The sequence below is a fragment of the Paraburkholderia phenazinium genome (assembly GCF_900141745.1).
Taxonomy (GTDB): Bacteria; Pseudomonadota; Gammaproteobacteria; order Burkholderiales; family Burkholderiaceae; genus Paraburkholderia; species Paraburkholderia phenazinium_B.
This window is the reverse complement of the sequence record NZ_FSRM01000002.1, coordinates 572,063-802,748: the sequence shown is the minus strand read 5'-3', so window position 1 is coordinate 802,748 and position 230,686 is coordinate 572,063. Positions and strand designations below refer to the sequence as shown.

The window sequence follows — 230,686 nt, the reverse complement described above, 5'->3', positions numbered from 1 at the left end:
GTCGTCGACATTGAGTGCCATGGTTGTCTCCTTGTGGGTTCTGCTATGTCTGGAGCATAGACCGGACACGCCCCAAAAAGTGATACCATCCAGACAATTTCTTTGCGACTTCTGCCATGAAACCAGCATACGAACGCGTCGAATTCGGCGATGACTGCTCGGTCAGGGTTTACCACCGGCGTTTGCCGCGTATCCCGTTTGAATGGCACCACCATCCCGAATACGAACTGACCCTGACGTTGAACAGTCACGGCAAGCGCTATATCGGGGACTCGATCGCAGACTACGGGGACGAAGATCTGGTTCTTGTGCCGCCAAATCTTCCTCATACCTGGGCGTCGAACCGATCGATTAATTCATCGTCTCCCCAGGTCGCAATCGTGATCTGGTTCGGCGGCGACTGGGCGCGGCGGCTTGCAGATGTCTGTCCGGAATACGTGCCTTTGCGCAACCTGTTACGCAGGGCGGCCTGCGGACTGGCATTCAGTCCGCAGGTGGGCACCGCGATGCACACCCAGGTCGGCGATCTGCTTTCCAGCGCCCCGCGAGAACGCCTTGCCGCAGTGCTAAATGTTTTGTGTACGCTAGCGGAAGCGCCCGGTGAACCACTCGCTTCGCCTACCGCGTTTAGCGACCGGACGGAGGGTCCTTCGGGCCACGAACCGGAACGTATAAATCGCGTGCTCTCGATGATCGATTTGCGCTTCGCCGAACCGCTGCGTCTATCCGAACTTTGCGAGGCTGCAAATGTGTCGGAACGTTCTCTCGCCCGCTACTTTGAGCAGCACATTGGAGAGAGCGTTGGGAGATATATCGCGCGGGTCAGGATTGGCCATGCTTGCCGGATGCTTGCGCACACCTCGACCCCCGTGTCGGTCGTTGCGGCCCGCTCTGGATTTCCGAACGTCGCGAACTTCAACCGGCAGTTCAAGGCGTTGAAGGCACTGACACCCGCCGCTTACCGCAAACAGTTTGCGGCCGGTGATATCGTCGAAACGGACGCCAGTCCACGCATCACCGAACGCTCACCTTCTTTGCAACGGAACCCGCGACTACCGAGATCAATTGCGTGACGCAGGCGATGCAAAGCTAGCGTCGTAGCAGGTCAACTCGGGAGAGAGCACGATTACGCTTATCGACATCTGCGACGGCACAATCGGCGTTCTGAGTGCGACGAGCTATTTTATCTACGACCGGGTGCTGAAAGACGGTTCCTCCGTGCGCTTCGAGTGTGTCGATGTATTCGAGTTCGACGGCAACGGATTGATCGAGCGCATGATCATCGTCTACGACACTCATCCTATCCGCAGCACCGTTGGCGATAAGTACGCATAGTCTCGTACAAGCCAGGATAAGCGGGAAGTTTTAACGCATAGTCGCATAGTCGTTTACACGGCCATCTGGAGAGCGGACTGACAAAACTATGCGATTTCCCGCAGCCAAATGCCGCCGTTGCGCATCTTTAGCCTCCACCTAATCCCCGCTTTCGCACAATCAAATTCCAGCCCGTTTTTGGTGACGGCAATCTTCGATCTACCTTGCGGCTGTGAACGCGAGGTGATACCCGGGAACGATTGCTGAGACCTGTTCGTTCCTGCATCGAAGCCTGCTCTTGGAGATGGTTATGAACGGCCGGAAAAAATTGGTTGGAATGGGTGCGGTACTTAGCATGAGCGGGTTGGCTTTGGCATGCTCGGCCGTCGCGGATGCAAGTGTTCTGGTGGGTGTGGCTGGCCCAATGACGGGCGAGTACGCCTCGGGGGGCGACCAGTTTCGCAAGGGCGCAGAGCAGGCGGTGAAAGACATCAACGCGTCGGGCGGTGTGCTAGGGCAGCAACTCGACCTGGTTGTGGGCGACGACGTGTGTGATCCCAAGCAGGCAGTTTCGGTTGCCAACAATTTTGTCAATCAGAAGGTGGCATTCGTCGACGGTCACTGGTGTTCCAGTTCCACTTTACCCGCTTCGGACGTCTACAACGACGCGCAGATCCCGCAGGTCACCGTCTCGACCAATCCGAAAATCACGGAACGCGGCATCAAGGGGATCTTTCGTATTACCGGCCGGGACGATCAGCAAGGGCAGGTTGCAGCCGACTATATCGCTGCGCATTTCAAGGGCAAGAAAATCGCGGTCATCGATGACAAGACCGCATACGGCGGCGGTCTGGCCGACGAGGTCGCCAAGGATCTCGCTGCAAAGCAGACGCCCGTTGTGCTGCGTGAGTCGATCACGGCCGGTGAAAAGGACTATTCAGGCCTTATCAGCAAACTGAAGGCGAATGGCGTTCAGATCCTTGCGTACGGCGGGTATTACCAGGAAGTCGCGCTGATTCTGCGGCAGGCGGCGCAGGCCGGGCTAAATCTGACGGTCCTGGGCGGCGATACGCTAACGAATAATGAACTGGTTACCGCAGCGGGGGCGGAAATCAACAAGGTCCTCTTTACCTTCCCGCCAGACCCGCGCAAGAGTGCGGCAGCCGCAAAGGTGGTGGCGACTTTCCGCGCGCAGAAGATCGAGCCGGAAGGCTACATGCTGTATTCGTACGCCGCCTTGCAGGTTTTCGCAGAGGCAGCTAAAAAGGCTAATTCCACGGACTATGCGGCGATCGTGAAGCAGCTTCACAACGGCTCCTTCAATACCGTAGTCGGACAAGTGGACTTCGATTCGAAAGGCGATCTCAAGAGCCCTGGCTATGTGGTCTATCGCTGGAACGGCAACAACTATGACTACGTGAAGTGACAAGTCCTGTCCCGTCTATGTAATACGGAAGAGGCGGTGCGTCTGTCCAGTGCTCCGCCTCCGAAGCAGATTCACCGGAGAGGACATGAGCCAGGCATTGCAACAATTTATTAATGGGCTGACCTTGGGCGCCATCTACGGCCTGATTGCGATCGGCTATACGATGGTCTACGGCATCATCGGCATGATCAACTTTGCGCATGGCGATGTTTATATGGTCAGCGCTTTCATCGCCGTGACGTGTTTCACGCTTCTTGGGAGCGGCGGGGTCTCGTCGGTGGTGGCGAGTATTGCCATTACATTGATCGTCTCGATTGCGCTGACCTCCGTATTCGGCTGGACCGTCGAACGGGTCGGGTATCGGCCGCTTCGAGGCTCCAATCGTCTCGCGCCGCTGATCTCGTCGATCGGAATTGCTATCTTTCTGCAGAACATGGTTCAGCTGACCCAGGGTGCGCGGGTCAAGTCGATCCCGCCGCTTGTGACGGGTGGTACGAATCTCTTCTCCAATGAGGGATTGCGCGGAACGTACGTCTCTTATGTCCAGCTCCTCATCGTCATCGTGACGATTGTCCTGATGTCCGCCTTCACATTGCTCATCAACAAGACGCCTTTCGGCAGGCAGCAGCGGGCGTGCGAACAGGATCAACGGATGATGCAGTTCCTCGGCTATAACGTCGACAGGATTATCGCCCTGACCTTCATGATCGGCGCTGCGCTGGCTGCCGTCGCTGGTGTCATGGTGACGATCTACTACGGCGTGATCGACTTCTCAATTGGCTTCCAGGCGGGTATCAAGGCCTTTACTGCTGCGGTTCTGGGCGGCATCGGCTCGATCCCTGGCGCGATGCTTGGCGGTCTGATCATCGGATTGATCGAAGCGTTCTGGGCGGCATATCTTTCTCCCGAATACAAGGATGTGGCAACGTTCGTCATCCTGATCATTGTTCTGATGTTTCGTCCTTCGGGCCTGCTTGGCCGGCCAGAGGTGGAGAAAGTCTGATGAGCCCGACAATCATGCAAAAATTAGATCTTCAGTTTCGCATCAGGGATGCTCTGGGCGCCGCGCTGGTTGCCGGCCTCGTAGGTTTGCCGATGCTGGGACTGACGACGCGAGACGGAGCAAATGGCCTGCATGTCGAAACACGTTGGGCACTGCTGGCCGCCTTCATTCTGGTGGCCTTTGCCGGCCGCCTGATACTGCAGTGGATGCTGCAACGGTTCCGCTTACTGACAAAGCGGCGCCTGCGTGCAAGGCCCGCGCCTGAAATCGCGGGTAACGGTGCGCTGGTTTGGGTCGGCGCGGCATGCGTGGCTTTCGCCGTGCTGTTGCCCGCATTGTTTGCAGGAAACCGCTACGTTGTCGATACGGCCACGACGGTACTCATTTACGTGATGCTGGGCTGGGGCCTGAATGTCGTCGTTGGACTGGCTGGTCTGCTGGATCTGGGCTACGTAGCGTTCTACGCGGTAGGCGCATACACCTACGGTCTTCTCTCGACGCATTTCGGCTTTGGTTTCTGGGAATCGCTACCCATCGCCGGTGGACTGGCCGCGGCATTCGGCATGCTGCTTGGCTATCCGACACTCAGACTTAGAGGCGACTATCTGGCGATCGTCACGCTCGGATTCGGCGAGATCATTCGGCTGCTGCTTGTGAACTGGGGTGATCTCACGGGCGGACCAAACGGCATTTCTTCGATTCCAAAGCCGACATTCTTTGGGCTTCCGATGCAGGCATCCAGCGATGGTCCGACATTTGCGACCGTATTTGGTATCGAATACTCACCCGTTCAGAGGGTCATCTTTTTGTATTACCTGATCCTCGCACTCGCGTTACTGACAAACCTTCTCGTCTCGAGGCTAAGACGCCTGCCTGTGGGGCGCGCGTGGGAAGCGGTGCGCGAAGACGAAATTGCCTGCAAGGCCATGGGCATTAATGTGACGAACGTGAAACTGTCCGCATTTGCGACCGGTGCAATGCTGGCCGGATTCGCCGGCGTGTTCTTCGCGGCACGGCAGGGGTTTATCTCTCCGGAGAGCTTCACATTTTCGGAGTCGGCCACGATTCTCGCGATCGTGGTGCTGGGTGGCATGGGAAGCCAGTTGGGCGTCGTGCTCGCGGCCGCCTTGCTGGTGATCTTGCCTGAACTGGGGCGTGATTTCGCCGAGTACAGAATGTTGCTCTTCGGTATTGCCATGGTCTTTATCATGATCGTGCGGCCCGGCGGACTCATCAGCCATCGCCGTGCGACCGTCAGCGCTCCGGGCGTGGAGGTGAACCCATGAGCGGTTCCAATTCGTTGCTTGGCGTTGAGAATCTGACGATGCAGTTTGGCGGACTTCGTGCAATCGAGGACCTGTCCATGAGCGCGCGTGCAGGCGAGGTGACTGCAGTGATTGGGCCGAACGGCGCGGGAAAGACGACATTCTTTAACTGCCTGACCGGCTTTTATAAACCGACAAAAGGCTCCATCAAACTGCGCCATCCCTATCGCGGCGAACTTCGGCTCGATGCGATGAGGAACGTGGACGTCGCGCGGGTCGGCCAGGTCGTCAGGACGTTTCAGAATATACGATTGTTTCCCCGTATGACGGTGCTCGAAAACCTGATGATCGCTCAGCACAATGTCTTGCAGGAAGCGTCGAGATTCTCGATTGCCGGAGCGCTGAACTCAAGATCGTTTCGCCGCGCCAACGACAAGGCGATAGATAACGCCCTGACGTGGCTCGAGCGCCTAAGCGTCCGGGATATCGCCAACAAACCTGCCGGTGACATGCCGTATGGCGTACAGCGTCGCGTCGAAATCGCGCGCGCGATGTGCGCTGAACCGATTCTGCTTTGCCTTGATGAGCCAGCCGCCGGTCTCAATCCGCGCGAGTCGGGGGAACTCACGACGCTGTTGACCTCCCTCTCCAGGGATCAAGGTATCGGCATACTATTGATTGAACACGATATGAGCGTCGTCATGAAGGTTTCCGATCATATTGTCGTGCTCAATCACGGAAAGAAGATCGCAGAGGGGCCGCCTGCCGAGATCAAGACAAATTCCGAGGTGATCAGCGCGTATCTTGGGGAGGACGACGAGACCTCTTCACCCGATGGTTCATCGCAGGAGAAAACCGCTCATGCTTAAGCTTACCGGACTCAGTGCCCACTACGGCAGCGTCCAGGCACTACGCGAGGTTACCCTGGACGTGAACACGGGCGAGATCGTTACGTTGATCGGTGCGAACGGCGCGGGCAAGTCCACGCTGATGAATACCATTTTCGGTTATCCCCGCGCCAGCGGCGGCACGGTCGAATTCGACGGACAGAATATTACGGACCTGCCTTCACATGCGGTCGGCAAGCTCGATATTGCGGTTGTGCCCGAAGGGCGTCGCATCTTTCAGCGGATGACTGTGCTTGAGAATCTCCTGATGGGCGATACGTCGTCCAATCGTAAGACTGCTGAGGACCTAGAACGGATCTACGAGATGTTTCCAATCCTGCGGAGCCGGATCTCGCAGCGTGCCGGTACGCTGTCTGGAGGCGAGCAGCAGATGCTTGCGATCGGTCGCGCATTGATGTCTCAACCGAGATTGCTGTTACTCGACGAACCGTCGCTGGGCCTCGCGCCGCTTTTCATCAAGAAGATCTTCTCGGTCATCAGGGAGTTGAACGAGCAGTTCGGTATGACGATTCTGCTCGTCGAACAGAACGCCCATCATGCATTGCGAGTGGCGCATCGAGGGTATGTTCTCCAGCATGGGCAGATTGCCCTCGAAGGGAGTGGTGCTGACTTGCTGGCCAGCCCGTCGGTCCGGGCAGCGTATCTGGAGGGCGATACGTCCCAACTCGATGCGGCGTGAACCGATGCGACTGGAAACCTGGCTTGCTTCGCCCTTTCTCCCGCTCTCAGTGGATGGGAATTTTAGCAATTCTCCGCAACTTGAGTGTGGGAAGATTAAAAGATGAAATGGCGATTCGAACAAGGCTTATCAAGCCTTGACGGGCTGGATCACTATCAAAAAATGTGCAAAATTCCGCAGAAATTAGCCGAACCTCTTCAAGACCGGAATTTTGTAAACGTCCAGAATGCCAATAGACCTAATCGATCGCCGCTCCGGAACTGCATCCGAAGAAGGCACGAATTCAAGCGCAGGCCAGCGAGGCCAGAACGCTCAACGAACCGGTTTTATGGAGTTGCCGCATGAAAGTGCTCATCGTTTTCGCTCACCCTGAACCCCGGTCTTTCAACGGTGCGTTGAAGGACACGGCTGTCTCGACTCTGACAGAGCAGGGACATGAGGTTCAAGTGACGGACCTGTACCAACTGAAATGGCGGCCTGAGCTCGGCGTGGAAGATTTTGTGGGCGAACGTCTCAATACGGATTTCCTCGACCTTTCGGCGGAACAGGAGCACATGTTCGGAACCTCCACGAAGCCGACGCCGGATGTCTACGCCGAGCAACAGAAGGTGCTCTGGTCGGATCTGATCATTTTCCAGTATCCGATGTGGTGGTTCGGCATGCCCGCCATTCTGAAGGGCTGGGTGGACCGCGTGATGACGCGTGGTTTCGCCTACGCCACCGGCCGCAAGTACGAGAACGGCATGTTCAAGGGACGTAAGGCGATGGTTTCGACCACGACTGGAACGGCCGCGAGCCTCTACGAACCGGACGGCGTCGATGGAGACATCAATCACATTCTCTGGCCGATTCACAATGGCATTTTCAATTACCTTGGCTTCGAGGTGTTGCCGCCGCACGTATCTTGGATGCCTGGCCGCGTGAGTGCCGAGGAGCGGCAAGCCTACCTCGACTCCTATGCGGCACGATTGCGCACGCTTGAGGGCACGCAGCCGTTGTTTTTCCATCCCTTTGCAGACTTTGGTCCGGACCAACGTCTGAAGCCGGGCGTCGTGGCCCGTTCCGGTTTCCAATGGAACCCGTCGGTCGGCCAGTCGCATGACGATGCGGCAAAAACGTATACGCCGAAGAAGATTGCGAAGGCAGGTTGATACTGCAGCTGCTTCAGGTCGGGCCGCGGTAGCCTGGAAAGGTTCTGCGGCCCAGCGTCAAAACTGACCAGAGATGAGGTTCACCATGGAAAAGCTGCCGATTTTTCAGAAACTGCACCACGTCTGCATCGTGGTTCGCGATATCGAAAACGCTGTGAAGTATTACGAATCAATTGGCGTTGGTCCATGGAACGATTTTCCGCCGATGGATGCATACCAGTTGGACGGCTACGATCGTCCGGCTTTTCTGAAGATGCGCTACAAGTTTGCGAATATCGATAACGCCCAACTGCAGCTTTGCCAGCCAGGAGACGGTGACACGCCGCAACGACGGTTCCTGGAAACGCGAGGCGAGGGCGTCTTTCATCTCGGCTTCTCTGTCGAGAGTTGCGACAAGGCCGAGGAACTTGCTGCGAACGCCGGGCTGGATGTGCTCTCGCGCGGACGCCTCGAAGATCGAAGTGGCTTCACGTACTTCAAGACGGTAAATGAAGGGGCTGGGGTTACGCTAGAGGTCCGGGCGCCGAGTACCAAGGCCGCTCAAGGCATCAAGTCCTGAGTTCAAGGCGCTTTCGCGAGCGTCTTACTGACATTCCAGATGGCCCCTTGGGAATACCACGGGGCCATCTGCCATTACCTCATCACGAACGGGTTCGCGGTCTTGACCCCGGTATTGATCCAGACGCTCTTCGTTTGCAGATACTCGCGGATCGCGTCGATGCCGTTCTCGCGGCCCAGTCCGGAATCCTTGTAGCCGCCAAAGGGCGACATGTAGCTCACCGCGCGATAGCTGTTCACCCAGACCATGCCGGCCTGCAGTCTTTCTGCAACGCGAATGGACCGGCCAATATCTTTCGTCCAGACACCCGAGCCAAGTCCGAAGCGCACGTCATTGGCCAACGCAACCGCCTCGTCTTCATCCTTGAACCTGATGATCGAGAGGATGGGACCAAAGACCTCTTCCTGCGCGATTCGCATCCTGTTGCTAACGTCGCCGAAGATCGTGGGTTCGACGAACCAGCCATTGCCACATTCGGGGGCGCTGCCGGGCTTTCCGCCTAGCAGCAACGTCGCGCCGTCCTGTGTTGCGGTTTCAATGTAAGACAGGACCTTGCGGTACTGCGGGCGGGTCGTGATCGGTCCGACCTGCGTGTCCATACTCGACGGATCGCCCATTTTCGCGGTCCGTGCCAGCGTCAGAAGTTTGTCGACAAACGTGTCGTAGATGCTTTCTTGCAACAACAGGCGCGAACCGGCAATACAGGTCTGCCCAGTCGCAGCAAAGATGCCTGAAACCGCGCCATTCACCGCGTCTTCCAGATCTGCATCTTCGAAAACGATGTTGGGCGACTTGCCACCCAGTTCGAGACTCACGTGTTTGAACTGACGGGCTGCCGCCTCGTTGATTGCCCGGCCGGTGGAGTCTGCACCGGTGAAGGTAATCTTCTTGACCAGCGGGTGTTCTACCAGAGGAGAGCCGACGTCTGCACCGAAGCCTGTGACAACGTTCACTACGCCCGGCGGAAAGCCGGCCTCAGTGAACAGCTTCGCAAACTCGATGGTGGATGCAGAAGTGAACTCGGATGGCTTGATTACCACCGTGCAACCCGCGGCCAGCGCGGGTGCAATTTTCCATGTGGCGAGCAACAGCGGCGAGTTCCAGGGCGTAATGGCGGCGACGACACCCAGCGGCTCGTTGCGGGTGTAGTTGAAGTAGCCTTTCTTGTCGAGCGGAACCACGGCGCCCTGAATCTTGTCCGCCAGGCCGCCAAAGTAGTAGTACCATTGCGGCAAATACTGGCACTGGCCCAGCATTTCAGCCATCAGCTTGCCGTTGTCACGAACTTCCAGCTCGGCAAGCCGCTTTGCGTCACGTGCGATCAGGTCTCCTACCCGATGAAGCAACAGACCTCGCTGGCTTGGCGACATCTGTGACCATGGTCCTGCGCTGAAGGCGGCATGCGCCGCCTGCACAGCCCGATCGACGTCTGTCGCGTTGCCTTTCGCAATCTGTGCCCACGTTTCGCCGGTGAAGGGGTTCTCGGTGTCGAACCATTCGCCCGAAGCCGGCGCGCAGGATTCGCCGTTGATAAACATCTCAAACTGTTGCATGACTTTCGTCTCCCTTTGATGTTGACTCATTCGCCAAGGCGCCGACGCTGGGACTCTGCAAGAATTTCCTGGGCTTTCAAGATGACCGGCCGGTCGACCATGCGGCCGTCCACCGCGACAGCCGCTCCGTGAGATGCGGCGGCGCCTTCTACAACCCGCTGTGCCCACTCGACGTCTTTCGCGCCCGGGATGAATGCAGCGTTGACTGCCGACACCTGCTTCGGATGAATGCAAAGCTTGGCGCCGAAGCCGAGCCGCTTTGCACGGACGGTGTCGCGCGTGATCTGCTCGGTATCGTCCAGCGTGGTACTGACGCCATCTACCGGCGAAAGCAGATTGCCAATGCGCGAAGCGAGGACGATCTGTGAGCGGAAGTACAGGAGCTGCTCATCGTCCCCGTCGATGCCGAGGTCAAGCTGGAAATCCACATTGCCGAAGACGAGCCGTGTAGTCAGCCGGTGCTGGGCGATCGCGACCACATTGCGGAAGCCTTGGGCGGTTTCGATCATCGGCAGGATGTCGGTCGGCTTGCCGGCGAACTCGCAGAGGAAAATGTCGTCGATGCGTTCGGTCTTGGGCAGCATGACAGCGGCCACGGATGGCGCACGGCATACGGCAATGTCGTCGCGAAACCATTCGCTGTTCACGTCATTCACACGCACGGCGACCGGCGTGCTATTGGTGGACAGCCACTCGGCAAGGGCGGCCCGCGCAATCTTCTTTTCGGCGGGAGGTACGGCATCTTCCAGATCGATCACCACAACGTCGACGCCCGACGCCGCAGCTTTAGCAAACCGGTCGGGCCGGTTGCCGGGAACGAAGAGATAGGACCGGGGTGCGAGCTCAGCCATGATGAACCTCCAATATCGATTCGGGGAGCAGTTGGGGTACGACGGGGGCATCGGTAATTGCCCATACCGAGGCGATGGAGTGCTTGAGTTCGTCTTCAGTGGCTGCCTTGCCATACAGCCCAAGCGTGATCGTTTTGTGTTCGAGTTCGGTGCGCGTGAGCGTGTTGCCCGGATCCCCCTTGGGGTCATCCACCCGACCTTTGTAAGTGCGTCCATCCTTGGTCCGCACGGTGACCTTGCCGATCCAGCGCGACGGATAGGCCGCATCGACCTCAGCGTCGAGCACCATCGAAACCTTCTTGCTGAAGTGCGCGATCCTGCTTTCCCCGTAGTGGGCGTCGAACTCACGTACGCCCGCGTGGCCGAACTCCGCAGCGATGGCGAGCACGGTGCCCATGGAGAACTTCGCCTGATGAACCGTCTGCGGATCGGTCACTGGCCCGAGGACGTCGATCGCGGCCTGGTGAACATGAGTTACCACCGTCTCGATATCGTCAGGTGCGATCTGTTCTCGCTTGATTACCTGCAGCAAGGCATCGGCCGCCGGATGGGTGTGCCGGCAGGAGGCGTGATACTTGAACGATGTTTCACTCAGGGCCCAGCGCGTTCCGAGCGCGTCAACGAGCTTGTCCGGATGCGTTTGCGTGGACATGCCGGCTCCCATGCCTTTGCCGCCCTCGAAGATATCTTTCGCGCCGGTGAAACCGTCGGCCGCAAGGTAGGCCGCTAGAAGACCGTTCGCTGCTGCCTTGGCCGTATGCAGTTGCTTGGAGTCCGCAGCGTCTTTCAGGAATTCCCACAGCCCGGCTGCCTGGGTACCAGCGGACCCAAACGCATTCATCATCTGTTCGCGGCTCAGCCGCAAAAGCCTGCCGACCGCAGCCGCGGCTGCGATCGTTCCAACCGTACCGGTGGTATGAAAAATCTTGTAGTGCGATCGACCGAGGAATTCGCCGACGCGGATACCCACTTCATAGCCCGCGACGGATGCCGCAATGAACTCTTTTCCGCTTCTCCCCAGTGCTTGAGCGGCAGCCCATGCCGCGGGAAAAACGACGGTTGCCGGGTGCAGGACCGAGCTGTTGTGCAGATCGTCCTGTTCAGCGAAGTGCGATGCAGCGGCATTGATCATTGCCGCAAAGAACGGGCTGCTCGTTCGGCGGGAGATCAATACTTCGCAGCAACCGGACTGCGGACCAAAGTTCAATGCGAGTTTCTGGATCGTTTCAACGGGACGCGCTCCCCGGCCGGCCAATGCTGATCCGAACCAGTCAAGGAAGAGGTCTTCCGTCCGTGCTACCACGTCCCTGGGGATCTGTTCAAACTCGAGATTGGCCGCAAACGAAGCAAGAATCTGTGTGTTGCTCATAACAGGCTTACCTTAACTGGAGGTTATACGACGGCCGCGTCACGAAGTTCGCGGATGGCATCGGTCGAAAAGCCCAACTCATTCAACAGGGCTTCGGTGTGTTGGCCCAATGCGGGAACGGGGTCGAGGCGGACATCGGCTGCTGTAACGACGCCTGGCGGCAGCAACGAAGGAATGGAACCGGCCGGGGAGTCAATGTTCACCCAGCGATTGCGTTCTTTAAGCTGCGGATGCGCCCACACATCGGACATGTCGTTCATCCGGGCGTTGGCAATCTGCGCGTGATCCAGCCTGCGGATGACCTCTTCCGAGGTCAATTTGCTGAATGCGGTGACGATGATGTCGCGCAGTGCTTCGCGCGCCGCTACCCGTTTCGAATTGGAACTGAAGCGCGGATCGGTAGCCAGCTCAGGTGCGAGCAGAACCTTTGCGCAGAAGACACTCCACTCCCGCTCGTTCTGCAACCCCAGCATGACGGTTTTCGCGTCCCCGGCAGGGAACGGCCCATAGGGATAGATGGTTGCGTGAGCGGCTCCGGCGCGAGGTGGCGGCGATGCGCCATCGAACGCGTAGTAAAGGGGATACGTCATCCACTCCACCATGCTCTCGAGCATCGAGACGTCGATTTCCCTTCCCACGCCCGTCTTCGAGCGTTGCAGAAGCGCGGAGAGGATGTTGGTATACGCGTACATTCCCGCAGCGATATCGGCGATGGAACAGCCGGCCTTCGCGGGCGAGTCCGGGCCGCCGGTAATCGAGAGAAAACCGGACTCGCTCTGGATCAGCAGGTCGTAGGCTTTCTTGTCGCGATACGGACCGTCGGACCCGTAACCCGAGATGTTGCAGACGATCAAGCGGGGATACTTCTCACGCAACGCTTCGTAGGACAGACCCAGTCGAGCTGCAGCGCCGGGCGCCAGGTTCTGCACGAGCACGTCGGTATTTTCGAGCAAGCGCTCGAAAATACCCTGCGCCTGCGGAGCCTTGACGTCTAGCGTGAGGCTCTCCTTCGAGCGGTTGCACCATACGAAGTGCGAGGCCATGCCGTGTACACGCTCGTCGTAGGCGCGCGCGAAGTCACCTGTACCGGGGCGCTCGATCTTGATCACGCGTGCGCCGAGATCGGCAAGTTGACGGGTGCAAAACGGTGCTGCAATCGCGTGTTCGAGGGTGATCACCTTCACGCCGTCCAGCGGTTTCATGCCCAGCCCCTTAGAAAGAACGTGGCAGCCCAAGCAAATGCTCGGCTACGTACGAAAGAATGAGATTGGTCGAGATCGGCGCGACCTGATAAAGACGTGTTTCGCGGAACTTGCGTTCCACGTCGTATTCGTTTGCGAAGCCGAAGCCACCGTGGAACTGCAGACACGCGTTGGCGGCTTCCCAGGAAGCGTCAGCGGCCAGCAGTTTTGCCATGTTGGCTTGCGCGCCGGCGGGTTGTTTCGCGTCGAAAAGTTTGCAGGCCTTATAGCGCATCAGGCTGGCCGCTTCGACGTTGACGTGCGCGCGTGCGATCGGAAACTGCACGCCCTGGTTCTGTCCAATCGGACGCCCGAAGACCACCCGCTCCTTGACGTACTTGCAAACCTTGTCGAGAAACCAGTAGCCGTCGCCGATACACTCGGCAGCAATCAGCGTGCGCTCGGCGTTCAGGCCGTCAAGGATGTACTTGAAGCCTTTGCCTTCTTCTCCAATCAGGTTTTCGGCCGGGATCTCGAGGTTGTCGAAAAAGAGTTCGTTAGTCTCGTGATTCACCATGTTCGGGATCGGGCGAACCGTCATGCCTTGCTTGACCGCCTGATGCAGGTCGACGAGGAATATCGACATGCCCTCAGATTTTTTGGCCACCTGAGTGATCGGTGTGGTCCGTGCGAGCAGGATCATCAGATCGGAGTGTTGAATCCGTGAGATCCACACCTTCTGACCGTTGACGACATACCGGTCACCCTTGCGAACGGCGGTCGTCTTGAGACTGGTGGTGTCGGTGCCGGTGGTCGGTTCGGTCACGCCCATCGATTGAAGCCGCAACTTTCCGCTCGCGATTTCCGGCAGGTAGCGGGCCTTTTGCTCGGCGGAACCGTGTCTGAGCAGTGTCCCCATGTTGTACATCTGCCCGTGACACGCGCCGGAATTGCCGCCGCTGCGGTTGATTTCTTCCATGATCACCGACGCCTCGGTCAGCCCGAGTCCGGAGCCGCCATATTCCTGCGGAATCAGGGCTGCCAACCAACCCGCGTCGGTAAGAGCCTGCACAAAGGTCTCGGGATAGGCTCGCTCTTCATCGACCTTGCGGAAATACTCGGCAGGGAAGTTTGAACACAGATCGCGAACCGCTTCACGGATGTCCTGATAGGGGTCAACGTTAGCCAACACTTGTCTCTACTCCTTTGGGTTCATTTTTGAAATGCACTTGCGGGTGCCGTGAGCGTTACCACGGCAGCGACGCACAACACTTCTTCGGAATTGGCCGCCCAAAGCCTCACCTCGTTCGATCCGGCTGCGCGGGCGGCGTATAGATGAAAAGGGGCATCGTCAAAGAGCGGGTTGACCGCCTTGAAGGAGAACGAAGCGATCGACTCTCCCGGAAGGCTGCGTCGGACGAGATCGACCAGCAAGGTCGCAGTCAGCGGCCCATGCACGACCAGCGCGGGATAGCCTTCCTGTCCCTGAGCATAGGACCGGTCGTAGTGAATACGATGTCCGTTGAAGGTATCGGCGGAGTAACGAAACAGGAGGACCGGGTCTGGCACGATCTCCCGCTTCCATGTGAACTCTTCGGGCGCAATTGGACCTTTCGCCGGGCTATACGCAGTCGTCGCGGACTCGCGATACACGACGTCCTGGTCCTCCGAAAGCAGCGGACCTTCTGCGTCTTCCAGTTCATGACGCAGACGCACAAACACGAGCTTTCCGGTGCGTCCTTCCTTGGCGGCGACATCGACAATCTGCGAGGTTCTGGTGACGAGGCTGCCGACCAGGAGCGGCCGCTCGAACCGGACCCGGCTGCCTGCCCACATACGGCGGGGTAGCGGCACCGGCGGCAGGAATCCACCACGTTTGGGATGGCCGTCCACCCCAACCTGTGGTTGCGAAACGATATGAGGAAAGAGTGCCCAGTGCCAAAGCGGAGGCAACGGAGAGCCGGCATGCGGCGCGTCCTCATAGCCTAGCGTAGCCGCGAGTTGCTGCGCAAGACGAGGGGATACGAGTTCCTGCTCAGCCTGGGTTCGGCCGATCCACGTGCGCAGATAATTGAGTTCGGTAGTCATGAGGGCATCGAATAGCGTCGTTCACGCTAGATTGACGCACCGGCCTGTTGACTACAATTTGTGTCTGGAGAAGAGGGCTTTAAACGCAGACTAACTGCCGCCGCTTAGGCCGGCTGAGGCTCGCACTCGCTTTTGCACTTCTGGGTGAGCAGGTCGACAAGTTCACGCGCGAAAGACGGCAGCAGATCGAGGCTGCGCACGCAGATCAGCAGATTGCGCGTCGCCCAGGCATCCTCGATTTCAACCAGCCGGATGTTCATGGTTTTGACGTACCTTATCGCTGACGAACGAGGCAGCACGCCTATCCCGACGTTGGCTTCGATCATTCGGCACAGGGCCTCGAAGTTACCCACTTCAATCCGCACCCGAAGTTTCTTGTGCATATCGTGCGCGACGCGGTTCAGAAAGGTATGAATCGCGCTTGCTTCAGGCATCCCCACAAAGTCGAACTCCGTTGCCTCCTCAAAGGGAATAGACGTTTTCTCTGCTAAAGGGTGTGATTCCGACACCGCCAGTATGAGCCGGTCCGAGCGATAGGGCATGATTTCCAGCGATTCGGGCCTGACATTGCCTGCCACGATGCCGACGTCCGCTGTGCCTTCGCTCACCGCGCGCACCACGTCATGACTCAATCGTTCGCGAAGCTCGACGTTCACATCCGGATGCTCGGCGAGAAAGTCTCGCAGGTCGTTAGGAAGGAATTCCGTGGTGGCCGTGGTGTTCGCGAAGATCCTCACGTGGCCTTTGATACCGCGTGCGTACTCCTGCATGTCGCCGCGCAACTGCTCGAGTTGTGACAGGACAACCCGCGCATGGTGAAGGAATGCCTGGCCCGGTGGCGTGAGTGTCACCCCCTGGCTAGTCCGATACAGTAGTTTCGCCCCCATACTTTCTTCAAGATTCTTGATTCGGGTGCTCGCTGCGGGTACGGACATATGAAAGCGCTCGGCGCCACGCGTCAAGCTATCCGTCTCGGCGATACATGTGATGAGACGAAGATCAACGAGATCGAAATGCATGGTCATGATACGTGCTCCGAATGAAGTGACGCGCCGTTGATCCAGTGTAGCAAATAGCAGAAATCCGCAAATCAGTATTTGCGATATTTTTCGCACGTTTTGTCCGTGCCTCTATGTTATCGGGCTATTGAAGAACAACGGCGACGGAGCGATGGCTATGACTATGCAGAATTCCGCACAAATCGGTGGAGCCGCATCAAGACCGGAAAGTTTTCGCGCCGGACAATCGGTTCACGGAAGCATGCCGTGCTCATCAGGGCGGCAGAGCAGCCCAAACCAATTCAATCTGGAGAAAGCGATGCTGATTGCACCGTTCAAGAACGAGCCATTTGATTTGTTCGACACCGAAAGTGCCAAAGCCCATATGCAGCAGGCCCTGAAAAGAGTGCGTTCGGAATTTGGCCAGACCTATCCGCTTCTGATCAACGGTGAGCGTGTGCAGACCGAAGCGAAGCTCGTCTCGACAAATCCGTCGAATCCGGAAGAGATCGTCGGCTACACCGCCAAGGCGACGACGCGGCATGCGGATGACGCACTCGAAGCTGCGTGGGCCGCGTTCGAATCGTGGAAGCGCTGGAGCCAGGAAGATCGCTCCCGTCTTATGTTGAAGGCTGCAGCAATCATGCGCAGACGCAAGCGTGAGCTCGAGGCATGGCTGGTCTATGAGATCGGCAAGAACTACGTCGAAGCAAGCGCTGAAGTCGCGGAAATGATCGACTTCACCGAGTACTACGCGCGTCAGGCAATCAAGCACGTGGGCGGCCTGGGGGCACTGATTGACTATCCCGGTGAAGAGAACGAGAGCTTCTACATTCCGCTGGGGGTAGGTGTAACGATTTCGCCCTGGAATTTCCCGATGGCGCTAATGACCGGCATGACGGTCGGCGCGATCGTGGTGGGTAACACGGTGGTTTGCAAGCCAGCGGAAGACACGATTGTTTCGCTGGCCAAGATCTTCGACATCTTCACGGAAGCAGGCCTGCCGCCGGGCGTGGTGAATTACCTGCCTGGAACTGGACGGGAGATCGGTTCCTATCTGGTTGCTCATCCAAAGACGCGCTTTATCAACTTCACGGGCTCGCTCGCGACTGGGGCCCAGATCAACGAGTCCGCTGCGAAGCTCGCGGAAGGCCAGAAATGGTTCAAGCGCGTTTTCCTCGAGTTGGGTGGCAAGGACGCCATTCTGGTCGACGAGACAGCCAATCTCGACGACGCGGCGACGGGTGTCATTCAGGCGGCGTTCGGTTATTCAGGCCAGAAGTGTTCCGCCTGCTCGCGTTTGATCGTAGTGGATTCGGTCTACGACGCATTGCTTGAGAAGGTCGTTGCAAAGGCGAAAGAACTGGTTGTCAGCGAAGCCAGGGACAATCCCAGTTTCGGTCCGGTCTGCAACGAACTGCAGTACAAGAAGGTGCTGTCGTACATCGATATCGGCCACACCGAGGGCAAGCTGTTAACGGGTGGCAAGGCCGTAGAGAATGCCGCTGGTTATCTGATTGAGCCCACTATCTTTGGCGACGTGTCCCCTCGCGCGCGCATTGCACAGGAAGAAGTATTTGGCCCGTTCGTCGCTGCGATTCGCGTCAAGGATTTCGAGGAAGGTCTGGCTGTTGTCAATGACACGGTCTATGGTCTGACGGGGGCGCTCTTCTCGAATGACCGAAGCCGCATCGAACGGGCGCGTCGCGACTTCCACGTGGGCAACCTGTACTTCAATCGCAAATGTACGGGCGCGCTTGTCGGCGTTCAGCCATTCGGCGGCTTCAACCTCACGGGCACCGATACCAAGACGGGTGGTCCTGATTATCTTCTGCAGTTCTTGCAAATGAAGGCTGTGGCCGAGCGTCTTTAAGCACGCATGTCGTTTGGGGCTGCCTTTGGGCGGCCCTGGCGCGAATCAGCTTTTCCAAATGAACGGGACAAATAGAATGGGCTTCATTGCAGACCGCATTGGCCAGATCGCCCCTGCGCAGACAATGGCAATGGCGGCAAAGGCGGCAGAACTGCGCCGGGACGGGAAGAATGTCATTTCCCTGTCGCAAGGCGAACCCGATTTTCGTACGCCTGAGCATATCCAGGCTGCCGCGATTCGCGCAATGCGCGAAGGCAAGACGCGTTACACCGAGGCCGCCGGCATCCGGGAGTTGCGCGAAGCGATCGTAGCGAAACTCAAGCGTGACAATAGCGTCGATTATCCCGTGGACGGTGTCAGCGTCGCCGTTGGCGCGAAGCAGGCAATTTTCGCGGCTTTTTTCGCGACCCTCAATCCGGGCGACGAAGTCATCGTGCCGGCACCGTGCTGGGTGTCGTATCCCGAGATCGTGAAGATGGCGACAGGGACGCCTGTTGTGGTGCCGTGCGACGAGGCAGCGGGATTCAAACTGACTGCTGCTCAACTGGAGGCGTCGATCACGCCTCGTACCAAGTGGCTGATGCTGAATTCGCCATCGAATCCGACGGGGGCCGTTTACTCGGCCGACGAACTCGGCAGTATTGCGGAAGTATTGCGTCGACACCCCCATGTGTGGGTACTGTCCGACGACATCTACGAAAAGCTCATCTACACCGGAAGTCCTTTCGTCAATATCCTGAACGTCGCGCCCGAGTTGCAGGAGCGGACTCTCATCATCAACGGCGTGTCCAAGATGTACTCGATGACAGGCTGGCGGATTGGCTATTCGGCTGGACCGTCGACGCTCATCCGTGCCATGAATCTGGTGCAAGGTCAGATTGTGACCAGTGCGTCTTCGGTGTCGCAGTACGCTGCGATCGAAGCGCTCAATGGCGATCAGTCTTTCGTCGAGACATCGCGACTGGCCTTTGACGAACGCCGGAAGCTCGTCGTGAATGCGCTGGACGGCATACCGGGACTCCACAGTAATCAGCCGGAAGGCGCGTTTTATGTATTCGTCGGCTGCCATGGTGTCATGGGGAGCCGCACGCCGAATGGCACGCTTCTGGAAAGCGACCAGGACTTCGTCATGTACCTGCTGGAAGAGGCAAACGTAGCCGTGGTTTCGGGCTCCGGCTTTCTGCTCTCGCCTTACTTCCGGCTTTCTTATGCTGCGTCACTCGATGACCTGAACGAGGCGCTCGGTCGCATTCGCGCCGCACGTCAAAACCTCGCGACCGTCCAAGGTAGATCATGAGCGAAAGAATTGTCATCACCGGCGGGGGGGCGATCGGTTGTTCAATAGCGTATTTCCTGAGCCTCCAAAAGACAGAGAGCCGCGAGATCTGGGTGATCGAAAAGGATCCGACTTATCAGATCGCATCATCGTCGCTCTCGGCAAGTTCGATCAGGCAGCAGTTTTCAACGCCCATCTGCATCCAGCTATCGCAGTTTGGCTATGATTTTTTTTCTTCCTGCGAGCGGGAGAAGGTGCGGTATGGCGCTGGCGTCGATCTGGTGGATTGCGGATACCTGTTCGTGGGCAACGCGCAGCAAGAGAGCGTGCTGCGTCGGCGGAGCGCTCTTGCCCGATCGCTCGGGGTGGAGCTGCAGGAGCATTCAGTCGAGGCGTTGCAGCGCCGCTACCCGTGGATGAATGTCAGCGATCTGGCCTATGGCGTCGAAGGTCTGGCAGGCGAGGGCTGGTTCGACGGATATAGCGTCATGCAGTGGTTGAGAAACCGTGCGCGTGAAGCGGGCGTCCATTTCGTCACGGGTGAAGCGGTGCGCTACCGTACACGCGGAAACCGGGTGACCCACGTCGAACTGACGGACGGGCGGGAAATCGCCGGGGACGCGTTCGTGAATGCCAGCGGCGCGTGGTGTGCACCTCTTGCACAAAGCATCGGCGTGGATCTGCCGGTTCGGCCGCGACGGCGTTCGGCGTTTGTCGTGTCATGTCCGACGGCGATTCCGGATATGCCGATCCTCATCGACACCTCGGGAGTGTATCTGCGTAGGGAGCAGAATCATTTCCTCTGTATCGTTTCGCCGTCGGCGGAGACGGATCTGGACCACCTGCCACTCGACGTGCAGTTTTCTGAATTTGACGAGATCATCTGGCCGGCCTTGGCAGGGCGTATCCCGGCGTTCGAGGCCTTACGGGTGGAACACGCCTGGGCTGGCTACTACGAATACAACATTCTCGACCAGAATGGCATCGTCGGGCAGTCGGGTGCGGAAAACTCTTTCGTGGCGGCCGGTTTCAGCGGCCATGGCATGATGCACAGCCCAGGGGTTGGTCGAGCTGTTGCCGAACTGTTGAGCTTTGGCGAGTTTAAAACACTGGATCTCTCGCCGCTGTCGCCGTCACGGTTCACCAAGGGTGAACTGGTGATCGAGGAAGGTGTTTACTAGGGCCCGGCAGGCGAAGCATTAGTGAGGATGCAGACCACGCCCTCGTGCATTTCGGTACTGTCGGGGCGTGAGGTGCGTGGCAGATTTGAATTGACGCGTGAACGCGCTATGGTCCGCGTAGCCGCATTCGGTCGCGATTTCCGTAATGCTGTTGTCAGTCGTTTCCAGCAGCTTGCATGCGTGGTCGATCCGCAATTTCATCAGCAGTTGCTTGGGCGTCAGATGAAACACTTCGCGGGTTAGACGTTCCAGCGTGTCGACAGATATGGAGACTTGCTCCGCCGCCTCGGTAACCAGGATGTTCTGTCCAAGGTTCCGTTCCAGATAGTCCAGATATGCGAGCAGGCGGCGGTAGCCGTGATGACGTTCATCAGGGCGAGGCAGATCTCGCGATATGCCGATCAGTCCAATGGCCAGTCCGTCTTCGGCGAGCACAGGAAACTTCGAACTCAGGCACCAGTATCGATGACCCAATCCGGAGGAATAGAGCCGCAGCCGGTCTACGATGGGCGACCGGGTTTCGATAATGTTCAGATCTTGCGCATTGGTACTGGCGCCGGTCACCGGAAATAGCTGATCGGCTGTCTTGCCGATCACGTCGTCGCGCGCCAGCCCGCTTCGAGCGATGAGCGTTTGATTGACGGACAGGTAGCGTGCCTGTGCGTCCTTGATGTAGTACAGCACGTCTGGAAAGCAGTCAAAGACGCGCTCGAGCATCTCGGGCTGCCGGTCCAACTGTCGAACGACTTCCACCAACATATCGGAATCAGCCTTGGTGGGCATAGAGGGATCAGTGTGAAGTCACAATGATCGCGATTGTACAGGGCGTGAAATCGGTCTTGATGCAGTGAGGCGGTGGGCGGCCGTTGCCGCGCCACCGCCATGACGTTGGGACTTTCCAGCCGTCCGCTTATTGGCTCGCGTGGGCCTTGGCGCCAAGCAACGCTTCGCGGAAGCGGCTGCGCAGATAAGGACCGTCGCGAGGCGGCAGGGAGGTAGGTTCGGGATCCGTTCCGACCTTCACCGTGGCGAGCACTGGACCGGTAGCATTGAGAATCACATCGACACATTCTTCGAGTTCGCTTTCGGCGTAGATTGTCGCCGCCTTTTCGAAGCCAGCCGCGCGTGCGATTGCCGTGATGTCCACACCGCGGCCTGCATGGGCCAGCTGCATTCCCGTTTCCGCGTAGTGCTCGTTATCGATCACGACAATCGATAGATTGGCGGGCTTATCGACGCCCACCGTTGCTAGCGATCCAAGTCCCATCATCATTTCGCCGTCGCCGACAAACACGATGACGCGTTTTTCAGGCTGTGCAAGCGCAATGCCGAGGCCGAAGGTGACGGCTCCGCCCATTGCACCCCACAGGTAGAAATTTTGAGCCGTGTCGCCGGCAGCGGCCACATCGAAGGTGGGGTTGCCAAGGCTGGTTACTGCCAGAATGTCCTGCTGGCGATCGCGGAGAATCCGCTTAACCGTCAGTCGACGGTTCAGGGGCGTCGTCTGCTGAGTCATTTTAGTACTCACTTGTTAAAGTTTTTGGTGCCGATCACGCGCTGTCCGATCAGAACAGCAACCATCCGGGAGGTGTTGTACCCAAAATTCAACGCGGCACGCACCGTTTCAGGGACTTCGGCTGCATCATCCGCGCGGTAGACATAGACGCCTGCCGATTCGAGGGCTTCCTGGGTGGATTTGCCCATGGCGACCTGCCAGGGATTGAATTCTCCCCATTCGCCGCGCATCGTCACCAGCATCACGATGGGCATGCGGCACTCATGTTGCAGTGAAAGCATGTTGATGCAGTTGCCCACGCCGCTCGACTGCAGCAGCAATACGCCGCGCTGGCCGCCGACCCATGCGCCACCCATCATGGCCACGCCTTCTTCTTCGGTGGTCAGGGAAACCGCGTGAATTTCGGCGTCTGCCTCGCAGAGTTCGATAAGACGTTTGTGCCCCGCATCGGGCACGTATGCCACTTGCCGCACATCAGCGGCTTTGAAGTGCTCGAAGATTGTTTCCGGCCAGTTGACTGACATGGTGACGAGTATTGATAAGTTGAATGAAAACGGATAGCCGTCGCGCCAAGCAAGGCTGATTGATTGCCGTGCTTTGATGAGTGATAGCGTGCATCAGCAAAAGTCGCTGCTCAATTACTGATTGCGGAAGACGCGATTAGGCTGGGGTTAACGGATCGGCCGGGATGGATCGGTCGTACAGAATTTCCGTGCTGCCGGGTGTCTGGTATTCGAGGGTCTGAAATGCGGTGTTCCACAATGCCGAATTCCAACCGTTGGTTTGATTGCTCACACTAGCGTGCAAGCTGATCGGAGAAGGAACCATGAAAATCGTTGTGCCAGTCAAGAGAGTGATCGATTACAACGTGAAAGTCCGGGTGAAGTCGGACGGCACGGGCGTCGACATTGCGAATGTAAAGATGTCGATGAATCCGTTCGATGAGATCGCCGTGGAAGAGGCGGTGCGTCTGCGGGAAGCGGGCGTGGCGACTGAAGTGATCGCCGTGTCGGCGGGCGTGACGCAGGCGCAGGAAACGTTGCGCACGGCGCTCGCGATCGGCGCGGACCGCGCGATCCTGATCGAGTCGTCGGAAGAACTGCAGCCGCTGGCTGTCGCCAAGCTGCTCAAGGCGCTGGTCGACAAGGAACAGCCATCGCTGATCATTCTCGGCAAGCAGGCCATCGACGACGATTCGAACCAGACTGGTCAGATGCTGGCTGCCTTGGCAGGGTTGCCGCAGGCGACATTTGCATCGAAGGTTGTCGTGGCTGATGGCAAGGCAACGGTATCGCGCGAAGTGGATGGCGGTGCGGAAACCCTGTCGCTGACGCTGCCGGCTGTGGTCACCACGGATCTGCGCCTGAACGAGCCGCGTTACGTCACGCTGCCGAACATCATGAAGGCGAAGAAGAAGCCGCTGGAGACGCTCAAGCCGGAAGACCTCGGTGTTGACGTGACCCCGCGCCTGAAGACGCTGAAAGTCGTCGAGCCGCCGAAGCGCTCCGCTGGCGTGAAGGTCGCCGATGTGAAGACGCTGGTCGAGAAGCTCAAGACCGAAGCCAAGGTGCTGTGAGGAGACGGACGAAATGACGATTCTGGTAATTGGGGAACACGACAACGCGTCGCTGAAGGCTGCGACGCTGAACACGGTGGCAGCGGCAGCCAAGATTGGCGGCGACGTACACGTGCTGATCGCAGGTCACAACGCGCAAGGCGCGGCGGACGCTGCAGCGAAGGTCGCAGGTGTCGCCAAGGTGTTGCTGGCCGATGCGCCGCAACTCGAAGCGGGCCTCGCGGAAAACGTCGAAGCGACGGTGCTCAACATTGCGAAGGACTACTCGCATATCCTCGCGCCCGCTACCGCGTACGGCAAGAACATCGCCCCGCGTATCGCAGCGAAGCTCGACGTCGCACAGATCAGCGATATCACCGCCGTGGATTCCGCCGACACGTTCGAGCGTCCCATCTACGCAGGTAATGCAATCGCAACGGTGCAGTCGAGCGATCCGGTCAAGGTCATCACGGTGCGTTCCACCGGCTTCGACCCGGTAGCAGCAGAAGGCGGCAGCGCAACGGTCGAGAAGATCGAAGCCGCAGCCGACAGCGGCCTGTCGCAGTTCGTGAGCCGTGAAGTCACGAAGCTGGACCGTCCAGAGCTGACGTCGGCGTCGATCATCGTTTCCGGTGGCCGGGGTCTGGGCAGTGGCGAGAACTATACGAAGGTGCTCGAGCCGCTGGCGGACAAGCTGAACGCGGCACTAGGTGCCTCGCGTGCCGCAGTGGACGCCGGCTTTGTGCCGAACGACTATCAGGTGGGCCAGACGGGCAAGATCGTCGCGCCGCAACTGTACGTCGCCGTGGGCATCTCGGGTGCGATCCAGCATCTGGCCGGCATGAAGGACTCGAAGGTCATCGTGGCGATCAACAAGGACCCGGAAGCGCCGATTTTCAGCGTCGCCGACTACGGTCTGGTGGGCGATCTGTTCACGGCAGTGCCGGAGTTCGAGGCCATGCTGTCTTGATTGTGCTGCGAGGATGATCAAGGTCGATGAGGTGACAGGTGAGTAATCTGAACGATATGAGGCACATTAGGGCGGTGGCGGCCTTGGTCGCTAACGCCGAAGATGCTTCCATTTGGCGATGGTTCGCTCTGCTCCTTGAAGAGAGGCGAATTCGCTGGTGTTGCAGTGGTGACAATTGGCTGGTGAGCGTCGATAACCGACACGTTGCCACCGACAACAGCTTCGACAATGCTATTCGGATAGCGAGGAAAGCCTCGCAAGAATTATCTCGGCGGCCAACGCGACGCTCACGCCTTGCTTGATCCAATACCGTGCTTGACGCCTATTGCCCGGCGACGAGCGTCCGCTCAGCAAGTTCAAGCAGCCGGTGGATCCGAATTGATGGAAGACCGTTGCGGGCCGACATGCAACGATCGATAGCAATGACGCGCGGTGATCCATTCTGGTTCGGCCAGTCGTCTATTGTGGTGTATTGATTAGTACTCCACTTTATAGGTTGGAGATTCTTCGGGGCGCTGCTGGCGGCGATCATAAAGACGGGTCGTTGAGATATTCGCGTGGCCTAACCAAAACTGGACTTTGGTGATCTCGGCCTGGTGCTCCAGTGCGTTTGTCGCCGCCGTGGCGCGCAGGCCGTGTACGCTGAGACCGTCAACAGCGATCCCCGCACGCCGCGCGTAGTCCCGCACGCACTTGTAGACCCCATCTCCGGTGATCGCCTTGCCGCTTCCGGCGCCCCTTCCACGCAGCGGCTGAAACAGCGGTGCGTCCGCCTCCTTTCCATGTCCCGCCATCTCAAGAAGGCGTGTAGCCGTTCTGCACTCGCTGGATGCAGCGGCAAGTGGCGAATCTTGCTTCCCTTCCCATGCACCCTCAGGTGCAGCACGCCGCGCCGCTGGTGGATGTCGCGGACCTTGAGCAAACATAGCTCTTCGCGGCGCAGACCGTGGTACAGCAGCACGGCGAGCATGGCGCGGTCGCGCTTGCCCTTCAGCGTATCGGCGTCAGGCGCATGGAGCAGGGCGCGGGCCTGGTGATCTCCCATGGCAGGTGTCTTGCCCTCGTTGCTGTTACCCTTGGGCCGCTTGACGCTAGCGACGGGATTCAGCAAAACGGCATTGCGTTCGCACAGGTAATCGAAGAGCGACGATAATGCCGCCAGCTTTCTCCTGATTGTCGCGCCGGACAACTGGCGAGCTTCGAGGTGTTTGCGCCAGGCGAGGACGTGCGCACGCGTGACGGTGCGAAACTCCTCCGGCTGTACGATCCCCACGAAACCCATGAAATCGCGTAGGTCGATCCGATAAGCACGGCGGGTCTGTGGCGCGTCGATGTTGGCGGACCATTCGATCTCTGGAGGAACATTCGATAAATTGAGGAATTCGGCGGCGGTGAGTGCGCGAGAGGCATTGTCGCGGGTGGAAATGATTCTGGTTGACACGGATTCTCCCGGCAGGTTGCGCCGCACGCGATTAACCGGGATATAATGAAATCAGTCTTTGGGTGAATACGCCAAAGTTGGCGAATTAAAAGCGCGCGGCGATTATATTGATAATGTATTTTATCAATAGCTGAATTATGTGTGCAAAGCGAATAACTTTGACAAAATCGCACCTAGAATGGTCATGCTCGATGCAGCGACAACTACTAGGGGTTTAAACAGAAGAAACGGCCACGCGAAAGCACCGTTGCCACACGAAGACCTGTGCGCGTGCTATGTTCATCGAATGATCCGACCAGTCGATATCCAAGGTTGCCAGTATGACGCTCCGCGATAAGCTTTCCGTTCCTCCTTATTTAGAGAGTGATCAGGCAGCACGTCGTTGTCTCGACGCATTGGAGATATTTCTCACGGTAAATTCGGTCGACATATCCGGTACGAGCACCATAGATGCTGCGTCTGCGGTCAGTTGGGGTCTACCTCTTGCGATACTAGGCGAGCAGCAATATACGCATCCGTTTTTGGCCCGATTTTCGAAACCCTTCTCCAAGCAATCGGACTTCAATTCGGACGATTTTGTTGAACTGGAAGCGGCTGCGTTGTTGTTGAGTCGCGGCGCTGCGAGCTTAACACCTGTCGACCGAACACACGAGAAAACGCAAGACTTTGACCTGATTTGGAGCGAAACGAACATTGAGGTGGAAGTCACAAAGTCCGAGGCAAAAGACGTCCATACATCGCTGCGGATTCAAGCGCAGAGGATCGCGCAAAGCATTAATTCGACAATAGGAAAATTCGATCTTGTCGTTCACGTTTCGAAGCTGCTCGACACCGCTACGGAGGCACGTCTGCTCGACGCCTCGAGGGAGATCACAATCGATCAAACAATTGAAGAACCGAATGCTTGGCTGCTAGCGGCCAAAGCAACAACGCGGCCAGTTCACGAAGTCCTTAAAGCAGGCGAGGTCGAGATTCAGCCGTCATGGTGGCCGTCAGATATGGTGTCGCTTTTTACAATTTCGTTGACGTTAGCCGGCCCTGACAGTACCGAAGCGCCGCCGCGCGTGAAGGTGTGCTACGCGGCGCCGTTCACAGGCTATCTGAATTCGGCAAAGAAAAAGGCACGAAGGTTCCAGGGGACCCTTACGCGCCCATACCTAATGGTAGTCAACGTGACAGACCTTCCCGACGCATTCGAGGTTTACCGACAGGGACTTGATGCAAACTTTCAGCGCTGGAAGCACATATCAGGCGTTCTAATTTTTGAAGCATTCAAGTCGACTAACGAGATCGGGTGGACATTTCAGTTCTATAGGAATCTTCACGCCACGCGACCACTCCCAATCGATATGGACTTAGCGCTAGGCGGGAGCGGGATGGGAAGAAGTCGACTCGTCATCGGTACGCCATCCGGCAAACTATAACCGGATGGCTAATTGACAATGGCAACGCTGCGAAGGCCGTGCATCCGTATGCAACACCGAGTGTCATCTCGACACTGGTGATGATCCTGAGTCATCAGAGGTCTGTACATTATGCTCCAGTGCAACCCGCCACTCGAGCTCCTGATAGAAATCCAGAGAGCCGGTTGTGATGGAACCGACGCGTCTTAAGGCGCCATAGAACCCGTTCGCATCATTTACACCCCTCAATAGCGCCATAAGCTGCGGGACACTCATGAACCACCAGTTCGTTAGCATGTCTCGTGGCTCGTATCCAAGAGACAGAAGTTTAGTGTGCTGCGTACCAAGAGCACCCAATGTGCTGTTTAATTTCGCGAGCTGATCCGATTGCTTAGCGGTAGCCGCCGAATAGTTAAGTGATGCGCCTATCAACGTCGGCATGATAGCTCTAAGCACCATGCCATCCTGCGTACCGCCCCAGTCTAGAAGCGTTACGGCCAACCGCTCAACTCGACGACCATGAAGGTCAATCTGTCGACCATCGACGAATTTGATATGTCCAAACTCTCGCAGCAATACTTCGTGTTGCCCAAGTTGTTCCTGGGCGCTGAGCACTCCGCCAAAGAGATCGACAAATCCGCTATACGAATCCCCTGCCAGCGCTGCCCGCGTCATCGACTTCTTCTTCAGCTCAATGAGAATCACCGCCTGATCTGTTTCAACCACGATATCGCACTCGCCCGCCGTTCCCCGCATATCGTATTTACACGACACGATTGCTGGCTCGATCCCTCGGGTTCGAAACATACCTGCGACCATTGGTTCAATCGCGTTCCCGATATCCTGATCTACATGCGATCCAAATACGCTTCGCAACTTCGCTGCAGCAATCTCATAGAAGCCCACTGAACTCAGCGATGGCGAAAACAGGAAATACCGCCCGTCGTTAGTCGCGAACAACGGCTTCATGCCTACGTCGGCCTTCGTGGCGTCAAGTGGAGTGCGATAAGCTTTATTCACTGTCGACGGATCATGCGAAACGTCTGCCAGCAGTCGTCCCAACCGATCCTCGTGAATTCCGGCCTTCGCAAACGTCTCGCGACTAAGAGTTGCATTTATCGTCTCAGCTGGAACATAGTCAAATAGCCATTGCATCAACGCCTGCAAATCGTCGATGGCCCACCCGATCTTCGAGCGCATATCCTCGTTGTCGACCCAGTCGAATAGACCGATCATCATTTCGGTAGCATCGGCGGGATGAATCTGGCGAAATGCCAATACGTGATCGGCTATCAGCAGTTCCTGAAGGTAGATAGGCAATCGGTCATGAGAGGTAGCCATGTGGGCATATGTCGTATACGTCTCGACATCAAGCACAGCGACTATATCCGTCGCCCTCTGCAATATTTTTCGAACGGATTCCTCGGAAAAACCCGTGACGCGTTCGGCGGACAGGTTCGCCGCGGCGAGGTTCAGCAAATATCCCAACGGAGGTGCGGGCTGTGGATTCCTCTCGGTTGTTGACCTGGAAATTCTTCCCGTCAGGTAGCGCCCGCCTTTGAAACGTTTGTTGGCCTGAAGATGTTTAAGCACCAAGTACGAGATCCGAAAGCCATCAACCTCACGAAACGCGTCAAAAATGTCAGATGCGCAACGCTCCAGCTCCCCCTCTTCGAAGTTGATCCTCTCATCCTTCGCGAAGAACCGATACCCTTCGCCTTTCAGTCTCGCGACAGCATCAGTGACTGCCAAGTCGCGCTCCATCCCGAGAGTGCTGGAAGGATCAAACCTATGGCCGGATAATTTCTGGAGAAGGTCGAGGTACCGGATTGCTTCACACCATTTATCCACCTCTGAAAAATCCCGAAGCTTCTCACCGTTCGAAGTACCGTGCATAAAGTGGCGCGACGGAGCAGCATAAATGCCAAGCTGGGGCTCAAGTTGCGCTCGGCGAAACAGGGTTCGCCCAAGCGCTCTCATATCCCCCGCAGGACGACCTTCCGGAATGCAAATCGTCTCGTGTACACGGGTCCAAATCTCCTGCTGAGATTCACCATTCGGTTGCAAAGGGTCAATCTTTTTGGCCTCATCAACGCAGTTGATGAAGGCAGCAATATCTTGTTCGGTAATCATCGCCGTATCGGAACGTCCCAAGAATTATTGATCACATAGAGCCAATCTGGAGGCTGGCACAGATCAGCCAAGTGCAACAGCATCGATGGTATGGGCCACCGCTAAACCGACTATTCAAGTTTGCTTTTTGACTTGTCGCTTGAGGCTAGGAGCTCCGCCACTTGGTCGAGGAACGCGGCGAGTTCGCCCTGCTTGCCGGCAAGCGTCGATCGCCATTCGCTGATCGGCCTGACTATCGCGAGCTCGCGTGCGTCCCACGACAGTTCCTCGAGCTCGCGATCGGTCGTGCCGCGCTGGCGTAGGTAGTACTGCCCCCAAGCGGCAAAGGTGAGAATCCACATCGAGACCACTAGCGCGCCATCCCACTGGGCCCAGTTCGAGGTGCTGGCAAGGGGTTGTTGTACGATCCTCCGCTGACGCTTTAAGATCGCCTGCATAGACTGCAGGCTGACGTGCTGTCGCTCGGGGCTGCTATACGCGAAGAGGAAAGCGGCGATATTGGTCGTCTGGCCCTCGCGGGCTCGGTCAAAGAGCCTAGGCTGGTTTTTTAACTCCGGTTCCAGCATGAGGGACAGCTCCTGCATCCAGATTTCGCAGGCATCGTCGATGCTGGCGCGGTCGCTCTGTAACAACGGAAAGACTACATCCCGGAACAACCATGGCTCAGACCAGGCAAGTTGTCGCATATGACCGCGTGTGGAGTTGACCAGGTGCTTTAAGTCTTCGGCCTGGATTTTCGCTGGCAGTGCCTCGTGAAGCGCTGTTACCAAGCCGGTGTATATCTCGGCTTTCTTTGGATTCCGTTGCGCATGATTAATCATCCAGCCCAGTGCGCGAATTCGCTCCGTATATGCGAATGCGTCCATCGACCGCAGTGCGGCAGCGAGGCCTCCCGGATTTTCCAACTGCCGTTCAATCGCGTTCAAGCCCATCCATTGTAGAAGACCGCTGCCGCTGTGTACGAGCCGGTTCCGTTGCGCGTCACTGATGTCGAATTGCACTGAGAGCGAAATGTCGCTGACAATCTGGCTCAACAGAGACAACCGGACCGCGTCGGCGGTCTGTGGCTCCGCTGGCAAGTTGGTCATCTGGGCTTCCGCGATTGCCAGAAGGGTGTCTGGGACATACCACCAAAGAAACTTGACGGCGAAGTACTCCGACCAAGTGAGAGCCGCGTATTTTGTCGCGTGGAACAAAAGTTGTGGTTGATAAGAGGTATGCAGCAGGGCTTCGAGCGGTTCCTGAAACATACGGGCGTCTACCACGACCCATTCCTTGTCCTTCTCGTCGTGTGTACGGTTGAATGACGCATCGAGAAAGCGTGCCAAGAAACTCAGAAAATCATGCTGTGATCCGAATTCTCTAAACCGACGGTCTCCGGATCGTGAATTTGCGAGTATCTCGCCAAGCACCTCCCAGGCCCCGGTGAAGGCCGCAAAGTCGCCCGCCTGCTGCACGAGGTAATTGCGCAGGCTCGCCGTCTCGGGCAGGGCGAGTGAGCCGTCTTTGAGCAGGCCTGCCGCCGCCATTTTCTTCTTCAACGGATCGCCGCTCAAGCCTTGGAGCGATGGCTCATCGGCCCATATGCTCAACACATCGCCTGCGTTTGCCTTATCGAGGAAGCGTAGTGTCTCGTAGAGTCGCCGTGGCGCTGGCGACGCACTGGAGTCGAAGAGAAGCCGCATGGAGGGATTCTCGGCCCCGCCATTGGACGGTGCGGCCTTCGCCTCTTGTACCAGCCCGGACTTGTATTGCGCGACCTTGAGCAGGATATCTGCGGGGATTGGAGTGACGAGCAACGGAAAGCTTTCTGCGGCCTTCTGAAACGAATTGGACAGGTTAAAGCCCGCCACCGGTAGCCCGTCTGGTCCGATGATCAGGATGTAACGGTCATGTAGCCGACCTTCCTTCAGGCCGTAGATGTGCAACTTGAAGCGTTTCAGCAGGTGGCGGTTGTGCTCGCAGTTCGCCAACAGGTTATTAATGCGTTCCTGTGGGAGCTTGTCGGATTTGCGCCGCATGGGTTTATCCTCCCTGACCGGCTTGGGCAGGGACGTGAAGACGATGTAGTCTGCCTGCGGTGCCGCGCAAAGCATCATCAAACCCAAGCCCGCGTCACCGAAATAAGGATCGAAGACAGCCACTTGGTGTTGCTGATACTCGGCGAGCAGCGCCCTAAACCACTCTACGAATTGCAGTCGTCCTTCGCCGTCGAGTTGGCTCCGGCTTAGAAAGAACTGCCCTTGGGACTTCGTCGGATGGAGCCGCGCGAAAAGAGATGCGAGTTCACGGTTGGCCGGGACCCAAGGATCTGCTTCACGTTCGCCGATTAGGTTGGTGAATCCCATATTGCCGCGATTGATCGTAAGAGCGGCCTTCACCCGAGCGGATGCGGACGGCCTTGCGGTATTTTCCAGCCAGTCAAACTTGACCGGGCTGACGCCCCTGCCCACCACATGCCCCTGAAGGCGGAACTCGCGAACATACCAAACCCGCCAACGGCAACACAGAATGCCTTCACGGGAATTGTTGTCGCGAAAACCGAAAATCTCCAGTTCAGTGCTGTCGGTCCTTGCGCGTAACTGGTCGCTTAACTCGAACTTGCATTCGAACACGCCGTCCCGATCGCACTCTCCTGTGGTGATGGCTGAATAGACGACTTGACCTCCATTCTCGATGCTTAAGCGGAACTGGAAGCCACTGAAATGTGGCAATTGCATTGGATTGAAGCGGGCGACCAGGGCGCGCGGGGCGTCGGTCCAACTCGTGGTCAGCAAGGGGCGCTCTAAATCGTCTAGCGCAGGAAAGACCAGTAGCTCGAGGTCGCCGAACCGGATGGTGTCGACGCCACCGAAGTCCAGACCTGTATCTTCGTTGAGGTGCTTGACCACCAACGCGGCTAGGGCGACGTCGTAGTCCTGACCTACGCGGAAAAATGCCTCTTTGTCGGTCTGGGTGATCGAGGCGCTGAAAGCCCCTGCTCCGCCATGAGGGCTGGAAGGTGAGTGCCGGTCTTGCGCGTCGCGGTTGAGCAGGTAAGCCACAGGGCGGTACACCACGCCGTCTGCGGCAAGCGCAGTCGCACCGAACCGCGCCTTCAACTGGTCAGAGAGCCCGAGCGCTAGTTCTTCGCTGATTGCCGAGACGGTCCGGCCGGCGCTGAGTAGCCGTAGAAGGTCCGCGCAGCGGTCGCTTTTGATGTAAAGGTTGAGCCGGATAATCCGCGCTTGGGCTTGCTCGAAGGTGTAGAAGTTATCGTCGTAGCTGGAGTACCAATGGCCGTCGGAATGGCTGTAGGGAAGCAGGCGGCCGTAGACGATGCGATTTTCAATCGATTGTGCGGCCTTGATCTGCAAAATCCACAGTTGCAACGCGCAGTGGCGGCCGTCCTTCCAGAGCAACCGCGCCAAACGGCCATCATGGAGGAGGTCATCAAGTACCGGAGCCGTCGGCTCCTTACGATTATCTTTGTGCATTCTTATTGTCCCCTTACGCGGTCCGGCTTGCACGAGCTGCAGACATGGGAGCTGGCCTGAACTGCTGACGGGAAAATTGGGCCCGACACGCGTTGGTTGGCCCGCTGTTGCAATAGCATCAGCTACCATTTCGTTATGGCTCGGTATGTGTATGCAACAGCCAGCGACACATTACATCGTTCAGCTCCGAGCGTCACGTTTGCGTTTAGCCAAACGCAACTGCTACCTCCGCCGGACGCGGCCGTCTACCGCCATGAAGAGTCGTTCGTTGGTGTCGTGGAGGTGATACTCAGGTGTCGGCTTCGTTCAGTTTCGGGCGGTTCGGCGAGGGCAGGTCCGTAAGCCCAATGACCTAGTGACCAAGTTTCTGCAGTGCCTCTTTAGCGCCCTCATCCCCCTGATCGGCGGCTTTGCGATACCACTTGGCCGCTTCGGTTTCATTCTTGGGAACGCCCAAGCCGTAATCGTAGATCCAAGCCAACTTGAGTTGCGCCACTAGATAGCCCTGCTCTGCCGCCTTTTGGAACCACCTGACCGCCTCTGCGCCGTTCTTGAGGGTGCCAAGACCGTTTTCGTACATCAAACCTAGTTCAACTTGGCCCTGTGGATCACCCTGATCGGCAGCCTTCTGGAACCACTTGATCGCCTCGTCATAGCTCTTTGTGACGCCCAGGCCCTTTTTGTACATGACCCCCAAGTTAAGCATACCGGTCGAATCGCCCTGATCGGCGGCCGTCTGTAACCACTTGATCGCCTCGGTCGAACTTTGGTCAACGCCCCGCCCTTCCTGGTACATGAACCCCAAGTTAATCTGTGCATCCGGATTGCCCTGCTGGGCGGCCTTTCGGTACCACGTGACGGCATCGCGATCGCTTTGTGCAGTACCCGTTCCATGGAAATAGAGACCGCCCAGCTTGTTCTGCGCTTTCGCGTCGCCCCGAGTGGCTGCGTCGTGCGTCAGAGCGAAAGTCTCAAGCTGTTGAATGGGGCCCTCTGAAGCAGGGGGAGCGGCCTGCGAAACGATGGAGGCGCCTGAACTTGCGGTTGGTGTTGAATCTGCCGCAGACGCTCCTGAAGGTGCGGATGTGCCCTGATCTAGGACCGTTTCTCCTGATGTCCGATTGCCAGTATTCGAAAAATGAGAAAACCCGGCGACCAATAAGCCAACAGCAACAAGGAAAACTAACCAATAGCCAACCCTGTTAAATGAGGGGACTTTGCTCGTGTCGGGAACAGCTGGTTTGTTATCGTCCTGATTGATATCAGCGGATTGCAACGTGGCTGAGGAGGCTGATTTGTCTGGGACTATATCGTCCCGTCTCGATACGGGCGACCCGATCGCTAAGCTAGGCGACTTCTCTGCGTTGCGCTCGAGGCCAATAGCCGCCTCAATGGCGCGCGAGGTTGACAATAACCGGTCTTGATCTGCATACCTGTTGCGCGCAATACGGAATTTTCCGCCATCGATCCAATTGGTCCGTTGGGGAAGTTTGGTGCGCGCATCCCGACGAATCTCATCTCTTACGGCGGAAAACACTTCATCCAATGTGACAGTATCCTTATCATTCTGGATGCCGCGCAAAAGGACATTGATCAAAGTTTGCGAGAAAAATGTAAGCGTTGCGCCGGGAGGCGCCCAAGCTTTGTAATCACCCGGCACTGCCGCAATTCCATACGTTCCCATCAGATCAACGGCGCTGACCAGATCGTCGCTTTGATCGCTCATGCCGCCATCGAAAGCCCGTCCGCTATAGCAGCAGTCCAGAATCATCACTCGCTTCACTGCGCTGGATTCACGAATGATGCGCTTCACTGCTTCTATATCTATGGCGCTGGACTTAGTGTCGCTCTCGGTGTTCCTGCTCGTCAAATATAAAGCGGATTGCGCATCTCCATAGAGTCCGTGTCCCGAGTAGTAGACGATAAGTGTGTCGGTTGCTAATTTCGCTGCCTTATGCAGCTTACCGAGAACATCACTTGCCGCTGGTTCATCGACAATCTCGACAATGCTGGTCGCAGGAAGACCGACGACGTTCGGGTCCAGCAGCAATCGCTTTAATTCGGCGATGTTCGCGCGGACGTGCGGTAATGGAGGCAGGCGTTCGGCGTCCTGCGGACACTCCGGGGTTCCGATCAGAACAACCTTCGACTCTGCTTTGAAGGAGAGGTCGGCCGGATAAGTCATCTCATTCGTCGATCAAGGACTTTGCCGCCGCTGTGAGTTCATCGATTGAAGGCGGGTTGGTGCAGTCAATCACTAGCGACTTCCTGCCGTTCTTCCAAGTAAGCTTCATCTTTGGCCGCCGTGCCTCCAGATACCTGAAAAAGCAGTGGACGAATGCCACAACAGCTGGTGCTCCCAGCACTACGGTCAAGATTGATTCCAGGGAGGGCCCTTGCTCACCGGGTTTGGGAGGCATTTCCTCCTGACGCACTTCGTCGACACCGGGCAACCGAGCTTTCTTTAGCCAGTCGGCGAGATCAGCCGCCGCTTCGACAGGGCGAGCGGCTTCTGTGACATCCAAGCTTAGTTCCATTGTTCTTCTCCGCGAAAAACAGGGTCACACTATTGTTTTAAAGTAGCTTGGAGCAAACTTCAAGATCAGATATCAGTCGCAATTGACATATAAAGCTAAACGGCAGTTACCCCGTTGCAATCGCTGCAAGGGGCCGGGGCATCGGTGCAGTGACACGTGCGCAGATGTAGCACAGCAACTGGCGCCGACGGTCGAGCTTCAGGAACTTCTCCGCACAACGGGCCACATGCCGCAAGCCTCGCGAACTTGGACGACCAGCGATTTGATGGTGTTGGCCTTCGCGCGCAGTTTCGTAAGGTATATACAATCATGCGCTCCCGATGGCAAACGTCACGCTCTGTGCGTTGCCGTACGTATGTCGAAACGAAGACACGTGATCGGGCGCTTGTCCGACGGTAAGATCGCCATGTTCCAATGGCTTTAACTTATAAGACCCGGCGCCCTAATGTACGAAGCGAAGGCAACGGGGGGCTCAGTGAACACCGATGGGGGCACTTCGATGGCCAAGTCTCTTCCAATCCTCTGGATGACAATGGCTCTCGTGCCGTGGCTAACGGCTTGCACTGAGCTTCGCGTGGATCCCTTGCCAGCCGGCTCTGAGCCGACGACTGGCGATTTTGTCTATTCGCTCCCGCGAACGACTTTACAGATCACCGGATCCATCACGCTGAACAGTTGTACAGCGTTCAATATCGATGGAAAAGGCGCTTACGAGCCGGGCTGGGATATCTCCGAGACAGTAACCGTCACGCCGATTTATGAGGCCGATCCCGACGCTCAGTACCAAGTGCCATACGACACGCTGAGGTCGCTTTGGAAGGAGACCAGCGTCACGATTACAAGCGCGGGCAATAAGACGATCACCGGCTTGAACGGCGTCGTCAACGACCAGGTGGGGTCGGCGGTGCTCGCGGCCGGCCTTGCTGCGGTGCAGATCGTTGGTGGTCTCGGAGTCGTGTCTGTGCCAACCGCAGCTGCCGAAAAGCTAGCCGCAGTCGAAAAGAACACGACTGCGCATCTCGCGAAGGCGCCGGCCTATTGTTCGCCGTCGGTGACGGCGGCGCTTGATCGCATCAATCAAGACATGGAGAAGATCCACAGTGATGCGATCGCGGACGCCAAGCAAAAATCCACGGTTGCTAATCCGGAAATCACCTCTCTGCAGTCAGAAATTGCTCGTCTTCAAGCAGAAACCTTCCTGACCCGACGGTTTTCGGTGGTGTGGTCTCCCAGCTTTACTGATTCACAGATCGCCACGGCGACGAAGACAATTATTTCGCAATCTCTCCCGCTCTATGGGACTTACATCCAAGACTGGCTGAGCGACGACGGCAAAAAGTGGCTGGCGGACAATTCAAAATCCTCGAAGGCACTGGCGCTCACGTCGCCCGTGATCATTCAGGTCGAATTGAACACCTGGACCATGGGCCCTCAGCCGCCAGCGACACCACAGACACAAACGACCAGCTTGGTGCTTCGAGATCCAGCCCTCGGAACACTCCGCGCATGCCGCGGCAGTTGCGTCTCAAGCGCTCCAGCAACTCTGACAGAGGTAACAGGCGACCTCACGACGCCCGTCACCTTAGCGTTTGGCCAGTTCGGTCGCAGTCTCGTGCTGCCGTTGAAGAATCAGGTCTTTGAGAATAGTAGTTTGGCGTTGCTGGTTAACGCGGATGGCAGTCTCTCCAGCCAAGGCAACCACTCGACGCCGACTCTCGCGACAGGCCTTGGAACAGCAGGACAGATCGGGACGACGATCGGAACCAACCAAACTAATCGAAACACCTCGATAACCGCACAGAATACCGCCGAGGCGACGAATGCGTCCGCCGTCGATACTGCGAACAAGACTTTGGCGGATTGTCTTTCAGAGCAACAGGCGGTCCGCGCAGCTGGCGGGACGCCGATCGGCGTGTGTCAGTAGGTAACAATTGTGCTGCCCCGCCTCGTCCGATCAAAGCTGACATTTTGGGCGATTGGCTTGAGCCTCTGCGCAGGCGCGTCGGCGCAATCAGCTGTAGTCGACAACACGGTGCTGGTCTTGCAGACGGTCCAGACGGACTATGCCAATCCAGCGGTTAGTCAAGATAGCGTTGCCAAAGCCGTTCCAGTGCAGACGACGGTGAGGCCTAACGAGGGTCTGTCGAACATCATATCGCGACTCTACTCTGTGGGGCGCTCCAATGCTCCCGAGGCCTACGCTCAAATCGCCAGCGCCATTCGAAACTGGAATAACCTCTCCGACAAGGCAGAGTTGACGAATGGGCAGACCTTGATTGTGCCGGACCTACCTAAGATTGCGCGATCCGAGCCAAATCCTCAAAACTCGCTCAATGCGATTCCGAAGCTCAGCCTTGACCTACGGTCGCCCAATCAAGTGAGCGGGTTGCTGAATCTCGATACCGACCGTGTGCTTAACGAAAGCCAACGCCTCGGCGCGAAAGCCGTGGTGATGGTGCGGCGGATGTCCAGTGCTCAAGCCAAAGCGACATTATCCGTAGATCCCACCGCAATTGTCGCTGAAGCACCGCTTCACCTTCGGTTCCTGCAGGGGGCGGCTGGTGGCGCGCCAATCATATTGAGCGCCGCCGATACCCAACTCATCCACTCCGCGGCGGCGGGTCCCACGCTGCAACGACCGATAATGATCGTTTTCGACGACACCTGGCCGGACCGCAACGCTGAAGAATCTGCCCGCGCCTATGTCCTTAAGGCCGTTCAGACATTGCGAACGCGATACAATTTGCCCCCCATGAATCCCTTCGACGCCGCATGCCGAATGGGGACTCCTGCCGGTGCTTGGCCTAGCCACGCCGTTACCGTCCACGCCGCGCAGATCGAAGAGGCACTCAAGCCGCTGATCGATGCCGCTGGCGCGAATTCACCAATCACTCTGATCTATCTGCCGACCTTAGCCGGAGGGCTCTGTGTCGACGAAGTCCTCGGCCAATTGATCGAATTGCATCTCTTGACACTGCACCTCGGTGCACAGATCGGTCAGGGGGTGCCAGCTAGCCTCGTTGCGAATTATCACCAAGTTACGCAATCGATTTTGGCCAAACTGCGCACTCAGGTCGACGCGGACGGCGGCGATAGCGATGTCGAAACGATTTCGGCAGTTCTGGACTTCGCCCGACGCTATGGGGCTGCGATTAATCAACCCGTTTTCACGTCGATGTCATGGGAGTTCAAATATGACGACTGGCAACCGCTGGTCCCGTCAGAATATGGCGGACTTTTCGTGGTCGCAGCAGGCAATGATGGTTCCGCCCCACCGGTTACCACCACGAAAGTACAATTCGCCGAACGTAGCGCCCATCCCGGCGACATGCTGGCGGTCATGAATGTCGACAGTTCCGGTCATTTTACCTGTCAGACCAGTGTCGTGGATCCCACCAGCGCGGCGTTCGCGACCAGCTTTACTGGTTGGCTGTCGCCACAAGTCTGCGGGACCAGCTTCTCGGCGCCTCGCGTTGCTTGGTTGTTGGCCTTACGAGAATCGAAGCGCGCGCCCTTGCATGACCTGACGGACTTGCCAGCCCAGATTCGTGAGGACTTGCGATCGCAGGGGATGTCAGCAGTAACGGCCGACGGCGGCAAGCCGCTCGACTTGGCGACCCTCTTGCATTGAACTCCACATCGAGACGCGCATCTAGCTGCGCTTGGGCGCTCTGTCGGCTTGTGGAGGTTAAAACTAAGATTTCGATTAACGTCCTCGTAAACGTGGCAAGCACTCACTCCGCCGAAGTTTTCCGAACGACCGTTTAGGCTTGGAAGTGGTCGTTGCGGTAGCTCGAGCCCGATCGTCGGCTCCGGGTCGGGTATCGCCCCCTGCGGTTGGTGCAGACTGAGTCTCCCTTCCCTCGAAAGGAGATTGTCATGGAAGCGACTATTACCAGCAGCGTGCCTCGCGTACCGTGGAACAAGGACAAGTTGACCGGGCAGAAGCCGCCGCTGAAACTCAGGGAAATCTGGGCCATCCGGATCCGCCTGCAGCTCGGAGCGAGAACGCGTGATCTTGCGATGTTCAATCTGGCGATCGACAGCAAGCTAAGGGCATGCGATCTGACGAAACTGCGGGTGCGCGACGTCTGCCTTGGCTCCCGCGTGGCGCCGCGGGCGACCGTCATGCAGCAGAAGACGCAGCGGCCGGTGCAGTTCGAGATCACGGAGCAAACCCGCGAAAGCGTGGAAGTTTGGATCAAGGCAGCGGGGCTCTTGCCTTCAGACTTCCTGTTTCCGGGTCGGATTCACGCGTCGCCACACCTATCGACGCGTCAGTACGCGCGGCTCGTACATCGTTGGATACTGTCAATTGGACTCGACGACACCGCGTACGGCACGCACAATGCGCTGGACCAAAGCATCGCTGATTTATCGCCGGACAAAAAACCTCAGGGCCGTCCAGCTGCTGCTTGGCCATACCAAACTTGAGAGCACAGTCCGATACCTCGGAATCGAGGTCGACGACGCGCTTGAAATGGCGGAACAGACCGAGGTTTGAGCCGCGATCCCGCCGGACGGTAACAGACACTGTCCGGCCATGAAGCGACGGTCGATATCCCTCTCCGAATCGTCGACAATTTTCCCGTCGATGTTCCAATTTGCTCGACTACGCATTACTATCCGTTCCAAACGCCCGAGTAAAGGTCATAGACGGTCAAGTGTCGTAGCGCCTCTCGAACCTTTGCCTCCCCCACAGTGTCAAGCAATCGGGTCGGATAGAAATCCCGACATGCTCTCGCCCAATCGAAAATACTTCGGCTTTACCGTCGAGCAGGGCAAGGCTGCGCTCGACATCGCTCAGGGATGCCCCACGAGTTATAAGTTGAAGGCTCACGACCGCTTCACCCGAACCTCGGCGACGTCTCCGAGCGCTTTTTCCAGCCGACCCTCCAGATCGTCCACAACCGTTTGTCCACGCACGTCATAGTGCGCCACAAACCTTGTCGGCAGAGGCACGTGTTGTCGGCCAAAAAGTATCCGCGCCCGTACGAACGCAACGCTTAGGTTCAGTGCATCTTCCGTCTCGACATAGTGATTGGCGATCAGCGTGTGTTCTGTGGCGTCGGTTGCAGAAAACTCTGGCGTAAACATGATATTTTGATCCGAGACATCTCAGACTGTTGAACGGCCGCTTTCGGGAAATCTGAAGGCCCGCTTCGGGTCGATCAGAGTCAATCGCTCCGTTCGACCTGCGTCCAGACTGACATAGACGTCATCATCGACGATTCTGCCGAAATCGGCTGAAATTCAGTAGGCAGGGAAAGCGCATTGAAAGTGTCACCGGCGTACGTTTGAGAATGTGTCAACTATCGAGTCGCGAACCGCCGACTGAGTTACCCGACACGTTTGATCTCGTTGTTATGCAGAGAGAATGAGATCGTTGAAATCGATTCGTGGCGTTGATGGTCTCTGACGGTGGTCAACTCAGAACCCCGAGGCAATGCATGCGTTGTGTGGGTATGCGACGTCCATTGCGGACTGGCGTACCGCAGCGCTGGTGCACAGATCTTATGGCGTTGGTCCCTGACAATCGCGTCAACGATGCATCGGTGTGTTCAGTTCTGTTTTCGGCGGCAGTAGCTAGACAGGAAGTATTGCGTCATGCTCGACGTTGACGCAGTGCCGGCAGCGTCGAGCGGCACTTCCGACTGATCCTTTCACAGGGAATTTCCTCTGTTGCGGAATGGGTGGCGTTTTTAGCGTCCAGCCAACCTATTGACCGTCAACGCGGCGCTTAAAGTTGCACATCTTTGCTGCAATCTCTGCGACCCGTGTCAAAGCGTAGCAGGATCCGCCATCAGCCTTGAATACCGCGCTGTAAACCATAGGCGGCGGCATAGGCTCGCATCTCACAATCCGAAGGCGTCCTTCCGCTATGTCTGCCGCCACGTAGTCCAGAGCAAGCTGGCTAATGCCGAGTCCCCCAATCGTAAGCTCGCGCAGTACGGGCGTGCTGTTTGTCGCGAACACCCGGTTGAAGCGGAATCCATGCTCGGCGCGCCACGGAGCGTAGAAGAGATTTTTTGAGGCGCCTTGAGACTCTTCAAGGATGGGATACTCAGCAAACTCATGCGGAAGAAGGGGGCGATCCGGAATATCCAATGAGGGACTGGCAACCCAGTAGTCCTCGACTTGTCCTACCTTCAACGATATGAACTGCTCGCCCCAGTCCTTACCGGGCATGATTGCTAGGTCTAATCGGTTCAGTTGTACGTCATCGAAAAGCTTCAGTCCTACGTCGACAACGGGCTCCAGCATAAGCCTCGGATATAGCGCGCGAAGCTCCTGGATGAAGCTGGTCAGCCACGTCAGCGCGATAAGCTCCGTGACTCCAATTCTGTAAAGCCCACGCAGTTCACGCTCGGAACCAACCTCGTGTTCGATACGGGCAAGCAGACGCTGTGACTCTTCCGCCAAGGGCAGTAGCTCGCGTCCAGCTATCGTGAGTTCAAGCCCACCCGTGCTGCGGTGCAGTAGCGTGGCTCCGATACTTCGTTCGATCTCGGCCACCCTCTTGGACACGGCGGATTGGGTTGTGTGCAATGTCGATGCTGCTGCACTGAAGCTTCGCGCTTTGGCACTCACGAGAAAAGCCTCGAGTTGCTTGAACGTAATGTTTACGGCTGAGCTGCGTATTGACATATGAGCAGGAAAAAAAGGAATGGGGTGTTCGGCAAAAATGTCGTTTGGTGATGCCTGACTTCGCTCCGATAATCCCAGCAACATAAAGCACTCGGGCGCTCGAAGTCCAGTTGACCCTGAGAGGGCGCCTCCACAACTCGTGTCTACGCACTTTGTTCATCGTGAGTGATTACCTAATGGAAAGCGACGTCCAGGGCCGATTTTTCCCGGCCGACTTGCAGGATCAGATCAGAGACCGTTTCATGCTGGTCGACGACGATGCACAGGGTAAACCCAGGCTATATTTTGAGAATGCGGGCGGGTCACTCAGGCTGAAGGCTGCCCTTGAAGTGTTGGTCCGCACCGATCGGATGCCCGATTCTTCCGGTCGAATCCATGAGACAGCCGATTTGCTGAAGCAGATTCAGCAACACGGCGCCGATGACCTCCGGGTTATCCTTAACACAACCGGTGGCGCTGTATACGCGTCACTCACCGCCACGGCCGCCATGTTCGCGATGATCCGTGCGATCGCGGAAAACGTGCCCGGTCGCAACATGGTCACTACAGTCCTGGAACATCCGTCTTCGTTCGATGCTATGTCGACGTATGCCGCAAAGCTTGGGCGCGAGTTGCGCGTAGCCCCAAGCAATCCGGTGACGGGCGGGGTCGACGTAGAAGACATCGTTAGGCTGATCGACGGCGACACATGTGTACTTTGCGTCATTCAGGCCTCGAATATCTCCGGTGCGAAGCTCGACATTGAAGAGATCGTGCGACGGTCACGGGCAGTCAAACATGACCTGTTCATCGTCGTTGACGCTGTACAACACGCACCCCATGGGATCATCGATCTGCAGAGAGCTCCGGTTGATGGCATCAATATAGCGCCATACAAGTTCTTCGGCGCGCGAGGCTCAGGTTTCTGCTGGTTATCTGAACGAGCCGCAAATCTTTCGCACGATCAGCTTGCTGGTAAACCCTCCGACTATTGGGATCTTGGCAGCTCAGCACCGTGGCAGTTTGCAGTGTTGACGGAAATAGTGAATTACGTTTGTTGGTTAGGAGTCCAGCTGGGGAATCGCGGTGACCGGCGCGCGCAGTTTGCAGCCGGTATGAACGGGATCGAGTTGCATGAGCGAGCGCTATTATGGCGGATGCTGGAGGGTACCGAAACATTCCCTGGTCTCCGTCATCTGCCAAATACAATAGTGCACCTCGACTATAAAGACCTGACCAAGCGCGACCTCATTGTCTCAATAGGTTTCCGGCATCTCGACCCCGCCAGCGCGGTCAGAGAATACGAACGCCGCGGCGTCATCGTATATGAACGAGTCACCACGAGTCTGTACTCCAGGCGAATGTTGGAATCGTTCGGACTATCAGGTGCGGTGCGTGTGTCTCCACTACATTGCCACCGCGCCGACGACATCGATAAATTCCTCAAAGCGTCTGCCGAACTCAGCACACTCAACAATCGCCTTGCAGCCACGAGCATCGATGATGCCGCAACGCCGCCCGGCTAAGCGCGATGCAATTCAATGCAGATGCGGCATTTTCATAATAGCGAATTCGATGTCCAACCTCACAATAAACCCATCCGAATCCGCGTTCCATCTGGAGGAGACATAAGCCATGCTTCGTACTATCGTCGCAATTTCCCGTTTCACTTGTCTGTTTCTCATTGCAACGCTGGGTATGGCCAGCATTGCACATGCTGACCGGCTTAAGGATATACAGGCTGGAGGTAGTCTGACATGCGCCACTCTGTCAGGGTCACAGCCGCTCGCGTATCAGGACCCGACGACACGCCAATACGTAGGTTTTGACGTCGATACATGCGCGGCTATAGCCAAACATCTGGGTGTACAGATGGTGCACAAGCCGATCACCGTTGAAGCACGTATCCCCGAACTAGCTCTTGGCCGGGTGGACCTGGTTGCTGCTGCGTTTGGATACACTAAAGAGCGTGCTGAGCAGGTGGCCTTTACTTCTTCGCACTATCAAATCCCTTTGAAAATTATCGTCGCGAGCGATTCCGGCATCACAAAGTTTTCAGACCTCGCCGGCAAAAGAATTAGCACCGAGAAAGGGTCTACACCTGAACTCTATGCGCACCGGGTGATTCCGTCTGCCGAGGTCGTTACATTCCAGGACAACGCATCGCAATTTCTTGCGCTGCAGCAGGGAAAAGTCCAGGGCTTCGCCATCGGGATGGCTTCGGGATTGCGCTTTGTTAACGAATCGGGCGGCAAGTATAAGTTCCTGGACGAAGATCTGGCGCATGAGCCAACCTGCCTGGGCGTGAAGAAGGGAGAACCCGAATTGCTCGCGGCCGTCAACAGGGCACTTCAGGACATGCAGGCGTCCGGAGAGCTGGATGCGTTGTGGAACAAATGGTACGGACCACAAACGAAGTTCAACATTCCTCGAGGGAATTTGATCCCGATCTCCGCGCTTTGAGTAACGGATCAGTTGACCGCCTATCAAGGCTACGAAAGTGCTATCTCTAAATTTCTCTGCTGTACTCCATGGCCGATACCTGGACTTGTTCTTGTCGGGAGCCGTTCACACGTTGCTCCTGTTTGCTTCGTCGTGGGTGATCGGCTTCCTGCTGTCGCTAATCGTGGCGGCCGTTCGGTCATCCGGCGTGCGTTTTCTGGCGGGTGCTGCTGCGGGCTTTGTTGGCTACCATCGTAACGTGCCCGGATTGGTGCAGTTGTTCGTCTGGTATTTCGGGGTACCACAACTACTGCCGGTAACGTGGCAGCAACTGATTAACAACACTGGCAACAGCGAGTTCATCTTTGCCGCCATTGCGCTCTCGCTCAATGTCGCTGCCTACATGTCGGAGGACCTGCGCAGTGGCATACGTTCGCTGCCGCCGGCGCAACTGGAAGCGGCACGTGCGCTTGGAATGAGCTACGTTTCTTCAATGAGGAAGGTCATCCTGCCACAGGCCCTTAAAGTCGCCGCTCCACCTCTCGTAAACCAGTCACTTGGGCTATTCAAGTCCACCAGCCTCGCGATGGCCATAGGGGTCGCTGAGATGACCTACGCGAGTCAGCAAGTGGAGAATGAGAGCTTTCGAACGTTCGAAGCGTTTGCTGTCGCATCGATCTTCTATTGGGTCGTGTCATTCGTGATTATGGGGCTAGGAAACGTCTGGTCGAAGCGCCTGAATACAGACGGGGCACATTGATATGACCGACATCTTTAGAATCCTTCACGATTATGGTTTGCTGCTACTGGTTGGGCAATTCCCACTGGGACCTCTGGGGGGCCTGGCACTCACATTGTGTCTGGCGGTCGCGGGACTGGTCATCTCTTTCCCGCTTGCTGTGTTGGTAGGCATAGCACGCACTAGTACCTACCCTGTCATTTATCTACCGGTGTCTATCGCGGTACACCTGATCCGCGGGTTGCCGGTGCTCATGATCATCTTTTGGGCCTATTTTATTGTTCCCCTTGTGACTGGACGTAGTGTCTCAGCGTTGACAACAGTTCTCTGTGCTCTGGTCGTCTATGAACTGGCCTTCATGGGCGAGGTCATCCGGGCAGGTATCCAGGCAATCCCGAAAGGCCAGATTGAAGCTGCCAGATCACTAGGACTCAATGGGTTTCAAGTCATGCGGCGTGTCGTACTGCCGCAGGCGCTTTTTCACATGCTCCCAAGCATCCTGAACCAGTTTATTAACCTTGTTAAGAATACGTCGCTCGGCTATATCATCAGTCTCAATGAATTGACGTATTCGGCATACCAAATCAACATTCAGTTGTTGACCAAACCATTCCAGGTCTACGCGATCCTCGCGGTCACATACTTCCTGATCTGCTGGTCGTTGGGGCAAGCCATGACTCGTTTGGAGCGGCGTATACAGGCGCGCCGTGAGCGAACTGGAGTACGCGTAAAGTCGGCCATCATAGCGAGGGCATAAATGATTACGTTTGAGAATGTCGAGAAATGGTATGGCGAGTACAGGGCCTTGCACGAGGTTCATGAGACCGTCGCGAAGGGAGAGGTGGTTGTGATCTGCGGACCTTCGGGCTCGGGGAAATCGACCCTCATACGCACGATCAATCGGCTTGAGCCGATTAACAAAGGTCGCATAACAGTTAATGGCCGTGACATCCATGCAAGCGGCGTCAATGTTAACAAGTTACGTAGCGAGATCGGGTTCGTGTTTCAACATTTCAACCTTTTTCCGCACATGAGCGTACTTCGTAACCTGATGCTCGCCCCGATGGATGTTCGCGGCGCTACTTCGAGCGAAGCGCGCGATCACGCGATGACCCTCTTGCAAAAGGTGGGAATGGCCCACAAAGCTGACGCATACCCGGGCCAACTGTCCGGTGGTCAGCAGCAGCGCGCGGCGATCGCACGAGCACTTGCGATGCAACCGCCGGTAATGTTGTTTGATGAACCCACAAGCGCACTCGACCCAGAGATGGTCGGCGAGGTACTACAGGTAATGAAACAGCTGGCGAGAGACGGTATGACGATGATTTGCGTCACGCACGAGATGGGGTTTGCTCGTGAAGTAGCGGATCGCATCTTGTTTATGGACGAGGGTACGGTCCTTGAGCGTGCCAAGCCGGACGACTTCTTTGCCAATCCCGAGCATCCACGCGCACGAAAGTTTGTTTCTGATATCCGGCACTGAACCGGGAGCATTAAAGCAAGCGGTGCTACGCAATCAGATTCAGATTGGCCACGTGCACTCAGCGAAGCTGACCGCGCCGCGGTGTTTCCGATGGCAGTTCGCCGAAGCGTTCACGATAGCCTTGCGCAAACCGTCCGAGGTGGGTAAAGCCGCAATCCAGCGCGATTGTCGCGACGCGTAACTCGGCCGTGCTCTCACGAATGATCTGACGCGCGCGATCAAGACGCATCTGTCGCAACAGGTTGATCGGGCTGGTATGACGAAAGCGCAGAAATCCCTCGGAAAGCGTTCTCACTGGCACGCCCGCGGCGCCTGCAATTTCAGGTAACTGGATGGGCGCACTCAGGTTGGCAGCCATGAACTCTTCGGCCCGCCGAACGAACTGTGGAGCGATGGTGGGTGGGGGCGATCCGCCGCGCCGCGACTCGTAACCGCACAGCAGACCGATCAGCAAGGATTCGACGTGTGCCCCGACGGTCGGGTTATGGGCGGCAGTGTTCAGCAGGTCGCCTGAACTGGCGACAAGTTTTAGTTGTTCTTTCCACGCGCGCATCGGACCGCTTGCCAGCGATACGGACGTTTCCGCGCCAATTAGGGAAGCCGTGTCGTCGGTGAGCGAAGCTGGGTCGATCCGCATGATCAACTGCTCGCAATCGGGCGATAGCAACGCGCTAAAGGACTCGCCAGGAGCGCGAATGACGACGCGCTGGTCGTCCACGACAATCTTCCTGCCCGCCGCGAGGACTTCCGCATGGCCGGCCACGCAAAACATCATCAGGAAGTATCCGTCGACCGCTTCGACATCCACCTGTATGGCGCCACCGAAGTGAATCGTGCCAATGCCGAGTCTGCCCACCCGCACGAAATCCATGTGTGAACGACCGTGCACATTGCCTTGCGGAACCAGCGAATGCGGCTGCATGACCTGCGAAATCAGTTCACGGGTCTCGTCGAGGTCGGCCGATTCGAACAGCCGGTGGCGCCGCAATGCGGGAAGTCGGGGATCGGATCTCATGATTGTTTCAGCGCGCTTGCGCAGACGCCACGCACCTCGCCATCGTTTATAAAGCTGCCGGAACTGGATATCGCGGGCGTGTCCGGCCAGAAACGGATAGACCCGGGATTTTCTGCCTCCAAAAATAACTCCGCAATGCAGCAACGACTCCGTTGCCGCAACGCACCCTCACAATGCGGAGAAAATAGCATGGAAACGGTCGAATCGCCTGTGATCTTCAGGAATACGCTGGACAGCGACTTGGTGCAGTTCCCGCGCGATGACGGTTCACGCGTGCCCTATAAGGTATTCAGCTCGCAGGCTGTATTCGAGCGTGAGCAGGAGCGCATCTTTCGGGGTCCCACATGGAACTTCGTTGCGCTCGAAGCGGAAATTCCAGATGCGGGTGACTTCAAGAGCACGTTTGTCGGCGATACACCTGTTGTCGTCACGCGCACCGAAGACGGTTCGCTTTCGGCCTGGGTCAACCGTTGCGCGCATCGCGGCGCATCGGTGTGCCGGAAGGCGCGAGGCAATGCCACTTCTCATACGTGCGTGTATCACCAGTGGAGTTTCGATAACAGCGGCAATCTGCTAGGCGTGCCTTTCCGGCGTGGCCAGAAAGGCATGACAGGCATGCCACCCGACTTTGACCCGAGACAGCACAGCCTGCGCAAGCTGCGCGTCGAGAGCTATCGCGGCCTCGTGTTCGCCAGCTTCAGCGACGTGGTTGCGCCGCTGCCCGAATATCTTGGCGCGGAAATGCGGCCGTGGATCGACCGGATCTTTCACAAACCGATCGAGTACCTCGGCTGCACGCGGCAATACTCGAACTCCAACTGGAAGCTGTATATGGAGAACGTGAAGGACCCGTATCACGCCAGCATGCTGCATCTGTTCCATACGACCTTCAACATTTTCCGCGTCGGGATGAAGGCGCGATCGATTCCCGATGCGACGCACGGCCTGCACAGCATCATCACTGTGACGAAGACCGGTGAAGACACGTCGGCCGCTTACAAACAGCAACAGATCCGCTCGTTCGATGAAGGCTTCGCGCTCGAAGACGATTCGATCCTCGGTCTCGTGTCCGAATATGACGAGGACACCACCAACCATATTCAGCCGATCTTTCCACAACTGGTGGTTCAGCAGATTCACAACACGCTCGTCGCGCGTCAGTTGCTGGCTAAAGGCCCGGACAACTTCGAACTGATCTTCCACTTCTTTGGCTATGCCGACGATACGCCTGAACTGCGCGAGTTGCGCATCAAGCAGGCCAACCTGGTGGGGCCGGCGGGCTATATCTCGATGGAAGACACTGAAGCCACCGAACTCGTGCAACGCGGCACGGTGCGCGATGCAGACGCGGCGTCGGTGATCGAGATGTCGCGCAGCAACCCGGACCAGCAGGATACGGTGATCACGGAAAGCCTGATTCGGCGCTTCTGGGTCGGCTATCAGAAGCTGATGGGCTATTGAATAAAGGATACCAAAATGGATCAGATGAAGCTTTGGTTCGAAGTGAACATGCTGCAGAACCAGTACATCAGCAATCTCGATAACGACAGGCTTGAAGCATGGCCCACGCTCTTCACCGAAGATTGCCTGTACGAGATCGTGCCGAAAGAAAACGCGGATATGGGACTGCCGATCGGCGTGATTTACTGCACGAACCAGAAAATGCTGCGAGATCGCGTTGTGTCGCTGCGCCACGCCAACATCTTCGAGGAGCACACGTATCGTCATATGACCTCGGGTCTGACCATCACGAGCGAGCAGGACGGCGTGATCGAAACCGAGAGCAGCTATGTCGTGGTGCAGACGCGCTCGAACGGCGAGTCGGACGTGTATCAGGCAGGCAAGTATTACGACCGCATCGTGCGCACGCCGGACGGACTGCGTTATCGCGGCAAACGGGTGATATACGACACGTCGCGCGTGCAGACGTTGCTGGCGACGCCAATCTGAGGAGGGGGCATGGAACAGACCATTGATAACTGGCAGAGCATCGGCACACTCGATGACTTTACTGAAGGGGAACCCGCGGCTGTGATCGCAGGCGAGCGTCGGATCGCCGTGTTTCGCGTCGGCGACGAAGTGTTTGCATTGAACGATCTATGCACGCACGGCCATGCGCGTTTGTCCGAAGGCTTCGTGGAAGACGGATGCGTCGAATGTCCGCTGCATCAGGGCCTAATCGATATCCGTACGGGTGCGCCGCGTTGTGCTCCCATTACGGAAGCAGTGCGTGCGTTTCCGATCCGGATCGTCGATGCGCGGGTGGAAGTCAATGTCCAATGAACGACATGTGATTGTGGGCGCCGGCCATGCGGCGCGGCGCGCGGCGGAGACGCTGCGCGCACTGGATGCGGACGTGCAGATCGTGATGATCGGTGAAGAGCCGCATGCGCCGTACGACCGTCCCGTGTTGTCTAAAGACGCGCTGATGTCCGAGGACGGCGAACGGAAGGCTTTTATCCGGCAGCATGAATGGTATGCGGCGCAGCGTATCGATCTGCGTTTGTCCGCGACGGTGACCGAAGTCGATCGTAGGCGTTCGTGCGTGCGGTTGCACGACGATAGCGAAATCGGCTATGACAGGTTGCTGCTAGCTACTGGTTCGCGCGTGCGCCGCTTCAGCGGCGCCGTGGACCCGCGCGTGCCACTGCACTATGTGCGCACGCTTGCCGATACGCGGGCATTGCGCGCCGTCCTCGCACCGGACAGGCGTGTTGCGATTCTGGGTGGTGGTTTCATCGGGCTCGAAGTCGCTGCCGCCGCGACTCAGGCCGGCTGTAAGGCTACCGTGATCGAGCCTGCGCCTGCGCTGCTGCAGCGTGCGTTGCCAGCTAGTGTGGCGCAACAGATCGCCGCGCTGCATCAGCGCAATGGCGTCGAACTGCGTCTCGGCACGATGCCGCAGGCGATTAGCTATGGGAACGGGCATGCGACGATCGGGACCGATGCCGGGGCAGTGGCGGCGGATGTCGTCGTCATTGGTATTGGCGTCGTGCCTAACGTCGAGCTCGCCGAGGCCTGTGGACTTGAAGTGCGCAATGGAATCGTGGTCGATGAACAGTGCCGTACCGGCGACCCGAAGATTTTTGCCGCAGGCGAAGTCACGATGCATGCCAGTCCATTGCTTGGCTGCAGCATCCGGATCGAATCGTGGCAGGTGGCCGAGAACCAGCCCGTCGTTGCTGCGGAAAACATGCTGGGGGGTGATGCGATATACGCGGAATTGCCTTGGCTATGGTCGGATCAGTTCGACTGCAATGTCCAGACGCTGGGCGTCATCGAGGCGCAACATCGTCTCGTGTCGCGCGGTGATCCCGCTGCGGGCTCGCTTTGCGTCATGGCTCTGGACGAAAGCGGGCGTATGCGGGCGGCAATTTCCGTCAATTCGGGGCGTGATATCGGCGTATGCAGGCGGCTGATCGCGAGCAAAGCGGCAATCGACGAAGCGCGGCTCGCCGACGCATCTGTCTCACTGCGCTCGCTCCTGTGAGGGCGGGCGTTCAGCGTGCATCAATCATGCTTTTCAGTTGCTCGAGGAACGTAGACGCGGCCTTGCTGAGCGTCTTGTCGCTGCGGGTGACGGCGACGAGCGGGCCGAGATGAAGCGGTAACTCACACAGTACGGGTTGCAGTCGATACAGGGCGTGCAACTCTTCTGCGATGCATTGCGATGCGAGCACGAGCGCGTCGCTCTTGCTTGCCAGCCGAAACGTCAACGGCGAAGATTGTGAGGAGACGATATCCGTTCCGAAGCGCAGACCCATGTCGCGCACGGCGAACTCCAGTTGCTGCCTGATGACATTGGGTTGCTCGGGTAAGACCCAGGGGAAACCCAACAGATCTTCGAGCGCCACCGGCTTCTGTGTGAGCGGGTGTCCCTGACGGGCGACAAATAGCGGATGGTCGTCGCGAAGCGGCACTTGCAAGTGCTGGTTGCCGCCGTAGCCGCTCGCTAGACGTCCGATGACAATATCCACCAGGTCCTGATCCAGACGCTCGAGAAGGGATTCCATCGAATCCTCGCGAACATTCAGGCGTATCCTGGGCGATCTGGTGCGGAATTCCGAGACGCAATCGGCGAGGACTTCCCACCAGTTGAGCGGGAAGAACACGCCAATCGACAATGTTCCCATGTCGCCGCCGCGTAGCGCGTCGAGTTCCGCTTCAGCACGCTGGACGTCGCTGGCGATCAGGTAGCCGTGGCGTACAAGGGCTTCTCCAAGAATCGTCGGACGCATGCCGGACGACGTGCGCTCGAACAACTGCGCGCCCGCGATAGTCTCAATCTCTGCTAACGCCTTCGATATCGCCGAGTGACTCACGATGAGCGCCTCTGCTGCCTTCTGCAGACTCCCGCATCGCGCTATTTCGAGCACCACCGAAATATGACGCAGCTTCAGACGCTGTTGCAAGGAAGTCATAGTGGGTGGCTCATGAATTTTCTTCAAGGGCAATAGCGAAATTTTCCGTTTTGTTTTCGCAGCAGCCGCGTCAACATCGCAGTCGATGCACGACAGCATACCCCGGCTGCAAACCCGTTCGCAACGCGCCTTGCAGTCACATGAAGACAAGCGAGACAGATTGATGATGAAGACAACCATTGCACATTGCGCACAAGGTGTTCTTAAGGGCGTGCTGGACGACGGCGTTCATACCTTTTTCGATATTCCCTATGCTGCCGAGGCGGCCCGCTTTCTCCCTGCGCTGGCGCCATCCGCATGGTCCGGCGAGCGCGACTGCACACGGCCTGGACCGGTCTTTCCGCAACTGCCGAGCCGCCTCGACTTCGTGATGGGTCCAACAGCCAGTGGCGCGGACATGTCGGAGGACGCCTTTCGGCTCAACGTTTTTACACCCTCACTTTCCGGCAAGCTGCCGGTCATCTTCTGGATTCACGGGGGCGGCTTCCTGACGGGCGGAGGCTCGCTGCCGTGCTACTTCGGCGACCGGCTCGCCAGAACCGGACGCGCCGTGGTGGTGACCATGAACTATCGGCTTGGACTGCTTGGCAATCTCTTCATGGAGGGGATTTCTGACGGCAACCTCGCCGTTAGCGATCTCCAGATGGCCCTGCAGTGGGTCAGCGCGAATATCGGCAGCCTGGGTGGCGATCCGGAGTCGATCGTATCGGCTGGACAGTCCGCGGGCGCCTGGTTCACGCAACTGCTCGCTGCGATGAAGCCAACGAGCGCGCTGATCAAAGGCGGCATCATGTTCAGTTATCCGGGGCTACCGCCGACGACGCCTGAAGCCGCGCAGAAGATGGGCGAACAGTTCTGTGAGATGGCGGGAATCGACCCGTCTGCCGAAGCGCTGCGAACGATGCCCGTAGAACGCATTCTGGAATTGCAGACCTCGATGTTGCGTGCGCAAAACGGGTTTGCCGAGGTACCCGTGCTGTTTCGGAGCGTTTGCGATAACGCGGTACCGGCGAATCCGGGTGCACAAGCGCTCGAGAATTTTGCGGGCAAACCGCTGATGATTGGCTGGAACCGGGAAGAAATGGGCAGCTTCTTCGCGAGCAATCCTGCAATAGTCGGCGCGACAGAAGAGCAGGCCTTGAAGAAATATGGTGAAGAATTCGGAGAGCAAGGCGAGTCGCTCTACAGGCGAGCACTCATGCGCCGGCTCAACGGCCGACCGTACACGAGTCTCGTTGATCTTGGTTCGGAGAAGCTGTTCAGGCTCCCGGCACTCCGGTTCGCTGCGGAGATAGAAGCTTCGGGCAGCGACGTCTTCGCCTATCAGTTCGACTTTCCATCGCCTCAGGCAGACGTAGGGGCAGGTCATTGCTTCGAACTTCCATTCGTATTCGGTAACTTCGAAGACTGGTTTGATGCACCTATGCTGGACGGCATCGACCGGACGGGGGCCCACTCGCTGTCGACCTGCATCCAGGAGTACGTGCTGAACTTTGCCGAGTCGGGCGATCCGAATGGCGGTCACTTGCCGCTTTGGCGCGCCTATCGGCGCTCGAAGGGGCAGGGGATCATGCGTTTCGGAGAGGTGATCGAGACCGTGTCCGATGGTGTTGCTAGCGTCGACCCAATATGAACAAAATCGGCGAACTCGATAAGCCTGTCGGCGCTCAAACCTCACTCAACGCGTGGCTTATCTGCGTTGTGTGCTTCTGTGTCATCGCGGTCGACGGTTTCGATACTGCAGCCATCGCTTACGTGGCACCTTCATTGACGAGACTGTGGCATCTAGGTCATGCCGCGATGACGCCCGCTTTCGTGGCAACGAGCGCAGGCGCCGTGCTGGGGTATCTCGCCAGCGGCGCATTAGTACGGGCGGTGCCGCGGCGCACGTTGATTGCGCTGGCCATGCTGGTGTTCGGAGGATTCTCTCTGCTCACGGTTTTTTCGTCAGGGATCGCGGTTGTTTCCGTGATCCGGTTTTTCACGACGGTCTGCCTCGGCATGGTCGTTCCGGCCGCCATTTCGATTGCAGCAGACAGTGCACCCGATCATGCGCGCGCATCAGCCACGATTGCCGCGACAACTGGCTTGTCCGTCGGGGCCGCTCTCGGTGGTCTGGGCTCCCCAAAGCTGATCGCCGGATTTGGCTGGGAATCGGTGTTTTTTATCGGAGGATTCCTTCCCATTTTGCTACTTCCGCTCGTCTGGCTGGTGCTCCCACGAAATCTGCAAAAGACGGGAGTGCCTGATGCCACGCATGCCACGCATGACACGCATGACACGCATGACACGCATGACACGCATGACACGGCCGACACTTCATCGTGGTTCGGCGAGGTAAAGACTTTGTTTGGGCCGCGCCATCTGTCGGAGAGTGTTACGGTCTGGCTAGTGGCGTTCTTTGGCTTTCTTGTGAACTATCTGTTTGTCTTCTGGACGCCCATGTTGCTGCTGTCTTTCGGGTTCTCGGCCTCAGACGCGTCGTTGGGCGTGGCTGCGTGCGGACTCGGAGGAATCGTGGGGAACCTGTTGCTGTTTACAATGGCAACCCGCCTGGGTGTGCAACGGTCACTAATCGTGACGATATCGATTGCGATGCTGTGCATCGTAGGATTCCAGATTGAAGGACTCGAGCGGTGGGCCGCGCTGCTGTTGATCTTTGGTCTAGGCGTTGGGACAACGAGCGCTTGTGTCGGGCAATCTGCGCTCGCAACCACACTATATCCAGCGGCCCTCAGGACAACGGGTGTCGGCAATGCCGCGGCGATCGGACGAATGGGCGCAATCCTCGGGCCGTCTGCCGGCGGCTTGCTGATCTCGCTCGGCATCAGCTCGCAGCACATTGTTTTGTTGAGCTGCATCCCCTTGGCTTTCGTCGCGATCGTGTTGCTGGTTTCGCAGAGACTCGCAGCGAAGGGCAACGCGCCTGAAATTGAGAGACTCTAAGTGCGAGAGCGGACTCCACAGGGGACCTTGCGTCCCCTGTGGTCAAATGTCTCCGCGCGACGATCAGAACAGGTGCATGATGCTGATGCCCACCATGGTCTGCGCGTCGGAGCTCGAAGGGCTCGTCTGCGTCGAGTTGATGCGGGCGAGTGCGCCTGGGCCAGACGCGTGCTGCCAGACATAGGTCCCGTACACCGAAGTGCGCTTGGAGAGCTGGTAAGTCAGCGTCGCATCCACCTGGCTCGCGTGCGCGCTATCGAGAACTGCATTGCCGTCCATATACGTATAAGTCGTGGCGAAGTTCCAGAACGGCGAGAAGTCGTAACTTGCGGTGGTGTCGACAGCATCGATCTGGGCCCCGTTCCCGGTGTTGTGGGAAACCGTTCCCAGTACAGCAAGCTGAAATGCCTCAACCCGATACTTTCCGCCCACACCGATGTTCCGGATACCCGCATTGCCGTTGTCGTTCGTGGGCGACTTCGCCATCGTGTATACCGCCGCCACGCCGCCTGAACCAAACTCGTAGTCGACGCTGAAGCTCGACGAGTCGGAGTTGCCGAAATGCCCGGCTACGCCGCCAAAGCCGTACATCGCGCCGAAGGTCAGTCCGCTAAAGTTCGCGCTCTTGAATTTGACGGAGTTATTGATCGCCTCGCCGTTAAGCCGATCGAAATCGTAAGATCCGCCAATCACATACGGCACGCCGAATTTCGGAAACGGCCCCTGATGCGCACCGTAGAGCCCCTCGTAGAAAATGCCCGCATACTGCTGGACGGTCAGCGTATCGAATGTAAAGTCACGCTGTTGACCAAAGGTCAGGGTTCCGTACGGGTTGGATAGCCCTACGTATGACTCACGGGAGAAAAGGCTGCCCGGCGCACCGAGAATTCCCCCTGTATTCATCGAGAATAGTGTACCTAGATAGAAGAGCGCCTTGAGCCCGCCTCCCAGATCCTCTTTGCCCTGGAATGAGAGCGTATTGGGACGCAATATTCCAGAGTCCTCATAGATATTTGAGTGCCCCCCTACGTTGCTCGTATAGCCGATCCCAGCGCCAAGCAGCCCCGTTAGTGTCACGCTGCTTTGTGCGAACGCGCCTGACGAACATGCGAGCAGAAGAAATCCCGCCGGGCCCAACCTTCTTGCGTCTTTGCCAATTCCCACGCCAATCTCCTTTCCATCTTCTAGTCGATTATTTTCAATGCGCCGGACCTCAAACTCTGTTTGAGGTCGACTCGATAATCTACTGAAGTCGATGAAAACAATACGGAAAAAAGCGATTGGCTCCTTGAGAAAAACTACGCCCCTATGGAAGCGTATATGCCTAAGGCGCTGATCGGTCCAGCGTCGTAGACGGGACGAAGTTCGCTGGTCGCCGACGCGATTCGAGCGACGCAGCCCGTCCTCGGCACGCTGGCTCGTTTTGTCTTTGCTGCTACTTTGCCTTGCGAGATGAGGTCACTTTGCGAGACCATTTGGGCAATCTTCACGGACGTGCCAATGGGAACTGTAATGAGTCAGCGAGAGGGATCGAAGGGACCAGCGTGCTCGTGGCGGCAGAAGCGTTTTTCCGGCGTTGTGCGCACGCCGGTCGGCAGGCCCGCGAGATTTCGACTGCACAGTCCGCCGACGATCTTGCCCGGTTGCTGCTGGGCGTCCGTCTCGGCATACGGGTGCTTGCCCGGGCCGGACCGTGCGCTGCTGGAGGGAGTCGGGCAGCCGGCCCTGGCGCTGCTCGAGGTTGGAGCGGCGAGGGCCGGCTGAGACTTACTTCACCAATCTTCGGTGCAGCAGGAACCTGCTGTTTGCATGAAGCACCCCATCAATGAGCGGGGCAGATCGCCTGATCAGACGTGTCCATATTTCGCCAGCGCCTCAGCGAGACTCAGGCCCTGTTGCAATTCCGTGCGGATAAGACGTTCCTTCTCCGTCAGGTGTTCTGCCTGAATCAGCACGGTGTCGACCACGTCGTTTGGAATGACCAGTACACCATCTTCATCGCCGAGCACGAAGTCGCCGGGGTGCACCGTAACCCACTGCGAAGTAGCGCCACGCACGCTGACGGGCTCCTGCCACCCATTGACCTTCCAGCGCGCGATGGATTGCACCGGAGTACGGTAGCGCGCGAATACTGGGAAATCCTGATCGGCAATCCAGCGAATGTCGCGAATCCCGCCGTCAACTAACGACCCGACGCAGCCGCGCTCTTTCATGCCGATGGCGATGAGCTCGCCAAAATAGCAGACGCCTTCACCGTCGCCGCTCCAGACGGTCACGTCGCCTGTCGACACCCCCGCGCAAGCTTTCATCTTGTCCGGGTCGCCCCCGAGTTCGTACGGTGACATTTGGCCGCGAATGGTGTACGCCCAGCCTGCCAGTTTTCCACTGGACGCTGGATAGGGGCTAAGGACTGACGAGAGACCCTGATGGAACAGGCCGAGAGTATCAAGCACGTCTGCGACGTTGGAAGTGTCAACCGACAGGAAGCGTTGGCGAATGGCCTCGCGATCTTCGGCGCTTCGCACGGCTGGAGTTGTTTTCATCATCTGTACCTTAAGGAATGTTGATTAAATGCTGGGAATCATGCCGCCGTCGACGCGTACGACAGAGCCCGTAATGAAAGCGGCGCGCTCGCTGGCGAGGAAGGTCACCGCGTCGGCGTATTCTTCGGGTTTGCCGTAGCGCCTTGCCGGTATCGACGCCGTGCTTGCGGCTACGACTTCCTCGTAAGTCTTACCTTCACGACTTGCGCGCGCCTCATCCAGCGAGCGGATGCGGTCCGTGGCGATTCGTCCTGGCAAAACGACGTTGACGCAGATGCCATCGGCAGCGACCTCATTGGCGAGCGTCTTCGACCAGCCTACCAATGCCAGGCGCAACGCATTGGACATGCCGAGGTTAGGTATCGGTGCGACCACGCCGGACGAGGTGCTGGTGATAATGCGGCCCCAGCCTTTCTGTTTCATCGCTGGCAACAGCAGGTCCGTCAGATGCATCAATGACACAACCATCGAGTCAAATTGTTTGCGCCATTGCTGCGGTGCCACGCCTGTGGCCAGTGAGGGAGGCGGTCCGCCGGAATTGTTGATCAGGATGTCCGGGTCACCCACCGTGCGCCTCACGTCCGCAACCATGGCCGAAATGTTCTCCAGATCGGCCAGGTCGGCCTGGAAACCGTGGGCGGTTCCGCCAGCTTCGCGAATGCGCGACACGGTGTCTTCCAGCGCCTGACTGTTCTGGTCCGACACAGCGACTGTCACGCCTTCGTGGGCGAGCGCCAGCGCAATGGCTGAGCCCAGTCCGCCTCCGGCCGACATGACAAGCGCGATACGGTTCTTGATGCCTAAGTCCATGGAGAAACTCACTAAGGTTCGACAGATTTAGAGGTGCCTGTCAATCAGGCAAGCAAATTTATGCGGATTTCGTTTATAGGAGCTGCATGTCTGCTGGATTTTCATTTCAGCAGTTCGCAGGCCTGAATGATCCGGTCACACCCTAACGCCAGGCGCTCCTCTGACGTCGAGAACGAAATGCGGAAGTGGTCATCTGTGCCAAACGCAATCCCTGGCACTACGGCAACGCGCGCGTGGTCAAAGAGGTAGTCACAAAGATCGACATCGTTTTGCAGTACCTTACCTTCGGGCGTTGCTTTGCCGATCAGGCCTTCGCAGGACGGAAAGAGATAGAACGCACCCTCCGGACGTCGGCAGTGAATGCCGTCGATCGAGTTGATCTTTTCCAGCGCAGTGTCACGCCTGCGTTGGAACGCGTCGTTGCGCTCCTTGATGAAATCCATCGGGCTGTCCAATGCGGCTTGCGAAGCAGCTTGCGAGACGGAGCAGGGATTGCTGGTGCTTTGTGACTGAACGGTTGCCATCGCCTCGATTAACCACTTCGGACCACCGGCGAATCCGATGCGCCATCCTGTCATCGAGTAAGCCTTCGACATGCCATTGACCGTGAGAATTCGCTCCCGCAACTCCGGCGACTCGGAGGCAATCGTCGAGAACTGCCAGCCGTCGTAGCGGATGTGTTCGTAAATGTCGTCTGTCATCACCATAACGTGCGGATGACGTAGGAGCTCGGCGGCCAGCGCGCGTAGTTCCGCGCGCGAATAACCTGCTCCGGTGGGATTGCCCGGCGAGTTGAGAATCAACCATCTGGTGCGAGACGTAATCGCTTCGCGAAGCTGCTCTGCGGTGATCTTGAAACCTTGCGCGGCGCCGCACTGGACTTCGACAGGTACGGCACCGATCAACCGGACCATGTCCGGGTAGGAGACGTAATACGGCGCGGGGAGAATCACCTCATCGCCAGGATTCAGTGAAGCAAGTAGCGCGTTGAAAATGACCTGCTTGCCACCCGTGCCCACGTTGATTTCGCTGACATCATACGAAAGACCGTTGTCGCGCCAAAACTTCCGCACGACCGCTTCCTTCAACTCGGGGGTGCCATCTACGTCGGTGTAGCGTGTAATGCCGGAGTCGATGGCGCGTTTCGCTGCCTCGCAGATGTGTTCGGGTGTGGGGAAGTCAGGCTCTCCTTGGGAGAGGCTGACAACGTCGACACCTCTTCGACGCATTTCGGCTGCACGCCTGGTAATGGAAAGCGTCGGTGAAGGTTTCACCGCGCCAAGAAGTTGGGATAGCATGGGCGATAACATTCGTTTTCCTAAATTAACCTAATGCGTGATCATCATGGTAGTGGCAAGTCGCTCAGAGGAAAATCAATATATATCCCTGCCACTCACCAAATATTTTGATTGGTCAAAACAATCAACGAAAATTTTGACCATCGATCAGATCATCGCGCCAGCGTAACGCCGGCGTAGATAACAGGTTAGTGATGGAGAATTCTCGAGAGAAACTGTTTCGCACGGTCAGTCCGCTGCTCAACGTTTCCGAAGAATTCGTCTTTCGCAGTGTCTTCGAGAATCCTGCCCTGATCCATGAAGATGACGCGGTGTGCGACCTTCTTTGCGAAACCCATCTCGTGAGTCACGCACATCATCGTCATGCCTTCGCGCGCAAGCTCGACCATCACATCGAGTACCTCGTTGATCATCTCGGGATCGAGCGCCGAGGTCGGCTCGTCGAACAACATGGCGATCGGGTCCATCGAGAGCGCGCGGGCAATTGCCACGCGCTGCTGCTGGCCACCCGATAGCTGGCCAGGGTACTTGTCCGCCTGCGTCTTGAGGCCGACGCGATCGAGCAGCTTCAGGCCTTTGTCGGTCGCCTCGTCCTTGCCGCGGCCCAGAACCTTGATCTGCCCGAGCGTCAGGTTCTCGGTAATCGTCAGGTGTGGGAACAACTCGAAGTGCTGGAATACCATGCCTACCTTTGACCGAAGCTTCGAAAGATTCGTCTTCGGGCTGCATACGGGTGTGCCGTTCACAAGGATGTCGCCTTTCTGTATTGGCTCCAGTCCGTTGATGGTCTTGATCAGCGTGGATTTGCCCGATCCCGACGGGCCGCATACCACCACGACCTCCCCCTTGGCGACCTGGGTGGTGCAATCGGTCAGCACCTGGAAAGCCCCGTAGTGCTTGGATACGTTGTTTATCTCAATCATATGGAAGCCCTTTTCTGAAGACGCCTTACCAACTGGGAAGCGAAGAAGCAGATCACGAAATAGACAACGCCGGCGAATAGCAGCATGTCGACCGTGCGTCCGTCGCGCTCACCGATGTCGTAGGCCCGGCCAAAGAAGTCCGCGAGCGCACTGACGTAGACCAGAGAGGTGTCCTGGAAGAGGATGATCCCCTGCATCAGAAGCAGCGGCACCATGTTGCGAAAAGCCTGCGGCAGGATGACGAGGAGCATGACCTGTCCATAATGCATTCCCAGTGCCTGCGCGGCGAATAGCTGGCCGCGTGGAACGCCCTGAATACCTGCCCGGATGATCTCGGAGCAGTATGCTGCCTCGAAGAGTGAGAACGCGATCAGGGACGAGGTCATGCGTAGATCCGAGGCGGCCGACAGGCCTAGTACGTTCTGAAGCAACTGCGGGACGATCAAAAAGAACCATAGCAATACCATCACTAGCGGAATGGAGCGGCAGACCGTGACGTACCCTTCCGAAAACCAGCTCAACGGCCGGATCGAAGATAAACGCATCATCGCAAGAATGGAGCCCCAGACAATGCCGACGATTGCGCCCGTCAATGTAATCTCGAGGGACACCACCATGCCTTCGCCAAGTACTTTGAGGTTGGCGGGATTGATCAGGCTGAAATCGAATTCGTAGGCCATATTGATCTCTTATTTGCTGCCGATATAACCGGGAACCCGAACGCGTCGCTCTATCCAGCGCATGAGCATCATGACAACTACGTTCAGGAGGCAGTACAGCAGGGTTACCGCGATAAACGATTCATAGGGACGGGCCGTGTAATCAACTAACTGCCGTCCCTGGCCCGCCAGATCGAGAAGGCCGATTGTCGAGGCCACCGCGGAATTCTGAAATATGTTCACGAACTCCGTTGTGAGCGGGGGCACAATAATGCGGAATGCCATCGGTAGCACTACGTAGCGGTATGTTTGCAGAGGCGTCAGACCCAGCGCGAGGCTTGCGTTTCCCTGGCCACGCGAAAGGCTGCCGATACCTGAGCGCACCTGTTCGCAAATCCGCGCCGCTGTGAATGTTCCCAGGCAGATGACGCCGGCAAGGAACTGCTGGACGACAGGGTTCATCTGCTTAATCGCTGCTCCCCATGGCAGCAACTCCGGAACGACGAAGTACCAGATAAATAGCTGCACCAGCAACGGAACGTTTCTAAAGAGTTCGACGTACGCGCTGGCGAATCCCGATGCCCACTTGTTTGGTAGTGTGCGCATCACGCCGAGAACGGAGCCGATGCAAAGCGCGACGATCCAGGAAGTCAGGCCGACTGCGATGGTTACCTTCAGCCCGGATACTATCCAGTCAAGGTACGTCTCGGTGGAAGATGCTCTTTCGAGGAATACGTCCCAGTGGAACAGGTAAGGCATGGAGTCCGTATGAACGCGTCCCGACTGCGCGGCGCTTCACGCCACCTCACAGTCTTTCGACGTTCGCCCAATGTAAAGCGTGGATCTTGCGCCTCGTCTGGTCACGGGATATGGCCACACGACTGCGCGCCGATGTAACGGGTTCGGGCGTAGCAGTCGTTGCGGTACCGGAAGGCGACTCCCTCCGGCACTGCAACGTTCGATACAGGCAGACTACTCGTCAAGTGCCTTATCGTTCGGATTGGCGATAAGCGCCTTCATATCGGAAGACATCGGGAAATCGACATTGAATCCTCGCGGCGGGATCGGCTGAGTGAACCACTTGGTGTAAAGCTTGTTGATCGAGCCATCCGACATCATTTTAGAAATGACGTTGTCCACCAGCTTCTTGAATGGTGCGTCGTCCTTTCGGAGCATGCAGCCATAAGCTTCCCGGGTGAACGGCTTGGCCACTACCACCCAGTCCTGCGGCGATCTCGCTTTTGCGCGCTCCGCATACAGGATTGCGTCGTCGTCCATATAGCCGGCCGCACGGCCCGATTCCAGCATCAGGAATGCCTCGCCAACGTCTTTGGCTCCGATGATGTTCATTCCCAGCTTTTCCTTGTCATTCATGTCCCGCAACAGGCGCTCACCGGTCGATCCCGCTGCCGCAACCACGTTGTGGCCCTTCAGGTCCGACCACTCCTTGATTCCGCTGTCTTTTTTGACAAGAAGGCGAGTGCCGATGATGAAGATGGTGGTCGAAAAGCCCACCTGCTTCTCGCGCTCCAGGTTGTTGGTCGTCGTACCGCACTCGAGATCGATGGTGCCGTTCATCAGCAACGGGATACGGTTCTGGGAAGTGACACTCAACTCTTTCACCTGCAACGTCGGCATATTTAGTTGCTGCTTGACGGCATCGACGATTCTTGTGCTGATGTCATAGGAATACCCCGCCTGTTGATTGCCACCGAGGTTGTAGTTGAACGGGGGCGAGTCGTATCTCACGCCAAGCGAAATGATCCCCGTGTCCTTGATCTTCTGCAGGGTGGGGCCCAGATCGTCAGCCATGGCACTGCAAGCGACGGCCAGCAAAGCGATCCCTGAGAACATCCTGAAGCTCTTAAGCATGGTTAATACTCCTCTTTACATTGGTCTCGGTTTGAAAATCTTTTTCTGACGGACGCGGGACGATAGGCGCACGAGCCGCGATGCGATTCATGGGGCACCTGGGGTTCACACCTAGAAGGCCGTCAGGTGCAGTTCTTTGCTTCTCAAGATGGATCGTTAGAGGTAGTCTATGGCGAAAAATAAACCACCGAAAACGATATGTTTTTGCCCATGTGAACATTTTTTTTGATGAGTCGCGATGCTTCGGGAACTTCAGACCTTCTTGGCCGTGGTCCGCTATGGCTCGTTCGCAAGCGCCGGCGCCAATATCGGGCTCACCCAATCGGCCGTCAGTGCGCAAATCCACCGGCTTGAGGAAGAGCTGGGCCTCGCGCTGTTCGACCGGAGCGGCCGGCACGCCGTGCTTAACTCGGCGGGCTATGAGGCGCTAGCTGTAGCGGACGAAATCATGGCGGCCTATTCGAAGCTGGGCCGTAGCGCAGCGAGTTCCCGTGCGGGGCTGATCCGGGTCGGCGCCATCTCGTCGGCGCAGGCGTCGTTCCTCGCGGACGCACTTGCCATCTTCCGGACGGAAAATCCGGAATGCCGTGTAAGGCTGGTCCCGGGGGTTTCCCTGAATCTGCTAGGACAGGTGGATTCTGGAGAGGTGGACATGGCGGTGATCATCAAACCCCGCTTCACGCTTCCCGCAGATCTGCAGTGGAGGGTATTGCTATCGGAGCCGTTTTTCCTGCTGGCACCTGAGACACATCAACGCTCCACCTGGCGGGAGTTGCTGGAGACGGAGCCGTTCATCCGGTACGATCGGAACGCTTTCGATGGCAGACTGGTGGATCAGTTTCTGCGCCGCTCAAAAATTTCCGTGAAGGAGGCAATCGAGCTGGATGAACTTCAGGGAATTGTTCAACTGGTTCGGCGTGGTGCGGGGGTAGCGCTGCTTCCCTCTACAGCTGCGTTGTCGCTTCCGGAGGGGGTGGTTGCCTTGGGGCTTGGAGACGCCACCTTCTTCAGGGAAGTTGGGCTAGTCGAGCGTCCCGCCCATAGCCGCCAGCCGGCGGCCAACCTGCTGGCGTTGCGGATACTCGAAGCGGCGCAGGCGCAGGCTGGTGGCTAGGCTGCCGCACCTCGCAAATCCCTTATATGCTGATAGACAGTCGCGCGTCCCATGCCAAGAACGTTGGCAACGTAGTTGGCCGCGCTCTTTCCTTTGAACGCACCCTCCGCCCACAGCGCCTCCACGAGTTCGCGACGATGATCCCGGGTCAGGGAATTCAGCGCCAGTTGCCGCTCCTGAAGCCACGCGTGGAGAAAGGTGTTGATCCGCTCCTGCCAGTCGTCCTTGAACAACTCTTCGGGCTGTTTCACGAGGCCTGCTCCTGAAACCACGCGATCGATGAGATGCTTCATGTCCTCGAACACGGAGATGTTGTAGTTGACGCACATCATGCCGACTGCGACCCCCGTATCGTCGGAAAGAACGGTACTGACACAGCGCATCCGCCTGCCGTCCCAATTGATCTTCTCGTAGGGGCCGATCGTGCCCGCCTCGGCGGTTTGATCGAAGTCGTCGAGCGCCGATTCATCACCAAGCTCACGTTTGGACAGATTGTTCGCGATATACGCTATCGTCTGGGTATGCAGGTCGTGAATGACGATTTCGACGTACGGAAAGAACAGCAGGGCGATACCATCGGCGACAGCACTGTATCGATCGAGCAGAAGCCGGCGCGCGGGCGTGATTTTGGCTTTTCGCATGGTAAGGGATGAGATTTGAGGTTGCGCGAGATACGGGGAGACAGGCGGCATCACGCAATCCATGTTCGTCTGATGCCTCATTTTGCCACGGGCAATGCATGCCACGGCGCGACTGGTCTGCATTCACGGCGTTCAGGCACCGGTGCGCGCGCGCCGTCCGCTCATGTGCGTGAACAGTTCGTACGCGATCGCCACGTCTTCCAGACCGAGGCCAATCGAGCGAAAAAATGCATGGCGCCCATACGAGGGGCGGGGGGCTGTGCCGGACACGAGTTCGGCCAGGTCGCCAAGCACGTTCTGCGCAGACCAGCCATGCTGCTGTGCGGCCAGTTTCATTTCTCCCGCACTGGCAGGCGTGGTTCGCCGATAGTCGCAATAGACCTCCATCGCTGGGATCCATGCTGGCGGAATTTCGTGCGCATCGGCGACGTTCGTGCTGATCGACGTGATGAGCGCAGGCTTCGTGAGCAGACCATCCGGAAGCACCGGTGTGCCCGAGGATGTACACAGTGCCACCACGTTGGCATCGCGCACGCAGTCTTCAAGACTGCTGCACACCCTCACACGACGGTCCAGTGCGGCCAACTGGGCTCGCTTCGTGTCGTTCTGCGCAAGGTCGGGGGAAAACACGCTGATCGAATCCCAGGGTCGAAGTGGTTCGAGGTGACGCAAATGCGCCTGCCCGTGCGCCCCTGTGCCGATGATCGCTAGTCGGCTCGCCGCGCGTGTGGCCAGACAATCGACTGCTAGCGCGGTCGCGCCTGCCGTACGTTCGATGGTAAGCAGAGCGGAGTCACACCACATCAGCGGCTGACCCGTTTCCGTCGACATCAGCGCGGTCCATGCCGTGATGATCGGCTTCGACCCGGTGACGATGTATGGCGATAGCTTCGCCCCGAATACCTTGGTGTCCGCGACGGCGCCAAGGTAAGTAATGAAGTCGCCTGCGTCGTGGGGGAACAGCGTGAGAGTCTGAGGAGGCTGCACGGCATTGCCGTTGGCGAGTGCGAGAAACATTCGGGTCAATGCACCGCGAACGTCGAGGTGCGGCAGCGCGTTGCGCACCTCCTTGTGCCCGACGATCAGCGGGAAACCCTTGTCTGTGCTGCTCATTGGGCTGCTCCTCAGAGCGATGCCGGCTTGCGGTGGTAGCACGATTCTAAATCTAAAAAGTCCAGATTGGACTTTTATTTTGAAATTGCTTGCATTTGTTTTAGTCCAGAATAGACTGTGTGTCCAGAATGGGTGCGAAGGCAGACTGTCCGGCGCCTCATGCTTCGCCGCGCGAGCGCGGGGTACCCAACCGTCAAGCTTCTCCACTTGCGCTTGACCCTCAACTACTCAGGGAATCATCATGAAGCTTCCACTTTCACTTTTCGTCGCTGCCGCGTTGATGGGTTCGGTCAGCATCGTCAATGCCGAAACGCAGGGCACCTTGCGTTTCGGCATCGAGGCAGCGTACCCGCCGTTCGAAAGCAAGTCGCCCAGCGGACAACTCGAGGGATTCGACGTCGATGTCGGCAACGCGGTCTGCGCGAAGCTGGGCGTGAAATGCGAGTGGGTGGAGAATTCGTTCGACGGATTGATTCCCGCGCTGCAGGCACGCAAGTTCGATGTGATCAACTCCGCCATGAACATCACCGAAAAGCGCAAGCAGTCCATCGATTTCACGCCGGCAATCTACGTCGTGCCGATCGTGATGGTGGCAAAGCGCGCCTCCTCCTTGCTGCCGGATGTGAAGAGCCTGCACGGCAAACGCGTCGGCGTTCTGCAGGGATCGTCGCAGGAAGACTTCCTGAAACAGCATTGGGCGACGGAAGGCGTAACGATCATCTCGTACCAGGACCAGGATCAGGTCTACTCCGACCTCATTGCCGGCCGTCTGGACGCCGCGGTCCAGGAAGCACAGACGGTCGAAGCCGGCTTCCTGAGCAAGCCCGAAGGGCATGATTACGCCATTGTCGGTAATCCGCTCTCGGACCCAGCCACGCTAGGCGAAGGCACGGGCTTCGGCATGCGCAAGAGCGACACGGCGCTGGCTGGAAAGGTCGACGCTGCGCTGGCTGCCTTGAAGAAGGACGGCACGCTTAGCAGCCTGTCGCAAAAGTACTTCAAGCGCGACATCATCGCGAAGTAGTGAGTGGCATGGCAATTGGAGCGGGCGGATGGATTTCGATGTGATCGTGCTGGGAGCCGGAACGGTTGGCGTGTCGAGCGCGCTGCATCTGCAGGATCGCGGACGCCGCGTGGCACTCGTCGACCGGCGCGGCCCGGGTGAGGAGACCAGCTTCGGCAATGCCGGGCTGATCGAAAGCTCATCCGTCGTGCCCTATGCCTTTCCACGCCATCCCGCTACGCTGCTGCGCTATCTGCGCAATCAATCGACGGACCTTTACTGGGACTATAAGGCGCTGCCGACGTTTGCGTCATGGCTCGCGCGCTTCTGGTGGGAGTCGTCCCCGAGCCGCCTCGAAGCTGCTGCGCGTGACATGTTTCCGTTGATCCGGCGAAGCGTCGTCGAACACGATGCGTTGATCGCACGCGCAGGTCTTGCCAGCCTCGTGCATCACGGCGGCTGGCTCGAGGCATTCCGTACGGAGGCAGAATTTGAACGGCAATCCGCAGTAGCCGAAGCGAAAGCGCGTACCCATGGATTGCGCGTGACACCGCTCGATGCCGCCGCACTCCAGGCGCGCGAATGCGGTCTTGCGCCGGGTTTCTGTGGCGCATTGCATTGGCAAGATCCGGCGAGCGTTGCCAACCCCGGCGCATTGACGAAGGGCTACGCGCGACTGTTCGAGGAAGGTGGCGGCCAGCTTTTGACCGGCGAGGCGACCACGCTGCGCCAGCAGGCCGACGCATGGACCGTGCAGACATCACAAGGCCTGATCAGCGCAGGGGAGGTTGTAGTAGCCCTCGGACCATGGTCCGACAAGATTTTCGCACCGCTCGGTTATCGCATACCGCTGCGGGCGAAGCGCGGTTATCACATGCATTACGAGCCCACCCGGGCGATGCTTTCCGTGCCGCTTGTCGATACGGAGAAAGGCTACGTGATCGCGCCCATGCAAGGACGCCTGCGGTTGACGACCGGCGTCGAGATCGCCCGACGTGAGGCGGCGCCGACGGGCATTCAACTGGGTCGGGCGGAGCACATTGCCCGACCCATCTTCGGCCTCGGCCGGCGGCTGGACAACGCGCCCTGGCTTGGCCTGCGTCCCTGTACGCCGGATATGCGGCCGGTTATCGGAGCTGCGCCTCGTCATCGCGGGCTCTGGTTCTCGTTTGGCCACAACCATCACGGGTTGACACTCGGCCCCGTGTCAGGCCGCCTGTTGGCGGAAATGATGACGGGCGCAACGCCTGTTGCCGATCCCTATCCGTTTCGTCCCGAGCGATTCCGCTAGGCGACATAGAGGCAGCCGAGCCCGGAAGTCGCTCCGGGACGTATTACGATTGGAGAGACAACGAATGACAAACGCGCTATTTCAGCGAATCGAGGACGCACATCGCGCGATCCGCCCACAGGTCGCGGTCACGCCGCTCACGTATAGCCCGATGCTGTCCAGGTTGAGCGGCTGTGATGTCTATCTGAAGTGCGAGCATTTGCAGCACACGGGTTCGTTCAAGTTTCGCGGTGCGTCGAACAGGATCCGCCTGCTCGATGCCGCCACCCGACGCAATGGCGTGCTGACTGTGTCGAGCGGCAATCACGGTCAGGCCATGGCACTGGCGGGCAAGCTCGCAGGCGTCCCGGTCTCGGTGTATGCAAGGACCACGGCATCGCCGGTGAAGCTCGACATGATTCGCGCGCTCGGCGCGGAACTGATCACGATCGACGACACCCCGCTTGCGGTCGAGCTTGAAGCGGGACGTCAGGCGAAGCTCAAGGGTATGTGCTTCGTCTCGCCGTACAACGACATCGACGTGATTGCCGGGCAAGGCACGATAGGTGTCGAGCTGCACGAACAGGCGCAGTCGGCAGGTATCGAGCTCGCCGGCGTGTTCGCCTCGGTGGGCGGCGGCGGCTTGATTTGCGGCGTCGGGGCGGCTGTGCGGGAGTTGCTGCCGCAGACCGACGTAGTCGGCTGCTGGCCCGCCAATTCGATGGCGCTGTACCGCTCGCTGAAGGTAGGCAGGATTGTCGAGAGCGAGGAGCGCGACACGATTTCCGATGGTACCGCGGGCGGAATCGAGCAGGACACGATCACGTTCGACATCGGCCAGCGGGTGATCTCCAAAACCACGCTCGTCACTGAAGAACAGATCAGGGCGGCCATGAAGCTGCTCGCGCGGACCGACCGCTGGATGATCGAGGGCGCCGCGGGCGTTGCGCTGGCATCGATGCTGAAACTGGCGGACCACTATCAGGGACGCGCGGTAGCGGTAGTGCTGAGCGGGCGCAACATCATGCTGGAAAAATTCATCGAGGCCGTGAAGTGAAGATCTGGAGTAAGGATGAAATCGTCGCACGTTTCGACGTCGATCGTGCAGTGCGGATGATCGAGCAGGGGTTTATCGCATACTCGCGCGGCACCGCGCAGGTACCGCCTGTGCAGAACTTTCAGTTCGCGGATGCCAATGGTGATTGCTGCATCAAATCGGCCCACATAGACGGTGCACGGACGTTCGCGATCAAGATATCGTCCGGCTTTTACGACAATCCGAAGCAGGGAATGCCAAGCAATAGCGGCTTCGTCGTGTTGTGTTCGGCGACGACCGGTGTTCCTGTCGCGCTGCTGCAGGACGAAGGCTGGTTGACGTGCATACGGACCGCGATTGCGGGGCAACTGGCCGCGCGGGTGGCCGCGCCGCGTAACGTAACGGCGATCGGCATCATTGGCGCGGGCGAGCAGGCGCGTCTGCAACTGGAATATCTGAAGCCGGTGACGGCATGCCGCGAAGTGCACGTGTGGAGTCCTTCCGTGGCGCTGAGCACCTCGTTTGCCGAAAACATGGCCGGACGGGGATTTGTTGTAAAGGTGCAGCACAGTGCAGAAGCCGTCGCAGCGAACGCGAACCTGATCGTCACTGCGACGCCTTCGCGGCAAGCGCTGCTGCAAACAGCCTGGATTCGCGGCGGTACGCATATCACGGCGGTCGGGGCGGATGCGTTCGGCAAGCAGGAACTCGATCCGCACATCGTCGCGCGAGCGTCGTCGATCGTTGTCGATTCGATTGCCCAGTGCAGCCGCTACGGAGAAGTCTCGCATGCGCTGGCGGCCGGGCTTATTCAGATAGAACGTCTGACCGAGCTCGGCTCGGCGCTGGAAAGCGGCGAGCGCGTGCGCAACGACGCCGACCCGATGCAGATCACGATCGCTGATTTAACCGGAGTCGCGGTGCAGGATGCGCAGATCGCGGATAGCGTGGTGGCCGGTACGATCTGATGCAGTGGTAATCCGCACGCTAATCAGGCGCGCGATGTACCGGTTCTCGCGCGCGCAATCTCGAGCGACGTGTTGCGCGACCCAGCCGCTCCCCGCAGCAGCAAGGTCTTGACTGGTAAGTTCCGGCCAGGAACGGCCAGTGGACGCATCCTCTCAGATTGACGACATTCGGAGCTATTTCTCGCTATGAATACCGAGATGCCTAGCAGCGTGCCCGAACACAGATAAACGCAGGGGTCATAGAGAGTTCTGCGTAATGCTCCGGGTCGACGGTCTTCATCTCTTCAAGCGGTTTTGGCTCGACGAGCGACTCCAGATTCCAGCCACTTTCGACCAAATCGTTGAGTATGGCTGCAAGCGGGCGTCGATACGACTGAACGAACGGCTTTGGTTCGCCGAAGCCGCCCCAGTACATGCCGAAGCGGGACGTATCGAAGTATGTCCAGGCTCCGTGCGTCCGCTCGTCCATCCAGTCGCGCATGGGATGAGACATCGAGAACACCAATGTTGCGCCAGGACTGGCGACCCTTCTGAATTCTTTAAACACTGGAGCCAGGTCTGCAACGTAGTCGAGCGCCAAGGCACACACGATCTTGTCGAATGACGCATCTTGCAGCCAGTTCAGTGGTTCAGCTAGATTGCCTTCAGCCAACGTGACCGGAAGTCCGGCGCAACGTATGCGGGCAAGCTCGACCATCCGCGGCGTGATGTCAAATGCGTGGACCGTCGCTCCATTGCGGGCGAAGATTTCGCTGAAAATTCCCGGTCCGCATCCCGCATCCAAAATGCGCAAACCGGAGACATCTCCGACTAAAGCAATCGTCGCGGGGCGTTCGTAAAGCGCGTTGTGCGCTTTCGTTGGTGCTACCGAAGCATAGCGATCTGCAAATTCTGCATACGCAGCCAGGCCCAAGGAGGTAGATGATAAGTCCGTATCTGCCATGGATCGCTCCGGGAAAATGGAGCGCGATTATAGTTTGTCAAATTGACTCGCTCAAAAATTTTCGGTGAGCACATATTCGGCGTATATGGCTAAGACCATTGCATCGGACTGAGCTACGGCGGCCGTGATCGGCCAATTAGGGACGCTCGACATCGTGACCCGGATCGTCGACAATCGATAGCACACGCTCGCTCCAGAGCCGCATCAGAACGTTAGTGGGAGGACTGCTGCGGACCTATGCCAACTGTAAAGCAGGCCATAGCCAAACGGTTCATAAAGGCTTATCTGTCACTTGCTGCCATGATTGCCTTCGTTCTCGCGGTTTCTTTGTCGCGAGGCGCGGGCTGGGGCGTTCTTGTTGTCGGGATGCCACTGTTCCTCACTTTTTTCGCGGGAATTACCTACCAGTTGGTGGTGGAAATCCGGTCTGGTATGAGGAAGGCACCTCCCGAATAGCCGGTCGCGTGCTACTGATCGAGGCTGCGCAACGCAAATGCAGAGCGCATGAGACGGCAGCCGGCCAATTTGAGACGCCCGGCGATGGCGTTCGAAGGGCCGATGCCCATCCGGCAACGGACACTGCGGTCCCTACTACGCAGATAGTTCGTTCGCGATACCGTTCTGAAACGCTTCAGCCGAGTTCCTGACTCGCGAAGTAGACTGAGATTGGGCCAACTTCCATGCGTCATTCCGGGCGCGGCCGGATCAGCTCAGCGTTCGCTGGCTCTCTATCCAACTACGAGCCCAGTTAATCGCGTGCTCCACGGCGAGAGATTTCTGGGAGAAGCGCCCGATTTCTCGCTGATCAATTAGCGGCGGCTGCTCGTCTTCGTTGAGAGCACCTGGAGCGATTCGTGCGCGCGCCCAAAATTGACCCGAAGCGAGGTCTGGAGTCGCGTCGATCACAAAGTGCTTGTACTGAAATCGCATGCTGTTTCCGAATAATAAGGCGTTGATCGACGATCATCGCACTTGTAAATGTCGGATCTCGCTAGGGCCGAAATGGGCGATGCGCTGCTCCGCTGCGAGGACGCTCCCGCCTGCGAACACGGGAGGTGTGCTTTCGGATCGACGCGAGCTAGGGAGTCTACGTCTGCCGGGAGAGTGCAGGTGGTCGGAGCAATGGGCCATGCCGGATAGCTAAAGGCAGCTCGCACCGGACTGCCGCGCCAAGATCCGGCGCAATTGTTCGAGCGCTACCTTGAGTTCGTTTGCCTTAACAAGTTCTCTGGCGACGTTCAAGGAATGGTAGTCCACGAAGCCTAGGGTACTTAGACCGCCCATGAGCTTCATCACATCGTGAATTTCAGCTGCAATCTTGGCGTGGTCCCTCTGCAATCCACTTCCTTTCAGCCGAAACGCTATGGCATCAAGCGCGGCCGTCATGTCGCCCAAGCGGTGCGCAATGTCTTCCCCGTTCATAAGACCTCGCGGCATTTTCCTATTAGAAGCATCACATGTACCTGATGGAATGGCAACTCACCACTAGCCTCCCCAACCCCAACCACGCTTCCGCCCTCCGGTTTGCGGACATGCGGTACGACGATGCCGGCGACATAACCCGGCGGTCTGCCCATCGGTGAGCCAGTGCTTTCTCCGGGGGGCCGCGTGCGATCAGGTATCGTTCGAGTGCTCTCTCGACCTGCGCTGTTCCGCCCCCGGCTTCAATGTTCATTTCCCGCCATTGATTAAGGGGTCATATCACGTTGGATAGCATGATCGCGAATTCTCGGACTACGATATGGGCAGACACAGACGAGCAAGTCCATTGACTCGTGGGAGCGATATGGAAAGCGCTTACGTCAGTCTCTTGGCGAGGGTGGAAAGGGAAATCGTGGCAATGGAAACGCAAATGACCTTGCACTCCGAATACGTCAGTCTGCGCGAGCCCGCAGACCCGCGACGCGTTCACAGCGTGTGTTTTATCCAGGCGAGCAAGACGGTCCTCAACGGCTTGTACCTGCTTCGCGCACGTTGCCTGGACCGCATTTACGGATAGGACCCACCGGCCCCCGCTCCTTGTCGAAGCAAGCGTCGCCAGGTGAGGTCGCGAGTACTGGATGCGGCGCAGCATTCGAGCGAAATTTGAAGCACGCAGCGATCGGTTCAGATCCGGGGATGAACGATGGAAGAGCGAATGGACACCGGAGCAACGAACATTATCAGATGGAGCAATGGTCGATTCAGGGGCTTGAGCATCGCCGTTACCTGCGCCAAGTCACTGACACGTCGCTTGCTAGGCACGCGGTTGCGGGTAAAGTGACGGCTCCAATCGGGACGCGGTGCAGCCACTCAATAAAAATTACAACACCCATCTGCCCTCGGGCATGATCCCTCGACGTATCGCTCGCACCGAACAACCAAAAATTTCGCTTTATATGAACGATTCCAAAGACGTCATGGCCCCGGATGCGCGTGTGGCACGATCTCCGCGCATTGTGGGGATTGGTGCGTCGGCTGGTGGGCTGAAGGCGCTTGGCCTCTTCTTCAGGGCGGCATCCGCGATGCCGAAAGACACCGCGTTCGTGGTCGTCGTCCATCTGGCGCCGGACGCCGAGAGTCACCTGGCTGAACTGCTAGCGAGGGAGACGCAGCTTCCCGTCTCAGTTATCGAGGACGCCGGGCTGATTCAAGGGGGGCACATCTACGTTATTCCCCCTAAGGTATCGGTCACCCTGTCGCATGGCGCATTCAAGCTGGCACCCGCCGCTGGGCGGCGCGAGGTCCCCATGCCGATCGACCTGCTGTTTAAGTCCCTGGCTGCTGACCAGCACGACCGTGCCGTCGGGATCGTGCTCACCGGAGCAAATGCGGACGGCGCCGCAGGACTGCGGGCTATCAAGGCCGAAGGCGGCATGGTAATGGCCCAGGCGCCCGAATCGGCTGAACACAGTACCATGCCGGCACACGCCATCGCGACCGGCCTGGTTGACTTTGTGCTGCCAGTTAAAGAGATGCCGGCGGCGCTGACCGAATACATTGAACGCTCTACAACTGCGACATTGGCGTCGCCCGGTGACGCGCCGCAGCCGGTAGATCTCGAGCCAGCGTACAGAGCGCTTTCAGCCATCGGTTCGGAATTCAGAGGCTACAAGCGCGGTACGCTCGAACGTCGTATCTCCCGACGCATGACAGTGAACCGCGTGGACAGCCTGGAAGCCTATTACGGGATACTGAAAAGCCGCGAGGAAGAAGCGCAGGCACTGAGTCTGGACATGATGATTGGCGTGACCGAATTTTTCCGTGACCCGGAAGCGTGGGCAGCGCTATCCGCGCGCGTACTAAGCCGGTTGCTGGAGGAACCCGAGCGCGAAGAGCCCCTACGCGTCTGGGTGCCTGGCTGCGCGACCGGCGAAGAAGCCTACTCGATGGCCATCCTGCTCACTGAGGAGATCGAGAAGCGGGCTATACGGCGGAAGTTCATGATTCTCGCCTCCGACGTGAACCGCGCCGCACTGGCACGCGCCCGGCCCGGCATCTATCCGCCGGGGGTAGCATTGCCCATCGGCGACACTCGGCTCGAACGTTTTTTTCATGCGCACGACGGTGGCTTCCAGATCCGTCAGGACCTCCGCGAGAGGGTCCTGTTCACCCCGCAGAACCTGATCGCCGACCCGCCTTTTTCCCGTGTGGATCTCGTCAGTTGCCGCAACCTGCTCATTTACCTGGAGCCCGAAGCCCAGCAGCGTGTTTTCGAACTGTTTCATTTCGCACTCAACCCAAAGCGGTTCCTGTTTCTCGGACGCTCGGAAAGTACTGATCCGGATTCGACTCATTTCGAGGAGGTGTCCAAAGCATGGCGGATCTACCAGCGCAGTCCGACACCAGCACCGGGTATTTCTGGCTACCGTTTTTCCGCGAGGGCGGTCCGGCGCGAGGAGTTTCCGCCGGCGACCCGCGTGGGAGCACGGAACAAGGGCTATGCGGAACTGGTGAATGCGACTCTGCTGGGCGAGCAACACGCCGCTTCTGTACTGGTCAATTCCGCACACCAGATCCTCTACGTGAGCGGCACCGCGGACGAATACCTGGCGCAACCAGCGGGCGAGCCGACCGGCAACATCCTGGACATGACGCGCGAGGCATTGCGTCTGAAGTTGCGAATCCTGTTACGCCGGGCCATGCAAAACCCGGCCAGTGCTCCCGTGAGTGAAGTCGTATCAGGCGCCAAGGCCCCGCCCATAAAAATCACTGTGACGCGTCCCTTCGATACTGCCAGTTCGGGTACCGCGTTCCTTGTTATTTTCGCCAGATTACAGACGATAGACCGCCTGGAGGCGTCGGTAGCGCTTGGCGCCGACTCGGATCTGTGGCATATCGAGAACGAGCTTCGCACGACCCAGGCGGAGCTCGGCGACACGATCGAGGAGCTGGAAGAAAGTAATAGCGAGCTGCGCGTGTCGAACGAAGAGATTCTCTCCATGAACGAGGAATTGCGCTCGGCCAATGAGGAACTTGAAACGTCGAAAGAAGAGTTGCAGGCAGTCAACGAGCAGCTGAGTCTGTTGAATTCGCAACTCGAACACAAGGTCGAGCAACTGGCAGCGATGGCCGGCGATGTCACCAATCTCCTCGCCAGCATGGAGATCGCGACGGTGCTCCTCGATCAGCAAGGGCAGATCAGGCGATTTACACCCAGTGCCGGCAGGATGCTGGGGCTTGCGTCGGCGGACGTGGGGCATCCGATCAAGGAATTGCTCGGTGCTCCTCTCGGTGATGGATTGGCGCGGGATATGGATGGAGTGCTTTCGGGCCTGAGGAAGCAAGCCACCATGGATATTGAAACAGCGACCGGAGAATGGTATGTCCGGCGCGTTACCCCTTTTTCTAGCGACCCAGGCAACATGGCCGCAGGTGCGGTCGTCACCTGGACCGACATCACCCATGCGAAGCAAGCCGACGAGCGATCGCGCAGGCTTGCCGCCGTCGTTGACGGTTCAAATGATGCGGTAACCGTAGTTGACCTCAGCGGCCGCTTCCTCGCATGGAACCGGGCAGCCGCCGGCATGTATGGCTATAGCGAATCCGAAGCGCTGAACATGAATGTGTCCGATCTGATGCCGAACGGTGCGAGACCGGATCATCTCGATTTTATCGAGCAGACACAGAACAACGAAGCGTTACATTCCTGCGAAACCCAGCGGATCAGGAGAGATGGCGAGATTATCAACATCTGGCTTACTATGTCGATCCTGTCGAACGACGCGGGTAATGCAGTTGCGGTCGCCACCACCGAGCGTGATCTCACCGACCGCAGTGTGAGCAATGCATTCCTTCGCGAGCGGGCCGAACGGTTGGCGCAGGCGGACCGGCGGAAAAACGAGTTTCTCGCGGTACTGGGTCACGAGCTGCGCAATCCGCTCGCGGCGCTTTGTTCCGCCGGGGAACTGCTTGCCTCAGATACTGCCGCGGCGACCCAGAAAGCATGGGCAGGCGGGGTGATACAGAGGCAGGGTCGCGCGATGATGCAGCTCGTGAACGATATGCTCGACCTCTCGCGGATAACAAGTGGCAGTATCGAACTGCATCGCAAGAACGTATCATTGGGGACGGTCATCCAGAGCGCCATCGAGGTTTGCCAGCCGATCATCGACGAGCGCCATCACACGCTTTCCGTTTCTCTTCCAGACGAGCCTATAACTTTATACGCGGACCCCACCCGCCTGTCGCAGGTCCTTGAAAATATTGTCATCAATGCCGCAAAGTTTACGGCGCCCGGCGGCAAGATAAAAATTCAGGCCGTCAGAGTGGGCCAGCGGCTTCGATTAAGCATCAAGGATAACGGGCGGGGGATTCCGCCCAAAACGTTAGGAAGCCTCTTTGACATGTTCGTCCAGGGGGCACCGGCGAGTAACCCAATCCACGCTGGACTTGGTGTGGGTCTGTCCGTGGTTCGGCGCCTGATCGAGCTGCACGGCGGTTCCGTCAGGGCAATCAGCGATGGCAAGAGCGGCAGCGAATTTGTAGTGGATCTTCCGCTGGATTCGGGTTCCGGGGCCGCGGAGCAGGAGGATGCACGGGCGCAGGCGGCGCTGGTCCCTCCAAAGCGGATACTCATCATCGATGACAATGCTGACGCGGCGGAAGCCCTGGCAATGCTGCTCGTAATTGAAGGCCACCAAGTAGAAACGCGTCTCGACGGCACGTCGGGAATTGCAGCGTCCGCAGTCTTTCGTCCAGACGTCGTGCTGCTGGACATCGGGCTGCCGGATATGGACGGATACGAGGTGGCAAGAACACTGCGTAAATCCGAGATTGGACTGAGCGCGATGCTTGTGGCGGTCACCGGCTTTGGGCTGCCTACGGATCGTATCCGCTCGGCGGAGGCGGGCTTCGACCATCATCTGACGAAACCAGTAGACCCTCAGACATTGATCCGGTTGTTTGCGGCGCAAGCGGCCGGTTAGGGCCGGGTATAAGACGCTCAGCGAAATGCGTCAAACGGCTCTTTTGGGTCGTGGAAATTCGCCGTCGGCCCGGCTTCGGCCAAGAGCCGTCGTTCCTTTTGATTCTTCTGAAGACGTTTGAAAGTCGGCTCCACGCTGACAACGGACGTTGGCATGCAGCGGCCCAAAAAACTCACGTCGAGCATGTGCCGTTAGGTCTGCGAGAAATCAAATAGATATCTCTCTCCATCGGATCTTGATGACGACTTTACCCTTTGAACGTCCCGCTTCGACAAAAGCCAAGGCTTCTCGTGTTGAGTTAAACGGAAAAATTCGATCGATCACTGGCCTGATAGCACGTGCGTCAATGAGCGTAGCGATCTGGCCTAGTTGGTCACCATCGGCACGCATAAACAGGAATGAATAAGTGACGTTGCGACGTTTCGCCGCCCTTCGAATGGGATAACTTAGAAAGCGCATCACCGTGTTTAGGAACAGGGAGGCCCCCATCTGTTTAGCAAAATCGGGATCGGGTGGGCCGGCGATCCCGATGAGCTTGCCCTCCGTTTTGAGAACGCGCAGCGATCTTTCGAGCGTATTTCCGCCTTGCGTATCTAGCACCACATCGCAGTCATTCAGCACGGCGGCAAAGTCATCTTTCTTGTAATCGATGACGATATCAGCGCCAAGTTGCTTCATCAATCCGGCATTCGCGGCGCTCGCTGTCGTCGCGACGATCGCTCCCAGATGCTTGGCCAGTTGAATGGCAAAGGTGCCAACACCACCCGAGCCGGCGTGTATCAATACCTTTTGTCCTTTCTTCAGTTGACCTTTCTCGACCAGCGCCTGCCAGGCTGTCAAAGCCACCAACGGAATGGAAGCCGCTTCTTCCATCGTGAGCGCCTTGGGCTTGAACGCCACAGCCACTTCCTCAATCGCGATAAATTCCGCGAAAGTACCGATCCGATCTTTGGGCGGTCGCGCATACACCTCATCGCCCGGCTTGAGTCGCCGCACGCGCGATCCGACGCGGACAACGACCCCAGCTAGGTCGTTGCCCAAAATCAGCGGCAAGCGATATGGCAAAATCAGCTTGAACTCGCCGTCCCTGATCTTTGAATCGAGCGGGTTCACGCCCGCGGCGTGAATCTGGGCCAGCACGTCGTCCTCATTCAGGTCAGGAACCGGCATATCGCCGGCGCGTACGTCACTCTTGCGTCCATATCGGTCGATGACGAATGCCTTCATCATGGTTCGTTGTTCCATGTCAGTTGAAGACTTACGCTCAAGCCGTGACTTTCCTCTGCGGGATGGCTGTGACAGCCGCGTCTGGTCACTGCGCGCCCAGTACCTGTAACCTGCGCATTGACCGCTACTTTGATAGAAGGAGTTATTAGAGTAGGCGCGAAACAAACAGGTGATTCCGAGATGGCTCTGCCGTCGTTCATCACGCTACAGCCAGTCGTGACGGGCGATGGCACGCTTCAGCGCGGGTACCGGTTCCCGCGGCAACGACAGGGTTTCGGCCAGACGTTGCTGGCCGGCCACTGACAGGCGAACGACTTACGTCGTATCGAGCGCTGGGAGCCGGTCGGGCAGTTGCTCGGCGGCGTCGGCCGCCGCGGTCGAGGGTAGAGCTTTACTGGTGTTCATTCCTGCCGCCTTGCGCGAGGAGTTGCCGGGCGCGTTCGATTACCTCCGGCGCGGCCGAGTCTGGCCCGGGTGCCTTTCGCGCCGCGGCTTCGCTCTCAAACGAGACCCATGCTCCCTGCGACTCGCCGTTCATGGCGCGGACGAACCGCTTCGATACCTCGGCGCGGGTCGAGACGGCTATGGTCACAATGTGCCGGCCGGGGTCGGCCTCGATGGCTTTGGCGATCTTCTCAATATCCATGAGCGCACCGTTCTAAGGCTACTGGGTAGTTAATAGTTTAGCCGCACTCGCCACAACCCGGCTTGGCCGATCGAGGCGCTGTCCATTTTCGTGTGGCGGACGGCTCGTTCCGCGCCCCACACGGTCCTTCGCGATTCGGGGAATGTGCCCTGCAATGTCGTAATCTGCCGATGTTAATGGGCCGCTACCCGGGTACCGGTAAAGCACGGTACACCGTCAAGGATCTGCGAATCTTCGGTGATGGCCGACATGGAGTTTTTTGCGAGTGGATGGACAATGCTGAAAACAGTCCGCAAAGTTCCGAAAACCCGCGGTCTTTTGTCAACCCTCGCCTTATCGTGAAATCAACATTCAAGACCCGCCGATAGCCTAGGACCTCCGAAGAAATGGAATCAGATAGAGATGAAAGCCGCCGGGTATCCATTAACTTCCGTGACGAACTTCTCGCGAAGGACTGGCCGGACGCCAAACGCGTGGCTGAAAGTGCGGGCATCCAGCCCGGGAGCAACCCTGATCAGTACCTCGGGCATCTACGCTCGAGCGGAGCAATGTTGGGGGTGTGGTCAGCGCCCGAGCGCGCTTACCGCTATCCAGACTTTCAGTTCAATTCTTACGGCGCGTTGCGCACCGAGGTTTCGGATTTGCTGAAGCTGCTGCCCAGTGACGAGGAGGATCGTGGCGGGTGGCGACGTGTATTCTGGCTCTACTCGCCACATGCACTGCTCAACGGTGAAACCCCGGCCCACGTTTTTGTAATTGAGCCGCAGCGAGTTCTGGACGCCGCAAGGCGTGAGTTCGGCGAGCCCAATGAGTGCTGGTAAGGACGGACCTTGTGTCAGGCCAACGCAACGACTGCGGGTGTCAGGCGACGACAGCGGCCCGTCAAACGGCCAGCGGAGGCAACATATCAGAACCATGATCATTCGCGCCCGGTTTGCACACGACTACGTGACATGCGTCTCGCCTATATTTACCGCCGGCTGTTGAGAGCCCCCCACCTCCATGCATTTCGGTATTGTGGCAGGGCTGCTTCCGCGATAACAGGCTGGTCTGGTCAGGCGTCACAACGCACGGGTGTTAAGTACAAGTTCCTCTTCCCACACCGAAGTCTCATCCGCGAGGGGCGACCAGGAAAAGCACGCGTGCTGGCCTCCTTGCGCATCTGCATAGACATACGATTTCATCGGGTTGTCAGGTTCCCGATGGCTCCGCAACGCCATGACTGCAGTTAACGCGGGCTGCTCGTCTCGACGACCATTGGCAAGCCCCAGATGAAACACGCGGCAGCGATCCACGCCGAATTCAGACACGATTTCAATGAGTTCTTCGGGCGAAGATACCAGCACACTTCGAATCGCTTCATCCATGTTCTCAGGTCCCCAGAACAGGTCGACCAGAAAGACCGGCGACTCGGCCGAAATGCCAACACACCGCCAGGGCCGGTGGGGCGCGGAAAGCCTTTGTTTGGTGGGGTTTGATTCGGCCCACTGGGCATGGGTCAACAACATCTTCAGCTCACAATAAAATCAATTTGTAGATTATATCCCGTGGACCAGCAATCTCAACGTCGGCACGCTTCAAGGAATGAAGCAACGCGACTATGAGACGCTACGACAGCATCTCGCGACCAATCTGAAAAAGTTCCGGCGGGAGCATGCGCTTTCGCAGGAGCGTCTAAGCTTTGAGGCCGAGCTGGATCGTACCTATGTGAGTCAGATCGAGCGATCGCTTGGAAATCCTTCGCTGCTCGTCATTGCAGCACTTGCCACTGCACTGGGGAAGGACGTCTGCGAACTCCTGTCTGCCCCACCGCCACGTCAACGCGCAAAGTGAAGAGGCGCCTCCGTATCCGGCTTTTCACCGTGAAAGCGGTCGGCCGGCTGTTCAATCCTGCTAACGTGTGAGTGACGGATCTGTCTGCGGCGGAGCGTCTGAAGACGGTAGCGTAAAACTGCTCTGCATGATTTCGCGCAGCTCCGAGACGTTAGTGCGCGAATAGCCCGCTGTTGTTACCACCGACTCGTGGCCCAGGATAAGCTGCGCCATTGGCAGTGGCACCTTTTTATCGATCACCAGCCTCTTTCCTAAGGCATGTCGCAGCCAGTGGGGGGAGGCGCTTTCGAGAACCAGACGGGCAGCTGCATCGCTTGCGGGCATCGTTGAAGCCATCTCCTGAAACGCGGCCTTGACCTCCCGGTAGAGCCCCGATGCTCCAAGACTGCCGCGCTTTCCCTGGATCAGCGGGTTGGTCTCGCCCGATGCCGGTGTCGCCGTAAGCCCGCATGCAAGGCGATACTGTCTGAGGAACCGCGTGCAGATGTCGGGCAGCGGAATCGACCGCTTCTTCTGCCGCTTGCCTAGCACTGTCAATGTCCAGCCGCTCGCCTCCACCGTGAGGCGGGGGTAGCTGTCGTGCGTCGCGAGCTCATTAAGACGTACACCACAGTAGCGATAGATCGCCACAATTGCCGCGCGGCGCGCGACGTCAATCCGTTGGCCGGTATCGCTGATCCGTTCGAGCAGCCAGCGATCGACAGCCTGCACTGCAGCCTCGGGCAGGATGCGCTCCGGACGGAACGCTCCGCGGGCCGCCGCTGTATCGCCAAGTCTTGCGCACGCGTTCGCGCTCAGGTACCCGGTGAGAGACAGGAAGCCGAACACGCTCCGCAGGACCGCCATGGCGCGCCGCTGGCTTGCTTCGCCCTGTCCCCGTCCCTGTCCGCGTCCTGCTTCTGGCGATTGGGGTGAAGACCCGGCAAGCCATTGCCGATACTCGATCAGCGTTTCGCGCGTCAGGTCCGACAGGGGGCCGGGGACGCCGTTCGCCTTGCACCACCGGATCAGGCGGCCGATTTCCTCGGTATAGGCGCGATGAGTATGAGTCGAATGGCTGGCCCGCTCCTGCAGAAACCTGCGCACGGCGTCGCCGTCGTCAAGGGCGCCCAGGGAATTGGCCGAGGGGTTACGGTTGTAGTACCGTCCGCTTCCTGCCAGCCAGGGTTCGGCGTCAACTACGGGCGCCGCCGGTCGCATGTCTGGGCGGAGCGCCGCGGCGCCGGCCGCCTTCCTGCCGTGATGGCTCTCTACGGACAGATGGGCCGGGCGGAATCTGACCCGCAGCACGCGCAGCAGCCGCTCGACGACGACCTCGGCCCGCGGTGCCTGCTGCGACGGCAGCGTGCGGGTCTGGCCCATGTCCCAGAACTGGGTGGCGGTCCCGCCAGCGAGCAGTAGAGCGAAGATTTGAGGCTCGGCGATTTTTGCATCCCGCATGGAACCGTAGCGTTCAAGCAGGCTTGCCGGGCTCCACGTTCGATAGACGGGCCGGCCCAAGGAAGCGGACAGATACTCAACGGCGGCAGGGATGCCCTCCGGCAGGCGGCACGGCGGATCTGCCGACAGGTCCAGGTAGTCCGAGGGCCGCATCACGTCTTCCCGTTAGCCGGCAGGATGATCGCGCGTGCCGGCGGGCCGGCCGCCACCAGGGGCGGGAGTGGCGGCAGGGTCCCCGCGCGCCCGATCCAGCTGCTCGTACTTCGCGGTCATCTGCGCAAGCCGTTGGCGCAATGACTTCAGTTCCGGCTGCAAGGCAGCCTGCGCTGCTGCCAGCGCCCGGCGCTGCTCATCCGTCGCGTTCATCAGCTGACGTGCAAGACCCGCATATTCGCGCTGTACGGCCGCTTGCGCCTCGTCATATTGACGGCGCGCCTCGTCGTGGGCGCGGGTCACCTCAAGGAGTCTGGTTTCGGCGAGTCGCGCCCGGTTTTTCTCCTCGGCAAGCTGTCGCCGTGACTCGGCCAGTTCCGCCTCCTGCTGTCCGATCCGCATGTCCCGGTCACGCGCATGCCGTTGCCAGTCGTCGAGCTCGGTGCGCAGCATGGCTGTCAGTGCGGCCGAGTTGTCGCGTTCGGCGGCGGCGCGGGCAACCGCTTCCGCGGCGGCCGCCTGCGCATCAGTGAGCTCGCCCCGGGCCGCTTCGAGGGCCATCAGCCACAGCGCACGCATCGAGTCGGCGACCGGCTCGGGAAGCCCGGTCGCGGTGAAGCGTGCCGTGGACTGGCTGATTACCTCGGCCTCAATGGCGCGAATCTGGCGCCCGATCCACGCCGGATCGCCGCCGCCCAATTGCTCACGCACCCGGCGGGATGACACAAGCCGTCTGAACAGCAGGGGCGTGACGGGCACGCCCGTTCCCGCCGCATCCAGCAGCTGCTGGACAGCGTGGCGAACCGACTCGGGTGAATTCAGTGGCGCGCGTCCCATCAGCCGATTATGGCGCGAAAAATGGCCGCGGGCGCGATATCCAGATTTCATAGCGCGATGAGCGGGATTAGCTGCAAAACGCGAAGGGAAACGGATCGCGACGCTTGCTAAGTTTCATTATCGTGCCAATCGGGGCGCCAGAATGCGTCCCGCCGGAAGTCAGACTGCGGCCTCATCTCGTCCAGCCGGTTCAGTTCACGGCAGGCCAAAAACCACCACCGGCATATACAGAGAAGTCATATAAAAGAAACTTAAGACCCTGCGGCTGAAATGGTCTGAAGGATAGCGCCGTTGTACGATGACTCGCGCGATTCTGCATGTATCGATCTTGATATAGTTTGCAGTACAAAACATTGTCCTGTGGAGCGGAGCACTGGAAGGAGATGGCCAGATCGGACCTGGAAATGGCCTGTTTTTCAACGCCATCAGGTCGCCGTGAAAAATTATAAGTGTCTGTTATTCACGGTACGATCGCGGCCAGCACAAGCACGACGGTACCGAGGCGTCCAGCTTGACCCGGGACAGCCATGGACTACAGTTACCTGAAAAAGCTGTCGGGTACGCCGCCTCAAGCACACAGTCATGCGAGGCATTCGAACCAATAACTATGGACAACTTATGAAAAAGGATGGGGCGAGGGTGCGGCTCGGGATGAGGGTCGCGCCGCACCCTCGGGTTCAGAGCCCGGCGGGTTTCTGGCACTTCCGTATCAATGGGTGCAGATGCGTCGTTGGTGCTCGCCAACGCGGCCGCATCAGGCGCTACATTTTCACCAGGCAGGAGGACTCATGAAGCCAACCGAACGTATTGCCGGCAAAGGCGGCAAGCATGACAAACGGCATAAGAATGCCAAGCTCCGTAAGCAAGTCAAGCTTGATAAGCATGTAGGGCGGAACAAAAATGTGAACCGTGCTTCGCTCGCGTTCGCGCAGATTCAGCGCAGTCTGGGCGGCATGCACATTAACCATGCTTCGCTGCCGGCATCGGACCGACTTGAAGATCTGTTCATGGCTGGGGCGTCGCCGGTATCGGGCGTCGGAAAGCGGCTAGCAAAACCGCTGGACAATGGCCGCGACGTGTCCCGCGTTCCACCGTCGTCGTGGCGCACCAGTCTGGTCGGCAATCCGCTCATCAGGCCCATTCCGTGGCCGTATTCAGACGAAGGCGCACGCCCGACTGTGGGGCGCCGCTCAGGCGCGGCGAGGCGGGAATTCTGGACGCGTCTTGGCGATGAAATCTGGCGGATCGATGTCACATGGAAAACGGTGCTATCAGCAGGGTACCTTGCGGAAGATTGTGTCGTCATCGTGCATGACTGGTACACCCAGAAGCCGCTGTCGTCCGGACATATCTTTCCATGCAGGGCAGGTGCCGCGGTAGCATACCTAGAGCGCCTTTCCAAACGGAAGGGGGTGCCTCACACAGTCATCATGGACCATCAGCCGCAGCTGTCCCCCTCCGTCCAGCAGTGGGCCTTCGCCCGCGGCGTGATGGTCGTCATCTGCCAGCCGTCCAGATCATTGGGTGGTGGCCCGGTCCAGTAGTATTAAACGGTGGGCAGCCCACGTCCCGTGAAATTGGCGTGCTGTCCTTCCTGGCGCCGATGCGAGGGGCTTGGGTAATGCTTTGTGCTTTGCCCGAAGCGTTCGGCGTTGGACTGCGGCTATTGCAATGCATACGGCAAGGTGATGGTGTTGACAAGGGCACCCAACGGCCCAATGGAGCTTTGCCATGTTCGGTCAATCAATCCGCCAACGTGAGCGTCTTATCTGCCGCCAGGCATGCGCACAACTGCGGGGGATGGCATATTCACCGCCGCTTGTGGTGCGGGAACTGCCGAAGATGGGCCGAGTCCATCGCGTTGCATGCTGGCGTTTCGGTCAGCGTCAATTCCATCTTGCGGCCGACACCGAATACGCGACGTTCCTGCACGAATATTTTCGTGAGGGCGTGATGGATATCCGCGAGCGCGTCCCCGCCGAGCTAGACAGGACTGTTCTGATCGCTGCGCGTATGGGACTGAAGCATCCGGGCGGGTATGGCAATCCGAGGGTTTTGCTGACCGATCTCGTCGTGACGGTCGACGTGGAAGGACGCCTGGCGGACGAAGCTGTCAAGGTGCGGCGTTCCGTGTCTGATCCCGGGCCCGACACGGAAATTGAACTGGCCATATTGTCCCAGTACTGGGAAGAGCGAGGTGTGCGTCTATTCATCGTCCTCAGCCACGGTCTTAACAGTGTATGGGCCAGAAACCTGGCCTGGCTCTATCCAGCGCGGGAATACATTGAACGTGTTGGTGTGAGTGAGGCGGAGCGCCATGCGCAACGGATAGTGCTGGCTGAACTGGCGAGGTCGTGCCACATGTCAGCTGGCGACGCGTGCAGCGCGGCTACGCGAGAGCGCGGACTCGTACCGGGGGCATCGATGCGTGCCTTCCGGCAGCTACTTGCAACCGGTCAACTGTTGACCAACCTGCGTGCTCCCGCACTCTGGGATCAGTCGCCGTCGAGTTTCGTCGCCGTCCCACGCGAGACAGCAGCCTAAGCCATAGGGGGCCGCTTATGCCTGTCCGCGTAAAGTGCAATATTCCCTTTGCTGTGCGCACGCTATGGCGTGATGTAGACGACGACCGGATCCTTCGCGTCGTCTATTCCGGCGATGGACAGCCTTATACGTATCTTTGCCCGATCGAAGGTCACCTCCGTTTTATCAAACGCGACACGGCCGACCTGAGAAGAGTGACGGATCCCCGCTATCGGGGAGAGGGACGCTTCGTCCAGGTTCTCGAGGATCCGTTCAGTATGGTGGAGGCGACGGTCCGTCCGCTCGAGGGCCATAAGCGACAGTCGGCTGACAACTGGAAGCAGATATCCGCTCTGGTCAGGCCAACCGGTGACGACGCGCGCCCGCGTTACCGGCAACTTCTGAGCCGGACGAGCCGGCAAGGACTGATCGATGAAGCGTGTGCGAAATGGGGTGTCTGCGAGAATACGATTAGGGAAAAACTGCGACGCTATTTCCAGCGCGGTATGACGCGTGAGGCGGTGAGTAGTCACTATCCTGCGTCTGGCCGTCCACGCGGCGGAGATAACTTCCGCCCGACCGGTACCAGGCAGCGGGTGTATCGACAGTACAGCACGATGCCGGGACGACCACCGAAGAACGGTGTGCTGATCGTCCGGATGCTTCCCTCCGAAACCCTGACCCGGATTCTGTGGCAGGGGCTCGATCTGTACCTTACCAACAAGGAAGCCGAGTGGCTGGCTGAACTCGGCCCAGCCGACGTCGAAGCAGCCGTCGTGCTGGACGCAGATCATCCGGACGAGGACCCTGACACATCCGGTGCGACCACAGCCGGTGGCAGCAGGCTCGGTGCAGGCAGTGTCAAGCGCGTCGCTGAGGCGGGACGGGCACATATCGCAAAAACCAGTCGCAAGACGCGTCGCGGAAGGCGGTCCAGGCCGAGCTATCGGAACGTCGTCGATGTACTCAACCTGCGGACGCGTCGCAAGCGCGAAGTCCGTGACCGGGAGGGCCACCTCACCGAACTGGAGCTGAAAGACGAGAACGTCATTACGGTTCGGCAGTTCAGCTACTTTTGCCAGACCGAGCCCGGCGCTTATTTGGCTCGGGAGAGCCTGCGCATTGAGCAGGGTAGCGGAGCTCTGATGCCAAAACGCGGGCATGCCGCGCAGCATATCCAGGGACCGGGCGATGTCTATCTGCTCGATGCGACGGTTGCCGACGTCTATCTCGTCTCCATGCTGGACCGGAAAGTGGTGGTGGGACGACCGACCGTCTATCTGTGTGTTGATCTGTTTAGTCGGATGATCGTGGGATTCTGGGTCGGATTCGAGAAGGCGAGCTATGAGGCTGCGGCGCTTGCGTTAGAGAGCATCGTCACGCCCAAAGACCAGTTGTGCGCGCGTTATGGCTTCTTTATTTCGGCAGCTGACTGGCCCTGCGTCTACATGCCCACGGCATTTCATCTTGATCGTGGCGCCGAGTTCATGGCGACTGAGCCTTGGAACAGACTCGCCGCTTACGGGATGAGCGTCGAGAACAGCCGGCCCTACACACCCACGTGGCGTGCAGTGGTTGAGCGGCGCTTCGGCTGCCTGACGGTGATCTATCAGCGTCAGATGTTTGGTGTCGTTGAGCGGGACTGGCACACGCGGGGAGCCCGCCACTATCCGTGGGACGCCGTGCATACGCTTAGAAGTTTTATTCTGCAGCTACTCCGGGCGATCCATGTGTACCACCGTACGCCCATCTCCGACGACCAGCCTCCCCCAGAGATGGTCGGGGCGGGGCGCTCCGATACGCCGCTTAACCGGTGGAACTGGGGAATTGAGAACCGCTCGGGCTTGCTGACCAGTTACACGGTCGAAGAGATCCAGCTTGCAACATGGCACCAGGCAACCGGCTTGCTGACCGACCGCGGCGTTCGCTGGAATGGTGCCTATTTCGCCTCGCCAGCGGCCGAGCGCGCCTACCTTGAGTCGACTAACAGGAAGGACAGGCATGTCCCGATCCTTATCCAGCCAGGCGCCCTTCAGTGCATCTGGATCACGGCACAAGGATTCCAGCAGCGGGGAATATGGGCGCCCACCAACCGCGTGGCGCCAGTCGAGGACCTGTCCTGGGTCGAGTGGCAGGTCTACCGGGACCGCAATCATGAAAACAACCGGCTTGAACTCGCAGCAGGCGAGACCACCCGCATCATGCAGATGAACAATGCGCGTGTTGATGCGGCCGCCGAGAAAAAAATGCAGAAGGCTCTGCTAAGGGAGGCGGGTCTGAAGCACCCCGTTGACAGCAATATGAGGGACGCGCGCAAGCGGGAGCAGGTTGTCAACGCATCCATTGCGCGGAAGACGACGGCTGGCGCGCCAGCCGACACTGCACCGCCCCCCGTAGACAGTCAGCCTTCAGCACGGCCGAAACATCGCGGCTCGCTTCGTGACGAACTCGAAGCTGCCAGGCTCTCAAAGATCACGGATCACCCCCCACATCAGCATTGAATGGAGCGTCATCATGAATCCTCAAATTCGTTCATCTTCCCGTTCGTCCAACAACGCGGCGGCAAAGCCTTCGAGGTCAATGAACGCCCGCTCAAGATCTGGCTCAGACCGCCGTCGCCCTGAAGATGCAGTGCCGCTCCGGATTGTGGAGGATCCGATTTTGGCCCGCCAGCAACTGTTCGTCGAGGCGGAATACCACGATCCCGGCGATGAACTCGAGGAGTATCGCAACAATCCGCTGATCCTGGCGCTCCCTCCATTTACCGACGAGGGAAAGATCATGAAGGCCCTGTCGAGACACTTCTCGGTTGCGCATCCACCCGAGTGTCGCACGTGGTCCGACGAGCGCCGCATCATGGCGGTCGGCAGGATCGACCGGCTGCTTGTCATTCTACCGGTGCATAGCATGCTGCTGAACTGGATGCATAGCGCGTTCAGGACCCAGTATGCGCGCAGTGACCCGTCTCGTAATCTCCATGCGGACATCAATGCGGCCTATCGCAGGGTTCAATCCGGGGAACCGGGGGTCATCGCCGATCTTGTGGAAGATCATGCCGCCTGTCGCGCGCTGGTCGGACTCTCGGGGACTGGTAAGACGACGGCGGTGAAAATCATCCTCAGCTTGTTTCCACCCATCATCCAGCACAAGTCGTTTCGCGGCGTGGGCTGCCAGTTCAGGCAGCTCGTCTGGGTGTTCGTGACTGCGCCGGCCAACGGCAGCGTGATGACATTTCTGAGGGGCATCCTGCTGTCGATCGATCTGCATCTGGGTACGAGTTACCTGAATGAGATGAAAGCGAGATCCTATGTAGGCGACTACATTGCAAAGGTGATTATCGTGTTGACAAGATATTATACAGGATTGCTCATAATTGACGAATTTCAGAATGTGTTAAAAGCAGCTGCAAAGACGGAACTGATAGATATGCTGATCAACCTTCTAAACAGTCGGTGCTGTTCCGTTCTTCTGCTCGGAACCCCGGATGGAATGACACTACTGAGGACGCGATTGCGTCTGATGCGACGTGCGACATCGTACGGCTACGAAGAGCTGAAGCCGTTCGAAGCAGGAGAGACATGGAACAAGTTTGCCACAGAGCACCTTGAGCTGGACTTCCTGAAGAAGGGGCCTCCCTCCGGAAAGGTCAAAGTGGATTTGATCTCAACATTGCTGTCGGAGAGTGCGGGTATGCCCGCTCTTGCCAAGCAATCCGCTCGGGTCACGCAATACGAAGGGATCGTCTCGAAAAGAGAGGCACTCACCGTGGACCTGATGCAGTGCGCAACCCGCAACGCGCTTTCCCCTCTCGGTGGGATGATAGCTGCGCTCAAAAGCGGAAATCCCAAGTTGATGGCGAAATATGCGGACATGTGCGCTGAGGGCGCAGACCGGGCACACGAACATGCGCTGGCCGGTGTCAGAACGCGAGCCATCAATGACGGATGCGACGGAATCGATGCAGAAGTGTTCGCCGAGGCGATGTCATCGCTCGTCTACCTGCGCATCCCGGAAAATGACGCCGAAAAACTGGTATTGAAGGTCATGGCCGACTCACCGGGGCTGGCATCCGAGGCCGTGGTGAGGGACGCGCTGCGGGTGAGGGGCGCAGGTGCGGACCGCGACGGCCGGCCCGGAAAGTCGACGACCAAGCAGCGGGTGAACGGAGGCCAGGCTCTCAAAACTTCTCGGACCGTATCGGCGCGCGAAGGGGCGCACATTCATCCAGCTTCAGCGGGATGAAGCATGGCGACTGACCTGTTTCCCCGAGAGGATGACGAGCCGCTCTTCGGCGCGGTCGCACGCTATGCGCGTGAGATGCGCGTGGGGAACTGGAATCGGTTTCTGCATCAAATGTTCGGCTATCGGGCGCAGTTTTCGCCAGCACTGGCGTATAACCTCGGGTTTGTCGCGGAACAGGTGCGTGCTGTCTGGGGGATGTCTTCGCGCGAACTGATCGAATCCACCACGCTCTTTCCTTTCTACGCGACCTTCGCGACGCCGTCCGAGCTTGGCCGCCTGTATGCGGAGATCGAAACCCGCCGTGTAGGTACCTTGCCGACCTTCATGCTTAAGCTTATCCAGCAGGTCAAGATAGTTCGTTGCTGCGACGCCTGCGTTGACGAGGACCTGTCGCGAGGGCGTCCTCGGCACTGGCGACGGGTCCATCAGGTTCCGGGCGTTCTCGTGTGCCCGACACACAATTGCTGGCTGAGGGCGCTGCGATATGGATCGTGTTCGTCGACGCCGTGGCCTACGATCGAAGATGCACTCTCCTCAGGTGAAATTCTCGGCCTGTCGCTTACTGAGGAGCAGCGTTTCAACGTTCACCAGGTCGCACGGGCCGCGCAGTGGCTACTGGAGGCACGCAGGAGCGTCGACCCCGAGTCAATGCTCCGGTTCTGCTGGAAGGCTGCTCACAGCAGTGGATTCGCACATGGTCGAGACCAGCTTGCAGCGCGCAGTCTGACAAGCGCATTCGCTTCGTTCTATGGTCCGGAATACCTGCGCTTCGTGGGGCTTCTCCCGACCACCGCGCAGAACTGGATCATCGGCAGACTGAGGCGTTACCAGACGGCGACATGTGCGTTGCCTAATATTCTGCTCGGAATATTTGGAGCAGCATTGGGAACAGGCCATGAGCAGTCGTCGTGGCCATATTGCCCAAGCATGTTCGCTCCGCACGGACCCAATCATCGAGTAGAGATCCGGGAAGCGCATGAAGGCCGCCACTATGCCCGGTGCCGATGCGGCTTTTCGTTCACCTATAGTGAGGTCATGCAAGGCGTTCCGGCGGGTGTCGTCCCGACAGTTTATGGTCCCGATTATATTCGGGAAGCACAGCGACGCTATTTTTTCGGGCAATCCATAGCGGAGATCGCAAGGGATTTGAGGATCGCCGAGAGTACGGCTCGCAGGATGGCTCGCGTCTATTCTGCGGATGTGACGCCGAATCGTCACACGTCAGTACATGCGATGGTCGAAAAATGGCGCCAGACGATCGCGAGCGCGGGAAGTATTGGCATCGCGTCCCGTGCCGAACCGGGGCTCTGGAAAGCTCTGCGACGATATGCGCCGGAGGAGTTAGGCGGCGTTTCAACTGCTGACCGGGGGCTGTGATGTGATTCTGATGAGCAACCGTTGCGTTTTTAGCCACTACGCTCCGACGAACCTCCACAGCCTGGACCTCATTGGAATCAGTACCCGAAGCGGACTGCACGCTTGACGATTGGGTATCAGCGTCGTGAGATGACGCGCGGACGGGAAAGGCTAATTGCGTCAGCTCGCCCAAAGCTAGGGAGGCGAAAATGGCGGTCGATCTTGACCTACCTTACGAGGACGAGCCTCTCTTCGGGGTGATCGCTCGTTACCTCCACGACATGCGCGTGTCAGTTTTCACAGGAACGCTGCGAACGATCTTCGGATATTTCCCGTCGTTGCCCCTCGGTTTGGCGTATAGCCTTGAGCATGTGGCCATTGAGTGCCAGCACGTCTGGCCGTGGGACGCCGACGAGATAGCCGAACGGATGACGCTTTATCCCTATTACGCTTCCCTGCTCCCCGCAGAATCAGCGATCGACTGCATCAAACAGACGCGCGAGCGTGGCTCGCATCGATCTCAAAAAAAGGCGGGCCTACTTGGTGCGCTTCGCTACTGTGATGCGTGTCGCGCTTCCGACCTCGCCGAGGGACGGCCGCCCTACTGGCGTCGTGAGCACCTACTTCCTGGCGTGTTGATATGTCCCAGACATGCGCAATGGCTGGTTGAAGTTGACCACCAGGCTATTTGGAAGAAGCTACCGTGGCCAACGCCGGAGTCGGTCGTCGGCTTTGGTAAGGAGGTTAGGCTTGACCTGACTTCCTCGCAAAGCGAGGCTTGCTTACGCGTGGCCCAGATGTCGGCGTGGTTGCTTCATTCTCGGGTCTCCGTCGTCCCCGAGAATCTGGTAAATCACTTCAGGCAAAGCGCTCGCGCCGGCGGCTTCGCCCTCGGGTTTGGATCGATTCGCGGGCGGGACCTTAAGCACTCGCTCATGCAGCATTTCGGAGAATCCTTCCTGCAACATCTCGAAACGATGCCGCGAAGCGATCAGAGCTGGCTCTCGACGGCCCTGAGAAAAACACTACCGATTGGACGTGTCTATAGAACGGTTTTGCTCGCTGAGTTTCTCTCCAGTCTGCCTACCGAGGCTTGCGCCAATGCGTGGCCGTTCTGTCCCAACTTCCAGTCGATGCATGGTGCGTTTCATCCCGTATCCTTGCGACAGCGTTCGGTAAGAGGGTATTTGGCAAAGTGCAGTTGCGGGGCGGCTTTCACCTACAAAGGGGTCGTAAACGGAGTTCCGCAAAATGTGAAACCGACTAGGTACGGTTTTCTTGCCGAAGAGGTGAAAAGATTGCGGGACGCAGGGCGGACCAGGCTTGCGATCGCGACCGAGCTAGAAATCGCGCCAGGCACGGTGACACGGCTTTGTAAGCAAGACGATCCGCCCGGGAATGGCGTGCTGTCAACGGAAGCGAAAAACGCGATGATTGAAGAATGGCAGCAACTTAAGAAAGCTTTGGGCTCAGCAAAAGCGGTAAGTGCTGTCAATCAGACGTTGTATGTCGGGATACGACGCTACGCTCGAGAGTATCTGTAGATACATTCTGCGCATCCCGCCTATGTGGAGGTGAGATCTCAAGGCGGCCACTTCGTCGCCTTTCATGCCCGTTCAGCGTCCTTGAGCCAGTTATATAGCGTATTCCCAGCGAACTGAAGCAGGACGTCCTGAACCGCGACGACGCGATGCAGGAAATCACCTCCATCAGAGTCTTCCCGTTCCTCTGCTTCCTGAAACAGAGCGCTGAAAATTGATGGTGCAAAGAATAGCGTTGCTTCCTCGGACCATTGCGACCCGTTGAGCATTATCTCGATAGCCGATAGTGTCTGGTCCGGCGCATCAACTGCATTTGCTTCCAGCCATTGAAGGAAAGACGTGGGTGCTGCCCGTTGCACCTGGTCGATCCGACTTCTGAACGCAAACACAGTTCGCAGCAGTGGTTCAGGAACATGATGGATACCCGATTCTGCTGCGAACAACCGATGGTCGACCTCGCTGGCTACATTCATTGAAGGCGGGGCATGCAGCAACACCCACTCAAGCATGTCAAAACAAGCTGCCTGATGCTCGTTAAGTCCGGCGTTGGTGGCAAATACGCGAGAGGTACCGATCCATGCCGATTCCTCCTCGACGCCCTCAAGGGAGGCCTTAATATCAGTCGTCGAAATGTGTCCGGAAAGGGTCGCCAGACATGCAATATGCGCCCACGACTCGAGTGCTCGCGCCTGATACAAGCGCACGAGATAAGGGGATACTCTCTCAAAATCCAGATGATAGGCAGAATAGAGGCACGGTTCGGCCTCAGACCATGTCGCCACATCAGCACCGTCGGTAGCCTTCGCGAAGAGGCGCCAGCCCAAAGCAGGGTTGGTCTGCTGCAAGCGCGGAAGATAGCGAAGTATGGAAAAACGAACTCCGCCATTAGCGTCGCCGGCGAGGCGCTGGAGAGTTGTATCGAGCAATGAGGGAATAAGCTTTCCTTTTGCTTCCCATCGCACTGCAGCTATCGTTGCAGCTTGGGCAGCAACGCCTCTCGTAGAGTTTGATGCCGTTATCGCCAGCTCATTTCCCTCTGACTCCGGGTCCGGGGACAGGGAAACACCAACCAAATGAAACGTGAATCTCCCGAGTTCAACGTCGTCTTCGATGACATGTGAAGATGCCTCAAGCACCTCGGCGGCAGCCCGAGTCCCAGTCCACGAAGCAGGATGGCGGTCGAGTTCGTCCAGCGCAAGCTTCACCACAAGAGTTAGGGGCGGTTCCTCTTCCGCCTTCCACTCGCCAGTGCTCACGACGCTACCAGAGCGGTAACCGAGATGCCGAGCGATGCCGGTAAGGATGCTTCTGCCAAATCGATCGTCAATCTTTGACCAGTGTTCGGTGAGCAACGACAGGAAGCGTACCGGATATCTAGAGGCAGCCTCTGACAATTGCGCGGCGACAGCGTCCGGTCCTCCTGCAGGCAGAAAGTTTTCTCGACAATGGCCCGGACTGTATTGGCGCAAGAGACGAACGACGTCGGGTGGCGAGAGCTCGACGAAGCGTCTGTATTCAAAAGGTGGCGACACCCAACCGCCACTTCTCTCTATCCGCGGTTCGCGCTCGGAATCGCCATACTGGTTGCGTAACTGATCTAGGTAGATGCTGGCTGCGGGTGACCTAAGGCAGCAGGGTATCCAGTCCAGGAAGTCTCGTCGTTTTCTCGGAATCCAATCGGGTATGGTTCCGCTTTCTTGATAATATCCCTCAAAAAGCGTCATTATCTGGTCAAGCACACTATCCGTGACTTCTGGTCCCAAGAGATGAAATGAAGAATTGAGCAATCGACCCATCTCATAGTCGCCTCCGTATTCAAGCATAGTTTGATCGCGCAGAACGCCCGCTATACTTACGATATTCGTTTCCGGTGCTTTTGTGATTGCCCGGATTGCAATATAGCGCAGGCCACCATCGACGCTGTGCAAGAGCATGTTCACATTCTCACGCCACCAAGGGGTGTCGGTCGCTGCGTGACTCAGGCATGCGGACTCGATTGCGCCGAGAAGCACTGTTCCGCCATCGATATGCCTCATGTCATATCTGGCATGTGACTGCGAATACGATGTCTCGTGAAGGAATCCGATCCGAAATCCCGATCTATCGTTGAATTCGAGCTCCCGCCGGGTCCAGCAGTCGATACTTTCAATAGCGAGGTTGAGCAGGGCCTCTGACGACCTCATGCGTTCCTCTAGAAACGTCCGATTAGGACCAAGACGATCTGGTCCGCATCGGAGTTTTGAACCGATCCTGCGGTAATGCACGTCTTCCGAGGTAATGTCTCCAGTGATAAATCGCCAAAGGAGCTCATCACCCTTGCCAGTTGCACCGACCCAGGTGGCAAGACTATGGCCGAGCGGGATTCTGATGGTCGAGGCCGACTCGATCAACGCACTTAGGACGTTTTCTAGGTGGGGCGCTGTCCAGTCGCTCCAACGATGCATCGAGCCGGAAATGATGCCGGCAGCCTCATCACGCGTCAGCCAGTTGAATTGCAACAGTTCAAGAAAGATTTGCAGAACATCGCGCGAAGAGGTGGAAACCCAAGCGTCAAGATGACGGGTGAAGAGGAACACTCCTTCGACGTTCTTCTTCGCGACTAGGGTTGACCACCAGTGCTGCCTGAAGAAGTCGAACCATTCAACTGCACGAGTTGCGAAAAAGAAGAACTGAAAGATTTTGGGATGCCGGGAGTCCAGATGTGATATGAGGCGCCAGTCGTCGTCCGTCGGTATGACCTCAGCAAACGACTCTGCTACGAGTCGCTTCAGATGAAAAGCGATGTCCTCAGCATCAATGATCGCTCGAACCTGTGATCGAAAAGTCGCTGGGTCTGTCGAGCGCAAATAAAACAGAAAGCTGCGGATTGTGGGACGCAGAAAGGGGGTCGCCGCATGAGCCCGCACAAATCCGATCAGTGAGCTGCCCGACCTGATTGCCGCGCGCACCGCTAGCACATCAAGCAAGGTCTGATGTCCAAACTCAATAGATCGAGAGGAGTTTTCAACGATGATCTCACTGCTTAGTAACGACGCTTTCATCTGTTGAGGAATGTTGGCACTGGCGGGCGCAATAGACAATCGGCGTCGCGTCAACATCTGTTGCCCCAACGCTTCCAGCAGTATCAAGGCTGGTTCTCCGAGTGCCGGAACTTCTGAGACGCAAGTCTCGAGATACTGCTCGGTAAGTTCCTGCGCTGTGGATACGACGGGAATCCGTCCGCGACTAACTAGGTCTCCAAAGATTGCGAGCATGCGCGGGTTGGTCAAGATGACCGGAAGTCGGTCTCCGAGGTCGTCCGCATTGACGTTCCATTCTTCTAGAAGCGGAACGACCTCAGTCCGCCAATCGAGCGGTCCTACGGATATCGTCATATCCCACTGACGATGTCCGAGGCGGCGATCATATTTCAGGTCGAAGTTTCGACATGCGACAATCACAGTGACATTCGGGATTGTCGGCAACCGGTCGACGAGCGTGAGGAAGTAGTTGAGACATGAGTGTTCTCGTGCTAGCGACAGCACATCGATCGAATCCAGGACAACCACAACAGGCCTGTATTCAGCCATACGGGCTACCGAGTCGAGAACGCTGGCAGGCAGCCCCAAGGCGCAACGCTCCCCGTCGCTGAATGCATTGGCAAATTCTCGACCTTGGACGAAGATAACAGATCGGTAGCTTTGCTTCTCGAGCTCGTCGACGAGATTGAGCAGCAGGCAGGTCTTTCCTGCCCCTGGGCTGTCTGATACCAAGACTCGTTTTACGCCATTGCCGATGTGTTCCAGAAGCGTTTGGAGCGATGTACGCGGTATTCGTTGAGAACCGATATCCCTGCGCCACGCTCTGCCCACTGCAGAGACGCGCTTGAACTCGTTTAGAAGATCGGCCTCTGCCCGAGGGGGCGTATGCACGGCTCCCGCCTTAACGATAAGTTGTAAGAGTGCGTCTCTGGTCAGAACCGGCTTCGACGTAATTGTGGCGGCGTCGAAAGTCGTCCGACTTTTAAGGCGATTCAAGTGAGCGATTAACGCGTCGTAAACATTTTCGGTCCCGGTGACGTGCATCCTCAGGTCACGTAGGATCTGGTCCGCGAGAACTGCCTGCGATGAAGTCCCTTCGAAGGATATGCGTCGAAGGAGGTCGAAGAGAGTGCGATTGCCAGTGTCGATCCATTCTGACCAGAGAGTGGTGAGCGTGTTGGCAACCGTCGCCAAAGACTTGTTGGTCGAGAGACTTTTCTGAAACGCCTCGCTGTCCGAAAACGCGATCGAATGTTCCCGCAGCTTTTGAATCTGACCGAACGGTACGGTCGAGTAAAAAACTACCGTCCCTCGGGGGTCACGCGTCAGTTGGTTTGCCGCCTTTTTTAGGTCGTCAGCAAGGTCCGAAACTTTCCAAGAGTCGAAGTCTGTTTGATTTTTCTTGCACTGACAGTAAGTCTTCGTTCTTTCACGGAATGTGACCACAACATCGTCAACTGTGACGAACTCGCCGGAGACGTCCAGCTCGGTCGAGTCAATGCCGACGCTTTCAATATCCATGCCGGACAGCATCCGTACTGCCCATTGGGCTGCGATCAAAATCTCATAGCTATCGCCGCGGCTGGAGCGAACACTTGCCAGGCTCATCGGACACCTCGGGTCTCTCTCGTTATTGGATGCAGCGCACGTTACTGTATTCTCATCGTACCGACATCGGTTGTTCTCAAAGTATCGCATGACAAAAGATTGCGTCGACGGCTAAAGTTAGAGCCTCTGGGCGAAATCGAAGATGTGTTTGTTTTTCGCGTGCAATTGCTGGCGGTCAACCGCGAGGACAAGGGCGTCGGAGACATATTTTCAGCGGTCAGCGTTGCTTTGGGATGCTGTTCAGTACTCCCGGACAAGTCTTTCCCTGAGATCATTCGGCCGGTTGCTAAATCGGCTGCCGAACAGATATCCAGTTCGAAAGTACGTTGACTGATTTCGCCGATCATCAAACGAACGTGAAGCCGTTTATCGATCCTCCTTGTCCATTCGCCACCCACGCTGAATCAGGCAAGCCGGCAAATCTGCCGTAACCTTTCGTGCTGGGCAATCTTTCAAGACTCACAGGCGGCGGGACAGTCACAGCGGGCGCTGCGGAAACTCTTCACGATTCGTCTTGAAGTTTTCCGAGTTTCTTCAAGCGCGAGCGGACTGCTCCGCGAGTGCGTTCGTGGAGGCGGGCAAGCTCATTGATCGGCGTGCCGGAATCGTATGCCTTGGTTAGCCGCTCGTCCTCGGCGTCGGACCATGATTTACCGGCCTGCGGCAGGTCGGGTGCGAGCCTGCACACCGGGTTCCATCCGGAGAGGCAAGCGCGTTGCTCGCGAGCAGCAATGCGCGCACGACGCGGACGTCGGACAGCGGCCCGTCCTCGGGCAGGATTTCGCCCGTTGTCGGCGCAATGCCGCGTGCGAGCAGATCGATCACCTCTTTGGCTTCAACTGGATTCATGAGTTTGCGTTACGTTAAAGTTACGTTAAAGAGTGCGCGTGTCCGTTGCGTCGGGCCTGCGGGATACCTCTCCGGCTGAGTGTACGGCGGTCTCGCACGAGGGCGACCAAAGCACGTAGAGTATGTGGACTGGCGCGCGGCCATGTTCATAACCATAGAAAGGCGCATCGGAAGGCAGTCTCACCACCCGCGCTTGGTGGAGCTGCTGTGGCGAGTCGCCATCGGGTGCCGAATGGTCCGCTTTCTCCTCGTTGCATCGCCGCGCAATGACTGCGACGATTTCATTGCGGTTTGAAAGCAGGTGCTGACCGGTATTGGTCGGTATGGCAAACGCGGCGAAACGGTTGTCTTTCGCGATTTGCTCGCCCACCGAAAAAAACGCGCGGACGACCGAGTCTGGATCGTGGCCGGAATCTTCGCCTACGAGCGTATTGATGGCGCGCATGACGAGTGTGGGGCGCACTGGGTCGATCGCCGCGACACGCTCGACGTAAAGCATGGCCATCGCCGCAAGGCGTTTTCTGGCTAGATCAAAGACAAGCAGATGCGACTGCCGGCGCTCCTGCCACATGCGCTCATTGTCATCGCTGCAAAGCTTGGTCGCAACCTTCGAGTAGTAGGCTGCGCCGTACTTCGAGACGACTGCGCGATACATATCGCCGCCCGCAGCGACAGCCCCACCCGTAAATACATCCAACTGGCGATGAATCCACCGGCCGTACAGTTCACGCACGCGATTTGCCGTTCGTTCGAACGCTACCACAAGGCCGTCTGAATCGGGCTCTTGCGAGGTTGCGTCGACAAGGCGCCGGGCAAGCGTGGCTGCGCCGAATTCGCCGAGCTGCGCCTTGAGTGCCCCAACACCTTGGGGAAGGGTGTCTCCCAGCTCGACTTCGAAGAAGTTCGAGATGTGCGTGGCGGCCTCGTGGCGCCGTTCGGGATCGTGCGTCTCCAGGCCAAATGCCTCGATTTCAATACTGAGGGCTTCAGTCATCGACTCGGGCAACACACCTAGCAGTACCCCCAGATGGCGGTGCAGCGTCTGGGGACTCGCTGCACGTTGATTCTCACGCATCTGCCTGGGCGACAGACCTTCTGACGCGAGTCCGACGTCTATGCCGATCATCTGGCGGAAACGCCGCCCATAATCGAACGCCTCGCGCAAGGCGACAACGCCTTGACTGTCAATCTGGCGCTTCCCCTTTATCTCGATGCGTTGGCGAGCGAAGTGCATTGTGTACGGCCGCAATGTCAGCCCGGCAAGATGTGTCTCAAGCGCCACCACCTTGCTCCAATACGTGTCTTGAGGCTCGAAGTCGATGCCGTAGACGGCCGAGATCGCATCGGCCTGCAGCTCGGAAATATCCGCTGTGTTCGGTCCGCGCCCATCTAATAGAGCCTTCACTTCGCTAGTAAACGTCGCAAGCCCCTGTTCATACGCGCGCGCATCATGCCACGCGGCGCGAATGAGGCTGGCCGCCACAAATCCGCCTGTTGCCTCCAGTTGATGCCGCAAGTGCGGCAGCGCTCGTTCTTCAAGAAGCGGTTCGAGCTCCGCGACCCGCGCCCAGTAGACCTCGAATGCCATCTTGTCGGCTCCGACGGCCGGTCTTCCCACGATGGCCTCGCTTTCGTTCCGACGCGCTTTCCAGAACGCCCTCCAGTTGCGGTTCACGTGGATGAAATCGCCGCGTGCGGCAGCGTCCTCGAGCAGGATCTGCGTTACGGGCTCTCGCCATTCATAGTTATCTACCTGCTCGATGCCACGTGCGCTTCGGCGCCAGGTACGAAGTGCTTCAACAGTTGCATGCCCGCGCCCTTCGATGGCCCATGCCAGCACGTTCTTCGCGATGCGTGCGAAGGGCCGGATCTGCTGAAACGCTCCGCGATCAGTTACCTGGAACGCCTCCGTGAGGTACTCGAGAGAATCGAGGTATTTTTCACCAACCGCGATCACCCATTTGGCGGCGGCTTGCGGATCAGGTGGGGCATCGCGCAGGCGCCGGTAGAGCGCCAGAAGTCGACCGACTTTCGAAGTTTGTAGCCACGATTTGTAGACTTCCTCAAATGCGAGCACGCCCACAGTGGTGCCGAAGCCGTGTTGCGCAAGCGTCGCAAGGAACTGCTGGAGCTCATCCTCAGAGCGGTGCACCGCATAGCTGCGACAGTGCGCCAGTTGCTCAATGCGCAACGCATGCGGCTCCGCCAGTAGTAGTGCAATGACGCGCGCCGGCTGGGCGCGGCGGTCGCATAGGGTTAGCAGAAAGGATTGCGTCTGCGCGAGATCCTCGAATTTGCTGCCAGGCACCTGGACTGCACGTATGACCGCGGCATCGGGCAGCGTATCGCATCGGAGAAACTCGTCAAACAGAGCGATGTGGTGAACCTCACGTGCACCTACGACGTCGATGACGAAGTCCCAGTTACGAGCGCTAGGTGCAAGCCAAAGTGTTTGTTCGAGCGCTTTGAATATCTGTGCGCCGTCGCCGTAGCCGCGCGCAGCGAGCGCGCTCAACGATTGGTTCAGATCTTCCGGCGCACACGAATTCCAGAAATCGAGTAACCGAAGAATGCTTCTGCGTGGGGCACCGAGCTCGAGCAGGCGCGCAATCGAGCGCTTCGCCTGCCGATGTACACCCGGCGTGGCCGAAATGTGCTCCCGCTCACTGCGCCATTGCTCGAGCCAGGTGAGTTCTTCCACGGTCCGGATCACTTCGAGCTCGATGAGGACCGCTAGCTTTTCGGCCGGGAAACCTCGCGATGCATCCGCAAATGAGGTTAGCGCGTCCGCCGAGCGCAGTCCCAGTCGCCATGCGTTGCGTACGGTCGTCTCGTTTATCCAGCCGACTTCTATAAGCCCCTTCGCCGAGTCGGGCAGCGTAAAGTGGCGCAGGAAAAAATCGAGAGCCTCATCGAAGTGGGGCTGGTCCCGCCACGAAGGGCGAGCGTAGGCCGCAAACACCAACCGCCGGCCCTCTGGCGTGCCAATCGGTCGCAGACGTGCGGCAACTCGGCGCCACCAGGCGAGAGGTGCCAGTGCCCTGAGCAGCCCGTATCCGGTACGCGTCCCGCGCGTGCGTTCGGGTAACGCATTATCCGGAACGCGCAACGCGCGTCTGGCACAGGCCGCATCCTCAGTTGCTTCATCTATTGCGTCGTCGGTGAGCGTCTCGAGCACGTCGAGCGCCTGATCTCGAAATGCTTGAATCACGTGCCGCCCGTAAGCGAGACCGAGCGGCCGGCGAGCCCAGCAACCATGTATGTAGGAGGTCTTGGCCCAAGCCTTTTCGATCCGACGTTGAACTGCCTCGGACGCAATGAGCCGTGCACGAAATGCACGATATGCCTGTCGCGTCATCGGTAGATCGCTATACAAGGCGACTGGCATGGGGGCAGCGACAGAATTGGACATTCGGTCAGTCTCGGGGCAGAAGTATGGTCATGATGGTTTTGACGACTGCATCTGGGACTGGACCGTGTTAAGCACGAATCTTTCTCATAAGTGTCAGGGTTATATAGATTTACAGACTCATTCCTAAACATCTCAGTCGGTGCTTGTTTCCGGATACTAACATTGGCCCTGACCTCCTGACCGCGAGTACCAGAAAGGTGACGGGCGTCGCTCCGTTCGCAACGATGGCTTTCAATCTTGAAATGATTCTTGCTCTGGGGAAATGCGGTGACGACGCAGGCACAGAGGCCTTAGGTTTTATGCTTGGCGGCCGATAATATTCTGTACAGAACTAAACTTGGACGAAAAACCTCGTGCATCATGAGGTCGGCCCGCAAATTGGCCGGACTGCGATTTGAGAATGCGCCCTGGAGACAAAAAGAATGAACCTGAGAAGCGAGAGCGAGCATGCCGCCCGCGCAGACGACAGCTTTCCGATCCGGCACGGGATTGTGCTCGATCAAAAATATGATATCTCTGCTGACCGATCGGACGGGGGCATGTCAGCGGTTTTTCGCGCAACACAGATAACCGACCAGCGAGAGCTGGCGATAAAGGTGCCGTTAAACAGATCGGATTATGCGCGCGCGGCGCTCTCAGTCGAGCGAGAGGGGCGAGCGCTCGATGATCTCTCGCATCCAAACATTGTTCGGCTCGTCGACAGCGGAAACGTTTCTAACATCCCGTATCTGGTGCTCGAGTGGCTTCCGGGCGGTGATCTCACAAAGCGCATCGAAGCACAAGGTCCGACAAGCTGGAGCGAGTTCTATGAAGAAATTGGTCGGCCATTGTTACAAGCGCTGGCATATGCTCACCAACGGCACTGGGCTCACCGGGACCTAAAACCGCAGAACGTGCTCTTCGACGAGGACGGGACACCAAAGATCGTGGATTTCGGCATCGCTCGCAACACCACACAGCCCCAACTGGGCCTGACCTTTTCCCAGACGGGATCGCCCCCGTACACGCCCCCCGAGGCAGACGACGGTTATCGGTCAGACCAAAGGGATTTGTACTCCTGGGCGGCAATTGCCACATCTTGTCTGGCCGGCACAATATTTCATACGGCGGAGGATTTGCGTCTCGCACTGGAAAGTTTGCGTGATCTGTCGACGCCGAAATCTATCTTGCGCAAGGCGTTATCTGAATCACCGGACGCTCGACAAGAGGCTATCTCGGTTCTTCTCGCAGACCTCGATTCTTACCACGCGGCCGCGATGTCCAAGTCGCAAGTTCCAATCGACGTCTTTCTGTGCCTTCAACCATCCAGTACTGCGTCACTAAAGGCCGAGTTTTCGAATTTAGACGAGAGACAGTGTGCGTCCTATATTGTTGATGACCTCAATTCCAACTGGTCTGCCTTCAACGATCAGGACGTAGGATTTGTCCGGATAGTGGGCGCCACTTTGCGGATTCGGTGCAGGACTCGGGATAACGACTTGCTGGTCGAGGAATTGGCAATTCACACGCCTGATCGAGCAAGCGAACTGCGCGAGCAATACGCCACGGTGCCGGGAGTTACCTTCCGGGCTGACGCGGTTCGCGAATACAAGACGGCCCGTGATGGGCTGCGTACGTTCTTTAGCCGACTAGACGTAGTGGACAACGCGCGGGCTAATGAGGCGGAGCAGAAGAGGCGTGACTACTGGTTTGATTGTTGGGCGGATTTTCTGCGCGAGAAGGAGCGTCTCTACAAGTACAAGCAAAAGGAATTCCTTGCTCGTCGGATAGACGACGAAGAGGAATTTCTCATTGCAACAATCGAGGGTGATTTCGAAAGAGAGGAACTCGGTGCGTCGCTGGTATTGCAGACGGTCAGCGGTAGGCCCGTCATTTTTACAGTGGTTGATGTGGAGGCTGACCAGGTAACACTCTTTCTGCGGTCTGGAAAGAGAGGAGACGTTCCACGCGCAAATGCAGTGCTTCAGACCAACTTCGAGGCGGAGCGCAAGTCGCTTCAGAAGCAACGTGCGGCGCTTGAAGATATACGCGCGGGGAGAGCGGTCAGCCCGACGATCGGTGCCGTCCTGTCCGAGCCGGAGACTGCTACACCCCCTGAACCGGCCGGCCTTCAGTTTCCCGATCATCTGAGCTCGGACAAGCGACAGGTTTTGGACAAGGCAATGGAGGTAAGCAGCCTACTCGTCGTGAACGGTCCGCCGGGAACAGGTAAGACGACCTTGATTGCAGAGCTGATCAGCGCGTATCTGAAACGTTATCCCGACCGACGCATCCTGCTGTCGTCACAGACTCATGTCGCACTCGACCATATCATTGCAAAACTGGATGAGAAAAAGCTCGCGGACGAAGTGGTGCGTATCGTGTCATTTGGATCAGAGAATGCACACAAGGTAAATAAGTCTGTAGAGCGCCTCACGCTGGAGCGGAAAGTCAAAGACTGGTGCCTGAAGGCCGAAGCACGTTCCGAGCGTTTCATGGAAGCCTATGCTCAAGGAAAAGGCATAAACGCGTTCGAAGTAAAGGTCGAGCTATTGGGGCGCAGCTACCTGGAAACACGGAAGGCGCTCCGGACGCTCAACGAGAGACAAGAGAGTCTCAGAGACAGAAAACTGAAGATCGACGACCGGCGGTTGGAGCAACTCGGGGAGGGACAGCTTCCGGACCCGCATGAGATTCTGCGCCAGACGGTGGATACGTTGGGCGAAGAGGACGAACTACAAACGAGCATTGATTCATTGGACGCGAGACTTGGTCGATTGGTCAATAGTCTCGACAGGCTCAATGGTTTTGGCGTCGATTTCAGGACGGCGGACGACAGCGAACTCGAAGGGTTGCTGGATGGTCTTGTTACAGAAAATAGCGCCAGAAAAGATCTGTTGCCGCTCATGAAGCTTCATCTGGACTGGCTAAATCGGCTTGGTTCTGAACGCTCCTTTCATGGCGCTGTCCTTCGCGAGGCGCGGATTGTGGCGGGAACGTGCATCGGGTTGGGAAGCACGCCCGCTTTCCAGCAGGACGAGTACGATTTATGCGTTGTCGACGAGGCATCCAAGGCGACGGCAACTGAGACGCTTGTCCCAATGTCTCGAAGTCGACGAACAATCCTGGTTGGTGACCCCAAGCAGTTGCCGCCATATATTGAGTCAGCATTGAACGAAAATGGTGAATCTCCTTTTTCAGACGATGCAAAGAAGAGCCTCTTATCCGTCCTTCTGTCCAGACTCCCGAGAGAGTGTGTCGAGGAGTTGGTGGAGCAGAGGCGCATGTGCAGCACAATCGGAGCATTGGTCAGTCAAGTTTTTTACGACAACAAACTCGTCAACGTACGCGATGACGATAAGCGAAATGTGGTGGTAGCGCGAATCTATCCGATGGCAGTAACGTGGCTGTCCACATCCAAGATGCCGAAACATGCGGAGACTGAGGCACCAGGGGGCACGTACGAAAATGTGGCCGAAGCGCACGAAATCATTGAACAATTGAAAGAGATATCCAGGCAAACGCGAAAAAGCAAGAAGGCGATAGAGGTGGCGGTCATCGCAGCATATTCAGCTCAAGTCGCGCGGTTGCGTGACGACATCTCGCAGCAGATAGGACCTCACGCCGGTTTTACCGTGGAAGTGAATACCGTCGATGCGTTCCAGGGGAGAGAGGCGGATATCTGCCTCTACAGCGTCACGCGCTCAAACGACGAAAACAGAATTGGTTTTCAACGTGAGAAGGAACGCCTTAATGTCGCGTTGTCGCGAGCGAGGGACGCTCTGGTAGTTGTCGGAGATGCGACTTTCTGTCACCGCGTCAAAGGACAGAACCATTTTCGGATGGTCATCGACTACATTCGCGCGAACCCGGACTTCTGCCTGCTGAAGGACATATGAGAGACCAAACTGAAATTGCAAAGCGTTTCGATTCAGTGACGGGGCATACCCTGGTCGACTATTTCATCCTGCATTTGCCAGTCCAACTTCTCGTTGTAGATATTATCGGTCTTGACCGCAGGCCAGTTCCGGCACCGACAGAATTTTGCCTTCGTGCAGTCGAAGCGGGTTTGGTGGAGGACGGAAATATATGCGAATTCCTTGGCGTTGACCTTGCGTATGGCAGACGGTTGCTGCGCGGTCTGTGTGACGGTGACTACCTTGGAACGGACGCCTTCGGCCAATATCTGTTGCTACGGCGCGGAAAGGAGTTGTTGCGGCAGGGCGGGGAAGCGAGCCCATCGGATCGACGCATGTATGTGCTGTGGGATCCAATCCAGCGCGTCGTGCTCGACCGAACGCTGGTCTATACAAAACAGCGAGCCGGTCCAGATGGACTGATGGCGCCGTTACCCAATGCATTTGCGAGGCCGCTGACTGAAGAACTCGACGTCGGTGACATTAACAAGCTTCGGGCTGCCAGTAGCTCCGTTGGTGATCTCGGGGCCTCCAGCTTCGAAGTGCTCCGTGTAACGGGTATTCACAAATCCTTTGGCAGATACCGACAGTCTGTGGCGTTGATATTCGCCGGGCCCGACGGTGAGCAGACGTTCCGCCTCGCTATCAACGGCTCAATCGACAACGACCTTACCGCCACCTGCGCGAAGGTTGGGCTGCCAAAGCTGATTGGGGTCGATCGAGCGATGGCGAACAAGCCAGGCGTGCAGGCAGTCCGAAAACGCTACCGCGAGCTGATTTGTGGAAACGGCCAAGGCCCGAACGTCGCAAGTCTTGTCCAGCGTAGAAGTATTCTGTTGCTGAATCTACGTGGAGTAAACTCGCGCCTTGCGGAAGAGCGAGTCGACTCGTTGTTAGCAAAGAAGATTGAATACGAGATCGAGCTTAACGGGCTCGAACAGGAGCTTGATCGCTTGCCCGTTGTCCCTGTCCGTTGCCATGAGATGGAGTATTACCTCTTTCAGGCGCTTGAAAAGGCGACGCGTTCGATAACAATCACCACGACGAATCCGTCCGCGGCAAAGATTGATGGTGACGTAATAAAGCGTCTCCGCTCATGCCTTGCGCAAGGAGTACACATCAGTATTTACATTTCGGATCGCATTGGCGAGAACGATCCGACGCTGGCCATTTTTGACAAGCTCTCGCGACAGGGGCCGCTCTCGGTTCAATTTCTTCAAAACGACGTTCGATCAGTTTTCGAGGTGGAATGGGACGAAGGGCATGTGGTTTTTTCCAATGAACCGCCATTTGGGCAACGGCGCCGGCCGATAACTCCCCGAGAGTTTTCCGGCTTCTACGTTTCTGATGGGCAGGCGGTCGCTCGCTATCGCGCCGCCTACTTGAGATTCGAGCCGAAAGACTTCCTTGTTAGGTTACGCCCAGTTGTGTCAAATTTGGCCGGGATAGTGACACCAAAGAGGAGGGCGCGCGCGGTCAAATAGCCGTCACCATCGCCACGGAACTGGACTACGCGCTGGCCGAACGTTGTGAACGATCGCAGGTGACCGGCGCATCGCTGCTGGAACGCATGAAGCAGCACATTGAGGCCGCGATGGCGTAAAGGCCGTTTCAGCGAAATAAGTTGCGCCAGTCTGCGCCTCGTTCGCGACATGCACCACTAGGTGAGCGGTTCCGGGAGAGTCAGGTAGGACGTTACAGCTTGGGGCCTACAATTGATCCCGACGATAACTTTACTTATCGGCGTAAACGGGTACGCACAAGAGCGGTCGAATCGCATTCCAGTCGGCTCTGCTCTATCGCAATAGCACTCGTTGTGTTTAGCCCTACGCTTTAAGCGGTGCCCGGCTCTGCTCGTTGTTCAGATGTACGAATTTGCTCAGGAGCCGCATCAGATCAAGCGCATCTTCTTCACCCATGCCTTCGAACAGGCTATCGCGTAGATCGTGAACCCGCGGCGTCAACTCGGCGAGCAGCGTCGTACCCTCAGGCGTCAATGCGAGGCTGCGCTGCCGTCTCGGCAGCATTTCCCTGACGATCCAACCTTTGCTTTCCAGGCGCGCGGCAATGTCGGCCGTCGTCGACGTGTCGAGGGCGACCTTCTGCGCGAGAGTTACCTGATCGAGCCCGGGATTCTCTGCGAGCATGCGCAGCACCGCGTACTGCACCGGCGTGATATCGCGACCGAGCTTTTCGTAAAACATCGCTACCGCGATCTGATTAGCGCGCCGGATCAAGTGGCCGGGCTCTTCATAAAGATGCAGGGGCGGACGCGATGCGTCAGCTGTGTTTCGTTTTTTCATGGCGAGGCGAGCAGGTAATGATTCGATGCGCCGCATGCGCGGCGTAGCGGCCCTTTCAGGGAAAACCAGTATACCGCCGTCCTTGCCGGGTTCCGGGACGCTCAGTACACTCAGTCACATTCAGTGTACTGAATGTTAGGATCGCTGTGTACGGTTCGCATTATTTGAATCGAACCGTTCCGACATCAGGAGGAGACAAAGGCGATGTTTCTGAAGAATGCGTGGTACGTGGCGTGCACCCCGGACGAGATCGATGGCAAGCCGTTAGGTCGCAGGATCTGCGGCGAATCAATGGTGTTTTACCGTGGCGAAGCGGGCGAGGTGATCGCGCTCGAAGACTTCTGTCCGCATCGCGGCGCACCGCTCTCGCTCGGCTTTGTGCGCGACGGCAAGCTGGTCTGCGGCTACCACGGGCTGGAGATGGGCTGCGACGGCAAGGCGTCGGCAATGCCCGGACAAAGAGTGGGCGGCTTTCCGTCGATCAGGCGCTATGCGGCACTCGAACGGGACGGGTTCGTCTGGGTGTGGCCAGGCGATATTTCGCAGGCCGATCCCGCGCAGCTGCACCCGCTGCCGTGGGCGAGCGATCCTGGCTGGGCTTACGGCGGCGGCCTTTATCACATCGGCTGCGACTACCGGCTGATGATCGACAACCTGATGGATCTCACACACGAAACCTATGTGCACGCGAGCAGCATCGGCCAGAAGGAGATTGACGAGGCGCCGCCGAAGACCGCGAGCCGCGGCGACGAGGTCGTGACGAGCCGCTTCATGCACAACATCGCGGCGCCACCGTTCTGGCAGATGGCGCTGCGCGGCAATGGCCTCGCCGACGATGTGCCGGTGGATCGCTGGCAGATCTGCCGCTTCACGCCGCCCAGTCACGTGATGATCGAAGTGGGTGTCGCGCACGCGGAGCATGGCGGGTACGACGCACCTGCGGAACATAAGGCGTCTTCGATCGTCGTCGATTTCATCACGCCCGAGACGGAAACGTCAATCTGGTATTTCTGGGGCATGGCGCGCAATTTCCGGCCGGACGACGTGGACCTGACCGCGCAAATCCGCGAAGGTCAAGGAAAAATCTTTGCCGAGGATCTGCAGATGCTCGAGCGTCAGCAGCAAAACCTGCTGGCGTGGCCGGAGCGTTCGCTGCTGAAGCTCAATATCGATGCGGGCGGGGTGTTGTCCCGCAAGATCATCGACCGTCTGCTGGCCGAAGAGCGATCGCAACAGGTAGCGCACGAGGGCATGCCGGTTGTGCCGATCAAGCCGGTCGTGTCGACGAAGGAGGCTTCGTGAACGACGCCACGTTGACGGTCGAAGTGGTGCGCAAGTGGGATGAGGCGCACGGCATCTGCGGTTTCGAACTGCGTCGCCCGGATCGCGCGCCGCTACCCGGCTTCGACGCGGGCGCGCATGTCGACGTGCATCTTCCAGGTGGGCTCATTCGCCGGTATTCGCTATGCGGCAATCCGGCTCGCAACGACTGCTACGAAATTGCGGTGCTGCGCGATGCGAACGGACGGGGCGGTTCGATGGCGATGCACGATCAGGTGCGACAGGGTGACTTGATCCGGATCGGCGCGCCGCGCAACCATTTTCCGGTGGACGCGCAGGCAGCCCGCCATCTGCTGCTCGCGGGCGGTATCGGCGTGACGCCGATCCTCGCGATGGCCGAGCATCTCGCCGCGCAGAATGCGCCATTCGACATGCACTATTGCGCGCGTTCACGCGAGCGGGCGGCGTTCGTCGAGCGGCTGGCGGCCTCCGCATTTCAAGAACGCGTGCAGATTCATTTCGACGATGCGGCTGCGCATCAAGCGTTCGATATCGCCGCGGTGATCGCGGCGGCGACCGCGCACACGCATCTCTACGTGTGCGGTCCACGCGGTTTCATGGAGTCGGTGCTGGCCGAAGCGCGGTCGCAAGGCTGGGCCGATCATCGACTGCATCATGAGTTCTTCGCGAGTGTGGCTGCGAATGCAGATGCGCGTGAAGAGAGCAGCTTTACGGTGCGCATCGCAAGCAGCGGCGTGTCGGTCGAAGTGCCAGCCGGGTGTACGGTCGTCGAGTCGCTCGCGCAACACGGCGTGGACGTGCTGACGTCGTGCGGACAAGGTGTGTGTGGCACCTGCGTGACGCGCGTGCTGGCAGGCGAGCCCGATCACCGGGACAGCTACCTGACCGACGAGGAGAAGGCCGCCGGCGAGTACTTCCTGCCGTGCTGCTCGCGTTCACGCTCGCCCGTCCTCGTGCTCGATCTCTAGCCGTTTCCGCGCCAAGTCGCGCATGCTGAAATTTTGCTTGAAAAAATAGTTATACGATGTAACTATTATGGTGTAAAACAATTAAACGGCACTCGACCGGAACCAAGGAGACAAGCTCAATGAATCTGCATGGCAAGACCCTGATCGTCACTGGCGTTGCGTCCGGAATCGGCGCGGAAACCGCCCGCCTCGCGCGGTTTCATGGCGCCCGTGTGATCGGCGTGGACCGTCAGCCAGTCAACATGACCCTCGATGCGTTCCACCAGGCGGACCTGGGCGATCCGGACGCGATCGACGCGCTGGTCGAACGCCTGCCCGCTCGCATCGACGCATTGGCGAATATCGCCGGAGTGCCGGGCACCGCGCCGGTCGACGTCGTCGCGCGCGTGAACTATCTGGGGCTGCGCCATCTGTGCGAGGCGCTGCTGCCGCGTCTCGCGCCGGGCGGCAACGTGATCAACGTCGCGTCGATCCTCGGCGCCGAATGGCCGCAACGGCTGGCCCTGCATCGGGAGCTGGCCGGGACGGACGGCTTCGATGCCGGCTCGCGCTGGCTCGCCGGGCATCCCGTGCCCCAGGCCACCTGTTACCAGTATTTCAAGGAAGCGCTGATCGTGTGGAGCGCGCGCCGTTCGCAGGACTGGTTCGCGAAGCATTCGGTGCGCGTCAACAGCGTCGCGCCGGGTCCCGTCTTTACGCCGATTCTGGGCGATTTCGTCACGATGCTCGGTCCCGAGCGCGTGGAGGCCGATGCCGCCAGAATGAAACGCCCCGCGTACGCCGACGAAGTCGCCGAAGCTATCGTGTTTCTGGCCTCCGACGCCGCGCGCTGGATCAACGGCGTCAATCTGCCCGTCGACGGCGGTCTGGCCGCCACGGCTATCTGAACAGAGCAGGTTCAACACCAACTGGAGACATTCGTCATGAGCAATCCGTCAGGCCTCTCGCTTGCCAACGCCGATACATGGCGCGGCGCGATCTTCAACGGCGACTGGGTCCGCGTGCCGGGCACGCTGGACGTCATCGAGCCGGCTTCCGGTCGGCCGCTGCATCAGGTCGGCAAGGCCACGCAGGAGGACGTCACGGCTGCGGTGCGCGCGGCGCGCGCGGCACAGTGCGCGTGGGCCGCCACGCCACCGCGCGAACGTGCTGCCGTGTTTCATCGCGCGGCAGCGCTGCTTCAGGAGCACGCTCGGGCTGCAGCAGCGCTGATTGCGCGCGAGACCGGCGCCATCCTCCCTAAGGGCGAGCATGAGGTGCGTGAAGCGATCGTGCTGCTGCAGCGTGCCGCGGCCATGCCGCTGGAAGCGACCGGCCGCGTGCTGCCGAGCGTCCCTGGCAGGCTCAGCATCGCGCGCCAGTTGCCGCTGGGCGTGATCGGCGTGATTTCGCCGTTCAACTTCCCACTGGTGCTGTCTCTGCGCTCGGTGGCGCCCGCGCTGGCTGTCGGCAACGCGGTGGTGATCAAGCCTGATCCGCGCACGCCGTATGCCGGCGGCTTCGTGATTGCCGAAGTGCTGGCGGCCGCGGGCCTGCCGAAGGGCCTGCTGCATGTGCTGCCCGGTGGCGCGGACGTCGGGCAGGCGCTGGTCGAGGCACCCGGCGTGCCGATGCTCGCGTTTACCGGTTCGACGGCCGCCGGCCGCAAAATCGGCGAACTGGCGGGCCGGCATCTGAAGAAGGTCTCGCTGGAACTGGGCGGCAAGAATTCTCTGATCGTCCTCGACGATGCCGACCTCGACCGCGCGGTCTCCGCGATCGCATTCGGCGCGTGGTTCCACCAGGGACAGATCTGCATGGCGACCGGCCGCGTGCTGGTGCAGCGCGGCATCGCTGCAGAACTCACGCGGCGTCTCGCCGACAAGGCGCGTCACCTGCCGGTGGGCGACCCAGCCGTCGCACAGGTGGCGCTCGGGCCCATCATCGACCAGCGGCAGTTGCAGAATGTGGTCGACATCGTTGGCGCATCGGTGGCGGCCGGCGCGGTAGTCGAGGCGGGTGCGACGCACGAGGGACTGTTCTACGCGCCCACGGTGCTGTCCAACGTAAAGCCGGGCATGCGCGCATTCGATGAGGAAATCTTCGGGCCCGTCGCCAGCGTAATTCCGTTCGATACCGACGATGAAGCCGTGGAGCTCGCCAACCACACCGAATACGGCCTGTCCGCCGGCGTGATCTCGGCATCCGTCGGACGCGCGATGGCACTGGGCGAGCGTCTGCACACGGGCCTTCTGCATATCAACGACCAGACCGTGGCCGACGAGGTGATCAACCCGTTTGGCGGCACGGGCGCCTCGGGCAACAGCACCAGCGTGGGCGGTCCCGCGGACTGGGAGCAGTACACCCACTGGCAGTGGGTCACGGTGAAGGACGCCGTGCCGCAGTATCCATTCTAGGCAGCAGCGGGGCGTCTGTAGGGTATTGCAGTCCGGCGCCCCGATCTATCATTTCTCTTCGAACAAGGTGTCGGCAATGAGCAGTCAGGCAGAAGAACAGACCGTCGTTTTCAGCATCGAGAACGGCATCGCGTGGGTAAAATTCAATCGCCCGGAAAAGCGCAACGCGATGAGCCCGGCGCTGAACCGTCGCATGATGGGAGTGCTCGACGAGCTGGAATTCCATCCAGACGCGGGTGTGCTGGTGCTGACGGGAGAAGGGCCCGCGTGGACGGCCGGCATGGATCTGCAGGAATACTTCCGTGATACGGAGGCCGATGGTCTCGCAGGCACGCGCAAGGCGCAGCGTGAGAGCTACGGCTGGTGGCGGCGTTTGCGCTGGTACCAGAAGCCCACCATCGCGATGATCAACGGCTGGTGTTTCGGCGGCGGCTATGGCCCGCTGTTCGCCTGCGATCTCGCGTTCTGCGCCGAGGACGCGCACTTCGGCCTGTCGGAGATCAACTGGGGCATCTTGCCGGGCGGTGGTGCGTCGAAGGTCGCAGCGGAGCTGCTGTCGTTTCGTCGCGCGATGTATCACGCGATGCTCGGCGAGCGTATCGATGGTCGCAAGGCCGAGGAGTGGGGGCTCGTCAACGAGGCCGTGCCTGCCGCGCAATTGCGTGCGCGCGTCGTCGAGGTGGCGCAGGCGCTGCTGAAAAAGAATCCGGTTGCGCTGAAGGCTACCAAGGACGCGGTCCGCCGGGTGCGCGAGATGACCTACGACAACGCGGAAGACTTTCTCGTGCGTGCCCAGGAAGCGGCCAACAGCTACGACGACGACGGCCGCAAGGAAGGTCTGCGACAATTCCTCGACGACAAGACCTATAAGCCCGGTCTTGGCACGTACGATCTGACACGCCAGCGTACCTGAGCCCGGGAGCCCGCCGACATGAACCCGAGTCAATCCGACGTGCGCTCCGCAGTGAGCGCGCAGGCTGTGGGACGTCTGCTGCGGCCCGAGTCGATCGCCATCGTCGGTGCTTCGCCGACGCCCGGCGCGCTCGGCGCTTCGGTGCTGGCCAATCTCGAGCGCAACGACTACCGGGGCCGCATCTACCTCGTCAATCCGAAGCGCGACGAAATCGACGGCCGGCCGTGCGTGAATTCGATTGACCAGTTGCCCGATGGCATTGACGTCGCCGTGCTGGCAATTCCGCAACCCGCAGTGCTCGATGCCGTGCGCGCGCTTGCGGCACGCAAGGTCGGGGCGGTCGTGATCTTTTCGGCGGGTTTCGCCGAAGCAGGGCAGCAAGGCATCGCGCAGCAGCGCGAGATTGCGCGCATCGCTGCGCAAGCGGGCATGCTCGTCGAAGGGCCCAACTGCCTTGGCTGCATCAACTATCTCGATCGCGTGCCGCTGACGTTCATCGAAACGACAGTGAGCGACGCGCAGGCGCAGCGCAACCGCGAGCATCCGGCGATTGGTATTCTGTCGCAGAGCGGCGCGATGATGGCAGTGCTCAACACGACGCTGGCAAGCCGCAATTTGCCGCTGTCGTACGCAGTGTCGACGGGAAACGAGGCGGCTAGCCACCTGGAAGATTATCTGGCATTCCTGCTCGATGATCCCGGCACGCGCGTCATCGCGCTGATCGCCGAGCAGTTCCGTCAACCGGGCCGGCTGCTCGCGGCGGCGCGTCGGGCACGCGAGGCGGGCAAGCTGCTGGTGTTACTGCATCCGGGCAGGAGCGCCGCCGCGCGCGAATCGGCGGCCACGCACACCGGCGCCATGGCCGGCGACCATGCGTTGATGCGCACGAAGGTCGAACGCGCGGGCATCGTGCTCGCCCACACGCTGGAAGAACTCGGCGACATCGCGGAGATCGGGCTGCGCTGCGCGCAGCTGCCCGCGCGCGGCACCGCGATCGTTGGCGAGTCTGGGGCATTCAAGGCGCTGTGTCTGGATCTCTGCGAGGAGCTCGATCTCGAGCTGCCCGCGCTTCACGATGACGATGCACCCGCGCTCCGCTCCGTGATGCCGGCGTTCGTGGCGGTGGCCAATCCGCTCGACCTGACCGCGCAGGGGCTGGTCGATCCTGAGCTTTACTACCGTACGCTGTCTGCGCTATTCGACGACGACCGCTTCTCGGCGATCGTGATCGGTCTCATCCAGACCGACTCGGTGACGTGCGCTATCAAGATGCCGCCGGTGTTGCGCGCGGTGCGCGAACTGCGGCCGCAGAAACTGGTGATCTGTGCCGGCCTGGACGAAGGCGCGCTCGTGCCTGCCGACTACATCGCGCAGATGCGCGAGGTGGGCATTCCGTACTTCCCGAGCACGGAGCGCGCGCTGCGCGCGGTCGCCCGTCTGTCGGAACTCGGAACCCGCGACTTCGCGCAGGCCGTCTTTGAGCCCATCACGCCCGGCATGGCGCTGCCCAACGGCGTCGTGCCTGAATACCGGGCCAAGCAACTGCTTGCGCCGCTAGGTGTGCCGTTCGCACGCGGCGAGCTTGCCACCGATCTCGACACCGCGCTGACGATCGCGCGGCGGCTCGGCTACCCGGTCGCGCTCAAGGTGCAGGCGGCCGCGTTGAGCCACAAGAGCGACGTAGGCGGCGTGATCCTCGGCACGAGCGGGGACGATGCGCTCAGACTGGCGTGGGCGCAGCTTCACGACAACGTGCGGCAACGCGCTCCCGGAGTCGCGCTCGATGGCGTGTTGATCGAACGGATGGGGGAGCGTGGGCTGGAGATGATCGTCGGGGCGCGCCACGATCCGCAGTGGGGGCCGGTGATTCTGATCGGATTCGGTGGCGTCGCTGCCGAGGTTACGCGCGACATTCGCCTGTTGCCGCACGATCTGACCAGAGAGGCGGTGGTGCGCGAGATCGGCAAGCTGAAGAGTGCGCCGCTGCTGCATGGTTATCGCGGTGCGCCCGCGCTGGATGTCGAAGCGCTCGCGGAGGTGGTCGTGCATCTGGGGGCCCTGCTGCAAACGACAGCGGATATTCGCGAGATCGACCTGAATCCGGTGGTCGTCTATCCGCGTGGGCAGGGCGTGCTGGCGCTCGATGCGTTGATGCTGGTCGCAGCAGACCCGATCGCTACCTGAACGCGATGTGCCGGTGGGGAACGCGGTGTCGTTCCCCACCGGCGCGCGCTAGTCCTGGAAAATTTTCGACAGCAGCAGTCTCAACTGATCCCGCTCATCGCTCGACAGCCGGTGCACGGCCGCTTCGTCGGCCTTGCGCGCGGCCTTCACTGCCTGAGTGTGGAGCTTCGTGCCTTGCGGCGTGAGCGAGACGAGCTGGATGCGTTTGTCGCCGGTGCTGCGTTGACGCGCCAGCAGCCCGGCAGATTCGAGGCGGTCGAGCAACGTGGCGAGGTTGGGCGGCGCGATGGCAAGCGCCTCGGCAAGAGACTTCTGATTGATGCCCGGATTGCGCCGCAGGGTGGATAGCACCGCGAAATCGGCCTGACGCACCTCGAGCTTTTCCATCTGCATGTCGAAGTGCGCCTGGATCACCAGATATGCGCGCCGCACGTTGTAACCGAGAAGATCCAGCAGTTCCGACTGGTCGACCTGACCGACGAGATCGTCGTTGATGTTATCGGCGGTGGGTTTGGTCGACATAGGCGTGGAACATGGGTGTGGACATGGCAAAACAGGCTCGATGGATCATAGCATGCGACTACCTCGAATTCAGCGTTTTCCCCTAACCCGGGATTCTTGCGTTTTTTGATAAACAACTTATCATCTATAACAAATATAGAACATAAACAAATTCCGAGAACCTGGACAGGAGACACCCTCATGCATTCTGCTTCACCTGAACATGTGAAAACGGGTCAGAAACATGATTCGGTATACGAAATAAAGACACTCGTTTTGCTCGGCCTCGGTTTCGGCCTGGTCGGACTGGACCGCTGGATCGTCGCGCCGCTGTTTCCGCACATGATGCGCGATCTCAATCTGAACTTCCAGCAACTGGGTAGCCTCATTGGGATTCTGAGTGTCGCGTGGGGCGTCTGGGCGATCGCGATGGGGCCCGTGTCCGATCGCATCGGTCGCAAGCGCATTCTGGTCACGACGATGGTCGCGTTTTCATTGCTCTCGAGCCTGTCGGGTCTCGCAAGCGGCTTCGCTAGCCTGATGCTGATCCGCGCAGTGATGGGCATTGCGGAAGGGGCGTTCACGCCGGCCAGTGTCGCGGCTACTGGCGAGGCGTCACTGCCGTCGCGGCGCGGCTTCAATCTGGGGCTGCAGCTCAGCATGTTCTCGCTGCTGGGTCTTGGCGTCGCGCCGATCCTAGCGACGCAACTGCTGCGGGTTGTGCCGTCCTGGCACTGGGTCTTCACGATTTCCGCGGTGCCGGGATTGATTGTCGCGATCCTCATCGCTCGCACGCTGAAGGACCAGCCGCGCAACGAACTGATGCCCACGCAGGTCAGTTCCGCCCGCCCCCGCTGGACCACGCTGTTCAGACGCCGCAATGTCTGGCTCGCCACGCTCGCGATCCTGTGCGCGATGGCGGGCATCTTCGTGGTCAGCGCGATGGTACCGACCTATCTCGTCGAAGTGCTGCATCTCGACACACAGAAGATGGGCTTCGTCGTGTCGGCGATCGGCTTCGGTGGCTTCGTCGGCTCGTTTGGCGTGGCCGGGGTGTCGGATTTCATCGGTCGGCGCAACGCGGCGATCATCGCGTTCGTGTGTGCGGCGGTGCTGCTGTATCTGTTCGCACAGACCGGCGCCAATCCGCAAACGCTCTTCATCCTGCTGTTCGGCGTCTCCGTGTTCGCGCTTGGCCTGCTCGGTCTCCTAAGCGGCCCGATCGCGACCGAAGCGGCGCCGATCGGACTCGTCGCTTCGTCGGTGGGCTTCGTGTCGGGCGCGGGTGAAATCTTCGGCGGCGGACTTGCACCGGCGATCGCCGGATTCGTCGCACAACATTTCGGCCTGCCGTCCACGCTGACCTTTGCGCTTGGCGGCCTCGTCGTGGGCGCCGTGGTGTCGCTGTTCCTCGTCGAAACGTCGCCACGCAGACGCAGCGACGTGGCTCCGGGCGCCACGCTCGGCGTGCCGAAAGACATCGCCTGACGCGTCACCGCGTATCCCTCGCTACCCACGCATTCATGCAATCCGCGACACCTCGTCGCGAACCATAACAATTCGATTCAGGAGACAGTCAATGAAAACCAGAGCCCTTTGCGCGACGGCTACGCTGCTGTTCGCGTGTCATGCGTACGCGCAAAGCAACGTTACGCTCAGCGGCCTGCTCGATGCCGGCGTGTCCTATGTCAGCAACGAAGGCGGCGGCCACGTGCTGAAGTTCGACGACGGCGTTGCCGTGCCGAACCTGCTGAAGTTCACCGGTAAGGAAGATCTGGGCGGCGGCACGCATGCCATCTTGGTGCTGACAAACCAGTTCGAGATGGGCACGGGATCGTTCATGCCGGGCGGCAGCCTGTTCAGCCGCGAGGCATTTGTCGGTCTCGACGACGAGCGCTACGGCCGGCTCACCTTCGGCAACCAGTATGACTTCATGACCGATTCGCTGTTCTTCGGGCTGGACGACGCGGCGATCTATACGCAGGGCATCTATGACTTCCGCAATGGGCCGTTCGCGAAGCTCGCGTTGCCAGACAATCCCACGGGCGCATTCGACTGGGACCGCATGGCAGGCGTCGGCGTCAACAACTCGGTGAAGTATCAGAGCATGAGCTATGGCGGCTTCTCCGCGGGTGCGATGTATGGCTTCGGCGGCGTCGCAGGTTCGTTCGGTTCGAACAGCGGCGTGAGCGCGGGGATCAACTACACGCACGGCGCATTCGGCGCGAACGCTGCGTACACGCAGGTGAAGACGGCGGTCTCGGGTGCACAGGACAGCGTGCGCAACTGGGGTGTCGGCGCGCACTACCGGATCGGCTCCGTTACTGCCACCGCGCTCTATACGGCAGTGCGTAACGAGCTGAACGGCGGCCAGGTCTGGCAGGCCGAACTGGGCGGCATGTGGCAGATCGCGCCGGAGTGGTCGCTGAGCGGCGCGTACATGTACATGAAGGGCAACGAGGTGGTCGACGACAACCACGCGCACCAGCTCACCGCGACGGTGAACTACCAGTTGTCGAAGCGTACCGGCGTCTACGTGGCAGCCCTCTATCAGCGCGCAAACCAGGGTGCGGCGGCGCAGATCAATGACGTGATGGTGACATCGAGCAGCGCGTCGCAGTTCATTGGGCGCATTGGCGTCCAGACGCGTTTCTGAGAGCTGGCAATTCCATCGGGGCGTTGCCAGAGAAAACGTCTGCAGGTTGCTTCATTCGCTCGCGCCCGACGTGCGCGAGCGGCTCGCTTCCATCGCTGCGAGTAGGGCGCCCGCGCTCGAATCGTTGCCGATCAAGCAACGATGTGACACGTACCGGCAGATCGGCGTGACGCTCGGCCGAGAACCGTTGGCTATACGCACTGTTCGCGAGGTGCAGGCGGATGGGCCTGCTGGACCGGTCCCGCCGTGTCTCTTTCTGCCCCAAGAAGGCGTGAGCTCTCCGTAAGCCGCGACCATGTACCCTCACGTGGGTGGCTGGCCGATGGGTGAAGTTCTACACCTCTGCCGGTGCTGTTCGACAGCACCGGCAGAACACCGATTTCTCGTCTCCGCGAGATGTTGCAAAATCGGCGCATCCCAGCGGGTGCCGCCGTCGATATCGACGTTGGCTCCATAGATATCGCGCAAACTTGTTGGCGCCGAAGCGTCAAACATGGAGCACTTCGTAATGGTCGGGCGTGATGCAAAGGTTGCCCAAAAGTTCAGGTCACCGCAAAAAAGCACACTGATGCGACGCGGGAGTCGTTCTGCAGTACGACCAGGAGCATCTTGAGGTCAGATTCGGAGGTCTCACAGACAAGCCGTTCGATGCCGCGGGGTTTCCAGTTGCCGAGATTGCGCGCGACGATTTCGAGAGCATGGGCAACTCATGCTGCCGCGAATCGCCACCCGAGAGGGAGCGCGCTTGGGGTCAACTGGCTCTCGGGCTTCGACTTTGAAATCAAGGTGATCCCTCCTATCCCAAACGGGAAACGATTGATCGGGTTTGAGGGCGCGCGGATCGGCAACTATCAAAGCCTACTGCCCCGCAACGCCCTTTAACGCCGGCGTCAACTTTCTGGCGTCGCAGTTCCACGCCGCGGTAGTAGCACCAAGTCGGCCGCTTCCTCAGTGTCTTTGAGGAGCGTCTTACGCGACGTGCCCATCTGTGCACGCATCGTCAGACCGCGGCCAAGGTCGAGGACCTGGCTCGCGCGCGCGGCTACGGGAAAGTCAGACCGGACTTCTCCCGCGCTGATCGCGTCGCAGAAACGGCGTTCCACAAGCGCCGCAGCGGCAGCTACGGCGTCCAACACGAACTGCCGGACCTCAGCATCGTCCACGAGCGGCGCAACGCACACCAGAAGACACCCCGGGGCTGATCCTTCCTCGGTCGCAGTTTCTACAGCGTTCCTCAGGAAGCCGGCGAGCGAGTCGCGAAGAGTCGGCGGCGAGAAGAGCGCCTTCGCAGCGAGAGCGCCTTTCGTCTCTGCGTACGACCGAAGGACACGCAAGAATAACGTCCGCTTATCCCCGAAGACGATATAACTGGACGTAACAGCGAGATGAAGATGCTCCTCGGACCGTATCGCTTCCGGGCTTCCCTGCACCGATGTAACAGCGAAGCAGGCTCCGCCTCAAGAGCATCAGCAATACGTTCGATGTTGTAGATCGTCACGTTCTTCTCGCCCCGCTCCAACATCCGGACGTAAGTACGATGCACGCTGGCCCGCTCTGCAAGCGCCTCTTGGGAGAAGCCCAGTTCAATGTGTCTTCGCCGAACATTGCCGGCGAAGACGGAACCCAGGCGGCATTGTGAGGAGGCGACGGGTTCAGGTTCACGTACGGCCGGAGGGAGATGCGAGTTCCCCTCGATGTCCGTCCTACGTTCTACGGACATAAGGGTCAGTTGCTACAGGCGGGTCTGCTCAAGCGATGCAGCTTGCTGCTCCGTGCGAGAGAATAAGTCCAGGATACTGGCCACGATCTCTCCGGTGGCACGGACGACAGACTCGGTGGATTGGCGGACAGCCACCATCGATTCTTCGATCCGTGTGAGCAACCGATCGAACGCAGACGCGGCTCGCGTGAACTCGCCTACGCAGGGTGCGACGTTACCGAGCGTGCAAGTTGGCCCGATCTAAAAAAGCGGCGCTGCTTGATTAAGGTCGCGAAGCCGTCGTGAGAGCGTCGCTTGAAGATCTTGTTGCCTATTTTCGCGTAGGCGTCATCGTGCGCGCGAAGTTTGCTGGAGAGTTGCACGTTTCCGTTGGCCCTGAAGCCGGGGACGTTGCTTGATTGGAGTGGCTGGATGCTCTTTGCCTATCGACCACTAGCGGACGGAGCATTCGCGTTGACGGCACAGACGGCCACGATGTGACCAGGAGGGCATGTTGGCCGGAAGTAAAGTCCCGACTGCTCGACGCCGGTCACGAGCTCATCGCTACTCGTTAGTCACGAGTGCCTGGGCGGACACGCGTCCGGCGCCGCCGCAAACGGTCGCAAATCAGCGACTACCCGCACACAGCTTCCAGTGTCTTGCCGTCGTTCGACAGGGGCTGTCGACAGGGGCTTGTCAGGCGTGAAATTTTCGATTAGATTGCCAACTTGGCTAACCGCCACAGCCCAGCTCGGCTGAAGTGCCAAAACTTGAAGAGCGCAGTAATCCGCAACACAAGCAGCGTCAGGCCTCGAAGTGAGGTTCTGGTGTAAATGCCCGGCAACCAGGACAGAAGCAGCTATTTTTCTCACTTTTTAAGAGGTGCAATATGCAACCATCTTCGTTTAGTCGCGTCCATTTCCAGTCCCTGAAGAGTGATATCGTTGCCGCGACCAGCGAGCTTTTTCGTGTGCGCGATTCGCAACTCAATGAGGCTTTCGCCCGTGGCTTCGGCGTCAAAACGCATGCCGCGCTGATTGCCGCACTCGATGGCCATCACCCGCGGAAGCTGTTGAACGAGCCGGGTGCCGAGCTGCTTGACCACGCCGCTTTCGCCGCGCGTATGACCGAACTCGCGGATGACCGCACTGCCGAGTCGGTGACCGTCATGCTGGAAGGCGCTCGTATCGACGTGAAGATCGTCAAGCGTCCGCCGGCACGACAAAACCCGGGCCGCTACCTGGACATTGCATACGACGTGACGGTCGAGATTTCGGGCGTCTCGCCTGAGGTGCTTGAATCTTCGCCGGAGTTCCTGATACCGGAATTTTTCAAGCCGGACGGTACTGAGCTTTATCGCCTTGATTGCGACTGGTCGTTGCGCGTTGCAAGTGAATACGCGGTGACCCGCAAGAAAGAGGGTCAAGGGCTTCTCAATACCAAGGTTGTTGACGGTCGGTGGTCTGGCGGCCTGTATGTGTATTCGCTCGAGCACCAGGGGGACGATTCGCGCTGCCTGCGTTCAGTTAAAGCGGCTCTCGCGCGAGCGATCCTGCCGGCGCTGACATCGCGCGTACGCTGCTCGATTTTCCAGCCGCACCGCTATCAATACGGTGCCTGGCGCGTTCGCATCACAATCGGACCGGCGATCCAGAAGTTCCTCGGTGGTTCGCCTCTGGTGTTTGCGTTGCCAGTATTACCGAAGCGCAACGTGGTGATCGAAAAGGGTTACATGCGCGACATCAACGTTGGCGAGTTCCTGGATGGCGATTGGTACGCGGATGTTTACAGTAACGGTATCGCGGAGGATAAAAACCCGACGAGCATCGCGCAGGTCAAGGCGGCCCTGTTGCTGAGTGTCAACCAGGCTCTTCAGCGAGCTGGCTTCGCTGGCTAACCTCATTTTCCCGACTCGAAGTCGAGTCGGGCACCTCGAGGGTACTTGGACCGATAAAAAATCCGGAAACGCCAAAGCGGTCCGGGTCATTTTTTGATGCCAAGCGGCGATGTTCGATTTCAATGGCGGGAGCGAATTCCGCCGCTCCGGTTTCGGTCATAGAACCAAGAAGGGTCCAGACGGCCAGAAACCTAAGAGGGCGCAAGAGATGGCTAAGAATCTCGACGCCTTGATCCCCGCCGAGTATGCCGCACATATTTTTGGCCTTGTTATTGTTCTGTCGCGGACGTGAGACTGGAGCAGTCGCCGCGCCTGCTTGCGGGAAGATACGACTGCGGTTGTGCGGGAATATTCATTGCTGGCGCTTAAAGCGTTGGGCCTCGCCCTCGGTACGGGGGCTCGCAACAGGGGACCTTCGCAAGCTGGCCCTTTTTGCACGTGAGCGTTCACCCCTTATGTAGCAAGGTAAGTCGTGACTTTTTGTTCGCTGTTCAGTGCGCGTTTCCCGCGAAGCTTGCAAAAAGTCGATACTTTCCTGTGCAAAGGAAGATGGGTAGCCGGATGCAAACGCCTGCCCCATCTAGGGGTGAAAGTCGTAACTATTTTGTATCGTGATAGCGGGTTTGCGGAACGATCGAGTTTCGACCTCGCTGTGTTGGACAAAGCGACGATAGGTGTGCCATCCCGTATAACCTCACCACTCCCTGCTATCTCCTGGAACTCCTCACCATCCTGTAAGTCCTCACCTTGAAATCTCGCTGTGAGCGTCCGGTCCACAGCAAAGGAGATTGCGAGCAAGTGTGTGGTTGAGCAGAACGAATGCCTACACCGCCGTACTCCGCCTCGCCGAGCGCTGCGGTGTCAACGCAATACACACCACGATAAAAGCCAGCAGAATCCCGGACGCGTAAAGCCGGCTAATGTGAAGGCCACCCTCCGCTACAGGCTTATCGAGGAAGTCCCCCAACGTTGCGCCTAGCGGCCGTGTCAAGATAAACGCGGCCCAGAAGAGCGCGGTCCGGGACACACGCGTCCAGCAATATAAGCCCATCACGATGACCAGTCCCGCGCCGAAGAGCATGGCTCCGTATTCGTATCCGATACCGAGACCACCGCGGTCCTCACCCGCTACCCAGTCCCCAAGCGCCGTTCCGAGGGTCTGCGAGAACAGGATCGTGATCCAGTAAAACCACTCCGCCTTGCCCGTAACGATGCTCTCGACCGAGACTGTTCCCTCCGATCGATACCATATCGCCAGGCTGGCAATCAGCAATATCACGACGATTGTGGTGCCCCCTGGATAGCCGACCCCGAGCGATCGATCGGCGAAGTCCGCCATGGTCGTGCCGAGCGTCGTCGTAGCGACGATGGTCGCCCAGTACAGGAAGCGACGAAATTCCTGCGCCTTTACCTGCGCACAAACGAGGCCAATGAACAGGACGAGGAAGATTGCCGAGCCGATCAGGTAGCCAAGATTCAGGGACATCGACACCCAGTCGCCGCCGGTTTCTCCCAGCGTGGTGGCCGCGACCTTGATCACCCAGAAGCCCAAAGTCACTTCGGGAACCTTGCTGACAGCGTGCCTCGCAAAACTCACAGCGTCCGGTTTCATCGCGCATTCCTCCGTTGAACGTGGATGATATTGAACGAACGCTTAACGAAGGCTTAAGGCAGACCTAAGGCCAGATGCGCGACAATGACACCGGGATGACAACGCAGGGGGCGCGATGCGTCTGCTTCTGGTGGAAGACGACGAAATGATTGCGGAGACCGTGCTCGAATCGATGCGGCGCGAGGGCTATGCAATCGACTGGGCACAGGACGGACGGGCCGCCGAGCTATCGCTAGGTAACGACGTATATGACCTCGTCCTGCTGGACCTCGGTTTGCCCGGGAAAAACGGCATCGATTTACTCAGCAGCTATCGCAGACAAGGCGGTGAAGCGCCCGTCATCATCCTGACCGCGCGCGACGCGGTGACCGACCGGATTCGCGGTCTGGACGCAGGCGCAGACGACTACCTGATCAAGCCTTTCGATCTTGACGAACTGGCAGCGCGAGCACGCGCGTTGCTGCGCCGGCGCACCGGACAGAAGCAACCGATCTATGCACACGGTGATCTAACCCTCGACCCCGCCGCTCATGAAGTGAGGAAAAGCGGTGTTCCAGTGACGCTGGTGCCGCGCGAATTCGGCTTGCTGCAGGCGCTGATCGAAGAGCCAGCACGCGTCTTTACCAGAGCGGAACTCGAGGACAAGCTCTATGGATGGGGCGACGAAGTGGGCAGCAACACGATCGAAGTCCACGTGCACAGCCTGCGGCGCAAGATTGGCACAGAGCAGGTCGTGACGGTGCGCGGCGTCGGCTATCGGCTGAAGAGGCTCGGATGAAGTCGATCCGCCGTTGGCTGCTCGGCTGGCTCATCTGCGGTCTCGCCACTGCTTCCGGGATTGCCGCATTGGCGATCTTTCATACGGCCCGCGACGAGGCCGGCGAACTGTTCGACTATGAACTGCGTACCGTCGCGTTGTCGCTGCCCGCGAATGTTGAAACGGCGGAGACGGTCGAGAGGGAAGGCGAAGAGGCCGCAGGCATTTCGGACGACCGTATTCTCATCGAGATATGGGACAAGGACGGTAGGCTTGTCTATCACTCGCGAGAGTCGGCTGTCCTGACGCGTCTGCCGGCCGGTATTCGCACCATCGACCGCAGCGAAGGTCAATGGCGCGTATTCGGGTTGCAACAGGCCGATCGCTTCATCCAGGTCGCGCAACCGGTCTCTGTTCGGGAAGCGCTGGCATTGCAACTTGCGCTGCACACGTTGTGGCCGCTGGGCGTGTTCGTGCCCGTGACGATCCTGTTGGTGCTGTTCGTCGTCGCGTGGGGCCTTGCGCCAATCGGCGGACTGTCGCGTCTTCTCGCAACGCGTTCGCTGGATTCACTCGAACCGCTGCGCCTCGACGGCAGGGTACCCGTGGAAGTCCGGCCGCTAGTCGAGGCATTGAACGACTTGCTACTCCGCCTGAACGTTGCGGCGGAGGCGCGGCGCGCGTTTATCGCCGATGCAGCCCACGAGCTTCGCTCCCCGCTTGCTGCGCTGAAACTGCAGTTGCAGGCCGCTTCGAACAACGGCACGTTGAAGGACGATGGCCAGACGCTCGAGCGAATCGATAGGCGACTCAATCGTATGATCCGGCTCGTGCAGCAATTGCTGACGCTCGCACGCGAGGACGCGCAGTCTACCAGCGTTGGCGCATCCGTCAGTTTGCGCAGACTTGGAGAACAGGCGGTCAGCGATTTCTCGCTGCTCGCCGACGAAAAGCAGATTGACCTGGGCCTCGAGTTCCGGCAACCGGTCACGCGCGAGGATGCGTGCAACGTGCTAACTGACCCGCACGCGTTGGGTGTACTGCTGAATAACCTGATCGACAATGCCATCCGCTACACGCCTCAAGGGGGCAAGGTCGACGTTGTGCTCACGCGCACGTCAGAGCGCCTCGGCCTTGAAGTGGTGGACAACGGCCCCGGCATTCCGGAGCAGGACCTGGGGCGGGTGCTTGACCGCTTCTATCGCGGCGAGCATGCCAAGGGCACGGGCAGCGGACTGGGACTCGCCATTGCCGCCCGCATTGCGCAACGGCAACAGCTGACCCTCTCATTGCGTAACAACGTTGGGGTCGGAGGCCTGACAGTTTCGGTGAGCGGATTTATGCGCGTGGCTGAGCGCGAAATTACAAATCCGTCATGAACGCGTCACCTCGGCGCAAACCGCGGCGCCCGAGAATGGGTTCGTAGCCTCGCTGCTACGTGAAACGGGCCGGGAGCGATACAAGCGCGATCCGGCACAACCCACCTCAGGAGCCTTCCATGAAACTTACCCGATATGCCGCACTTGCCGCAGTCGTTGTGTCGCTGATCCCTTTCGGTCAATCAGCGTTCGCGCAGAGTACGTATGCCACCGGCGCCACGACCCCACCGGCGGCCTCAGTCAACACTGGCAAGACGCGCGCCGAGGTCCGCGCGGAGCTGATCCAGGCCGAACAGCAAGGGACGATTCCCGTGTCGAAGACCAACTATCCGCCGACGCCGCATGAGATCGCGCAAAATCGCGCCGAATATCAGGCCCGTCATCTGGATAATCGCGTCAACATGGCAGTTAACTGACCCAGAATGCGCGCAACGCTCACTCACTGCCGCGGGAAGTGCAAATGGAACTGCGTGGCCGCCACGTCGCTTTCGACAGTGGCACTGCCGCCGTGCAGTTCCATGATGGTCCGCACGATTGCAAGTCCTAGTCCGGTTGAGCCGGATGAATTGCTGCGCGATCCGTCGACGCGGTAGAAGCGGTCGAACAGCCGTCCAAGATGTTCCGAAGGAATCGGTGTGCCGGGATTGGCGACCGTGACCATCATCCCCTCCGGGGTCTCCCTTGTCGAAAGCGTTAAAGTATCGCCGCGCGGCGTGTAACGCAGTGCGTTCGCCAGCAGATTGCTGACGGCGCGGCGAAACAGATCGACATCGGCATGCAACTGGCCGCTCGCCGTCACCTGAATCGAAATGCCGGCATCTTCCGCTATGCCTTCGAAATAGTCGGCCACTCGCAGCAGCTCGTCGCGCACCGGAAAATCCACGGCCGTCGTCACGTACTGCGGATTGTCGGCGCGAGCGAGAAACAGCACGTTTTCGACCATTCGCGATAGTCGTTCGCATTCCTCGATATTCGATACCAGCAACGCCTGATATTCGTCGGTCGAGCGCGGGCGCGCAAGCGCTACTTCGCTCGCACCGCGCATGTTGCCGAGCGGCGTGCGCAGATCGTGCGCGAGGTCGGCCGTGAACTGCGAGAGTCGCTGGAAGCCGAGTTCGAGGCGTGCGAGCATCGAATTCAGCGCGTCGATCAGCGCCGCGAGTTCGCGCGGCACATTGCCGGAGGGCAGGCGCGTATGGAGTTTGCCCACCGTCACGTGGGTAGCGCTGCCAGCGATGTCGCGCAGCGGGCGCAACGCGTTGCGCACCGCGACGTAACCGAGCACGACCGCGGCAAGGAGCGCGCACAGCGTCGTCAGGTATACCGTGTTGCGGTAGCGGGCAAGTAACGCTTCGCGATCGCTCATTTCGCGTCCAACCACCGCATCGACCACCGAACCGTCGGCCAGCGCGATATCCGTGGCAACGCCGCGCATCGTCAGGCCATCGGGGGTATGCCATTCCTGCACGTCATGCTCGAGAATCCGGTTCAACGGTTTCACTTCCTTCAGATCGTCAATCGCAAAGTGCGAGGGATTACGTTCGAGCAGGACGCGACCACTCGAGTCCTGCATTCTGAGGAAGAAAGCCTGATTGCCGAGCACCAGGCTATCGAGCCGGGACTCATGCAGTTTGATGCCCTGCGGTGAATCCAGCTCGGCTGCAAGGCGCCGCAGATGCCGGGCCGTCAGCACCAGGTCGAAGTCGTCCTGGGCGCGAATCTGCTTTGCTAGCGCCTGATACAGCACACCACCGCCGACGCCGAAGACCAGCACGGTGATCAGCGCAAACCAGGCAGCCAGCCTCGCAGTCAACGAGAGCCGTTGCATCATGCGTCCTTCACTTCGAGCACGTAACCGACGCCGCGCACGGTATGCACCAGCTTGACCGGATAGTCATCGTCGATCTTCGAACGCAGGCGGCGGATCGCCACATCGACAACATTCGTGTCGCTATCGAAGTTCATGTCCCACACATATGAAGCGATTTGCGTGCGGCTTAATACTTCGCCGCTGCGCCGCGCAAGCAGATGCAGCAACGCAAACTCGCGCGGCGTCAGGTCGATGCGCTGGCCCGCACGTCGTACCTTGCGCTGGCTCGCGTTGATCTCGAGGTCGCCGATCGTCAGCGTGTCGCTCTCGCGAGCCTGGCCACGCCGTGCCAGCGTGCGTACCCGTGCGAGCAGCTCGACGAAGGCGAACGGTTTGATCAGATAGTCGTCGGCGCCTAGCTCAAGGCCACGCACGCGGTCTTCGATCTCGTCGCGCGCCGTCAGAAACAGAACCGGCGTGTCCTTGCGGCCGCGCAATTGCTGCAGCACCTGCCAGCCGTCCATGCCCGGCAACATCACATCGAGCACGATCACGTCATGAGACTCTTCCAGCGCGAGATGCAGGCCGTCGACACCGTTACGTGCCACGTCCACCACAAAGCCCGACTCCTCCAGGCCCTTCTTGAGGTAGTCGCCGGCCTTCGGTTCGTCTTCGATTACGAGGACTCTCATCGCAGTCGCCTTCCATCGGGTTGCTCGCGGTTTGCCGCCAGGTTGCGCCCAGCGGATGGTTTCGATGATACCCGCGCGGCGGCCCGAAGTTCATTACGAGTTTGTCATCCAGGCGCAATCCCGACGCAAAACCCTGCTCCCTAGACTGCGTCTATTGCTCCCCTTCAGGCGTCGTCTTCTCATGTGGATCGTCAAAATCGCTCTCCGCCGCCCGTACACGTTTATTGTGCTGGCGCTGCTGCTCGTGATCATCGGACCACTGATGATCCTGCGTACGCCCGTCGATATTTTTCCGAACATTGACATCCCCGTGATCAGCGTCGTGTGGAGCTACAGCGGGTTGACGTCTGAGGATATGGCGCACCGCATCGTCGCGCCGTACGAACGCGCGCTGACCTCGGACGTCGGCGATATCGAGCACATCGAATCGCAGTCGCTCAACGGCGTGGCCGTCGTCAAGGTCTTCTTCCATCCCGGTGCCGACATCACGCGAGCAGAGACGGAAGCGTCGGTGAGCGCGCAGTCGTTGCTGAAGGTCATGCCGCCCGGCACGTTGCCGCCCATGGTGCTGACGTTCAACGCGTCGACTGTGCCGATCATGGAACTCGCACTGTCGAGCAAGACCCTGCCGGAACAGACGCTTTATGACCTCGGCAACAATTTTATTCGCACGCAACTGGCGACGGTGCAGGGCGCCGCGGTACCGATTCCGTACGGCGGCAAGGTGCGCCAGATCATGGTGGATATCGATCCACAGGCGATGCAGTCCCACCACGTGACACCTACCGACGTGGTCAATGCGGTCAACGCACAGAACCTGGTGTTGCCGGGCGGCACGGCGAAGATCGGCACGTTCGAATACAACGTGAACATGAACGGTGCGGCGCTTTCGGTAGCGCAACTGAACAACATTCCCATCCGCACGCAACCCGATGGCACGGTAACGTATGTGCACGACGTCGCAACCGTGCGCGATGGCTATGCGCCGCAGACCAATATCGTGCGCCATGACGGCAAGCGCGCCGCGTTGCTCGAGGTGGAAAAGAGCGGCAGTGTCTCGACGCTCGATATCATTGCCAACATCAAGAGCCTGCTGCCGCGGATCCGCTCGCAGATGCCGAAGGCGCTCGATATCCAGACCGTGACGGACGAGTCGGTGTTCGTCAAGTCGGCGGTACAGGGTGTGATACGCGAAGGTCTGATTGCTGCCGGCCTGACGGCGGTGATGATCCTGTTGTTTCTCGGCAGTTGGCGGGCCACGTTGATCATCGCGATCTCGATTCCGCTGGCGATGATCTCGTCGCTGATCATGCTGTCGGTGCTCGGCCAGACCATCAACATCATGACGCTCGGCGGCCTGGCGTTGGCGGTGGGTATTCTGGTCGACGATGCGACGGTTGCGATCGAGAACATGACGCATCACATCGAGCAGGGGCAGCCGTTATTGCAGGCGATTCTGGAAGGATCAGGCGAGATCGCCGTGCCGACCTTGATCTCGACGTTGTCGATCTGCATCGTCTTCGTGCCGATGCTGCTTTTATCCGGCGTGGCCCGGTATCTGTTCACGCCCCTCGCCGAAGCCGTAGTGTTCGCGATGCTCGCATCGTACTTTCTGTCGCGCACGCTGGTGCCGACGTTGGCGATGTATCTGCTGCGCGGCGCGCATCAGCCGGGTGACGAGGGCACGCAGCACGGACGACCCGCGAACCGTCTGGTGCGCTTCCAGCAAAGCTTCGAACGGCGCTTCGAAGCGCTGCGCGGCCGCTACGAGCGGCTGCTGGAGGCAGCACTTGCTGCACCACGCCGCTTTATCGCGGGTTTTCTGATGGTGTGTATCGGCTCGCTTGCGCTGCTGCCGTTCCTTGGCCGCGACTTCTTTCCGCAAATCGACTCGGGGCAAATTCGCTTGCATATGCGCGCGAAGACCGGCACACGTATCGAACAGACCGCGCGTCTTGCCGACGAAATCGAGAACAGCATCCGCACGGTGATTCCCGCAAACGAGCTGATGACCATCGTCGACAACATCGGCCTGCCGACCAGCGGCATCAACCTCTCGTACAGCAGTTCCGCGCCGATCGGCAGCGCCGATGCCGACATCCTGATCACGCTGAACGCGAAACACAAGCCGACCGCGCAGTATGTGGCGAAGCTGCGGCAGTCGCTTGGCGAGCAGTTTCCCGCAGTGACGTTTTCGTTTCTGCCGGCAGATATGGTGAGTCAGATCCTCAACTTTGGACTACCGGCGCCGATCGACATTCAGGTGGTGGGCAACAACCTCGACGACAACCGCGCGTTTGCCGACACGTTGCTGAACAAACTTCGCAACGTTAAAGGACTCGTCGATTTGCGCATCCAGCAACCGGACGACGAGCCCGCGATCAACGTGGATGTGGACCGCACCAAGGCGCTGCAGGCGGGACTGCAGCAGCAGGACGTCGCGCGCAGCCTGTTGATTGCGTTGTCTGGCAGTTCGCAAACGTCGCCGAACTTCTGGCTCAACCCGCAAAACGGTGTGAGCTATCCGGTAACGACGGAGGTGCCGCAGTACGACATCAATTCGCTGCAGGCGCTGGCCAATATTCCGCTTAGTTCGATGTTCACGCCGGGCACCGGCGGCTCAGGCAGCAACGCAGGCGAGGTCAACGGGATTCTGGGCACACTCGGCACGTTCTCGCGCGCGACGCAGCAAGCCGTGGTGACGCACTACAACGTGCAACCGGTGATCGATATCTACGGCTCGGTGCAGGGACGCGACCTGGGTGGCGTGGCATCGGACGTCACGCGCATTGTGGATGCCGCCAAAGCGAACTTGCCGCGCGGTGCGCGCGTGGTGATTCGCGGTCAGGTTCAGACCATGGAGAGCTCGTTCAGCGGCCTCGCAACGGGTATCGCCTTCGCTGTGCTGCTCGTGTATCTGCTGATGGTGATCAATTTCCAGTCGTGGATCGATCCGCTCGTGATCGTCTGCGGTTTGCCGGGTGCGATGGCGGGCATCGTCTGGATGCTGTTCCTCACGCACACCACGCTGAGCGTGCCCGCGTTGACGGGCGCCATGATGTGTATCGGCGTGGCGACGGCCAACAGCATTCTGGTGGTGAGCTTTGCACGCGAGCGGCTGGCGCAGGGCATGGCGCCGTTGCAGGCGGCACTGGCGGCGGGTGCGGGGCGCTTTCGTCCAGTGCTGATGACGGCGCTCGCGATGATGATCGGCATGGTGCCGATGGCGCTCGGCATGGGCGACGGCGGTGAACAGAACGCGCCGCTCGGCCGCGCCGTGATCGGCGGCCTGATGATCGGCACGATCGCGACGTTGATGTTCCTGCCGGTCGTCTTTTCGCTGGTGCACGGCTGGCTCGCGAAACGCGAGCCACGCGGCATGACGCAAGCCGAACTAGATCTTCTCAAATGAACGGCTCCGCACCTTGCCTGGGTCCGCTGCCGAATGTCCAGAACCTGATCTGACTTGAATTGACCGGAGTACGCCGCATGTCCACTCAAACCCCCCAGTCCGCACCGGACAGCCGGCCTGCGCCTCAGCACCGGCGCGGCGCCGTGCGTGTCGTTTTGCTCGTAGCCGGCTTTGCCGTTGCGCTTGCCGTGGGCATTGTGCCGCGGCTCAATGCGCGCGCCGCGTTGCAAGCGCAGACCGCCGCGCTCGCGGTACCCACGGTGCAGGTTACGCTGCCCACCGTCGCGCCGCCCGACCAGACGCTGGTGTTGCCGGGCGATATCGAGGCGTATCAGCAGACGCCGATTTTCGCGCGCACCGACGGTTATCTGAAGGCCTGGTACGCAGATATCGGCACTCATGTGAAAGCCGGGCAACTGCTGGCCACGATCGATGCGCCCGAGGTGGACGCCGCGCTGCGCCAGGCACGCGCCGATGAACAACAGGCGCAGGCGAACGATCAGTTTGCGCAGTTGAGCGCGACGCGCTGGCAGCAACTGGTGCAGACACACGCCGTCTCGCAACAGGATACGGACATGAAAGACAGCGACGCACAGGCGAAGCATGCGGCGCTGCTTGCGGCGCAATCGAACGTGGCCCGCCTCGCGCAGTTGCAATCTTATGAGAAGGTTTATGCGCCGTTTGCCGGCGTGATCACGGCGCGCAATATCGATGTCGGTGCGTTGATCGACGCGGGCAGCGCTGGCGGCCCCGCCAAAGAGATGTTCGATCTGGCACAAACCGGCGTGCTGCGTGTGTACGCCGATGTGCCGCAGAACGACGCCGGCACATCGCTCGACGGCACGTCGGCCTGCCTCGAAGTCTCGCAGATCCCTGGGCGTTGCCTGCCCGGAACGGTGGCGCGCAATGCGGGGGCGATCAATGCCGTCACGCGCACGCTGCGTATCGAAGTTGACGTACCCAACGCGAATGGCGCGGTGCTGCCGGGTTCGTATGGGCAAGTGCATCTGTCGCTGAAGGCCGCCCAGCCGGGCTTGTCGCTGCCGGTGAACACGCTGCTGTATCGGCCGGAGGGTTTGCAGGTGGCCACCGTCGATGAGCAAAATCACGTACTACTGAAGACCATCAAACCCGGTCGCGATTTTGGCACGCGTATAGAAGTGGCCTCAGGGCTCGCAGCGACCGACCGGGTGATCCTTAATCCGTCCGACTCGATTACCAATGGCCAGGCCGTACGGGTTTCTTCTAGCGCCAATTCCAGCAGCGGTACCGGCTCTTCGGCGGCGCCCTCGCATGGGACAGGGGGCCAGTCATGATGCCGGTATCGCTCGACCTTACGCGACTGCGTGGGCTTCGCTCGCGGCTGCTCGGTGCTGTCTGCGCGGCGAGTGTGCTGGGCATGGCAGGCTGCTCGATCGGTCCGGACTACGTGCGTCCCTCGGTGGCCGTTCCTGCAGCGTATAAGGAAAACGCCGGCACGCCGGACCCCAGCAGCGGTGCGGTCTCAACTCGTGCCAGCCAAACCGCCGCAGCACCGGCGCAAGCGACTCCAGGTTGGACCCAAGCGACGCCAGCCGATAACGAGGCACGCGGCGCATGGTGGACACGCTTCAGCGATCCTCAACTGAACACACTCGAAACACGTGTAAGCGTGTCGAACCAGACGATCCAGAAAGCCGTCGCGCAACTGCAGGAAGCACGTGCGATGGTCGAATCCGCTCACGCTGCTTACCTGCCGACGATCGGTGCGGGGACAAGCGCGAGTAGCCTGCACGATTCGGACAACGTGATCGGCCATCAGCAGACGGCCGGCAGGACATTCGGCGACTACGACGTTGCGCTCGATGCGAGCTGGGAGCCCGACCTGTGGGGCAGAATCGCGCACGAAAACGATGCCGCGCGGGCCGGCGCGCAAGCGAGCGCCGCGGATCTCGAGAGCGTGCGGCTCGGCGTGCACGCCGAACTCGCCGTCGACTACTTCAATTTGCGCGGACTCGACGCGTCGAAGCAGTTGCTCGACCAGACCATTGCGGACTATCGCCAGACGCTCGATCTGACTAAAAGCCGCTTCGCGGTCGGCGTATCGTCGCAGGCGGACGTCACCCAGGCCGAGACGCAACTGCAGGCGACCGAGGCACAGGATATCGACCTCGGTGTTGCCCGCGCGCAGTACGAGCACGCGATCGCCACGCTGACCGGCGTACCGGCGTCGACGTTCAGTCTGCCGCCGGCGGCGGCGAATTTCACACCGCCGCCGATTCCTGTCGGACTGCCTTCCGAGCTGCTGCAGCGCCGCCCCGATATCGCCGCCGCGGAACGGCGTGTCGCAGCGGCCAACGACCAGATCGGCATTGCTGAATCCGCGTTCTTCCCCGATCTGGTGCTATCGGCCACGGGCGGCATCGAGAGTTCGACGCTTACCAACTGGCTCACCGCACCGTCGCGCATGTGGGCTGTTGGGCCGGCGCTGGTCGGCACGTTGTTCGACGGCGGCCGGCGTCGTGCGATGACCGAGAAGGCCCAGGCGCAATACGACGCGAGCGCGGCCGACTATCGCCAGACCGTGTTGACTGCCTTCCAGGAGGTCGAAGACAACCTGGCGTCATTACGCATCTTGCAGCAGGAGGCCGGTAAGCAGGATGAAGCTGTCGCGTCGGCCCAAAAGACCCTGCAGCTTGAGTTAGACCAATACAGGATCGGAACCGTAGGCTATCTGGAAGTTGTCACCGCACAGAGCACGGCGTTGGCGAACGAGCGAACTGCTGTCGACCTCGAGCGTCGCCAGATGGATGCAAGCGTCTTGCTGGTCAAGGCGCTTGGCGGAACGTGGTGATTCATTTGAGCGCGCAGGCGTAAGCCAACATAAAGCTTTCCGTACTTTCTCAATCGCTTAAGGAGTTCTGTGCTGAAGATTCGAAGCAAATCCAAAATCGTCATCTTCAACAGGGAGAATTCGTGTGATGGAGCTTGCGAATGAATTACGCGCAACGGTATCGCTAAAGCGGCGAAACGCGTGCTTAAGTTTACGTTGCAGTAATCATGTCAGGACAGTGAAAGCGTAGGACACTTAAAACAGATCGGTCGCGTTTGCTTAAGGTTCCCTTCAGCTTTGGACCGGTAGTATCGATTCACAACGCATGTATGTATTAGATGCGACCTGAATCCAAACCACGTGCATCTGCTGATCGATCGCCACAAGGAAAATGAAAGCGCCTTCGATATTTCCTCCTCCTGTATCGACGAACTGCGCCATGACACCCGCGACGATCGCAATGCTGCGTGCCTACCTGCTGACAGCGTCACTTGCCGCCGCAGCGATACAAATGGTGGCACTGCTGTCTATTGGCCTATTTGGCGTTCCCGAAGCTGTGTTCACATCCGGGCCCTTTCGTCTCGTGGCTGTGGCGAGCGTTGTGTGCATCGTACTGGTCGTCAAGCGCATTGCCCGCGCTGCATTCCTCTCGGCGCTGTCTCTCGACTACGCCACCGTCACCGATGCGCATTCCAACACCACTTCGGTTTCTCCGGTCTGCCCGGTGCGGATGCTGGTGATCCTGCACCTTCGGTTTAATCGAAGGCCGATTGCGTGGGCAACGTGTTAGCGGAGGTGGCTTCATGGGCGGATCCTTTTAGCGATGATGGAACATCCCGTTTCTGTCTCACAGTGGCTTTTGCTCGCCCTGTGCTGTATCGCTGTTTCCTATTCGTTGATCGCCGTCTTTGCCATGCCGTTTTTCAGCAAAGGCCAGAACTCGCGTCGCGTCGGCTGGACCTCTGTGAGCGTGCTCAAGCCACTGTGCGGAACCGAGCCGCGTCTGTACGAAAACCTCGTGACGTTCTGTGAGCAGGCGCATCCGTGCTTTCAGTTGCTGTTCGGTGTCTGCTCACCGGTCGACCCGGCAATCGGCGTGGTGCGACGTCTGCAGGCCGCGTATCCGCAGTGCGACATCAAGCTCGTGATCGATTCTCGCGTGCACGGCCGCAATCCTAAGGTCAGCAATCTGATCAACATGGTGCAATGGGCGCGTCATGAGGTGATCGTGCTTGCCGATAGCGATATAGCAGTCAAGCCCGACTACCTTGACACCGTGACAGCGCCGCTTGCGAACATCGATACGGGAGTCGTCACCTGCCTGTATCGCGCGCAGAGCGTCGGCGGATTCTGGCCGCGGGTGGGGGCCCTGTTCATCAACGAATGGTTCGCACCGTCGGTGCGCGTCGCGCATGCGGGCGGCTCGCGCCGCTTTGGTTTTGGTGCGACTCTAGCATTGCGGCGCACGACGCTTGAGAGTATTGGCGGCTTCGAGACGCTCAAAGACTGCCTCGCCGACGACTACTGGCTGGCCGAACACGCGCGCGCTCTTGGGCTGAACACCGTGTTGTCGCCGGTGATGGTAGCCACCGACGTGATCGAGCCTGCTTTCACGACCCTGTGGTTGCGCGAGATGCGCTGGCTGCGCACGATCCGCTCCGTGAATCCATTGGGATTCGCGTTTCTGTTCGTCACGTTCACCACGCCGTGGTTATTGGCCAGCACGTTGCTGACTCTCTCGCTCACCGCAGCGGATGCCACTCCAACGCATTCTTTCGCAGCGACCACGGCTTCGATTGGCACCGCTACGGGCTGCGTTGCTCGCATTCTTTTGCATGCACGCAGCGCTCGCTGGTCGCGCACATTCTGGCGTGACCTGCCACTTGTGCCGTTGCGCGACATGTTGCTCGCGCTGCAATGGCTGGGTGCGGTGTTCGGCTCCCACGTCGTATGGCGCGGTGCGCGGATGCCGGTCCTCAATCGCGTGGCGCGGCCAGGAGTACCGATCATGGAGATTTTCGATGACCGGTAAGGCATCCCATTCAAGTCACAGCGTGCCGTCGTGCCGCTGCGACTTTTCTCATTCGATCAGTTATCGGATTCAACGCAAATTGCTGGAGCATCATTCATGAAAACGCTGTTTTTGCAGGCCCCGTCGTATGACGGTTTCGATGGCGGCGCGGGATCGCGCTATCAGGCGAAGCGTGAGATCCGTTCGTTCTGGTATCCGACATGGCTCGCGCAGCCCGCGGCGCTGGTGCCGGATAGCCGCGTGCTCGACGCGCCGGCAGATGGTCTCTCGGTGGAAGCTTCGCTCGATATCGCGCAGCAGTATGAGCTCGTCATCATTCATACGAGTACGCCTTCGTTCCCTACGGATGCGATGTTTGCGCAGGATCTGAAGAAGCGCAAACCGTCGGTGATGATCGGCATGGTGGGGGCAAAGGTCGCCGTTGATCCGCACAACTCGTTGACTGCGAGCGAAGCGATCGATTTCGTCTGCCGTGAAGAATTCGATTTCACCTGCCAGGAAGTGGCGGCGGGCAAACCGCTCGCGCAGATCCAGGGGCTGAGCTATCGCGCTGCGGACGGTTCGATCGAGCACAACGAGGCGCGCCCGATCCTCGAGAACATGGATGAGCTACCGTTCGTGGCGCCTGTCTACAAGCGTGACCTGAAGATTGATAACTACTTCATCGGCTATCTGAAGCATCCGTACGTGTCGATCTACACGGGCCGCGGCTGCCGCTCGAAGTGCACGTTCTGCCTGTGGCCGCAGACAGTGGGCGGTCACCGCTATCGCACGCGCTCGGTAGAGAACGTGCTCGAAGAAGTGAAGTGGATCCGTGACAACATGCCTGAAGTCAAGGAGATCATGTTCGACGACGACACCTTCACCGACTTCAAGCCGCGCGTCGAAGAGATCGCACGCGGGCTGGGCAAGCTCGGCGTGACATGGTCCTGCAACGCAAAGGCCAACGTGCCGTACGCGACGCTGAAGATCATGAAGGAAAACGGCCTGCGTCTGCTGCTGGTGGGCTATGAATCGGGCGACGACCAGATCCTGCTGAACATCAAGAAGGGCCTGCGTACGGATATCGCACGACGCTTCAGCGAAGACTGCCGCAAGCTCGACATCAAGATCCACGGCACCTTCATCCTGGGGCTGCCGGGCGAGACGCAGGAGACGATCGAAAAGACGATCGAGTACGCAAAGGAAATCAACCCGCACACGATCCAGGTGTCGCTCGCCGCGCCTTATCCGGGCACGACGCTCTACAACCAGGCGGTAGAAAACGGCTGGCTGCAGGAGAACAAGGTCATCAACCTGGTGAGCAAGGAAGGGGTGCAGCTCGCGGCAATCGGCTATCCGCATCTGTCGCGTGAAGAGATCTATCACCACGTCGAGAGCTTCTACAAGCGCTTCTATTTCCGGCCCTCGAAGATCTGGGAGATCGTGCGCGAGATGTTGCTGAGCTGGGACATGATGAAGCGGCGTCTGCGCGAAGGCGTGGAGTTTTTCCGCTTCCTGCGCGCTCACGAAGCGTGATGCGGCGATGAAGTCTCTGCTGTGGTTTGCCTGCCTGATCGGTCTGCTGGTCGCAAGCGGACTGATCGCTGTTGAGGGTGCGCTGCGCGGGGAGCATCTGATCCTTATGGCGCTGGCGTTTCTGTGTGGTACAGGCGCCGTGTTCGGCATCGTTTATACGGTGCTGGCCGGCGCGCTGATTGGACGTTTCTTTGCCCGTACCACCTCGGAGCCCACCAGCTTTCCGCCGGTCACCATCGTCAAGCCGTTGCATGGCGACGAGTGGACCTTGCTCAGCAATCTGTCGAGCTTCTGCCAGCAGGATTACCCGGGTCCGCTGCAATTTCTGTTCGGCGTGCACGACTCGGAAGATCCGGCGCTGCAGACTGTCGAACAACTGCGTCTGCTGCATCCTGACGCGCACATTACAGTTGTGGCCGATGCGCGCCTGTACGGACCCAACCGCAAGATGAGCAACATCCTCAACATGCTGCCCGAGGCGCAGCATGATGTGCTGGTGTTTGCGGATAGCGACGTGAGTGTAAGCCCGAGCTATCTGCGCAATGTGATCGGCGAGTTGCAGAAGCCTGGTGTGGGACTGGTCACCTGCGTCTATCGCGGTCAACCGGATCCGGGTTTCTGGCCGCGGCTGTCGGCGAAAGCGACTAACTATCAGTTTCTTCCCGGCGTCGTGACGGGCCTGGCGTTCGGGATGGCGCGGCCGTGCTTTGGACAGACCATTGCCATGCGGCGCGAGACGCTCGAGAAGATCGGCGGCTTCGCGCAGTTCGTGCATCATCTGGCGGAAGATCATGCGATCGGCGAAGCGGTGCGGATGATCGGCGAGAAGGTGGTGATCCCGCCGTTCACGGTATCGCACGCCTGCGTGGAAAGCAGCGTCACCAAGCTGATTGCGCATGAGTTGCGGTGGAGCCGGACGATTCGGACGATCACCCCGGTTGCCCATCTGGGTTCGTCGTTGATGCATCCACTCGCTTTTGCATTGCTTGCTACAGCATTCTCGGGCGGCGCAGCGTGGGCGTGGCCGCTTGTAGCGGCGGCGCTGCTCGCGCGGCTAGCGTTGAAGGTACAGTCGGACCATGCGTTGCGGCAGGCGTATAGCGACTTGTGGCTGCTGCCGTTATGGGACATCGTGTCGTTCCTGATCTTCGTGACGAGTTTCTTTTCGACGCGGGTGATCTGGCGAGGTTTCAGTTTCGAGGTGGACGGCGATGGTTTGCTGTCGCCGGTTCAGGACGAGTAGCGTGATGAAGCATCTTGGCCGTATTGCCGCGTTGGCGGGACTGATTGCGTCGCTCGGGTTAGTTCTGCATGACAACCCGGGTGCGGTGCTTGGGCTGATGCGTGCCGCAGGCGTGGGGTTGGTGCTGGCGGGGTTGACCCACGTCCTGCCGATGCTTGCCAACGCACGTGACTGGCAAAGCCTCATCCGCGGCGCAAACCGCCCGAGCGTTGCGGGCATGTTGCAGCTGGTCTGGATCCGCGAATCGGTCAACAGCATGTTGCCGGTGGCGCGCATCGGCGGCGAGGTGGTGTCGTTCCGCATGATGCGGCGGCGCGGTTTGCGTGGCTCGACCGCGGCGGCGAGTCTCGTCGTCGACATGCAACTCACGCTGATCAGCCAGTTGATGTTCACGATGGTGGGCATCGGCTTTCTGTTCGCGCATGCGGCATCTGGCACGCTGCGTCTCGCTGCCGATCTGGCCTGGGGCATTGTCGCGCTCACACCGCTACTGGTGCTGTTTTCGCTGGTGCAGCATGCAAGCCCGTTCGAACGCATCACCCGTGTGCTCAACCGTGCAACCAGCGGCAAGCTGGCCGCGCTCGTCGGTCAGTCGGCGCAGATCGATCAGTCGATCAAACTGATCTGGCGCCGCCGTGGCGTCGTGCTGCGTTACCTCTTCTTCTGGCAACCGTTGCAGTGCGTATTGACCGCGCTGGAGATCTGGCTCGCGCTGCATTTTCTTGGCGCGCAGGTGAGCTTTGTCGAGGCGATAGTGATCGAATCGCTGATCCAGGCGGCTAGCAGTGCGGCCTTTTTTGTGCCCGGAGGCCTGGGGGTGCAGGAAGGCGGTTTCATCCTGATCGGCGGGGCACTCGGTCTCGACCCTTCAACCTGCCTCGCACTCGCGGGCGCGCGACGGATTCGCGATCTGCTGATCTTTGTACCGGGATTGTTTGCCTGGCAGATTGCCGAGTCTTCCGGCGAGGCGCGCGGCCGACTGGTCAACGCGCTATCGACAACCGCGACAGCGAACGGCCGCAACGACATTGGCAACTCGCGAACCTAAGTGGCATCCTTAAGCAAACCTTAAGCATCCGCGGTGCACGATACCGCCGTCTGTTTCGGCGCCATGAGATGAGAACTGTCTATGCTGAGCTGTCGCGAGCGGGGATACGCGCGACACCCAATCGAGTCGCCGTCCTAACCCTGTTCCGCGACAACCCCGTCGAGCATTTTTCTGCGGATCAGATCTACCGCAGGCTAGCCGCCGACACGGAATCATTCAGCCTGGCGAGCGTCTACCGGACCTTGTCGCATCTGCTCGAGATGGGTTTGATCACGAGTGCCTTACTCGGTGATTCGCGCGTCATTTACGAGTTGAATCGCGGAAAACCTCACTATCATCTCGTCTGCAATCGCTGCGGTACAATTCGTGACGCCTACGACGCGACGATAGAGGCCGCGTATCGGTCCATGGCGGCCGAGCACCGGTTTGCCTACGCCAGCGCGTCTGCGATTGTCTACGGCGAGTGTCCTGACTGTGAGGAGGCTCGCAGGCGCAAGGGCTGAACCGGCCGGTGCGATACGAACAGGATCTACCGTGAACAAGCCTGAATCGCGAAGTGACCTAACAGAATTGCGCGACCTCGTTCGTGAGTTTGTGAACGAACGCGACTGGGACAAATTCCACACTCCTAAGAATCTCGCAACGGCGCTCAGCGTCGAGGCGAGCGAGCTGCTTGAACCGTTTCAGTGGCTTGTTTCGGGGGACAAACATGAAATCGACGAAGCGAAGCTGACCGCTATTCGCCACGAAATGGCGGACGTGCTGGTCTACCTCGTTCGCCTCGCCGACAAGATGGAGGTGGATCTTTTTCAGGCAGTGCTGGAGAAGATGGCCCTCAACCGTGCGAAATATCCCGCCGACCAGGTGCGTGGCGACTCGAGAAAATACTCCGAGTACAAAGACAAAAATCAATAGTGCCCGGAGTTTTTCTCGCTCACCCGCCTAATGCCTTAATGCGTCAGGCAGATCTCATGTAGCGCATCCAGCCGCCGTACAGGATCGGCGACATACGGATTCGATTCATCCCACGCATACCCAGCCAGGATCGCACTGATCATGCGGCGAATCAAAGTCGTCTGACGCGGATAAAAGATGATGTCCTGCAGCGCGCCCGTGTACCACCGCTCCACGAACGCACGGAACGTATCGATGCCCTTACGCAGCGGTATGTCGTACTCGGCCTGCCAGTCGACCTGCTCGCCGTTCAGCTGACGCTCGAGCGTCTGCACTGCCAGATGCGCCGAACGCAGCGCAATCGTCACACCGGAAGAGAACACCGGGTCCAGAAACTCGCCCGCATTGCCAAGCAGCGCGTAACCCGGCCCGTGCAGATGCTCCACGTTCGCCGCGTACCCGCCAATATGTCGCACCGGCATCAGGAAAGGCGCATTGCCGATCAGCCTCGCGAAAGTCGGCTCCTGTTGCAGTAGCGCACGCAGTTTCTCGTCGCGCTCTTCCTCGGGACCGTCGAGGAACTCAGCTTCGGCGACGCACCCCACCGAAGAACGCCCGCCTGCTAGCGGAATCATCCAGAACCAGACGTCGCGGCGGTCCGGATGCGTGGCGACGCAAATCTTGTTGCGATCGGTAGCGTCGAGCGTCAGGCCGTCGCGCACGTGCGTGAAAATGGCCGCGCGGGTTGGCATGCGCGTCGGCGCCTCGAGATTCAGCAGGCGCGGCAGCACGCGGCCAAACCCGCTGGCGTCGAACACAAAGCGGGCCTGCACCTGATATGCCTGGTTTTCCTCATCGACCACGTCCAGCACTGGCGCGTCGCCGGTTTGCATGGCCCGGACCGTATGTCCGAAGCGCACGTCGGCACCCTGTTCCGCGGCGCAGCGGATCAGAATGTCGTCGAACACAGCGCGTTCGACCTGGTATGTCGTGCCCCAGCCCGGCGTATGCTTGTCGCGGAAGTCGAACGCAGATGACTTGTCGCGCCAGATGAAATGCGCGCCGTTCTTGTGCTGGAAGCCTGCCTGCACGACCGCCTGGAGCATGCCGGCTTCTTCGAGGTAGGCCATGCTTTGCGGCAACAGGCTTTCGCCAATCGAAAAGCGGGGAAAATGCTGCCGCTCGAGGACGAGCACCGAGCGGCCCGCTTTCCTCAGCAAAGCTGCTGCGACCGCGCCGGCGGGACCCGCACCGATGATCGCTACGTCGACGATGTTTCTCGATGGAAGGGAATTCAATCTTTCCTCAAACGGTTATCTAAAGTGAAGTGAACTGCGCCCGCACGGGCCCAGAGCCATTATTCTCCCGCTTGCCATTACAATGGCTTGCGTTCAATCAAAATTCAGAATTGCCAGGTGAAACATATGTCGTCATCTGAACTGTCCCGCGTGCCGTTCGTGCATGAAACGGCCTTCGGAATCTGGTTCCTGCGCACCCATACCTGGGAGCATCACGTCCTGCGTGTCGCGATCAACGACCTGAAGGGTCTGATCGACACGCCGCTGCCTGACGCACCCGTTATTGCCGACGTCGGGTGCGGACAGGGCATCTCGTTTCGTCTGCTGGCCGAAGCGTTTCGCCCGAGCCGCATCGTCGGCATCGATTACCATACACCTTCGCTCGATCTCGCCGCAGAAGCCGCCCGCGCTTGCAAGGCCACGAGTGCCGGCGGCGCGACCGACATCGAGGTGCTGCACGGCGATTGCGCGCAGCTTGCGCTGCCCAGTGCGAGCGTCGATATCGTGTTCTGCCATCAAACGTTTCATCACCTCGTCGAGCAGGAACGTGCGCTAGCCGAATTCCACCGGGTGTTGAGACCGGGCGGCGTGCTGCTGTTCGCTGAATCTACCGACGCCTACATCAAGTCCTGGGTGATCCGCCTGTTGTTCCGTCATCCTATGCATGTGCAGAAGAGTGCCGACGGCTACCTCGACATGATCCGCCAGGCGGGCTTCGCTTTCACGACGCGCAATGTTTCGCTGCCTTACCTCTGGTGGAGTCGCGCGACGGACTTCGGTCTGCTCGAGCGGCTCGGCCTGCATCGTCCGAAACCCGGCAAGCGCCGCGAGACCTTGGTCAACGTTGCGGCCGTTAAAGCGGGCTGACGCACACCGCACCTGTACTGCACCTGCACTGCCCAAGGCGGGGCGGTAAACGGACACTTCTCCGCTTGCCGCCACCGGCCAACACTTCGCTAATACCTTCTTTTACCGCCCTTTCAACGTCACCACATCGCCCACCAGCGCTACGCCGGCGATCACCGCACCTGCGCCACAGGTGAATTCGGTGGGGCTTTCCGTCAGTTCGTTCTTGTAGTTGCTCTTGATGTTGATGACCGCATTGCCGCCTTCCTGGCGCGCACGGTTCTGCAGTTCGATCACGGCAGAGAGGAACACGTGCTGGCAAGCTTGCAGATCGCTCTTGCCGAACGCATTGGTCTTCTTGTTCGTGGCGAACGAACCATACGACTTTGCGACTGCCGGATGGCTCTGACCGGCGAAGTACAGCGCGACGTCCGGCGTGACTTTGCCCGGTTCGCTCGCAATGGCAGCCTCCACCGGATAGCTGGCGACGGTGTCCCGGGCGAATGCGTGTGACGTAACCAGTGTGGCGCACAACGCGGCAAGCATGAGATGGCGTTTCATGGAGGCTCCTCGTTCTAGTTAGTACGGTGGTGGGTAAGGTGGTTAGTTGGTTTGCAGCACGACGAGATTGCCGCGCACGGCAACGGCTGCAGCGCTTGGACTCACGCCGCAGGTGAAATCGGTGGCCGAGCTGGTCTCGGTGGTATGGAAGCGCGTTTGCACATCCACTACGGCGTTCGCGCCATGTTCTTGCGCATCGGCGCGCAGCTTCGTCAAAGCCTCTGCCAGCGCTCTGCTGCAGGAGTCGTCCTGGCTGCCTTCACCGCGGGCCACGCGCACCGAATACTTTGCTTCGCCAAGCTGGGTTTGTACGGCGGGATGTGCCTGCGAGCCGAAATACACAGCAACGCTGCTTCCCCCAACGGGCTGGTGCACGGCCGATTGCAACGGCACCGACCTGACCTGGGTCGCGCATCCGGCTTGCGTAATCACCACCGCAGCCAGTGCCCCGAGCACGAGACCATTCCTCATGGTGTTTTTCCTTTGTTAATTGTTAAAGTCAGCGGAAACGTCATGCGCCGTTCCAGGCGCGAAATATCAGGCTCGCGCAACTGCCGCCGAACCCGAATGAAACCGACATGGCCGTCTCGACGCGCGCTTCGCGCGACGTCCGGACGAGCGGCATGTCCCCTACGGCAGGATCGATCGTTTCGATGTCGCGGGTCCCTGCGATATACCCGTCCCGCATCATCAGCAACGTGTAGATCGCTTCGTGCGCACCGCAGGCGCCGAGCGGATGGCCGGTCAATCCTTTGGTCGACGAGAACGGTGGCACCTCACCACCAAATACCGCGCGCAACGCATGTAGTTCTTCGAGGTCGCCGCGCGGGGTCGAAGGGGCGTGCGTGTTGATGTAGTCGGGACGCACGTCGGCTTCATCGAGCGCCTCGCGCATCGCACGCGCAATGCCGGGCGCGCGCGGCGCGACCATATCGGCGCCGTCGGTGCAATGACCGAAGCCGATCAGCTCTGCCTGGATGCGCGCACCGCGCGCGAGCGCGTGCTCGAGCGATTCGAGCAGCAATACGCCTGCGCCCGAGGCCATCACGAAGCCGTCACGCGCGACATCGTAGGGACGCGATGCGTGTTCGGCGTCATCGTTGAAGCCTCGTGACAGCGCGCCCATGGCATCGAACATCAGCGTCATGTTGTCGTGCAACGCTTCGCTGCCGCCCGCGAGAACGATCTGCTGGCGCCCTGTCTGGATCAGTTGCAGTGCCTGGCCAATCGCGAGCGCCGATGTCGTGCAGGCCGACGACGGCGAGTAAGTCGTGCCCTCAAGCCCAAACACGTGCGCCACATTGGCGGAGGTCGTGCTGCCCATGCATTGCGGCACCGTGTACGGCGGGACGCGGTCTATCCCGCGCGCCGTGGCGATCGCCATGGAGACGTCGTAAGTCGACATGGTCCCGACGCCCGAGCCGATCACAGCGCCCGCTTGCGGCGAATGCAGGGCAGCCGGATCGAGCCCGGCATCGTCGAGCGCGCTGCGTACTGCGTGACACGCGAAGCGGGCGGTGTCGCCCATGAAGCGTTCGAGCTTGCGTTCGAAGGGTGGCTCGCCTTCCACCAATGCAACGCCCGCCACCTGGCTGCCAAACCCGCGTTCGCGCCACGCGTCGATGCGCGAGACGCCGGAGCGTCCCGTTCGTAAGCGCGCCGATACGTCGTCAAGCGTATTGCCGAGGCAGGACACGATGCCCATGCCCGTGATGACGACGCGGCGCAGGCCGCGCGCGGTATGTGTCGCCTGGCTCATCCGGCGCGCCTGAAGATCAGCGAAGTATTGATGCCGCCAAACGCGAAATTGTTGCTCATCACGTATTCGGCTTCGAGCGTGCGGCCCTCGCCGACGATGTAATCGAGTGCCGCGCAGGACGGATCGACGTTGTCGAGATTGAGCGTCGGAGCGAACCAGTTGCGCTTCATCATTTCGATGGTCCACCACGCTTCGATCGCACCACACGCGCCGAGTGTATGGCCGATATAGCTTTTCAGCGAACTGATCGGCATGCGTGAGCCGAAGACCTGCGCGGTGGCAAGGCTTTCCGCGACGTCGCCCAGATCGGTTGAGGTGCCGTGCGCGTTCACATAGGCAATTGCTTCGGGCTGCACGGCAGCGTCCTGCAGCGCAAGCTTCATGGCGATCGCCATGGTTTCGGCGGTCGGCTGCGTCATGTGCGCGCCGTCCGAATTGCAGCCGAAACCGACGATTTCCGCGTGAATGCGCGCACCGCGAGCCACTGCGTGTTCGTATTCTTCGAGCACTAGCGTGGCCGCACCTTCGCCCACCACGAGACCGTCGCGCTTCACGTCGAAGGGGCGCGGCGTCAGATGCGGTTCGTCGTTGCGGGTGCTGGTGGCATAGAGCGTGTCGAACACGGCGACCGCGGGCCCCGACAGTTCTTCCGCACCGCCCGCCAGCATCAACGTTTGCTTGCCCTGAGCGATCGCTTCATACGCGTAGCCAATCGCCTGGCTGCCCGACGCGCAAGCCGACGACGTAGGCACGATGCGCCCTTTCAGGTCCCAGAACAGGCTGACGTTGACGGCCGTGGTGTGCGGCATCATTTGCACATAGCTGTTCGAGGTCACGTCGCTCATCGAGCCGGTGTCGAGCATTTTGCCGAACGCCCGGATCGGGTCGACCGAGCCCGACGACGAGCCATAGGCGACGCCCATGCGTCCATCGCTAATGGACGGTTCGTCGAGCAGGCCTGCATCGCCCAGCGCCAGTTCGCTCGCGCGCACCGCATACTTCGAGACCGGACCCATCGAGCGGGTCTTTTTGCGCGGATAGTGCTCGGGCGTGACGAATCCCGGCAACGGAGCCGCGAGCCGCGTGTGCAGCGACTGGAAGTAATCCCACTCCGGCACGCGCCGCACGGCATTTTGGCCGCGTTTCAAGGCCGCCTCGATGTCGTCCCATTGGCTGCCGAATGCGGACACGCCACCCATTCCCGTTATGACGACGCGCTTCATCACACCATCCCGCCGTTGACGCCGATCACCTGGCGCGTGATATAGGAGGCCGCATCGGACATCAGGAAGCCCACCACCGCCGCCACTTCGACGGGCTGGCCGACGCGGTTCATCGGTACGGCTTTCAGCGCGTGCTCGAGCGGCAGTTCGTCGAGCATGCCGGTGTCGATCAGGCCCGGCGCCACGCTATTGACGGTGATGTTGCGGGTTGCGAGTTCGACCGCAAGCGCTTTGGTCGCCCCTATGAGCCCGGCCTTCGCCGCGCTGTAGTTGACCTGGCCGCGATTGCCGGTCACACCGGAAACCGACGCGACGGTTACGATCCGTCCACCCTGGCGCGCGCGCACCATCGGCATGGTGAGCGGATGCACGACGTTGTAGAACGCATCGAGACCGGTCTCGATGACGATGTCCCAGTCTTCGTCGGTAAGCGCAGGGAAGGCCGCGTCGCGGGTCACGCCTGCGCAGCAGACGATGCCGTAGTAGGCGCCATGCGCATCGACGTCCGCTTCGAGGGCGGTGCGGCACGCAGCGCGATCGCGCACGTCGAACTGCAATACGCTCGCCGTGCCGCCTTGCGCGGCGATGCCCGCGGTGACCGCTTCGGCTTCGCTGCGTCCGGTACGGCAGTGAACGGTCACCGCAAAGCCGTCGCCGGCCAGTTGATAGGCGATCGCGCGGCCAATTCCACGGCTTGCGCCGGTAACGAGAACACGCCTGCTCATGACCTGAAACCCTCTTCGATAAATGACTGAAAATCGCGCGGCCGAAATACCTTGATGACGGCTTCGGCACCCACGAGATCATCGTGCCGGATGACGCATTCATAGGCGCCGTGGCCTTCTTCGCCGCGCAATAGCTCTTTGACTTCGATCCGCAGCAGCGCGTCGCGCGCAAATGCCGGGATGTGTGCTTCGTAGCGGTGCGAGCCGAGTAGCACGCCGGGGCGCATCTTGTTACCCGCGCGCATCTCGAGCAAGCCGACGTGCGCCGCGATGGCTTGCGCCATCAGTTCGATGCCGATCCAAGCGGGCATCGCGCCGTCTGCGTTGGCGTACCACGCGTCGCTTTCTACGTGTGCCTGGGCCGTCAGCGATTCGTCGTCGCATGCCAGCACCGCATCGATCAGGCGCATCGTCCCGCGGTGCGGCAGGATGTCCTCGACAGGCGGAAACGCTTCGCCTTCGACGTTTTGACTGGGTGGATTGGACTGGATCATGACGTCGCTCACCGTCCGAGTATCACGCTGACGTTGCTGCCGCCGAACGCGAAAGAATTGCTCATCACGTATTGTGCGCCCGCATGGCGCGGCAAAAAACGTTCTGTCTCGACGAGGTCGAGCACCGGCAGTTCTGCATCGGCCTCGCCATCCCACAGATGACGCGGCAATGCGACGTCGTCGCGCGCGAGTGTGAGCCACGCGAAGCCGAGTTCGTTTGCGCCCGCCGCGCCAAGTTGATGGCCGGTGAGCGGTTTGGTGCCGCTGGCTGCGACACCGCCGGGGAAGACCCGCGCCATCAGGTGCGCTTCCATCTGGTCGTTCTTGCGAGTGGCCGTTGCATGCAGGTTCACGTACCCGATCGACGACGGCGCAAGACCTGCATCATCGAGCGCGGCGCGCAACGCCTGTTCACCGCCGACGCCTTGCGGATCAGGCGCTGAGATGTGATGCGCGTCGCTCGATTCGCCGGCGCCCGCGAGCACGACCGGTCCTTCGTCGCGGCTCATCAGAAATACTGCTGCCCCTTCGCCGATATTGATCCCGCGGCGATTGCGACTCAGTGGATTCATACGTGTCACGCTGGTCGATTCGAGCGAGGCGAAACCCTGCACTGTCAGTTCGCACAGCGAATCGACACCGCCGGCTATGACTGCGTCGCACAGGTTCAATTCGAGCAGCCGGCGCGCCGAGATCACGGCCTTTGCGCCCGAGGTGCAGGCCGTCGATACGGTGAACGCCGGTCCTTCCACGCCGAGCGCCGCAGCGGCGAACGGCGCAGCCGTGCCGATTTCCATCTGGCGATAGTCGAAACCGGCAGGCATCTCACCCGTTTCAGCGTGTTGCGTCAGAGCGGCTTCGGCTGCGCTGATGCCCGACGTGCTGGTGCCGAGCATCACGCCGATACGGCGGGCGCCGTATCGTTCGCGCGCCGCTTCGATGGCAGGGCGGATCTGCGCGAGCGCGGCCAGTAGCAAACGGTTGTTGCGGCAGTCGTAGTATGCGAGGGCAGCGGGCGGCGCGAGCTCCAACGCGCTCGTGACGCGCCCGACGAAGGTCTCGCCGAGGCGAGTTCGCAGCGTACCCATGCCGGGAGCCTGTCCGTTAGCGAGCGCCACGACGATCGACGGCACGTCGTTGCCGAGTGCGTTGATCATGCCGAGCGCATGCAGATAAACACGTGACGTGCTCACGCCGGTTCTCCCTCAGTGCGAGATGTTTGTTGTTTCGACGGAATGCCGATGGGCGCGAGCAGCACGGACACCATGATGCCCAGCGACAGCGTCGCGCCGAAGCTGCGCAACGCCGGCATCGAGCTCATGCCGAGCATGCCGAACGACAGCAGCGTCGTTGCCGACGACAGCAGCACGCCGGTCCACACCGCGCCGGGGTCTGCATCGACGCGCAAGGTGCCTTCGCGCAGGAACACGGCATAGTTTGCGCCTACGCCGAGCACAAGCATCAGCGCAAGCCAGTTGAACAGCGTGAACGGGACGTGCGCGTAACCAAACGCCCCGAGCGTGACGCCAACCGCCAGCAACACCGGCAGCGTCACGGCGAGGCCGCCGCGCGCCCGGTAGCGCACCATCAGCAGGATCAGCACCAGCAGCAGCGCGCCCGCGAGCCAGACGGCGGCATCGACGCGATATTCGCCGAACAGCTTCGACACGCTCGCAGCCTTGTCGACGAAACTCACGCCCGGGACTGCGTGCGCGGCGTCGAGCAGTGCGGGCTCGTTAGCCGCTGTGACGCTTTGCGGGATCACGACCGCGGCGAAAGCGCGGGGTGTCGTCTGCGTTTCGCCGAGCCACAAATGACGGAACGGCTGCGACCATGGAGCGGCGAGCCAGCGGTCGATGGTGAGCACAGAGGAGGCTGATTTCCCGTAGTCCGCGAGCCAGGTATCCACGACTTCGTCGCGAAACCCGGCCTGCAGCAGCATCGTGCGCAAGGCCGCAGGGTCATTGAACACGTGGGCGGCCAGCAGCGCGTGATCGGCTTGTTGCCGCTGCGCGGACGGCACGAATGACGTCACCGATTGCCAGTTCCCCGCACTCGACGCTCCAGTCAGCGCATCGAGTTTCGTACCGAGCGCTTCGGCACGTTCCAGCACGATCTCCGGCGTTTCGCCACGCACCACGAAGAACTGCGCCGTATTGTCGACGCCCACTGCGCGAGCGACTTCGCGCTCCTGGGCGACGAGCGTCGGGTCGCGCTGGATCAGCAGGTGGATGTCGTCATCGCTTCTCAGTTGCAGCCAGCCCGGCGCGGAAGCGATTATCAACAACGCAGCCAGCCACACAGTCCGGCGGCCGCCGATCAGCGCATGCCATTTCTTCAGGAGACGTGCCGCGGCCTTGAACACGGACTGCGGGCTGCGAGCCGGTGCGCGGATAAGCAGCGTCGGCAACAGCAACAGGACCGAAGCGAAGGCGATCGAAATCCCTGCGATGGCAAAGCACGCAATCTGCTTGAGGGCGGGGAACGGTGCGCAGGCGAGGATCGCGTAACCAAGCAGGCTCGTCGCGAGCGCAACGCTCAGCGCGGGCGCAACTGCCCGTGCGCCGCGTTGCGAATCCCAGCCGCGTTGCGCGCCCAGATAGACGACAAAATACTGGATCGAGTAATCGACCGCTTCGCCGATCAGGCTCGCGCCGAAGACGAGCGTCAGCAGATGCAGTTGCCCGAAGACGAGCAGCGTCACCGCGAGGGCGCCGACAATGCCGAGCGCTGTCGAAACGAAACCGAGCAGCAGCAACCGTGGCGAGCGAAAGATCCACAGCATCAGCAGCGCGATGCCGCACATCGATACGAGGCCGATGGCGTGCATCTCATGTTCGGAGGCGCTGCGCGCCGCCTGGGCGTAGAACACGGCTCCGGTTCTCGCGAGCGTGACGTCAGGGTACGTCTGCTTCAGTTCTGCTTCACCGTGTGCGACAGCAGCGAGCACCGCGCGCTGGGTCTGCGTCTCGTAGGCGGAGCCGGGCAGTGTTGCCATCACCAACACGCTTGTCGACGCGCCGCGATGCGAGACCAGCAGGCTGTCCTCGATCTGCAGATTGGAGGTGGCGAGCGGCAAACCGTCCAGCCAGTGCTCGAGCCAGCCGAACGGGTCGTCCCCGAGCTGGGTGGCGAGGCCGCCTTCGGCGGGTGCGTAAAGACGGCGCTGCAGGATGTCATGCAGATTCTGCGGCGCGCCGGCCAGCAGCGTGCGATCAGCTGGTGCGAGCAGGCCGAAGCGGTAGGGCATGTACAGCGCGCCGATCTGCGACATATCGAATGGCGGCAAGGTCGCCGTCACCGAGCGAAACGCGCCAGTCGCGGACAACGTCGCGCCCAACTGCTTTGCGGCAGCCTTCGCATGGGCCGCGTTGTCACTCGTGACCAGCAATACCGTGCGGTCGCCGAGCGCGGCGGCGAGCTTGTCGACGGCTTCTTCTGCGACCGGGTCTGCCTCTGTAGCCGGCAACAACGCGAGCAGATTCGTCTGCAGCGGCGACGGGCCTGCGAAGCGCCAGCCGCAGTACACCGCCGCGGCGAGCGCGAACACCAGCCACGCGGCGCGCATGCCCCATGCCTGTTTCGCGCTTCGCGTGTGCAATACGTCCACTAGGGCGCTCCGAACAACTGCTTCTCGGCGGGCGTCAGGTCGGTCACCGGCGTGCTGTCTGTGAAGTCCAGGCTGGTGACGTCGCCGCTCGCGAGCGTAATGCGCAAGGTGCGCAGATAGTTGCCGCCGCTCATCTGCAATTCCTTGATCGCCTGGGCGAGCTGCGGTTGATTGGGCGTGAGTTGCATCTGCCACAGCGCCGACGTGCCCACTGCTTGCACGTCGAATTGCGAGTAGAGAGCCGAAAGATCGCCACCGAGCATCGCGCGCATCATCCCCGACACCTCGGCGACGCCGTGCGGACCTGACGCGCCGTGAGGGCTGGCTCCCGTCACGCGCTGCCCAGCCGCGTTGACTTCGCTCACGCCTGCATCGGTGATCAGATAGGTTGCCTGGTACGGCGTCTCGACGTGCCAGACGACCCCACGTCCACGCATCAGCAGCAGAGATCCTGAACTGACCAGCGGCTGTTTCAGCGCCGCGCGGGTTTGTGTCTGCGTGAAGCGCGCGCGGATGCCATTTGCGCGCCCCAACTGCGCGGCGATCTGCGATACGAGATTGGTGCTTTGAGTCGAGCCCGAGGCTGCGGAGGCGTTTGGCGGCGCGGCCGCAGCAGCAGCGGCGCGTGCCGGTGACACCGAGAGCTGCAGAGCGAGGCTCGCAGCTGCTACCAGCATCACATGTGCGACGCGTGGTCTTAACGTGCCCATACGCGCTCCAGCTTTTCGAAGACGACAGGCGGCGAGACGAACTGCAATTCCTGAGTGGCTGCGTTGACCGCGACCTGCGTCGTATAGCCTTTCGTCAATCGCGTGCCGGATGCCAGATCGACGATTTCATAGCCTATTTTCAGGCGGTTTTCGTATTCCAGCAGTCGCGTGCGTACTTCGAGTTTTTGGCCGTAAAGGGCCGGGCGCACGTATTTCAGATGTGCTTCGACGACAGGCCATAGATAACCGGACGCCTGCATCTCCGGGTAGTCGTAATCGAATGCCCGCAGCAGCGCAGCGCGGCCTGCTTCGAAGTACTTCAGGTAGTGACCGTGCCAGCAGACGTTCATCGCGTCGACATCGTGAAACGGCACTTCTACGGCCGCGCTCGCCGTCAGAACTTTGGATGAATCGCTCATTGCGCGCCTCCGCCAGGGTGCTCGACCAGCTTGCATGCAGCGATACGCGCGGTCAGGGCGCGCAGGTCCGCCTCGAGCGCGCGGTCTTCGTCAACGAAAGGCGAGCTTGCGCTCACGCTTTCCACAAACGCTTGCAGCGGATGCGGGACGAACGTCGCATCGTTGATCCGCAGACGCAGACGGACCGCCTGCACGGTGGCAAGCGTATGCGCCGCGGCGACCTGCTCGGTCAGTTCCAGCACACGCAGGCAATCGCGCGCGGCGATCGTGCCCATGCTGACCTTGTCCTGATTGTGCGCTTCGGTGGAACGCGAGAAGACGCTCGCGGGCATGGTCTGCTTGAGCGCTTCGGCCGTCCACGCGGACGACGAAATCTGCACGGCCTTGAAGCCGTGATTGATCGGCGCGCGCGCCGAGGTTGCACCGGAGAGGTTGCGTGGCAGCCCGTTGTTGAACTTGTCGTCGACAAGCAAGGCCAGTTGCCGGTCCATCAGATCGGCGAGGTTGGCCACGGCGGTCTTCAACGCGTCCATTGCGAAGGCGATGTGACCGCCATAGAAGTTGCCGCCGTGCAGCACGCGTTCGCTGTCCGGATCGATCAACGGGTTGTCGTTGGCGCTGTTCAGCTCGTTCTCGATATCGCGGCGCATCCAGCTCAGTGCGTCACACGTCACGCCGATCACATGCGGCGCGCAACGGATCGAATAGCGGTCCTGCAGACGGTGGCCCGGCGTGTCATCGCGGCCGGTGAGGTCGTCGCGAATCCAGGCGGCGGCTTCGGCCTGCCCGGCGTGCGGTTTCGCTTCGAACAGCAACGGATCGAAATGCGCGGCGCGGCCGTCGAGCGCGATGGTCGACAGTGCGGTCAGGCGCGCAACGAGCCGCGTCAGATGCGCGGCACGCGCGAACGCGAGACATGCGAGTCCCGTCATCACCGCGGTGCCGTTCATCAGCGCGAGACCTTCTTTCGGCGCGAGCGTGAGCGGCTCGTGTCCGAGTTCGGCCCACACTTCCCGCGCCTCCTGCAGGCGGCCGCGGAACAGCACCTCGCGCTCGCCCACGAGTGCCGCCGCGACGTACGACAGCGGCGTGAGATCGCCGCTTGCGCCAACCGATCCTTCGGCCGGAATACGCGGCAGCACGCGATGGTTGATCAGATCCGCGACACGTTCGAGCAGCACCGGCCGCACGCCGGAGAAGCCGTAGGCAAGCGAATTGAGGCGCGCGGCGATGACCGCAAGGGTCTCGTCGTCATCGAGGTGCCGGCCCATGCCGCAACCGTGATAGCGGGTGAGCTGAAGCGGCAGGGCTTCGACCAGCTCCATCGGCACATCGACCACGCAGGCATCGCCATAGCCGGTGTTGACCCCGTAGACGGTCGCGCCTGCGGCAAGATGGCGGCGCAGGAAGTCGGCGCCGCGCGCGATGCGCTCACGCCAGGCAGGATCGGTGCTCAGAGCGACCGGTGCACGTTGCTGTGCAATGGCAACCACCTCTTCGATCGTCAGCCGCCGGCCGCCGATCGTGATGGGTCCCGCTTCCGCTCGCGTCACTTGTCTCACGTCCTGAGTCAAATCATTTTCGGCCATGTGCGCCTCCGCTGGGGCGCGCCCAGAAATCGAAAAAGTTGAACCATTGATAGGGCGCCTTACGGCAATAGTGCTCGAGGCGCGTGGCATAACGTTGGGCCCACGCGGAAATGTGCCGCTCGCGTTCGCGGCGCGGCAGTTCGATGCGCTCGGCGAACGGCTCGAAATACAAGCGGTAGCCGCCGCGCTCCTTCAGGCAGAAGAACAGATAGACGGGACACTCGAGCGCATGCGCGAGCACGTAGGGCCCCTGAGCGAAGGGCGCGCTCGCGCCGAGAAACTGCGCGGTCGTGGTCCGGCCCATCTGGCGGGCAGGCGTGCGGTCGCCTACGATCACCAGCAGTTCGCCGCGCGCCACGCGCTCCTGCATCATCATCGCGGTTTCCGGGCCGAAGTCGTTCACTTCCAGCAGATGCTGCGTGAATTCGCGGTTCGCCGAGGCCAGAACGCTGTTGAAACGGCGCGCATGCTCCGTGTAGACGATTGCTGTCACCTTGGTTTGCGCGCCGCGTACCGCGAGCGCGCGGGCCATCTCCAGATTGCCGAGATGCGAGCCGATGACGAGCGCGCCGCGGCCGCTCGCGAGCAGGTCGTCCAGTGCGCGGGCATCGTCGAAATTGAAGTCCGCCGGTGCGATCCGGCCCGACCACGCCGTCAGTTTGTCGAAGCCGGACTGCGCGAACGCGAGCATGTGCCGATATGCGGAGCGCCATCCCGGATGTGGGGTTTCCTGCTGTGGCGAAGCCTGTGCAAGGTGCTCGAAGTAGCACCGCGACGCTTCGCGCGCAGGGCGGCCAGTCAGCAGGAAGTACGCGACGATCGGATGCAGCCACCACGCGGTGAGCCGTGGGCCAATTGTCTTGCAACCGAGCACGAGCAACATCATGCCGAGGCGGCTGCCGCGTTCGGCCATGCGCCACCAGGCGGCATGGCCTTCGTTGCCATCGTTGCGTTCGTTGGCACCGGTAGCGCTTGTCGCGCTGGCGTCGTCGTCGGCCTTAACGGCTTGCCGCGGCATCACCTTGTGCAGCAGCAGTAGCGGCAAGCGACACAGCATCCCGGCGACGAGCCGCGTATGCGTGCGGCTGATCCGCACGTTGTCCCACAGCACGTCGAAGTGGGACACCCCGTCCGTCGCATAGGTCACGGGCGTTGGAATCGCGATGAATTCGACGCGGCGCCAGTGCAGACGCACGAGGATTTCGATGTCGAAGTCCATGCGCGTGCCGAGCTTTACCTTGTCGATCAGCGCGCAAGCAATGTCGAGCGGATACAGGCGGAACCCGCACATCGAATCCTGAATCGTCAGCGAGAGCGTTTCGATCCATACCCAGACATGCGTCACATAGCGGCCGTAGAGCCGTGATTTCGGCACGCTCGCGTCATACACCGGCCGGCCGAGAATCACCGCGCGCGGGTTGGCTTGCGAGGCTTCGAGAAAACGCGGTACGTCGGCGGCATCGTGCTGACCGTCGGCGTCGATTTGCAAGGCATGCGTGTAGCCTGCCGCGCGTGCGGCGCGCAGACCGGCCATGACCGCCGCGCCTTTGCCGCCATTGACCGGCAAACGCAGCAGCGTGAGTTGGCCGGCGTATTGCTGCGCCAGCGCGGCGAGCACCTGTTGGGTCGCTTCGTCGCTGCCGTCGTCCACGACGTAAAGCGGCAGGCCGTGCACGACCAGATTCGCCACAGTCGCGCCAATCGCGTCCTTGTGGTTATAGATAGGGATCACGATGCAGGCAGCGTTGCTCATGCAGGCTCCCTGTAGACGATCGCGCCCGAGGCGCAGTCGCGCTCTCCAAGACGATAAGTGAACTGGATTCGTTGACGCGACGCATCGTGCGTGAGCGTCAGCTTGAGCTGCGCGCCGGGCGGCACCGGCGCCATGAATTTGAGGCGGTCTATCGAAGCGACATTGGTCGCAGCGGGCACTTGGACTGCAGCGAGCTTGATGGCCCAGTCGACCTGTACGACACCGGGCAAGATCGGCAAGCCGGGGAAGTGCCCCGCGAAGTGGACCAGCGTGTGTGGCACGTGCAGTTCGTAGAAGAACACGTCGCCCTGTCGAGCCTCGGCCAGCACCTCGACACCGTCCGCGCGCGCCTCGAAGGTTGCGGCGAGCGCGGCGGCCGGAAGCTTGCCGCGCGCATCGAACGGCAAGGCGAGGCGAAAGCGCCAGTGACGCGGCAGCACGACGAGATCGAAATACGCGGCCAGATGCCGGCGCAAGGCTTTCACAAGCGCCACGCGTCCGCTCGTGCGCAATGCTTCGATGCCTGCTTCGGTCAGCACCACGACAGCGCCGGCCCGTTCGCGCGAGGCGTTCGCGAGCCGCGTCACCGCAACCTGCGCGACAAACGGATGCTGCGCGATACGCGCTTCGAGCTCGGCCAGCGAGAGGCGCTTGCCGTCGAGTTTGATGACGCGATCAAGGCGTCCCAGCAGACGGAAGCGGCCGTCGCTGTCGAAGGCGGCTTCGTCGTCGGTGCGGTGCCACTCGTCGTGGCCGAGGTGCGGCGAGCGCACACTGAGTGCGCCATCTTCGGCACGCTGGACCAGAATGCCGGGCATCGCCCGCCACGCGTCCGACTTGTCCTGCTGGCGCCACGCAATGCCGCCGGTTTCGGTGCTGCCGTACACCTCGAGCGGCGCGGCGCCGAAACGCTCGGCGTATTGACGCGCCGTTTCGGCCGCGAGTGGGCCGCCCGACGAGAAGAATGCGAGCGGCGCCGGCGTCAGTGTCGCGAAGGCCGGCAGATCGGGCCAACGCGACAGTTGCGCCGGCGTGGACACGACGACTGCCGCGCCGCATTGGGCGATGCGTGCCTGGAGCGCCTGCGGGTCGGTGCTGACGGTGCGATCAAATGCACGTCCGGCCGCCAGCGGCCAGAACACGCGAAACAGAATCCCGTAGATGTGGTGATGCGGAACGCTCGCCAGAACCGTCGCCTCGCCGAGCATGTCTCCCCATTGCTTTTCAAGCGTATGGACTTCGGCGTTGAACTGGGCGAGCGTCTTGTGAACGGGCTTCGGCGCGCCGCTACTGCCCGATGTGAAGAGCGTCAGGCGAGCGAACGGATCGATTGCCCACGTGTCAGCTGGCTCATCCTGGCGCACCGCTTCATGTTCCAGTGTCGCCAGATCGGCCGCCGTGAAGAGGCAGTCGTAGGCATCGGCCAGATCCGCGAGATATCCCGGCGTGGCGTTGGCCGGAATGACCGGCTCTTTGCCGCTCGCGAGCAACGCGAAGAGCGTGCAGGCAAAGTCGAACGGATCGTCGAGACACAACGCGTAGCGCTTTGCCGGCTGCGCCCGCAGCGCGGCAGCGAGCCGCAACGTGCGGGCCCGGAAGAAAGCGAAATCAAGGACGGTGTCGGCGTCGCGGCACACGGGTGTGTGATCGGCGCGCGCCGAGACCAGCAGGTCATGCAGCGCGATCATGATGCCCCCGAACCCGCGGCTCTCGGCAGCATGACGAAGCGGCGCCACGCGATCTCGGCTAGCAGCAGCACGCCGATCAGCACATAGGCGAGCGCACCGTTATACAGCGACCAGGCTTCGCGCCGCCAGCACAATGCGGTATAGACGGAGAACGCGCTATTCAGCGTGAAAAACACACACCAGAGCTGCGTGATGCGACGGGTATAGCGGATCACCTGCGGAGTCGGATCGGGATTGTGCAGACGGGCGAATTTTTCGACCATCGACGGGCCGTCGACGAGTGTGGCGCCGAATGCGACCAGCAGGCCAAGATTGACGAGCGAAGGATAGAGCCGCAGCAGCAGTTCGCTGTTGGTCCACACGATCGCCACCGACGCGACATTGAGCACCGCGGCGACGCACCAGTCGACCGGCGTTAGCCGCCGCAGCGAGCTCGCGAACGTACCGGTGCCGGCCCAGCGTTGCAGCCAGAGCAGAGCGAACAGCATACAGCCGACGTAGCGCGGCGCATCCCAGTGCCAGGCGCACAGGATGACTAGCGGATAAGCGAGCTTGGTGGCGATGCTCAGCGGGCCGCTGAATTTCCCGCCTGGTTTGCCACTCCGGTTGCCACGCATTTTGCCCTCGCCATGCACGGCGACCGTCGCCGGTGCAGCGAGGTCCTCATCAGCCTCGGTATCGTGCGCGGCAGCTTCGACGACCTGCTGTTTGCACGAGGGGACGGACAGCATCAGTCCTGTGCCGCGAGCAGCGATTCGATCGCACTGATCACGTCGCCGACCGTGCGGACCTGCTTGAACTCTTCCGGTTTGATACGGCGGCCTGTCATTTCCTGCAGCTTGATCGCGAGGTCGACGGCGTCGATGCTGTCCAGATCGAGTTCTTCGAACAGATGCGCTTCGGGCGTCACACGTGCCGGCTCAATAGCGAAGTTCTCTTTGAAAATGGCGCGAATGCGCTCCAGAATTTCTGCCTCGGTCACGATTATTCCCCTGTGCTTGCGGTTGCGCCGACTGCGGCGGCCGTATCCTGCTGACTGGCGATCAGCGCCGCCAGGCTGCTGACCGAGCGAAAGTGATCGCGCATGCGCGGGTCATCTGCGCTGATAACCAGGTGGTATTGCTTGCGCAGCACGATGCCGATCTCCAGCGCGTCGATCGAATCCAGTCCGACGCCGTCCGTTTCGAAGAGCGGCGCGTCGTCGTCGATATCCGCGGGCGTCAGGTGTTCCAGATCGAACGCGTCGATCAGGAGCTGCTTAATTTCCAGTTTTAAAGAATCCATAGTCGAACAGGTGCTGGGTAATGTGCTTCTCGATAGCATGGGTCACGCTTCGTGCTGCAAGGGACGGCGGTTCATCCTGAATCGCGAGCTGCTCGGCCCCGACGGGATCGAGCACGTTCACGCTGATACGGAACGGACGCGGCGGCACATCGTACCAGCGCATTTCCTTCGTAAAAGCTGGTGGATTGCAATTCATCAGGACCGGGACAATCGGTACCCCCGCATCCAGCGCAATATAGGCAAAGCCGCGTGAAAACGCGTGCAACCGGTTCGGCGCGGGACTGCGCGAGCCCTCGGGGAAAATGATCATCGTATGGCCCGCGGCGAGCTGGCGCGAGCAGTCCGTGACAAATTCGACCGGGTCTGCGTTGCTCACATAAGCGGCCGCGCGCACGATGCCCCAGAAGCAGGGATTACCCCAGTGTGCGTTCTTCACCACGCAGCAGGCCGACGGTACCAGCGAGAGCAGCACTACGACGTCGAGATACGTCGGATGATTGGCCACGACGATGGCCGGGCCGCTGGCGCGCAATCTCGCCACGCCTTCGACTTCGAGTTCCATCACGCCGGTCCACTTCAGAGCCGCGACGAGTGCCCGAAAGAAATAGTGAATCACCGTCGTGACCGCACGTTGACGGGACGCGGCATGCGGCCACAGGCAGACGAGCGGATAGGCGAGGATCGAGAACAGCATGCCGCAGATGCCGAACACCACGAAGCTCATGCCCGTGGCGAAGAGCCGCCAGCCGTAATTAAGCCGTGCGGCCATGCCATCTCCATTGCCAGCTGACGTTCGCGCTTTGCCACGCTGCGGGCTGGCGGGAGTCGAGGCAGCGGACAAGCGCCTCGCTTTGTGTGGAAAGGCGCGGATCGGCCCCGTTTGCCTCGTCCATTCCGCTGACGGCGCATTCCAGGTGACCTTGGGCGGTGTCTGCGTCGACCAGGATTGCGAGGGCGCCTTCCTGGATTTCGTCCGCGACGTTGCCGTACACCGCATCGGCGGGCTCGTCGGCATAGACGACCAGCACTGGCGGCGAGGGCTGCTGCATGTGTTGCGCGTAGGCTTCGAGCAACGCGTAGCCTAGCGATTCCGGGCCAGCCGAGATGGCCGTCGCGGGCGAGCGGTCGCCGCGCGCAATGCCGAAGATGCCGGACATGGCGTTCAGGACAGACAGGCTGAAGGCGTTCGGCGAGACCTGCTCGGCCGCGGTGATGTTGCGCAGGATGTCGGTGGTGCGCCGCAACTCCCCGTGTCGCGATGCGAACACCATGCGTATGGCCTGTTTCCCGTCCGTACAGTCGTGCGCTACCTTGAGCGCCGCCTTTGACAGGGAGCTCAGGCGTCGACGCACCATCGGCTCAATAAAACCTGTATCGGGTTTCGTCGCGGACATGGGGGACCAGAAGGACCAGTATGCTACCGGCATGGTCCAGCGCAAATCGGGCATATCGGTGTTCTTATATTGAGGCTGCAACTGCTTCGGGTTTAGCCGTCAGAACGAATTGGCAAATTTCGTTAAAAGACAGCGCGTTACGGACCCTAACGATGTGCAGCACGGATACAGCGTGTTTATCGATAGGTACGTTAACGGCATTTTGCGCGAATTATATAGGGCCGGGAATAGAAATAATCTGCCTCGGCCGATACTGACGAGGTTTAACGCGTACTGCGAAGCAAATTGGCATTAAGCCGGAATCGTCGCGAACTTTTTACTCGGAGGTGAAAGCCTGACGTAATGTGATAAAGCGAAGCCCTTGTTGCCTGGCCGCTTCAATCACATGAGGCAGGACAGAGAGCAGAACAGGCTGGCCGTTAGCGGCGGTCGCGGCATTGCCGTCGTGCACGAGAAGGATGTCGCGCGCCGCGAGACTGTCAAGCAAGCGTTGCTGGACCCGCACGGGATCCGTTTCGCGGGTGTCGAAGCCGCGTTTCGTCCAGGCCACGAGGCGCAGATCGAAGGCCTGCAGCACCGGTTCGAGAAGGACGTTGCGCAGACCCGCCGGCGCACGGAAGAATAGCGGGCGCTCGCCGGTGAGCTCGGTCAGCGTGCGTTGTGCCGCTGCCACTTCCCGGGCCAGTGCGATTGGACCTTTTACCGAGAACGTGTGACGGTGCGTCTGCGAATGATTTTCCACTGCGTGACCGCGCGCCACGATCTCGCGGGTGAGCGACGGATAACGGCGGGCCAGCGTACCGATGCAGAAGAATGTGGCGCGAACGCCATGTCGATCGAGCAGATCGAGTACTTGCGGGGTGACGACGGGGTCCGGGCCATCGTCGATGGTCAGCGCGATGGAGTTGGCGTTGCCTGCGACCTCCGGCAACCGGGTCCAGTTTGGCCCGAGCACCGATGAGCGCGGCCATAGTCCCGCCGCCGTGACAGCGGCATGGTTGATGGCGGTGCCCGCAAGCCACCACGGCCATGATGACGGCGCGAGTGCACAACCGGCCAGCGCGGCGGCATGCCAGGCGGCGGTCAGCTTCAATGCATTGGGGTGGCCTGTGACAGGCCAGCGACGTGAGGACGTCGTGTCCAATCCGAGGGGCACCCGCGAGACGGGCTCGGTCATCCTGCTTCTTCGACTCTCTAATAGACGGCCGGCTACGCGGTGGTCTTCCCGACGCAAATTACGTTTGCGAAAGGGGCGGATCCGCGATGTCCGGCGCATTCGCTCAAGTCCGAAGTTTATTGCATGAGCGGGGATTGGTGTAGCGCCAGACGACGAGGTGTGGCGTGAGAGCCGTTTTATTTGTGGCGGGACTTTACGCTCGTTCGACTCTGTGCAAACGGGAAGTACGTTGCGGGTGGAAGGCGTCGTACGTTGGTCGCTCGCTGGTCAATGTATTGGTTAAGGTGAGAGGATTCGGGATGGTGAGGACTTCCAGGAGTTGCTGCTTATAAGGTGAGGAGTTCCAGGAGATCCCGAACAGCGCGTGTTGTTGCTCGAGACGAACTCAAGCGCTTACATCGGCTTACTTAGAGCAACAGGAAGTAGAAGCATCGGATTGCGCAAACGATGTCTCATGTCTTGCTAAAGCGTGTGTAAACAAGGGTGATTCAGCGAATACCCGCGTACGCTGGCGACAAACTTCTGTACGGTTTTGTAACTACGTTCTCAAACGCGATCCTTCGTCGGTTGATATGTTCTGGGCATTGCATTTCACGGATTCTGAAGCGACGGTATCCGTGCTCGCAATACCTCACGAAGGAGAAAAGCATGAGAAAGTTAGCGATAGTAGCGGCCCTGGCTGCGTTGACGGCAACCCTGAGCGGTTGCTGGTGGGGACCGGGCCCAGGTTGGGGCGGCCCCGGTGGCGGTGGTCCTGGTGGTCCCGGCGGCGGACCGCATGGCTCGATCGCGGTGCCCACCAACACTGCTCAAGGATAAGCCTTGGCTATGGATGGGCCGGCGCATCCTGCGCCGGCTTTCTGCGTGTGTGCGGCTAGCCTCGCACGTACGTGACGATCTCCACGCGACGATCCGGTTGCAGGCATCGAACCAGATCCGCGTTATCCATATTGCCGCATTGGGTCACGGGGTCCTGGCTGCCGAGTCCGTCGGCGCGAATCTTCTGCGCCGGCACACCTTGCTGGACCAGTACCGCCTTGACTGCTTCGGCTCGCCTTCTGGATAGCTCCATGTTGTAGGAATCGGACCCGAGCCGGTCGGTATAGCCGCGTACCTCGACGTGACCGAAAGGATTCGCACGCAGTCGTGCCGCGATTTGCGAGAGGTCTTGCAGACCCGCGGGGCGAATGTCGTTGACATCACCCCGGTCGAAAGGAAACAGCGCGTCCGCAGACAGACGCTCGACGCGCGGCGGCGGGGGCGGCTCAGGCGCGGGTTGCACCGTTGCCGGATACACACCATAGGCAACACGCGGTTGTGTGACCCACCCACCGGTAACCCACACATAACGGCCATGTTCCCACTGCCAGTAGCCGTGGTGCCACATATATCCAGGGCGGGGCGGCGGAGCATATTCGCGAACCGGAGCAGGAATCGGCACGAGCACGACCTGTGCGAAAGCGGCTGGCGCCGTTGCGGCGAGCGCCGCGGCAGCGATCAGCGTGCGTACCATCACGCGTGAATATGAGGCCCGTTGACGGGAGGAGCGCGCGCGGTCTTCGACCGGTTTTGATTTTAGGAACGTCATGAGACAACTCCGGATTGTTGTGGGGCGCCTTGGTTGAAATCGGCACATGCGCATTCTAGAAAGAGCGCATATGACAAGCTCTCTCGGTTTGTAACGAGACGTGTGCGGTGTTACGGATTCTCGGCTCAGGCGCTGTGGCTGGGGCTGAAGCAATTGAAAACAATGGTTAAACGGCTGAGACCGAATTGACGAGGGTGAGGATATTCGGGGGCTGCCGCAGAAAGCACAGCGACGTTAAACATGTCGCGAGTTTAACCCGTTGACATCTCAATTGCTGTTTAAAGGCCTACCTGGGAATGCAGATTAATTGCAGCTGCGCCCGAAGGTGAGGTTTTTCGGGAGCCAAGGCTCGCAACGAAGAGGTGCGGCTTTAAGCTCGTGTCGCCTTCACCTTTCGACGATCTTCGGTGAGGATTTTCCTGGGCATGCTTATCACCTTGCCGATCAAAATCAAACCTGATTTGCTCCTCGACGAAGCGCGCGTTGCACATCCCTGACGCCGGACTCATAACCTCATGCGTTTCAACCACTTGCGTGGTTTGCCCGCGAGTTATGCACACCCTTGCAAACAGAATCTGTGGACAACTTCGTTGCCGTAGCGGCCTCCATCCCTGTGAATGGAGAAATGGGATAAACGATATATACTGTTTTGCGTATTTCTCACCCGGAGATAACCATGGCCGCACCCAGCACCAGGAAGCCGAGCAAGAAAACCACTCCCGCATCGAGTCGCGCAAACGGCAGAACCAGGCCCGCTGTTGCCCCCGCTGCGGCGCCGGAAAAGCCCGCGGTGCCTGCCAGAGCGGCCAGGGCGGCCAAAACCGCCAAGCCGGCCAAGCCGAAGGCTGCGGCGCCGAAAACTCCCCGTGTGAAGCCAGCCAAGTCTGTAGAAACGAAGCCAGATAGCGTCACGGCAGAACAAAAAGCAAAGCGCCTGAAGAAGGAAAAGGTGGTCCGCGACAGCTTCACCATGCCGAAGTCGGACTACGAAAAACTCGCAGCGCTCAAGCAGAAGTGTCTGGATGCGGGCGTGGCCGTCAAGAAGAGCGAGTTGCTGCGCGCGGGTCTGCTGCTGCTCGAAGGGGTGCCGATTGCACGATTGCTCGATGCGATTTCGGCCGTCGAAACGGTCAAGACAGGGCGGCCGGCGAAATCGCCGCAGCACGACGCGGCGCAGTAAGCGGCGAGACTGCTGGGTGCCAGCAAAGCAGCCTTTTTAGTCTCCGTCGCAATGCGCTGCTGGCGAAAGGTGAGTCTTTTCGGGAGCGTGGTTTGAGCGATGCCGCCAACGCTCGAGCGCTGTGCGACGCAGTTGGTTTTCATGGATCACCGCACGCTGCACGCCGCGCGCCATGAACCGGCCCGGCCAACCGTCACTCACGGCAACGGCCCGAGCGTATGCGCAAAGCGCCGAGCTGTTTCGAGACCGAAGCGGCTCGGCAGCAACTTCGTGTCGCGATCGTGCTGTACCTCGAAATCCATGCGCCACGCGGCAATCCGTTTGCCGTAGCAGATCAGTGTATCGAGCGACTGCATCACGAATACGATGCCGGGCAGCACCTCGCGATACAGCGTCTCAGCGCGAGCCACATCGCCGTTCGCAAATGCTTCGTAGACACGTTGTTGCCAGTCGAAGCAGTCCGGCGCCACGATCATGCCGGCGCAGCCGGCGCGCAGATTGTCGAGCAACTCCAGGCCGCCGCGCCCGTTCAGTACCGGCATCAGATGGCCGACGCGTGCAATGGTCTCCGCGAGCACGATCGACGGCCCTTCGCCTTTGAGCAGCTGGAAGTTCGGACATCGCACGGCGAGTCGTTCGAGACTATCGGGCGAGAGTCCCACGCCGAGATATTCGGGAGCGTTCTGGATGCCCATGGGTACGTCGAAGCCGTCCATCACGGTAGCGAAAAAATCGAAATAGAAAGTCTCAGGTTGAGGCGCGGTGCCCGGCGGCAACGAGGGCGGCTGCAGGATAAGCCAGCTTGCGCCTTGCGCGGCAGCGAAGCGGGCCAGTTCGCGTTGAGCCTCGACCGAGGTGCCGCTGACAGTCACCGCGAGCGGCAACGCGCCGCCGCTATCTTCAATCGCCCACTGGATGACCTGCTCGCGTTCGACGCGCGAGAGCTTGTTGACCTCGGTCGCCAGTCCCAACACGGCGACGCCGGGCGCACGGGCCCCGACGACAGCTTGCATCTGTCTGCGCATGGCTTCCCGATCGAGCTGGTTGTGACGATCGAAATACGCGTAGAGAATCGGATAGATGCCTGCGATTCGAGGTTCGCTGGTGCGGGACGAGTCCATGGCGTCGAGCCACCTGTTCAATGAGAATCGCGCGGCACGGCTGCGCCGCTCGAGCCGACGAGAAATTCCAGATCGGCACCGAGGTTGGCCTGCTGGACGCTATTCACGTACAGCTTGTACCAGCCGCGCTCAGGTGACGGCGGCGCTTGCCAGGCCGCCTTGCGACGCGCCAGCTCGGCGTCGTCCACATCGAGATGGAGTCGGCGTCCCGTTACGTCGAGTTCGATCATGTCGCCGTCCTGCACGAGTGCCAGCGTACCGCCCGCGGCCGCCTCCGGGGCGACGTGCAAGACTACCGCGCCGTAGGCCGTGCCGCTCATGCGGCCATCCGAGATGCGCACCATGTCCGTAATGCCCTGCTTCAACACCTTGGGCGGCAGCGGCATGTTGCCGACTTCGGCAAAGCCCGGGTAGCCCTTCGGTCCTGCGCCTTTGAGCACCATGACGCAACTGGCGTCGATATCGAGGTTGTCGTCGTTGATCCGTGCGTGCAGATCTTCAACGCTTTCGAATACCACCGCGCGGCCTCGGTGCTGCAGCAGCGCCGCCGTTGCCGCCGACGGTTTGATCACAGCGCCGTCGGGCGCCAGGTTTCCCTTTAGCACCGCGATCCCCGCCTTCGCTTTGAACGGTTCCTCAATCGGGAAAATGACCTTGCGGTCGAAGCATTCAGCCTGGCTCACGTTGTCCCAGATCGTGCGGCCGTTCACGGTCAAGGCATCGCGATGAAGCAACTCCGCTTGGCCCAGTTCGCGCAGCACCGCAGGCAAACCGCCAGCGTAATAAAAATCTTCCATCAGGAACTCGCCCGACGGCTGCAGGTTCACGAGGCAGGGCACATCGGAGCCGTATTCCCAGTCTTCCAGCGTCAGGTCGACGCCGATGCGTCCGGCAATCGCCAGCAGGTGAACCACGGCATTGGTCGAACCGCCGATCGCGGCGTTGGCGCGAATCGCGTTTTCAAAGGCCGCACGCGTCAGGATTTTGTCCATCGTGAGGTCTTCGTTGACCATCTCTACGATGCGGCGCCCCGCCATGTGAGCCAGGACCTGGCGGCGCGCATCGACGGCGGGAATGGCGGCGTTGTGCGGCAATCCCATGCCGAGCGCCTCGACCATGCTGGCCATGGTCGAGGCTGTGCCCATGGTCATGCAGTGGCCGCGCGAACGGTTCATGCAGCTTTCTGCCTCAATGAACTGCTCCATGTTCATCGTACCGGCGCGAACCTGCTCGGACATTTGCCACACGCCGGTGCCCGAGCCGATTGTCTGGCCGCGATAGCGGCCGTTTAGCATCGGACCGCCCGAGACGGCAAGGGTCGGCAGATTGCACGACGCTGCGCCCATCAGCAGCGCAGGCGTGGTCTTGTCGCAGCCGCATAGCAGAATCACGCCGTCGATCGGATTGCCGCGAATCGACTCTTCGACATCCATCGAAGCCAGATTGCGAAACAGCATCGCCGTGGGCCGCAGGTTCGACTCGCCCAGCGACATGACCGGAAACTCCACCGGAAATCCCCCCGCCTCGTAGACGCCCTTCTTGACGTACTCGGCCAGTTCCCGAAAGTGGGCATTGCAGGGTGTGAGTTCCGACCACGTATTGCAGATGCCGATTACCGGCCGGCCGTCGAACAGATGGTGTGGCAGTCCCTGGTTTTTCATCCACGAGCGGTGAATGAAGCCATCCTTATCGGCTTTGCCAAACCAGGCCTGGCTGCGCAGAGGTTTTCTGGTGGGACTGTTCACAGGTGTCTCCTTTGATGCGCTTCAATCAAGCTCTTTGCAACGCGACGCTTGCTGCGCTGTTTGCAATGAACTTTAGGAGCGGCCCGGAGGTTCGTCAATCAAAGTGCGGGTGTCCCCATATCTGAAGCTGCCTCGCTCGACCTTGACACGTCGTGTCACGCGAGAACGCCCGGTGCGAAACGACGACGCCAGGTCAAAGGTGAGTACTTTCGGGAGCGCGACGGCGTCGCGAGATGTCGTGACTTAAGGTGAAGAAATCGCCTGACGGAGACGCACTGCTTGAGATGCGAGCCCGCGGACCGGCAGCCGAAATGGTGAGGATATTCGGGAGCCGGACGCCGCAGGCGGTGCAAGTGTCAACTGCGCTGGGTCAAGTCGCGGATATCCGCGACGGGCGTTTCTCCAAACGCATCGCTCAAGACGAAGTCGATCAACTGGGTAGCGCACGCCGCAGGTGTAGACAGCTGGCCGTTGCGTTTAAGTTCTTCGAATCGTTCGCGCAACGGGAATTGCTCTTTGCCGCTGCCGCGAATTTCCGCTTGCATGTCGGTATCGATCACGCCCGGCGCGACGCTGCAGATACGTAGTGCGCGATTGGTGTCGAGAACGACTGCGCGTGCGTGGTGATCCAGCGCGGCTTTGGTCGCGCAGTAGATGCTCCAGCCCGGATAGGCGTTGCGCGCCGCACCGCTCGAGATATGCGCGATCCGCCGGTCGCTTGCTGCCACGCTTACTTTGGCGACAGCGCTCGCGAGCATCAATGGTGTCGCCACGTTCAGGCCTACCGCGCTGGCGATTGCGCCGGCGTCCTGCGTGTCGATGGGACCCACCGGCTGCACCGTACCGGCATTGTTGAAGAGCAGCACGCTGTGCGCACCGTCGACGAAGCGGCTCAGCGCGTCGCCAGCGAGCCATTGCGCGACTCGCGAAGGATCGGCCAGATCGACTTCGATTTCTTCGAGTGTCTGCGGGAAACGTTGCGCGAGTGCTATGTTGCGCGAACGCGAAAGTCCCAGCACGGCTATGTCGCGCGACAACAGCTGTTCGGCAAGCGCAGCTCCGACGCCACGTGTATGGCCAGTAACGATGGCGCGAGTAATGGATGTGGTCATGATGATTGGCGGCGAGCGCCTGAGGCAAGAGGTGAGGCTGAGCATTTTCTCACGATGCACCGTGAGTCTGCAGCGTCGCGCCGTTCACGCCGAGCGGAAGCGCTCCCGATACTGCATGGGCGTAGCGCCGATGCGCCGCATGAACACGATGCGCATGCGGTCGGCGGTGCCGAAGCCGCAGTCGTAGGCAATCGCCTTAAGCGCCGCCGGGCTGCTCTCGAGCAGTTTGCGCGCCGCGTCCACCCGTGCGCGCTCGACAAATTCATGTGGCGTCACGCCGGTCTCCTGCACGAAGACGCGGGCGAAATTGCGCGCGCTCATACCCGCGACGTCCGCGAGTCGTTTCACCGTGAAGTTTTCGCCGATATGGTCCATAACGTGCGCCTGCACTTTGGCAACCGCCGATGTTTCATCCGCAGGCGCGGTCAGATACGGACTGAACTGCGATTGACCCCCTTGGCGCTGGGCAAATACGACGAGGCGCTTGGCGACTGCGAGAGCGGTGCGTGGCCCGTGATCCTCGGCGACGAGCGCAAGCGAGAGATCGATGCCGGCCGTCACGCCCGCGGACGTGACGAGCTGTTCGTCACGCAGATAGATGCGGTCGAAGTCGACGCGTGCGTGAGGAAATTGCGCGGCCAGTTGCGCGGCGTGTTGCCAGTGGGTGGTCACGCTGCGTTCGTCCAGCAAGCCTGCGTGGCCGAGCGCGAAGGCACCCGTGCAGATCGACCCGTAGCGCTTGCAGCGCGCGGCGACGGTGGTAATCCAGGCGGTCAGGCGCGGCTCGGGCTCGTGCTCGGGCAGCGCGGGGCCGCCGGCCACCAGTGCCAGGTCGAAGCCTTGCTCGGCCTGCTCGAAGGTCCGATCTGCGACCAGCGTCATACCATTGGAGGCGCGCAACGTACCTGGCTCGGCGCTGACCAAGGTCACGTGGTAATGCGCTTCGGGGGGAAGAAACAGGTTGGCTTCCGAAAAGACATCCACGGGTCCCGCGACGTCGAGCGCTTGCACACCGGGGAAGATCGCGACGGCGACGGTTGGCATTGAATGTGACCTCGAATGGTGTTGTGACTACGTCGAAAAGGTGAGGATTTCCAGGGACTTGATCTTCACGCTCGTGTGATGACCCCGATGTCTTCACGCACACTTGCAGTGGTCCCGAAAAGTCTCACCTTGAAGTATTTCACACCCAGGACTTTGCGCGTTGCGTAGTGTGTATATCGCACGTGTCACGTCAAAGGTGAGGTTTTTCGGGACCTCGATTCGGAACCTCAAAATCGCGCAGTGATAGTCCGATCAGAATGAACGCCAACGCTTCCGTCAAGTAGATAACGACCCGCCGGAATGCATTGCCGCGCGTGTGTACCGCGCCGGAGAAAATCTCGAGCCGATACCAACCGAGCGTCATGCCGCAACTGACCGTAGCGATGACACCGGAGACATCGAGCATTTCACCGGCGATATAAGTGATCTAGCCGGCGAGTACCGGAGCGGTGATCATCAGATAGTCGTCGTCGAGATAGGCAAGCGGCTTTACGATGAGGAAGCAGATCGCTCCGCCGACGGCGATACCGCCCAGCGCGAGGATGCGATCTTGGTCGACTATAGGGACTATCATTAGCGCATCAGTTCGCCGGGTCGGCTACTACGAATTGGTGCGAGAGTCGTCCGGCACATCAGATTTCACTAGTGACTAAAGCTATGTCCAAAATGTTCAATCCGCCGCATCCCGCGGCCATCCTTCGCGAAGACATTCTGCCCGCCCTGAACCTGACGGTGACCGAGGCAGCGGAGCAACTCGGAGTCTCCCGGGTGACCCTGTCCCGTCTTCTCAATGAGCGCGGCGGGATCACGCCGGAGATGGCTCTGCGCATAGAACAATGGCTCGGCGTCGAGCGTGGAGGTCGCGCCGATTTGTGGCTCGGCATGCAGCTAGATTACGATCTTTGGCACGCGCGCAAGCATGCCCCCAAGAAGATCAAACGTGCGCCAGCGGTAGCAGCAGCCTAGGCCGTCGCCCCAGATTTGCCTCAAGCCTTCAGCGGCGAAGCCGCCACATCCTCCTGCGACTGCACCTGCAGTACCGCATCGCGCTTGTCCAGCAAGTGCTGCCGCAAGATCGCGCTCAGCCTTTTACCGTCGCGCGCTTCGAGTGCCTCGAGCATCTCGCCGTGATCGTGAACCGCGCGATCCCACTTCGGAATCTGAAAGTTCGACCGAAACCGCAGCGCCTGCAACCGTCGGTTCACCGAAATATAAGTCTGCCGCAACGCCCCATTGCGCGCCGCTTCGTTGATCTTGTCGTGAATCGCCTGATTGCGGCTGTAGTACCCCGCCAGATCGTTCTGCGCGCGACACGCCAGCATCGCGTAATGCAACGCCTTGATCTCAGCCAGCTCTGCCGCGGTGATACGTTCGGCCGCCAGCTCGCCCGAGAACGCTTCGAGCCCGCTCATCAGCTCAAAGGTCTCGCGCAACTCCGCCTCCGACATCTTCGACACCGACGCGCCGCGGTTCGGCCAGATCTCGATCAGCCCTTCTGCCGCGAGCACCTTCAGCGCTTCGCGCAACGGCGTGCGCGAAATGCCAAGCGTCTCGCACAGCTCGCGCTCATTAAGCTTCTTGCCCGGCTCCAGTACGCCTTCGACGATAAAGCGCCGAATGTGCTCAACTACGGTGTCATGCAACCGTTGCCGCTCAACCTTCGGCATCAGCGGGCTGCTGGCGGTATCCGCGTCAAATTCCGAATTTTGCATACAAAAACCCTCACTATCATTGGAGGCGATTTTATAGGAAGCCGGCCCTTTAGGTAAGATAGCGGGTAAACACTGGTGTCAGCAACCCACGTTTGCCTTGGGTTAGTCATCGATCGTCTGATATAGTTTTTTGCATGCAAAATTCAATCGGAGAAGACCCATGCTGAAGCTCGACTTTCATCCTGCGGGCCGTCACTTCCTGCAGATTCCGGGGCCGAGCCCCGTGCCGGACCGCATCTTGCGGGCGATGAGCTATCCCACCATCGATCACCGTGGTCCGGAATTCGCCGCGCTCGGGTTGAAGGTGCTCGAAGGCATCAAGAAGATCTTCAAGACCCAGCAGCCGGTGGTGATCTACCCGGCTTCGGGTACGGGTGCATGGGAAGCGGCGCTGTCGAATACGCTGAGCCCCGGTGACCACGTGCTGATGTTCGAAACGGGCCACTTTGCGACGCTGTGGAAGAAAATGGCGGAAAACCTCGGTCTGAAGCCGGAGTTTCTCGGCTTGCCAGGTATAGAGGGCTGGCGCCGTGGCGTGCAGCCGCAAATGATCGAAGCGCGTCTGCGCGAAGACACGCAGCATGCGATTAAGGCGGTCTGCGTGGTGCACAACGAGACCTCGACGGGCGTCACTTCCGATATCGCCGCCGTGCGCCGTGCGATCGACGCGGCCGGTCACCCGGCCCTGCTGCTGGTCGACACCATCTCGGGTCTGGCCTGCGCTGACTATCGCCATGACGAATGGGGCGTCGACGTCACGGTGTCGGGCTCGCAAAAGGGTTTGATGCTGCCGCCGGGCATCAGCTTCAACGCGGTGTCGCCGAAGGCCGTCGCCGCCGGCAAGCAGGCGAAGCTGCCGCGCAGCTTCTGGGACTGGACTGAGATCATCGAGATGAACAAGTCCGGCTACTGGCCGTACACGCCGAACACGAACCTGCTTTATGGTTTGTCGGAAGCGCTCGAGATGATCCTCGACGAAGGGCTCGACAACGTCTTCGCGCGCCATGAGCGTCTCGCCGAAGCCTGTCGTCGCGCCGTGCGGGCGTGGGGTCTCGAGATCCAGTGTGCTGACCCCGCCGTGTATAGCCCGGTGCTGACGGGTGTGATGATGCCGGAAGGTATTGACGCCGACGCGGTGCGCAAGACTATCTACGAACGCTTCGACATGTCGCTCGGCACGGGCCTTGGCAAAATGAAGGGCCGTATGTTCCGCATCGGCCATCTGGGCGACTGCAACGACCTCACGTTGCTGGCAACGCTGGCCGGTTGCGAGATGGGCCTGAAACTGGCGGGTGTGCCGCTTGCGGCGAGCGGGTTGCCGGCGGCGATGGAATGGTTGACCGCTGAGGCACAACGGGCTGGTCTGAAAGCCGCGGCTTGAGCTGTCTGCATCACGGGTAAAGAGTAAAGGGGGAAGAGGAGGAGTCTTCCCCTTGCAGTAAACGGTCTTAGCGGCCGTAGCGGTCCACAAGGCGCTACGGCCACGCAGCGCACGCCAGGGAAATAACGACGCAGCGCGCCGTTTCAGGCACGCCGTCGATCGCAGCAACGGAGACAGACGATGAAGCGGTTTCGTGTGACCAGTGCGAGCAGTATCGTTCTAGTGATGCTCTGCATCATGTACTTCATTACCTATCTTGACCGTGTCAACGTCAGTACCGCAGCAGCTGGGTTCGGTAAGGAGTTCCAACTTTCACATACGCAGATCGGTCTGGTCTTTTCCGCATTTGCGTATCCGTATCTCGTGTTTCAGATCATCGGTGGCTGGGTAAGCGATCGCTTCGGCGCGAAGCGGACTCTGATCTGCTGCGGTGCGGTGTGGGCGGTGGCGACGATTCTGACCGGTCTCGCCGGCGGCCTCACATCGCTGCTTGCCGCGCGGTTGCTGCTCGGCTTCGGTGAGGGCGCGACGTTTCCTGCCGCGACCGCCGCGATGGCGCGTTGGGTCGCGAAAGAGAAACGCGGTTTCGCGCAGGGCATCACACACGCGGCCTCGCGTATCGGCAATGCGGTCGCGCCCGGCGCGATCGTTCTGGTGATGGCCACCTGGGGCTGGCGTGAGTCGTTCTACATCTGTGGGCTGTTCAGCCTGCTCTGGGTGATCGTCTGGGCGGTGACCTTCACCGAGCATCCGAAAGACCATCCGCGCATCACGTCCGATGAACTCGAAGTGCTTCCGGTACCCAAGCCGAGAGCTGCCAAGGTGCCGTGGATGGCCCTGTTTCGTCGCATGGCCCCGGTCACGATCGTCTACTTTTGTTATGGCTGGACCTTGTGGCTGTTCCTGAGCTGGATCCCCCAATACTTTCTGCATAGTTATCACCTCGACCTGCAGAAGTCGGCCCTGTTTGCCTCGACAGTGTTCTTCGCGGGCGTGCTCGGCGATACCCTCGGCGGCATCGTCACGGACAAGATTTTCACTCGCACAGGCAGCCTGAAACGTGCGCGTAGCTGGATGGTGTCCATCTGCATGCTGCTGACGCTGATCGTGCTGGTGCCGTTGATGTTTGCGCACAACCTGTACGTCTCGATGGCGTGTCTGTCCGCTGGGTTCTTCTTTGCGGAAATGACGATCGGACCGATGTGGGCGATCCCGATGGACATTGCACCGGAATATTCAGGCACTGCTAGCGGCATGATGAACACGGGCTCGGCGCTAGCCGCGATCATTTCGCCGGTCGTGGGCGGGTTCCTGATTGACCGCTTCGGTAGTTGGGAACTGCCGTTTCTCGGCAGCATGCTGTTGATGGGGATCGGTGTCGTACTGGCCTTCCGCATGCAGCCGGAAAGCAAGTTCGGACAGAGCGCGGCAGCGGGCGCTCAACCGGCGCCGGGCCTTAATGTCTGAGTCTGTGACAGGCTCTCGCGTCACGCAATTTCCAACCAATCACTCATCAAGAATCAAGATGAACTTTACCGATACCTCCCTCTTGAGCCAGCGCCTCGCCGAAGCGCGAGCACGTCATCAGACGCTCGACAGCCTGCCGCCGGAACAGATACCGGCCGATTTCGGCGCTGCCTATGCGATCCAGCACGAGATCCTGCGCTTGTCGGGCTCGGAGATCGGCGGCTGGAAGATCGGTTCGAAGTCCGAAACAGGACCGATCCAGGGTGCGCCGCTGCCCGCAGCCGACGTCTACGAAGACGGCGCCAGGCTGCCGCGCGACGCCTTCACGCCGCTCGCACTCGAGCTGGAAATCGCGTTCCGTTTCGGCCGCCGTTTCGAACCGGCGCAGGAGCCTTATAGCGAAGCCGAAGTGCTGGCGGGTATCGGATCGTTCGGTACAACGATAGAAATCGTCGCAAGCCGCTACGCCGCATGGCCGAACGTCGACAAGCTCGCTCAACTCGCCGATTTGCAGAACAACGGCGCGTTGGTGGTCGGCGAGTTCGTGCCGTATCGGGAAGACTTTCCGTTTGTCGCACCGTCGCTACGGTTCAGCTTCGAGGGGCGCAACGTGGTGGTCGAGGCCGCCAAAAATCCGGCCGGCGACCCGCGCCGGCTGCTTACGTGGCTCGTGAATCACTGTGCAGTGGTTCGGGGCATTGCTGTCACTCCGGAGATGGTGATTACGGCCGGCTCGTACACGGGGATGTTTTTCCCGCAGAGCGCAGGCACGGCAAGCGGTCGCATTGAAGGGCTTGCTCCAATCAGTGTGACGCTGTTCTAAAGTTTTTTCAGGCTGACGCTATGACGAATGCCGCTTCCCCCTTACTCGTCAAACCCATTCATCTGGTGCCGTCGAGTTCCCGGATGACAACGCCGCTCGCCAGGCGATTGCGCGAAGCCTTGCGCGGCGATGTGCTGTTCGACTCCGCCAGCCGTGGCCGCTACTCGACGGATGCGTCGATCTATCAGATCACGCCGATCGGCGTCGTCGTGCCGCGCGATCAGGACGACCTGCGCATCGCGCTCGAAGTGGCACGCAGCGAAAAGGTGCCGCTGCTCGCGCGCGGCGCCGGCACGAGCCAATGTGGGCAGACGGTCGGCGAGGCGCTGGTGATCGACACCAGCAAGTGGCTGAACAACGTCGTCTCGTTCGATGCGGAGGCACGCACGGTCACGGTCGAGCCAGGAGTCGTGCTCGATCATCTGAACGCCTGGCTCAAGCCGCATGGATTGTGGTTTCCAGTTGACGTTTCGACGGCGGCGCAATGCACGATCGGCGGGATGGCGGGTAACAACTCGTGTGGCTCGCGCTCGATCGAATACGGCAACATGGTGCACAACGTCGAGGCCATTGAAGCGATCCTTGCCGACGGCAGCGAAGCGCGCTTCGGGTCGCTGAGAGACGCACCGCAAGGGGCGCGCTTGCAGGAGATCGTCGAAGGCGTGAAGCGCATCGCGACGCGCGAACGCGACGAGATCGTGGCTCGCGTGCCGAAGGTGTTGCGGCGTGTCGCCGGTTACAACATCGACGTGTTCGACTGCCAGAATCCACGCGCCTATACCGATGATGGCATTGCCAACCTCGCGCATCTGCTGGTCGGCTCTGAGGGGACGCTCGCGTTCAGCCGGCAGTTGACGCTGAAGCTCTCGCCGTTGCCCGCGCACAAGGCGCTCGGCGTGGTCAACTTCCCGACCTTCTGGCAGGCGATGGATCTGACGCAGCACATCGTCAAGCTGAAGCCGGTGGCGGTAGAACTGGTCGACCGCACGATGATCGATCTGGCGATCAGCAACCCGGCCTTCCGTCCGGTGATAGAGAAGGCTCTGGTGGGTCGTCCCGAGGCGATCCTGCTGGTGGAATTCGCCGGCGAAAATCGCGACGAGCAGCTGGCCGGTCTCAAGCAACTGACCGAGCTGATGGCCGATCTCGGCTTGCCCGATTCGGTCGTGCAGATGCCGGATGCCAACGAGCAGAAAGCCTTGTGGGAAGTCCGCAAAGCCGGCTTGAACATCATGATGAGCATGAAGGGCGACGGCAAGCCGGTGTCTTTCATTGAAGACTGCGCGGTGCCGCTCGAACACCTGGCCGAGTACACCAGCAAGCTCACCGAAGTGTTTCACCGTCACGGTACGGAAGGCACCTGGTACGCGCACGCGAGCGTCGGTACGCTGCACGTGCGGCCGATTCTCAACATGCGGCAGGACGGCGCGCTCAAGATGCGGGCGATTGCAGAAGAAGCCGCGGCTCTCGTGCAGGAATACAAAGGCGCGTATTCGGGCGAGCACGGCGATGGGCTGTGCCGTGGCGAATGGGTGGCATGGCAATACGGCCCGCGCCTGAACGAAGCGTTCAGCGAGATCAAGACGCTCTTCGACCCTGACAACCGTTTCAATCCGGACAAGATCGTGCGTCCGCCGAAGATGGACGACGCGCGCAATTTCCGCTTCGCGCCGGGCTATCGCGTACGGGCGCTGGATACCGCTCTCGATTGGTCCGCGTGGAACGTCGATCGTGATCCGCTTACCGGCGAGGAAACGCTGCCGGGTACCGGCAACGATCTCGCTGGCGGCCTCGGCAAGGCCGTCGAGATGTGCAACAACAACGGCCATTGCCGCAAGTTCGACGCGGGCACCATGTGCCCGAGTTATCGCGTGACGAAGGATGAGCAGCACGTGACGCGCGGCCGTGCCAATACATTGCGTCTGGCGATCTCAGGACAACTCGGTGAAGAAGGATTAGCGAGCGACGACGTCAAGGAAACGCTCGACCTGTGCGTCTCATGCAAGGGCTGCAAACGCGATTGCCCGACCGGCGTCGATATGGCGAAGTTCAAGATCGAGGCACGGGCGGCGCGCGTCAAGCGGCATGGTCTGAGTGTGCGCGACAGGCTGGTCGCGTTCATGCCGCGCTATGCGCCGTTCGCAAGCAAGGTGCCGGGGCTGATGGCGTTGGCTGAGAACGTGCCGGTGCTGTCCGGATGGTTCAAGCGCACGGTGGGTTTTGCGCCAGAGCGCACGCTGCCGCGTTTTCGCAAGTCGTTCCTGGCAGGAGCCGTTTCGACACGCGCGGCTCGCCCGGCGGGTTCGAATGCGCAAGTGAAAGAAGTCCTGTTGTTCGTCGATACGTTCAACAACAACATGGAACCGGAGAATGCGCGCGCCGCTCAGCAGGTGCTGGAGGCTGCTGGCTATACCGTGCACTTCAACACCCGCCAGGGCGAGCGGCCGGTGTGTTGCGGTCGTACCTTCCTCGCCGCAGGCCTCGTGGACGAGGCGAAGCAGGAAGCGCGGCGCATGCTTGATACATTCAAGCCGTTTGTCGATCGCGGTGTGCCGATTGTCGGACTTGAGCCATCGTGTCTGCTGTCGTTGCGCGATGAGTTTCTGCACTACGGTTTTGGTGAGGAAGCGCAACGGCTGTCGAAGTCAGCATTCCTGTTCGAAGAGTTTCTGGTTAGCGAGCAGAAAGCCGGGCGCGTGAAGCTCGACCTCAAACCGCTGCCGACACAAAAGGCCCTCGTGCATGGCCATTGCCATCAGAAAGCCTTCGACGCTTTCACGCCTGTGCAAACCGTGCTGAAGTGGATTCCGGAGCTGACGGTGTCGACGGTCGAGTCGTCGTGCTGCGGGATGGCCGGCAGTTTTGGTTATGAAGCTGAGCACTATGCGACTTCGCAGGCGATGGCGGAGTTGTCGTTGCTGCCGGCGGTGCGCAAGGTCGGCGCCGATACGGTGATGGTGGCCGACGGCACCAGTTGCCGGCATCAGATTCACGACGGCGCCGGCGTCGACGCTGTGCACGTGGCGCGTGTGCTGGCGATGGCCTTGAAGTAGGCAATAAGCCTGGCGTAGTTAGCGTCAGCAGCTGACCTTACGCCGCCGTGCTCATCGCCTGGCGGAACAGTACGGGCGCCACGCCCACCGCTTCGCGGAAGCGGTGGCTAAAGTGGCTGGCGTTCGCATAACCGCAGCGCGCCGCGATCTGGGCGAGCGGCAACGCCGTGGTGCGCAACAGCAGCCGAGCCCGTTCGATACGCTGCTGGGCGATCCACGCAGCCGGCGGCAAACCGAACGATGTGCGGAACATACGCGCCAGGTGGTATTCCGACAGACAGGCCACATCGGCCAGATCGCCCAACGTGAGCGGCTGGCTGAGATGCGCGTCGATGTAGTCGCGTAGCCGCCGGCGCGTCGCCACCGAGAGACCGCCTCTGAGCTCCGCATCGGTACGGCTCACGCCTTGCGACTTCAGCAGCAGGCTCAATACTTCGTGCGCTGTTTCATTGGTCCTTAGCAGACCATCGGCGTCGTCCCATCTTTCCTCGGTTAACGACTGACACAGCGTAGCAATGCGCGCGTCTTCGAAATAGGTGCGGTCAGCCAGCGTCACTTCCCGCGGCTCGCGGTCCAACTCCCGCACGGCGCGTTGCGTGAAGTGTTCGGGCAAAAAATACAGATGCATGAAATGCATCTTGCCGCGCACCCACCAGCGCGATTCGTGGTCGCCGGGCAGCGCGCATAGCCGCGTCGGCGCGCCATACAGCCCTGGCATCTTTTGACGCTCGGTGCGATATCCGCCGTCGATATAGCACGACAGCGTGTGATGGCCCGGATTTTCATAGACGGTTTCGGCTTCCTCCGTCTCGCGAGTCCACTCCGCCACCGCCAATTGATCGCCGAGCCACGCGAAGCGCTGCAGCGTCGCGTTGGCGTCGCGCAGCGTGTGACACACCGACTGGATGCCAAATGGCGTCTCGGTGGAGTCGATCGCGGTGCCGGGCTGGATGGCGGTGTTCACGGCTGAAGAAGTGGCGGATTGCATGGCTTACAGTATAGAGCGGACGGCGCAGTCGCCGCTCCGCACGGCCAAAAAGTGCGCAATCCTGGACAAGTAGTGGCTGGTCCGCAGGCGCAGACTCGGGTGGTCGAATCCCCGATTTCCATCCCGCAAGCGTTGCCATGAACCTGTTTCTTTATGCCTTAACCGTTCTGATCTGGGGTACCACCTGGATCGCCATCAAATGGCAACTCGGCGTGGTGCCGCCGCCGGTGTCGATTGCCTGGCGCTTCGGGCTCGCCGCGCTGATCCTGTTCGCAGTGCTGCGCATCATGCGCCGGCCGATCTGGCCGCCGCGCGCCGCCTGGCGATATCTGGCGGCGCAGGGCCTGGCGCTGTTCTGCTGCAACTTTCTGTGCTTCTACTACGCCGAGCAGGTCGTGCCGAGCGGTCTGGTTGCGGTGATCTTCTCGATCGCGCCGCTGCTGAATTCGATCAACGGCCGGCTGTTCATGGGACGGCCGCTGCAACCCACGGTTATCCTGGGCGCATTGCTGGGCCTGGTGGGCATCCTGTGCCTGTTCGTGCCGCAGATGGCTGGACACCTCGGCGACCAGACCGCGTGGCTCGGGATGGGCGTCGCATTGCTCGGCACGTTGTGTTTTTCCACTGGCAGCCTGCTGTCGAGCCGGATGCAGTCGATGGGTCTGCACCCGCTCGTCACCAACAGCTGGGCCATGCTGATCGGCGCCAGCATCCTGACGGTGGGCAGCGCTTTGGCGGGCTTGCCGTTCAGCGTCGAACCGGATGTGCGGTATCTCGGTGCGCTTGCGTATCTGGCCGTGTTCGGCTCGGTGGTCGGATTTACGGCCTATCTGATGCTGGTGGGACGCATGGGCCCGGAGCGTGCCGCCTATTGCACCGTGCTGTTTCCGATCGTGGCGTTAGCGGTCTCTACCGTATTCGAAGGCTATCGCTGGACTGTTTTGGCCGTCGTTGGTCTGGTACTCGTGGTGGCAGGCAACCTCGTAGCGTTCGATCTGACGCGGCGCTTCTTCTCGCGGCGCGCCGCTACCTGATCCGTCGCTTCCCCGCCGACTCCTCTGCGATCCACGGTGAGGCTTGAGTCGCCGCACCGTGCACCCTCATCTCGTTGAGGTGAGTCTTTTCGGGAATCGATTGCACTCAAGCCAATGCATCAACGCGTAAAGGTGAGAACGTTCGGGAGTGGCGTGCGGCGGATGGACGATTGATCCTGATCGGTATATAACAACATTAGAGATTCATCCACCACCGCCACAACTGAGAGACGCTCCATCATGACGCGTGATGTTTCGCAAAAGCAGGAAGCGGGCGAACGGCCTGATCTCGAACACCTTGACGCAGCTGTCAGCCACGTCGATCAGTTGGTGAGTTCGGGCGGCATTGCATCGGGCGCGGCCAGAGGTCTGCTGTACAGCCTGATCGAGACGCTCGGCACCCTGGTGGGCGACCCGGATTTGCCCGAGCACGCCCGTTCCGGCTATGAAGGCCTGCTGGAAACGGCGCGCGAATTACGGGTCAAGCTCGATCACTGAAATTGATCAGTCGATTCAGGCTTCCACACTTTCCTGCGCTGCTAACGCTTCGAGCAGCTCGGGTGGCGCCGACGTGATCTGCACTTCCGGCGTGCCATGCCAGTCGGCGCAACGCTGGATGGCGCGCCGCAGATCGGCGGCGAGACGGCCGCTGACGCGTACTCCCGGTTCCAGATGAAGCGCCTTCAACTCGAAGATGCCGCTCGTGCGATGCGCCTTCGCATCGGCCCGGCCAATCAGCTTGCCGCGGTTCAGAATCGGCAGCACGAAGTAGCCGTATTTGCGTTTGGCCGCGGGCGTATAGCACTCAATCACATAGTCGAAGTCGAATAGCGCCGCGGCGCGCTTGCGATCCCACACCACCGGATCGAACGGCGAGAGCAAGGTCGTGACCGTCGAGGTCAGTTTGCCGCTCGCCGCATCGTCGATCAGCGGCGCGAACTCCTGATGCACGTACGTATCCTGCTTCCATCCTTCGACGCGAACTGGAACCAGCTCTCCTTGATCGGCCAGCGCGTGCAAGGCTTCGACATACGGTCGGCGCGGCAGCCGGTAATAGTCAGCCACCCAATCGGCGCGCGCCACGCCTAACGCCCGGCAACTGCGCCGCAACAGTTCCGGCTCGACCGCCGCCGCCGGTTGCAGATCGCGTTTGTCGTTCCAGCCCGGCAGCACCCGCTCGGTCAGGTCATAGACGCGATGAAAATTGCGCCGCTCAGCCACCATCAATTCGCCGATGGCAAACAGCACTTCGAGGTGGCGCTTCTCCGGCTTCCAGTCCCACCAGCCGTTACTCTTACCGGCCTCGCGGACGAAATCTGCCGAGCGCACCGGCCCATTCGCGCGGATCTGCTTGAGCAGCTGGTCGATCTCCTTGCGGTACTGCTTGTGCCACTCGCCTGCGTATTTCCAGCCCATCCCGCTCGGGTCGAGCATGCGGTGACGTAGCAGACCGTAGTCTTCGATCGGCAACAGGCAGGCCTCGTGCGACCAGTATTCGAACAGCTTGCCTTCGGCCAGATGCTCGTCGAGCCACTGCGGCGTGTACGCACCGAGGCGGCTGAACAGGACGAGGTAAGGGCTGCGCGCGACGACGTGAATCGTGTCGATCTGCAACTGCGCCATGCGGCGAATCGCGTCGATGACGTCGGCTTTGGTGGCTTTGCGGCGCGGCGGGGTCAAGAGACCTTGCGCGGCCAGATGGAGGGTGCGGGCGGCGGATAACGGGAGAGTCTTCACGCGGTCGATCGCTGAATGGATGGAGCCCGCGCAGTGGCGCGCTGGCGTAGTAGCGGCGTGAGGCTGACCGAAGATGCGTCGCCCAGCCGGATAGCCGCTACTTTAGCGCGAAAGCGTCGTGCGTCATGCTCCCAGTGCCACCGCCTCCTCTGCGCTCACCGCCAGCATCTGATGGATCTGCGACACTACAGCCGCCCCTTCACCGACTGCTGCTGCCACGCGTTTGGTCGAGCCGGCGCGTGCATCGCCGATCGCGAATACGCCGTCCACCGTGGTGCCGAGATCGCAGGTGGAGTTCAGGCCTCTTTCACCGGTCAGCACGAAGCCCTTGGGATCGAGCTGCACGCCGCAGGTTTGCAGCCATTCGGTGTTGGGATCCGCGCCGGTGAAGAGGAACAGATGACGTGTGTCGAACCGATCCGTGCCGTCTGGTAACGGCTCCTTCAGCACCACCGATGCGAGGCCGGCCTCATCAGCTTCGAGCTGACCAATCTCTGTGTGAGGATGCACAAACACATTCGGCAGCGAGCGGATCCGGTCGATCAGATAGCGCGACATGGTCGCTTCGAAACCACTGCGCCGAATCAACACGTGCACCTTCGCCGCATGCGTGGCGAGATAGACGATGGCCTGCCCAGCCGAATTGCCGCCTCCCACCAGCACGATTTCCTCGCGCTTGCACAGCTTGGCTTCAACCGGCGACGCCCAGTAGTAGACGCCCTTGCCGTCAAAACGCTCGAGACCTTCGATAGCCGGCCGACGGTACACCGCGCCGCTGGCAATCACGATGGTGCGCGCCTTCACGCTGCCACCGCACTTGAGCTCGAGCCGGTGCGGCGACTCCTCGCAATGCAGGGCTTTGACCCTGACCGGAATGGCGACGTGCGCGCCGAACTTCTGCGCCTGCACAAACGCGCGTCCGGCCAGCGCCTGGCCACTGATGCCGGTCGGAAAGCCGAGATAGTTTTCGATGCGCGAACTGGCGCCCGCCTGACCGCCCGGCGCGCGGCTGTCTAGCACGATCACCGAGAGGCCTTCCGAAGCCGCATAAACGGCCGTGGCGAGTCCTGCCGGCCCTGCGCCGACGATGGCAACGTCGTAGATCAGCGAAGCGTCGAGTTCAGGCAGCATGCCGAGGCAGGTTGCAAGGTGAGGATCGCTCGGATGACGCAGCACGGTACCGTCCGGGCAGATCACCAGTGGCAGGTCTTCAGGCTTTGCACCGAACTGCTCGATCAGGCCGAGCGCCTCCTCATCACGTTCGTCGAGTACCGAATGCGGATGACCGTTGCGCGACAAGAAGCCCTGCAGCGAGACGAGCCGCGAGTCGTTGCTCTTGCCGATCAGGATCGGGCCGCCAGCGCCCTTTTCGATCAGCGAGACGCGCCGCAGGATCAGCGCACGCATGATGCGCTCGCCAAGCTCTGCTTCCGCGACGATCAACGCGCGTAGTTTGATAGGTGGAATCAGCAAGGCATCGACGGGTTCCAATGCCACGCCGCTGACGAGGCAGACGCGTCCCGACAACTGACCCACTTCGGCGAGGAACTGCTTCGGACCACGTTCGGAGACGAGGCGCTCACGGCCAAGGCCATCGCGTTGGAACAGCTTGACGCGCCCCGTGAGCGTGACAAACATGCCCGGTCCGACACGACCGGTTTCGAACAGCAGTTGACCGGGTTCCCAGTGCTGCACCTCGCCGAATTTGCTCAGCCGCTTGATTTCTTCCCACGTCAGTTCGGGGAACATCTGATGTTCGCGTGTCGCCAACGAAGAGAACGGCGCGTCGGCGACCACAGCTTGTTGTCCTTCGGCTTCTTGAATCTCAACCATCAAACCACTCCTTCTGTCGTTTGATCCAGCATGGGGTACAGCGAGGCAGCGCAGGCGACAGACGAACTGCTGGAGAACCGGACGTGCTACACCGCCGGCGCTACGCCGGGATGCACTTCTTCCATCGGCTCCTCTTCCAGTGGCTCGAGTTGCCGTCCCGCGTCGCGCCACGCGTCGAGACCGCCGCGCAGCGGCAGGACGTCGGCGAAGCCTGCTTCGTTGAGTTGTTTGGCCATCCACGCCGCCGAAATCTCATTCGGGCAGGAACAGTAGATGACGAGTTTCTGGTTCGGCGGATACTTCGCGATGATCTCGTTGAGCTGGCGCTCGTCGGCAAACTGGGTGCCCGGGATCACAAACGGATCCAGCTTGCGCTTCTCGCGCGAACGGATGTCGAACAGCACCGGCGGTTGGCCGGATGCGATCAGGTTGCCCAGCTCATCTATCTCCATGCGCGCGGTAGCCAGTTTGCGGATGAGCTGGCGCCGCCGGATCCACCGGTAGGTGGCGTAAAGCAGCAGCAATGCGGCGATTACCACGCCCGCCATCTTGCCCAGGCGGCCGGCGCCCGCCATCAGCATGTCGATTTGCTGCGCGAACAGGGCGCCAATGATGAGACCCGTTCCAGACCAGAGCGCGGCGCCGATGCTGTCGTAAGTCAGAAAGGTGCGATACGTGGTGCCCATCGCACCGGCCATCGGGATGGAGACGATCGACAGGCCCGGCACGAACTTCGCCACGGCCAGCACGCGCACGCCCCAGCGGCCGAAGAAGCGCTCGGTTTTCTTGACACAGGTGTCGCGCGAGAGAGACAGCTTGCACAGCGTCTTCAACGTGTTGCCGCCGTAAATGCGGCCGGCGAGGTACCACGCGCTGTCGCCGATCAGCGTGGCGAAAATGGCGAGGATCAGCACCGACGCGAGCTGCGTGCCAACGGTGGCCGGATGCATGGCCGCCATCGCGCCGAACAGGACGAGACAGGGCATCGCGGGCACGGGCAACCCTAGCGATGCGGCGAGCACATTAGCGAAGACGAGAGCAGGCCCGTACTGCTCCACGAGGTCATGTAGCATCGGCTTACTTCCGCGACCGTTTCCGGCGGGAAGCGAAGAAGTAACTTAAGGATTATGGACGCATTTCCGAGACGTGCAAGCGTCCGGTAATGTGGGGCGCGGATGAAGCGGGAGAAGCTTTGCCGGGTCAGGCACGGCAGGCGCGGAGCGCGGTTGGGCCGAGGCTCCGGACGGCCGTTTGTTGCTGGTCATTCAACGCTGAATTTCTCAAGCGGGCTGGGCGGTGGGTGAACGGCGTTCGCGTGCACCCGTACCGCTGCCACCTCCGTTTTACGTCCGGTGATTGTGTTGTTCACCCGGCAATTCGGCGCCGTGCGCGCGAATTGCCGCAATCAGTTCCGCCGGCGTGATTTCATAACGCACTTCGCGGTGGATGCCTGGCTTGCGCTCGTCCACTTCGATCAGAAGAATACCCTTGCCGTCTTCTGTCGACTCGAGGCGCAGTGAGCGAAGTTCGCGCGCCGTCGCGTCGTCGAATTCGGTGAGCAGGGCCATTGACCCGGAAGACCCGGTAGTGCGCATCGAAGTTGTCCTCGTTCCGTTGTTTATCAAGCTATTGTACGGGCAGCCTGGTGCACCATGTGCCGCACACCGTCAAACCCATAGCATCCCACAAACTGCCGAAACCCGCGCTGCGCTTTGCTATGCGCGATGCGAGGATGTCGTGTCAGCCAGTTTAACGCGACTCATTGTGTCGCCGGATGCATTTTTCGTGCCCCGCTGCGGTGCAACCGTTCCACCCGATTGTCATGGCCCTGACGCGTAGCCGGGTTAGGGCTTAGCATCGCGAATGAGCGGCGCGCGGCTCCGCCGCCCGCGGGCGGGCACCTGTGCTGTAAACGATCCACCCCGTGCAGCCGTTGACCGGCACGCGAGGCAATGCGCTACATTGATGCTATGAATCGGGACCGTGAAATCTGCGGTAAGCCGACGCCCTCAGGCGCCGCCCCGTGCTTTGACGGCGGCTTCTCTCTGGTGGTGGCCTCGGCAGGTATTTATTGCCGCCCGTTGCGTCCCGTGCGTTGGTCGGGATTCGCAAATTGCCGTTTCTACGTGAACGCCGCATGAAACACTACTTGACGATTCAGAGCCCGCTCGGCGCGATGTGGCTACGCGCCGAGGACGATGCGCTCACGGGCGTGTACTTCGTCGGCCAGAAGTACTTCCCGCTGGACGCCGTCGACACCGCAAGCGGCACGGTGACCGGTCGCGATGCCGATACATTCACTGGTGTATCTATGGGCAAGCCGCCGCGCGTGTTAGCGGAAAGCGCGGAGCAACTCGCCGAATACTTTGCTGGCGAGCGTCAACAGTTCACCGTGCGCCTGCAGATGGCCGGTTCGCCATTCCAACGAAGTGTCTGGAGCGAACTCGTCAAGGTTCCGTTTGGCGAGATCGAGAGTTATGGGCGGCTCGCGCAGCGGCTCGGGCTACCGATCGGCAGTGCGCGCGCAGTGGGAGCCGCGAATGGACGTAATCCGGTGTCGATCATCGTGCCGTGCCATCGCGTGATATCGAACGCGGGCGAGCTCACCGGATATGCTGGCGGACTTGAACGCAAAGCGGCTTTGCTCGCGCTCGAGCGGCCGGCATCGAAACTCCCCCGGCAGCTCGAATTGCTGGGCGCCGACGACGCTTTCTAACGCAGTGTGGCGTGCACGACGTTCGCGACGTGCGTTGAAGTGCGGCGACCGGCATCTGCCCGGCAACAAAAAATAGCCCGTCCGAAGAGGGACGGGCCGCTAAAACGCCGTTTTACATGGGTCAGCCACCCCGCACAACCAGGGCGCTGACGGACTTATGCTGATCCGCGCCGAACCCTTTGTCGAGGTGGGAGTAACGCCGATCTATCAGACTAAACGGCATCCGGCGCCACGGTGCCCGGCGGTTTGTTTCGCTATGCCGACTACACGACGTTTGCCGGATGCGTCGAACGCGCTACACTGCGCCGGATAGTGCGGTATGGCCGCAGACACGGCTGCTTGCAAACATTATCGCCGGTAGCCCGTCTGTGCGAATGACGCGAACGACGTGACCCGATGCTGAAGACCCTCGACCGTACCCATGCGTCGCTCACCGAAGCTTTTGCTTCGCTGGCAAAGAACGCACAGCGTCAGCGCTACCACTACCTCGCGGCGGTACTTACGCTGATGGTCATCGTGGCGGTCTCCGCGGCGCTGGCTGCCGTGCTGGCCGCCGGCAAGCAGCTCGACTATCGCCGCGGTCTCATCACCCAATACGTCGCCGAAATCTCGCTGCTGTTGCATGGCGAGGTTTCATTTCTGCGGCGCACCGAACTGACTATCCAGTACTACCAACAGACCGGCGATGTGCGCAGCCTCCCCGCCGGCGTCGAGGCGTCGATCCGGCAAACCGGCGTGGCGCGCGGCGATGCAGGCACGGATGGATCGCACTTCGATCTGCTCGTGTCGCAGGCCGTGCGTGACGCATGGAGCGCGTCGCTCAGCGACAAGCTCTGGCGTCTATATGAAGCGGGCCAGTCCACACTTTCCACGCAGCGGGCCTTCGAGCTGAATCATCGCGCGATGCTGATCGGGCTGACTGACGACTATGCGGTGATCACGCCGTCGGTAGAGGGTCGGGAAGGTGGCCGCGCGCGGCCGCTGCAGCCGTCCGACGTTCCGCGAATCCGCGCCAGGCTCCTGCAACAGCTGCAGGAGCAGACCGGCCGGCGCGTGCCTGCCAGAGACCAGCGCGTATGGGTGGGTCCATATGTGGACACAGAGTTGGGCGTGCCGGTCATGACCGCGCTCAGCGCCTACTACCAGGGCGATACACCCACGATGCTCGTGACCATGAGCATTCCCGTCGATGCGCTCGTGGAGCATCTCTCGCGTCGCTTCCCGAGGGGCACCCTGATGCTGCTGACCGACGATCAGCGCATCGTCGTTTCCTCACGTCCGGTCTCTGTGGAAACCGGGCATATGTTGCAGACGAACGCCGCGCAGATGGCGAACGATACGTATCGCTACACGCTCCACGGCGCGATTCTGCGCGAGCCGCTGCTGTCCGGCTTCGGTCTGGTGATCGCCTATCTTCCCTGGAGCGGGTTGGCGGCGATCCTCGGCTGGCAATTCGCGGCGATCGCGTGCGGCGCGCTGCTCTTGCTGGTCGGCATTGCATTGACCGCGCGTTTCTGGGGACTGCGCCTGCTGCGCACTGCTTACGATGAAGCCACGCGCGCGCTGGAGAACGAGGCCATTAATCATGTTCTCGTGAGCGCCACGCCGATTGGCCTGTGCATCGTCCGGCAACGCGACTATTCGATTCTCAGCGGCAATGCGCTCGCTGCACAATGGCTCCAGCATGAGCCATCTGCGGATACGCTGCCCACGCATATCGTCGCGGCCTTCCGGGCCGCGTTGCCCGCTGACGACGAGGCGCAGACGGTCGTGTTTGCCGCGCCGCTTCAACCCGACGAAATTGACGGCGCGGGCGCACAGGTTCTGCAGTTCACCTGCGCGCCGGCCCGCTATGCGGGTGAAGACGTGCTGTTCTGCGCCATCCTCGATATCACTTCGCAGCACGCGCTCGAGGCGCAACTGCGCACCGCGCAGCGCGCCACCGAAGCGGCGATGCGCGAGCGGTCGAATTTCTTTGCGTCGATGAGCCATGAGATTCGCACACCGCTGAACGCATTGCTTGGCAACCTGGAGTTGTTCGTGCGCACGCCGGGTCTGGAGGCGCACGAGCAGCGCGTGCGTACGCTTGGCGTCGCGGCCGATGCGCTGCGCCGCATCGTTAACGATATCCTCGACTTTTCAAAGATCGACGCGGGCGAAATGAAGCTGGTCACGGAGTCTTTCCGGCCCATCGACGACTTCGAAAATCTTGCGCTGTCGTATGCGCCGATGGCGCCGGGGCGGCCGATTCGTTTCTACTCCCACCTTTCTCCGACGCTCATCCAGACTTTGCGCGGTGACCGGACCCGCATTGCGCAGATCGTCAACAACCTGTTGAGCAACGCTTTCAAATTCACCTCTGCCGGCAAGATCATGCTCGGCGCCGAGGTGCTGATCGATACGCAGGGCCGCCGTATTCTCAGTTGCCGGGTTTGCGACTCGGGGATCGGCATGGACCCGCCGATGGTGTCGCGTATTTTTCACCCGTTTGTGCAGGGCGAAGCGACGACGTCCAGCCGCTATGGTGGGACGGGACTCGGCTTGTCGATCTGCGCGAGCCTGTGTGAATTGATGGGCGGACATATCTCCGTCGAAAGCGTGAAGGGGGTGGGGAGCGCTTTCAGCATCTCGATTCCCATGGCGGTTCCATCCGACGAAGAGCGTGTCGCGCAGCCCCTGCCTGCGAGTCGCGGCAGCTTGCTGGTGTTGTGTCAGGAGACGGTGTCGGGTCAGCTCATCGGCGAGTGGCTCGGGCTTTACGGATGGTTCTGCTGCAGTGTTACTTCGGCGCGCTCCGCGCAGGAGTGGTTACAGACTAACCGGCCCGAGGTGCTGGTGGTGACCGGCGAGTATGAACTCGACGTAATCGCAACGTTGCGCGCGGTGCGGCCAGTGAACGCTGTGTGGATCACACGCGGCGGACCTGATCGTCCAACTTGGCGCTGCGAGGGAGTACTCGAAGTGAGCGAGTTCAGTCATACAGCGATTGTCGCGGCGGCGGATCTTGCCGCGACAGGCGCGCAAGACGGCGCAGGGCGCGTCGGCGCTCTACCCGTTGCTCTGGCATCCACTCGGGAAACAATGAAGACCGTTGCGCCTTCAGCAGCTCCCCAGCCCGCATTGCTGGGTCTGGTGGTGCTGGTCGCCGAGGATAATCCGCTGAACCAGTCCTTGATTGTCGAACAGTTGCAGACGCTGGGATGCGAGCCGATTCTTGCCGGCGATGGCCGCCAGGCGCTCGCGATACTCGAGCATACGGAAGTTGACGTCGTATTGACCGATATTCACATGCCGGTCATGGACGGTTATGAACTGCTGGCGGCGCTGCGACGGGATCATCCCGGGTTGCCGGTGTTCGCGTTCAGCGCGGTTACCGACACGCAGCAAACTGACGAATGGGATGAGCGCGGCTTCACCGGTTACATTCCCAAGCCCACGTCGCTTGGGGAGCTGGAAGCGGCGCTCGATGTGTTGTGTACGGACGCAGATGAGGCGGTAGAGCCGGCGGTAGCCCACGAACCGGCGATTGCCTCGGACGCCGCGCCGCAGGTGCCGCTCAAGCCCACGCCCGAGTTCGACGCGCAGACCAAAGCGCGTTATGTCACCATGCTTAAGGAACATCTCGAGACCGATTTGCCCAAGCTGTTGGCCATCGTCGAGAGCCATAACCGCCTGGCGCTGCGCGACTGGGCGCATAGTGCCGCGGGCGGTTTCCTGATCGTGGGCGAACCGCAGTTCGCGACGCAATGTCGTGAGCTCCAGGATCTGTGTCGCAAGCAAGACCCGTGGAGCGAGCAGATGGCCAGTCTCGCCCTGGCGTTGCATGAAGGTCTGCGCAGCCACTTCGGCCTCGACGAGGCGTCGCTGCGCTGAAGGGAGCGCCAGGCGGCGCCTTCCCGTGTCACCCATCAAGCTTCTTCGAACCTGAACCTCAAGATTCCTGTGCGCGCGTCGTAAACGAGTTTGCGGGCCGTATGCGTCACGCATGTGGCCTTGTCCCCTGGGTAGATCTACCCGCCTCGGTCCTCTCGCCACGTCTAATAAAACGCCACAGGAACTTGTACGATGAAACGCTTGGTTGTCGCTCTGTTTGCAGGCCTTACCGCCGTCTATGGACCGCTCGCGATGGCGGATGAAGTGTACGGGCAGATCGGCACCGAAGGCGCCGGTATTGGCTACGGTCACCCGCTCGGCTCACTCGCCAACGTGCGGGCTGAAGTCAACGGTGTCAGTTTCTCGCATAGCTTCAACTCAGGCGACCTGCACTACGACGGAACGGCGACGCTCATCCATGCCGGCCTTTATGGCGACTTCTTCCCGATGCCCAGCGTCGTGCCGTTTCGCCTTACCGCCGGCTTGCTGATTGGCGACGATCATGTGAATGCGACCGCAACCAGCCCGTCCGGTACCTACACCATCAATGGCGTCGCCTATTCGACGCTGGGTCAAAGCATTCACGCGAAGGCCACCTACCCGGCCGTGCGTCCGTACCTTGGCATCGGCTTCGGCCATTCGCCGCTCGCCACCAAAGGCTTTTCGATGTTCTTCGACGCGGGCGTTGCCTATGGCAAGCCGCATCTGGACTTCGATGTGCCCGCCGATATCGTGGCCGAAGCGGGTCAGGCGAACGTCGACGCCGAGAAGCAATCGCTGCAGAACACTGTAGACCGTTATCGTTTCTATCCGATCGTGAAGGTCGGCGTGACGTACCGGTTTTAAGGCACGCCTTCGTGCTTTCGTTCGATCTATCGCGCCGCGGCCGTCTTTAACCAGGCCGTCGCGCGATGAAGTCGATTTCCACGAGTGCATCGCGCGCCAGGCCTGTGACGCCGATACAGGTTCGTGCGGGCAGGGCGCCGGGCGGAAAGTACGCCCGGTATGCGTCGTTCATCGCCGCGTAGTCACGCTTGAATTCCGTCAGGAAAATGCGTGCGTTCAGCACGTGTTCGAGTCCCAGTCCAAGGCCTTTCAGCACAATCTTCAGATTGTCCATCACGCGCTGTGTCTGCGCGACGACCCCCTCGGGTAGCGGGGCTGCGTCGTCGGTGGGTGAAGTGGGCATCTGTCCCGTCACGAATACCCATCCATCAGATTCGGCTGCGTGTGAAAACGGGGCCACGGGTGTCGGCGCGTCCGGGATCATCCAGAAGGTGGGGCCTTGCGTCATGCTGTTTCTCCGCTCAGATCATTGATGATGAAATAGCCGGACTTGCCGGCGAGGTCGAAAGTAACTCGCCAAAAACGGGCCCGTGCAATGTCACGCGGAAGGCATTTTGCGCATGCTACGATGGGTCGCGATGTGACGGAGGGTTGGGCGAGCAATGGCAACACTATACGAGAAGCTCGGCGTTCAGCCGAGCGCGACTGAAGACGAGATCAAGCGCGCCTACCGGAAGGCGGCTATGCGCTGGCATCCGGATCGCAATGCCGGTTCCGAAGAGACAGCACGCGCGGCGTTTCTGGATATCAAGGACGCGTACAACATTCTGTCCGATCCAGCGCAACGCAAAATCTACGACGACGTCTTCGCCCAGAAGATGCGTTCATGGGAAGCCCGCGTCCAGCGCATGGAGCGGGAACGCGCCGAGCGGGAAGAAGCGGCTCGCGCAGCCGAACAGGCGGCGTACGCGAAGTTGTTGGCGCTCGCGATGCGCTTTGCGGACGAAGGCTACAACCGCGATGTGGTGTTCGGTGTGCTGCTCGGGCAGCAGTGCGAGGCCAGCCGCGCTGGCCAGATTGCCGACAGCGTGCTGGCGCTGCATGCGTCACGTCAGCAAAAAAGCGTGTCCCCCGGACCGGTGACTAATAACGACAAGTCGGCCCAGGCTGCGGACCACGCCTCGGCACGGAGTGACAGTGCCACGGCCACGAGCGGGAGTACGCTCGGCGGGCTGTGGTTTCAATTCCTGAACGGCCTGCGCTTCTGAGTCGCGCACAGTTTAGTTTGTCGCCCGCTTCAAAAAGAGCGCTGCCGTTGCGCTCCGATTGCTTATAGTAGAAGTGTGCCGGGTCGACAGAAGAAACGGGTCTGCCGTTTCCTGACTCGCACATTTGACGGGGGAACGGTGCGATGACAACAGCAACCGGTTCAGCCTACACGATGCGAACAAGCACACCCGCGTCGTTGCGGGAGCTTGCCAACTACCTCGAACTGGCGCTCGATGCCGGTCAATCCGTGGTCGTGATGCGCTATGGCGAGGGTCATCGCTCGGTGTACATCGGCGACCCGGCCAACTCGCTGGATGCGTTATCGAGCAGCGACGCGGTCGCGGCCCACCTCGCGGATGAGATGCTTGCTTTGACCGAACCGGGATTGAACCGGATCACCGCTGATGGCCAGGTCTATCGCTTCACGCGGACGCACCGCTATATCGAGGACCGGCAGGCCGTGATCTTTGCGCCGGCATGAGCGGGCTGCCGCGACTTCATCGTCAATCTCACGCCAACCGCTCCAGCACGCTCGCACAATAAAAAAAGCGAACCGAAGTTCGCTTTTTGCAACGGTTCGCCGCCCGTGGGCAGCGACCGAAACATTTCGTTTGCGTCTGACGCTTTGCTTTATGCGCCGGCCGAAACGGTTGCCACGAATTGCTTGGCAGCCTTGCTAGCCGATTCGTACGTAGCGTTGGCAGCCGAAAATGCCGAGTTCCATGCTGCTACCGCGCCTTCGCTGCCGGCCGGTGCATTCTTTGCCAGGCTTTCGATAAAGCCTTGTGCGTCTTTCTGGGCTTTCTGAAACTGTGCAGTAGCGGCGCTCGAGAATTCGGCTTGGGCGCTCGACAGGATTTCATGCACATGGCGGCCGTATGCAGCTGCCTTTTCCGATGCCGGTTGCGACAGGCTGGCCGACAGCGCGACCAGTTCGCTCGGATCTTTCACCGAGAGAGCCTTGGCTGCGATTTCCTGCGTTTCGGCGAGCGATGCTTTGCCGACTTGCAGATTCAGTGCGACCAGCTTCTCGAAGCTTGCGAACGCCAGGTTCGTGAAGCCGAAAAACGATTGCAGGCTGGCTTGCTGTGCGGCGATCAATTGTTGGGGGGTAAGCGTGCTCATCACTGCTCCAAAGGGTAAGGCGGCGAGTGCGAGACGGCTCTAAGTGAACAAAATCCGCGCGCCGCAAGGGCTGAAAGTGGTTTGTTGCAGTGCAACAAAAACTCATTGTACGGGGTAATTTTGGGAAGTCAATCAATTTCGAGAGAAGGGGAGGCAAGGCTGTGCAGCCGCCATGGCGGGTTGCGGATTGGTTGAAACTGGCGTGAAATGCCCATGCGGCCGGCGTGCAGCAGACGCGAGGCGGATGTGACGGTAGCCGTCGCCGGGGCGCCCGTGGCATAGTGCGACCCATTCACAAGCGACTGCGTACAGGAGTAAAGCGAAGCCGATGACCAGCCCCTCGATTCTTACCAGCAGGACCAGGTCGTCCTGCTGGACGACGTGCCTAGCCCCGCCGCCGATACCCCGGAACCGTTTGTCGTCGCAAATGAACGACGTGTGGTGATTGCCTATCGGATTGCCGCGACGGATTTCGAGCGCTTCGGTCCGTTCGATGAAGATGACGATCCGTTCTGCGCGGTGGAGTTTTCGGCGGCGGCGTTTCATCAGTTCGGGCCACCCAACGACGAAGGGCTGTACGCTCATCCGTTGTCCGCGCAGGGCCTACGCGGCTATTGCGCGCATGAAATCGTGAACTCGTCTCTGGTGGCCGATTCGTGGGGACCGGCGGCTGCGCAAGAAGGCTATCGGCACTACGTCCTGACGTTCCAGGACAGCACGTATGAATGCGTGGCGGCGGACTGCACGGTGGTGGGAATTTACGGCAATGGCGACATTGCCGCCCGTGAAGCGTTTTCGTTATGTAAATGAGTTCCTCAGCCTGGCCCGCGAGCGGTTATCGTGGGCCGGCGCGTCTTAGCATTGCGCGCTGCGTCGCTGCAATGCAACTCCTCCTGGTCCATTCCCTAAAAGATTCGTATAATTTACTTCTTTGTGACATTTGTCGGTAAAAAATACCCATCCCCCATTTGAAGGCTGTGAGTTAACGAATCGAACCGGTTCGCCGGATTACCTGCGCACCATCACGACGGTTCGTCTGGCAGTGGGCTTTCCGACGAGCCGCGATTCGAAGTCGAATACCGCTTTCGCGCAGAGAGGGCGACACGACGGTTCGCTTGCTAAAGTCAAAGATACACGGCGCGCGTGAGTTCATGCCATTGAAAAAAATATGTAGTGCGAAGGATTAAATCAGGCGAGGTCGGAGTCTGTCCCAATGCACCTGCGCGAGGAAGCCAACACGAAAACGTTTCACTATCTGGCTCGCCTTCGAGCGTGGCGAGATCTCGTAAGCAAAGAAAGCTTCTTGACCCCAGCACGCGGGTCGATATTCGATTTTTACTGGCTTTAGAAATCTGGCTGCGATATCTATAGGAAAGGTCAGTCTACGTGATCCCCTATCCATTCGTAGAATTCCGTGATTGAAATTCCTTTGTCCGATGACGACTGGATGCATGTCGAGCATCTATTTCGTGAATCCCCGTCGCCACGTGGGAGACCGCGCCGCGCTGCGCGCGATATTTTGAATGCCATTCTCTGGATTCAACAAACCGGAGAAAAATGGCATCGGTTGCCGGCGAACTTTCCGCCGCAACAGACCTGCTACGCGAAGTACATCGCGTGGCGCCGCTCAGGTGAATTGCAGCGCGCCGTGGAGCTTCTGTGCAAGCGGCAGCGCGGCTGCGGCTGATTCTCCCGAGATATTTCTGCGCGATCCAGCGGCCTACCAACGGCTGGCGCCGCGCGTACGTGTTCGCGCCGCCCGGCCGTAACACCGTAACGTGGCCGGCGTAACAACACGGCCATAACAGCCTATCCCTGAGCTTTATGTGCACTCGATGCCATGTTGAGCTCGCAAGGTAAAGCCATGTTTTGCAAAGGCTTTGCCGTCGTTCAGTGTCCACGCAGAGCATAGCGGCCTTGGCAGCTTTGTCGGCGCCACCGTGAGTTTCCCGCTGACTCCGCGTCAAGGCATGAAACCTGGCATCACGCAGTTGTATGGCGACGAGAGCTTTGGGCTCGACTTCCGCACGCGTGCAGGTTCCACCAATTATCTGCCAGGCAATGCGGCTGAGAACGTCACGTTCGCTTATGGCGCGCAACAGTATCTGTTGAATCAAGGCCGCTTTAGCGGCGAGTACTTCTCGACACAGCTTTACCGCATGCGTGACGCCTATCTGCGTTACGCGCGACCCGCCGAAGGGGCACACGAACCCGGTGGGCCAAGCTCGGCTGCGAGCGTGCCAAAGACAGTGCGCTTACGGTGCGCTGCCGGCATGGCTGATGATCCCCCACACGAAACAGCGGACCAAGAACCTGGTTCTGTCAATTGTGCATTACCTCTTCTTGGAGAGAATGAATGAAACTTCTTAACGCTTCAATGCGGCGCACGCTGCAATTCGGGTCTGTAGCTTTCCTAACCAGTACGATCGTGGCGTGCGAGCAATTCATCGTTTCAGGGTGCGTTGACCAACAGCGCTTTGATCGCAAGCGCGGAAACTGCGGTTGTGCAGATACTGGAGCAAACGTATGGCATTTCGCTCTCGACTACATCGTTTTTGACGGCGTCGTTCACACCGGGTCAGCCGGGTATCGACTCGGAGCTCGATGCTTTGCAGGCTGCAGGCGCAATCAATAGCGACGGATCTCCGTCCGCCACCCTGGTGGCGTCGGTGACGGCGGCAGGTGCAGCGGTGGGTAAAGGCGCTAGCGGCGGTACGACGCCGACGGGTGGAACCGGAAGCAGTACCTGAACGCAGGACGGCGCAGCCGCATCGACATCTTCAGCAAGCTAATCGTCCTTCTGGAGTTTGACTGGCCTGATGAATACCATTCTTGTGATCTGCACAGCCAATGTCTGCTGTGGCCCGATGGCGCAGGGGCTGCTTACCCGCGCGCTACCGGGTACGCAGGTGCTGTCCGGAGGGTTGTTTGTCGTGGAGGGAGCGTCGCCGAACGGCGAGGCCGTGGATTTGATGGACTCCGAGGGCCTCGATATTCGACATCACCGTGCTCACGCCGTCACCCCGTGGATGATCGATGCGGCGACTTTTATTCTCGTGATGACCTCGCGGCAGAAACTCACGATTGAGCGCCGTTTTCCACCAGCGTACGGCAAGACCTTTCGTCTGCTGGAGGAAGGCGACGTGCCGGAACCTTGCATGAACGGTCGTGCTCATCACGCCGCAGCCTTGCTCGACATCCGTGAGGGTGCGGAGCGCTGGGCGTGGCATATGTCGAGGTTGAAGATGGAGGCGGCTTATCTGGAGGCGATCTATGACGTATGAAGATTGGCGAATGAGGATCGCCTGAGACTACTCAAACCAGCCCCGTGGTGTAGTACACCGCGATCACAAAGAACACAGCCAGGGTCTTGATGATCGTCACCGCGAAAATCTCGCGGTACGACTCGCGATGCGTCAATCCCGTCACGGCCAGCAGCGTGATCACCGCGCCGTTGTGCGGCAGCGTATCCATCCCGCCGCTCGCCATCGCCACCACCCGGTGCAGCACTTCCATCGGAATATGCGCCGCGTTCGCCGCGCTGATGAAGGTATCCGACATGGCGGCGAGCGCGATGCTCATACCGCCCGATGCCGAACCGGTAATCCCCGCGAGCGAGCTGACCGACACGGCGGCATTGACGAGCGGGTTCGGAATGCTCTTGAGCAAATCGCTTACGACCAGAAAGCCGGGCAACGCCGCGATCACACCGCCAAAGCCATATTCCGACGCCGTATTGAGCGAGGCCAGCAGCGCGCCCGCGACGGCTGCCTTGGTGCCGGAGGCGAAGCGCTCGCGCATGCGGGGAAACGCGGTCAGCATGACCATCACGATGCCGAGCAGCAGCGCGCCTTCCACAGCCCAGATCCCGACGACGGCCTTGATCGATGTCGTGACAGGCGCATGAATGCCGGGCAGCACTTCCGGCGCAATCGTATATGAGGCGCCGTACCAGTCCGGGATCAGCTTGGTGAGCGCGAAGTTCGCCACACCTACCAGCACGAGCGGCGCCACGGCCAGCAGCGGATTCGGCAGTTGTTTCGATTCGACGCGTTCCGGCTCATTGACGAGCGACGTGCCATAGCCCTCACCCTTCGCCATCGCAGCACGCCGGCGCCATTCCAGATAGGTCAGCCCGACGACGATGATGAACACCGAGCCGATCGTGCCGAGCACCGGGGCGGCCCACGAGGTCGTCTTGAAGAAGGTGGTCGGGATGATGTTCTGGATTTGCGGAGTGCCCGGCAGCGAATCCATCGTGAAGGAGAATGCGCCCAGTGCGATCGCCCCCGGCATCAGGCGCTTCGGAATATTGCTCTGGCGATAGAGTTCGGCCGCGAACGGATACACCGCGAACACGACGACAAACAGCGAGACGCCGCCGTAGGTGAGCAGCGCGCAGACCGCGACGATCACCGCATTGGCGCGCGAGCGGCCGATATAGCGGATCGCGGCGGCGACGATCGACTCGGAGAAGCCCGACAGTTCGATGACTTTGCCGAACACGGCGCCGAGCATGAATACCGGAAAGTACAGCTTCACGAAGCCGACCATCTTGTCCATGAAGATGCCGGAAAACACTGGCGCGACCGCCGATGGATCGGTCAGCAGGACGGCGCCGAGGGCGGCGATTGGCGCGACGAGAATCACGCTGTAGCCGCGATATGCGGCGAGCATCAGGAACGCCAGGGCGGCGAGGACGATGACAAAGGACATTGAGTCTCCGAAAGCTGGGTTGTTCTACTTGTACCGATGCGACCGATTGTACCGAATCGTCTCAATGGAGGACCAGGACGCGTCACTTCTCTTGTGTCCGCGCGCGCGGCCCGGCAACATGCGGGAATTGCGCAATATGAGCGCTAGTGCGATCTCGAAGCAGTCGGGAGGTGCGATGAAGACCTGGCCTGTCGCTACATTGCTATTCCTGTTTGGCGTATCGCTGCATGCGCAGCAGAGCGACCTCAAGAACTGGTACAACGACCCGTTCTTCACTCTCTCGCAGGGCTTTGCCGATTGTCCGGTGCCGCTCGGGCCGCTGATGACGCACGCGCAGATGGAAAGCGATGCGCACTACCGGGTCGAGCGCGGGACGACCTGCTGGCTTGCGCATAAATGCTCGAAGCCGAACTCGTACCTGTACGACGCACCGATCGCCGACGCGATTCACGCGCGTTTCACGGATCCCCACGCGTTCGACGGCACGAGTATCTGGATCATGGTGCAGCGTCGCTTTGTCTACGTTGACGGCTGCTCGCCGCGCTCGTTCGATCGTCACGCGCTGCAACAGGAGCTGGAAGCAATTCCCGATGTCGAGCAGGTTTTCATGCGTATCGGCACGGATGCCCACGGGCCGCTTCCCTACAAGACGCTTGCTGCGCCTGACGATCCGGCGAATGGCCATGCCGACGAAGACACGGCTCCCAAGTGACGCAGTGCAGCGTGCGCATGGCACAATCGCTGGGTCAAAGAATTAGAAAGGGACCGGGGTTCTCAATGAAACGCAGCTACTCATTTTCTGCTCGAATGGAACATGTAATCCGCGTGAAACGTGCGGCGCTTGGCGCGGCTTCCGGGTTCGCCTTGCTGGCGGCGCTGGCCGGTTGCAGCAGCAGTCCGCCGCTGTTTCTGCCTGACGGCCGGCCCACTACGCTGGTCCAGTGTCCGGAGGGCTCCGATTCGTGTACGCAGCAGGCGCGCGCCAGTTGCGGCGGCCAGTTCGACGTGGTGCGTCAGTCGAATGACGAGGGCACGCACAGCCTGATTTACGCGTGTCCTGCGAAGTCGGGCGTCCAGTAGCGAGTGGTTCGCCCGGAAGATGCTGGGCGAATTGCAGCGGCAAGCGCGGTGTAAGGGGCTCGGGCGGCGCCCAGGCCGCAGCGTCCCTTTTTGCCGCGCGTCGATCCGGGCCACCCACTCCGCCTCATAAATGCGGCGCGCAAAGCGATCGTATTGACCTCGGCTTAATTTCCTATACCGCGGCGTTCAGGATGCGATGCCATGAGCGCTTTGCGAATCCATGAATGCTTTCCCCCGAAGAATCAGGAATACATAAGCGAGGTTATCGCAGCTATTCCTCTTTTCCTTACGATCTATTGCCTCGTTGCTTTATCGATAGGTCTGGACGGCACGCTTCATGCTTTAAGGTCGGATAGTACTCGGGAATATCGGGGGAGACGTAATGAATCACCATCAATTAGAAAAAGACATTCAGCATCTCGAACACGTGATTACGCGGATTTCCGCCGCTGACCGTATTCCGCTATCGTATTGGCGCAACCGGCGCAAGTCGGTATCGGACGCGGCATTGGTGCCGTCGCTGGCGAGCCGCGTCAGACGGCTCCATGTGGCACTGAGCGCGCTCGAGGCGCGAGAAGGATTAGCGCTCGCGTCAGCCGATGTGCGGTAACGTTGTTGCCGACGATGACTTAACGTTACGTATCATTCATGCCGGATGGCGCTCGGGCGATTGCCGCGTTGCTGACTCAGGATGCGTTTCACACGCATCTAATCCGCAAACGGACAGGTGATGCTACCCGGCACTTTTTAGGTCTGATAGGGTCACACTGCAGTTATCCAACCGACTGGAGGCGATTCTTCATGGCCACTTACAAACAATTGACTGCGCAGCTCGAAAAACTTCATAAGGAAGTCGCGGTTGCTCGCGAAAAAGAAATTGAGCAGGCGATTGCTGATATCAAGCAGAAGATTGTGGAATACGGCATTACCGCAGTGGAACTTGGCTTTTCGAGCAAACGTTCAACGCCGAAAAAGGCACCTTTACCACCGAAGTACCGCAATCCGAAGACGGGCGAAACCTGGAGTGGCCGTGGGCGTTCGCCGGCCTGGCTGGCGGGTAAGAATCGCGAACGCTTCCTGATCTCCGAGTGAAGTGATGCGGCGGTGAGAATTTTTCGCACCGCCGCGGTGGTCCCGAAAACTCTCACCTTTGCGTTTGGTCGCAGCCACTGATTCCGCGGATGACTGCATTTTGCGTTTCGCTGCCGTGGGCTTTTGCGAGCCGTTTTTGTCTGATGCTCGCGGTGCGATTGCGCAAGCCTCGATCGAGTTGACGTTTGCGTCGACGCCGTCGTTGTGAAGTCGGAACACCTTGTCTGACAAGGCTTTGCGCGATTTGTCCATCGCACTTTCTGCGGTGAATGAGTGATGTCCGATGCGCTCTTTTGCTCTCCTCACTTCGTTTCGAACTACTCCCACATCCAAAACGTTCGGTGCATGCGCAATGAGGTTGGCCGTCACCTCAAGCGGTCTTTTTGCGGTTTGCTGTGCAGGTCCCGAAAACCCTCACCTTAAGGAATGGGGAAGAATGTCGGGACCTTGACGACGCGCCACGAGACCGCGCGTAAATTGCAGTCTGTCTAGCAGCATAACGGGCGATACACGTCGGCTCACGTCTGGCCAGCGGACAGGTATACCCGGAGTTGAGCGCGTCTCATACCCCAGATCAAAAAACATCGATTCATGGTCGCTCATCTCGAATAGCACAATCCGCTCATCCACCTAACCCTTGATGGGAACAGACATGAGCGTAACGACAGAAAAGCAACTTTTTATCGGCGAGGGCTTCGAAGGCCCGGGCGTGAATCTCGCGCACATCAACGTTTTGGTCGGCCCGCGTAATGGCCCGGCAGGCCAGGCGTTCGCCACCGCGCTGTCGACGCCGTCTGCGGGTCACGCGCCGTTCGTCGTCATTGCCCGTCCGGGTATCCCGACCAAGCCGCTCACGTTGTATGTGAACAAGGCGCAGATCGACGGCGACTTCCATGGCAACGCCACCTGGGGTGCTTCGCAAGCGGGTATCGCCAAGGCCGTGGCTGAATCGCTCGAGAACGGCACGCTGCCGCCGGAAGCCGAAAACGATTGGGTTGTCGTGTCGGCGAACTGGGTCAACCCGAAGACCGACGATCTCGACGCCGTGTTCGAGAACAACTACCGCGCCTGCAAGAACGCGATCCTCGCTGCAATGAAGGGTCTGCCGCATCGCGACGAAGTATTTGCCGCCGCGCGCGAAGTGTCGAACCCGTTCTATACGCCGAAGCAACGCTAAAAACGCTAACTGGCGCGCCGCTGCTCGCGCCACACGAGCGCCGCCGCCATCAGGAGACAAACAAAATGGAATACATTCGCCTCGGCCAATCGGGCCTGAAAGTGTCGCGCCTATGCCTCGGCACGATGAACATGGGCACACCCGACTGGAAGCCCTGGATTTTCGACGAAGCGCAAAGCGAGCCGATCGTGCGCCACGCGCTCGAAGCCGGCGTCAACTTCATCGATCTCGCGGACTTTTATTCGACGGGTGTCGGTGAAGAAGTCGTGGGCCGCATTCTTAAGCGCATCGCGCGACGCGAAGAGATCGTCGTTACGACCAAGGTCGGCTACGACATGGGCACGTATCAGAACGCCGGCGGCCATTCGCGCAAGCACATCATGGATGGCATCGACGGCTCGCTGAAGCGTCTGGGCATGGAATACGTCGATATCTACATGCTGCACTTCTTCGACGTCAACACGCCGGTCGAAGAAACGATGGGTGCGCTGAATGATATCGTGCGTGCCGGCAAGGCGCGCTATATCGGCGTGTCGACGATGTACACGTGGCAGTTCGCCAAGATCATGCAGGTATGCGAACGCAACGGCTGGCACAAGCCGATAAACATGCAGTTGCAACTGAATCTGGCCTATCGCGAGGAAGAGCGCGAGATGATTCCGTATTGCGACGATCAGGGCGTGGGTGTCTCGGTGTTTAGTCCGTTGGCCCGTGGTCTGCTGACGAGCGATCCGAACTCGACGCGCAATCAGACCGACTTCTTTACCGCGCAAATGTACGGCGATACGGCCTCGCGTGAGATTGCCGCATCCGTCGCGCGAGTGGCCGCAGCGCGTGGCGTGTCCGCCGCGCAGATCGCCCAGGCGTGGGTGCTGAATCATGGCGGCGTGGCAAGCATGCTGGTCGGCGCAGATACGCCCGCGCAATTCGACAGCGCGCTCGCCGCACTCGACACGAAGCTCTCCGCCGACGAACTCTTCGAACTCGAACGCAACTACACGCCTTGCGATCTCATCAACGATTACACGGCAGGTAAGCGCATCGCCCGCGAGCCGCGGCCGGCGCAAGCGGCGTTCGCCCAAACTCTGGAAAAAGCAGCATGAGCGATTTTCTCCGTACCGGGCATTACATCAACGGCGAATGGTATCAAGGCGCCGAGACCTATGCCGTGTCGAATCCGGCTACCGGCGAGCTGATTGCCAACGTGGCCAAAGGCGGTGCTGCTGAAACCGCTCAGGCGATTGCCGCCGCCGAACGTGCATTCCCTGCGTGGCGTGCGTTGACCGCAAAGGAACGCGGCGCACGGGTGAAGCGTTGGGGCGAGTTGATGCTCGAGAACCGCGATGCGCTCGCTGAACTGATGTCGCGTGAACAGGGCAAACCGCTTGCTGAAGCGCGCGGTGAGGTGGGTTATGCGGCGAGCTTTTTCGAGTGGTTCGCCGAAGAAGCGAAGCGCGCTTACGGCGATGTGATTCCGAGCCCGAATCCGAAAGCGAAGATCATCGTGACGCGTGAGCCAGTGGGCGTCGTCGCGGCGATTACGCCGTGGAACTTTCCGCTCGCAATGATTACGCGGAAAGCGGGCCCGGCGCTGGCGGCTGGCTGCACGATGGTTCTCAAGCCATCCGAGGAGACACCGCTGTCCGCTTTCGCGTTGGCCGTGCTGGCCGAACAGGCCGGCGTTCCCGCTGGCGTGTTCAACATCGTGTCGGGCGATGCCGTTGCGATTGGCGGGGCGCTGACGGCTTCATCGGTGGTGCGCAAGCTGTCGTTCACCGGTTCTACGCGGGTGGGCAAGCTGCTCGCGAAGCAATCCGCGGATACGCTGAAAAAGCTCTCGCTGGAGCTCGGCGGCAACGCGCCGTTCATCGTGTTCGACGATGCGGACATTGAAGCCGCCGTGCAAGGTGCGATGGCTTCAAAGTTTCGCAACACTGGGCAGACCTGTGTGTGCGTCAATCGCTTCTACGTGCAGGACGGCGTCTACGACGCTTTTACCCAGGCGCTGACGAAGGCCGTACAGAAGATGCGGGTCGGCAATGCGCTCGAAGGCGAAGTCGAACAAGGTCCGCTTATCAATGCAGCCGCCTTGAAGAAAGTGGAAAGTCATGTCGCGGATGCTTTGCAGAAGGGTGCCAAGGTGCTGACAGGCGCGAAACGTCACGCGCTCGGCGGCACGTTTTACGAGCCGACGGTGTTGATCGACGCGGCGAAGTCGATGCTGGTTGCTGGCGAAGAAACCTTCGGCCCTGTCGCCGCCTGCTTCCGCTTCAAGACGGAACAAGAAGCGATCGCAGCGGCTAACGACACGCCGTTCGGTTTATCCGCGTACTTCTACACCAGCGATCTCGGCCGGGCGTGGCGCGTGGCCGAAGCCCTGGAAAGCGGCATGGTGGCGGTCAACGAAGGCATCCTTTCGACGGAAGTGGCGCCGTTCGGCGGCGTCAAGGAATCGGGCCTGGGCCGCGAAGGCTCGAAGTATGGTCTCGATGAGTATATGGAGTTGAAGTACATGATGATGGGCGGCCTTGGTCGCTGATCGTCGCATTATTAGTAACGGTCCGCTTCGCGTTGCGCATGCGCGAAGCGGATGACGCAGTACCGTGCGCGATGACCGGCGACAAGCTGGCTGCGCACGGCTGCTCGAACAAGGAGGAGACAGCGTGAGTATTCAGGATATCCAGGTAAGTGCACTTGATCTTGCCTCAACGCCGCCGCGTGCAAACCACACCGCGTCCGCACATGATTGTGTTCCCCTCGACGACGTTCCTCTGAACGCCTTCCACGTCAAGATTGCCGGCCTGACCTTTGGGGCGCACTTCACCGAAGGCTACGCGCTCGGCACGATTGGCTATGCGCTTGCCTCGCTGAATCGCCAGATGCCGCTCGACGCGTTCTGGATGGGCATGATTGGCAGCTCCGCTCTGATGGGCATCTTTCTGGGTAGTCTTGTGTTTGGGTGGCTTTCGGATCGCATGGGCCGCCAGAAAATTTTCCTGTTGAGCTTTTTGATCATCACGGCAGCCGCGTTCGCGCAGTTCTATGTGACCTCGCCGGCGCAGTTGTGCGTGTTGCGGGTGTTGATCGGATTTGGCATGGGCGGCGACTTCGCGGTTGGCCATGCGATTCTGGCCGAGTTCTCGCCGCGCAAACATCGTGGGACGCTGCTCGGTTCGTTCAGTGTGGTGTGGACAGTCGGCTACGTCGTTGCGAACGTACTCGGCATGCAGTACGCGCACGCTTCACCGGATGCGTGGCGCTGGTTGCTGGCGTCGGCGGGCGTTCCCGCGCTGATCGTGCTGGTAATGCGTATGGGTACGCCGGAGTCGCCGCGCTGGCTCCACGGCAAAGGGCGTATTGCGGAGGCCCAGGCCGTCCTGCTCAAACACTTCGGGCCGAACGTGACGCTCGACGGCAACGGTGCCGACGATCACAGCAAAGTGCAGGGCGGATTCGCACGCCTGTTCAAAAAGGATCTGATTCGCCGTACGCTCTTCAACTGCGCGTTCTTCGTGTGCCTGGTGATTCCTTATTTCGCGGTCTACACATTCCTGCCGACCATCCTCAAGGCGATCCATCTGAACGACGGCTCTGGAGCGGATCTTCTGCTGAATGGATTCCTCGTGCTGGGCGCGCTGATCGGCATCTGGCTTACCATTGCGCTGCCGCGTCGCGTGTTTCTGATTGGTTCGTTCGCGGTGACTTGCCTGTCGCTGGTGGCGCTGAGTCTGCTGCCGGAGTCGTCGACGATTGCGATGATCGTGGCGTTCGCGATCTTCACGCTGACCATGTCGGCGTTCTCGAATCTGGTGGGCGTGTTTCCGCCGGAGTGCTTTCCCACTGAGGTGCGGGCATGTGGTGTGGGTCTCGCCATTGCCTGTAGCCGGCTCGGATCGGCGGTGGGGACGTTTCTGCTACCGCTGGGCATTGCACAGCTGGGTTTCCACGCGACCATGATGGCGCTAGCCGCCGTGCTCCTGATCGGCATGGTGGTGTCGATCGCATGGGCGCCGGAAACGAAGCACCTGACGTTGAATGAGGCGAGCGGCGCATAGCGTTGCATTGCTTCAGACAAAATCCATCGTGTCCAAAAAATATGGCCGAACGTTAAATGTTCGGCCATATTCCGTAACAGCAATGCTGATGAAATAGAAACAGTCTTTGGTATTGCACCTTTTCTAGAAATTAACTGCTCGGCCCCTTTCTACAGGAAACGCACGATCAAGCACGGATCGTAGTAGTTTCGTATGCGTCTCGCTTGCATCCAGAATGAGCAGATTATCGTCGAACGCTGTGTCGATGTTTAATTTCCCATTCATAATGGCCTGCATCGTTGCTTCGGATGAAACAAACACCACATCGCGATCAGCCTGATTTTCCGAGGTCACGTCGGGTGGTTCGGGCTGAATGTCGGGGTCGAAGCCAGTCTCAGTAGCATGGAAAAATCCCCAGGTTCCGATTTCAATCAGAAGCACATAGAAATCAGGGAGCGCCATTAATTGCGTAGTCGGCACAGCGGCTTCTAACCGGTCTTGCAGGCCCTTGAGCGCATCAATAGCCGCCAATCGCAGCTTCATATTGCTCAACGCGCCCTCGGCCTGCGTTTCCGGCAATACTCCGGTATCCATTGCTTCTCGCGTCGCAACGGCTACCGTGAGCGCCTGAGGATGCCCGATATTAAATTCAATCTTCAGCTCACAGATTGCACACATCGTCTTGATTCCGTGTTTAGGGCTAGTCGGTTTTTACGGTGTGACAATATTGAACCAGAAGTCGAAATTATCGAGCCAGGAGACAAATTCACCTAATTTCGGTGCGCTCCCGCTAATCTTGGCTTTACCAGCCATGACCAGTTTCTCCATTGACGTATTACCCATCATCACTTCGTTGAGATCAGTGCGTGCCATCGTCACTGACGCATCCGCTGTATCCGAAGTTTTACCTTTGGAATAATGCAGAGCGGAATTTTCGACACCGACCACATAACTCTCATTCGTGTCGGTCATGACGAAATTGAAACTGATCGTCTTGCCAGCCGCGCGCGCTCCGTTCAGGCGCACACCCTGGTAGTCGAGGAACATCTCCAGAGGCATGGCCTTGATGGTGTCCGGGCTTTGCGAGCTGCCGAACGGCACCTTATGGACGCCGTTACGCAGCTCCATTGCGCCGGTCAGATAGAAGTTGCGCCAACTGGCCGACTCGGCCTGATAGCCCATCTGCTCGTAAGCGTCGGCCAGCATGTGCTTGGCGGCCACGTTGTCCGGATCGGAAAAGACCACGTGGTTCACCACCTCGGCGACCCAACGGTAGTCGCCCTTGTCGTAGTAGTGCTGCGCCTTTTGTAGCACCGCTGCGGGACCACCCATGAACTCGACATAGCGCTTGCCGTTGTCGACCGGCGGCAGCCGGTGAAGGTTGGCGGGCACGCCGTCAAAGAACCCCAGCCGCAAGTTGTACTGCGCGATCAGGTCATGAAAGACCGTGCCGTAATAGCTCCGACAGTACCAGTGCCTGGCGAGGCTATCGGGCAGGTGCAGGGTGTCGGCGATTTCCAGCGGGGTCAGGCCGGTATTGGCGAGACGCATGGTCTGGTCATGCAGATACCGGTACATGTCCCGTTGCGCCCGCAGGAAGTCGACGATGCGCTCGTTGCCCCAGGTCGGCCAGTAGTGCGAGGCGAACAGGACTTCCATTTCGCCGCCGAACATATCGATGGCAGCCTGCAGGTACTTCGACCACAGCAATGCATCGCGAACCTTCGCGCCACGCAGCGTATAGAGGTTGTGCAGCGTGTGGGTGGCGTCTTCCGAGGCGCAGAAGGCCTTGAACTTCGGGATGTAGAACATGAACTCTGACGGTGCTTCGGACTCCGGCGCCATGATGATGGTCATGTCGATACCGTCCAGAGTCAGCTTCTGGCCCGTCGAGTTGGCGAAATCGGTTGGCACGATGAGCGTGATTGCGCCGATGGAGGTCGTCTTGCCCAACCCGCCGTCCACCACGCCCGTCGGGCTTCTCGGCAGCAGATTGCCGTACATGTAGGCGGCTCGCCGGCTCATGGCGTTGCCGGCAATCACGTTTTCGCCCACCGCGGCTTCGGTGAAAGCCGCCGGCGCGTAAATCTTTACCTTGCCGGCCTTGATGTCCGCTTCGTCGACCACGCCGCGAACTCCGCCATAATGGTCTGCGTGACTGTGGGTGTAAATGATATGGGTAATCGGGCGATCGCCCAGGTGTGGAATAACCAGCTGCTTCCAGACAACCACGGCAGCATCTTCGGTCATTAGCGGGTCGATAACAATCCAGCCGGTATCGCCGCGAATAATACTCATCACCGATAAATCGTAACCGCGAACCTGCCAGATACCGTCGACGACCTCGAATAATCCATGATTCATATTCAGCTTGGCGTTTCGCCATAAGCTGGGATTAACCGAATCCGGTGCGTTATTTTCTGGTCCGCCTGTAATAAATGAGAATTGGCCTAAATCCCAGGCGGCACCCCCTTTAGAACTGGGAATAATGCCAGGATCGGGTAATGTAGCAATCAGTCCACGCGTAGCGTCCTGAAAATCCTGCGTATCGTTAAATGCCAGCTGATTGGCGTAAACCGAATTGGCATCTCGTGTTGCTTTAGTAGGCGGCTTTGAACCAATTCCGGTTGGCTTAGGCGCTGCGGGGCTTTGCGCCAACGCCTCACCCACTCCTGCACCGAAACCCGTCGCAATGCTAACGGTGGCGACACCTCTTAAAAATTCCCTGCGTTTAGTCGAGGAAGCCGGATTGTTATCGTCGGACATACACATACCTCCAGGTTTTCCGAAGGTCCCATGGCGAGGAACCAATGGGGGTTAGTGATCGTTAGGCCCTTCAATCACCGCGATTAATCCTAGGTGATGTAGTAAAAATTCGCAAACAAGTTATTTGCTTGCATCTTCCGGTAATTGCATGTAGCTCTGATTCATCTGCAAGTCGCCACCGTGTTTTCAGGGCCGTTAAGCCTTTTGCGATCATTGTGTTTTTCGATTCACCTGTTTCTTAGACCGCAGTGTCTTATCTGCCAGGACATTGGCGGTCGACGTGCGTGGTTGTCCCGACACGTCGCGTCGCAAACTGCCGCTGCGGCCGCCGTCGTCGCCCCCCGTTTCTCTACGTCGTTTCCCATGACGTGTATCATTCGTTCCCTGCGCGGTTCTGCGCCGGCGATGCCCCGTATACCGCTTGAACCTCTATCTGTGACCGCCCGATCCGATGTCAGTCTCTGAACTCAAACGCCGCCGCACGTTCGCGGTCATTTCCCACCCGGACGCGGGCAAGACCACGCTGACCGAGAAGCTGTTGCTGTTTTCGGGCGCGATCCAGATTGCCGGCACCGTGAAGGGCCGCAAGAGCAATCGCTACGCGACTTCGGACTGGATGGAGATCGAAAAGCAGCGCGGCATTTCCGTAGCCAGTTCGGTGATGCAGTTCGAGTATGGTGATGCCGTCATCAACCTGCTCGATACCCCAGGCCACGAGGACTTCTCGGAAGACACGTACCGTGTGCTGACGGCGGTCGATGCCGCCGTGATGGTGATCGACGGCGCGAACGGTGTCGAAGCACAAACGCTGAAGCTGCTCGAGGTCTGTCGCAGCCGTAAGACGCCGATCGTCACCTTCATCAACAAGCTCGACCGCGAAGTGCGCGAGCCGCTCGAGCTGCTCGACGAGATCGAACAGCATCTGGGGGTCGCCGCCGTGCCGTTTACATGGCCGATCGGGATGGGCAAGGACTTCCAGGGTGTCTACGATCTGCAGCGCGATCAGGTGCGTCTGTTTCGCGCCGGACAGGACAAGGCGGGCGGCGAGGTCGAAACAATCCACGCGCTCAGCGACGAAGAAGGCGAGCGCCGCTTCGGTCATGCCTGGGTCAAGGCGAAGGAAGAAATCGATCTGATCACCGGCGCCTCGCCTGATTTCGATCGCGAGCAGTTTCTCGCCGGTCAGCAATCGCCTGTGTTGTTCGGTTCAGCGATCAACAACTTCGGCGTGAAGGAAATTCTCGACGCACTGGTCGATCTGGCGCCGCCGCCGTCGGCACGCATGGCGGTGCAGCGCTCGGTCGAGCCGGATGAGCCGAAATTCACCGGTGTCGTGTTCAAGGTGCAGGCGAACATGGACCTGGCGCACCGCGACCGTGTGGCGTTCATCCGCGTCTGCTCGGGGCATTTCGAACGCGGTATGGCGCTGAAGGTGACGCGCTCGAACAAGACGTTCCGCGCCAATAACGTGGTGACGTTCCTGTCGCAGCGTCGTGAGACCGTGAGCGAAGCGTATCCGGGGGACATTATTGGCATTCCGAATCACGGCACACTGAGCCTCGGCGATACGCTGACCGAAGGCGAGACCCTGCAGTTCGTCGGCTTGCCGTTCTTCGCGCCGGAAATTTTCCAGACCGTCGAAGTGGTGGACCCGATGCGCGCCAAGCAACTTGGCGAAGCGCTCAAGCAACTCGGCGAAGAGGGCGCAATTCAGGTGTTTCGCCCGGTGGGCGGCGGCTTGATGATTCTGGGTGCGGTTGGCCAACTTCAGTTTGAAGTGGTGTCGCACCGTCTGTCGACCGAGTACAAGGTCGATGTACGGATGGCGTCGGCGCGCTATCGGATGTCGCGCTGGGTGACCTGCGACGACGCGGCTGAATTGCGTCGCTTCACCGATGCGTATGCGGCGCGGATTGCGCTCGATGCATCGAACGCGCCGACGTATCTCGCCTCACACATCTCCGAGATCGAAGTTGCGCAGAAGGCGTGGCCGAAGATCGTCTTCAACGAATTGCGCGAGCATTCGGGCGCGCCATTCAAGAAGGCGATGTAACGCAGCCCTCAGTGCTTCGTCGTCGTAGACGGCGCGAGAATCGTGACCTCGGGAGCAGGCTCTTCGCGTTGCTCGTGTTCCCGACGCAATTGCTGCTTCATGACTTGCCCGTCGCGCAATCCTTCGAAAAATTCTGCGTCGAGCCTGGCCTCGGCCTCGGCGCTGCTGGCAAGTTCTTCGAAGCGGAACAGCATCTTTGCGCGCGCGGCCGGCGATGAATTGCATTGCTCGATGGCCCGGGCGAGCGCAGCGAGCTTGGCGAACTGTTCCGCGTTGCGCTGCCCCGCGTTGGCGGCCTTTGCGAGGATGCCGTCGAGCAGCTGATCGCTGGCAGGTGCTTCCAGCGCTTCTGGGAGACGGGGTTTGCTTTCATTCATGATTGGCTTCCTTGGACAGGGTTCCGGGCAGTCCTGGACAGATCCGGCCGTCGAACCCCACTGCCGCTGTATGGACGGCAACGAAAGTATAAGGTGTCGAGCGTAGTGAAGGGTTTTCTGATCGCCGGCTTCGTCTCCTCACCCCATCTTCAACACCTCTTCCCGTAACCATCCGGCAAACGCTTGCACATGCTCGAGCGCCTCGTGCCGATGCGCGATATCGAGCCAGTACCCAAACGGCCCGCTGACCTCGATCTCGGAGATCTGAGCCAGGCTTCCGTCCGCCAGTTCTTCGACGATCATGTTGCGGTCGACGATGGCCAGTCCCACGCCTTTGCGCGCGGCGTGAATGGCCTGCTCCAGATTCGAAAACTCGATGCCGTTCTCAGCGTAGTGCGCCGGCATGCCTGCGGTTGCAAGCCAGTTCGGCCACAGATCGAGCCGCGTTTCGTTGTGCAGCACATGCAGCGCGGGCATCGTTGCGAGCAGCGTGTCGAGCGGGCGCCCGGGCAACTGCGGCGCTCCCACTAGTGTATGGCGCTCCGTCATCAGCAACTCGGAGTGCGCCTCCGGCAGCGCGTCGCGCCCAAAGCGGATGTTGCAGTGGCAATCCTCAGTCGGCTCGGTGCGGATGGACAGTTCGACATCGGGCAGTTCCACCGCTAGCGAGCCAAGTCGCGGCGAGAACCATTGAGTCGCGAAGGTAGGCGGCACCGACAGCACGAGGCGACGCCGGCCCTTGGCGGTGGTGATCTGACGCGTGCCGCGCTCGATCGTATCGAACGCTTCCGACACGCACGGCAGCAACTGCAAGCCCGCCGCGGTCAGGCGGATGCCCTTGTGGTCGCGCTCGAACAGCTTTGCGTCGAGCGACTCCTCGAGTATCTTGATCTGGCGGCTTACGGCGCCCTGCGTCACGCACAGGGCGCTCGCCGCGCGATTGAAACTCAGATGACGTGCCGTCTCCTCGAAGAAGCGCAACGCAATCAGCGATGGCAAGCGCCGCATAACTTCACCTTCCGTTTTTCTGGTCGTCCGGCGGTGCGCCGGGTTGGCGCGGTCCTACCGCCCGCAATGATTGTCATGGCGTGGATTGTCGCATTTCGGATGGTGTTTGAGCGGGCGCAAGCAACAAAATTCGCTCGCCTGGGAACACGTCTGACAGTGTGCGCCGTCGGTGCGCTTTCCTGACCCGAAGCGCCGCACAACGGTGCCGGCATCGCCTATCCTGAGGGGATGCGCGTTGCTCCTGAACGCACCCTCTTTCGACTCGCGGAGTGTCCCGTGACCGTTCGCAATCTCGATGCGCTGTTTCGACCCAAATCCGTTGCCGTGATCGGCGCTTCACGACGGCCGCGCAGCACGGGCGCGATGGTGTGGACGAGCCTGCTGGGCGGCGGTTTTGATGGCCCCTTGTGGCCCGTGAATCCGAAATACGACGCACTCGACGGTCACGCCGCCGTGGCCGATGCTGGCGACCTCCCGGAGGCTCCTACGGTGGCGCTGATCTGTACACCGCCGTCGACGTGGCCAGGCATCATCCACAAACTTGGCGGTCTGGGTACGCGCGCCGCGATCATCGTCGGGGAAGTCCACACGGACGAGGACCGCACTGCGCTCAGGCACGCGCTGTCGGCGGCGCGGCCGCATCTGCTGCGCATTGTCGGACCGGGCAGTCTCGGGCTGATGTCGCCGGCACTGCGGGCGCATTTGGGCGCGCCGTCGCGCCTCGTGAAGGCGGGAGGGGTGGCGTGGGTCTCGCAATCCAATGCGCTGACCAATGCCGTGCTGGGCTGGGCGTATGCGCGTGGACTGGGCTTGTCGCACGCGGTGGCGCTCGGCGGTGAGGCGGATGTGGATGCGGGCGACGTGCTCGACTACCTGGCGAGCGATCCAGGTACCCGCGCGATCCTGCTCGAACTCGATACGGTACGCGCGGCCCGCAAGTTCATGTCGGCGGCGCGGGCGGCGGCTCGCAACAAGCCGGTCCTTGCGCTGCGCTCGGGGCGCGCCGATCCCGCCGATGGCTTGTACACAGCTGCGTTCCGCCGCGCCGGGATGGTGCGCGTCGACTCGCTCGACGATCTGCTCGACGAGATCGAAACGCTCGGTGTGGGCCGCGTTGCGGCCGGCGCGACGGCGACGCTGATCACCAGCGACCGCGGCGTCGCGACGCTCGCCTGCGATGCGTTCGCGGCGGCCGGTGACACGCTTGCGCAGTGGCCCGCGGAGACCGTGGACGAGGTCGCCAAGGCGTTGCCGCGCGCGGTCCCGGGCAACCCGCTGCTTCTCGGCGACGACGCTCGTGCCGAGCATTTCGGCACGGCGTTGCAGGTTCTCGCGCAGCATCGGGCGACCGGGACGGCGTTCGTGGTTCACGCGTCGACTCATAACGCGCCGGTCGGCGAGGTCGCGCAGGCGCTGATCGCGAATCAGCGATTCGCGTATCGCGGTTTGCTGGCGTGCTTCTTTGGCGGAGTGGACGCGGCGACGCGCGATGCATTGCATGCGCAGGGCATTCCGGTGCATACGACCCCGCAGCGCCTCGCCCGGGCGTTCGCTCGTCTGGTCGATTACCGGCTGGGGCGCGAACTGTTGATGCAAACGCCGGAAGGGCTGCCGGCGCAGATCCCCGCTGAGACCGACGCCGCTCAGGCGCAGGCGCGCGCGGCGTTGGCTGCGGGTGAGGACACGTTGACGAAGGAACCCGCGGCACATCTGCTCGCGCACTTCGGGTTGCATGTCGAACCGCTCGATGCGGTGCAGGACAAGATCGTCGACATCGACGTCGAACTGCACGACGACGATAACTTTGGTCCCGTGTTCCGTTTCACGACGCCATTGGCGGATGGCGTGTCGGCGCCGGAGCGGGTCTTCGGCTTGCCGCCGCTCAATCCCATGCTGGCGCGCGATATGGTGATGCGCTCGCCGTACGCGCGGGTTGCCGCGCCCGAACCAGTGCTGGCGGCGTTCACGGCGCTCTCACAGGCGGTATGCGACGTACGCGAGATAGTCGGCTTAAAGCTCGTGCTGCGGGTATTCCGCGAGCACGTCGCTGTCATCGCGCCGTCTATCCGGCTCGGCGCCAAGCGCAGCCGGCTCGCGATCATGCCGTATCCGCGCCGCTACGAGGAGACGCTCGATTGGCACGGTCTGCAGATCACTGTACGACCTATTCGCCCCGAAGACGAGGCGGCTCATCACGACTTCGTCGAAGCGATGACGCCCGACGATCTGCGTCTGCGTTTCTTCGGCGCCGTAGGCAGCTTCGATCACTCGCAACTCGCGCGCATGACGCAGATTGACTATGACCGCGAGATGGCGTTGATCGCGACGGTTCCATGCGAGGAAGGTTTCACGCGAACGTTAGGGGTGGTGCGCGCCGTGGCGGATCCCGATAACGAAACCGCTGAATTCGCGGTGGCGATTCGCTCCGATCAGAAGGGGCGGCACCTCGGCACACTGCTGATGGAGAAGATCATCGCTTATGCGCGCTCGCGCGGCACGCATTGGCTGGTGGGCGAAGCGCTGCGCGAGAACGGACCGATGATCGCGTTGGCCAGAGCGAGTGGATTTACGGTGACGCACACCGAAGATCCAGGTGTGGTGGGGTTCAGGATGGCGCTGCATGACGCAGAAGCCGCGCAAGGTTGATTCGGAAGCAATTGCCTCGCGTCTCGGGTTCTTGTGTCGTCCCTTTGAGAATCGTCCGAGTGTTTGCCGCGCTCGCTTCCGATATATTTTTATGCTCCCTTCAGCGATCGCAATCACGGCGTCGTTTAGCACGCCCACGGCGTGAACGCATATGTCGTTCGCCGTCCCACGGGCAAGTCCGAATCGCTGAGCTCACCACGATATATCTGGACCGATACTCCCATGGATAACTTCGCCGACTCCGATCAATTCATCAAATCACTGCTGTTCGCGTTTCTCTTCAGCGCTGTTTCGATCTTCGTGCTTCAGCTAACCAATCTCATCGATCCGGACCATCTGTTGGGCCGCGAAGGCGTTGCATGGCTTGCCGCGACCGTCGTTTGCACCGTCGAACCGCTTCTACGTCATCAGGGAATTCTGAAGGGCGGTGTCGAATGCCAGATTGGCGACTTCACCAAGGCGAGCGCGCTTGGACGTCTGATTGGCGCGCCGGCAGGGTGTGCCTTTGCATGGGCGATCACGATTATTGGATCGTGAGCTTATCTCTCGTGCAATGTTGCAAAGAATCGTCAAGGATTCCAGATTAAATCATGAGTGAGTCAACGGCTTCCGCAGAAGGCCGTTAAACACACGACCGTTATCAGGTCGTACCCTCAACCGAGATTTTTTCAGGAAGGACTAACGATGAACAAGCAGATCACTATCGCCGCTCTCGCCGGGTTGTTTTCGCTCGGCGCTTTTGCACAGGCATCCGCACCCGTCGCCGCGCCCGCTCAGGAGCAGAGCGCCGCTCCGGCCGAGGCAGCGTCCGCTGTGAAGCATCACCACAAGCATCACAAAAATCATAAGCACCATGCATCGGCAGCGGTTGAGGCATCCGCCGCAATGGGCGCTTCCAATACGGCCACGAAGCCGTAAGGCCTCGGCCGGCCTTGCAGCCTGATGACGTTGAGACTGGGACTCAATGTTGAGTATTGGGAAGTCGTTCGGGCGCAGTCGTCAAGCAAAGATAGACCATCACCATCGCTGAGACGGCCGGATCGTAACGCCGGATGGCAGCTTCATCCGGCGTCGTCATGACGGCAGCGTGCTCAGGCCGGCAGTTTGCCTGCTGCCTCGTCCACCTGGCTGCGCGACACTGACAACTCTTCGAGCCACGCCTGCGCATACACGGCACCCGTCTCACGTTCGAGGCGGGCAATCGTTGCAGCGCAGCGAGCGGCGTCCTTCGGCGTCGCGATGAAGTCCTTCACCGATTGCCCCGCCTTGAACGCGTCGAACAGCGGTACGCGGATATCGTCGGGCAGCGCGCGCGTCCATTGGTACGGCTTGCCGTTATACGTGAACGACGGCGGCAGCACGCGTTCCTTCTTCGCAGCCGGAATCAGGCCATAGGTGCGTGCGGCGTCGCCGATCTGCTCGGGCGAAAACAGTTCGTCCGGGCTGATGTCGAATTGCTGGATGTACGCTTCCATCGCCTGCATGGCCGCGGCGCGGTCGTCGCGCTTTTGCTGCGCGCGGGCCACGATGTCGCGCAGTTCGTCGGCTTCTTCGCTGGTGATCGTGAAGCTCGCCTGCTTCTGCTGGAGTTCGGAAAAACGCTGGAATTCGGAATCGGTCAGAAGTTTCGCCATGAGGTATCGATAGCGCGCGCAGGTCGTTGCCCGCGCGGCGACATTTTTGAAAGGGTCGCCATTCTAAACCATGCAGACTTAAACCATGTGAGTGTGGCGAAAGACCTGGCGGGCTCCACGCCTGTGCGTGCGTCCGGGCGGCTCCGCCTTATTGAATCGGGCCTTCCTGCGCGTGAGCGGCCGCCCGCTCTTCAGCCTGCTTCTTCTTCGCCAGATGGTGTCCGACGATACATCCGCCAACCGCGCCGACAACCGCGTGATGGCCCGCATAGTGACCCGCGACACCGCCGACCACGGCACCCTTCAGACAGCCGGCCGCGGAAGCCGAACCTGCGAAACCCGCCAGCGCAAGAGCCAGCAAAACGAGAGAACAAGACGATTTCTTCATGATGATGTATCGGTGTGAAGCTTGAAACGTAGGGCGAAATACGCCTCATCCTGGGTCCGGCCGTTGGAGCCTTTGCAGCCCTTCCGGCACGGACGCAGGATTGTACGACGGTCAATATTTACTGGCAGGCCTTGCCAGCGTCGGCGCGGTAGCCCTTGCTCTTCGCGTCCGCTTCGCTCATGTACGAGCCGTGCTTGGTTTTGCCGTAGTACTTGTCACCCGGGCAGTGGTAGACCTTCGTGCTGGTGTTGACCCACACCTGGCCGGGGCCGCCGCCAGGGGCTGCTTGGGCGGTGCTGGCCGCTGCAGGCGCCTTGGAGGGTGCCGCTTTGGCGCTGCTGGCTGCCGCCGGCGCCATGGCCGGTGCTGCTGCCGGAGCCGACGCCGCGGCTGCGCCCGACGCTGCGCCGTACCAGGTCTGGACACCTTTATGACCCTTGCACGCACCCTTCTTCGTCGCACCGGAATAGAACGAGCCGTCCTTGCAGAGACCCGTCGTGCCGCTCGGCGCGCTCGCGGGAACCTGCGCATAGCTGGCGCTCGCTGCGAACAGGCCGGCCACGGCGGCCATGGAGAGAATGAGTTTTTTCATCGTTTTGATCCTGTTGACCTGCCGCGGCATCGCCGCGTTCATCGGGGAGGCGCAGACAATCCGGCCTGCTAGAGAGCCGTGCATGCTGCGGTTTTTGTACGCGCATGAGCGCGACCCTGATAAAACGCGCGAGCCCCGCGATCGGCTGACGTGCCGCATCCCTGAGACTGTCAAATATTGCCAGGCCAGGCCGGTGGGGGATGCTAGCTCGCTTCTTCGCGATACATCGACAGCGCCGCGACAGTTTCTCGCAGCATCGCGGTCGCTGCGTCGAGCGCGGGCGCGACGTATTCGTCGATACGCCGCAGGTACGGACAGGTCAGCACGGCAATCGCCTGCCCGGACGGCCCGAGGATGGGGAACGTGACATCGGTGACGCCGAAGATCTGCTGGCTGTCTTTTTGCGAGAACCCTGCCGTGCGGATCCGCTCGCAGGTCGCCTCGAGCGCTTCCTCGTCGATCGTCACTTCGCCTTTCACCTTCGTATGCTCGGCGAGCATATGGGCGCGCTGCTCGGCGGTCTGGAAAGCCAGCATGACGCGGCCCGAGCCGGTATCGATGAGACCGACCCGCGAACCGAGCCGCACCGACATCCCCCACGTGCCTGGACCGTCCACCTGCGCAATCACCAGAAGATTGCCGCGGTCGTACACCACCAGGTGACACGACTGCTCCGCGCGGTCTGAGAAACGCTGCATCAGCGGCAGCGCTTCGTAGATCAGCCGGTTCATCGGCGGGTGCCGGTGCGCAAGCGCATACAGCTTCAGGCTCAGCGAATAGCGGTCGCCCCCCGCCGAACGCACCACATATTGACGGGCGACCAGCCGCTCGAGCATCCGGTACATCTCGCTCGCATTACGTCCCAGCAGCTTGGTGATCTCGGCGCGCGTCAATCCATCTTTCTGCTCGGCCAGCAGTTCGAGGATATCGAGCCCCTTGTCCAGCGCGGGCGCCCGGTAACGGTCGGCGTCGTCTCTTTCTTCCGCATCCATCATCGGTGGAGTTCCATGTGTCGACCTGAGTTGGCGCTTTAGTGCTCACGCCGCTCCCATGCAAAGCAGTGCAGGTTTCATTGTCATCTGGCGCGTGAGTGTAGAGCGCAATTGGCGCGTGCGGCCAGGGAAAGTACGGACGGCTGTTACACCGGACATGCCTTGACTTCGAATGATGCATATATGAATAATACGTTCATTGGTGAATTGTCGTGCACCAATATCGATAAGAACGAAGAACGCGCAGGGCGATACGCCGGCCGCTGAGCGGAGCGGCGGGGTAGTTCAACAACACCTATCAGGAGACAAGACATGACGTTCGCTAAGGGGCCGCGCGCGGCCCACCGCTTCATTCGTGGCGCTTTATCAGTTGGGGTAGCGGCCGCATGCGTGGCCGGCCTGGTGACGAGCGGCGCGGCCCGCGCTGCCGATTCGGGCAAGATCGGCCTCGATCTGCCGCTCCTCACCTCGCCGTTCTGGCAGTCGTACAACAACTACCTGCCCGTCTACGCGAAGCAAAGCGGGCTCGACATCCTCGCGCCGGTCAATTCCAACGGTGACCCTGCGCAGCAGATCACCGATATGAACAACATCCTGAATCTGGGTGCGAAGGGCATCGTCGTCGGGCCGCTGGATTCGGCTGCGATCAGCCGGGCGCTCGACGCCGCGTCCGCCAAGAACGTGCCGGTGGTGGCCGTAGACGTCGCGCCGACCCAAGGCAAGGTCGCGATGGTGGTCCGCGCCGACAATCACGCGTACGGCGAGATGGCCTGCAAGTACATCGGCGAGCATGTGAAGTCCGGCAAGGTCGTGCAGATCGAGGGCGATCTGGCGTCGGTGAACGGCCGTGACCGTTCTGAAGCGTTCCGCACATGCCTGAAGCATTACCCGTCGCTGTCGCTGCTGGAAATTCCGGCCGCGTGGAAGGGCGACGTCGCGGCCACCGCGCTCGACAGCCTGTTGACCGCCAACCCGGACGTGAAAGCGATCTATATGCAGGCAGGCGGGGTTTATCTGTCGCCGACTTTGCAGACGCTGCGCCGCAAGCAGATGCTGTTTCCGGTGGGTGACGCGAAACACGTCGTGATTGTCAGCAACGATGGCATTCCGCAAGAGTTCGAGGCGATCCGCAAGGGTGAGATCGACGCCACCGTTTCGCAACCGGCTGACCTGTACGCGAAGTACGGCCTGTTCTACATCAAGGCCGCGCTCGCCGGACAGACCTTCAAGCCGGGTCCGACCGATCACGGCAGCACGATCATCCAGATCGCGCCGGGCATGCTGGAAGATCAGTTGCCTGCGCCGCTCGTGACGAAGGCGAATGTCGACGACAAGAACCTGTGGGGCAATACGGTCAAATGAGCGAGCTCATGCACGCGCCTGGCGTTGCGGCGGCTGCCTCTGGCCAGGCGATGGTCGAAGCGCTGGAGGTGACCAAGCGCTTCGGCTCGTACGCCGCACTGAACGACGTGAGCATCCGCGTGATGCCTGGCGAGTCGCATGCACTCGTCGGGCGGAACGGGGCCGGGAAATCGACGCTGGTGTCGATCCTCACCGGCCTGCGCAAGCCGGATACCGGCGAGGTGCGCTTCGGCGGCGCGCCGGCGCCTTCGCTCGCCGACCGCGATGCCTGGCGCGAGCGTGTGGCCTGCGTCTATCAGCATTCCACGATCATCCGCGACCTCAGCGTCGCGGAGAATCTGTTCATCAACCGTCAGCCTGAACGGCGCGGCATGATCGACTGGCAGGCCATGCGCCGCGACGCGCGTGAACTGCTCGATCACTGGAAGATCGACGTGCGCGAAGATGCGCGCGCGGGCGATCTGAGCGTCGAGGCACGTCAACTGGTGGAGATTGCGCGGGCGCTGTCGTATGGCGCGCGCTTCATCATTCTCGACGAGCCGACCGCGCAGCTCGACGGCGATGAAATCAAACGCCTGTTTCGCCGCATCACCGAGTTGCAGCGCGAAGGCGTGACATTCCTGTTTATCTCGCACCATTTGCAGGAGGTGTACGAGATCTGCCAGGCGGTGACGGTGTTGCGCGATGCGCGGCATATCGTCAGCGCGCCGGTTTCTGCGTTGCCGCGCGAGCAGTTGATCGAAGCCATGACCGGCGAGCGTGGCGGCCTTGCAGTCGCCGACGCTGCTTCGCGCGAGCCACTACCGGCCGATACGAATGTGGCGCTGGAAGTCGCGGGTCTCGGCGGCGCCGATTACGAAGACGTGTCGTTCACGGTGAAGCGCGGCGAGGTCATCGGTTTGACTGGCGCGACGAGTAGCGGCCGCACTAGTGTCGCGGAAGCGATCGCAGGGTTGCGTTCGCCGACCCGTGGCGACATTCGCGTAGCAGGTAAGTCGTTGCCGCGTGGTGACGTGCCGGCGGCGCTGGCGGCCGGTATCGGCTGCGTGCCGAAAGACCGGCATCACGAAGGCCTGGTGCTGACGCAATCGGTTGCGGAAAACGCCTCGATGACGATCACGCGCCTGCTCGGCAAGTTTGGTCTCGCCTCGCCCGCAAAGAAGAACGCGTTCGGCCAGAAGATGATCGAGGCGCTCGGCATCGTCACGCCGGGTCCTGAGCACGTCGTATCGGGCCTGTCCGGTGGCAATCAGCAAAAGGTCGTGATGGCGCGCGCCTTGGCGACTGATCCGAACGTCCTCGTGCTAATCGACCCCACCGCCGGCGTCGACGTGAAATCGAAGGAAGCGCTGCTGTCTGTCGTGGACCGTGTGCGTGAAGAGGGCAAAGCGGTGCTCGTGGTCTCGGGCGAACTCGATGATTTGCGTACCTGTGACCGCGTGCTGGTCATGTTTCGTGGCCGCGTCGCGGCCGAATTTCCCGCGGGTTGGCAGGACCACGACCTGATCGCATCCGTTGAAGGAGTCAGTCTCCATGAAGAATAGTGTGCCTAGCCCTGCATTCGCTACGGCTCAAGGAGCGGCCGGCGCGCCTGCCGCGCGCAGCCGCCGGGCGCGGATCGAGCTCGCGCGTCTGCGCGACCTCGCGTTGCTGCCCGCGCTTGCTTTACTGCTTGTGATAGGTGCTTTCGTCAGCCCGAGTTTCTTGACCAGGGCGAATCTGATCAGCGTGCTTGGGGCCTCCGCGGCGCTCGCGCTCGTCGTGCTCGCCGAATCGCTGATCGTGCTGACCGGCAAGTTCGATCTGTCGCTCGAGTCGACGGTGGGGATTGCGCCCGCTGTCGGCGCGATGCTCGTTATGCCGGCGGCGTCCGCCGGTTTTGGCTGGCAATGGCCGGCCGCGGCAGGCTTGCTGGCGATTCTCGTCGTCGGCGCGGCGATTGGTTTTATCAACGGCTTTCTGGTGGTGCGCTTACGGCTCAATGCGTTCATCGTCACGCTCGCGATGCTGATTGTGCTGCGCGGCATGCTCGTGGGCGCCACCAAGGGCGGCACGCTGTTCGATATGCCGCCGTCGTTCTTCACCCTCGCCACCACGATCGTGCTGGGGCTGCCTGTCTCCGTGTGGCTCGCCGCAGTGGCCTTCGCTGTCGCTGCGTTCATGCTGCGCTACCATCGTGTTGGGCGTGCGCTGTATGCGATCGGCGGCAATCCGGAAGCGGCGCGCGCGGCCGGAATTCGCGTCGAACGCATTACGTGGGGCGTGTTCGTGCTGGGCAGCGTGCTGGCGTCGCTTGGCGGCCTGATCGTCACCGGCTACGTTGGCGCGATCAACGCGAATCAGGGCAACGGCATGATCTTTACCGTGTTCGCGGCGGCAGTGATCGGCGGCATTTCGCTCGACGGCGGCAAGGGCACGATGCTCGGCGCGCTATCCGGCGTACTATTGCTGGGTGTCGTGCAAAACCTGCTGACGCTCGCACAAGTGCCGTCGTTCTGGATTCAGGCCATCTACGGCGCCATTATTCTCGGCTCGCTGATGGTGGCGCGCCTCGCGAGCGGCGAAGGCCAGAACTAAAACGGACCCATTGCGGAGACAATTTTGAGCAGCCCATCGCATACCGACGCCCGCCTGATCCTGCTAAGTCCGCAGGACAACTGCCTGATTGCAGGGGCGCGGCTCGAAGCCGGCACCGAGCTTGAGATCGAAGGCGAGCGCGTCACGCTCGCCAAGACGATCGAGCTTGGTCACAAAGTCGCACGCGGCGCGCTGGCGAAAGACGACAAGGTGCTGCGCTACGGCGCGGTCATCGGCCACGTGACCGGAGCCGTTGCGCGCGGCGAACATCTTCATACCCACAACCTCGAAAGCGACTACCTGCCCACGTACACGCACGATGCAGGTCACGAGTTCGTGCATCATTGATGCGGTGCAATACCGCGCTGGAACGATCATGACTGACACTTCCGAAGCAACGATCTCCACGACCGCCGGCACGCAGCCGATGCTGCAAGGCTATTTGCGCAGCGACGGCCGCAAGGGCATCCGCAATGTCGTTGCGGTCGCGTATCTCGTCGAGTGCGCGCATCACGTGGCACGGGAAATCGTCACACAGTTTCGCGAACCGCTCGATGCGTTCGATGATCCCGCAGCCGAGCGCGATCCGGCGGTTCATCTGATCGGGTTTCCCGGCTGCTATCCGAATGGCTATGCGGAAAAGATGCTCAAGCAGCTCACTACGCATCCGAATGTGGGCGCGGTGCTGTTTGTGTCGCTCGGTTGCGAGAGCATGAACAAGCACTATCTCGTCGACGTGGTGCGCGAGAGCGGCCGGCCCGTGGAAGTGCTCACGATCCAGGAAAAGGGTGGCACCCGCAGCACGATCCAGTATGGCGTGGACTGGGTACGCGATGCGCGCAAGCAACTGGCGGCGCAACAACGCGTGCCGATGGCGCTTAGCGAACTGGTGGTCGGCACGATCTGCGGCGGTTCGGACGGAACCAGCGGCATCACCGCGAATCCCGCCGTGGGCCGCGCGTTCGATCATCTGATCGAGGCCGGTTCGAGCTGCATCTTCGAAGAAACGGGCGAACTGGTGGGCTGCGAGTTCCATATGAAAACCCGCGCGGCGCGACCGGAACTGGGCGATGAAATCGTCGCCTGCGTGGCGAAGGCCGCGCGCTACTACTCGATTCTCGGCCACGGCAGTTTTGCGGTGGGTAATGCAGACGGCGGGTTGACCACGCAGGAAGAGAAGTCGCTCGGCGCGTACGCGAAGAGCGGGGCGTCGCCGATTGTCGGCATCATCAAACCGGGCGATGTTCCGCCGACCGGCGGCCTTTATCTGCTCGACGTGGTGCCGGATGGCGAGCCGCGCTTTGGCTTTCCGAACATTAGCGACAATGCCGAGATCGGCGAGCTGATCGCCTGCGGAGCGCACGTTATCCTGTTCACGACCGGACGCGGATCGGTGGTGGGCTCGGCCATTTCACCGGTCATCAAGGTGTGTGCGAATCCGGCGACCTATCGCAATCTCGCGGGTGATATGGATGTCGACGCGGGCCGGATTCTCGAAGGACGTGGCACGCTGGAAGAAGTCGGCCGCGAAGTGTTCGAGCAGACGGTGGCGGTGGCGCAAGGTGTAGCATCGAAGTCCGAAACGCTTGGGCACCAGGAGTTTATCCTGACGTACAAGACATTCGAGCCGGTTGGCCCGGCGTGTCTGCCGTCGAGCGCGGGGTCTGCGCAGCGGGTGGTGGAGATCGCTTCGCATTAAAACTGCATGGGACGCGAGTAAGCGCTAAAGCGCTAACTCGGACCGACCGCGGTAAAACTGCATGGGGTCCAAGTAAGCGCTAAAGCGCTAACTTGGACCGACAATGGAGACATCTGCATGACAGCAGCGATTGATTCAAACGTCGTAAAGCGCCGCCAGATTGGCCGGCGCGATCTGCAGGTGAGCGGGCTCGGTCTGGGCACGGCACCGCTCGGCGGCCTCTACCACGATCTGACGGAAGAACAGGCACTCGCCACGGTTGCCGCAGCCTGGGACGCAGGCGTGCGTTTCTTCGACACTGCGCCGCATTACGGCCATACGAAAGCCGAGCACCGGCTGGGCGATGCGCTGCGTCGCTATCCACGTGACCAGTATGTGCTGTCGACCAAGGTCGGACGGCGCTTTGTGCCGCGCACCAACCCATATGACGGCAGCGAAGGCTGGCAAGACCCGCTGCCGTTCGAGGCCATCTTCGATTACACCCACGACAGCATCCTGCGTTCGTTCGAGGACAGCCAGCAGCGGCTGGGCATCGTCGAGATCGACATCCTGCTGATTCATGATATCGGCCGTGTCACACACGGCGATAAGAATCCGGTCTACTGGAAGCAACTGACGGAAGGCGGCGGCTTTCGCGCGCTCGATGAATTGCGCTCGGCGGGTGTGGTCAAGGCTGTCGGCCTTGGTGTCAACGAAGGCGCGGCGGTTCTCGAGATGATGGCGGATTTCGACATCGACTGCGCGCTGTTGGCGGGCCGCTATACGTTGCTGGAACAGGCAACGCTCGACGACCTGTTGCCCGCCTGCGAGGCGCGCGGCGTAAGTATCCTGTTAGGCGGAGCATTTAACTCGGGCATTCTGGCGCGCGGTGTTCAAGGGGATCTGAAGTTCAACTATGGCGCTGCGCCCAAAGAAGTGATCGAGCGCGTGGCGCGGCTCGAAGCCGTATGCCGCGCGCACGATGTACCCTTGGCCGCGGCGGCGCTGCAGTTTCCCTACGCTCACCCAGCCGTCGCAACCGTGCTGACCGGGGCGCGCAGTGTCGAAGAATTGCGCGAGAACGTCGCTTCGTTCGACCGCCCGATTCCTGCTGAACTGTGGACGGCATTGCGCGACGAAGGTCTGCTGGATCCGCGGGCGCCGGTGCCTAAGGATTGACTACCCATGCACATCGACGCTCACCAGCATTACTGGGATCCGGCCCGTGGCGATTATGGCTGGCTGACGCCCGATCTGAAGTCGCTGTACCGGACCTTCGGGCCACAAGATCTCGCCCCGCTGCGTGAGCGCGCCGATGTGCAGCGTACGGTCGTCGTCCAGGCGGCGCCCACGGTTGAAGAGACCCGCTACCTGCTCGATCTCGCGCGCGAAGAGGCGTCGATTGCGGGCGTGGTCGGCTGGGTGCCGATGTTGTCCAACGATGCACCCGCCCTGATCGCTGAACTCGCACGTGACGCGAAATTCAAGGGCATCCGGCCGATGCTGCAAGACATCGCTGATGACGACTGGATTGCCAATCCCGATCTCGCACCCGCCGTCGAAGCGCTGATTGCTCACGACCTCGCGTTCGATGCGCTGATTTTTACGCGCCATGTCGACGCCCTCGCAATGTTCGTCAAGCGCTTTCCCAAGCTGCGCATCGTGGTCGATCACGGCGCCAAGCCGCCGATCCGGGACGGCGGCCATGAAGGCTGGCAAAGTTGGGCCGACGGCATCACACGTCTCGCCGGCTTGCCGCACGTCCATTGCAAACTCTCCGGGCTTGCGACTGAGGCCGCGTCCGGCTGGACGGAGGCCACGTTGCAACCCTACGTCGACCATCTGCTGAAGTCATTTGGTCCGGCGCGTCTGATGTGGGGCAGCGATTGGCCGGTGCTCGATCTGAACGGTGACTATCTGCTATGGCATTCGGTGGCGAATACACTGCTCAGCGGATTATCCGACGCGGAACGCGAAGCGGTGTTCGGCGCGAACGCGACGGCGTTCTACCGTCTGTGAAATTCATGGCAAGCTATCCCGTATAAAACTTCGCAAGCCATTTCAACTGGAGCCGTAGATGACACAAAGACTGGCCGGGAAGACGGCCCTGATTACTGCCGCCGGACAAGGCATCGGTCTTGCCACCGCCGAACTTTTCGCCAGCGAAGGCGCGCGGGTGATCGCTACCGATATCCGTATCGATTCGCTCGTCGGCAAGCCGGTCGAGGCGCGCAAACTCGATGTGCTCGACAAGGCCGCGATCCACGCGCTGGCCGCCGAACTCGGCCCGATCGATGTGCTGTTCAACTGCGCAGGATACGTCCACGCCGGATCGATTCTCGAAGCGACGGAAGAAGATTGGGACTTCGCGTTCAACCTGAACGCCAAGGCGATGTACCACACGATTCGCGCGTTTTTGCCGGGAATGCTGGAGAAGGGCAACGGTTCGATCATCAATATGTCGTCGGCGGCGTCGAGCGTAAAGGGCGTGCCGAATCGCTTCGTGTACGGCGCGTCTAAAGCGGCCGTGATCGGTTTGACGAAGGCCGTCGCTGCAGACTTCGTCACACGTGGTGTACGCTGTAACGCGATCTGCCCGGGCACGGTGGCTTCACCGTCGCTCGAACAGCGGATTGCGGCACAGGCGCAGGCGCAAGGCGCCACCGTCGACGCGGTGCAGGCGGCGTTCGTCGCCCGCCAGCCGATGGGCCGCGTCGGCAAGACCGAAGAAATCGCGGCGCTGGCGCTGTATCTCGCCTCCGACGAGTCGGGCTTTACTACCGGCCAGGCGCACGTGATCGACGGCGGTTGGTCGAACTAGCCTGTTTTTTCACTGAACACTCTGGATAGATAGGGAAGTGCAACGATGAAACTGCTTCGTTATGGGCCGAAAGGTCAGGAAAAACCCGGCTTGCTCGACGCGCAGGGCAAGATTCGCGATCTGTCGAAGGTGGTGGCCGATATCAATGGCGACACGCTGACGGACGCCGGTCTCGCGCAACTGCGCAAGCTCGACCCGGCATCGCTGCCGGTGGTCGAAGGCAATCCGCGCCTTGGGCCGTGCGTTGGCCGGATCGGCAAGTTCATCTGTATCGGCCTGAATTACGCCGATCACGCGGCCGAGTCGAATCTGCCGGTGCCTACCGAGCCGGTCGTGTTCAACAAGTGGAATAGCGCGGTCAGCGGCCCGAACGACGACGTCGAGATCCCGCGCGGCTCGAAGAAGACCGACTGGGAAGTCGAACTGGGCGTGGTGATCGGCAAGCCGGCCAAATACATTGATGAGGCGAACGCGCTCGACTACGTCGCCGGTTATTGCGTGATCAACGACGTCTCCGAGCGCGAATGGCAGATCGAACGCGGCGGTACGTGGGATAAGGGCAAGGGCTTCGACACGTTCGGCCCGATCGGCCCGTGGGTTGTCACGCGCGATGAAGTCGCCGATCCGCAGAACCTGAACTTGTGGCTCGAAGTGGACGGCCACCGTTATCAGAACGGCTCGACCAGGACGATGGTGTTCACCGTCGCGAAGCTCGTGTCGTATCTGTCGCAGTGCATGAGCCTGCAACCGGGCGATGTGATCTCGACCGGCACGCCGCCGGGCGTCGGCATGGGCGTCAAGCCGAACCCGATTTATCTGAAGCCGGGTCAGACTATCCGCCTCGGTATCGAAGGCCTGGGCGAGCAGCAGCAGAAGACTTACGCAGCAGAGTAATCCCTCAAGGCGACGGCACCGTTTCCCCGCCGTCGCCGATCCGGTTGATTGTCCCCTGCGCGACGGCGACGAGCCGCTCGCGATCGCCGTCCATCACAAAGATGTTGCACTGACAGGTCGCCTGATGCCGCCCGGCATAGACGACCTGCGCCCGCGCGACCAGCATGCCGTTCATCGCGGGCCGCAGATAATTGATCTTGTACTCGCCCGTGACGACCCGCGGCCCGAGTGCGAGCGCTCCGGCGAACGTGAGCGCATTGTCCGCCAGGTAACTGATCACTCCCCCGTGAACGAAGCCGTGTTGTTGCCGCAACTCGTCGCGAATCGGCAGGCATAGGGTCACCTCGTTGGCACTGGTGTGCATCAGCTCGGCGCCGAGGAGCATGCTGAAGGGCTGGGCATGGAGTGCGCCTCGTGCCCGGTCCAGTAGATCTGTCATCGTCGAATCCTTCGGGGCGATGCCCGTGGTGGCGTCCCTACCCACTCTAGGAAGCCCGTACGCGCCACGTCAAGGTGAATCGCAAAAATGACGCGCGGATTATTGTGTAAATCAATGTCAATAGAGTGATTGCGTCGCGAATCAGCTTGCAAGACAGTCTTTCACCGGGTTTTGCTCAAGAGAACGTTGGTGTTGCCGTAAACAGCGTCGTGGTTCTCCCGTCATTCAATGCAATTCAGGTGTTCACGATGTTTAGCAAGATCAAGGTCGCATCCGGCCTGCTGTGTGTTTTGGCCGCTTTTTGCCTGCTGCAACTGGTGACGGAAGGTTTGGGGTTCTGGTCGTTGACGCGTACCCATGACGACGTTGGCGAGCTGTCGAATGTCGCGTTGAATCAGGTCGATGCGGTGAATCGCACTACCCAGGCGCTGATGGACGCGCGCATCAACCTGTCGCGCGCCAGCACACGGATGGTGAAGGGCAGCGCCGAACCGGCCGACATCGTGCAGCACGCCCGCGACCAACTGGTGGCGGCGGATCAGTCGTTCACCTCTTTTACCAATGCCACCAAGACGAGCGACGAAAACAGCGCTCGGGCCGCCGCGCTCACTGACCGTTATCAGAAATATCACTCGGCGCTGGTCGAGCTGACGCAGGATCTCGACTCGGGCAACATCCAGGCCTTCCTCGATCAGCCCACTCAGTCTTTCCAGGACGCCTATCTCGGCGAACTGCATACCTTCGTAGAGTTCGCGGACGCCGCGAACCGGGCTTCTCTCGAGTCGATCGACAGCCGGCTTGCGTTGTTCCGCAGTGTTGGCGCGGCGATCCTGCTGTTGCTGCTGGCGGGTACGGTGGCAGTCTACCTGGCTCTGCGGCGCGGCGTGGTTGCGCCACTCGAAGAGGCGGGCCGTCATTTTGACCGGATTGCGCAAGGCAAGCTGGATCAGGCGATTAGCGCGCGTGGCACCAACGAAATCGGCCGTCTGTTTTCGGGGCTGGCGAGAATGCAGGCAAGCGTCGCGCGCACAGTGAAGACGGTGCGTGAATCGGCTGACTCGATTTACCTGGGCGCTAACGAAATTGCCACGGGCAACGCGGATTTGTCGGCGCGTACCGAGAGTCAGGCTGCCTCGCTGGAGGAAACCGCCTCGAGCATGGAAGAGTTGACTGCGACCGTGCGGCAGAACGCCGATCATGCGCGCGAAGCGAACGCGCTGGCGCAGACCGCACTGGATGCCACTTCGCGTGGCAGTGAGGTCGTGAATCAGGTGGTCGACAAGATGCGGGGGATCGCGCAGAGCTCGGACAAGATCGCGGAAATCATTTCGGTGATCGACGGCATCGCGTTCCAGACCAACATCCTCGCGTTGAACGCGGCGGTCGAAGCGGCACGGGCAGGCGAGCAAGGACGTGGCTTTGCGGTGGTGGCAGGGGAAGTACGCGGGCTCGCGCAGCGCAGCGCACAATCGGCCAAGGAGATCAAGACGCTGATCAGCGAGTCGGTCACAGAGATCAAGGGTGGCTCGACGCTCGTCGAGCACGCGGGCGGCGCGATGCGCAATGTCTCGGAGTCGATCTCGCGTGTCACGCAGATGATGGCGGAGATCAGCGCATCGTCGCTCGAGCAGAGCACTGGCATCGAGCAGGTCA

The 230,686-nt window shown here is 60.1% G+C and carries 203 protein-coding genes and 3 pseudogenes (2 of these 206 cut by a window edge); 111 read left to right on the top strand and 95 right to left on the bottom strand.

Annotation, left to right across the window (positions count from 1 at the left end):
- Window positions 1-21: the 5' end (the start) of a DUF1479 domain-containing protein gene (locus BUS06_RS23620; RefSeq protein WP_074266845.1), read on the bottom strand. The gene continues 1,224 nt to the left of window position 1, outside the view; only the first 21 of its 1,245 coding nucleotides appear in the window; it begins with the start codon at window positions 19-21; its stop codon lies beyond the left edge, outside the window.
- Between the two features lie 95 nt (window positions 22-116).
- On the opposite strand from BUS06_RS23620, the gene BUS06_RS23615 reads away from it, so the two are divergent.
- The 9 genes and pseudogenes from BUS06_RS23615 (at window position 117) to BUS06_RS23575 (ending at window position 8,305) form a co-directional block, all read left to right on the top strand.
- Complete coding sequence (locus BUS06_RS23615; RefSeq protein ID WP_074266844.1) at window positions 117-1,073, top strand: helix-turn-helix domain-containing protein; 957 nt, start codon at window positions 117-119, stop codon at window positions 1,071-1,073.
- Between the two features lie 37 nt (window positions 1,074-1,110).
- Window positions 1,111-1,335: pseudogene (locus BUS06_RS38315) on the top strand (nuclear transport factor 2 family protein); the annotation flags it as partial.
- A 334-nt stretch (window positions 1,336-1,669) separates the two neighbouring features.
- Window positions 1,670-2,740: a branched-chain amino acid ABC transporter substrate-binding protein gene (locus tag BUS06_RS23605; RefSeq protein ID WP_254368947.1), complete on the top strand. Its 1,071-nt coding sequence runs from the start codon at window positions 1,670-1,672 to the stop codon at window positions 2,738-2,740.
- 85 nt (window positions 2,741-2,825) lie between these two features.
- The gene (locus BUS06_RS23600) at window positions 2,826-3,743 is read left to right on the top strand and encodes a branched-chain amino acid ABC transporter permease (protein WP_074266842.1); all 918 of its coding nucleotides are present in this window, start codon (window positions 2,826-2,828) and stop codon (window positions 3,741-3,743) included.
- A gap of 14 nt (window positions 3,744-3,757) precedes the next feature.
- Window positions 3,758-5,029: a high-affinity branched-chain amino acid ABC transporter permease LivM gene (gene livM, locus BUS06_RS23595; RefSeq protein WP_429287440.1), complete on the top strand. Its 1,272-nt coding sequence runs from the start codon at window positions 3,758-3,760 to the stop codon at window positions 5,027-5,029.
- Window positions 5,026-5,877, top strand: coding sequence for an ABC transporter ATP-binding protein (locus tag BUS06_RS23590; RefSeq protein WP_074266840.1), 852 nt, complete (start codon window positions 5,026-5,028; stop codon window positions 5,875-5,877). Before livM ends, BUS06_RS23590 begins: the two co-directional genes overlap by 4 nt.
- Entirely contained in the window at window positions 5,870-6,595 is a 726-nt protein-coding gene (locus BUS06_RS23585) for an ABC transporter ATP-binding protein (protein WP_074266839.1), read from the top strand. Before BUS06_RS23590 ends, BUS06_RS23585 begins: the two co-directional genes overlap by 8 nt.
- Window positions 6,596-6,936: 341 nt before the next feature.
- A complete protein-coding gene (locus BUS06_RS23580; protein ID WP_074266838.1) occupies window positions 6,937-7,746 on the top strand; it encodes an NAD(P)H-dependent oxidoreductase in 810 nt (269 codons plus the stop codon).
- 85 nt (window positions 7,747-7,831) lie between these two features.
- Complete coding sequence (locus tag BUS06_RS23575; RefSeq protein WP_074266837.1) at window positions 7,832-8,305, top strand: VOC family protein; 474 nt, start codon at window positions 7,832-7,834, stop codon at window positions 8,303-8,305.
- Window positions 8,306-8,379: 74 nt separating this feature from the next.
- On the opposite strand, the gene BUS06_RS23570 is transcribed toward BUS06_RS23575, so the two are convergent.
- The 7 genes from BUS06_RS23570 to BUS06_RS23540 form a co-directional block, all read right to left on the bottom strand.
- The gene (locus tag BUS06_RS23570) at window positions 8,380-9,858 is read right to left on the bottom strand and encodes an aldehyde dehydrogenase (protein ID WP_074266836.1); all 1,479 of its coding nucleotides are present in this window, start codon (window positions 9,856-9,858) and stop codon (window positions 8,380-8,382) included.
- A 26-nt stretch (window positions 9,859-9,884) separates the two neighbouring features.
- Window positions 9,885-10,709 carry an HpcH/HpaI aldolase/citrate lyase family protein gene (locus BUS06_RS23565; protein ID WP_074266835.1) on the bottom strand — a complete coding sequence of 275 codons (825 nt, stop codon included), beginning with the start codon at window positions 10,707-10,709 and terminating at the stop codon, window positions 9,885-9,887.
- A complete protein-coding gene (locus BUS06_RS23560) occupies window positions 10,702-12,078 on the bottom strand; it encodes an MmgE/PrpD family protein (RefSeq protein ID WP_074266834.1) in 1,377 nt (458 codons plus the stop codon). Before BUS06_RS23560 ends, BUS06_RS23565 begins: the two co-directional genes overlap by 8 nt.
- Window positions 12,079-12,101: 23 nt before the next feature.
- Complete coding sequence (locus BUS06_RS23555) at window positions 12,102-13,280, bottom strand: CaiB/BaiF CoA transferase family protein (protein ID WP_074266833.1); 1,179 nt, start codon at window positions 13,278-13,280, stop codon at window positions 12,102-12,104.
- Window positions 13,281-13,290: 10 nt separating this feature from the next.
- Window positions 13,291-14,451, bottom strand: coding sequence for an acyl-CoA dehydrogenase family protein (locus BUS06_RS23550; protein ID WP_074266832.1), 1,161 nt, complete (start codon window positions 14,449-14,451; stop codon window positions 13,291-13,293).
- A 20-nt stretch (window positions 14,452-14,471) separates the two neighbouring features.
- A complete protein-coding gene (locus BUS06_RS23545) occupies window positions 14,472-15,347 on the bottom strand; it encodes an HTD2 family dehydratase (protein WP_074266831.1) in 876 nt (291 codons plus the stop codon).
- Between the two features lie 104 nt (window positions 15,348-15,451).
- Complete coding sequence (locus BUS06_RS23540; protein WP_074266830.1) at window positions 15,452-16,372, bottom strand: LysR substrate-binding domain-containing protein; 921 nt, start codon at window positions 16,370-16,372, stop codon at window positions 15,452-15,454.
- Between the two features lie 292 nt (window positions 16,373-16,664).
- Here BUS06_RS23540 and pruA point away from each other — a divergent pair, with 292 nt between their 5' ends.
- The 3 genes from pruA to BUS06_RS23525 all read left to right on the top strand — a co-directional run bounded on the left by pruA (window position 16,665) and on the right by BUS06_RS23525 (window position 20,675).
- A complete protein-coding gene (pruA, locus tag BUS06_RS23535; protein ID WP_074266829.1) occupies window positions 16,665-18,218 on the top strand; it encodes an L-glutamate gamma-semialdehyde dehydrogenase in 1,554 nt (517 codons plus the stop codon).
- 76 nt (window positions 18,219-18,294) lie between these two features.
- On the top strand, window positions 18,295-19,515 hold the full coding sequence (locus BUS06_RS23530; protein WP_074266828.1) for a pyridoxal phosphate-dependent aminotransferase: 1,221 nt from the start codon (window positions 18,295-18,297) through the stop codon (window positions 19,513-19,515).
- Entirely contained in the window at window positions 19,512-20,675 is a 1,164-nt protein-coding gene (locus BUS06_RS23525; RefSeq protein WP_074266827.1) for an NAD(P)/FAD-dependent oxidoreductase, read from the top strand. The genes BUS06_RS23530 and BUS06_RS23525 overlap by 4 nt, the downstream gene beginning before the upstream one ends.
- An 18-nt stretch (window positions 20,676-20,693) precedes the next feature.
- On the opposite strand, the gene BUS06_RS23520 is transcribed toward BUS06_RS23525, so the two are convergent.
- The 3 genes from BUS06_RS23520 to BUS06_RS23510 form a co-directional block, all read right to left on the bottom strand.
- Window positions 20,694-21,458, bottom strand: a complete 765-nt coding sequence (locus BUS06_RS23520; RefSeq protein WP_074266826.1) for a helix-turn-helix domain-containing protein — start codon at window positions 21,456-21,458, stop codon at window positions 20,694-20,696.
- Between the two features lie 127 nt (window positions 21,459-21,585).
- Complete coding sequence (locus BUS06_RS23515; protein ID WP_074266825.1) at window positions 21,586-22,191, bottom strand: thiamine pyrophosphate-dependent enzyme; 606 nt, start codon at window positions 22,189-22,191, stop codon at window positions 21,586-21,588.
- Between the two features lie 8 nt (window positions 22,192-22,199).
- On the bottom strand, window positions 22,200-22,646 hold the full coding sequence (locus BUS06_RS23510) for a thiamine pyrophosphate-binding protein (protein WP_254368946.1): 447 nt from the start codon (window positions 22,644-22,646) through the stop codon (window positions 22,200-22,202).
- Between the two features lie 371 nt (window positions 22,647-23,017).
- Here BUS06_RS23510 and BUS06_RS23505 point away from each other — a divergent pair, with 371 nt between their 5' ends.
- A complete protein-coding gene (locus BUS06_RS23505; protein ID WP_074266823.1) occupies window positions 23,018-23,767 on the top strand; it encodes an electron transfer flavoprotein subunit beta/FixA family protein in 750 nt (249 codons plus the stop codon).
- A gap of 13 nt (window positions 23,768-23,780) precedes the next feature.
- Entirely contained in the window at window positions 23,781-24,716 is a 936-nt protein-coding gene (locus BUS06_RS23500) for an electron transfer flavoprotein subunit alpha/FixB family protein (RefSeq protein ID WP_074266822.1), read from the top strand.
- A gap of 476 nt (window positions 24,717-25,192) precedes the next feature.
- On the opposite strand, the gene BUS06_RS38310 is transcribed toward BUS06_RS23500, so the two are convergent.
- Together BUS06_RS38310 and BUS06_RS38305 are read right to left on the bottom strand one after the other, a co-directional pair.
- A complete protein-coding gene (locus BUS06_RS38310) occupies window positions 25,193-25,510 on the bottom strand; it encodes a tyrosine-type recombinase/integrase (protein WP_254368945.1) in 318 nt (105 codons plus the stop codon).
- A 20-nt stretch (window positions 25,511-25,530) separates the two neighbouring features.
- Window positions 25,531-25,998: pseudogene (locus tag BUS06_RS38305) on the bottom strand (tyrosine-type recombinase/integrase); the annotation flags it as partial.
- 479 nt (window positions 25,999-26,477) lie between these two features.
- Here BUS06_RS38305 and BUS06_RS23485 point away from each other — a divergent pair.
- Entirely contained in the window at window positions 26,478-27,581 is a 1,104-nt protein-coding gene (locus BUS06_RS23485; RefSeq protein ID WP_074266820.1) for a hypothetical protein, read from the top strand.
- Between the two features lie 63 nt (window positions 27,582-27,644).
- On the opposite strand, the gene BUS06_RS23480 is transcribed toward BUS06_RS23485, so the two are convergent.
- The 4 genes from BUS06_RS23480 to BUS06_RS23465 form a co-directional block, all read right to left on the bottom strand.
- Window positions 27,645-29,693 carry a hypothetical protein gene (locus BUS06_RS23480; protein WP_074266819.1) on the bottom strand — a complete coding sequence of 683 codons (2,049 nt, stop codon included), beginning with the start codon at window positions 29,691-29,693 and terminating at the stop codon, window positions 27,645-27,647.
- Between the two features lie 110 nt (window positions 29,694-29,803).
- Window positions 29,804-33,169, bottom strand: a complete 3,366-nt coding sequence (locus tag BUS06_RS23475) for a VPA1262 family protein (protein ID WP_074266818.1) — start codon at window positions 33,167-33,169, stop codon at window positions 29,804-29,806.
- Window positions 33,170-33,521: 352 nt separating this feature from the next.
- Window positions 33,522-35,354 (bottom strand): caspase, EACC1-associated type, encoded by a 1,833-nt coding sequence (locus tag BUS06_RS23470; protein WP_074266817.1) that lies wholly within the window; start codon window positions 35,352-35,354, stop codon window positions 33,522-33,524.
- A gap of 1 nt (window position 35,355) precedes the next feature.
- Window positions 35,356-35,706 (bottom strand): effector-associated constant component EACC1, encoded by a 351-nt coding sequence (locus BUS06_RS23465; protein WP_074266816.1) that lies wholly within the window; start codon window positions 35,704-35,706, stop codon window positions 35,356-35,358.
- Window positions 35,707-36,205: 499 nt separating this feature from the next.
- On the opposite strand from BUS06_RS23465, the gene BUS06_RS23460 reads away from it, so the two are divergent.
- The 3 genes and pseudogenes from BUS06_RS23460 to BUS06_RS23450 all read left to right on the top strand — a co-directional run bounded on the left by BUS06_RS23460 (window position 36,206) and on the right by BUS06_RS23450 (window position 40,210).
- Window positions 36,206-37,630: a hypothetical protein gene (locus tag BUS06_RS23460; RefSeq protein WP_143787639.1), complete on the top strand. Its 1,425-nt coding sequence runs from the start codon at window positions 36,206-36,208 to the stop codon at window positions 37,628-37,630.
- A gap of 9 nt (window positions 37,631-37,639) precedes the next feature.
- Window positions 37,640-39,337, top strand: coding sequence for a S8/S53 family peptidase (locus BUS06_RS23455; RefSeq protein WP_143787638.1), 1,698 nt, complete (start codon window positions 37,640-37,642; stop codon window positions 39,335-39,337).
- Window positions 39,338-39,585: 248 nt separating this feature from the next.
- Window positions 39,586-40,210 (top strand): annotated as a pseudogene (locus tag BUS06_RS23450) (tyrosine-type recombinase/integrase).
- 332 nt (window positions 40,211-40,542) lie between these two features.
- Here the strand turns inward: BUS06_RS23450 and BUS06_RS23445 are convergent.
- Together BUS06_RS23445 and BUS06_RS23440 are read right to left on the bottom strand one after the other, a co-directional pair.
- A complete protein-coding gene (locus BUS06_RS23445) occupies window positions 40,543-40,803 on the bottom strand; it encodes a hypothetical protein (RefSeq protein ID WP_074266813.1) in 261 nt (86 codons plus the stop codon).
- A gap of 621 nt (window positions 40,804-41,424) precedes the next feature.
- The gene (locus tag BUS06_RS23440) at window positions 41,425-42,438 is read right to left on the bottom strand and encodes a LysR family transcriptional regulator (protein ID WP_254368944.1); all 1,014 of its coding nucleotides are present in this window, start codon (window positions 42,436-42,438) and stop codon (window positions 41,425-41,427) included.
- 92 nt (window positions 42,439-42,530) lie between these two features.
- Between BUS06_RS23440 and BUS06_RS23435 the strand changes: the two genes are divergently transcribed.
- The 5 genes from BUS06_RS23435 to BUS06_RS23415 all read left to right on the top strand — a co-directional run bounded on the left by BUS06_RS23435 (window position 42,531) and on the right by BUS06_RS23415 (window position 46,997).
- On the top strand, window positions 42,531-43,859 hold the full coding sequence (locus tag BUS06_RS23435; protein WP_074269252.1) for an aminotransferase class V-fold PLP-dependent enzyme: 1,329 nt from the start codon (window positions 42,531-42,533) through the stop codon (window positions 43,857-43,859).
- Window positions 43,860-43,968: 109 nt separating this feature from the next.
- On the top strand, window positions 43,969-44,796 hold the full coding sequence (locus BUS06_RS23430) for an ABC transporter substrate-binding protein (protein WP_074266812.1): 828 nt from the start codon (window positions 43,969-43,971) through the stop codon (window positions 44,794-44,796).
- 91 nt (window positions 44,797-44,887) lie between these two features.
- On the top strand, window positions 44,888-45,535 hold the full coding sequence (locus BUS06_RS23425) for an amino acid ABC transporter permease (protein ID WP_254368943.1): 648 nt from the start codon (window positions 44,888-44,890) through the stop codon (window positions 45,533-45,535).
- A 1-nt stretch (window position 45,536) separates the two neighbouring features.
- Window positions 45,537-46,271, top strand: a complete 735-nt coding sequence (locus tag BUS06_RS23420; protein WP_074266810.1) for an amino acid ABC transporter permease — start codon at window positions 45,537-45,539, stop codon at window positions 46,269-46,271.
- Window positions 46,272-46,997, top strand: a complete 726-nt coding sequence (locus BUS06_RS23415) for an amino acid ABC transporter ATP-binding protein (protein ID WP_074266809.1) — start codon at window positions 46,272-46,274, stop codon at window positions 46,995-46,997. It begins immediately after the preceding gene.
- A gap of 58 nt (window positions 46,998-47,055) precedes the next feature.
- On the opposite strand, the gene andR is transcribed toward BUS06_RS23415, so the two are convergent.
- On the bottom strand, window positions 47,056-48,012 hold the full coding sequence (andR, locus tag BUS06_RS23410) for an anthranilate 1,2-dioxygenase regulatory protein AndR (RefSeq protein ID WP_074266808.1): 957 nt from the start codon (window positions 48,010-48,012) through the stop codon (window positions 47,056-47,058).
- 189 nt (window positions 48,013-48,201) lie between these two features.
- Between andR and andAc the strand changes: the two genes are divergently transcribed.
- Genes andAc through andAa form a run of 4 tightly spaced genes read left to right on the top strand, consistent with a single transcriptional unit; the run spans window position 48,202 to window position 51,502 of the window.
- Window positions 48,202-49,473, top strand: a complete 1,272-nt coding sequence (andAc, locus tag BUS06_RS23405; RefSeq protein WP_074266807.1) for an anthranilate 1,2-dioxygenase large subunit AndAc — start codon at window positions 48,202-48,204, stop codon at window positions 49,471-49,473.
- A 15-nt stretch (window positions 49,474-49,488) separates the two neighbouring features.
- On the top strand, window positions 49,489-49,962 hold the full coding sequence (gene andAd, locus BUS06_RS23400) for an anthranilate 1,2-dioxygenase small subunit AndAd (protein WP_074266806.1): 474 nt from the start codon (window positions 49,489-49,491) through the stop codon (window positions 49,960-49,962).
- A gap of 9 nt (window positions 49,963-49,971) precedes the next feature.
- The gene (gene andAb, locus BUS06_RS23395) at window positions 49,972-50,295 is read left to right on the top strand and encodes an anthranilate 1,2-dioxygenase ferredoxin subunit AndAb (RefSeq protein ID WP_074266805.1); all 324 of its coding nucleotides are present in this window, start codon (window positions 49,972-49,974) and stop codon (window positions 50,293-50,295) included.
- Complete coding sequence (andAa, locus tag BUS06_RS23390) at window positions 50,285-51,502, top strand: anthranilate 1,2-dioxygenase system ferredoxin--NAD(+) reductase (RefSeq protein ID WP_074266804.1); 1,218 nt, start codon at window positions 50,285-50,287, stop codon at window positions 51,500-51,502. Before andAb ends, andAa begins: the two co-directional genes overlap by 11 nt.
- Before the next feature lie 10 nt (window positions 51,503-51,512).
- Here andAa and BUS06_RS23385 read toward each other — a convergent pair whose 3' ends face one another.
- Window positions 51,513-52,433, bottom strand: a complete 921-nt coding sequence (locus BUS06_RS23385) for a LysR substrate-binding domain-containing protein (protein ID WP_074266803.1) — start codon at window positions 52,431-52,433, stop codon at window positions 51,513-51,515.
- A gap of 163 nt (window positions 52,434-52,596) precedes the next feature.
- Here BUS06_RS23385 and BUS06_RS23380 point away from each other — a divergent pair, with 163 nt between their 5' ends.
- Together BUS06_RS23380 and BUS06_RS23375 are read left to right on the top strand one after the other, a co-directional pair.
- Complete coding sequence (locus tag BUS06_RS23380) at window positions 52,597-54,066, top strand: carboxylesterase family protein (protein ID WP_074266802.1); 1,470 nt, start codon at window positions 52,597-52,599, stop codon at window positions 54,064-54,066.
- Window positions 54,063-55,379, top strand: a complete 1,317-nt coding sequence (locus tag BUS06_RS23375) for an MFS transporter (protein WP_074266801.1) — start codon at window positions 54,063-54,065, stop codon at window positions 55,377-55,379. Before BUS06_RS23380 ends, BUS06_RS23375 begins: the two co-directional genes overlap by 4 nt.
- Before the next feature lie 63 nt (window positions 55,380-55,442).
- Here BUS06_RS23375 and BUS06_RS23370 read toward each other — a convergent pair whose 3' ends face one another.
- From BUS06_RS23370 to BUS06_RS23335, 8 genes are all read right to left on the bottom strand, one after another.
- Window positions 55,443-56,543 (bottom strand): porin, encoded by a 1,101-nt coding sequence (locus BUS06_RS23370; RefSeq protein ID WP_143787636.1) that lies wholly within the window; start codon window positions 56,541-56,543, stop codon window positions 55,443-55,445.
- Window positions 56,544-57,226: 683 nt separating this feature from the next.
- A complete protein-coding gene (locus tag BUS06_RS23365) occupies window positions 57,227-57,925 on the bottom strand; it encodes an RraA family protein (RefSeq protein WP_254368942.1) in 699 nt (232 codons plus the stop codon).
- Between the two features lie 21 nt (window positions 57,926-57,946).
- A complete protein-coding gene (locus BUS06_RS23360; protein WP_074266799.1) occupies window positions 57,947-58,732 on the bottom strand; it encodes an SDR family oxidoreductase in 786 nt (261 codons plus the stop codon).
- Between the two features lie 101 nt (window positions 58,733-58,833).
- Window positions 58,834-59,961: a pyridoxal phosphate-dependent aminotransferase gene (locus tag BUS06_RS23355; RefSeq protein ID WP_254368941.1), complete on the bottom strand. Its 1,128-nt coding sequence runs from the start codon at window positions 59,959-59,961 to the stop codon at window positions 58,834-58,836.
- A gap of 257 nt (window positions 59,962-60,218) precedes the next feature.
- Window positions 60,219-60,953: an amino acid ABC transporter ATP-binding protein gene (locus tag BUS06_RS23350; protein WP_074266797.1), complete on the bottom strand. Its 735-nt coding sequence runs from the start codon at window positions 60,951-60,953 to the stop codon at window positions 60,219-60,221.
- The gene (gene gltK / locus BUS06_RS23345; RefSeq protein ID WP_074266796.1) at window positions 60,950-61,633 is read right to left on the bottom strand and encodes a glutamate/aspartate ABC transporter permease GltK; all 684 of its coding nucleotides are present in this window, start codon (window positions 61,631-61,633) and stop codon (window positions 60,950-60,952) included. Before gltK ends, BUS06_RS23350 begins: the two co-directional genes overlap by 4 nt.
- A 9-nt stretch (window positions 61,634-61,642) precedes the next feature.
- Window positions 61,643-62,371 carry an amino acid ABC transporter permease gene (locus BUS06_RS23340; RefSeq protein WP_074266795.1) on the bottom strand — a complete coding sequence of 243 codons (729 nt, stop codon included), beginning with the start codon at window positions 62,369-62,371 and terminating at the stop codon, window positions 61,643-61,645.
- A gap of 213 nt (window positions 62,372-62,584) precedes the next feature.
- Window positions 62,585-63,466 carry a transporter substrate-binding domain-containing protein gene (locus tag BUS06_RS23335; RefSeq protein ID WP_143787724.1) on the bottom strand — a complete coding sequence of 294 codons (882 nt, stop codon included), beginning with the start codon at window positions 63,464-63,466 and terminating at the stop codon, window positions 62,585-62,587.
- Window positions 63,467-63,722: 256 nt separating this feature from the next.
- Between BUS06_RS23335 and BUS06_RS23330 the strand changes: the two genes are divergently transcribed.
- Window positions 63,723-64,598 (top strand): LysR family transcriptional regulator, encoded by an 876-nt coding sequence (locus BUS06_RS23330; protein WP_074266793.1) that lies wholly within the window; start codon window positions 63,723-63,725, stop codon window positions 64,596-64,598.
- Here the strand turns inward: BUS06_RS23330 and BUS06_RS23325 are convergent.
- Window positions 64,595-65,239 carry a helix-turn-helix transcriptional regulator gene (locus tag BUS06_RS23325; protein ID WP_074269250.1) on the bottom strand — a complete coding sequence of 215 codons (645 nt, stop codon included), beginning with the start codon at window positions 65,237-65,239 and terminating at the stop codon, window positions 64,595-64,597. The genes BUS06_RS23330 and BUS06_RS23325 overlap by 4 nt on opposite strands.
- Before the next feature lie 132 nt (window positions 65,240-65,371).
- The gene (locus BUS06_RS23320; RefSeq protein WP_074266792.1) at window positions 65,372-66,352 is read right to left on the bottom strand and encodes an ornithine cyclodeaminase family protein; all 981 of its coding nucleotides are present in this window, start codon (window positions 66,350-66,352) and stop codon (window positions 65,372-65,374) included.
- A 241-nt stretch (window positions 66,353-66,593) separates the two neighbouring features.
- Here BUS06_RS23320 and BUS06_RS23315 point away from each other — a divergent pair, with 241 nt between their 5' ends.
- From BUS06_RS23315 to BUS06_RS23300, 4 genes are all read left to right on the top strand, one after another.
- Window positions 66,594-67,376 (top strand): ABC transporter substrate-binding protein, encoded by a 783-nt coding sequence (locus BUS06_RS23315; RefSeq protein WP_074266791.1) that lies wholly within the window; start codon window positions 66,594-66,596, stop codon window positions 67,374-67,376.
- 28 nt (window positions 67,377-67,404) lie between these two features.
- A complete protein-coding gene (locus tag BUS06_RS23310) occupies window positions 67,405-68,646 on the top strand; it encodes an NAD(P)/FAD-dependent oxidoreductase (protein WP_074266790.1) in 1,242 nt (413 codons plus the stop codon).
- A gap of 64 nt (window positions 68,647-68,710) precedes the next feature.
- Window positions 68,711-69,682, top strand: a complete 972-nt coding sequence (locus BUS06_RS23305) for a threonine/serine dehydratase (RefSeq protein ID WP_074266789.1) — start codon at window positions 68,711-68,713, stop codon at window positions 69,680-69,682.
- Window positions 69,679-70,629, top strand: a complete 951-nt coding sequence (locus BUS06_RS23300; RefSeq protein ID WP_074266788.1) for an ornithine cyclodeaminase family protein — start codon at window positions 69,679-69,681, stop codon at window positions 70,627-70,629. Before BUS06_RS23305 ends, BUS06_RS23300 begins: the two co-directional genes overlap by 4 nt.
- A gap of 202 nt (window positions 70,630-70,831) precedes the next feature.
- Here BUS06_RS23300 and BUS06_RS23295 read toward each other — a convergent pair whose 3' ends face one another.
- Window positions 70,832-71,572 carry a class I SAM-dependent methyltransferase gene (locus tag BUS06_RS23295; protein ID WP_074266787.1) on the bottom strand — a complete coding sequence of 247 codons (741 nt, stop codon included), beginning with the start codon at window positions 71,570-71,572 and terminating at the stop codon, window positions 70,832-70,834.
- Window positions 71,573-72,712: 1,140 nt separating this feature from the next.
- Entirely contained in the window at window positions 72,713-72,994 is a 282-nt protein-coding gene (locus BUS06_RS23280) for a hypothetical protein (RefSeq protein WP_074266784.1), read from the bottom strand.
- A gap of 860 nt (window positions 72,995-73,854) precedes the next feature.
- Between BUS06_RS23280 and BUS06_RS23270 the strand changes: the two genes are divergently transcribed.
- Window positions 73,855-77,979 carry a chemotaxis protein CheB gene (locus BUS06_RS23270; protein WP_254368940.1) on the top strand — a complete coding sequence of 1,375 codons (4,125 nt, stop codon included), beginning with the start codon at window positions 73,855-73,857 and terminating at the stop codon, window positions 77,977-77,979.
- Between the two features lie 207 nt (window positions 77,980-78,186).
- Here BUS06_RS23270 and BUS06_RS23265 read toward each other — a convergent pair whose 3' ends face one another.
- Window positions 78,187-79,206 (bottom strand): NADP-dependent oxidoreductase, encoded by a 1,020-nt coding sequence (locus BUS06_RS23265; protein WP_074269249.1) that lies wholly within the window; start codon window positions 79,204-79,206, stop codon window positions 78,187-78,189.
- A gap of 180 nt (window positions 79,207-79,386) precedes the next feature.
- On the opposite strand from BUS06_RS23265, the gene BUS06_RS38555 reads away from it, so the two are divergent.
- Window positions 79,387-79,509 carry a hypothetical protein gene (locus BUS06_RS38555; protein ID WP_302050859.1) on the top strand — a complete coding sequence of 41 codons (123 nt, stop codon included), beginning with the start codon at window positions 79,387-79,389 and terminating at the stop codon, window positions 79,507-79,509.
- Between the two features lie 88 nt (window positions 79,510-79,597).
- Here the strand turns inward: BUS06_RS38555 and BUS06_RS23260 are convergent, their stop codons facing one another.
- Window positions 79,598-79,852, bottom strand: a complete 255-nt coding sequence (locus BUS06_RS23260; RefSeq protein ID WP_074266781.1) for a hypothetical protein — start codon at window positions 79,850-79,852, stop codon at window positions 79,598-79,600.
- 386 nt (window positions 79,853-80,238) lie between these two features.
- On the opposite strand from BUS06_RS23260, the gene BUS06_RS23255 reads away from it, so the two are divergent.
- Window positions 80,239-80,673, top strand: a complete 435-nt coding sequence (locus BUS06_RS23255; RefSeq protein ID WP_074266780.1) for a hypothetical protein — start codon at window positions 80,239-80,241, stop codon at window positions 80,671-80,673.
- A 240-nt stretch (window positions 80,674-80,913) separates the two neighbouring features.
- Here BUS06_RS23255 and BUS06_RS23250 read toward each other — a convergent pair whose 3' ends face one another.
- Window positions 80,914-81,360 (bottom strand): hypothetical protein, encoded by a 447-nt coding sequence (locus BUS06_RS23250; RefSeq protein WP_074266779.1) that lies wholly within the window; start codon window positions 81,358-81,360, stop codon window positions 80,914-80,916.
- A gap of 76 nt (window positions 81,361-81,436) precedes the next feature.
- Between BUS06_RS23250 and BUS06_RS23245 the strand changes: the two genes are divergently transcribed.
- A complete protein-coding gene (locus tag BUS06_RS23245; protein WP_074266778.1) occupies window positions 81,437-81,685 on the top strand; it encodes a helix-turn-helix domain-containing protein in 249 nt (82 codons plus the stop codon).
- Between the two features lie 60 nt (window positions 81,686-81,745).
- Here the strand turns inward: BUS06_RS23245 and BUS06_RS23240 are convergent, their stop codons facing one another.
- Both BUS06_RS23240 and BUS06_RS23235 read right to left on the bottom strand, forming a co-directional pair.
- Window positions 81,746-83,278 (bottom strand): tyrosine-type recombinase/integrase, encoded by a 1,533-nt coding sequence (locus BUS06_RS23240; protein ID WP_074266777.1) that lies wholly within the window; start codon window positions 83,276-83,278, stop codon window positions 81,746-81,748.
- 12 nt (window positions 83,279-83,290) lie between these two features.
- Window positions 83,291-84,166: a DNA-binding protein gene (locus BUS06_RS23235; protein WP_083611566.1), complete on the bottom strand. Its 876-nt coding sequence runs from the start codon at window positions 84,164-84,166 to the stop codon at window positions 83,291-83,293.
- A gap of 737 nt (window positions 84,167-84,903) precedes the next feature.
- Between BUS06_RS23235 and BUS06_RS23230 the strand changes: the two genes are divergently transcribed.
- From BUS06_RS23230 to BUS06_RS23200, 6 genes are all read left to right on the top strand, one after another.
- The gene (locus BUS06_RS23230; RefSeq protein ID WP_074266775.1) at window positions 84,904-85,659 is read left to right on the top strand and encodes a hypothetical protein; all 756 of its coding nucleotides are present in this window, start codon (window positions 84,904-84,906) and stop codon (window positions 85,657-85,659) included.
- 187 nt (window positions 85,660-85,846) lie between these two features.
- Window positions 85,847-86,659 (top strand): heteromeric transposase endonuclease subunit TnsA, encoded by an 813-nt coding sequence (locus BUS06_RS23225; RefSeq protein WP_074266774.1) that lies wholly within the window; start codon window positions 85,847-85,849, stop codon window positions 86,657-86,659.
- Window positions 86,660-86,676: 17 nt separating this feature from the next.
- Entirely contained in the window at window positions 86,677-89,139 is a 2,463-nt protein-coding gene (locus tag BUS06_RS23215) for an integrase catalytic domain-containing protein (protein ID WP_083611565.1), read from the top strand.
- Window positions 89,140-89,152: 13 nt separating this feature from the next.
- Window positions 89,153-90,880 (top strand): AAA family ATPase, encoded by a 1,728-nt coding sequence (locus BUS06_RS23210; RefSeq protein WP_083611564.1) that lies wholly within the window; start codon window positions 89,153-89,155, stop codon window positions 90,878-90,880.
- 3 nt (window positions 90,881-90,883) lie between these two features.
- The gene (locus BUS06_RS23205) at window positions 90,884-92,257 is read left to right on the top strand and encodes a TnsD family Tn7-like transposition protein (RefSeq protein ID WP_074266770.1); all 1,374 of its coding nucleotides are present in this window, start codon (window positions 90,884-90,886) and stop codon (window positions 92,255-92,257) included.
- A gap of 188 nt (window positions 92,258-92,445) precedes the next feature.
- The gene (locus BUS06_RS23200) at window positions 92,446-93,780 is read left to right on the top strand and encodes a TnsD family Tn7-like transposition protein (protein WP_074266769.1); all 1,335 of its coding nucleotides are present in this window, start codon (window positions 92,446-92,448) and stop codon (window positions 93,778-93,780) included.
- Window positions 93,781-93,842: 62 nt separating this feature from the next.
- On the opposite strand, the gene BUS06_RS23195 is transcribed toward BUS06_RS23200, so the two are convergent.
- From BUS06_RS23195 to BUS06_RS23185, 3 genes are all read right to left on the bottom strand, one after another.
- Window positions 93,843-98,405, bottom strand: a complete 4,563-nt coding sequence (locus BUS06_RS23195; protein WP_074266768.1) for an NACHT domain-containing protein — start codon at window positions 98,403-98,405, stop codon at window positions 93,843-93,845.
- 618 nt (window positions 98,406-99,023) lie between these two features.
- On the bottom strand, window positions 99,024-99,254 hold the full coding sequence (locus tag BUS06_RS23190) for a hypothetical protein (RefSeq protein WP_074266767.1): 231 nt from the start codon (window positions 99,252-99,254) through the stop codon (window positions 99,024-99,026).
- A 25-nt stretch (window positions 99,255-99,279) separates the two neighbouring features.
- Complete coding sequence (locus BUS06_RS23185) at window positions 99,280-102,216, bottom strand: hypothetical protein (protein ID WP_438803565.1); 2,937 nt, start codon at window positions 102,214-102,216, stop codon at window positions 99,280-99,282.
- An 872-nt stretch (window positions 102,217-103,088) separates the two neighbouring features.
- Between BUS06_RS23185 and BUS06_RS23180 the strand changes: the two genes are divergently transcribed.
- Window positions 103,089-106,544 (top strand): AAA domain-containing protein, encoded by a 3,456-nt coding sequence (locus tag BUS06_RS23180; RefSeq protein ID WP_074266765.1) that lies wholly within the window; start codon window positions 103,089-103,091, stop codon window positions 106,542-106,544.
- Window positions 106,541-108,046, top strand: a complete 1,506-nt coding sequence (locus tag BUS06_RS23175) for a hypothetical protein (RefSeq protein ID WP_074266764.1) — start codon at window positions 106,541-106,543, stop codon at window positions 108,044-108,046. The genes BUS06_RS23180 and BUS06_RS23175 overlap by 4 nt, the downstream gene beginning before the upstream one ends.
- Before the next feature lie 342 nt (window positions 108,047-108,388).
- Here BUS06_RS23175 and BUS06_RS23170 read toward each other — a convergent pair whose 3' ends face one another.
- A complete protein-coding gene (locus BUS06_RS23170) occupies window positions 108,389-108,865 on the bottom strand; it encodes a MarR family winged helix-turn-helix transcriptional regulator (protein ID WP_074266763.1) in 477 nt (158 codons plus the stop codon).
- Between the two features lie 204 nt (window positions 108,866-109,069).
- On the opposite strand from BUS06_RS23170, the gene BUS06_RS23165 reads away from it, so the two are divergent.
- From BUS06_RS23165 to BUS06_RS23140, 6 genes are all read left to right on the top strand, one after another.
- Window positions 109,070-110,167, top strand: coding sequence for an aromatic ring-hydroxylating oxygenase subunit alpha (locus tag BUS06_RS23165; protein WP_074266762.1), 1,098 nt, complete (start codon window positions 109,070-109,072; stop codon window positions 110,165-110,167).
- On the top strand, window positions 110,164-111,135 hold the full coding sequence (locus BUS06_RS23160; RefSeq protein WP_074266761.1) for a PDR/VanB family oxidoreductase: 972 nt from the start codon (window positions 110,164-110,166) through the stop codon (window positions 111,133-111,135). The genes BUS06_RS23165 and BUS06_RS23160 overlap by 4 nt, the downstream gene beginning before the upstream one ends.
- Before the next feature lie 119 nt (window positions 111,136-111,254).
- Window positions 111,255-112,022: a coniferyl-alcohol dehydrogenase gene (locus BUS06_RS23155; RefSeq protein WP_074266760.1), complete on the top strand. Its 768-nt coding sequence runs from the start codon at window positions 111,255-111,257 to the stop codon at window positions 112,020-112,022.
- A 36-nt stretch (window positions 112,023-112,058) separates the two neighbouring features.
- Entirely contained in the window at window positions 112,059-113,531 is a 1,473-nt protein-coding gene (locus BUS06_RS23150) for a benzaldehyde dehydrogenase (RefSeq protein WP_074266759.1), read from the top strand.
- A 76-nt stretch (window positions 113,532-113,607) separates the two neighbouring features.
- Window positions 113,608-114,444: a p-hydroxycinnamoyl CoA hydratase/lyase gene (locus tag BUS06_RS23145; protein ID WP_074269248.1), complete on the top strand. Its 837-nt coding sequence runs from the start codon at window positions 113,608-113,610 to the stop codon at window positions 114,442-114,444.
- An 18-nt stretch (window positions 114,445-114,462) separates the two neighbouring features.
- A complete protein-coding gene (locus BUS06_RS23140) occupies window positions 114,463-116,628 on the top strand; it encodes an acetate--CoA ligase family protein (RefSeq protein WP_074266758.1) in 2,166 nt (721 codons plus the stop codon).
- A gap of 48 nt (window positions 116,629-116,676) precedes the next feature.
- On the opposite strand, the gene BUS06_RS23135 is transcribed toward BUS06_RS23140, so the two are convergent.
- A complete protein-coding gene (locus BUS06_RS23135) occupies window positions 116,677-117,150 on the bottom strand; it encodes a MarR family winged helix-turn-helix transcriptional regulator (RefSeq protein ID WP_074266757.1) in 474 nt (157 codons plus the stop codon).
- A 180-nt stretch (window positions 117,151-117,330) separates the two neighbouring features.
- On the opposite strand from BUS06_RS23135, the gene BUS06_RS23130 reads away from it, so the two are divergent.
- Window positions 117,331-118,617, top strand: a complete 1,287-nt coding sequence (locus BUS06_RS23130) for an MFS transporter (RefSeq protein ID WP_074266756.1) — start codon at window positions 117,331-117,333, stop codon at window positions 118,615-118,617.
- A 91-nt stretch (window positions 118,618-118,708) separates the two neighbouring features.
- On the top strand, window positions 118,709-119,785 hold the full coding sequence (locus BUS06_RS23125; protein WP_074266755.1) for a porin: 1,077 nt from the start codon (window positions 118,709-118,711) through the stop codon (window positions 119,783-119,785).
- Between the two features lie 890 nt (window positions 119,786-120,675).
- Here BUS06_RS23125 and BUS06_RS38815 read toward each other — a convergent pair.
- The 3 genes from BUS06_RS38815 to BUS06_RS37500 all read right to left on the bottom strand — a co-directional run bounded on the left by BUS06_RS38815 (window position 120,676) and on the right by BUS06_RS37500 (window position 122,589).
- A complete protein-coding gene (locus BUS06_RS38815) occupies window positions 120,676-121,119 on the bottom strand; it encodes a TetR family transcriptional regulator C-terminal domain-containing protein (protein WP_429289191.1) in 444 nt (147 codons plus the stop codon).
- Window positions 121,020-121,505 carry a helix-turn-helix domain-containing protein gene (locus tag BUS06_RS38705; RefSeq protein ID WP_217272830.1) on the bottom strand — a complete coding sequence of 162 codons (486 nt, stop codon included), beginning with the start codon at window positions 121,503-121,505 and terminating at the stop codon, window positions 121,020-121,022. Before BUS06_RS38705 ends, BUS06_RS38815 begins: the two co-directional genes overlap by 100 nt.
- An 847-nt stretch (window positions 121,506-122,352) precedes the next feature.
- Window positions 122,353-122,589 carry a hypothetical protein gene (locus tag BUS06_RS37500; protein WP_143787634.1) on the bottom strand — a complete coding sequence of 79 codons (237 nt, stop codon included), beginning with the start codon at window positions 122,587-122,589 and terminating at the stop codon, window positions 122,353-122,355.
- Between the two features lie 18 nt (window positions 122,590-122,607).
- On the opposite strand from BUS06_RS37500, the gene BUS06_RS23105 reads away from it, so the two are divergent.
- Window positions 122,608-123,381, top strand: a complete 774-nt coding sequence (locus BUS06_RS23105) for a hypothetical protein (RefSeq protein WP_143787633.1) — start codon at window positions 122,608-122,610, stop codon at window positions 123,379-123,381.
- An 823-nt stretch (window positions 123,382-124,204) separates the two neighbouring features.
- Here the strand turns inward: BUS06_RS23105 and BUS06_RS23095 are convergent.
- Window positions 124,205-124,993, bottom strand: coding sequence for a COG4705 family protein (locus BUS06_RS23095; RefSeq protein WP_074266751.1), 789 nt, complete (start codon window positions 124,991-124,993; stop codon window positions 124,205-124,207).
- 115 nt (window positions 124,994-125,108) lie between these two features.
- Between BUS06_RS23095 and BUS06_RS23090 the strand changes: the two genes are divergently transcribed.
- The 3 genes from BUS06_RS23090 (at window position 125,109) to BUS06_RS23080 (ending at window position 127,545) form a co-directional block, all read left to right on the top strand.
- On the top strand, window positions 125,109-125,771 hold the full coding sequence (locus BUS06_RS23090; RefSeq protein WP_074266750.1) for a response regulator: 663 nt from the start codon (window positions 125,109-125,111) through the stop codon (window positions 125,769-125,771).
- The gene (locus tag BUS06_RS23085) at window positions 125,768-127,129 is read left to right on the top strand and encodes an ATP-binding protein (RefSeq protein ID WP_074266749.1); all 1,362 of its coding nucleotides are present in this window, start codon (window positions 125,768-125,770) and stop codon (window positions 127,127-127,129) included. The genes BUS06_RS23090 and BUS06_RS23085 overlap by 4 nt, the downstream gene beginning before the upstream one ends.
- A gap of 119 nt (window positions 127,130-127,248) precedes the next feature.
- Entirely contained in the window at window positions 127,249-127,545 is a 297-nt protein-coding gene (locus BUS06_RS23080) for a DUF4148 domain-containing protein (RefSeq protein ID WP_074266748.1), read from the top strand.
- 23 nt (window positions 127,546-127,568) lie between these two features.
- Here BUS06_RS23080 and BUS06_RS23075 read toward each other — a convergent pair whose 3' ends face one another.
- Entirely contained in the window at window positions 127,569-128,957 is a 1,389-nt protein-coding gene (locus tag BUS06_RS23075) for a heavy metal sensor histidine kinase (protein WP_074266747.1), read from the bottom strand.
- Window positions 128,957-129,631 carry a heavy metal response regulator transcription factor gene (locus BUS06_RS23070; RefSeq protein ID WP_074266746.1) on the bottom strand — a complete coding sequence of 225 codons (675 nt, stop codon included), beginning with the start codon at window positions 129,629-129,631 and terminating at the stop codon, window positions 128,957-128,959. The genes BUS06_RS23075 and BUS06_RS23070 overlap by 1 nt, the downstream gene beginning before the upstream one ends.
- Window positions 129,632-129,812: 181 nt before the next feature.
- On the opposite strand from BUS06_RS23070, the gene BUS06_RS23065 reads away from it, so the two are divergent.
- From BUS06_RS23065 to BUS06_RS23020, 10 genes are all read left to right on the top strand, one after another.
- On the top strand, window positions 129,813-133,043 hold the full coding sequence (locus BUS06_RS23065; protein ID WP_074266745.1) for an efflux RND transporter permease subunit: 3,231 nt from the start codon (window positions 129,813-129,815) through the stop codon (window positions 133,041-133,043).
- A gap of 77 nt (window positions 133,044-133,120) precedes the next feature.
- Window positions 133,121-134,359: an efflux RND transporter periplasmic adaptor subunit gene (locus BUS06_RS23060; protein WP_083611562.1), complete on the top strand. Its 1,239-nt coding sequence runs from the start codon at window positions 133,121-133,123 to the stop codon at window positions 134,357-134,359.
- The gene (locus BUS06_RS23055) at window positions 134,356-135,876 is read left to right on the top strand and encodes an efflux transporter outer membrane subunit (protein ID WP_254368939.1); all 1,521 of its coding nucleotides are present in this window, start codon (window positions 134,356-134,358) and stop codon (window positions 135,874-135,876) included. Before BUS06_RS23060 ends, BUS06_RS23055 begins: the two co-directional genes overlap by 4 nt.
- A 418-nt stretch (window positions 135,877-136,294) precedes the next feature.
- Entirely contained in the window at window positions 136,295-136,645 is a 351-nt protein-coding gene (locus BUS06_RS23050) for a hypothetical protein (protein WP_074266744.1), read from the top strand.
- A 33-nt stretch (window positions 136,646-136,678) separates the two neighbouring features.
- Window positions 136,679-137,887 carry a bacteriohopanetetrol glucosamine biosynthesis glycosyltransferase HpnI gene (gene hpnI, locus BUS06_RS23045; RefSeq protein WP_074266743.1) on the top strand — a complete coding sequence of 403 codons (1,209 nt, stop codon included), beginning with the start codon at window positions 136,679-136,681 and terminating at the stop codon, window positions 137,885-137,887.
- Window positions 137,888-137,983: 96 nt separating this feature from the next.
- Complete coding sequence (gene hpnJ, locus BUS06_RS23040) at window positions 137,984-139,405, top strand: hopanoid biosynthesis associated radical SAM protein HpnJ (protein ID WP_074266742.1); 1,422 nt, start codon at window positions 137,984-137,986, stop codon at window positions 139,403-139,405.
- A 7-nt stretch (window positions 139,406-139,412) separates the two neighbouring features.
- Window positions 139,413-140,648 carry a bacteriohopanetetrol glucosamine biosynthesis glycosyltransferase HpnI gene (gene hpnI, locus BUS06_RS23035; protein ID WP_083611561.1) on the top strand — a complete coding sequence of 412 codons (1,236 nt, stop codon included), beginning with the start codon at window positions 139,413-139,415 and terminating at the stop codon, window positions 140,646-140,648.
- A 4-nt stretch (window positions 140,649-140,652) separates the two neighbouring features.
- Window positions 140,653-141,696 carry a lysylphosphatidylglycerol synthase domain-containing protein gene (locus tag BUS06_RS23030; protein ID WP_083611560.1) on the top strand — a complete coding sequence of 348 codons (1,044 nt, stop codon included), beginning with the start codon at window positions 140,653-140,655 and terminating at the stop codon, window positions 141,694-141,696.
- 68 nt (window positions 141,697-141,764) lie between these two features.
- On the top strand, window positions 141,765-142,199 hold the full coding sequence (locus tag BUS06_RS23025; RefSeq protein WP_074266741.1) for a Fur family transcriptional regulator: 435 nt from the start codon (window positions 141,765-141,767) through the stop codon (window positions 142,197-142,199).
- 31 nt (window positions 142,200-142,230) lie between these two features.
- Window positions 142,231-142,611: a nucleotide pyrophosphohydrolase gene (locus BUS06_RS23020; protein WP_074266740.1), complete on the top strand. Its 381-nt coding sequence runs from the start codon at window positions 142,231-142,233 to the stop codon at window positions 142,609-142,611.
- Window positions 142,612-142,646: 35 nt separating this feature from the next.
- Here the strand turns inward: BUS06_RS23020 and BUS06_RS23015 are convergent, their stop codons facing one another.
- Entirely contained in the window at window positions 142,647-143,888 is a 1,242-nt protein-coding gene (locus tag BUS06_RS23015) for an NAD(P)/FAD-dependent oxidoreductase (protein ID WP_074266739.1), read from the bottom strand.
- Between the two features lie 126 nt (window positions 143,889-144,014).
- Here BUS06_RS23015 and BUS06_RS23010 point away from each other — a divergent pair, with 126 nt between their 5' ends.
- Window positions 144,015-144,755 carry a class I SAM-dependent methyltransferase gene (locus BUS06_RS23010; RefSeq protein ID WP_074266738.1) on the top strand — a complete coding sequence of 247 codons (741 nt, stop codon included), beginning with the start codon at window positions 144,015-144,017 and terminating at the stop codon, window positions 144,753-144,755.
- Between the two features lie 102 nt (window positions 144,756-144,857).
- Here the strand turns inward: BUS06_RS23010 and BUS06_RS23005 are convergent, their stop codons facing one another.
- From BUS06_RS23005 to BUS06_RS22915, 19 genes are all read right to left on the bottom strand, one after another.
- The gene (locus BUS06_RS23005; RefSeq protein ID WP_074266737.1) at window positions 144,858-145,295 is read right to left on the bottom strand and encodes an excinuclease ABC subunit A; all 438 of its coding nucleotides are present in this window, start codon (window positions 145,293-145,295) and stop codon (window positions 144,858-144,860) included.
- 42 nt (window positions 145,296-145,337) lie between these two features.
- Window positions 145,338-145,766 carry a signal peptidase gene (locus BUS06_RS23000; RefSeq protein WP_074266736.1) on the bottom strand — a complete coding sequence of 143 codons (429 nt, stop codon included), beginning with the start codon at window positions 145,764-145,766 and terminating at the stop codon, window positions 145,338-145,340.
- Window positions 145,767-145,806: 40 nt separating this feature from the next.
- Window positions 145,807-147,054 carry a beta-ketoacyl-[acyl-carrier-protein] synthase family protein gene (locus BUS06_RS22995; protein ID WP_074266735.1) on the bottom strand — a complete coding sequence of 416 codons (1,248 nt, stop codon included), beginning with the start codon at window positions 147,052-147,054 and terminating at the stop codon, window positions 145,807-145,809.
- Complete coding sequence (locus BUS06_RS22990) at window positions 147,051-148,277, bottom strand: beta-ketoacyl-ACP synthase (protein ID WP_074266734.1); 1,227 nt, start codon at window positions 148,275-148,277, stop codon at window positions 147,051-147,053. Before BUS06_RS22990 ends, BUS06_RS22995 begins: the two co-directional genes overlap by 4 nt.
- Entirely contained in the window at window positions 148,277-149,002 is a 726-nt protein-coding gene (locus BUS06_RS22985; RefSeq protein WP_074266733.1) for a 3-ketoacyl-ACP reductase FabG2, read from the bottom strand. Before BUS06_RS22985 ends, BUS06_RS22990 begins: the two co-directional genes overlap by 1 nt.
- Window positions 148,999-149,496: a hotdog family protein gene (locus BUS06_RS22980; protein WP_074266732.1), complete on the bottom strand. Its 498-nt coding sequence runs from the start codon at window positions 149,494-149,496 to the stop codon at window positions 148,999-149,001. The genes BUS06_RS22985 and BUS06_RS22980 overlap by 4 nt, the downstream gene beginning before the upstream one ends.
- Before the next feature lie 8 nt (window positions 149,497-149,504).
- The gene (locus BUS06_RS22975) at window positions 149,505-150,689 is read right to left on the bottom strand and encodes a beta-ketoacyl-[acyl-carrier-protein] synthase family protein (RefSeq protein ID WP_074266731.1); all 1,185 of its coding nucleotides are present in this window, start codon (window positions 150,687-150,689) and stop codon (window positions 149,505-149,507) included.
- Complete coding sequence (locus tag BUS06_RS22970) at window positions 150,686-153,106, bottom strand: MMPL family transporter (RefSeq protein WP_074266730.1); 2,421 nt, start codon at window positions 153,104-153,106, stop codon at window positions 150,686-150,688. The genes BUS06_RS22975 and BUS06_RS22970 overlap by 4 nt, the downstream gene beginning before the upstream one ends.
- A complete protein-coding gene (locus BUS06_RS22965) occupies window positions 153,106-153,816 on the bottom strand; it encodes a LolA family protein (protein ID WP_074266729.1) in 711 nt (236 codons plus the stop codon). The genes BUS06_RS22970 and BUS06_RS22965 overlap by 1 nt, the downstream gene beginning before the upstream one ends.
- Entirely contained in the window at window positions 153,804-154,235 is a 432-nt protein-coding gene (locus tag BUS06_RS22960; protein ID WP_074266728.1) for an acyl-CoA thioesterase, read from the bottom strand. The genes BUS06_RS22965 and BUS06_RS22960 overlap by 13 nt, the downstream gene beginning before the upstream one ends.
- Entirely contained in the window at window positions 154,232-155,824 is a 1,593-nt protein-coding gene (locus BUS06_RS22955; protein ID WP_074266727.1) for an HAL/PAL/TAL family ammonia-lyase, read from the bottom strand. Before BUS06_RS22955 ends, BUS06_RS22960 begins: the two co-directional genes overlap by 4 nt.
- Complete coding sequence (locus tag BUS06_RS22950) at window positions 155,811-157,577, bottom strand: glycosyltransferase family 2 protein (RefSeq protein ID WP_074266726.1); 1,767 nt, start codon at window positions 157,575-157,577, stop codon at window positions 155,811-155,813. The genes BUS06_RS22955 and BUS06_RS22950 overlap by 14 nt, the downstream gene beginning before the upstream one ends.
- Complete coding sequence (locus BUS06_RS22945) at window positions 157,574-159,265, bottom strand: ApeI family dehydratase (protein WP_074266725.1); 1,692 nt, start codon at window positions 159,263-159,265, stop codon at window positions 157,574-157,576. Before BUS06_RS22945 ends, BUS06_RS22950 begins: the two co-directional genes overlap by 4 nt.
- The gene (locus BUS06_RS22940; RefSeq protein WP_074269244.1) at window positions 159,262-159,882 is read right to left on the bottom strand and encodes a COG4648 family protein; all 621 of its coding nucleotides are present in this window, start codon (window positions 159,880-159,882) and stop codon (window positions 159,262-159,264) included. The genes BUS06_RS22945 and BUS06_RS22940 overlap by 4 nt, the downstream gene beginning before the upstream one ends.
- Window positions 159,883-159,995: 113 nt before the next feature.
- Complete coding sequence (locus BUS06_RS22935; RefSeq protein ID WP_074266724.1) at window positions 159,996-160,247, bottom strand: acyl carrier protein; 252 nt, start codon at window positions 160,245-160,247, stop codon at window positions 159,996-159,998.
- 2 nt (window positions 160,248-160,249) lie between these two features.
- The gene (locus BUS06_RS22930; protein ID WP_074266723.1) at window positions 160,250-160,549 is read right to left on the bottom strand and encodes a phosphopantetheine-binding protein; all 300 of its coding nucleotides are present in this window, start codon (window positions 160,547-160,549) and stop codon (window positions 160,250-160,252) included.
- The gene (locus BUS06_RS22925) at window positions 160,524-161,318 is read right to left on the bottom strand and encodes a lysophospholipid acyltransferase family protein (RefSeq protein ID WP_074266722.1); all 795 of its coding nucleotides are present in this window, start codon (window positions 161,316-161,318) and stop codon (window positions 160,524-160,526) included. The genes BUS06_RS22930 and BUS06_RS22925 overlap by 26 nt, the downstream gene beginning before the upstream one ends.
- Window positions 161,302-161,943, bottom strand: coding sequence for a beta-ketoacyl synthase chain length factor (locus BUS06_RS22920; protein ID WP_429289171.1), 642 nt, complete (start codon window positions 161,941-161,943; stop codon window positions 161,302-161,304). The genes BUS06_RS22925 and BUS06_RS22920 overlap by 17 nt, the downstream gene beginning before the upstream one ends.
- 316 nt (window positions 161,944-162,259) lie before the next feature.
- The gene (locus BUS06_RS22915; protein ID WP_074266720.1) at window positions 162,260-163,120 is read right to left on the bottom strand and encodes a polysaccharide deacetylase family protein; all 861 of its coding nucleotides are present in this window, start codon (window positions 163,118-163,120) and stop codon (window positions 162,260-162,262) included.
- A gap of 648 nt (window positions 163,121-163,768) precedes the next feature.
- Here BUS06_RS22915 and BUS06_RS37925 point away from each other — a divergent pair.
- The gene (locus tag BUS06_RS37925; RefSeq protein WP_167379420.1) at window positions 163,769-163,939 is read left to right on the top strand and encodes a hypothetical protein; all 171 of its coding nucleotides are present in this window, start codon (window positions 163,769-163,771) and stop codon (window positions 163,937-163,939) included.
- Between the two features lie 55 nt (window positions 163,940-163,994).
- On the opposite strand, the gene BUS06_RS22910 is transcribed toward BUS06_RS37925, so the two are convergent.
- Window positions 163,995-164,708, bottom strand: coding sequence for an OmpA family protein (locus BUS06_RS22910; protein ID WP_074266719.1), 714 nt, complete (start codon window positions 164,706-164,708; stop codon window positions 163,995-163,997).
- Between the two features lie 660 nt (window positions 164,709-165,368).
- The gene (locus BUS06_RS38700) at window positions 165,369-165,680 is read right to left on the bottom strand and encodes a hypothetical protein (protein ID WP_367946967.1); all 312 of its coding nucleotides are present in this window, start codon (window positions 165,678-165,680) and stop codon (window positions 165,369-165,371) included.
- Here BUS06_RS38700 and BUS06_RS38695 point away from each other — a divergent pair.
- Window positions 165,679-165,888: a hypothetical protein gene (locus BUS06_RS38695; RefSeq protein ID WP_367946966.1), complete on the top strand. Its 210-nt coding sequence runs from the start codon at window positions 165,679-165,681 to the stop codon at window positions 165,886-165,888. The genes BUS06_RS38700 and BUS06_RS38695 overlap by 2 nt on opposite strands.
- 197 nt (window positions 165,889-166,085) lie before the next feature.
- On the opposite strand, the gene BUS06_RS22900 is transcribed toward BUS06_RS38695, so the two are convergent.
- The 6 genes from BUS06_RS22900 to BUS06_RS37920 form a co-directional block, all read right to left on the bottom strand.
- Complete coding sequence (locus BUS06_RS22900; protein WP_174567545.1) at window positions 166,086-167,009, bottom strand: dihydrodipicolinate synthase family protein; 924 nt, start codon at window positions 167,007-167,009, stop codon at window positions 166,086-166,088.
- A 17-nt stretch (window positions 167,010-167,026) separates the two neighbouring features.
- Entirely contained in the window at window positions 167,027-168,754 is a 1,728-nt protein-coding gene (locus tag BUS06_RS22895; protein WP_074266717.1) for an IlvD/Edd family dehydratase, read from the bottom strand.
- 356 nt (window positions 168,755-169,110) lie between these two features.
- The gene (locus BUS06_RS22890; RefSeq protein ID WP_074266716.1) at window positions 169,111-169,866 is read right to left on the bottom strand and encodes an SDR family oxidoreductase; all 756 of its coding nucleotides are present in this window, start codon (window positions 169,864-169,866) and stop codon (window positions 169,111-169,113) included.
- Between the two features lie 84 nt (window positions 169,867-169,950).
- Window positions 169,951-170,910 (bottom strand): GlxA family transcriptional regulator, encoded by a 960-nt coding sequence (locus BUS06_RS22885; protein ID WP_074266715.1) that lies wholly within the window; start codon window positions 170,908-170,910, stop codon window positions 169,951-169,953.
- Between the two features lie 190 nt (window positions 170,911-171,100).
- Entirely contained in the window at window positions 171,101-171,316 is a 216-nt protein-coding gene (locus BUS06_RS22880) for a hypothetical protein (protein WP_074266714.1), read from the bottom strand.
- A 21-nt stretch (window positions 171,317-171,337) separates the two neighbouring features.
- Window positions 171,338-171,484: a hypothetical protein gene (locus tag BUS06_RS37920; RefSeq protein WP_167379419.1), complete on the bottom strand. Its 147-nt coding sequence runs from the start codon at window positions 171,482-171,484 to the stop codon at window positions 171,338-171,340.
- A gap of 83 nt (window positions 171,485-171,567) precedes the next feature.
- Between BUS06_RS37920 and BUS06_RS22875 the strand changes: the two genes are divergently transcribed.
- Window positions 171,568-171,876 (top strand): HigA family addiction module antitoxin, encoded by a 309-nt coding sequence (locus BUS06_RS22875; protein ID WP_074266713.1) that lies wholly within the window; start codon window positions 171,568-171,570, stop codon window positions 171,874-171,876.
- A 20-nt stretch (window positions 171,877-171,896) separates the two neighbouring features.
- Here BUS06_RS22875 and BUS06_RS22870 read toward each other — a convergent pair whose 3' ends face one another.
- Window positions 171,897-172,622, bottom strand: a complete 726-nt coding sequence (locus BUS06_RS22870; protein ID WP_074266712.1) for a GntR family transcriptional regulator — start codon at window positions 172,620-172,622, stop codon at window positions 171,897-171,899.
- A 160-nt stretch (window positions 172,623-172,782) separates the two neighbouring features.
- On the opposite strand from BUS06_RS22870, the gene BUS06_RS22865 reads away from it, so the two are divergent.
- From BUS06_RS22865 to BUS06_RS22850, 4 genes are all read left to right on the top strand, one after another.
- Window positions 172,783-174,003 (top strand): pyridoxal-phosphate-dependent aminotransferase family protein, encoded by a 1,221-nt coding sequence (locus BUS06_RS22865; RefSeq protein ID WP_074266711.1) that lies wholly within the window; start codon window positions 172,783-172,785, stop codon window positions 174,001-174,003.
- A gap of 180 nt (window positions 174,004-174,183) precedes the next feature.
- Window positions 174,184-175,470 carry an MFS transporter gene (locus BUS06_RS22860; RefSeq protein WP_074266710.1) on the top strand — a complete coding sequence of 429 codons (1,287 nt, stop codon included), beginning with the start codon at window positions 174,184-174,186 and terminating at the stop codon, window positions 175,468-175,470.
- Between the two features lie 58 nt (window positions 175,471-175,528).
- Window positions 175,529-176,293: a 2-keto-4-pentenoate hydratase gene (locus BUS06_RS22855; RefSeq protein WP_074266709.1), complete on the top strand. Its 765-nt coding sequence runs from the start codon at window positions 175,529-175,531 to the stop codon at window positions 176,291-176,293.
- Window positions 176,294-176,313: 20 nt separating this feature from the next.
- On the top strand, window positions 176,314-179,346 hold the full coding sequence (locus tag BUS06_RS22850; RefSeq protein WP_074266708.1) for an FAD-binding and (Fe-S)-binding domain-containing protein: 3,033 nt from the start codon (window positions 176,314-176,316) through the stop codon (window positions 179,344-179,346).
- A 37-nt stretch (window positions 179,347-179,383) separates the two neighbouring features.
- Here the strand turns inward: BUS06_RS22850 and BUS06_RS22845 are convergent, their stop codons facing one another.
- Complete coding sequence (locus BUS06_RS22845; protein WP_074266707.1) at window positions 179,384-180,334, bottom strand: helix-turn-helix domain-containing protein; 951 nt, start codon at window positions 180,332-180,334, stop codon at window positions 179,384-179,386.
- Between the two features lie 137 nt (window positions 180,335-180,471).
- On the opposite strand from BUS06_RS22845, the gene BUS06_RS22840 reads away from it, so the two are divergent.
- Both BUS06_RS22840 and BUS06_RS22835 read left to right on the top strand, forming a co-directional pair.
- On the top strand, window positions 180,472-181,368 hold the full coding sequence (locus tag BUS06_RS22840; protein ID WP_074266706.1) for a DMT family transporter: 897 nt from the start codon (window positions 180,472-180,474) through the stop codon (window positions 181,366-181,368).
- A 240-nt stretch (window positions 181,369-181,608) separates the two neighbouring features.
- Entirely contained in the window at window positions 181,609-181,866 is a 258-nt protein-coding gene (locus tag BUS06_RS22835; protein WP_074266705.1) for a hypothetical protein, read from the top strand.
- Window positions 181,867-181,881: 15 nt separating this feature from the next.
- Here the strand turns inward: BUS06_RS22835 and BUS06_RS22830 are convergent, their stop codons facing one another.
- From BUS06_RS22830 to BUS06_RS22815, 4 genes are all read right to left on the bottom strand, one after another.
- Window positions 181,882-183,105 carry a winged helix-turn-helix domain-containing protein gene (locus BUS06_RS22830; RefSeq protein ID WP_074266704.1) on the bottom strand — a complete coding sequence of 408 codons (1,224 nt, stop codon included), beginning with the start codon at window positions 183,103-183,105 and terminating at the stop codon, window positions 181,882-181,884.
- Window positions 183,106-183,228: 123 nt separating this feature from the next.
- The gene (locus tag BUS06_RS22825) at window positions 183,229-184,938 is read right to left on the bottom strand and encodes an FAD-dependent oxidoreductase (protein ID WP_074266703.1); all 1,710 of its coding nucleotides are present in this window, start codon (window positions 184,936-184,938) and stop codon (window positions 183,229-183,231) included.
- 86 nt (window positions 184,939-185,024) lie between these two features.
- Entirely contained in the window at window positions 185,025-186,011 is a 987-nt protein-coding gene (locus tag BUS06_RS22820) for a DedA family protein/thiosulfate sulfurtransferase GlpE (protein WP_074266702.1), read from the bottom strand.
- A 270-nt stretch (window positions 186,012-186,281) separates the two neighbouring features.
- On the bottom strand, window positions 186,282-186,533 hold the full coding sequence (locus BUS06_RS22815; protein WP_074266701.1) for a hypothetical protein: 252 nt from the start codon (window positions 186,531-186,533) through the stop codon (window positions 186,282-186,284).
- A gap of 357 nt (window positions 186,534-186,890) precedes the next feature.
- On the opposite strand from BUS06_RS22815, the gene BUS06_RS38690 reads away from it, so the two are divergent.
- The 4 genes from BUS06_RS38690 to BUS06_RS22795 all read left to right on the top strand — a co-directional run bounded on the left by BUS06_RS38690 (window position 186,891) and on the right by BUS06_RS22795 (window position 192,373).
- Window positions 186,891-187,079: an Ada metal-binding domain-containing protein gene (locus BUS06_RS38690; RefSeq protein ID WP_074266700.1), complete on the top strand. Its 189-nt coding sequence runs from the start codon at window positions 186,891-186,893 to the stop codon at window positions 187,077-187,079.
- Window positions 187,076-187,654, top strand: a complete 579-nt coding sequence (locus BUS06_RS22805) for a methylated-DNA--[protein]-cysteine S-methyltransferase (protein WP_074266699.1) — start codon at window positions 187,076-187,078, stop codon at window positions 187,652-187,654. Before BUS06_RS38690 ends, BUS06_RS22805 begins: the two co-directional genes overlap by 4 nt.
- A 396-nt stretch (window positions 187,655-188,050) precedes the next feature.
- On the top strand, window positions 188,051-191,527 hold the full coding sequence (locus tag BUS06_RS22800) for a hybrid sensor histidine kinase/response regulator (RefSeq protein ID WP_074266698.1): 3,477 nt from the start codon (window positions 188,051-188,053) through the stop codon (window positions 191,525-191,527).
- A 192-nt stretch (window positions 191,528-191,719) separates the two neighbouring features.
- Entirely contained in the window at window positions 191,720-192,373 is a 654-nt protein-coding gene (locus BUS06_RS22795; RefSeq protein ID WP_074266697.1) for a hypothetical protein, read from the top strand.
- A 46-nt stretch (window positions 192,374-192,419) separates the two neighbouring features.
- Here the strand turns inward: BUS06_RS22795 and BUS06_RS22790 are convergent, their stop codons facing one another.
- Window positions 192,420-192,821, bottom strand: a complete 402-nt coding sequence (locus tag BUS06_RS22790; protein WP_074266696.1) for a RidA family protein — start codon at window positions 192,819-192,821, stop codon at window positions 192,420-192,422.
- A gap of 154 nt (window positions 192,822-192,975) precedes the next feature.
- Between BUS06_RS22790 and BUS06_RS22785 the strand changes: the two genes are divergently transcribed.
- Both BUS06_RS22785 and BUS06_RS22780 read left to right on the top strand, forming a co-directional pair.
- Window positions 192,976-193,581, top strand: a complete 606-nt coding sequence (locus BUS06_RS22785; protein WP_074266695.1) for a J domain-containing protein — start codon at window positions 192,976-192,978, stop codon at window positions 193,579-193,581.
- Between the two features lie 143 nt (window positions 193,582-193,724).
- Complete coding sequence (locus BUS06_RS22780) at window positions 193,725-194,063, top strand: hypothetical protein (protein WP_074266694.1); 339 nt, start codon at window positions 193,725-193,727, stop codon at window positions 194,061-194,063.
- 149 nt (window positions 194,064-194,212) lie between these two features.
- Here BUS06_RS22780 and phaP read toward each other — a convergent pair whose 3' ends face one another.
- Window positions 194,213-194,707: a TIGR01841 family phasin gene (phaP, locus tag BUS06_RS22775; protein WP_074266693.1), complete on the bottom strand. Its 495-nt coding sequence runs from the start codon at window positions 194,705-194,707 to the stop codon at window positions 194,213-194,215.
- Between the two features lie 381 nt (window positions 194,708-195,088).
- On the opposite strand from phaP, the gene BUS06_RS22770 reads away from it, so the two are divergent.
- From BUS06_RS22770 to BUS06_RS22750, 5 genes are all read left to right on the top strand, one after another.
- Window positions 195,089-195,517: a hypothetical protein gene (locus BUS06_RS22770; protein WP_254368937.1), complete on the top strand. Its 429-nt coding sequence runs from the start codon at window positions 195,089-195,091 to the stop codon at window positions 195,515-195,517.
- A 604-nt stretch (window positions 195,518-196,121) separates the two neighbouring features.
- On the top strand, window positions 196,122-196,394 hold the full coding sequence (locus BUS06_RS22765) for a transposase (RefSeq protein WP_074266691.1): 273 nt from the start codon (window positions 196,122-196,124) through the stop codon (window positions 196,392-196,394).
- Between the two features lie 283 nt (window positions 196,395-196,677).
- Window positions 196,678-197,067, top strand: a complete 390-nt coding sequence (locus tag BUS06_RS38290) for a hypothetical protein (RefSeq protein WP_254368936.1) — start codon at window positions 196,678-196,680, stop codon at window positions 197,065-197,067.
- A 102-nt stretch (window positions 197,068-197,169) separates the two neighbouring features.
- Window positions 197,170-197,457, top strand: a complete 288-nt coding sequence (locus BUS06_RS22755) for a hypothetical protein (RefSeq protein ID WP_074266690.1) — start codon at window positions 197,170-197,172, stop codon at window positions 197,455-197,457.
- Window positions 197,458-197,526: 69 nt separating this feature from the next.
- A complete protein-coding gene (locus tag BUS06_RS22750; protein ID WP_074266689.1) occupies window positions 197,527-197,991 on the top strand; it encodes an arsenate reductase/protein-tyrosine-phosphatase family protein in 465 nt (154 codons plus the stop codon).
- 31 nt (window positions 197,992-198,022) lie between these two features.
- On the opposite strand, the gene BUS06_RS22745 is transcribed toward BUS06_RS22750, so the two are convergent.
- On the bottom strand, window positions 198,023-199,423 hold the full coding sequence (locus BUS06_RS22745; protein WP_074266688.1) for a GntP family permease: 1,401 nt from the start codon (window positions 199,421-199,423) through the stop codon (window positions 198,023-198,025).
- A gap of 175 nt (window positions 199,424-199,598) precedes the next feature.
- Between BUS06_RS22745 and BUS06_RS22740 the strand changes: the two genes are divergently transcribed.
- From BUS06_RS22740 to BUS06_RS22705, 8 genes are all read left to right on the top strand, one after another.
- Window positions 199,599-200,135 (top strand): BON domain-containing protein, encoded by a 537-nt coding sequence (locus tag BUS06_RS22740; RefSeq protein WP_074269242.1) that lies wholly within the window; start codon window positions 199,599-199,601, stop codon window positions 200,133-200,135.
- 65 nt (window positions 200,136-200,200) lie between these two features.
- Complete coding sequence (locus BUS06_RS22735) at window positions 200,201-200,503, top strand: hypothetical protein (RefSeq protein WP_074266687.1); 303 nt, start codon at window positions 200,201-200,203, stop codon at window positions 200,501-200,503.
- Window positions 200,504-200,885: 382 nt separating this feature from the next.
- A complete protein-coding gene (locus BUS06_RS22730; RefSeq protein WP_074266686.1) occupies window positions 200,886-201,113 on the top strand; it encodes a hypothetical protein in 228 nt (75 codons plus the stop codon).
- Between the two features lie 191 nt (window positions 201,114-201,304).
- Window positions 201,305-201,595: an H-NS histone family protein gene (locus BUS06_RS22725; protein WP_074266685.1), complete on the top strand. Its 291-nt coding sequence runs from the start codon at window positions 201,305-201,307 to the stop codon at window positions 201,593-201,595.
- A gap of 652 nt (window positions 201,596-202,247) precedes the next feature.
- Window positions 202,248-202,772 carry a formaldehyde-activating enzyme gene (gene fae, locus BUS06_RS22720; protein ID WP_074266684.1) on the top strand — a complete coding sequence of 175 codons (525 nt, stop codon included), beginning with the start codon at window positions 202,248-202,250 and terminating at the stop codon, window positions 202,770-202,772.
- A 65-nt stretch (window positions 202,773-202,837) separates the two neighbouring features.
- Window positions 202,838-203,875, top strand: a complete 1,038-nt coding sequence (locus tag BUS06_RS22715) for an aldo/keto reductase (protein ID WP_074266683.1) — start codon at window positions 202,838-202,840, stop codon at window positions 203,873-203,875.
- Complete coding sequence (locus BUS06_RS22710; RefSeq protein WP_074266682.1) at window positions 203,872-205,311, top strand: NAD-dependent succinate-semialdehyde dehydrogenase; 1,440 nt, start codon at window positions 203,872-203,874, stop codon at window positions 205,309-205,311. The genes BUS06_RS22715 and BUS06_RS22710 overlap by 4 nt, the downstream gene beginning before the upstream one ends.
- A gap of 124 nt (window positions 205,312-205,435) precedes the next feature.
- Window positions 205,436-206,827 (top strand): MFS transporter, encoded by a 1,392-nt coding sequence (locus tag BUS06_RS22705; RefSeq protein WP_074266681.1) that lies wholly within the window; start codon window positions 205,436-205,438, stop codon window positions 206,825-206,827.
- Window positions 206,828-206,950: 123 nt separating this feature from the next.
- Here BUS06_RS22705 and BUS06_RS22700 read toward each other — a convergent pair whose 3' ends face one another.
- Window positions 206,951-207,484: a hypothetical protein gene (locus tag BUS06_RS22700; protein ID WP_074266680.1), complete on the bottom strand. Its 534-nt coding sequence runs from the start codon at window positions 207,482-207,484 to the stop codon at window positions 206,951-206,953.
- Window positions 207,485-207,517: 33 nt separating this feature from the next.
- The gene (locus BUS06_RS22695; RefSeq protein WP_083611558.1) at window positions 207,518-209,572 is read right to left on the bottom strand and encodes an alkyl/aryl-sulfatase; all 2,055 of its coding nucleotides are present in this window, start codon (window positions 209,570-209,572) and stop codon (window positions 207,518-207,520) included.
- A 451-nt stretch (window positions 209,573-210,023) separates the two neighbouring features.
- Between BUS06_RS22695 and BUS06_RS22690 the strand changes: the two genes are divergently transcribed.
- Window positions 210,024-211,625: a peptide chain release factor 3 gene (locus tag BUS06_RS22690; protein WP_074266678.1), complete on the top strand. Its 1,602-nt coding sequence runs from the start codon at window positions 210,024-210,026 to the stop codon at window positions 211,623-211,625.
- A gap of 8 nt (window positions 211,626-211,633) precedes the next feature.
- On the opposite strand, the gene BUS06_RS22685 is transcribed toward BUS06_RS22690, so the two are convergent.
- Both BUS06_RS22685 and BUS06_RS22680 read right to left on the bottom strand, forming a co-directional pair.
- Window positions 211,634-212,002, bottom strand: a complete 369-nt coding sequence (locus BUS06_RS22685) for a hypothetical protein (RefSeq protein WP_074266677.1) — start codon at window positions 212,000-212,002, stop codon at window positions 211,634-211,636.
- A gap of 138 nt (window positions 212,003-212,140) precedes the next feature.
- Window positions 212,141-213,010 (bottom strand): LysR substrate-binding domain-containing protein, encoded by an 870-nt coding sequence (locus BUS06_RS22680; RefSeq protein WP_074266676.1) that lies wholly within the window; start codon window positions 213,008-213,010, stop codon window positions 212,141-212,143.
- Between the two features lie 276 nt (window positions 213,011-213,286).
- Between BUS06_RS22680 and BUS06_RS22675 the strand changes: the two genes are divergently transcribed.
- The 3 genes from BUS06_RS22675 (at window position 213,287) to BUS06_RS22665 (ending at window position 216,574) form a co-directional block, all read left to right on the top strand.
- Window positions 213,287-215,656 (top strand): bifunctional acetate--CoA ligase family protein/GNAT family N-acetyltransferase, encoded by a 2,370-nt coding sequence (locus BUS06_RS22675; RefSeq protein ID WP_074266675.1) that lies wholly within the window; start codon window positions 213,287-213,289, stop codon window positions 215,654-215,656.
- 222 nt (window positions 215,657-215,878) lie between these two features.
- Complete coding sequence (locus tag BUS06_RS22670; RefSeq protein WP_074266674.1) at window positions 215,879-216,193, top strand: hypothetical protein; 315 nt, start codon at window positions 215,879-215,881, stop codon at window positions 216,191-216,193.
- Window positions 216,194-216,340: 147 nt separating this feature from the next.
- Window positions 216,341-216,574: a hypothetical protein gene (locus tag BUS06_RS22665; RefSeq protein WP_074266673.1), complete on the top strand. Its 234-nt coding sequence runs from the start codon at window positions 216,341-216,343 to the stop codon at window positions 216,572-216,574.
- 173 nt (window positions 216,575-216,747) lie between these two features.
- On the opposite strand, the gene BUS06_RS22660 is transcribed toward BUS06_RS22665, so the two are convergent.
- The 4 genes from BUS06_RS22660 to BUS06_RS22645 form a co-directional block, all read right to left on the bottom strand.
- Entirely contained in the window at window positions 216,748-217,290 is a 543-nt protein-coding gene (locus BUS06_RS22660) for a hypothetical protein (RefSeq protein ID WP_074266672.1), read from the bottom strand.
- Window positions 217,291-217,438: 148 nt separating this feature from the next.
- Window positions 217,439-217,678 (bottom strand): hypothetical protein, encoded by a 240-nt coding sequence (locus tag BUS06_RS22655; RefSeq protein WP_074266671.1) that lies wholly within the window; start codon window positions 217,676-217,678, stop codon window positions 217,439-217,441.
- A 118-nt stretch (window positions 217,679-217,796) separates the two neighbouring features.
- Window positions 217,797-218,270: a DUF3761 domain-containing protein gene (locus BUS06_RS37915; RefSeq protein WP_074269241.1), complete on the bottom strand. Its 474-nt coding sequence runs from the start codon at window positions 218,268-218,270 to the stop codon at window positions 217,797-217,799.
- Window positions 218,271-218,473: 203 nt separating this feature from the next.
- Window positions 218,474-219,262 carry an IclR family transcriptional regulator gene (locus BUS06_RS22645; RefSeq protein WP_074269240.1) on the bottom strand — a complete coding sequence of 263 codons (789 nt, stop codon included), beginning with the start codon at window positions 219,260-219,262 and terminating at the stop codon, window positions 218,474-218,476.
- Window positions 219,263-219,574: 312 nt separating this feature from the next.
- On the opposite strand from BUS06_RS22645, the gene BUS06_RS22640 reads away from it, so the two are divergent.
- The 9 genes from BUS06_RS22640 (at window position 219,575) to BUS06_RS22600 (ending at window position 228,594) form a co-directional block, all read left to right on the top strand.
- Window positions 219,575-220,624, top strand: coding sequence for a sugar ABC transporter substrate-binding protein (locus tag BUS06_RS22640; protein WP_074266670.1), 1,050 nt, complete (start codon window positions 219,575-219,577; stop codon window positions 220,622-220,624).
- Between the two features lie 8 nt (window positions 220,625-220,632).
- Window positions 220,633-222,168 carry a sugar ABC transporter ATP-binding protein gene (locus tag BUS06_RS22635; RefSeq protein ID WP_438803548.1) on the top strand — a complete coding sequence of 512 codons (1,536 nt, stop codon included), beginning with the start codon at window positions 220,633-220,635 and terminating at the stop codon, window positions 222,166-222,168.
- The gene (locus BUS06_RS22630) at window positions 222,158-223,201 is read left to right on the top strand and encodes an ABC transporter permease (protein ID WP_074266668.1); all 1,044 of its coding nucleotides are present in this window, start codon (window positions 222,158-222,160) and stop codon (window positions 223,199-223,201) included. Before BUS06_RS22635 ends, BUS06_RS22630 begins: the two co-directional genes overlap by 11 nt.
- A gap of 24 nt (window positions 223,202-223,225) precedes the next feature.
- Window positions 223,226-223,549, top strand: a complete 324-nt coding sequence (locus BUS06_RS22625) for a UxaA family hydrolase (RefSeq protein ID WP_429289134.1) — start codon at window positions 223,226-223,228, stop codon at window positions 223,547-223,549.
- Window positions 223,550-223,577: 28 nt separating this feature from the next.
- Entirely contained in the window at window positions 223,578-224,900 is a 1,323-nt protein-coding gene (locus BUS06_RS22620; RefSeq protein WP_074266666.1) for a UxaA family hydrolase, read from the top strand.
- A 117-nt stretch (window positions 224,901-225,017) separates the two neighbouring features.
- Window positions 225,018-226,058 (top strand): aldo/keto reductase, encoded by a 1,041-nt coding sequence (locus BUS06_RS22615; protein ID WP_074266665.1) that lies wholly within the window; start codon window positions 225,018-225,020, stop codon window positions 226,056-226,058.
- Window positions 226,059-226,064: 6 nt separating this feature from the next.
- A complete protein-coding gene (locus tag BUS06_RS22610) occupies window positions 226,065-226,898 on the top strand; it encodes an amidohydrolase family protein (RefSeq protein WP_074266664.1) in 834 nt (277 codons plus the stop codon).
- 58 nt (window positions 226,899-226,956) lie between these two features.
- Window positions 226,957-227,700, top strand: a complete 744-nt coding sequence (locus BUS06_RS22605) for an SDR family oxidoreductase (protein ID WP_074266663.1) — start codon at window positions 226,957-226,959, stop codon at window positions 227,698-227,700.
- Window positions 227,701-227,745: 45 nt separating this feature from the next.
- Window positions 227,746-228,594 (top strand): ureidoglycolate lyase, encoded by an 849-nt coding sequence (locus BUS06_RS22600; RefSeq protein WP_074266662.1) that lies wholly within the window; start codon window positions 227,746-227,748, stop codon window positions 228,592-228,594.
- A 4-nt stretch (window positions 228,595-228,598) separates the two neighbouring features.
- Here BUS06_RS22600 and BUS06_RS22595 read toward each other — a convergent pair whose 3' ends face one another.
- Window positions 228,599-229,033 carry a PaaI family thioesterase gene (locus BUS06_RS22595; RefSeq protein WP_074266661.1) on the bottom strand — a complete coding sequence of 145 codons (435 nt, stop codon included), beginning with the start codon at window positions 229,031-229,033 and terminating at the stop codon, window positions 228,599-228,601.
- Between the two features lie 248 nt (window positions 229,034-229,281).
- Here BUS06_RS22595 and BUS06_RS22590 point away from each other — a divergent pair, with 248 nt between their 5' ends.
- Window positions 229,282-230,686, top strand: partial view of a methyl-accepting chemotaxis protein gene (locus tag BUS06_RS22590; protein ID WP_074269239.1) — the 5' portion only. It continues 215 nt past the right edge of the window; 1,405 of the gene's 1,620 nt are visible here — the first part of the coding sequence; its start codon is at window positions 229,282-229,284; its stop codon lies beyond the right edge, outside the window.

Coding starts and splice junctions, on each gene's coding strand:
- BUS06_RS23615 (WP_074266844.1), top strand. CDS start 117: ATGAAACCAGCATACGAACGCGTCGAATTCGGCGATGACTGCTCGGTC.
- BUS06_RS23605 (WP_254368947.1), top strand. CDS start 1,670: ATGAGCGGGTTGGCTTTGGCATGCTCGGCCGTCGCGGATGCAAGTGTT.
- BUS06_RS23600 (WP_074266842.1), top strand. CDS start 2,826: ATGAGCCAGGCATTGCAACAATTTATTAATGGGCTGACCTTGGGCGCC.
- livM (WP_429287440.1), top strand. CDS start 3,758: ATGCAAAAATTAGATCTTCAGTTTCGCATCAGGGATGCTCTGGGCGCC.
- BUS06_RS23590 (WP_074266840.1), top strand. CDS start 5,026: ATGAGCGGTTCCAATTCGTTGCTTGGCGTTGAGAATCTGACGATGCAG.
- BUS06_RS23585 (WP_074266839.1), top strand. CDS start 5,870: ATGCTTAAGCTTACCGGACTCAGTGCCCACTACGGCAGCGTCCAGGCA.
- BUS06_RS23580 (WP_074266838.1), top strand. CDS start 6,937: ATGAAAGTGCTCATCGTTTTCGCTCACCCTGAACCCCGGTCTTTCAAC.
- BUS06_RS23575 (WP_074266837.1), top strand. CDS start 7,832: ATGGAAAAGCTGCCGATTTTTCAGAAACTGCACCACGTCTGCATCGTG.
- BUS06_RS23570 (WP_074266836.1), bottom strand. CDS start 9,858: ATGCAACAGTTTGAGATGTTTATCAACGGCGAATCCTGCGCGCCGGCT.
- BUS06_RS23565 (WP_074266835.1), bottom strand. CDS start 10,709: ATGGCTGAGCTCGCACCCCGGTCCTATCTCTTCGTTCCCGGCAACCGG.
- BUS06_RS23560 (WP_074266834.1), bottom strand. CDS start 12,078: ATGAGCAACACACAGATTCTTGCTTCGTTTGCGGCCAATCTCGAGTTT.
- BUS06_RS23555 (WP_074266833.1), bottom strand. CDS start 13,280: ATGAAACCGCTGGACGGCGTGAAGGTGATCACCCTCGAACACGCGATT.
- BUS06_RS23545 (WP_074266831.1), bottom strand. CDS start 15,347: ATGACTACCGAACTCAATTATCTGCGCACGTGGATCGGCCGAACCCAG.
- BUS06_RS23540 (WP_074266830.1), bottom strand. CDS start 16,372: ATGACCATGCATTTCGATCTCGTTGATCTTCGTCTCATCACATGTATC.
- pruA (WP_074266829.1), top strand. CDS start 16,665: ATGCTGATTGCACCGTTCAAGAACGAGCCATTTGATTTGTTCGACACC.
- BUS06_RS23530 (WP_074266828.1), top strand. CDS start 18,295: ATGGGCTTCATTGCAGACCGCATTGGCCAGATCGCCCCTGCGCAGACA.
- BUS06_RS23525 (WP_074266827.1), top strand. CDS start 19,512: ATGAGCGAAAGAATTGTCATCACCGGCGGGGGGGCGATCGGTTGTTCA.
- BUS06_RS23520 (WP_074266826.1), bottom strand. CDS start 21,458: ATGCCCACCAAGGCTGATTCCGATATGTTGGTGGAAGTCGTTCGACAG.
- BUS06_RS23515 (WP_074266825.1), bottom strand. CDS start 22,191: ATGACTCAGCAGACGACGCCCCTGAACCGTCGACTGACGGTTAAGCGG.
- BUS06_RS23505 (WP_074266823.1), top strand. CDS start 23,018: ATGAAAATCGTTGTGCCAGTCAAGAGAGTGATCGATTACAACGTGAAA.
- BUS06_RS23500 (WP_074266822.1), top strand. CDS start 23,781: ATGACGATTCTGGTAATTGGGGAACACGACAACGCGTCGCTGAAGGCT.
- BUS06_RS38310 (WP_254368945.1), bottom strand. CDS start 25,510: ATGGCGGGACATGGAAAGGAGGCGGACGCACCGCTGTTTCAGCCGCTG.
- BUS06_RS23485 (WP_074266820.1), top strand. CDS start 26,478: ATGACGCTCCGCGATAAGCTTTCCGTTCCTCCTTATTTAGAGAGTGAT.
- BUS06_RS23480 (WP_074266819.1), bottom strand. CDS start 29,693: ATGATTACCGAACAAGATATTGCTGCCTTCATCAACTGCGTTGATGAG.
- BUS06_RS23475 (WP_074266818.1), bottom strand. CDS start 33,169: ATGCACAAAGATAATCGTAAGGAGCCGACGGCTCCGGTACTTGATGAC.
- BUS06_RS23470 (WP_074266817.1), bottom strand. CDS start 35,354: ATGACTTATCCGGCCGACCTCTCCTTCAAAGCAGAGTCGAAGGTTGTT.
- BUS06_RS23465 (WP_074266816.1), bottom strand. CDS start 35,706: ATGGAACTAAGCTTGGATGTCACAGAAGCCGCTCGCCCTGTCGAAGCG.
- BUS06_RS23460 (WP_143787639.1), top strand. CDS start 36,206: ATGGCCAAGTCTCTTCCAATCCTCTGGATGACAATGGCTCTCGTGCCG.
- BUS06_RS23445 (WP_074266813.1), bottom strand. CDS start 40,803: ATGTTTACGCCAGAGTTTTCTGCAACCGACGCCACAGAACACACGCTG.
- BUS06_RS23440 (WP_254368944.1), bottom strand. CDS start 42,438: ATGTTGCTGGGATTATCGGAGCGAAGTCAGGCATCACCAAACGACATT.
- BUS06_RS23435 (WP_074269252.1), top strand. CDS start 42,531: ATGGAAAGCGACGTCCAGGGCCGATTTTTCCCGGCCGACTTGCAGGAT.
- BUS06_RS23430 (WP_074266812.1), top strand. CDS start 43,969: ATGCTTCGTACTATCGTCGCAATTTCCCGTTTCACTTGTCTGTTTCTC.
- BUS06_RS23420 (WP_074266810.1), top strand. CDS start 45,537: ATGACCGACATCTTTAGAATCCTTCACGATTATGGTTTGCTGCTACTG.
- BUS06_RS23415 (WP_074266809.1), top strand. CDS start 46,272: ATGATTACGTTTGAGAATGTCGAGAAATGGTATGGCGAGTACAGGGCC.
- andR (WP_074266808.1), bottom strand. CDS start 48,012: ATGAGATCCGATCCCCGACTTCCCGCATTGCGGCGCCACCGGCTGTTC.
- andAc (WP_074266807.1), top strand. CDS start 48,202: ATGGAAACGGTCGAATCGCCTGTGATCTTCAGGAATACGCTGGACAGC.
- andAd (WP_074266806.1), top strand. CDS start 49,489: ATGGATCAGATGAAGCTTTGGTTCGAAGTGAACATGCTGCAGAACCAG.
- andAb (WP_074266805.1), top strand. CDS start 49,972: ATGGAACAGACCATTGATAACTGGCAGAGCATCGGCACACTCGATGAC.
- andAa (WP_074266804.1), top strand. CDS start 50,285: ATGTCCAATGAACGACATGTGATTGTGGGCGCCGGCCATGCGGCGCGG.
- BUS06_RS23385 (WP_074266803.1), bottom strand. CDS start 52,433: ATGACTTCCTTGCAACAGCGTCTGAAGCTGCGTCATATTTCGGTGGTG.
- BUS06_RS23380 (WP_074266802.1), top strand. CDS start 52,597: ATGATGAAGACAACCATTGCACATTGCGCACAAGGTGTTCTTAAGGGC.
- BUS06_RS23375 (WP_074266801.1), top strand. CDS start 54,063: ATGAACAAAATCGGCGAACTCGATAAGCCTGTCGGCGCTCAAACCTCA.
- BUS06_RS23365 (WP_254368942.1), bottom strand. CDS start 57,925: ATGATGAAAACAACTCCAGCCGTGCGAAGCGCCGAAGATCGCGAGGCC.
- BUS06_RS23360 (WP_074266799.1), bottom strand. CDS start 58,732: ATGGACTTAGGCATCAAGAACCGTATCGCGCTTGTCATGTCGGCCGGA.
- BUS06_RS23355 (WP_254368941.1), bottom strand. CDS start 59,961: ATGCGTCGAAGAGGTGTCGACGTTGTCAGCCTCTCCCAAGGAGAGCCT.
- BUS06_RS23350 (WP_074266797.1), bottom strand. CDS start 60,953: ATGATTGAGATAAACAACGTATCCAAGCACTACGGGGCTTTCCAGGTG.
- gltK (WP_074266796.1), bottom strand. CDS start 61,633: ATGGCCTACGAATTCGATTTCAGCCTGATCAATCCCGCCAACCTCAAA.
- BUS06_RS23340 (WP_074266795.1), bottom strand. CDS start 62,371: ATGCCTTACCTGTTCCACTGGGACGTATTCCTCGAAAGAGCATCTTCC.
- BUS06_RS23335 (WP_143787724.1), bottom strand. CDS start 63,466: ATGTTCTCAGGGATCGCTTTGCTGGCCGTCGCTTGCAGTGCCATGGCT.
- BUS06_RS23330 (WP_074266793.1), top strand. CDS start 63,723: ATGCTTCGGGAACTTCAGACCTTCTTGGCCGTGGTCCGCTATGGCTCG.
- BUS06_RS23325 (WP_074269250.1), bottom strand. CDS start 65,239: ATGCGAAAAGCCAAAATCACGCCCGCGCGCCGGCTTCTGCTCGATCGA.
- BUS06_RS23320 (WP_074266792.1), bottom strand. CDS start 66,352: ATGAGCAGCACAGACAAGGGTTTCCCGCTGATCGTCGGGCACAAGGAG.
- BUS06_RS23315 (WP_074266791.1), top strand. CDS start 66,594: ATGAAGCTTCCACTTTCACTTTTCGTCGCTGCCGCGTTGATGGGTTCG.
- BUS06_RS23310 (WP_074266790.1), top strand. CDS start 67,405: ATGGATTTCGATGTGATCGTGCTGGGAGCCGGAACGGTTGGCGTGTCG.
- BUS06_RS23305 (WP_074266789.1), top strand. CDS start 68,711: ATGACAAACGCGCTATTTCAGCGAATCGAGGACGCACATCGCGCGATC.
- BUS06_RS23295 (WP_074266787.1), bottom strand. CDS start 71,572: ATGGCAGATACGGACTTATCATCTACCTCCTTGGGCCTGGCTGCGTAT.
- BUS06_RS23280 (WP_074266784.1), bottom strand. CDS start 72,994: ATGAACGGGGAAGACATTGCGCACCGCTTGGGCGACATGACGGCCGCG.
- BUS06_RS23265 (WP_074269249.1), bottom strand. CDS start 79,206: ATGAAGGCATTCGTCATCGACCGATATGGACGCAAGAGTGACGTACGC.
- BUS06_RS38555 (WP_302050859.1), top strand. CDS start 79,387: ATGGCTCTGCCGTCGTTCATCACGCTACAGCCAGTCGTGACGGGCGAT.
- BUS06_RS23260 (WP_074266781.1), bottom strand. CDS start 79,852: ATGGATATTGAGAAGATCGCCAAAGCCATCGAGGCCGACCCCGGCCGG.
- BUS06_RS23255 (WP_074266780.1), top strand. CDS start 80,239: ATGGAATCAGATAGAGATGAAAGCCGCCGGGTATCCATTAACTTCCGT.
- BUS06_RS23250 (WP_074266779.1), bottom strand. CDS start 81,360: ATGTTGTTGACCCATGCCCAGTGGGCCGAATCAAACCCCACCAAACAA.
- BUS06_RS23245 (WP_074266778.1), top strand. CDS start 81,437: ATGAAGCAACGCGACTATGAGACGCTACGACAGCATCTCGCGACCAAT.
- BUS06_RS23240 (WP_074266777.1), bottom strand. CDS start 83,278: ATGCGGCCCTCGGACTACCTGGACCTGTCGGCAGATCCGCCGTGCCGC.
- BUS06_RS23235 (WP_083611566.1), bottom strand. CDS start 84,166: ATGAAATCTGGATATCGCGCCCGCGGCCATTTTTCGCGCCATAATCGG.
- BUS06_RS23230 (WP_074266775.1), top strand. CDS start 84,904: ATGAAGCCAACCGAACGTATTGCCGGCAAAGGCGGCAAGCATGACAAA.
- BUS06_RS23225 (WP_074266774.1), top strand. CDS start 85,847: ATGTTCGGTCAATCAATCCGCCAACGTGAGCGTCTTATCTGCCGCCAG.
- BUS06_RS23215 (WP_083611565.1), top strand. CDS start 86,677: ATGCCTGTCCGCGTAAAGTGCAATATTCCCTTTGCTGTGCGCACGCTA.
- BUS06_RS23210 (WP_083611564.1), top strand. CDS start 89,153: ATGAATCCTCAAATTCGTTCATCTTCCCGTTCGTCCAACAACGCGGCG.
- BUS06_RS23205 (WP_074266770.1), top strand. CDS start 90,884: ATGGCGACTGACCTGTTTCCCCGAGAGGATGACGAGCCGCTCTTCGGC.
- BUS06_RS23200 (WP_074266769.1), top strand. CDS start 92,446: ATGGCGGTCGATCTTGACCTACCTTACGAGGACGAGCCTCTCTTCGGG.
- BUS06_RS23195 (WP_074266768.1), bottom strand. CDS start 98,405: ATGAGCCTGGCAAGTGTTCGCTCCAGCCGCGGCGATAGCTATGAGATT.
- BUS06_RS23190 (WP_074266767.1), bottom strand. CDS start 99,254: ATGAATCCAGTTGAAGCCAAAGAGGTGATCGATCTGCTCGCACGCGGC.
- BUS06_RS23180 (WP_074266765.1), top strand. CDS start 103,089: ATGAACCTGAGAAGCGAGAGCGAGCATGCCGCCCGCGCAGACGACAGC.
- BUS06_RS23175 (WP_074266764.1), top strand. CDS start 106,541: ATGAGAGACCAAACTGAAATTGCAAAGCGTTTCGATTCAGTGACGGGG.
- BUS06_RS23170 (WP_074266763.1), bottom strand. CDS start 108,865: ATGAAAAAACGAAACACAGCTGACGCATCGCGTCCGCCCCTGCATCTT.
- BUS06_RS23165 (WP_074266762.1), top strand. CDS start 109,070: ATGTTTCTGAAGAATGCGTGGTACGTGGCGTGCACCCCGGACGAGATC.
- BUS06_RS23155 (WP_074266760.1), top strand. CDS start 111,255: ATGAATCTGCATGGCAAGACCCTGATCGTCACTGGCGTTGCGTCCGGA.
- BUS06_RS23150 (WP_074266759.1), top strand. CDS start 112,059: ATGAGCAATCCGTCAGGCCTCTCGCTTGCCAACGCCGATACATGGCGC.
- BUS06_RS23145 (WP_074269248.1), top strand. CDS start 113,608: ATGAGCAGTCAGGCAGAAGAACAGACCGTCGTTTTCAGCATCGAGAAC.
- BUS06_RS23140 (WP_074266758.1), top strand. CDS start 114,463: ATGAACCCGAGTCAATCCGACGTGCGCTCCGCAGTGAGCGCGCAGGCT.
- BUS06_RS23135 (WP_074266757.1), bottom strand. CDS start 117,150: ATGTCGACCAAACCCACCGCCGATAACATCAACGACGATCTCGTCGGT.
- BUS06_RS23130 (WP_074266756.1), top strand. CDS start 117,331: ATGCATTCTGCTTCACCTGAACATGTGAAAACGGGTCAGAAACATGAT.
- BUS06_RS23125 (WP_074266755.1), top strand. CDS start 118,709: ATGAAAACCAGAGCCCTTTGCGCGACGGCTACGCTGCTGTTCGCGTGT.
- BUS06_RS38705 (WP_217272830.1), bottom strand. CDS start 121,505: ATGTCCGTAGAACGTAGGACGGACATCGAGGGGAACTCGCATCTCCCT.
- BUS06_RS23105 (WP_143787633.1), top strand. CDS start 122,608: ATGACCGAACTCGCGGATGACCGCACTGCCGAGTCGGTGACCGTCATG.
- BUS06_RS23095 (WP_074266751.1), bottom strand. CDS start 124,993: ATGAAACCGGACGCTGTGAGTTTTGCGAGGCACGCTGTCAGCAAGGTT.
- BUS06_RS23090 (WP_074266750.1), top strand. CDS start 125,109: ATGCGTCTGCTTCTGGTGGAAGACGACGAAATGATTGCGGAGACCGTG.
- BUS06_RS23085 (WP_074266749.1), top strand. CDS start 125,768: ATGAAGTCGATCCGCCGTTGGCTGCTCGGCTGGCTCATCTGCGGTCTC.
- BUS06_RS23080 (WP_074266748.1), top strand. CDS start 127,249: ATGAAACTTACCCGATATGCCGCACTTGCCGCAGTCGTTGTGTCGCTG.
- BUS06_RS23075 (WP_074266747.1), bottom strand. CDS start 128,957: ATGCAACGGCTCTCGTTGACTGCGAGGCTGGCTGCCTGGTTTGCGCTG.
- BUS06_RS23070 (WP_074266746.1), bottom strand. CDS start 129,631: ATGAGAGTCCTCGTAATCGAAGACGAACCGAAGGCCGGCGACTACCTC.
- BUS06_RS23065 (WP_074266745.1), top strand. CDS start 129,813: ATGTGGATCGTCAAAATCGCTCTCCGCCGCCCGTACACGTTTATTGTG.
- BUS06_RS23060 (WP_083611562.1), top strand. CDS start 133,121: ATGTCCACTCAAACCCCCCAGTCCGCACCGGACAGCCGGCCTGCGCCT.
- BUS06_RS23055 (WP_254368939.1), top strand. CDS start 134,356: ATGATGCCGGTATCGCTCGACCTTACGCGACTGCGTGGGCTTCGCTCG.
- BUS06_RS23050 (WP_074266744.1), top strand. CDS start 136,295: ATGACACCCGCGACGATCGCAATGCTGCGTGCCTACCTGCTGACAGCG.
- hpnI (WP_074266743.1), top strand. CDS start 136,679: ATGATGGAACATCCCGTTTCTGTCTCACAGTGGCTTTTGCTCGCCCTG.
- hpnJ (WP_074266742.1), top strand. CDS start 137,984: ATGAAAACGCTGTTTTTGCAGGCCCCGTCGTATGACGGTTTCGATGGC.
- hpnI (WP_083611561.1), top strand. CDS start 139,413: ATGAAGTCTCTGCTGTGGTTTGCCTGCCTGATCGGTCTGCTGGTCGCA.
- BUS06_RS23030 (WP_083611560.1), top strand. CDS start 140,653: ATGAAGCATCTTGGCCGTATTGCCGCGTTGGCGGGACTGATTGCGTCG.
- BUS06_RS23025 (WP_074266741.1), top strand. CDS start 141,765: ATGAGAACTGTCTATGCTGAGCTGTCGCGAGCGGGGATACGCGCGACA.
- BUS06_RS23010 (WP_074266738.1), top strand. CDS start 144,015: ATGTCGTCATCTGAACTGTCCCGCGTGCCGTTCGTGCATGAAACGGCC.
- BUS06_RS23005 (WP_074266737.1), bottom strand. CDS start 145,295: ATGAAACGCCATCTCATGCTTGCCGCGTTGTGCGCCACACTGGTTACG.
- BUS06_RS23000 (WP_074266736.1), bottom strand. CDS start 145,766: ATGAGGAATGGTCTCGTGCTCGGGGCACTGGCTGCGGTGGTGATTACG.
- BUS06_RS22995 (WP_074266735.1), bottom strand. CDS start 147,054: ATGAGCCAGGCGACACATACCGCGCGCGGCCTGCGCCGCGTCGTCATC.
- BUS06_RS22990 (WP_074266734.1), bottom strand. CDS start 148,277: ATGAAGCGCGTCGTCATAACGGGAATGGGTGGCGTGTCCGCATTCGGC.
- BUS06_RS22985 (WP_074266733.1), bottom strand. CDS start 149,002: ATGAGCAGGCGTGTTCTCGTTACCGGCGCAAGCCGTGGAATTGGCCGC.
- BUS06_RS22980 (WP_074266732.1), bottom strand. CDS start 149,496: ATGATCCAGTCCAATCCACCCAGTCAAAACGTCGAAGGCGAAGCGTTT.
- BUS06_RS22965 (WP_074266729.1), bottom strand. CDS start 153,816: ATGGGCACGTTAAGACCACGCGTCGCACATGTGATGCTGGTAGCAGCT.
- BUS06_RS22960 (WP_074266728.1), bottom strand. CDS start 154,235: ATGAGCGATTCATCCAAAGTTCTGACGGCGAGCGCGGCCGTAGAAGTG.
- BUS06_RS22955 (WP_074266727.1), bottom strand. CDS start 155,824: ATGGCCGAAAATGATTTGACTCAGGACGTGAGACAAGTGACGCGAGCG.
- BUS06_RS22950 (WP_074266726.1), bottom strand. CDS start 157,577: ATGAGCAACGCTGCCTGCATCGTGATCCCTATCTATAACCACAAGGAC.
- BUS06_RS22945 (WP_074266725.1), bottom strand. CDS start 159,265: ATGATCGCGCTGCATGACCTGCTGGTCTCGGCGCGCGCCGATCACACA.
- BUS06_RS22940 (WP_074269244.1), bottom strand. CDS start 159,882: ATGCGTGGCAACCGGAGTGGCAAACCAGGCGGGAAATTCAGCGGCCCG.
- BUS06_RS22930 (WP_074266723.1), bottom strand. CDS start 160,549: ATGGATTCTTTAAAACTGGAAATTAAGCAGCTCCTGATCGACGCGTTC.
- BUS06_RS22925 (WP_074266722.1), bottom strand. CDS start 161,318: ATGGCCGCACGGCTTAATTACGGCTGGCGGCTCTTCGCCACGGGCATG.
- BUS06_RS22920 (WP_429289171.1), bottom strand. CDS start 161,943: ATGTCCGCGACGAAACCCGATACAGGTTTTATTGAGCCGATGGTGCGT.
- BUS06_RS22915 (WP_074266720.1), bottom strand. CDS start 163,120: ATGACCGAGCCCGTCTCGCGGGTGCCCCTCGGATTGGACACGACGTCC.
- BUS06_RS37925 (WP_167379420.1), top strand. CDS start 163,769: ATGAGAAAGTTAGCGATAGTAGCGGCCCTGGCTGCGTTGACGGCAACC.
- BUS06_RS22910 (WP_074266719.1), bottom strand. CDS start 164,708: ATGACGTTCCTAAAATCAAAACCGGTCGAAGACCGCGCGCGCTCCTCC.
- BUS06_RS38695 (WP_367946966.1), top strand. CDS start 165,679: ATGCCGAAGTCGGACTACGAAAAACTCGCAGCGCTCAAGCAGAAGTGT.
- BUS06_RS38700 (WP_367946967.1), bottom strand. CDS start 165,680: ATGGTGAAGCTGTCGCGGACCACCTTTTCCTTCTTCAGGCGCTTTGCT.
- BUS06_RS22900 (WP_174567545.1), bottom strand. CDS start 167,009: ATGGACTCGTCCCGCACCAGCGAACCTCGAATCGCAGGCATCTATCCG.
- BUS06_RS22890 (WP_074266716.1), bottom strand. CDS start 169,866: ATGACCACATCCATTACTCGCGCCATCGTTACTGGCCATACACGTGGC.
- BUS06_RS22885 (WP_074266715.1), bottom strand. CDS start 170,910: ATGCCAACCGTCGCCGTCGCGATCTTCCCCGGTGTGCAAGCGCTCGAC.
- BUS06_RS22880 (WP_074266714.1), bottom strand. CDS start 171,316: ATGCTCGATGTCTCCGGTGTCATCGCTACGGTCAGTTGCGGCATGACG.
- BUS06_RS37920 (WP_167379419.1), bottom strand. CDS start 171,484: ATGATAGTCCCTATAGTCGACCAAGATCGCATCCTCGCGCTGGGCGGT.
- BUS06_RS22875 (WP_074266713.1), top strand. CDS start 171,568: ATGTCCAAAATGTTCAATCCGCCGCATCCCGCGGCCATCCTTCGCGAA.
- BUS06_RS22870 (WP_074266712.1), bottom strand. CDS start 172,622: ATGCAAAATTCGGAATTTGACGCGGATACCGCCAGCAGCCCGCTGATG.
- BUS06_RS22865 (WP_074266711.1), top strand. CDS start 172,783: ATGCTGAAGCTCGACTTTCATCCTGCGGGCCGTCACTTCCTGCAGATT.
- BUS06_RS22860 (WP_074266710.1), top strand. CDS start 174,184: ATGAAGCGGTTTCGTGTGACCAGTGCGAGCAGTATCGTTCTAGTGATG.
- BUS06_RS22855 (WP_074266709.1), top strand. CDS start 175,529: ATGAACTTTACCGATACCTCCCTCTTGAGCCAGCGCCTCGCCGAAGCG.
- BUS06_RS22850 (WP_074266708.1), top strand. CDS start 176,314: ATGACGAATGCCGCTTCCCCCTTACTCGTCAAACCCATTCATCTGGTG.
- BUS06_RS22845 (WP_074266707.1), bottom strand. CDS start 180,334: ATGCAATCCGCCACTTCTTCAGCCGTGAACACCGCCATCCAGCCCGGC.
- BUS06_RS22840 (WP_074266706.1), top strand. CDS start 180,472: ATGAACCTGTTTCTTTATGCCTTAACCGTTCTGATCTGGGGTACCACC.
- BUS06_RS22835 (WP_074266705.1), top strand. CDS start 181,609: ATGACGCGTGATGTTTCGCAAAAGCAGGAAGCGGGCGAACGGCCTGAT.
- BUS06_RS22825 (WP_074266703.1), bottom strand. CDS start 184,938: ATGGTTGAGATTCAAGAAGCCGAAGGACAACAAGCTGTGGTCGCCGAC.
- BUS06_RS22820 (WP_074266702.1), bottom strand. CDS start 186,011: ATGCTACATGACCTCGTGGAGCAGTACGGGCCTGCTCTCGTCTTCGCT.
- BUS06_RS22815 (WP_074266701.1), bottom strand. CDS start 186,533: ATGCGCACTACCGGGTCTTCCGGGTCAATGGCCCTGCTCACCGAATTC.
- BUS06_RS38690 (WP_074266700.1), top strand. CDS start 186,891: ATGCGCTACATTGATGCTATGAATCGGGACCGTGAAATCTGCGGTAAG.
- BUS06_RS22805 (WP_074266699.1), top strand. CDS start 187,076: ATGAAACACTACTTGACGATTCAGAGCCCGCTCGGCGCGATGTGGCTA.
- BUS06_RS22800 (WP_074266698.1), top strand. CDS start 188,051: ATGCTGAAGACCCTCGACCGTACCCATGCGTCGCTCACCGAAGCTTTT.
- BUS06_RS22795 (WP_074266697.1), top strand. CDS start 191,720: ATGAAACGCTTGGTTGTCGCTCTGTTTGCAGGCCTTACCGCCGTCTAT.
- BUS06_RS22790 (WP_074266696.1), bottom strand. CDS start 192,821: ATGACGCAAGGCCCCACCTTCTGGATGATCCCGGACGCGCCGACACCC.
- BUS06_RS22785 (WP_074266695.1), top strand. CDS start 192,976: ATGGCAACACTATACGAGAAGCTCGGCGTTCAGCCGAGCGCGACTGAA.
- BUS06_RS22780 (WP_074266694.1), top strand. CDS start 193,725: ATGACAACAGCAACCGGTTCAGCCTACACGATGCGAACAAGCACACCC.
- phaP (WP_074266693.1), bottom strand. CDS start 194,707: ATGAGCACGCTTACCCCCCAACAATTGATCGCCGCACAGCAAGCCAGC.
- BUS06_RS38290 (WP_254368936.1), top strand. CDS start 196,678: ATGAAACCTGGCATCACGCAGTTGTATGGCGACGAGAGCTTTGGGCTC.
- BUS06_RS22750 (WP_074266689.1), top strand. CDS start 197,527: ATGAATACCATTCTTGTGATCTGCACAGCCAATGTCTGCTGTGGCCCG.
- BUS06_RS22745 (WP_074266688.1), bottom strand. CDS start 199,423: ATGTCCTTTGTCATCGTCCTCGCCGCCCTGGCGTTCCTGATGCTCGCC.
- BUS06_RS22740 (WP_074269242.1), top strand. CDS start 199,599: ATGAAGACCTGGCCTGTCGCTACATTGCTATTCCTGTTTGGCGTATCG.
- BUS06_RS22735 (WP_074266687.1), top strand. CDS start 200,201: ATGAAACGCAGCTACTCATTTTCTGCTCGAATGGAACATGTAATCCGC.
- BUS06_RS22730 (WP_074266686.1), top strand. CDS start 200,886: ATGAATCACCATCAATTAGAAAAAGACATTCAGCATCTCGAACACGTG.
- BUS06_RS22725 (WP_074266685.1), top strand. CDS start 201,305: ATGGCCACTTACAAACAATTGACTGCGCAGCTCGAAAAACTTCATAAG.
- fae (WP_074266684.1), top strand. CDS start 202,248: ATGAGCGTAACGACAGAAAAGCAACTTTTTATCGGCGAGGGCTTCGAA.
- BUS06_RS22715 (WP_074266683.1), top strand. CDS start 202,838: ATGGAATACATTCGCCTCGGCCAATCGGGCCTGAAAGTGTCGCGCCTA.
- BUS06_RS22710 (WP_074266682.1), top strand. CDS start 203,872: ATGAGCGATTTTCTCCGTACCGGGCATTACATCAACGGCGAATGGTAT.
- BUS06_RS22700 (WP_074266680.1), bottom strand. CDS start 207,484: ATGTGTGCAATCTGTGAGCTGAAGATTGAATTTAATATCGGGCATCCT.
- BUS06_RS22695 (WP_083611558.1), bottom strand. CDS start 209,572: ATGTCCGACGATAACAATCCGGCTTCCTCGACTAAACGCAGGGAATTT.
- BUS06_RS22690 (WP_074266678.1), top strand. CDS start 210,024: ATGTCAGTCTCTGAACTCAAACGCCGCCGCACGTTCGCGGTCATTTCC.
- BUS06_RS22685 (WP_074266677.1), bottom strand. CDS start 212,002: ATGAATGAAAGCAAACCCCGTCTCCCAGAAGCGCTGGAAGCACCTGCC.
- BUS06_RS22680 (WP_074266676.1), bottom strand. CDS start 213,010: ATGCGGCGCTTGCCATCGCTGATTGCGTTGCGCTTCTTCGAGGAGACG.
- BUS06_RS22670 (WP_074266674.1), top strand. CDS start 215,879: ATGGATAACTTCGCCGACTCCGATCAATTCATCAAATCACTGCTGTTC.
- BUS06_RS22665 (WP_074266673.1), top strand. CDS start 216,341: ATGAACAAGCAGATCACTATCGCCGCTCTCGCCGGGTTGTTTTCGCTC.
- BUS06_RS22660 (WP_074266672.1), bottom strand. CDS start 217,290: ATGGCGAAACTTCTGACCGATTCCGAATTCCAGCGTTTTTCCGAACTC.
- BUS06_RS22655 (WP_074266671.1), bottom strand. CDS start 217,678: ATGAAGAAATCGTCTTGTTCTCTCGTTTTGCTGGCTCTTGCGCTGGCG.
- BUS06_RS37915 (WP_074269241.1), bottom strand. CDS start 218,270: ATGAAAAAACTCATTCTCTCCATGGCCGCCGTGGCCGGCCTGTTCGCA.
- BUS06_RS22645 (WP_074269240.1), bottom strand. CDS start 219,262: ATGGATGCGGAAGAAAGAGACGACGCCGACCGTTACCGGGCGCCCGCG.
- BUS06_RS22640 (WP_074266670.1), top strand. CDS start 219,575: ATGACGTTCGCTAAGGGGCCGCGCGCGGCCCACCGCTTCATTCGTGGC.
- BUS06_RS22635 (WP_438803548.1), top strand. CDS start 220,633: ATGCACGCGCCTGGCGTTGCGGCGGCTGCCTCTGGCCAGGCGATGGTC.
- BUS06_RS22630 (WP_074266668.1), top strand. CDS start 222,158: ATGAAGAATAGTGTGCCTAGCCCTGCATTCGCTACGGCTCAAGGAGCG.
- BUS06_RS22620 (WP_074266666.1), top strand. CDS start 223,578: ATGACTGACACTTCCGAAGCAACGATCTCCACGACCGCCGGCACGCAG.
- BUS06_RS22615 (WP_074266665.1), top strand. CDS start 225,018: ATGACAGCAGCGATTGATTCAAACGTCGTAAAGCGCCGCCAGATTGGC.
- BUS06_RS22610 (WP_074266664.1), top strand. CDS start 226,065: ATGCACATCGACGCTCACCAGCATTACTGGGATCCGGCCCGTGGCGAT.
- BUS06_RS22605 (WP_074266663.1), top strand. CDS start 226,957: ATGACACAAAGACTGGCCGGGAAGACGGCCCTGATTACTGCCGCCGGA.
- BUS06_RS22600 (WP_074266662.1), top strand. CDS start 227,746: ATGAAACTGCTTCGTTATGGGCCGAAAGGTCAGGAAAAACCCGGCTTG.
- BUS06_RS22595 (WP_074266661.1), bottom strand. CDS start 229,033: ATGACAGATCTACTGGACCGGGCACGAGGCGCACTCCATGCCCAGCCC.